This is a genomic window from Erwinia magellanica (assembly GCF_039023495.1).
Taxonomy (GTDB): domain Bacteria; phylum Pseudomonadota; class Gammaproteobacteria; order Enterobacterales; family Enterobacteriaceae; genus Erwinia.
The window spans coordinates 57,672-288,357 of record NZ_JBCHVC010000003.1; the positions used below are offsets into that span (position 1 = coordinate 57,672).

200 protein-coding genes, 4 tRNA genes, 1 riboswitch and 1 other annotated feature (2 of these 206 only partly in view) are annotated in these 230,686 nt (G+C 55.1%); of the genes, 88 read left to right on the forward strand and 116 right to left on the reverse strand.

Features of this window, described 5'->3' with window-relative positions:
* Positions 1-525, reverse strand: the start of a protein-coding gene (gene mrcB / locus AAH450_RS12000) for a bifunctional glycosyl transferase/transpeptidase (RefSeq protein WP_342910439.1). It extends 1,977 nt beyond the left edge of the window; 525 of the gene's 2,502 nt are visible here — the first part of the coding sequence; its start codon is at positions 523-525; its stop codon lies off the left edge, out of view.
* Positions 526-632: 107 nt separating this feature from the next.
* Positions 633-3,074, reverse strand: a complete 2,442-nt coding sequence (gene hrpB, locus AAH450_RS12005; protein ID WP_342910440.1) for an ATP-dependent helicase HrpB — start codon at positions 3,072-3,074, stop codon at positions 633-635.
* Between the two features lie 77 nt (positions 3,075-3,151).
* On the opposite strand from hrpB, the gene thpR reads away from it, so the two are divergent.
* The 9 genes from thpR (at position 3,152) to panD (ending at position 10,207) form a co-directional block, all read left to right on the forward strand.
* Complete coding sequence (thpR, locus tag AAH450_RS12010) at positions 3,152-3,691, forward strand: RNA 2',3'-cyclic phosphodiesterase (protein ID WP_342910441.1); 540 nt, start codon at positions 3,152-3,154, stop codon at positions 3,689-3,691.
* Positions 3,688-4,392: a DNA/RNA nuclease SfsA gene (gene sfsA / locus AAH450_RS12015; protein ID WP_342910442.1), complete on the forward strand. Its 705-nt coding sequence runs from the start codon at positions 3,688-3,690 to the stop codon at positions 4,390-4,392. Before thpR ends, sfsA begins: the two co-directional genes overlap by 4 nt.
* 181 nt (positions 4,393-4,573) lie before the next feature.
* A complete protein-coding gene (dksA, locus tag AAH450_RS12020; RefSeq protein ID WP_034897431.1) occupies positions 4,574-5,029 on the forward strand; it encodes an RNA polymerase-binding protein DksA in 456 nt (151 codons plus the stop codon).
* Between the two features lie 53 nt (positions 5,030-5,082).
* The gene (gene gluQRS, locus AAH450_RS12025) at positions 5,083-5,970 is read left to right on the forward strand and encodes a tRNA glutamyl-Q(34) synthetase GluQRS (RefSeq protein WP_342910819.1); all 888 of its coding nucleotides are present in this window, start codon (positions 5,083-5,085) and stop codon (positions 5,968-5,970) included.
* Positions 5,971-6,150: 180 nt separating this feature from the next.
* Complete coding sequence (pcnB, locus tag AAH450_RS12030) at positions 6,151-7,563, forward strand: polynucleotide adenylyltransferase PcnB (RefSeq protein WP_342910820.1); 1,413 nt, start codon at positions 6,151-6,153, stop codon at positions 7,561-7,563.
* On the forward strand, positions 7,560-8,039 hold the full coding sequence (gene folK, locus AAH450_RS12035; protein WP_342910443.1) for a 2-amino-4-hydroxy-6-hydroxymethyldihydropteridine diphosphokinase: 480 nt from the start codon (positions 7,560-7,562) through the stop codon (positions 8,037-8,039). Before pcnB ends, folK begins: the two co-directional genes overlap by 4 nt.
* A 60-nt stretch (positions 8,040-8,099) precedes the next feature.
* The gene (gene panB, locus AAH450_RS12040; RefSeq protein ID WP_342910444.1) at positions 8,100-8,894 is read left to right on the forward strand and encodes a 3-methyl-2-oxobutanoate hydroxymethyltransferase; all 795 of its coding nucleotides are present in this window, start codon (positions 8,100-8,102) and stop codon (positions 8,892-8,894) included.
* A gap of 15 nt (positions 8,895-8,909) precedes the next feature.
* Entirely contained in the window at positions 8,910-9,764 is an 855-nt protein-coding gene (gene panC / locus AAH450_RS12045; protein WP_342910445.1) for a pantoate--beta-alanine ligase, read from the forward strand.
* A 62-nt stretch (positions 9,765-9,826) separates the two neighbouring features.
* A complete protein-coding gene (gene panD, locus AAH450_RS12050) occupies positions 9,827-10,207 on the forward strand; it encodes an aspartate 1-decarboxylase (protein WP_306207873.1) in 381 nt (126 codons plus the stop codon).
* Between the two features lie 74 nt (positions 10,208-10,281).
* Here the strand turns inward: panD and AAH450_RS12055 are convergent, their stop codons facing one another.
* The 4 genes from AAH450_RS12055 to AAH450_RS12070 form a co-directional block, all read right to left on the reverse strand.
* Positions 10,282-12,078, reverse strand: coding sequence for a hypothetical protein (locus AAH450_RS12055; RefSeq protein ID WP_342910446.1), 1,797 nt, complete (start codon positions 12,076-12,078; stop codon positions 10,282-10,284).
* A gap of 246 nt (positions 12,079-12,324) precedes the next feature.
* A complete protein-coding gene (locus tag AAH450_RS12060; RefSeq protein ID WP_342910447.1) occupies positions 12,325-12,891 on the reverse strand; it encodes a hypothetical protein in 567 nt (188 codons plus the stop codon).
* Positions 12,892-13,390: 499 nt separating this feature from the next.
* Complete coding sequence (locus AAH450_RS12065) at positions 13,391-14,161, reverse strand: ABC transporter permease (RefSeq protein WP_342910448.1); 771 nt, start codon at positions 14,159-14,161, stop codon at positions 13,391-13,393.
* Positions 14,158-15,084 carry an ABC transporter ATP-binding protein gene (locus tag AAH450_RS12070; protein WP_342910449.1) on the reverse strand — a complete coding sequence of 309 codons (927 nt, stop codon included), beginning with the start codon at positions 15,082-15,084 and terminating at the stop codon, positions 14,158-14,160. The genes AAH450_RS12065 and AAH450_RS12070 overlap by 4 nt, the downstream gene beginning before the upstream one ends.
* 107 nt (positions 15,085-15,191) lie before the next feature.
* Here AAH450_RS12070 and can point away from each other — a divergent pair, with 107 nt between their 5' ends.
* Positions 15,192-15,866, forward strand: coding sequence for a carbonate dehydratase (gene can / locus AAH450_RS12075; RefSeq protein ID WP_342910450.1), 675 nt, complete (start codon positions 15,192-15,194; stop codon positions 15,864-15,866).
* A 72-nt stretch (positions 15,867-15,938) separates the two neighbouring features.
* On the opposite strand, the gene hpt is transcribed toward can, so the two are convergent.
* On the reverse strand, positions 15,939-16,475 hold the full coding sequence (gene hpt, locus AAH450_RS12080) for a hypoxanthine phosphoribosyltransferase (RefSeq protein WP_318788856.1): 537 nt from the start codon (positions 16,473-16,475) through the stop codon (positions 15,939-15,941).
* 254 nt (positions 16,476-16,729) lie between these two features.
* Between hpt and AAH450_RS12085 the strand changes: the two genes are divergently transcribed.
* Positions 16,730-18,013, forward strand: a complete 1,284-nt coding sequence (locus tag AAH450_RS12085; protein ID WP_342910451.1) for a cystathionine gamma-synthase family protein — start codon at positions 16,730-16,732, stop codon at positions 18,011-18,013.
* A gap of 41 nt (positions 18,014-18,054) precedes the next feature.
* On the opposite strand, the gene AAH450_RS12090 is transcribed toward AAH450_RS12085, so the two are convergent.
* Both AAH450_RS12090 and cueO read right to left on the reverse strand, forming a co-directional pair.
* The gene (locus tag AAH450_RS12090) at positions 18,055-19,020 is read right to left on the reverse strand and encodes a glycosyltransferase family 8 protein (protein WP_342910452.1); all 966 of its coding nucleotides are present in this window, start codon (positions 19,018-19,020) and stop codon (positions 18,055-18,057) included.
* Between the two features lie 631 nt (positions 19,021-19,651).
* Positions 19,652-21,337, reverse strand: coding sequence for a multicopper oxidase CueO (gene cueO, locus AAH450_RS12095; protein ID WP_342910821.1), 1,686 nt, complete (start codon positions 21,335-21,337; stop codon positions 19,652-19,654).
* 188 nt (positions 21,338-21,525) lie between these two features.
* On the opposite strand from cueO, the gene AAH450_RS12100 reads away from it, so the two are divergent.
* The 3 genes from AAH450_RS12100 to speD all read left to right on the forward strand — a co-directional run bounded on the left by AAH450_RS12100 (position 21,526) and on the right by speD (position 23,674).
* Positions 21,526-21,873, forward strand: coding sequence for a YacC family pilotin-like protein (locus tag AAH450_RS12100; protein ID WP_318788852.1), 348 nt, complete (start codon positions 21,526-21,528; stop codon positions 21,871-21,873).
* A 107-nt stretch (positions 21,874-21,980) separates the two neighbouring features.
* Positions 21,981-22,850, forward strand: coding sequence for a polyamine aminopropyltransferase (speE, locus tag AAH450_RS12105; RefSeq protein WP_342910453.1), 870 nt, complete (start codon positions 21,981-21,983; stop codon positions 22,848-22,850).
* A 14-nt stretch (positions 22,851-22,864) separates the two neighbouring features.
* Positions 22,865-23,674: an adenosylmethionine decarboxylase gene (speD, locus tag AAH450_RS12110; protein WP_342910454.1), complete on the forward strand. Its 810-nt coding sequence runs from the start codon at positions 22,865-22,867 to the stop codon at positions 23,672-23,674.
* A gap of 272 nt (positions 23,675-23,946) precedes the next feature.
* Here the strand turns inward: speD and yacL are convergent, their stop codons facing one another.
* The 8 genes from yacL to pdhR all read right to left on the reverse strand — a co-directional run bounded on the left by yacL (position 23,947) and on the right by pdhR (position 36,677).
* Positions 23,947-24,309, reverse strand: a complete 363-nt coding sequence (yacL, locus tag AAH450_RS12115) for a protein YacL (RefSeq protein ID WP_306207913.1) — start codon at positions 24,307-24,309, stop codon at positions 23,947-23,949.
* Positions 24,310-24,748: 439 nt separating this feature from the next.
* Positions 24,749-27,346, reverse strand: a complete 2,598-nt coding sequence (gene acnB / locus AAH450_RS12120; protein ID WP_342910455.1) for a bifunctional aconitate hydratase 2/2-methylisocitrate dehydratase — start codon at positions 27,344-27,346, stop codon at positions 24,749-24,751.
* Positions 27,347-28,039: 693 nt separating this feature from the next.
* Positions 28,040-28,393, reverse strand: coding sequence for a type II toxin-antitoxin system HicB family antitoxin (locus AAH450_RS12125; RefSeq protein ID WP_342910456.1), 354 nt, complete (start codon positions 28,391-28,393; stop codon positions 28,040-28,042).
* The gene (locus AAH450_RS12130) at positions 28,390-28,653 is read right to left on the reverse strand and encodes a type II toxin-antitoxin system HicA family toxin (RefSeq protein WP_342910457.1); all 264 of its coding nucleotides are present in this window, start codon (positions 28,651-28,653) and stop codon (positions 28,390-28,392) included. Before AAH450_RS12130 ends, AAH450_RS12125 begins: the two co-directional genes overlap by 4 nt.
* A 922-nt stretch (positions 28,654-29,575) precedes the next feature.
* Positions 29,576-31,000 carry a dihydrolipoyl dehydrogenase gene (gene lpdA, locus AAH450_RS12135; RefSeq protein ID WP_318788932.1) on the reverse strand — a complete coding sequence of 475 codons (1,425 nt, stop codon included), beginning with the start codon at positions 30,998-31,000 and terminating at the stop codon, positions 29,576-29,578.
* Between the two features lie 183 nt (positions 31,001-31,183).
* Positions 31,184-33,091 carry a pyruvate dehydrogenase complex dihydrolipoyllysine-residue acetyltransferase gene (gene aceF, locus AAH450_RS12140; protein ID WP_342910458.1) on the reverse strand — a complete coding sequence of 636 codons (1,908 nt, stop codon included), beginning with the start codon at positions 33,089-33,091 and terminating at the stop codon, positions 31,184-31,186.
* A 13-nt stretch (positions 33,092-33,104) separates the two neighbouring features.
* The gene (gene aceE, locus AAH450_RS12145) at positions 33,105-35,768 is read right to left on the reverse strand and encodes a pyruvate dehydrogenase (acetyl-transferring), homodimeric type (RefSeq protein WP_342910459.1); all 2,664 of its coding nucleotides are present in this window, start codon (positions 35,766-35,768) and stop codon (positions 33,105-33,107) included.
* A gap of 144 nt (positions 35,769-35,912) precedes the next feature.
* Positions 35,913-36,677, reverse strand: a complete 765-nt coding sequence (gene pdhR / locus AAH450_RS12150; protein ID WP_318788931.1) for a pyruvate dehydrogenase complex transcriptional repressor PdhR — start codon at positions 36,675-36,677, stop codon at positions 35,913-35,915.
* 504 nt (positions 36,678-37,181) lie between these two features.
* Between pdhR and aroP the strand changes: the two genes are divergently transcribed.
* The 3 genes from aroP to AAH450_RS12165 all read left to right on the forward strand — a co-directional run bounded on the left by aroP (position 37,182) and on the right by AAH450_RS12165 (position 41,326).
* Entirely contained in the window at positions 37,182-38,537 is a 1,356-nt protein-coding gene (gene aroP / locus AAH450_RS12155; RefSeq protein WP_342910460.1) for an aromatic amino acid transporter AroP, read from the forward strand.
* A 423-nt stretch (positions 38,538-38,960) separates the two neighbouring features.
* On the forward strand, positions 38,961-40,367 hold the full coding sequence (locus AAH450_RS12160; RefSeq protein ID WP_342910461.1) for an MFS transporter: 1,407 nt from the start codon (positions 38,961-38,963) through the stop codon (positions 40,365-40,367).
* Positions 40,367-41,326, forward strand: coding sequence for a glycoside hydrolase family 43 protein (locus AAH450_RS12165; protein WP_342910462.1), 960 nt, complete (start codon positions 40,367-40,369; stop codon positions 41,324-41,326). Before AAH450_RS12160 ends, AAH450_RS12165 begins: the two co-directional genes overlap by 1 nt.
* On the opposite strand, the gene ampE is transcribed toward AAH450_RS12165, so the two are convergent.
* Complete coding sequence (gene ampE / locus AAH450_RS12170) at positions 41,318-42,172, reverse strand: beta-lactamase regulator AmpE (RefSeq protein WP_342910463.1); 855 nt, start codon at positions 42,170-42,172, stop codon at positions 41,318-41,320. The genes AAH450_RS12165 and ampE overlap by 9 nt on opposite strands.
* Entirely contained in the window at positions 42,169-42,744 is a 576-nt protein-coding gene (gene ampD, locus AAH450_RS12175; RefSeq protein ID WP_318788815.1) for a 1,6-anhydro-N-acetylmuramyl-L-alanine amidase AmpD, read from the reverse strand. Before ampD ends, ampE begins: the two co-directional genes overlap by 4 nt.
* 378 nt (positions 42,745-43,122) lie before the next feature.
* Between ampD and nadC the strand changes: the two genes are divergently transcribed.
* The 4 genes from nadC (at position 43,123) to hofC (ending at position 47,254) form a co-directional block, all read left to right on the forward strand.
* Positions 43,123-44,013 (forward strand): carboxylating nicotinate-nucleotide diphosphorylase, encoded by an 891-nt coding sequence (nadC, locus tag AAH450_RS12180; RefSeq protein ID WP_342910464.1) that lies wholly within the window; start codon positions 43,123-43,125, stop codon positions 44,011-44,013.
* Between the two features lie 195 nt (positions 44,014-44,208).
* On the forward strand, positions 44,209-44,655 hold the full coding sequence (ppdD, locus tag AAH450_RS12185) for a prepilin peptidase-dependent pilin (RefSeq protein WP_342910465.1): 447 nt from the start codon (positions 44,209-44,211) through the stop codon (positions 44,653-44,655).
* Positions 44,655-46,049 (forward strand): type II secretion system protein GspE, encoded by a 1,395-nt coding sequence (gspE, locus tag AAH450_RS12190; protein WP_342910822.1) that lies wholly within the window; start codon positions 44,655-44,657, stop codon positions 46,047-46,049. Before ppdD ends, gspE begins: the two co-directional genes overlap by 1 nt.
* The gene (gene hofC / locus AAH450_RS12195) at positions 46,046-47,254 is read left to right on the forward strand and encodes a protein transport protein HofC (RefSeq protein WP_342910466.1); all 1,209 of its coding nucleotides are present in this window, start codon (positions 46,046-46,048) and stop codon (positions 47,252-47,254) included. Before gspE ends, hofC begins: the two co-directional genes overlap by 4 nt.
* A 230-nt stretch (positions 47,255-47,484) precedes the next feature.
* Here the strand turns inward: hofC and AAH450_RS12200 are convergent, their stop codons facing one another.
* Positions 47,485-48,525 (reverse strand): GMP reductase, encoded by a 1,041-nt coding sequence (locus AAH450_RS12200; protein WP_342910467.1) that lies wholly within the window; start codon positions 48,523-48,525, stop codon positions 47,485-47,487.
* Positions 48,526-48,755: 230 nt separating this feature from the next.
* Between AAH450_RS12200 and coaE the strand changes: the two genes are divergently transcribed.
* Genes coaE through yacG form a run of 3 tightly spaced genes read left to right on the forward strand, consistent with a single transcriptional unit; the run spans position 48,756 to position 50,333 of the window.
* Positions 48,756-49,364 (forward strand): dephospho-CoA kinase, encoded by a 609-nt coding sequence (gene coaE, locus AAH450_RS12205; RefSeq protein ID WP_342910468.1) that lies wholly within the window; start codon positions 48,756-48,758, stop codon positions 49,362-49,364.
* A gap of 4 nt (positions 49,365-49,368) precedes the next feature.
* Entirely contained in the window at positions 49,369-50,112 is a 744-nt protein-coding gene (gene zapD, locus AAH450_RS12210) for a cell division protein ZapD (protein WP_342910469.1), read from the forward strand.
* An 11-nt stretch (positions 50,113-50,123) separates the two neighbouring features.
* A complete protein-coding gene (gene yacG / locus AAH450_RS12215) occupies positions 50,124-50,333 on the forward strand; it encodes a DNA gyrase inhibitor YacG (protein ID WP_342910470.1) in 210 nt (69 codons plus the stop codon).
* A 31-nt stretch (positions 50,334-50,364) separates the two neighbouring features.
* Here the strand turns inward: yacG and mutT are convergent, their stop codons facing one another.
* The 3 genes from mutT to secM all read right to left on the reverse strand — a co-directional run bounded on the left by mutT (position 50,365) and on the right by secM (position 54,153).
* Positions 50,365-50,760, reverse strand: coding sequence for an 8-oxo-dGTP diphosphatase MutT (gene mutT / locus AAH450_RS12220; protein ID WP_342910471.1), 396 nt, complete (start codon positions 50,758-50,760; stop codon positions 50,365-50,367).
* Positions 50,761-50,870: 110 nt separating this feature from the next.
* On the reverse strand, positions 50,871-53,576 hold the full coding sequence (secA, locus tag AAH450_RS12225) for a preprotein translocase subunit SecA (RefSeq protein ID WP_342910472.1): 2,706 nt from the start codon (positions 53,574-53,576) through the stop codon (positions 50,871-50,873).
* Between the two features lie 76 nt (positions 53,577-53,652).
* Positions 53,653-54,153 carry a secA translation cis-regulator SecM gene (secM, locus tag AAH450_RS12230; protein ID WP_342910473.1) on the reverse strand — a complete coding sequence of 167 codons (501 nt, stop codon included), beginning with the start codon at positions 54,151-54,153 and terminating at the stop codon, positions 53,653-53,655.
* A 20-nt stretch (positions 54,154-54,173) separates the two neighbouring features.
* On the opposite strand from secM, the gene AAH450_RS12235 reads away from it, so the two are divergent.
* Positions 54,174-54,689, forward strand: a complete 516-nt coding sequence (locus tag AAH450_RS12235; RefSeq protein ID WP_342910474.1) for a DUF721 domain-containing protein — start codon at positions 54,174-54,176, stop codon at positions 54,687-54,689.
* A 7-nt stretch (positions 54,690-54,696) separates the two neighbouring features.
* Here the strand turns inward: AAH450_RS12235 and lpxC are convergent, their stop codons facing one another.
* From lpxC to ilvI, 19 genes are all read right to left on the reverse strand, one after another.
* A complete protein-coding gene (gene lpxC / locus AAH450_RS12240) occupies positions 54,697-55,614 on the reverse strand; it encodes a UDP-3-O-acyl-N-acetylglucosamine deacetylase (protein ID WP_306207974.1) in 918 nt (305 codons plus the stop codon).
* A 101-nt stretch (positions 55,615-55,715) separates the two neighbouring features.
* Entirely contained in the window at positions 55,716-56,873 is a 1,158-nt protein-coding gene (gene ftsZ / locus AAH450_RS12245) for a cell division protein FtsZ (RefSeq protein ID WP_342910475.1), read from the reverse strand.
* Positions 56,874-56,944: 71 nt separating this feature from the next.
* Positions 56,945-58,201 (reverse strand): cell division protein FtsA, encoded by a 1,257-nt coding sequence (gene ftsA / locus AAH450_RS12250; protein ID WP_013200760.1) that lies wholly within the window; start codon positions 58,199-58,201, stop codon positions 56,945-56,947.
* Positions 58,201-59,037, reverse strand: coding sequence for a cell division protein FtsQ (gene ftsQ / locus AAH450_RS12255; protein WP_342910476.1), 837 nt, complete (start codon positions 59,035-59,037; stop codon positions 58,201-58,203). The genes ftsA and ftsQ overlap by 1 nt, the downstream gene beginning before the upstream one ends.
* 1 nt (position 59,038) lies before the next feature.
* Positions 59,039-59,959: a D-alanine--D-alanine ligase gene (locus AAH450_RS12260; protein WP_342910477.1), complete on the reverse strand. Its 921-nt coding sequence runs from the start codon at positions 59,957-59,959 to the stop codon at positions 59,039-59,041.
* Positions 59,952-61,427, reverse strand: coding sequence for a UDP-N-acetylmuramate--L-alanine ligase (murC, locus tag AAH450_RS12265; RefSeq protein ID WP_318788795.1), 1,476 nt, complete (start codon positions 61,425-61,427; stop codon positions 59,952-59,954). The genes AAH450_RS12260 and murC overlap by 8 nt, the downstream gene beginning before the upstream one ends.
* Positions 61,428-61,496: 69 nt before the next feature.
* Positions 61,497-62,555 carry an undecaprenyldiphospho-muramoylpentapeptide beta-N-acetylglucosaminyltransferase gene (gene murG / locus AAH450_RS12270; protein ID WP_342910478.1) on the reverse strand — a complete coding sequence of 353 codons (1,059 nt, stop codon included), beginning with the start codon at positions 62,553-62,555 and terminating at the stop codon, positions 61,497-61,499.
* Positions 62,552-63,766 (reverse strand): cell division protein FtsW, encoded by a 1,215-nt coding sequence (gene ftsW / locus AAH450_RS12275; protein WP_342910479.1) that lies wholly within the window; start codon positions 63,764-63,766, stop codon positions 62,552-62,554. Before ftsW ends, murG begins: the two co-directional genes overlap by 4 nt.
* The gene (gene murD, locus AAH450_RS12280; protein ID WP_342910480.1) at positions 63,766-65,082 is read right to left on the reverse strand and encodes a UDP-N-acetylmuramoyl-L-alanine--D-glutamate ligase; all 1,317 of its coding nucleotides are present in this window, start codon (positions 65,080-65,082) and stop codon (positions 63,766-63,768) included. The genes ftsW and murD overlap by 1 nt, the downstream gene beginning before the upstream one ends.
* Before the next feature lie 2 nt (positions 65,083-65,084).
* Positions 65,085-66,167 (reverse strand): phospho-N-acetylmuramoyl-pentapeptide-transferase, encoded by a 1,083-nt coding sequence (mraY, locus tag AAH450_RS12285; protein WP_342910481.1) that lies wholly within the window; start codon positions 66,165-66,167, stop codon positions 65,085-65,087.
* Positions 66,161-67,522 (reverse strand): UDP-N-acetylmuramoyl-tripeptide--D-alanyl-D-alanine ligase, encoded by a 1,362-nt coding sequence (gene murF / locus AAH450_RS12290; protein ID WP_342910482.1) that lies wholly within the window; start codon positions 67,520-67,522, stop codon positions 66,161-66,163. The genes mraY and murF overlap by 7 nt, the downstream gene beginning before the upstream one ends.
* The gene (murE, locus tag AAH450_RS12295; RefSeq protein WP_342910483.1) at positions 67,519-69,006 is read right to left on the reverse strand and encodes a UDP-N-acetylmuramoyl-L-alanyl-D-glutamate--2,6-diaminopimelate ligase; all 1,488 of its coding nucleotides are present in this window, start codon (positions 69,004-69,006) and stop codon (positions 67,519-67,521) included. The genes murF and murE overlap by 4 nt, the downstream gene beginning before the upstream one ends.
* Positions 68,993-70,759, reverse strand: a complete 1,767-nt coding sequence (locus AAH450_RS12300; RefSeq protein WP_318788788.1) for a peptidoglycan glycosyltransferase FtsI — start codon at positions 70,757-70,759, stop codon at positions 68,993-68,995. The genes murE and AAH450_RS12300 overlap by 14 nt, the downstream gene beginning before the upstream one ends.
* Positions 70,760-70,767: 8 nt before the next feature.
* Positions 70,768-71,088: a cell division protein FtsL gene (gene ftsL, locus AAH450_RS12305; RefSeq protein WP_306208002.1), complete on the reverse strand. Its 321-nt coding sequence runs from the start codon at positions 71,086-71,088 to the stop codon at positions 70,768-70,770.
* Complete coding sequence (gene rsmH, locus AAH450_RS12310; protein WP_342910484.1) at positions 71,085-72,026, reverse strand: 16S rRNA (cytosine(1402)-N(4))-methyltransferase RsmH; 942 nt, start codon at positions 72,024-72,026, stop codon at positions 71,085-71,087. The genes ftsL and rsmH overlap by 4 nt, the downstream gene beginning before the upstream one ends.
* 2 nt (positions 72,027-72,028) lie before the next feature.
* The gene (gene mraZ, locus AAH450_RS12315) at positions 72,029-72,487 is read right to left on the reverse strand and encodes a division/cell wall cluster transcriptional repressor MraZ (RefSeq protein ID WP_306208006.1); all 459 of its coding nucleotides are present in this window, start codon (positions 72,485-72,487) and stop codon (positions 72,029-72,031) included.
* 546 nt (positions 72,488-73,033) lie between these two features.
* Positions 73,034-74,044, reverse strand: coding sequence for a catabolite repressor/activator (gene cra / locus AAH450_RS12320; protein WP_318788785.1), 1,011 nt, complete (start codon positions 74,042-74,044; stop codon positions 73,034-73,036).
* Positions 74,045-74,236: 192 nt separating this feature from the next.
* The gene (gene ilvN / locus AAH450_RS12325; protein ID WP_318788784.1) at positions 74,237-74,728 is read right to left on the reverse strand and encodes an acetolactate synthase small subunit; all 492 of its coding nucleotides are present in this window, start codon (positions 74,726-74,728) and stop codon (positions 74,237-74,239) included.
* Between the two features lie 2 nt (positions 74,729-74,730).
* A complete protein-coding gene (gene ilvI / locus AAH450_RS12330) occupies positions 74,731-76,455 on the reverse strand; it encodes an acetolactate synthase 3 large subunit (protein WP_342910485.1) in 1,725 nt (574 codons plus the stop codon).
* A 904-nt stretch (positions 76,456-77,359) separates the two neighbouring features.
* On the opposite strand from ilvI, the gene leuA reads away from it, so the two are divergent.
* Genes leuA through leuD form a run of 4 tightly spaced genes read left to right on the forward strand, consistent with a single transcriptional unit; the run spans position 77,360 to position 82,034 of the window.
* Positions 77,360-78,928, forward strand: coding sequence for a 2-isopropylmalate synthase (gene leuA / locus AAH450_RS12335; protein WP_342910486.1), 1,569 nt, complete (start codon positions 77,360-77,362; stop codon positions 78,926-78,928).
* A 2-nt stretch (positions 78,929-78,930) separates the two neighbouring features.
* On the forward strand, positions 78,931-80,019 hold the full coding sequence (gene leuB, locus AAH450_RS12340) for a 3-isopropylmalate dehydrogenase (RefSeq protein WP_342910487.1): 1,089 nt from the start codon (positions 78,931-78,933) through the stop codon (positions 80,017-80,019).
* Between the two features lie 2 nt (positions 80,020-80,021).
* Positions 80,022-81,419 (forward strand): 3-isopropylmalate dehydratase large subunit, encoded by a 1,398-nt coding sequence (gene leuC, locus AAH450_RS12345; RefSeq protein ID WP_342910488.1) that lies wholly within the window; start codon positions 80,022-80,024, stop codon positions 81,417-81,419.
* A gap of 9 nt (positions 81,420-81,428) precedes the next feature.
* Positions 81,429-82,034, forward strand: a complete 606-nt coding sequence (gene leuD / locus AAH450_RS12350) for a 3-isopropylmalate dehydratase small subunit (protein ID WP_342910489.1) — start codon at positions 81,429-81,431, stop codon at positions 82,032-82,034.
* A 44-nt stretch (positions 82,035-82,078) separates the two neighbouring features.
* Here the strand turns inward: leuD and AAH450_RS12355 are convergent, their stop codons facing one another.
* Entirely contained in the window at positions 82,079-83,257 is a 1,179-nt protein-coding gene (locus AAH450_RS12355; RefSeq protein WP_342910490.1) for an MFS transporter, read from the reverse strand.
* 252 nt (positions 83,258-83,509) lie between these two features.
* Here AAH450_RS12355 and sgrR point away from each other — a divergent pair, with 252 nt between their 5' ends.
* From sgrR to thiQ, 4 genes are all read left to right on the forward strand, one after another.
* On the forward strand, positions 83,510-85,171 hold the full coding sequence (gene sgrR, locus AAH450_RS12360) for an HTH-type transcriptional regulator SgrR (protein ID WP_342910491.1): 1,662 nt from the start codon (positions 83,510-83,512) through the stop codon (positions 85,169-85,171).
* 35 nt (positions 85,172-85,206) lie between these two features.
* Positions 85,207-85,313: riboswitch (TPP riboswitch) on the forward strand.
* 41 nt (positions 85,314-85,354) lie between these two features.
* Positions 85,355-86,338 (forward strand): thiamine ABC transporter substrate binding subunit, encoded by a 984-nt coding sequence (gene thiB / locus AAH450_RS12365; RefSeq protein WP_342910492.1) that lies wholly within the window; start codon positions 85,355-85,357, stop codon positions 86,336-86,338.
* Complete coding sequence (gene thiP, locus AAH450_RS12370; protein WP_342910493.1) at positions 86,314-87,924, forward strand: thiamine/thiamine pyrophosphate ABC transporter permease ThiP; 1,611 nt, start codon at positions 86,314-86,316, stop codon at positions 87,922-87,924. The genes thiB and thiP overlap by 25 nt, the downstream gene beginning before the upstream one ends.
* Positions 87,908-88,609: a thiamine ABC transporter ATP-binding protein ThiQ gene (gene thiQ / locus AAH450_RS12375; RefSeq protein ID WP_342910494.1), complete on the forward strand. Its 702-nt coding sequence runs from the start codon at positions 87,908-87,910 to the stop codon at positions 88,607-88,609. Before thiP ends, thiQ begins: the two co-directional genes overlap by 17 nt.
* A 111-nt stretch (positions 88,610-88,720) precedes the next feature.
* On the opposite strand, the gene AAH450_RS12380 is transcribed toward thiQ, so the two are convergent.
* The gene (locus AAH450_RS12380) at positions 88,721-89,488 is read right to left on the reverse strand and encodes a DedA family protein (protein ID WP_342910823.1); all 768 of its coding nucleotides are present in this window, start codon (positions 89,486-89,488) and stop codon (positions 88,721-88,723) included.
* A 163-nt stretch (positions 89,489-89,651) separates the two neighbouring features.
* On the opposite strand from AAH450_RS12380, the gene polB reads away from it, so the two are divergent.
* From polB to rluA, 3 genes are all read left to right on the forward strand, one after another.
* Positions 89,652-92,012, forward strand: coding sequence for a DNA polymerase II (polB, locus tag AAH450_RS12385; RefSeq protein WP_342910495.1), 2,361 nt, complete (start codon positions 89,652-89,654; stop codon positions 92,010-92,012).
* 133 nt (positions 92,013-92,145) lie between these two features.
* Positions 92,146-95,052, forward strand: a complete 2,907-nt coding sequence (rapA, locus tag AAH450_RS12390) for an RNA polymerase-associated protein RapA (protein WP_342910496.1) — start codon at positions 92,146-92,148, stop codon at positions 95,050-95,052.
* Positions 95,053-95,095: 43 nt separating this feature from the next.
* Positions 95,096-95,749, forward strand: coding sequence for a bifunctional tRNA pseudouridine(32) synthase/23S rRNA pseudouridine(746) synthase RluA (rluA, locus tag AAH450_RS12395; RefSeq protein ID WP_342910824.1), 654 nt, complete (start codon positions 95,096-95,098; stop codon positions 95,747-95,749).
* 15 nt (positions 95,750-95,764) lie between these two features.
* On the opposite strand, the gene djlA is transcribed toward rluA, so the two are convergent.
* Positions 95,765-96,589 carry a co-chaperone DjlA gene (gene djlA, locus AAH450_RS12400; RefSeq protein ID WP_342910497.1) on the reverse strand — a complete coding sequence of 275 codons (825 nt, stop codon included), beginning with the start codon at positions 96,587-96,589 and terminating at the stop codon, positions 95,765-95,767.
* A gap of 146 nt (positions 96,590-96,735) precedes the next feature.
* Here djlA and lptD point away from each other — a divergent pair, with 146 nt between their 5' ends.
* The 6 genes from lptD (at position 96,736) to apaH (ending at position 103,566) form a co-directional block, all read left to right on the forward strand.
* Positions 96,736-99,135 carry an LPS assembly protein LptD gene (gene lptD, locus AAH450_RS12405; RefSeq protein ID WP_342910498.1) on the forward strand — a complete coding sequence of 800 codons (2,400 nt, stop codon included), beginning with the start codon at positions 96,736-96,738 and terminating at the stop codon, positions 99,133-99,135.
* Between the two features lie 54 nt (positions 99,136-99,189).
* Positions 99,190-100,485, forward strand: a complete 1,296-nt coding sequence (gene surA / locus AAH450_RS12410) for a peptidylprolyl isomerase SurA (RefSeq protein WP_342910499.1) — start codon at positions 99,190-99,192, stop codon at positions 100,483-100,485.
* Positions 100,475-101,467, forward strand: a complete 993-nt coding sequence (pdxA, locus tag AAH450_RS12415; protein ID WP_342910500.1) for a 4-hydroxythreonine-4-phosphate dehydrogenase PdxA — start codon at positions 100,475-100,477, stop codon at positions 101,465-101,467. Before surA ends, pdxA begins: the two co-directional genes overlap by 11 nt.
* Positions 101,460-102,281 carry a 16S rRNA (adenine(1518)-N(6)/adenine(1519)-N(6))-dimethyltransferase RsmA gene (rsmA, locus tag AAH450_RS12420; protein WP_318788767.1) on the forward strand — a complete coding sequence of 274 codons (822 nt, stop codon included), beginning with the start codon at positions 101,460-101,462 and terminating at the stop codon, positions 102,279-102,281. The genes pdxA and rsmA overlap by 8 nt, the downstream gene beginning before the upstream one ends.
* 4 nt (positions 102,282-102,285) lie before the next feature.
* On the forward strand, positions 102,286-102,663 hold the full coding sequence (gene apaG / locus AAH450_RS12425; RefSeq protein WP_342910501.1) for a Co2+/Mg2+ efflux protein ApaG: 378 nt from the start codon (positions 102,286-102,288) through the stop codon (positions 102,661-102,663).
* A gap of 72 nt (positions 102,664-102,735) precedes the next feature.
* Positions 102,736-103,566, forward strand: coding sequence for a bis(5'-nucleosyl)-tetraphosphatase (symmetrical) ApaH (apaH, locus tag AAH450_RS12430; protein WP_342910502.1), 831 nt, complete (start codon positions 102,736-102,738; stop codon positions 103,564-103,566).
* A gap of 61 nt (positions 103,567-103,627) precedes the next feature.
* Here apaH and folA read toward each other — a convergent pair whose 3' ends face one another.
* The gene (gene folA, locus AAH450_RS12435; protein ID WP_342910503.1) at positions 103,628-104,107 is read right to left on the reverse strand and encodes a type 3 dihydrofolate reductase; all 480 of its coding nucleotides are present in this window, start codon (positions 104,105-104,107) and stop codon (positions 103,628-103,630) included.
* Positions 104,108-104,297: 190 nt separating this feature from the next.
* Here folA and AAH450_RS12440 point away from each other — a divergent pair, with 190 nt between their 5' ends.
* Complete coding sequence (locus AAH450_RS12440) at positions 104,298-104,912, forward strand: LysE family translocator (protein ID WP_342910504.1); 615 nt, start codon at positions 104,298-104,300, stop codon at positions 104,910-104,912.
* Positions 104,913-104,994: 82 nt separating this feature from the next.
* Here the strand turns inward: AAH450_RS12440 and AAH450_RS12445 are convergent, their stop codons facing one another.
* The 9 genes from AAH450_RS12445 to ribF form a co-directional block, all read right to left on the reverse strand.
* A complete protein-coding gene (locus tag AAH450_RS12445; protein WP_342910505.1) occupies positions 104,995-105,738 on the reverse strand; it encodes an acid phosphatase in 744 nt (247 codons plus the stop codon).
* 213 nt (positions 105,739-105,951) lie between these two features.
* Positions 105,952-109,176, reverse strand: coding sequence for a carbamoyl-phosphate synthase large subunit (gene carB, locus AAH450_RS12450; RefSeq protein ID WP_342910506.1), 3,225 nt, complete (start codon positions 109,174-109,176; stop codon positions 105,952-105,954).
* Between the two features lie 14 nt (positions 109,177-109,190).
* Entirely contained in the window at positions 109,191-110,336 is a 1,146-nt protein-coding gene (gene carA, locus AAH450_RS12455) for a glutamine-hydrolyzing carbamoyl-phosphate synthase small subunit (protein WP_342910507.1), read from the reverse strand.
* 467 nt (positions 110,337-110,803) lie between these two features.
* A complete protein-coding gene (gene dapB, locus AAH450_RS12460) occupies positions 110,804-111,625 on the reverse strand; it encodes a 4-hydroxy-tetrahydrodipicolinate reductase (protein WP_342910508.1) in 822 nt (273 codons plus the stop codon).
* 549 nt (positions 111,626-112,174) lie between these two features.
* Positions 112,175-113,128: a 4-hydroxy-3-methylbut-2-enyl diphosphate reductase gene (gene ispH / locus AAH450_RS12465; RefSeq protein WP_342910509.1), complete on the reverse strand. Its 954-nt coding sequence runs from the start codon at positions 113,126-113,128 to the stop codon at positions 112,175-112,177.
* Positions 113,109-113,579 (reverse strand): FKBP-type peptidyl-prolyl cis-trans isomerase, encoded by a 471-nt coding sequence (gene fkpB, locus AAH450_RS12470; protein ID WP_318788757.1) that lies wholly within the window; start codon positions 113,577-113,579, stop codon positions 113,109-113,111. Before fkpB ends, ispH begins: the two co-directional genes overlap by 20 nt.
* Positions 113,580-113,588: 9 nt before the next feature.
* On the reverse strand, positions 113,589-114,089 hold the full coding sequence (lspA, locus tag AAH450_RS12475; RefSeq protein ID WP_342910510.1) for a signal peptidase II: 501 nt from the start codon (positions 114,087-114,089) through the stop codon (positions 113,589-113,591).
* Positions 114,089-116,905: an isoleucine--tRNA ligase gene (gene ileS / locus AAH450_RS12480; protein ID WP_342910511.1), complete on the reverse strand. Its 2,817-nt coding sequence runs from the start codon at positions 116,903-116,905 to the stop codon at positions 114,089-114,091. Before ileS ends, lspA begins: the two co-directional genes overlap by 1 nt.
* Before the next feature lie 30 nt (positions 116,906-116,935).
* Complete coding sequence (gene ribF, locus AAH450_RS12485; protein ID WP_342910512.1) at positions 116,936-117,874, reverse strand: bifunctional riboflavin kinase/FAD synthetase; 939 nt, start codon at positions 117,872-117,874, stop codon at positions 116,936-116,938.
* A gap of 315 nt (positions 117,875-118,189) precedes the next feature.
* On the opposite strand from ribF, the gene rpsT reads away from it, so the two are divergent.
* On the forward strand, positions 118,190-118,453 hold the full coding sequence (rpsT, locus tag AAH450_RS12490) for a 30S ribosomal protein S20 (protein WP_025901190.1): 264 nt from the start codon (positions 118,190-118,192) through the stop codon (positions 118,451-118,453).
* 64 nt (positions 118,454-118,517) lie between these two features.
* On the opposite strand, the gene nhaR is transcribed toward rpsT, so the two are convergent.
* The 5 genes from nhaR to AAH450_RS12515 all read right to left on the reverse strand — a co-directional run bounded on the left by nhaR (position 118,518) and on the right by AAH450_RS12515 (position 124,266).
* Positions 118,518-119,405 carry a transcriptional activator NhaR gene (gene nhaR / locus AAH450_RS12495; protein WP_342910513.1) on the reverse strand — a complete coding sequence of 296 codons (888 nt, stop codon included), beginning with the start codon at positions 119,403-119,405 and terminating at the stop codon, positions 118,518-118,520.
* A 57-nt stretch (positions 119,406-119,462) separates the two neighbouring features.
* A complete protein-coding gene (gene nhaA, locus AAH450_RS12500; RefSeq protein WP_342910514.1) occupies positions 119,463-120,623 on the reverse strand; it encodes a Na+/H+ antiporter NhaA in 1,161 nt (386 codons plus the stop codon).
* 207 nt (positions 120,624-120,830) lie between these two features.
* On the reverse strand, positions 120,831-121,970 hold the full coding sequence (dnaJ, locus tag AAH450_RS12505; protein ID WP_342910515.1) for a molecular chaperone DnaJ: 1,140 nt from the start codon (positions 121,968-121,970) through the stop codon (positions 120,831-120,833).
* 108 nt (positions 121,971-122,078) lie between these two features.
* The gene (gene dnaK, locus AAH450_RS12510; protein WP_342910516.1) at positions 122,079-123,995 is read right to left on the reverse strand and encodes a molecular chaperone DnaK; all 1,917 of its coding nucleotides are present in this window, start codon (positions 123,993-123,995) and stop codon (positions 122,079-122,081) included.
* Positions 123,996-124,020: 25 nt separating this feature from the next.
* Positions 124,021-124,266 (reverse strand): hypothetical protein, encoded by a 246-nt coding sequence (locus AAH450_RS12515; RefSeq protein ID WP_342910517.1) that lies wholly within the window; start codon positions 124,264-124,266, stop codon positions 124,021-124,023.
* Between the two features lie 45 nt (positions 124,267-124,311).
* Between AAH450_RS12515 and satP the strand changes: the two genes are divergently transcribed.
* A complete protein-coding gene (gene satP / locus AAH450_RS12520; RefSeq protein ID WP_342910518.1) occupies positions 124,312-124,884 on the forward strand; it encodes an acetate uptake transporter in 573 nt (190 codons plus the stop codon).
* Positions 124,885-125,006: 122 nt separating this feature from the next.
* On the opposite strand, the gene AAH450_RS12525 is transcribed toward satP, so the two are convergent.
* From AAH450_RS12525 to tal, 3 genes are all read right to left on the reverse strand, one after another.
* A complete protein-coding gene (locus AAH450_RS12525) occupies positions 125,007-126,311 on the reverse strand; it encodes an MFS transporter (RefSeq protein WP_342910519.1) in 1,305 nt (434 codons plus the stop codon).
* 127 nt (positions 126,312-126,438) lie between these two features.
* Positions 126,439-127,026, reverse strand: coding sequence for a molybdopterin adenylyltransferase (gene mog / locus AAH450_RS12530; RefSeq protein WP_342910520.1), 588 nt, complete (start codon positions 127,024-127,026; stop codon positions 126,439-126,441).
* Between the two features lie 140 nt (positions 127,027-127,166).
* Positions 127,167-128,120 carry a transaldolase gene (gene tal / locus AAH450_RS12535; protein ID WP_342910521.1) on the reverse strand — a complete coding sequence of 318 codons (954 nt, stop codon included), beginning with the start codon at positions 128,118-128,120 and terminating at the stop codon, positions 127,167-127,169.
* 233 nt (positions 128,121-128,353) lie between these two features.
* On the opposite strand from tal, the gene yaaA reads away from it, so the two are divergent.
* From yaaA to AAH450_RS12550, 3 genes are all read left to right on the forward strand, one after another.
* The gene (gene yaaA / locus AAH450_RS12540) at positions 128,354-129,130 is read left to right on the forward strand and encodes a peroxide stress protein YaaA (RefSeq protein WP_342910522.1); all 777 of its coding nucleotides are present in this window, start codon (positions 128,354-128,356) and stop codon (positions 129,128-129,130) included.
* 155 nt (positions 129,131-129,285) lie between these two features.
* The gene (locus tag AAH450_RS12545) at positions 129,286-130,290 is read left to right on the forward strand and encodes a hypothetical protein (RefSeq protein ID WP_342910523.1); all 1,005 of its coding nucleotides are present in this window, start codon (positions 129,286-129,288) and stop codon (positions 130,288-130,290) included.
* Positions 130,291-130,306: 16 nt separating this feature from the next.
* Positions 130,307-132,052: a hypothetical protein gene (locus AAH450_RS12550; protein WP_342910524.1), complete on the forward strand. Its 1,746-nt coding sequence runs from the start codon at positions 130,307-130,309 to the stop codon at positions 132,050-132,052.
* Between the two features lie 47 nt (positions 132,053-132,099).
* Here the strand turns inward: AAH450_RS12550 and thrC are convergent, their stop codons facing one another.
* The 5 genes from thrC to AAH450_RS12570 all read right to left on the reverse strand — a co-directional run bounded on the left by thrC (position 132,100) and on the right by AAH450_RS12570 (position 137,830).
* Positions 132,100-133,386, reverse strand: coding sequence for a threonine synthase (thrC, locus tag AAH450_RS12555; RefSeq protein WP_318788742.1), 1,287 nt, complete (start codon positions 133,384-133,386; stop codon positions 132,100-132,102).
* Between the two features lie 3 nt (positions 133,387-133,389).
* A complete protein-coding gene (gene thrB, locus AAH450_RS12560; RefSeq protein WP_342910525.1) occupies positions 133,390-134,319 on the reverse strand; it encodes a homoserine kinase in 930 nt (309 codons plus the stop codon).
* A 2-nt stretch (positions 134,320-134,321) separates the two neighbouring features.
* Entirely contained in the window at positions 134,322-136,784 is a 2,463-nt protein-coding gene (gene thrA / locus AAH450_RS12565; protein WP_342910526.1) for a bifunctional aspartate kinase/homoserine dehydrogenase I, read from the reverse strand.
* 25 nt (positions 136,785-136,809) lie between these two features.
* Positions 136,810-136,931 (reverse strand) — a sequence feature (Thr leader region).
* A complete protein-coding gene (thrL, locus tag AAH450_RS21140; protein WP_412916644.1) occupies positions 136,867-136,938 on the reverse strand; it encodes a thr operon leader peptide in 72 nt (23 codons plus the stop codon). Its footprint overlaps the feature before it by 65 nt.
* Positions 136,939-137,131: 193 nt before the next feature.
* Positions 137,132-137,830 carry a tRNA/rRNA methyltransferase gene (locus tag AAH450_RS12570; RefSeq protein WP_342910527.1) on the reverse strand — a complete coding sequence of 233 codons (699 nt, stop codon included), beginning with the start codon at positions 137,828-137,830 and terminating at the stop codon, positions 137,132-137,134.
* A gap of 601 nt (positions 137,831-138,431) precedes the next feature.
* Here AAH450_RS12570 and arcA point away from each other — a divergent pair.
* Positions 138,432-139,148, forward strand: coding sequence for a two-component system response regulator ArcA (arcA, locus tag AAH450_RS12575; protein ID WP_306208106.1), 717 nt, complete (start codon positions 138,432-138,434; stop codon positions 139,146-139,148).
* A gap of 57 nt (positions 139,149-139,205) precedes the next feature.
* Here arcA and creA read toward each other — a convergent pair whose 3' ends face one another.
* Complete coding sequence (gene creA, locus AAH450_RS12580; RefSeq protein WP_342910528.1) at positions 139,206-139,676, reverse strand: protein CreA; 471 nt, start codon at positions 139,674-139,676, stop codon at positions 139,206-139,208.
* Between the two features lie 188 nt (positions 139,677-139,864).
* Between creA and robA the strand changes: the two genes are divergently transcribed.
* Complete coding sequence (robA, locus tag AAH450_RS12585) at positions 139,865-140,755, forward strand: MDR efflux pump AcrAB transcriptional activator RobA (RefSeq protein WP_342910529.1); 891 nt, start codon at positions 139,865-139,867, stop codon at positions 140,753-140,755.
* A 100-nt stretch (positions 140,756-140,855) separates the two neighbouring features.
* Here robA and gpmB read toward each other — a convergent pair whose 3' ends face one another.
* The gene (gpmB, locus tag AAH450_RS12590) at positions 140,856-141,503 is read right to left on the reverse strand and encodes a 2,3-diphosphoglycerate-dependent phosphoglycerate mutase GpmB (protein WP_342910530.1); all 648 of its coding nucleotides are present in this window, start codon (positions 141,501-141,503) and stop codon (positions 140,856-140,858) included.
* A 50-nt stretch (positions 141,504-141,553) separates the two neighbouring features.
* Between gpmB and yjjX the strand changes: the two genes are divergently transcribed.
* Positions 141,554-142,099, forward strand: coding sequence for an inosine/xanthosine triphosphatase (gene yjjX, locus AAH450_RS12595; protein WP_342910531.1), 546 nt, complete (start codon positions 141,554-141,556; stop codon positions 142,097-142,099).
* Here yjjX and trpR read toward each other — a convergent pair.
* Positions 142,085-142,414: a trp operon repressor gene (trpR, locus tag AAH450_RS12600; RefSeq protein ID WP_342910532.1), complete on the reverse strand. Its 330-nt coding sequence runs from the start codon at positions 142,412-142,414 to the stop codon at positions 142,085-142,087. The genes yjjX and trpR overlap by 15 nt on opposite strands.
* A 53-nt stretch (positions 142,415-142,467) precedes the next feature.
* Positions 142,468-144,390 (reverse strand): murein transglycosylase, encoded by a 1,923-nt coding sequence (gene sltY / locus AAH450_RS12605; protein ID WP_342910533.1) that lies wholly within the window; start codon positions 144,388-144,390, stop codon positions 142,468-142,470.
* 479 nt (positions 144,391-144,869) lie between these two features.
* Between sltY and atzF the strand changes: the two genes are divergently transcribed.
* The 8 genes from atzF (at position 144,870) to urtE (ending at position 156,566) form a co-directional block, all read left to right on the forward strand.
* Positions 144,870-146,672 carry an allophanate hydrolase gene (atzF, locus tag AAH450_RS12610; RefSeq protein ID WP_342910534.1) on the forward strand — a complete coding sequence of 601 codons (1,803 nt, stop codon included), beginning with the start codon at positions 144,870-144,872 and terminating at the stop codon, positions 146,670-146,672.
* Positions 146,665-150,282 carry an urea carboxylase gene (gene uca, locus AAH450_RS12615; protein ID WP_342910535.1) on the forward strand — a complete coding sequence of 1,206 codons (3,618 nt, stop codon included), beginning with the start codon at positions 146,665-146,667 and terminating at the stop codon, positions 150,280-150,282. Before atzF ends, uca begins: the two co-directional genes overlap by 8 nt.
* A 10-nt stretch (positions 150,283-150,292) precedes the next feature.
* On the forward strand, positions 150,293-151,003 hold the full coding sequence (locus AAH450_RS12620) for a GntR family transcriptional regulator (protein ID WP_342910536.1): 711 nt from the start codon (positions 150,293-150,295) through the stop codon (positions 151,001-151,003).
* A 25-nt stretch (positions 151,004-151,028) separates the two neighbouring features.
* Positions 151,029-152,297 (forward strand): urea ABC transporter substrate-binding protein, encoded by a 1,269-nt coding sequence (gene urtA, locus AAH450_RS12625; RefSeq protein WP_342910537.1) that lies wholly within the window; start codon positions 151,029-151,031, stop codon positions 152,295-152,297.
* Between the two features lie 134 nt (positions 152,298-152,431).
* Positions 152,432-154,006 carry an urea ABC transporter permease subunit UrtB gene (urtB, locus tag AAH450_RS12630; protein ID WP_342910538.1) on the forward strand — a complete coding sequence of 525 codons (1,575 nt, stop codon included), beginning with the start codon at positions 152,432-152,434 and terminating at the stop codon, positions 154,004-154,006.
* Positions 154,006-155,082: an urea ABC transporter permease subunit UrtC gene (gene urtC, locus AAH450_RS12635; protein WP_342910539.1), complete on the forward strand. Its 1,077-nt coding sequence runs from the start codon at positions 154,006-154,008 to the stop codon at positions 155,080-155,082. The genes urtB and urtC overlap by 1 nt, the downstream gene beginning before the upstream one ends.
* A complete protein-coding gene (gene urtD / locus AAH450_RS12640; RefSeq protein WP_342910540.1) occupies positions 155,075-155,866 on the forward strand; it encodes an urea ABC transporter ATP-binding protein UrtD in 792 nt (263 codons plus the stop codon). The genes urtC and urtD overlap by 8 nt, the downstream gene beginning before the upstream one ends.
* A gap of 1 nt (position 155,867) precedes the next feature.
* Positions 155,868-156,566 (forward strand): urea ABC transporter ATP-binding subunit UrtE, encoded by a 699-nt coding sequence (urtE, locus tag AAH450_RS12645; protein ID WP_342910541.1) that lies wholly within the window; start codon positions 155,868-155,870, stop codon positions 156,564-156,566.
* Positions 156,567-156,691: 125 nt separating this feature from the next.
* On the opposite strand, the gene AAH450_RS12650 is transcribed toward urtE, so the two are convergent.
* On the reverse strand, positions 156,692-158,641 hold the full coding sequence (locus AAH450_RS12650; protein WP_342910542.1) for a sigma-54-dependent Fis family transcriptional regulator: 1,950 nt from the start codon (positions 158,639-158,641) through the stop codon (positions 156,692-156,694).
* Between the two features lie 192 nt (positions 158,642-158,833).
* Here AAH450_RS12650 and AAH450_RS12655 point away from each other — a divergent pair, with 192 nt between their 5' ends.
* Both AAH450_RS12655 and AAH450_RS12660 read left to right on the forward strand, forming a co-directional pair.
* The gene (locus AAH450_RS12655) at positions 158,834-159,613 is read left to right on the forward strand and encodes a TIM barrel protein (protein WP_342910543.1); all 780 of its coding nucleotides are present in this window, start codon (positions 158,834-158,836) and stop codon (positions 159,611-159,613) included.
* A gap of 55 nt (positions 159,614-159,668) precedes the next feature.
* A complete protein-coding gene (locus AAH450_RS12660) occupies positions 159,669-160,592 on the forward strand; it encodes a sugar ABC transporter substrate-binding protein (RefSeq protein ID WP_342910544.1) in 924 nt (307 codons plus the stop codon).
* A 56-nt stretch (positions 160,593-160,648) separates the two neighbouring features.
* On the opposite strand, the gene AAH450_RS12665 is transcribed toward AAH450_RS12660, so the two are convergent.
* Genes AAH450_RS12665 through rbsK form a run of 3 tightly spaced genes read right to left on the reverse strand, consistent with a single transcriptional unit; the run spans position 160,649 to position 163,921 of the window.
* Positions 160,649-161,668: an aldose 1-epimerase family protein gene (locus AAH450_RS12665; RefSeq protein ID WP_342910545.1), complete on the reverse strand. Its 1,020-nt coding sequence runs from the start codon at positions 161,666-161,668 to the stop codon at positions 160,649-160,651.
* A complete protein-coding gene (gene fucP / locus AAH450_RS12670; RefSeq protein ID WP_342910546.1) occupies positions 161,665-162,993 on the reverse strand; it encodes an L-fucose:H+ symporter permease in 1,329 nt (442 codons plus the stop codon). Before fucP ends, AAH450_RS12665 begins: the two co-directional genes overlap by 4 nt.
* A gap of 13 nt (positions 162,994-163,006) precedes the next feature.
* Complete coding sequence (gene rbsK / locus AAH450_RS12675; protein WP_342910547.1) at positions 163,007-163,921, reverse strand: ribokinase; 915 nt, start codon at positions 163,919-163,921, stop codon at positions 163,007-163,009.
* Between the two features lie 189 nt (positions 163,922-164,110).
* Between rbsK and deoC (AAH450_RS12680) the strand changes: the two genes are divergently transcribed.
* A complete protein-coding gene (gene deoC, locus AAH450_RS12680; RefSeq protein ID WP_342910548.1) occupies positions 164,111-164,785 on the forward strand; it encodes a deoxyribose-phosphate aldolase in 675 nt (224 codons plus the stop codon).
* A 24-nt stretch (positions 164,786-164,809) separates the two neighbouring features.
* A complete protein-coding gene (gene deoR / locus AAH450_RS12685) occupies positions 164,810-165,580 on the forward strand; it encodes a DNA-binding transcriptional repressor DeoR (RefSeq protein ID WP_342910549.1) in 771 nt (256 codons plus the stop codon).
* Between the two features lie 196 nt (positions 165,581-165,776).
* On the opposite strand, the gene AAH450_RS12690 is transcribed toward deoR, so the two are convergent.
* Positions 165,777-166,724 (reverse strand): 2-hydroxyacid dehydrogenase, encoded by a 948-nt coding sequence (locus tag AAH450_RS12690; RefSeq protein WP_342910550.1) that lies wholly within the window; start codon positions 166,722-166,724, stop codon positions 165,777-165,779.
* A gap of 323 nt (positions 166,725-167,047) precedes the next feature.
* Here AAH450_RS12690 and ettA point away from each other — a divergent pair, with 323 nt between their 5' ends.
* A complete protein-coding gene (gene ettA / locus AAH450_RS12695) occupies positions 167,048-168,715 on the forward strand; it encodes an energy-dependent translational throttle protein EttA (RefSeq protein WP_342910551.1) in 1,668 nt (555 codons plus the stop codon).
* 37 nt (positions 168,716-168,752) lie between these two features.
* Here the strand turns inward: ettA and AAH450_RS12700 are convergent, their stop codons facing one another.
* On the reverse strand, positions 168,753-169,151 hold the full coding sequence (locus tag AAH450_RS12700; RefSeq protein ID WP_342910552.1) for a type II restriction endonuclease: 399 nt from the start codon (positions 169,149-169,151) through the stop codon (positions 168,753-168,755).
* Positions 169,152-169,390: 239 nt separating this feature from the next.
* Positions 169,391-170,287, reverse strand: coding sequence for a LysR family transcriptional regulator (locus AAH450_RS12705; protein ID WP_342910825.1), 897 nt, complete (start codon positions 170,285-170,287; stop codon positions 169,391-169,393).
* Between the two features lie 97 nt (positions 170,288-170,384).
* Here AAH450_RS12705 and AAH450_RS12710 point away from each other — a divergent pair, with 97 nt between their 5' ends.
* Positions 170,385-171,386 carry a zinc-binding alcohol dehydrogenase family protein gene (locus AAH450_RS12710; protein WP_342910553.1) on the forward strand — a complete coding sequence of 334 codons (1,002 nt, stop codon included), beginning with the start codon at positions 170,385-170,387 and terminating at the stop codon, positions 171,384-171,386.
* Between the two features lie 650 nt (positions 171,387-172,036).
* Here AAH450_RS12710 and nadR read toward each other — a convergent pair.
* The 3 genes from nadR to serB form a co-directional block, all read right to left on the reverse strand.
* Positions 172,037-173,263 carry a multifunctional transcriptional regulator/nicotinamide-nucleotide adenylyltransferase/ribosylnicotinamide kinase NadR gene (nadR, locus tag AAH450_RS12715; protein WP_342910554.1) on the reverse strand — a complete coding sequence of 409 codons (1,227 nt, stop codon included), beginning with the start codon at positions 173,261-173,263 and terminating at the stop codon, positions 172,037-172,039.
* Between the two features lie 111 nt (positions 173,264-173,374).
* The gene (radA, locus tag AAH450_RS12720) at positions 173,375-174,757 is read right to left on the reverse strand and encodes a DNA repair protein RadA (protein ID WP_342910555.1); all 1,383 of its coding nucleotides are present in this window, start codon (positions 174,755-174,757) and stop codon (positions 173,375-173,377) included.
* Positions 174,758-174,766: 9 nt separating this feature from the next.
* Positions 174,767-175,744 carry a phosphoserine phosphatase gene (serB, locus tag AAH450_RS12725; protein WP_318788710.1) on the reverse strand — a complete coding sequence of 326 codons (978 nt, stop codon included), beginning with the start codon at positions 175,742-175,744 and terminating at the stop codon, positions 174,767-174,769.
* Positions 175,745-175,854: 110 nt separating this feature from the next.
* Here serB and AAH450_RS12730 point away from each other — a divergent pair, with 110 nt between their 5' ends.
* Entirely contained in the window at positions 175,855-176,523 is a 669-nt protein-coding gene (locus AAH450_RS12730) for a YtjB family periplasmic protein (RefSeq protein ID WP_342910556.1), read from the forward strand.
* A gap of 145 nt (positions 176,524-176,668) precedes the next feature.
* Here AAH450_RS12730 and deoD read toward each other — a convergent pair whose 3' ends face one another.
* The 10 genes from deoD to AAH450_RS12780 all read right to left on the reverse strand — a co-directional run bounded on the left by deoD (position 176,669) and on the right by AAH450_RS12780 (position 186,977).
* Positions 176,669-177,388 carry a purine-nucleoside phosphorylase gene (gene deoD / locus AAH450_RS12735; protein WP_318788926.1) on the reverse strand — a complete coding sequence of 240 codons (720 nt, stop codon included), beginning with the start codon at positions 177,386-177,388 and terminating at the stop codon, positions 176,669-176,671.
* A 59-nt stretch (positions 177,389-177,447) separates the two neighbouring features.
* Positions 177,448-178,671: a phosphopentomutase gene (gene deoB, locus AAH450_RS12740; RefSeq protein ID WP_342910557.1), complete on the reverse strand. Its 1,224-nt coding sequence runs from the start codon at positions 178,669-178,671 to the stop codon at positions 177,448-177,450.
* A gap of 62 nt (positions 178,672-178,733) precedes the next feature.
* The gene (gene deoA, locus AAH450_RS12745; protein ID WP_342910558.1) at positions 178,734-180,056 is read right to left on the reverse strand and encodes a thymidine phosphorylase; all 1,323 of its coding nucleotides are present in this window, start codon (positions 180,054-180,056) and stop codon (positions 178,734-178,736) included.
* A gap of 85 nt (positions 180,057-180,141) precedes the next feature.
* Positions 180,142-180,921, reverse strand: coding sequence for a deoxyribose-phosphate aldolase (gene deoC / locus AAH450_RS12750; RefSeq protein WP_342910559.1), 780 nt, complete (start codon positions 180,919-180,921; stop codon positions 180,142-180,144).
* Between the two features lie 367 nt (positions 180,922-181,288).
* A complete protein-coding gene (locus tag AAH450_RS12755; RefSeq protein ID WP_342910560.1) occupies positions 181,289-182,065 on the reverse strand; it encodes a TatD family hydrolase in 777 nt (258 codons plus the stop codon).
* Positions 182,062-183,114 carry a patatin-like phospholipase family protein gene (locus tag AAH450_RS12760; RefSeq protein ID WP_342910561.1) on the reverse strand — a complete coding sequence of 351 codons (1,053 nt, stop codon included), beginning with the start codon at positions 183,112-183,114 and terminating at the stop codon, positions 182,062-182,064. Before AAH450_RS12760 ends, AAH450_RS12755 begins: the two co-directional genes overlap by 4 nt.
* 151 nt (positions 183,115-183,265) lie before the next feature.
* A complete protein-coding gene (locus tag AAH450_RS12765; protein ID WP_013200641.1) occupies positions 183,266-183,427 on the reverse strand; it encodes a DUF1328 domain-containing protein in 162 nt (53 codons plus the stop codon).
* Between the two features lie 132 nt (positions 183,428-183,559).
* A complete protein-coding gene (gene osmY, locus AAH450_RS12770) occupies positions 183,560-184,174 on the reverse strand; it encodes a molecular chaperone OsmY (RefSeq protein WP_342910562.1) in 615 nt (204 codons plus the stop codon).
* A gap of 304 nt (positions 184,175-184,478) precedes the next feature.
* Complete coding sequence (prfC, locus tag AAH450_RS12775; protein ID WP_342910563.1) at positions 184,479-186,068, reverse strand: peptide chain release factor 3; 1,590 nt, start codon at positions 186,066-186,068, stop codon at positions 184,479-184,481.
* Between the two features lie 261 nt (positions 186,069-186,329).
* A complete protein-coding gene (locus tag AAH450_RS12780) occupies positions 186,330-186,977 on the reverse strand; it encodes a DNA-3-methyladenine glycosylase I (RefSeq protein ID WP_342910564.1) in 648 nt (215 codons plus the stop codon).
* A gap of 201 nt (positions 186,978-187,178) precedes the next feature.
* Between AAH450_RS12780 and yghU the strand changes: the two genes are divergently transcribed.
* Entirely contained in the window at positions 187,179-188,045 is an 867-nt protein-coding gene (gene yghU / locus AAH450_RS12785) for a glutathione-dependent disulfide-bond oxidoreductase (RefSeq protein WP_342910565.1), read from the forward strand.
* Between the two features lie 90 nt (positions 188,046-188,135).
* Here the strand turns inward: yghU and yjjG are convergent, their stop codons facing one another.
* Genes yjjG through AAH450_RS12800 form a run of 3 tightly spaced genes read right to left on the reverse strand, consistent with a single transcriptional unit; the run spans position 188,136 to position 189,653 of the window.
* Positions 188,136-188,816: a pyrimidine 5'-nucleotidase gene (gene yjjG, locus AAH450_RS12790; protein WP_342910566.1), complete on the reverse strand. Its 681-nt coding sequence runs from the start codon at positions 188,814-188,816 to the stop codon at positions 188,136-188,138.
* A gap of 14 nt (positions 188,817-188,830) precedes the next feature.
* Entirely contained in the window at positions 188,831-189,271 is a 441-nt protein-coding gene (rimI, locus tag AAH450_RS12795; protein ID WP_342910567.1) for a ribosomal protein S18-alanine N-acetyltransferase, read from the reverse strand.
* Positions 189,234-189,653 carry a DNA polymerase III subunit psi gene (locus AAH450_RS12800; protein WP_342910568.1) on the reverse strand — a complete coding sequence of 140 codons (420 nt, stop codon included), beginning with the start codon at positions 189,651-189,653 and terminating at the stop codon, positions 189,234-189,236. Before AAH450_RS12800 ends, rimI begins: the two co-directional genes overlap by 38 nt.
* 180 nt (positions 189,654-189,833) lie before the next feature.
* Between AAH450_RS12800 and rsmC the strand changes: the two genes are divergently transcribed.
* The 4 genes from rsmC to AAH450_RS12820 all read left to right on the forward strand — a co-directional run bounded on the left by rsmC (position 189,834) and on the right by AAH450_RS12820 (position 191,383).
* Positions 189,834-190,868, forward strand: a complete 1,035-nt coding sequence (gene rsmC, locus AAH450_RS12805) for a 16S rRNA (guanine(1207)-N(2))-methyltransferase RsmC (protein ID WP_342910569.1) — start codon at positions 189,834-189,836, stop codon at positions 190,866-190,868.
* A 186-nt stretch (positions 190,869-191,054) separates the two neighbouring features.
* Positions 191,055-191,141, forward strand: a tRNA-Leu gene (locus AAH450_RS12810).
* A gap of 33 nt (positions 191,142-191,174) precedes the next feature.
* A tRNA-Leu gene (locus AAH450_RS12815) sits at positions 191,175-191,261 on the forward strand.
* 35 nt (positions 191,262-191,296) lie between these two features.
* A tRNA-Leu gene (locus tag AAH450_RS12820) sits at positions 191,297-191,383 on the forward strand.
* A 131-nt stretch (positions 191,384-191,514) separates the two neighbouring features.
* On the opposite strand, the gene AAH450_RS12825 is transcribed toward AAH450_RS12820, so the two are convergent.
* Positions 191,515-191,799 carry a DUF1435 domain-containing protein gene (locus tag AAH450_RS12825; protein ID WP_342910570.1) on the reverse strand — a complete coding sequence of 95 codons (285 nt, stop codon included), beginning with the start codon at positions 191,797-191,799 and terminating at the stop codon, positions 191,515-191,517.
* A 258-nt stretch (positions 191,800-192,057) separates the two neighbouring features.
* On the opposite strand from AAH450_RS12825, the gene AAH450_RS12830 reads away from it, so the two are divergent.
* The 3 genes from AAH450_RS12830 (at position 192,058) to AAH450_RS12840 (ending at position 194,935) form a co-directional block, all read left to right on the forward strand.
* Positions 192,058-193,158, forward strand: coding sequence for a GGDEF domain-containing protein (locus AAH450_RS12830; protein ID WP_342910571.1), 1,101 nt, complete (start codon positions 192,058-192,060; stop codon positions 193,156-193,158).
* A 443-nt stretch (positions 193,159-193,601) separates the two neighbouring features.
* Positions 193,602-194,396, forward strand: a complete 795-nt coding sequence (gene fhuF / locus AAH450_RS12835) for a siderophore-iron reductase FhuF (protein WP_342910572.1) — start codon at positions 193,602-193,604, stop codon at positions 194,394-194,396.
* Between the two features lie 71 nt (positions 194,397-194,467).
* Positions 194,468-194,935, forward strand: coding sequence for a YbaK/EbsC family protein (locus AAH450_RS12840; protein WP_342910573.1), 468 nt, complete (start codon positions 194,468-194,470; stop codon positions 194,933-194,935).
* Between the two features lie 57 nt (positions 194,936-194,992).
* On the opposite strand, the gene AAH450_RS12845 is transcribed toward AAH450_RS12840, so the two are convergent.
* Genes AAH450_RS12845 through AAH450_RS12860 form a run of 4 tightly spaced genes read right to left on the reverse strand, consistent with a single transcriptional unit; the run spans position 194,993 to position 197,852 of the window.
* Entirely contained in the window at positions 194,993-195,742 is a 750-nt protein-coding gene (locus tag AAH450_RS12845) for an anti-sigma factor family protein (protein ID WP_342910574.1), read from the reverse strand.
* On the reverse strand, positions 195,739-196,248 hold the full coding sequence (locus AAH450_RS12850; protein WP_342910575.1) for an RNA polymerase sigma factor: 510 nt from the start codon (positions 196,246-196,248) through the stop codon (positions 195,739-195,741). Before AAH450_RS12850 ends, AAH450_RS12845 begins: the two co-directional genes overlap by 4 nt.
* Positions 196,249-196,254: 6 nt before the next feature.
* Entirely contained in the window at positions 196,255-196,797 is a 543-nt protein-coding gene (locus AAH450_RS12855; protein ID WP_342910576.1) for a cytochrome b, read from the reverse strand.
* Positions 196,794-197,852, reverse strand: coding sequence for a catalase family peroxidase (locus AAH450_RS12860; RefSeq protein ID WP_342910577.1), 1,059 nt, complete (start codon positions 197,850-197,852; stop codon positions 196,794-196,796). Before AAH450_RS12860 ends, AAH450_RS12855 begins: the two co-directional genes overlap by 4 nt.
* A gap of 126 nt (positions 197,853-197,978) precedes the next feature.
* On the opposite strand from AAH450_RS12860, the gene AAH450_RS12865 reads away from it, so the two are divergent.
* Positions 197,979-198,527 carry a DUF2946 domain-containing protein gene (locus AAH450_RS12865; protein ID WP_342910578.1) on the forward strand — a complete coding sequence of 183 codons (549 nt, stop codon included), beginning with the start codon at positions 197,979-197,981 and terminating at the stop codon, positions 198,525-198,527.
* 81 nt (positions 198,528-198,608) lie between these two features.
* Positions 198,609-200,156: a PepSY-associated TM helix domain-containing protein gene (locus tag AAH450_RS12870; protein WP_342910579.1), complete on the forward strand. Its 1,548-nt coding sequence runs from the start codon at positions 198,609-198,611 to the stop codon at positions 200,154-200,156.
* A 189-nt stretch (positions 200,157-200,345) separates the two neighbouring features.
* Here AAH450_RS12870 and AAH450_RS12875 read toward each other — a convergent pair whose 3' ends face one another.
* The 3 genes from AAH450_RS12875 to AAH450_RS12885 are packed head-to-tail and all read right to left on the reverse strand — an operon-like array spanning position 200,346 to position 203,811.
* Positions 200,346-201,320: a nucleoside hydrolase gene (locus tag AAH450_RS12875; protein ID WP_342910580.1), complete on the reverse strand. Its 975-nt coding sequence runs from the start codon at positions 201,318-201,320 to the stop codon at positions 200,346-200,348.
* On the reverse strand, positions 201,317-202,366 hold the full coding sequence (locus tag AAH450_RS12880) for a LacI family DNA-binding transcriptional regulator (RefSeq protein ID WP_342910581.1): 1,050 nt from the start codon (positions 202,364-202,366) through the stop codon (positions 201,317-201,319). Before AAH450_RS12880 ends, AAH450_RS12875 begins: the two co-directional genes overlap by 4 nt.
* A gap of 47 nt (positions 202,367-202,413) precedes the next feature.
* Positions 202,414-203,811: an MFS transporter gene (locus AAH450_RS12885; protein ID WP_342910582.1), complete on the reverse strand. Its 1,398-nt coding sequence runs from the start codon at positions 203,809-203,811 to the stop codon at positions 202,414-202,416.
* A 582-nt stretch (positions 203,812-204,393) separates the two neighbouring features.
* Between AAH450_RS12885 and AAH450_RS12890 the strand changes: the two genes are divergently transcribed.
* The gene (locus AAH450_RS12890) at positions 204,394-204,963 is read left to right on the forward strand and encodes a histidine phosphatase family protein (protein WP_342910583.1); all 570 of its coding nucleotides are present in this window, start codon (positions 204,394-204,396) and stop codon (positions 204,961-204,963) included.
* Here AAH450_RS12890 and AAH450_RS12895 read toward each other — a convergent pair.
* Positions 204,923-205,855, reverse strand: a complete 933-nt coding sequence (locus tag AAH450_RS12895; protein WP_342910584.1) for a LysR family transcriptional regulator — start codon at positions 205,853-205,855, stop codon at positions 204,923-204,925. The genes AAH450_RS12890 and AAH450_RS12895 overlap by 41 nt on opposite strands.
* Positions 205,856-205,947: 92 nt before the next feature.
* Between AAH450_RS12895 and AAH450_RS12900 the strand changes: the two genes are divergently transcribed.
* On the forward strand, positions 205,948-206,760 hold the full coding sequence (locus tag AAH450_RS12900) for an SDR family oxidoreductase (RefSeq protein ID WP_342910585.1): 813 nt from the start codon (positions 205,948-205,950) through the stop codon (positions 206,758-206,760).
* A gap of 123 nt (positions 206,761-206,883) precedes the next feature.
* Entirely contained in the window at positions 206,884-207,639 is a 756-nt protein-coding gene (locus tag AAH450_RS12905) for an SDR family oxidoreductase (protein ID WP_342910586.1), read from the forward strand.
* A gap of 32 nt (positions 207,640-207,671) precedes the next feature.
* Here the strand turns inward: AAH450_RS12905 and AAH450_RS12910 are convergent, their stop codons facing one another.
* Positions 207,672-208,598, reverse strand: coding sequence for an AraC family transcriptional regulator (locus tag AAH450_RS12910; protein WP_342910587.1), 927 nt, complete (start codon positions 208,596-208,598; stop codon positions 207,672-207,674).
* Positions 208,599-208,745: 147 nt separating this feature from the next.
* Positions 208,746-209,345 (reverse strand): TetR/AcrR family transcriptional regulator, encoded by a 600-nt coding sequence (locus tag AAH450_RS12915; RefSeq protein ID WP_342910588.1) that lies wholly within the window; start codon positions 209,343-209,345, stop codon positions 208,746-208,748.
* 392 nt (positions 209,346-209,737) lie between these two features.
* On the opposite strand from AAH450_RS12915, the gene AAH450_RS12920 reads away from it, so the two are divergent.
* Together AAH450_RS12920 and AAH450_RS12925 are read left to right on the forward strand one after the other, a co-directional pair.
* Complete coding sequence (locus AAH450_RS12920) at positions 209,738-210,541, forward strand: SDR family NAD(P)-dependent oxidoreductase (protein WP_342910589.1); 804 nt, start codon at positions 209,738-209,740, stop codon at positions 210,539-210,541.
* A gap of 286 nt (positions 210,542-210,827) precedes the next feature.
* Positions 210,828-210,904: transfer RNA gene (locus tag AAH450_RS12925), tRNA-Ile, on the forward strand.
* 189 nt (positions 210,905-211,093) lie between these two features.
* Here AAH450_RS12925 and AAH450_RS12930 read toward each other — a convergent pair.
* Complete coding sequence (locus tag AAH450_RS12930; RefSeq protein ID WP_342910590.1) at positions 211,094-212,203, reverse strand: AI-2E family transporter; 1,110 nt, start codon at positions 212,201-212,203, stop codon at positions 211,094-211,096.
* A 266-nt stretch (positions 212,204-212,469) separates the two neighbouring features.
* Positions 212,470-212,622: a Hok/Gef family protein gene (locus AAH450_RS12935; RefSeq protein WP_342910591.1), complete on the reverse strand. Its 153-nt coding sequence runs from the start codon at positions 212,620-212,622 to the stop codon at positions 212,470-212,472.
* Between the two features lie 291 nt (positions 212,623-212,913).
* On the opposite strand from AAH450_RS12935, the gene AAH450_RS12940 reads away from it, so the two are divergent.
* Positions 212,914-213,651, forward strand: coding sequence for a metallophosphoesterase (locus tag AAH450_RS12940; protein ID WP_342910592.1), 738 nt, complete (start codon positions 212,914-212,916; stop codon positions 213,649-213,651).
* Between the two features lie 83 nt (positions 213,652-213,734).
* On the opposite strand, the gene AAH450_RS12945 is transcribed toward AAH450_RS12940, so the two are convergent.
* The 4 genes from AAH450_RS12945 to AAH450_RS12960 form a co-directional block, all read right to left on the reverse strand.
* On the reverse strand, positions 213,735-213,887 hold the full coding sequence (locus AAH450_RS12945; RefSeq protein ID WP_342910593.1) for a Hok/Gef family protein: 153 nt from the start codon (positions 213,885-213,887) through the stop codon (positions 213,735-213,737).
* Positions 213,888-214,137: 250 nt separating this feature from the next.
* A complete protein-coding gene (locus AAH450_RS12950; RefSeq protein WP_342910594.1) occupies positions 214,138-215,616 on the reverse strand; it encodes a SulP family inorganic anion transporter in 1,479 nt (492 codons plus the stop codon).
* Complete coding sequence (locus tag AAH450_RS12955) at positions 215,613-216,239, reverse strand: carbonic anhydrase (protein ID WP_342910595.1); 627 nt, start codon at positions 216,237-216,239, stop codon at positions 215,613-215,615. The genes AAH450_RS12950 and AAH450_RS12955 overlap by 4 nt, the downstream gene beginning before the upstream one ends.
* A 633-nt stretch (positions 216,240-216,872) precedes the next feature.
* Entirely contained in the window at positions 216,873-218,192 is a 1,320-nt protein-coding gene (locus AAH450_RS12960; RefSeq protein WP_342910596.1) for a gluconate:H+ symporter, read from the reverse strand.
* A 176-nt stretch (positions 218,193-218,368) separates the two neighbouring features.
* On the opposite strand from AAH450_RS12960, the gene AAH450_RS12965 reads away from it, so the two are divergent.
* Positions 218,369-220,378, forward strand: a complete 2,010-nt coding sequence (locus tag AAH450_RS12965; RefSeq protein WP_342910597.1) for an NADPH-dependent 2,4-dienoyl-CoA reductase — start codon at positions 218,369-218,371, stop codon at positions 220,376-220,378.
* 11 nt (positions 220,379-220,389) lie between these two features.
* Here the strand turns inward: AAH450_RS12965 and AAH450_RS12970 are convergent, their stop codons facing one another.
* Complete coding sequence (locus AAH450_RS12970) at positions 220,390-221,196, reverse strand: 5'-nucleotidase, lipoprotein e(P4) family (protein ID WP_318788612.1); 807 nt, start codon at positions 221,194-221,196, stop codon at positions 220,390-220,392.
* Between the two features lie 120 nt (positions 221,197-221,316).
* Between AAH450_RS12970 and AAH450_RS12975 the strand changes: the two genes are divergently transcribed.
* Positions 221,317-222,030: a purine nucleoside phosphorylase YfiH/LACC1 family protein gene (locus AAH450_RS12975; RefSeq protein ID WP_342910598.1), complete on the forward strand. Its 714-nt coding sequence runs from the start codon at positions 221,317-221,319 to the stop codon at positions 222,028-222,030.
* Between the two features lie 67 nt (positions 222,031-222,097).
* Here the strand turns inward: AAH450_RS12975 and rlmG are convergent, their stop codons facing one another.
* A complete protein-coding gene (rlmG, locus tag AAH450_RS12980; RefSeq protein ID WP_342910599.1) occupies positions 222,098-223,225 on the reverse strand; it encodes a 23S rRNA (guanine(1835)-N(2))-methyltransferase RlmG in 1,128 nt (375 codons plus the stop codon).
* 82 nt (positions 223,226-223,307) lie between these two features.
* Between rlmG and AAH450_RS12985 the strand changes: the two genes are divergently transcribed.
* A complete protein-coding gene (locus AAH450_RS12985; RefSeq protein WP_342910600.1) occupies positions 223,308-223,811 on the forward strand; it encodes a M48 metallopeptidase family protein in 504 nt (167 codons plus the stop codon).
* A 45-nt stretch (positions 223,812-223,856) separates the two neighbouring features.
* Here the strand turns inward: AAH450_RS12985 and AAH450_RS12990 are convergent, their stop codons facing one another.
* Complete coding sequence (locus AAH450_RS12990) at positions 223,857-225,548, reverse strand: chloride channel protein (RefSeq protein WP_342910601.1); 1,692 nt, start codon at positions 225,546-225,548, stop codon at positions 223,857-223,859.
* A 226-nt stretch (positions 225,549-225,774) separates the two neighbouring features.
* On the opposite strand from AAH450_RS12990, the gene AAH450_RS12995 reads away from it, so the two are divergent.
* The 3 genes from AAH450_RS12995 to sstT all read left to right on the forward strand — a co-directional run bounded on the left by AAH450_RS12995 (position 225,775) and on the right by sstT (position 229,447).
* Positions 225,775-226,764 carry a Gfo/Idh/MocA family protein gene (locus tag AAH450_RS12995; RefSeq protein ID WP_342910602.1) on the forward strand — a complete coding sequence of 330 codons (990 nt, stop codon included), beginning with the start codon at positions 225,775-225,777 and terminating at the stop codon, positions 226,762-226,764.
* A gap of 245 nt (positions 226,765-227,009) precedes the next feature.
* On the forward strand, positions 227,010-227,984 hold the full coding sequence (locus AAH450_RS13000; RefSeq protein WP_342910603.1) for a TerC family protein: 975 nt from the start codon (positions 227,010-227,012) through the stop codon (positions 227,982-227,984).
* 230 nt (positions 227,985-228,214) lie between these two features.
* A complete protein-coding gene (gene sstT, locus AAH450_RS13005) occupies positions 228,215-229,447 on the forward strand; it encodes a serine/threonine transporter SstT (protein ID WP_342910826.1) in 1,233 nt (410 codons plus the stop codon).
* Between the two features lie 157 nt (positions 229,448-229,604).
* On the opposite strand, the gene AAH450_RS13010 is transcribed toward sstT, so the two are convergent.
* Positions 229,605-230,686 carry the 3' portion of a UxaA family hydrolase gene (locus tag AAH450_RS13010; protein WP_342910604.1) on the reverse strand. Its footprint extends 409 nt past the window's final position, so only the last 1,082 of its 1,491 coding nucleotides appear in the window; the start codon falls outside the window, past its right edge; its stop codon occupies positions 229,605-229,607.

Consider the following 230,686-nt stretch of genomic DNA (forward strand, 5'->3'; position numbering starts at 1 on the left):
GCTGAGCTGCGCGCGGATCTGCCCCTCTTTACTGTCCGGGAAGTCAAACGGGCGACGGATCATCTCAATGCTGTTGGCCTGCACGGTGAATTCGCCGGGACGAGTCATCTTGGTGACCTGGCGATACTGTGTGCCTTCCAGCAGAGCAATCATCTCTTTCTTGTTGTAGGACATGCCCGGCTCAAGGTTGACCATGCGGCCATAGACCGTGGCCGGAAGCTGCCAGACTTTGCCATCAATGCGACTGCGAATTTGTGAGTCGAGGTATACCCCGTACACAGCCATCAGCACGATAAAGATCAGCAGCAGCTTAATCAGTAAGCTCAGCCAGCCTCTTTTCTTACCCGATGGACGCCCTTTTCCTTTACGTGGCACCGGTTTTACCTCCTCGTTATCGTTGTCATCATCCTGAAAATCATCAAAATCTTCGTGCTCATCGTCCCTGCGGCGACCTCGGCCCGCCACTTTGCGCGGGGGTTTGGGCTGTTTTCCTTTGCGCCCAATAGGTTCGCGATCGTCAGACATGCGTTTTTATTCTCCAGGAACTGCCGTCGGCAGGGCCGACTACTTTGTTCTTAGTCAGTTGGCTTCGGAACGGGAACCTTCCGAAACAGGGACTCCGGCGTCTTCGTTCAGGAAGGCGCAGAAAACTTTTTAGTGCGCCGCGTGGGCAGCGCGGAAGCCGGATCGTCCGGCCAGGCGTGTTTGGGGTAGCGGCCTTTCATCTCTTTCTGCACTTCACGGTATGCGCCCTGCCAGAACCCGGCTAAATCACGGGTGATCTGTAACGGTCGGTGCGCGGGTGAGAGCAGCTCAAGCACCAGCGGTACACGCCCATTGGCTACCGTGGGGGTTTGCGCTTCGCCAAACATCTCCTGTAGGCGAACGGCCAGCGCCGGAGGCTTCTCTTCGTCATAGCGAAGGGGAAGTCTGCTTCCGGTCGGCACAGTGTAATGAGTTGGCAGACGAGTATCCAGTTGCTGGCGCTGTGACCATGTGAGCAATTGTAATAAAGCGCCGTAGGCATCGATTTGTTTCAGCCCCTTTGCATCGCGCACGCCGCGCATCGCAGGCAGCAGCCACTGCTCCAGCGAGGCCAGCAGATCCGCCTCTCCCGCCGCGGGCCACTTCTCTTCCGGCAGCCACTGGTGAGCACACACCAGACGGATGCGCAGCTGTTCTGCCTGCGGACTCCAGTTGAGTACCGCAAGACCTTTGCTGCGGATCCAGCGAAGCATGGCCGGATGCAGCTCTTCCTCATCCGGTTTATTAAGCGGCTGCGATTTTATCACCAGCTCGCCAATCTGCTCGCGCCGCCAGGCACGCAGCGTGCCACGCTCTTCATCCCACTCCACTTCCGTCCGCTGTTGCAGCAGTTGAGGAGAGTGGCGGATCAGCGCATCTGGCTCTATCGGCAGGGCCTGAAGAATGCGGGCATCGGGCTGCGTGCTGCTCTGTAGCAGTTGCGGAGCTATCAGCCATTCATAGCGGGTTAAGGCTTCGTCAGTATCCAGCATCGCGCCCATGCCGTTAGCCAGCTGGTAGCGCCCTTGCGTGCCGCGCCGCCGCGCAATCCTGTCCGGAAACGCTCCCGCTAACAGAGGAACAATCAGGTCGCTGTCCGGCGTGCCGCCCTCACTTTTCAGCCGTCGTTGCAGCTGCCTGGCCCGCTGCTGCCAGTTTGGCTGGCGACGATGAAAACTGTCACGAAGATCGGCGCTGCCCCGCGCCGGCTCTTCCAGCATTGCCACTAACAGCGAGGCTGTAGCCACGCTGTCCGCCTCTTTGCCGGCATCAATCAGCAGCGCGGCAAAACGCGGTTCGCTACCCAGCGCCGCCATGCTTCGCCCTTTAGTCGTCAGCATTCCGGCTTTATCCGTGGCGCCAAGCTGGTGAAGCAGCTCTCTGGCCTGCTGAAGATTGTGCGCTGGCGGCGTATCAAGCCACTGAAGCTGGCTGACGTCACGACACCCCCACTGCAACAGGTCCAGCCAGAGCGAGGCCAAATCACTGTGCAGGATCTCAGGTTCCGCATGGGAAGCGGCACGTTCAGCCTGATCCTTCGCGGTAAGATGCAGGCAAATTCCCGGCTCCAGTCGCCCTGCTCGTCCGGCCCGCTGCGTCATAGAGGCCTGACTGATGCGCTGCGTTTGCAGCCGGGTCAATCCGGTGCGGGTATCAAACACGCCGGTTCTTTCCAGAGTACTGTCCACAACCAGACGGATGCCTTCAATTGTCAGGCTGGTTTCCGCAATATTGGTTGCCAGCACCACTTTACGCCGACCCGCCGCTGCCGGAAGAATCGCTTTGCGCTGTTCGCTGAGCGGTAACGCGCCATATAAAGGAGTGAGATCAACATCGCTGCCAATCAGCGAGGAGAGATGCGTCTGTACACGCTGGATTTCTCCAACGCCCGGCAGAAACAGCAGCAGTGAACCGCTCTCTTCCCGCAGCAGCTGGCTGACCTGGCGCGCCACGGCCTCATCGAAGCGATAATTCGCCGCCAGTGAAGCGTAACGGCGCTCAACGGGCCAGGAGCGCCCTTCGGAAGCTATCATCGGCGCATCGGGCAGCATGGCCTGCAACCGCTGATTATCCAGCGTTGCGGACATCAGCAAAATTTTCAGATCGTCACGCAGCCCCTGCTGCACATCCAACAGCAGCGCCAGCGCCAAATCCGCTTGCAGGCTGCGCTCGTGAAATTCATCCAGGATCACCAGCGACACCCCTTCCAGCATCGGATCCTGCTGCAACATGCGGGTGAGGATGCCTTCGGTGACCACTTCAAGACGCGTAGCGCTGCCTACCCGGCTCTCCGAGCGCATGCGGTATCCCACGGTTTCCCCCGGCTGCTCGCCCAGGATTTCCGCTAATCGCTGCGCAACGTTACGCGCCGCCAGACGGCGTGGCTCCAGCAGCAGGATGCGTCCCGTGAAGTCGGCCTGTTGCAGGATTTGCAGCGGCAGCCAGGTTGATTTCCCCGCACCGGTCGGGGCCGCCAGCAGCACCTGCGGGGAAGATTGCAGCGCCGCCAGCAGGTCGGGTAGCACCACGCTCACCGGTAATGAACTCACGTATTTGCTCCAGAACGTCATGGTCTAAATTTGCCGGGCATTGTAGCATTCCTGTTTCTGGAAAACCGGAGAGCACCATGAGTGAGCAAAAAAGGCTGTTTTTCGGCATCAGTTTGCCTGAAGAGAGCCGACAGAGCTTAATCAGATGGCGAGCCGAGACGTTTCCCGCCGAAGCGGGCCGCCCGGTGGCCGCCGATAACCTGCATATGACGCTGGCCTTTCTTGGCGATATCAGCGAGGAGAAGGCGCATGCGCTCAGGCAGCTGGCCGGGCGCATCCGTCAGCCCGCCTTTACGCTGACGCTGGATGATGCCGGGCACTGGGCACGTTCCGGGGTCGTCTGGCTGGGGCCGAAGCGGTCGCCCCGTGGGCTGCTGCAACTGGCAGAACTGCTGCGTTCTCAGGCTGCCCGCAGCGGCTGTTATCAGAGTCCTCTGCCCTTTCATCCTCATGTCACATTACTGCGCAACGCTACACAGTCAGTCTCGCTACCGCCGCGTAATTTTAGCTGGCGGTTTCGCGTTGAACGGTTTGCGCTGTTTCAGTCCCTGTATGCTCAGGGCAAAACGCGTTATCAGCCGCTCGCTGAGTGGGAACTTTCACAGGAAGTGCTATGATTTTTCACCCTGCGTTGCGTCCGGCTACGCTGATTAAACGTTACAAACGTTTCCTGGCCGATGTGATTACGCCAGAAGGGGAAATGTTAACCATGCATTGCGCAAATACGGGGGCGATGACCGGCTGTGCCACGCCAGGCGACACCGTGTGGTACTCCACATCGGCGAGCCTGACGAGGAAATATCCCCACAGCTGGGAGCTAACGGAAACGCAAACGGGTGACTGGATTTGTGTGAATACCTTACGCGCCAACAGCTTAGTTAAAGAGGCGCTAACGCTGGGGACAATTCCAGAATTTTCCGGTTACGGCAGCCTGCGTGCTGAAGTGAAATACGGCGCAGAAAAAAGCCGCATCGACTTTCTGTTACAGGCAAGTGACCGGGTAAACTGCTATATTGAAGTCAAATCCGTGACGCTGTTACAGCAAGGTATTGGGTATTTTCCGGATGCGGTTACCGTTCGTGGCCAAAAGCACCTTCGTGAACTGGCGAAGATTGCTGAAAATGGCGAACGTGCGGTTCTGTTTTTTGCCGTTCTGCATACGGGGATTGAGGACGTTTCCCCGGCGCGTCATATTGACGCACGCTACGCAGAACTACTGGCACAGGCTCAGCAGAGCGGGGTTGAAGTGCTTTGTTATAAAGCTCAATTATCACCAGACGGCATGACGCTGAAAAAGCCACTGGTTGTGAAGTTGTAAATTCAGGCGCATTTTGCTGTTATAAGCTTGCTCATAACGTGCGCCTGAATACGCTTTTACTCACAGGCTTGTCAAGGCATGTTCAGGAATAATTGCTAACCTTGATCGCTTCTGCTATTTATAGCGACCTGTTTTTATCCCCGATGGGGATCGATAGTGCGTGTTATCCAGGAGAAACAACATGCAAGAAGGGCAAACCCGTAAAACCTCGTCCCTGAGTATTCTCGCCATCGCTGGGGTGGAGCCATACCAAGAGAAGCCGGGCGAAGAGTACATGAATAAAGCCCAGTTGGAGCATTTCAAGAAGATCCTTGAAGCCTGGCGTAACCAGCTTCGGGATGAAGTTGATCGCACGGTGAGTCATATGCAGGATGAAGCCGCCAACTTCCCCGACCCGGTTGACCGCGCTGCACAGGAAGAGGAATTTAGCCTTGAACTGCGTAACCGCGACCGCGAGCGCAAACTGATCAAGAAGATCGAGAAGACGTTGAAGAAAGTGGAAGATGACGATTTTGGCTACTGCGATTCCTGCGGTGTTGAAATTGGTATCCGTCGCCTTGAAGCACGTCCTACCGCCGATCTTTGCATCGACTGTAAAACGCTGGCGGAAATCCGCGAAAAACAAATGGCCGGTTAATGGCTACTGGATTGTGCAGTGAAGCACCTGCTTCACTGCCGGTCTCTTCCACTATGTCTGCTTCCTGTATCGGGCGCTTTGCCCCCTCTCCTTCTGGTGAACTGCATTTCGGCTCTCTGATTGCTGCGCTTGGCAGCTACCTGGAGGCTCGTGCTCAGCAGGGGCAGTGGCGCGTACGCATTGAAGATATCGACCCGCCCCGAGAGGTAGCTGGGGCAGCCAGACGTATTCTTGCGCAGCTTGAACAGCATGGGCTGACCTGGGATGGCGAGGTTCTCTGGCAGTCGACCCGTCACGAGGCTTACCGCGAAGCATTAGCCTGGCTTTCTGAGCAACAGCGCAGCTATTACTGCACCTGTACACGCAGCCGCATCCAGCAGATTGGCGGTATTTACGATGGTCATTGTCGGAATTTACACGCCGGCCCGGAAAATGCAGCCTTAAGGTTGCGGTCAGACCATCCGGTAAGCGAATTTCAGGATAAGCTCCGGGGCACTATCAAAGTGGATGCAGCTCTTGCGCAGGAAGATTTCATTATTCATCGCCGCGATGGTCTGTTTGCCTATAACCTGGCGGTAGTCGTGGATGACCATTTTCAGGGCGTGACTGAAGTCGTCCGGGGGGCCGACTTAATCGATCCCACGGCCAGGCAAATTGCGCTCTATCAGGCGTTCGGCTGGCCGGTTCCCGATTACCTGCATTTACCGCTGGCTATGGGGGCGGATGGTCAAAAATTGTCAAAACAGAACCATGCCGCTCCCCTGCCATCGGGTGATGCCCGCCCCGCCATTGTGCAGGCACTGCATTTTTTGCGGCAGCCGGTCAGTGAAGGCTGGCAAGATTTGCCGCTGTCAGAAATCCTGCAACAGGCGATAGCCCGCTGGCAGGTGACAGCGTTACCGGCAGAGAATGCGCTGTACAGCAATGCTGAAACCCAATAGCTTTACGCTATGACTTCTGTTTGTTTGGAGCTGGTCTACAGGTGTTCAGGGCGGCGTCACTCCCTTTTCTGCCTGAAAGATGACGCGGATGAGAGATGAAGATTCTCAAATCGACTTCTCTGAGCTATGATTAGCCGCTGTTTTTTAACGCTAAGCTAAATGTCACTATCGAGGTGTCCCATTTTTACCCGAGTTGCTAATTTTTGCCGAAAAGTTCTGAGTCGTGAAGACGAAGCGCCCGCCGAGGTCGGCGAAGTGCACCAGATGACCGTTGTCCCTCGCGATCGTCATACTATCTCGCGTAAAGACATCAGTGAAAATGCCCTTAAGGTGCTCTATCGCCTGAATAAAGCCGGTTATGAAGCCTATCTGGTAGGCGGCGGCGTTCGCGACTTATTGTTGGGTAAAAAGCCGAAAGACTTCGATGTGACCACCAACGCCACGCCGGAACAGATGCGTAAACTGTTCCGCAACTGCCGCCTGGTTGGCCGCCGTTTTCGTCTGGCACACGTGATGTTTGGCCCGGAAATTATCGAGGTCGCCACCTTCCGTGGCCATCACGAAGCTGAACAAGTGGTTGAAGATCGCAACAGTTCGCAGCACGGCCAGAACGGCATGCTGCTGCGCGACAATATTTTTGGCACCATCGAAGACGATGCGCAGCGCCGCGATCTCACTATTAACAGCCTCTATTACAGCGTCTCTGATTTCTCGGTACGCGACTACGTTGGCGGCCTGAACGATCTCCAGCAGGGCATTGTGCGCCTGATTGGCGATCCGGAAACCCGCTATCGTGAAGATCCGGTGCGCATGCTGCGCGTGATCCGCTTCGCCGCCAAGCTGGATATGTCCATCGCTGCCGAAACGGCAGAGCCTGTTCCACGCCTGGCCACGCTGCTGCATGATATTCCCCCTGCGCGTCTGTTTGAAGAGACGCTGAAGCTGTTGCAGGCTGGCTACGGTTACAGCACCTATCTGCTGCTGCGTGAATATCAGCTCTTCCAGCCCCTGTTCCCGACCATTACCCGTTACTTTACGGAGAAGGGTGACAGCAACATGGAGCGGATGATTGTGCAGGTGCTGAAAAACACCGATCACCGTATTCATAACCAGATGCGCGTTAATCCCGCCTTCCTGTTCTCGGCAATGTTCTGGTATCCGCAGCTGGAAGCGGCGCAGAAAATCGCTCAGGAGAGCGGGCTTGCCTATTATGACGCCTTTGCGCTGGCGATGAACGATGTGCTGGATGAAGCCTGTCGTTCGCTGGCGATCCCCAAACGCATCACCACGCTGGTTCGTGATATCTGGCAACTACAGCTTCGCCTGTCACGTCGCCATGGTAAACGCGCCTGGAAACTTATGGAGCATCCTAAGTTCCGTGCCGCTTATGATCTGCTGGCGCTGCGTGCTGAAGTGGAAAACAACCAGGAGTTGCAGCGCCTTACCACCTGGTGGAGCGAATTCCAGGTCTCGGCCCCACCTCAGCAGAAAACGATGCTGAACACGCTGGGGGATGACCCGGTACCACGCCGTCGTACCCGCCGTCCACGTAAGCGTGTTCCCGGCCCGCGCGGCAGCAACAGCAACGTATGACCCGCGTTTATCTCGCCCTGGGCAGCAATCTTGCTGACCCGCTGCATCAGGTGCAGGCCGCACTTGATGCACTGGCTGCAATCCCTGAGACCACGCTGGTGGTCTCTTCTGCTTTTTACCGCACGCCGCCTTATGGCCCGCCCGATCAGCCCGACTACCTTAATGCTGCCGTCGCCCTTGATACCGCCTTACTGCCTGAAGAGCTGCTGGACCAGACGCAGCGTATAGAGCAGGAACAGGGACGCGTAAGAAAAGAGGAGCGCTGGGGGCCGCGCACGCTGGATCTCGATATCATGCTGTTTGGCGACCAGACGCTGGCTACCCCGCGTCTTACCGTGCCCCATTACGATATCGCTAACCGTGCTTTTATGCTGGTGCCCCTGCTGGAAATTGCGCCGGAGATTGCCTTACCTGACGGCGTAAAAGCCGCTGACCTTCTCTCAAAGCTGGACGCAGGTGCCATACAGCGCTGGTAGTGCAAACCCCTTCCCCTTCCATTAAGATACGCCCACGAAAACTCGCTTAAAGAGGTTGTCATGAAACCGACCACGGTCTCTACCCTTCGTCAGTGGAAAAAAAGTGGCCGAAAGTTTGCCTCGATCACCGCTTATGATTTCAGCTTTGCCAGATTGTTTGCCGACGAGGGCATTCAGGTAATGCTGGTGGGTGATTCGCTTGGCATGGTGGTTCAGGGGCACGACTCCACCCTTCCGGTGACCCTCGCAGACATTGTTTACCATACGCAATGCGTCAGACGCGGTGCCCCTTCGGCTCTGCTGCTTTCTGACCTGCCGTTCATGACCTATGCCACGCCGGAACAGACCTTTGACAGTGCGGCTCAGCTGATGCGTGCCGGTGCCAATATGGTCAAACTGGAGGGCGGCAAATGGCTGGCTGAGACAGTGAAGCAGTTAACTGAGCGTGCCGTCCCCGTTTGCGGCCATCTTGGCCTGACGCCGCAGTCCGTTAATATCTTCGGCGGTTACAAAATTCAGGGTCGCGAGAGCGAGGCAGCAGAGACGTTGCTGGCGGATGCTCTGGCGCTGGAGGCGGCAGGCGCACAGATGCTGGTTCTGGAGTGTGTGCCGGTGGCGCTGGCTAAACGCGTAACCGAAGCGCTCACCATTCCGGTGATCGGCATTGGCGCGGGCAACGTAACCGACGGCCAGATCCTGGTGATGCATGATGCGTTTGGCATTACCGGCGGCCATATTCCCAAATTCGCCAAAAATTTCCTCGCTGATACCGGCGATATCCGCGCTGCCGTCAGGCAGTACCTGATGGAAGTGGAAGCAGGAACCTATCCTGCCGAAGAACACAGTTTTCACTAATACAGGAGAAGGTCTGTGCTGATTATTGAAACATTGCCCATGCTGCGCCGGGAAATTCGTCGCTGGCGGCAGGATGGCAAACGCATCGCCCTGGTTCCCACTATGGGTAACCTGCATGATGGCCATATGAGGCTGGTAGATGAAGCCCGTGAGCAGGCGGATATTGTGGTGGTTTCCATCTTTGTGAACCCGATGCAATTTGAGCGCCCTGACGATCTGGCCCGCTATCCGCGCACGCTACAGGAAGATTGCGAGAAGCTGAATCGCCGCAAGGTGGATCTGGTCTTCGCGCCTGCCCCTGGCGATATCTACCCAACAGGTCTGAGCGAACAGACGTTTGTAGAAGTGCCGGGCCTCTCCACGCTGCTGGAAGGTGCCAGCCGTCCGGGTCACTTCCGCGGTGTCTCAACCATTGTCAGTAAGCTCTTTAATCTGGTCCAGCCGGACCTGGCGCTGTTTGGCGAAAAAGATTACCAGCAGCTGGCGCTGATCCGCAAAATGGTGGCGGATATGGGCTACGACATCAGTATCATTGGCGTACCGACCGTGCGGGCTAAAGATGGTCTGGCGCTCAGCTCCCGCAACGGCTATCTCACCGCTGAGGAGCGCAAGCTGGCGCCAGCGGTCAGCAAAGTGATGAACAGCATGGCGGCGCGACTGTCCAATGGTGAACGGCATATTGAAGAGATCATTGCGGAAGCGGAAACAGCTCTGGCCGTACAAGGCTTGCGGGCTGACGGACTGGCAATTTGCGATGCTGAAACGCTGCTACCGCTCAATGTCGACAGCCAGCGGGCAGTGATCCTGATGGCAGCCTGGCTGGGCAAAGCTCGCCTGATTGATAATCAGCAGGTTGATTTAACGCAGTAACAGACCTCCGGACGCGGCTATGCTGGCGTCCTTTTTTGTTCTCCGGGAAAGGTAACAAGGTTATGAACCGTACTATGTTGCAGGGCAAGCTCCATCGGGTGAAAGTGACCCAGGCGGATTTGAACTATGAAGGCTCCTGCGCCATCGATCAGGATTTTCTCGACGCTTCCGGCATTCTGCAATATGAGGCGATCGACATTTACAACGTAACCAACGGTCAGCGTTTCTCTACCTACGCCATCGCGGCTGAGCGCGGCTCGAAGATCATCTCCGTGAATGGCGCAGCTGCTCGCTGCGCCTGTGAGGGGGATATTTTGATTATCTGCTCTTACGTAACGATGCCAGATGCCGAAGCCCGCGAATGGCAGCCTAAAGTGGCCTACTTTGAAGGCGATAACGTGATGAAGCGGCTGGCAAAAGCCGTCCCGGTACAGGTTGCCTGATTTCCTGACGGGGGATTGCTCCCCCGCCATTCCCTGACAGACTCCGCTTTTCTCTTTTCCCCCAGGCTTCAGGCTTACGCCTGCTTACTTTTGCCCATTGGCTGCATCTCAATTTCCTCAGCCACAGGCTGCGAGCCGCCCGGTGCAGCTGAAGATGAGGCTGTTTGCGCCGCAGGACGAGATGTCGAAGCGGTCGGCTGCGGTGCCGTCTGTGGCGCAGGCGCTGATGTCGAAGCGGTCTGCTGCGGTGCAGGAGCTGATGTAGAAGCGGTCGGCTGCGGTGGCGCCTGAGTAGTTGGCTGCGCGGCAGGCTGACCCGGCGTGGCTGGCATTGCCTGTGCCGTTTGCGTCGGGGACGTCAACCGCTGTCTGACCTGGTCACTCGCCCACTGCTGGGCCGAAGTCATGGCACCAGAAACATTATTTTTTGCATTACTCAGCCCATTTCCTACTGCCTGGCCGGTTCTGACGGCCCCATCTGCTAAGGCGTTAGCCCCTTCTGTCACCTTAGTTTTGGTATATGACGCCGTATCCACAGTAAACTGTCCGACCTGTCTCGCCCCACTCTGCAACCCATCCACGCTTTTATCCCTGAGTTCGCCGGTTTTCTGCCCTACGATGCTGTTCACGACTTTATCCGCAAGGAAATCTACTGCCTCATCGTTACGGTTAGGCGCGGGTCCCGCTAACGCCCCGGCTATCCCCTGGAAAGCATAAGCCAGCGCAGCGCCCGCCAGGTTAATCCCCTGATCTTTAGCAATTTCTACCCGCGAGGTCAGTTCGCCTGCACCAAGACGGCCAACTGCATCTTCGATAGCGGCCGACGGAGCAGAACTCACGGCGCCGCTCACGCCAGCATTGCGGACGATGTTACGTAGCGCGTTGTTTCCGGCCAGTGACAAGGCTAATGTGCCAATTTCTGACACCATATTACCGGAGGTGATATTTAGCGCCCCTTTGGCATAATTACGCGGCGTCATTAAGCTTAACAACAGCGTTTTTAGCCTTTCCGCGCCGCCGGAGTGCATCTGCTGTCTCACACTGGTTTTGCTCAATGCCTCATATTGGGCTTTCCAGTCGCTCCGCCCCAGAAGGTATTCCGGGCCGTGAGAAGCACTGAACCTGTTGGTCAGTACGCCCCCCGCCGAGCCAGCCGCCAGACTCAGGACATTGCTGGTGTGCGAGATTGCCTGCGGGTTATTTTTTGACGCGGTTGCCACGGTACCCACAACAGCGTTTCGGCCATCAAAGCCAATGCCGCCCAGCGGGGCCAGTTTTAAGCTCTCTCCCAGGCCCTGACGCTTTTTCAGCACCCCCTGCATCTCAGGTTCCAGCTTTTCCGCATCGGCTGCCAGCCACAACGTATCTTTGACTACCGGAGCAAAGACCTTATCGCCTACCGATTTGAGCACCATTGCTATTCCCCCATCAATCGCCCCAGCCAACGCTTCTGACGACGCAGAAGAGCCAGCAATGCCGGCGCCTAATTTAACGGCGCCCGATGCATAGCCAGAGATGGCAAAGGGAAAAGCTTTCACCGCGCCGCCCACCGCCTCGCTGATATAATCCATTTTCTGCGCTTTAGCCATATTAGCCGTAATGGTGGCGGGCGTTTCATTCATGTCGTGTAGCTCTGTTGCCCGCTGCTGGATAAGCTCATCCAGGTCGTTATCACCCGGAAAATAGGTTTTCAGATGATTGGCGATAGCACCAATCGCCGCATTACGCGTGGCGTCTGTAGCGGTAACTGCGCCAGAAGAGCCTGCATGGGTCGTATGTCGAGCGCGGGCTTCATGGCTGCCTGATGCCTGTCCTGAAGTGTGGGATGTAGCATGAGTAACAGAAGTGGGTAATGTGTTGATACCGGCCATAAGCATGTTCCAGAGTTAAACAAGTGGATAACAGGCTTGCGGCCTGCCTGAGTTATCGTCTCAACACTGGCGTGCACTGATACCAGTAAAACGTGTTTGCGATAGGAGTGAGTGGCGCCAAAAGGGAAAAAGTTTGCGACGGGATAAGGTTTACTTATATTTAGTGATCAATATCAAATAATGCCGGGCAGGCTTTTCGGGGCAAACCCAGGCGTCCACTGCGGGACGCCTGTTGAAAGCGGAAGACTAATGGGCAAGCGTGGCGGTATTTTTTGGCGTTTTCTTCAGGGTGAAAAGGAAGTTAAACATGCCTTTTCGGCGAAACCAGCAAATGCTCATCGGCAGCAGCAGGGCACACAGGAAAGCGGCAACAAATTTAAGGTCATTAATCACCATTTTCTCACTGGTGAACTTCACCACTTTAGCAAACACCTGGATCGCCAGGTAATGCGAGAGGTAAAACACAATGGAGTTTACGCCGACAAAGTGAACCAGCTTCACATTGGTATGTAATGCCACAAAGATAAACAGCGGAATGGAACAGAGCGCCAGCGGCGCCAGCAGCTGCCACTCTATGCCTCTCTCTGAAATAAAATTAACGGAAGAGAGGATAATAAAGCAGAGTGCCGAGGGCAGCAGCCACGTTTTTTTGCTCACTATACCAGGAATATCCACCTGCCGGTGTACCAGTAAATCCCCAAGATAAAAGAACGGGAACAGATAAAATGAACGATTGATATGGCCGTTATCAAAACTGGAAAACAGGCTGCCAGCAGGTATTTCAGGGAGCGCATAGCTGAGGATCAGTGCCACCGGAATAACGATATAAAAAGGAATGCGGCGAGCACACTCATCCCCCGCAGGTTATCCACCCATGTCAGTCTGTTCATCTTTTTCCCCAGCCATAATTTAAAAAAAGCGAGTCTCCCTGTGGCTGAAATTATTATGGCCATAAGGTTATAAAGACTCTGATAAGCAGAAATGATTATACATATCCTGACAATCGATAAAATGATCATCGCTGACATTCGTCATAAATGAGAATAAACTTAACCAATCCATAATATTGTTTAAAATAATTACTCAGTTAATTCTCAGAATATAAGAATAAACCCGTTAAAGAATATCTTATAAATCGGGTTTCGCTTAATTTAAAGTGGCACTGCTTATTTTATTGACGAGGGTAAGGGGCTATATCGCCCGCGAAAAGAGAATGAGCAAGAGAACAGAGACAAGAAATATAGCGAGGAGGTCAAGCAAGTGATTTTGTTCACTATCCCTTCCCGTAACAGAAAGGGATAGTGGGCAACCTTTAGGTACGTAAGCCCCTGCCGCGTTGGATTAGCACCCAGACCAGAATGTAGAACACCGCAATAAAGGCCACTAATACGCCCAGCGTAAATACCAGCGGCACGTCAGAAATCCCCAGGAAACCATAACGGAAGCCGCTTATCATATATACGATAGGGTTCAGTTTTGACACCATCTGCCAGAACGGCGGCAGCAGGGTCAGAGAGTAGAAAACCCCGCCCAGATAGGTAAGCGGCGTCAGCACAAAGGTGGGGATCAGGCTGATGTCGTCAAACGTCCGGGCAAAGACTGCATTCAGCAGGCCAGCCAGTGAGAAAAGGATCGCCGTCAGCAGCAGCGTGACGGCGACCATTAACCATGAATGAACATGGAAAGGGACGAAGAAGAGTGAAATAGCCGTAACCAATATGCCCACGCAAACGCCGCGCGCCACACCGCCACCTACATAGCCTGCAATAATCACATGCGTGGGCACCGGGGCCACCAGCAGTTCTTCAATGTTGCGCTGGAATTTAGCGCTGAAGAAGGAAGAGGCAACGTTGGCATAGGCGTTGGTGATCACCGCCATCATAATCAGGCCAGGCACAATAAACTGCATGTAGCTGAAGCCGTGCATCTCACCAATACGGGAACCGATTAAGTTGCCGAAGATAATAAAGTAGAGCGTCATGGTGATCACCGGCGGCACCAGCGTCTGGATCCAGATACGGGCGAAACGGTTGATCTCTTTACCCCAGATGCTCTTCAGGGCGACCCAATAAAGATGTGTCATGCTTTCTCTCCTTTGCGACCGTTGACCAGATCGACAAACAGCTCCTCAAGGCGGTTAGCCTTGTTGCGCATACTTAATACCTGCACGCCCTGGTGGCTGAGCTGGCTGAACACGCTGTTCAGCCCCTGCTCGCGCAGCACTTCCACTTCCAGCGTGGCGGTATCCACCAGCCGGTACTGAAAACCTTGCAGCTCGGGTAACGGACATTTAGGCGCGAGATCGAGAATAAAGGTTTCGGACTTCAGCTTAGAGAGCAGCCCTTTCATCGAGGTGTTTTCCACCAGCTCGCCGCGCTGAATAATGCCAATATTGCGGCAAAGCATCTCCGCTTCTTCCAGGTAATGCGTGGTCAGAATGATGGTGGTGCCCTTGGCATTTAAATCTTGCAGGAACGTCCACATCGAGCGACGTAGCTCAATGTCCACCCCAGCCGTAGGCTCATCAAGGATCAGCAGCTTCGGCTCATGCATCAGCGCACGGGCAATCATCAGGCGTCGCTTCATCCCGCCCGAGAGCATGCGCGCGCGTTCGTTGCGCTTATCCCAGAGATCGAGCTGCTTAAGATACTTTTCTGCCCGCTTCAGCGCCTCTGGCTTTTCCACGCCATACAGACCCGCCTGGCTGACCACGATTTGCATCACCGTCTCAAACTGGTTGAAGTTGAACTCCTGCGGCACCAGCCCAAGCTGCCGTTTGGCGTTGACCACATCCTGCTGGAGGTCATAGCCAAACACCCGCACTTTACCGGCCGTTTTGTTAACCAGCGAGCTGATAATGCCAATGGTGGTGGATTTGCCTGCCCCGTTGGGGCCAAGCAGCGCATAGAAGTCACCGGCTTCTACGTTAAGATCAATTCCCTTGAGGGCCTGAACGCCGCCTGCATAGGTTTTGGTCAGTTTTTCAAGTTCCAGTGCATAAGTCATAGATGTAAGAGTGCCCTGTTTTGTGAGGTTTTATTGTTTACCGTTTTAAATCACGTCGCATTGTCCTATATTACCGCAACGCATTTCGAGTTTTGGTCGACACTAACATGAAAGATATTGATACCCTTATCAGCAACAATCGCCAATGGTCCAAGCTGCTGAAAGAAGAAGATCCAGGCTTCTTTGAGCGTCTGACACTCGCTCAGAAGCCCCGCTTTCTCTGGATTGGCTGCTCTGACAGTCGTGTTCCAGCCGAGCGCCTGACGGGGCTGGAGCCGGGCGAACTGTTCGTTCACCGCAATGTAGCCAACCTGGTCATTCACACGGACTTAAACTGTCTTTCCGTGGTGCAGTACGCCGTTGAGGTGTTAGAAGTGGAACACATCATCATCTGCGGACATTACGGTTGTGGTGGCGTGCAGGCTGCGGTGGAAAATCCGGAGCTGGGCCTGATCAACAACTGGCTGCTGCATATCCGCGATCTGTGGTACAAGCATAGTTCGTTACTGGGTGAACTGCCGCCAGAAAAACGCTTCGACAAATTGTGTGAAATCAACGTGATTGAGCAGGTTTATAACCTGGGCCATTCAACTATCATGCAGTCGGCGTGGAAACGCGGTCAGAAAGTGACGATTCATGGCTGGGTTTACGGCATTCAGGACGGCTATCTGCGTGACCTGGAAGTAGCGGCCACTAACCGTGAAATCCTTGAGCAGCGCTACCGTCACGGTATTGCTAACCTGCTCAACGATCTGGAAAGTCCTCGCGACGGCGACGCATAATATAACAGGCCGGGATCGCCGGCCTTAGTCGTTTGTGCGGTGATGCTGAGCGGAAACGTCCGCTCAGTTCAGCTATTCATCCAGCATGACGACTTTGCCCACATAGGGCAGATGACGATAGCGCTGCGCATAATCGATGCCATACCCCACCACAAACTCATCGGGAATAGTGAAGCCCACATACTCGACGGCAACCTCTACCTCGCGGCGCTCGGGCTTGTCCAGCAGCGTACAGATGGCCAGTGATTTCGGCTGGCGCAGGCGGAGAATTTCACGCACTTTGCTCAGCGTATTACCAGAATCGATAATGTCCTCAACGATCAGCACATCTTTGTCCCGAATATCTTCATCGAGATCCTTCAGGATTTTCACATCCCTTGTGGTGGACATGCCGCTGCCATAGCTGGAAGCCGTCATAAAATCGACTTCGTGCGACACCTCAATTTTACGGCAGAGATCGGCCATAAACATAAAGGAACCACGCAGCAGGCCTACCAGCACCATGTCGCTGCCGCTGTCGCGGTACTGTTCGGTAATCTGCTGGCCCAGCTCAGCAATACGCTCTGCGATCTCTGCTTCGGAGATCATCACTTCTACGGTATGTTTCATAACTTTTGTCGATTCAGATGGTTTCAGGGAAGCAGCGAAGTCTATCACATCTTGCCCCCCTGTTTCCTGCTGTTGCGCAAGTGTGGACGGCAATCTTAAAATAGACGTACAGACTTCCAAAACAGGCGTTAGCGATATTTCATCACGCAAAAGGTTTTAACCTTAGAACGATAATTTATTTATTCCCTCCCTCCCGCACAGGGTAACGTAAGCTGAACTTATCCCTCTCAGCATGCCTGTCGGCAGGAGATTGCATGGCTTCCTCTCATTCTAAAAAGACCCATATCGGCGCGCGTGAGCTGCATCCGGAAACCCAGATGCTTAACTATGGCTATGATCCCACCTTATCGGAGGGCGCCGTTAAGCCGCCGGTATTTTTAACTTCCACCTTCGTGTTCACTTCCGCCGAAGAGGGAGAAGCCTTCTTTGATTATGTCTCTGGCCGGAAAGAGCCGCCCACAGGGGAAGCAAACGGTCTGGTCTATTCCCGTTTTAATCATCCCAACAGCGAGATCGTGGAAGACCGGCTGGCTATTTATGAACGGACCGGAAGCGCAGCCCTCTTCTCCTCTGGCATGTCCGCCATCTCCACCACCCTGCTGACCTTTATCGAACCCGGTGATGCGATTTTGCATTCGCAGCCTCTGTACGGCGGAACCGAAACGCTGCTCAGTAAAACTTTCCGCAAGCTGAACGTGTCGGCGGTGGGGTTTGCTAACGGCCTGGATGAAGAGATTGTGCAGGCAGCAGCAGAGCAGGCCATGCAGCAGGGCCGTGTCTCGGTGATCCTGATTGAGTCTCCGGCCAACCCTACCAACAGCCTGGTGGATATTGCGTTAATCGCGCGGGTGGCGGATGCCATTGAGCGCAAGCAGCAGCACCGCCCGATTATTGCCTGTGATAATACGCTGCTGGGGCCAGTTTTTCAGCGCCCGATTGAACACGGCGCCGATCTGTCGCTCTATTCGCTGACCAAATATGTTGGCGGCCATTCCGATTTAATTGCCGGGGCGGTGATGGGCAGTAAAGCCCTGGTGAAACAGATCAAAGCGTTGCGCAGCGCAACAGGCACGCAGCTTGATCCGCACTCCAGCTGGATGATTGGCCGCTCGCTGGAAACGCTGGCGCTGCGAATGGAACGGGCAAACGACAATGCTGTCGCTGTGGCTGAATTCCTGCGGGGACATAAAAAAATAGCAAAGTTGCACGCCCTCTCCTTCCTGGAGCCAGGGTCACCGGCGGAACGGGTCTTCAGCAAGCAGTGCAGCGGAGCAGGTTCCACCTTCTCCTTTGATCTGGCAGGCGGTAAGCAGGCCGCTTTCAGGCTGCTGAATACCTTGCAGCTGTTCAAGCTTGCGGTTAGCCTGGGCGGCACAGAATCGCTTGCCAGCCATCCGGCCAGCACCACCCATTCCGGCGTACCTGCCGAAGTACGGGCAAGAATAGGCATCAGCGAATCCACCGTCAGGGTTTCTATTGGCATCGAGAATAAAGAAGATTTGATTGAGGATTTACGACTGGCGCTGGATCAACTCTGACCGCGCTGATTTAAAAGGGTTAAAGGCTGCGCGAGCGGCCTTTACACCGTTTTGCTACGCAGCTTTTTCGAAATAAACTGGTACGTTGAAACGGTCAGCCACCAGGAAGCCAGCACCGGTTGTTTCTTACGCAGCAATTTTTTTGCGTAGTGAAAGGACTCAAAAGCTTTTTTGGGCGGCTCCAGCGGAACATCTTTCCACGGTGACCTGCGGTACATATCGATATAATTTTTGTTATATCCCGTCTCTTCAATCGAGATACTCCAGGGTTTGGTTTGCCCGGCGTAATGAATGAAGATAGGTTTTTTCTGGGTGCTTTTGTTCTTTGGAATAAAGTTATACTGCTGTTCCAAAAAAAGAACCTCATCATCCAGGATGATGTTCAGGCAATCCTGATCCGGGAAGGTATTTTTTTTATCTTTGATTTTAATAAAAAATTGCTCCGTTACCCCACGCGCCATCCAGGCTTTGGTATTAATGATCATCACCCCGGAATTAAAATACTTTTTCTCGCGATCCAGCCCCAGAGAGGCCAGGTACTCTTTATTCATCCCCTTGTCCTGCACGGCAGCAATTGTATAGCCGCTCATATCAAGCGACAGCAGCAGCTTAATGCTGCCATTACAGACGATATCGCAGTCCAGATAGAGCAGCTGGCTGACCTCATCATGCAGGATAGTCGAGGCAACGACCCGATAATAGATCGATTTCGGGTAGAAGTCATAGACCTGAAGCCCGTTAAAAACGTCGTTATTTAACAGATAGATGACAACGCTGATATTGGGGTGCTCAGTAAAGAAAGAGGCGGGGAAAAGCTTGCTGTACTCATCAGTAAAGATATGGAAAGTCACGTTTATCTCTGGGTTCATCTGCGCTACAGAAAAAAGACAAACGCCACAATAGGTGAGATATCGCTTATCGGTGGTAAATAAAATATTTATGTCCGCAACAGAATTTTTGTTGCCGGCATAGACAATCCTTTCCTTCACCAGGCTATTTTTATTCATAAGGATGATGACTTCAGGCAGCTGAATTTGAGTTAACGTTATGGCTGGTTACCTGATGAGAAAAAGTAAAAACAAGCTTCTGACTTAATGCAAATTTTGCAAATAAGAGAAAACTCATGGAAGACCACTTTATTATGGAGTGTGCGACACCTTCAGACTCTGATTATAAATATCAGAATAAATAATAATCTAAACTTAATTAACAGGTTAAGTTTATTTATAGCGCCATTCTAATTTTTTCACTTCTGCGTTTAATCCTAACCAGTAAACAGTGGCCCTCTTTTAAAGCGGGTCATAAGCTGGGGGCATTTAGGATTTTTCATTAGGCGTTTGGCTAACAGCAGGCACGCCAATGGTGTCCCGAAGCTGGTGAGAAAGCACTGACTGATGTTTTCCGGGGGAATGATCAATCGGTGAACCGCACGATCCCACGGTGCTCTTAAAGATCTTTGATGCTTAGCTTTACTGCAAATCAGGCACAATGCAGCGCGGCAGATAAGAGGCGCCTTCACAAAATGGACGAACGGCATTTGTCTGTATGCCGTTCGGTGAATTCAGTGAATATAAGCAGCTCAGGTGGAAGTACCTGCAAGCCCAACCACGCCCCCTGATTTTATGAGGCGTGAAGTATTCAGCCAGCCCCTTCGTCACTCACGGTAAACCCGGTCATCATACCGGTATCCTCATGCTCCAGCAGATGACAATGGGCCATATAGGCGTGCTCTTTGCTGGCGGTGTGATCGAAACGAACCAGTACCTCGCTGCGCCAGCCTTCAACCCGCACGATATCCTTCCAGCCGCTGCGGTGCGGTGCCGGTGGCTTGCCGTTTTCCGAGAGAATGCGGAACTGCATGCCGTGAATATGGAACGGATGCAGCATCTCATCCCCTTCACCGGAAATGGTCCACTTCTCGACAACGCCGCGTTTTACGTCAAATGAAGGCTGCGACATAGTGAAGGCCGCCCCGTTAATCTTGTTACCGTTGTGGAAATCATAAGCAGCCGTCTGGGATTTTGCCTCTCCAGACGAATGATCCCTACCGGCCGCAGAACTTTGCTGCATCTGGCTGTGATCCATACCAGCTGAAGTACTCTGATCCGCCATCGCGCCGTGATCCATGCCAGCCATCCCGCTCTTTCCGCCAGCAGCCTCATCATCATGCGCATCGCCACTCATACCCGCCATCGCCGCATGGCCATATTTCTCCATCAGCGCCAGCATGCCGCGACGATCGAGTTCAGGATCCATCGTCAGCTGAAGCCAGCGCTCTTTAACTCCCTGAGTGGCCGGTAAGGCTGGCAGATCAACCAGCTTATCAGGCAGCGTGCCGCTGGCTAAAATTTGCAGTGGAAGGATATGCAGCACCGGCAGCGGCTGATTGAAAGGCGCCAGCGACATACCCATCTGACGCACGGGCAGCGTTTGCAGATCGAAGGCTTTGCCGTCGTGAGTATCAACAAGAATTTCAAAGCGCTCACCGGGCATCATCGCCAGCTCGCTCATCTGCACCGGCTCAGCCAGCAGTCCGCCGTCGCTGGCAATCACATACATCGGGCGACGATCGCTGGTAGTCAGATTCAGCGAGCGCGCATTGCAGCCGTTCAGCAAACGGAGGCGTAACCAGCCCCGTGGCACCGCGTGCTGAGGAAAGATCTCGCCATTGGTAAGCAGGGTATCGCCAAACCAGCCTACCGCCGCGCTCATAACGTCCAGCTCGTACTCTATTTTACTGCCGTCGTTGCTCAGCCGCTTATCCTGCAAGATGACCGGAATGTCATCCACGCCCCAGATTTTGGGCAGCAGCAGCTTTTCACCCGCGTTATCTTTAACGAGGATCAGCCCGGCCAGCCCCTGGGCGACCTGATACCCGGTTCTGCCATGCAGATGGGGATGGAACCAGCAGGTAGCCGAGGGTTGATTAGGGGTGAAAGTCACCGTACGGCTCTGGCCAGGCGCAATGACCGCCTGTGGCCCGCCGTCCACGTCCCCCGGAATAGCTAAGCCATGCCAGTGAACAGTGGTGGCTTCCGGCAGAGTATTTCGCACGTTGAGCGTTACCGGTTTACCGCTTTCCAGCACTATAGCCGGGCCGAGCAGATCACCGTTGTAGCCCCAGGTTGGAACGGTTTTGCCGCGCCACACTTTACTGCCGGTACGGGCCGTAATGTTCATTACGCCGCGTGGGTCGGGCGTTAAAAGCTGGGGAATGGGCAGTTCCGGACGGCGATCGTCAGCGAGAGCGGTGCGGCTCCATAAAGGCAGCGCGCTGGCCGCACCCATTGCGGCGGTTAGCTTAATAAAATCACGGCGTTGCATCATTCTCATCCAGACTTAGCAGGAAATTCTTAGCGGGAAGCATAAACCCTTCCCCACCGGGAAGGTCAAGCATTGCCGTTCGCCAGCAGATAAAATGACCCTATCCGGCGTTTATTGCCGCAAAATTGTCTGAACCCTGCGAATAACTGTGCTAACGTCACTCTTATTACAATCGATTGAGATCAATTATGAAGAAGAGCATCAAGGCTCTGTTGTTACTGAGTCTCTTTGGCTTCTCGTCGACAAGTTTCGCACTAAGTGAGTCAGAAGCTGAAGATTTGGCGGATTTGACGGCGGTCTTTGTCTACCTGAAAAATGACTGTGGTTATCAGGAGCTGCCGGATGGCCAGATCCGCCGCGCGCTGGTCTTTTTTGCTCAGCAGAATCGTTGGGATTTGGCGAATTACAGCAGCTTTAATATGAAGGCGCTGGGTGAAGAGAGTTATCGTGACCTCAGCGGTATTGCCGTGCCTAACGACACTAAATGTAAATCTCTGGCACGTGATTCACTCAGCCTGCTCGCCTACGTGAAGTAATCCCCCTTTTTCATCCCCAACTGTTGATAATTTGACCGTGCAACCACGGTCAGAGTTAGCTACTATATTGCGCCCATTTTTTGTGGCAGCGATAAGGAGAATTCCCCTTGGCCGATAAAGAGATGTGGTATGAAACCCTTCATACCGGATTTGGACAATATTTTTCTGTTGATAAGGTTCTGTACCGTGAGCAAACCGGCCACCAGGATCTGATTATCTTTGAAAGTGCCGCTTTAGGCCGCGTTATGGCACTGGACGGCGTGGTCCAGACCACCGAGCGCGATGAGTTTATCTATCACGAAATGATGACGCACGTGCCGCTGTTTGCGCACGGTAACGCCAGGCGTGTGCTAATTATTGGCGGCGGCGATGGCGCCATGCTGCGTGAAGTGAGCCGCCATAAGGGGATAGAGCAGATCACCATGGTGGAAATCGACGCGGGCGTGGTGACCTTCTGCCAGCAGTATCTGCCGAACCACAGTGCAGGCGCTTATGACGATCCCCGCTTCAGGCTGGTGATTGAGGATGGCGTGAACTTTGTCAGCAGTTGCCGTGAAAAGTTTGATGTGATTATCTCTGACTGTACCGACCCGATTGGTCCGGGCGAGAGCCTGTTTACCTCTGAATTTTATCAGGGCTGCCGCCGCTGCCTTAATGAAAATGGCATCTTCGTGGCGCAGAATGGCGTCAGTTTCCTGCAACAGGACGAAGCTGTTAACAGCCATCGTAAACTGAGCCACTATTTCAGCGACGTCAGCTTTTATCAGGCCGCGATCCCGACCTATTATGGTGGCATCATGACCTTCGCCTGGGCCAGCAACAACCCGGCGCTGCGCCAGCTTGATACGGCTACGCTGAAGTCGCGTTTCGACGCGGCAAACCTGACCTGCCGCTATTATAATCCGGCTATCCACACTGGCAGCTTTGCCCTGCCGCAATATTTGTTGAATGCGCTGGCTGACCAGCCGGGCGTTTAAGGGGGTGAACGAAATTGCAAAAGCTTAAACTACATGGCTTCAACAACCTGACAAAAAGCCTGAGTTTTTGTATCTACGATATCTGCTACGCCAACACAGATGCAGAGCGTGACGGATACATTGCCTATATTGATGAGCAATATAATGCTAACCGCCTGACGGAGATCCTGAGCGAGACCTGTTCGATTATCGGGGCAAACGTCCTGAATATCGCACGCCAGGATTACGAGCCGCAGGGTGCCAGCGTCACCATCCTGGTCAGCGAAGAGCCTGTTGATCCGAAAGATATCGATAACTCGGAGCATCCTGGCCCGCTGCCAAACTCGGTGGTTGCGCATCTGGATAAGAGCCATATCTGCGTACATACCTATCCGGAAAGCCATCCGGAAGGCGGACTCTGCACCTTCCGCGCCGATATTGAAGTCTCGACCTGTGGCGTTATCTCTCCCCTTAAGGCGTTGAACTATTTAATACACCAGCTTGAATCTGACATTGTTACCATCGACTATCGCGTGCGTGGTTTTACGCGCGACATTAATGGCGTGAAGCACTACATCGATCATCAGATCAATTCGATCCAGAACTTCATGTCTGAAGATATGAAAGCGATGTATGACATGCTGGACGTCAACGTCTATCAGGAAAATATGTTCCATACCAAGATGTTACTGAAAGAGTTCGATTTGAAACACTACCTGTTCAACACCCGACCAGAAGAGCTTAGCCCGCAGGAGCACAAGCGTATTACCGATTTGCTGTGGAAAGAGATGCGCGAGATTTATTACGGCCGTAACATTCCGGCTGTAGGATTAAAAACGCAGTAAGGGTGATAAGCCCGAGAAGCGGGTGGCCTGAGGCCGCCCGTTTTTTTTGCTTCAGGAGTCAGAGCTGACAAAGGCGATGTCCGTGGTGCTTGCGGCCGGGCCATGGCTGCGCTGGATCTGCATCTTTACTGCCAGCCTGACCAGCTTCCCTTCTGACGCGAGGGGGTTCTGCCCTCTGATTTTCAGCTGCAATCACCATGCAGGCAAACTGAGCAAAGGTTACGCCACGCCGGATGATACCCCCTGGTTCAAGCGGATATCTGCTCTCTGTTTTAACGCCCCTGCAAAAACGCCCGGTAAGCGGCGATCACCGCCAGGAAATCCTCCACGCCGCAAAAGCAGAGGCTCTCTTCGTCGTAGTAGTTCATTCCCTCCTCCATCTCGTCGCCTTCCACGCTGAGCAGGTTGGCACGGACGATGACCTCTTCCTCATCCAGCCACAGCGTATATTCATGGCCGATGCGCTGCCATTGCCGTTCGCTGCCTTTTACCTCTTTTACAGCGGCCTCTACCTCATCCAGCAAAGCCAGGTTGCCTTCCACTTCTTCATTAAACCAATGGCCGACGGCTTCATGTCCCATCGACATGCGCACCTTCACACCGCCGGTAAGGTCGCGTAAAAATTCATATTCCATGCTGCTGTCCTCTTGCCTGCCTGACTTTTCCTGCACTGATAGTGTGCATTTTCCGCGCATTGTGCGCTTTTAATGGGGGATGTCCCGCATTATCGCAGTCTGACCGGCGAAAAACAGCGATTTCAGGCCGTTTCTCACAGTGGCACGTTTTTCAGGCAGAGGAAGTAGAATCTGCGGATTTGCCGCATCTGGTCAGGGTAACGCTGCGGGCAGGCGTGTAGTGCACCATCAGCGGTTCAGTGCGAAAGGATCGTTGTCAGGGCCGTTTAGTGGACGGGAAAGACAGGAAAAGTTCGCCAACTGCTGTGCACAGTTATCAGCAGCGGAGGCGCATTATCAGCGTATCGGGATGCGGGAGAAGGAGTCAGATCTCGTCTTTCTACAGGAGATGTTGGTCTGACAGGCGAAAAAAAGGGAGGTCAGCGACCTCCCTTCTCTGTTACACGGCGGTCTGGAAGATCACGCCGTCAGCTTTGTCCGTATACTGCGACAGCTGATCGAAGTTCAGATAGCGATAGGTATCTACCGCCGTCTTATCAACCTGTAACATAAACTGCTGATACTCGTCCGGGGTCGGCAGCTTGCCTAACAGCGAAGAGACGGCAGCCAGCTCGGCTGAGGCCAGGTAGACGTTAGCTCCCGTACCGAGACGGTTCGGGAAGTTACGGGTTGAGGTGGAGACCACCGTCGCACCATCTGCCACGCGTGCCTGGTTACCCATACACAATGAACAGCCAGGGATCTCAATACGCGCCCCACTCTTACCGAAGACGCTGTAGTAGCCCTCTTCCGTCAGCTGCGCGGCATCCATCTTGGTTGGCGGAGCCACCCAAAGACGCGTCGGCAGCTGACCTTTATGGCTGTCCAGCAGCTTACCGGCCGCACGGAAGTGGCCGATATTGGTCATGCACGAGCCGATAAAGACTTCATCAATCTTCTCGCCCTGCACATCAGAGAGCAGACGGGCATCGTCAGGATCGTTTGGTGCGCAAAGAATTGGCTCTTTGATTTCCGCCAGATCGATCTCGATCACTGCCGCATACTCTGCATCCGCATCCCCTTCCAGCAGCGTTGGTGCAGCCAGCCATTTTTCCATGCCCTGGATACGACGCTCCAGCGTACGACGGTCGCCGTAGCCTTCGGAAATCATCCACTTCAGCAGCACGATGTTGGAGTTGAGGTACTCGATAATCGGTGCCTGACCCAGCTTGATGGTACAACCGGCAGCAGAACGCTCGGCAGAGGCATCGGAAAGCTCAAACGCCTGCTCCACTTTCAGATCCGGCAGCCCTTCAATCTCCAGAATGCGGCCAGAGAAGATGTTTTTCTTACCTTTCTTCTCAACGGTCAGCAGACCCTGTTTGATAGCGTAGAGCGGGATGGCGTGAACCAGGTCGCGCAGAGTGATCCCTGGCTCCATTTTCCCTTTGAAGCGCACCAGCACTGACTCTGGCATATCCAGCGGCATTACGCCGGTAGCAGCCGCAAAGGCCACCAGACCGGAACCTGCCGGGAAAGAGATGCCGATAGGGAAACGGGTGTGGGAATCGCCGCCGGTGCCAACGGTATCCGGCAGCAGCATACGGTTCAGCCAGCTGTGGATAATGCCATCGCCAGGACGCAGCGAAACGCCGCCACGGTTCATAATGAAGTCTGGCAGCGTGTGGTGCGTGGAAACATCCACAGGCTTAGGATAGGCCGCGGTGTGGCAGAAGGACTGCATCACCAGATCCGCAGAGAAGCCCAGACACGCCAGGTCTTTCAGTTCATCACGGGTCATTGGGCCGGTGGTGTCCTGAGAGCCAACAGAGGTCATTTTCGGCTCGCAGTAGGCACCAGGACGAACCCCTTCGGTACCGCAGGCACGGCCAACCATTTTCTGTGCCAGCGAGAAGCCACGGGTACTTGGCGCCACGTCTTTCGCTATGCGGAACACCTTGCTCTCTGGCAGTCCCAAAGCTTCACGGGCTTTGGTGGTCAGGCCACGACCGATGATCAGTGGGATACGGCCACCTGCGCGAACTTCATCCAGCAATACTTCGGTTTTCAGTGAGAACGTTGCCAGCACTTCGCCGGTTTCATGGTTCTTCACTTCACCTTTGTAGGGATAGATGTCGATGACATCGCCCATGTTCAGGTTTGCCACATCCACTTCAATCGGCAGTGCGCCTGCATCTTCCATAGTATTGAAGAAGATAGGAGCAATGTTGCTGCCCAGCACCACGCCGCCGCCTTTTTTATTCGGCACATGAGGGATGTCGTCGCCCATAAACCACAGCACCGAGTTGGTGGCAGATTTACGGGAAGAGCCTGTTCCTACCACGTCGCCCACGTAAGCCAGAGGGAAACCTTTTGTCTTCAGCGCTTCAATCTGTTTGATGGGGCCTACGTTGCCCGCCTCGTCTGGCTCAATGCCTTCACGGGCATTCTTGAGCATCGCCAGCGCGTGCAGCGGAATATCAGGACGTGACCAGGCATCCGGAGCCGGAGAGAGGTCGTCGGTGTTGGTTTCGCCAGTGACTTTAAAGACGGTAACGGTGATTTTCTCTGCCAGCTCGGGACGTGACAGATACCATTCAGCTTCAGCCCAGGATTTCAGGATTTGCTGAGCGTGCGGGTTACCGGCTTTGGCTTTTTCTTCAACATCGTAGAAGTTGTCGAACATCAGCAGCGTATGAGAAAGCGCTTTTGCCGCGATAGGGGCCAGCTTCTCATTATCAAGCGCATCGATCAGGGGATGAATGTTGTAGCCGCCCTGCATGGTGCCCAGCAGTTCTACAGCTTTTTCCGGCGTAACCAGAGGAGAGGTTGCTTCGCCTTTGGCAACAGCGGCCAGGAAACCCGCTTTAACATACGCCGCTTCATCGACGCCGGGTGGGACACGGTTGACCAAAAGATCGATCAGAAATTCTTCTTCACCCGCAGGTGGATTTTTTAGCAGTTCAACCAGCGCGGCCATTTGGGAAGCATCTAAAGGCTTAGGTACGATCCCATCGGCTGCACGCTCGGCAACGTGCTTACGGTATTCTTCTAGCACGACGTTCTCCTCGCTCTCATTATGTAGGGCTTTCCGACCACCTTGCTCACTTATGGAGAACAACCTTCCCTTTTCATGTCCAGGTTGAGGTGCCCGGTTTCGCGGAGGGCAGAATAGCAGGATTTAGGGTGTTTGTTAATCTGTTTACAAAAATACAACATTAAATGACTATCCTTTCCTGCCGGTTTATTCTCGCTGGCAGCAGGAGAGTTGAGCAGAGCGAGAGTCAGAAAATGAGGGAGGCGGGCTGGCAGACAGCGCGCTGGTTTAGCTGGCCGCAGGTCAGTTCAGGCCAGGATTTAACAGGGCTTATTTATCTGTGATGCATAACAAGCAGGAATAGATCGCTGAACAGAATGAAATTTTTTGGCGGTAAGAGAAAGGTATACGGGAGCACTTGCTGCCGCTCATGCCAGTACGGTGATAAAACGGTTTATCTCCGCATGTGCGGGGAACCCTCAGGAAAGCACGGTCGAACCAAGGTCCACGCGGTTTATTCCCGCATGTGCGGGGAACCCAGCAGAGCGGGCTTCCGATCCATGAACGCCAGCCAAACCATGAAAAAATGGTGTTGCCAGCGCCACCTCTCTTCCCTTCTCAAGGCGTCAATCTAAACAACAGTACGAAGTTAATTTAAGACAAAGTAAAAAAACCTCGCTTCCATGAGATTTGCTGCCGATAAAACAGTATACGTCAGGCATGGCCCACGCGTTCTTCAAGCGTTTCAATAATAAAGGTATTCAATGACTTATTATCTTCAGCAGCAGCCCTGGTAAGCTTCTCAGCAAGAGATTCATTATAACGCAGCGTAAGTGTTTTAATTTTTTCTTTCCGGGCATAAGGATCTATTCCTGCTTCACGGCAGTCTTCAAGATACTCATGTAACGAGAGTTCCCCTTCTTTAATTAAACCTTCAACACTATCGGCAACAAAATCACAGTAGCCGCTCAGACCTAAAAATTTCCCGCGAAACGCATTAAGCTCTGGCACAAAGCTTATCACTGCTGGCTGCCCCGCGACTTTGTATTTTGGATTGACTGTGCTCATGGCTTTATTCCTGTACTTTCTAACCATTCACGAAGGCTGATAACCGCACCCTTATCCGTATCGGGTAAAGGATGTGGTCGATGAAATTTAGCAATACTTCCGTTAAGAATGAAACGACACCGGGAGCCTTTCCCTTCACTGATTTCCCCGCCCAAAGCCCGGATCAGTGATTCGATATCCGACCATTTAATATTAGCGGGCACAGGTACATCGAAAATTTTCTCTAATGTGCTCTGATGTTTTTTCCTTAGTTGCTTCATAGTTTACAGCCTTTCCATGGCTTCATATGATGAAGCTATTATGTTATTCACGCAGGAGTGAGTCAACTCTTGAGCATAGTTAAGACGGTGTGCTTAAGAGCATAAGGGCGAGAATTTTCATCTAAACAGGCATGGAATGGCAGGCCTCTGCTCTTTTTGAAGAGCTGGTGATCTGATTTCCCCGTGCATACGGGGAACACGCGAAGAAGGACGCTGTAACCTGTGGGCTACGGTTTATCCCCGCATGCGGGGAACACTTCGCGGGGCGGTGGAAAACATTGCGGAATCGCGGTTTATCCCCGCGTATGCGGGGAACACATCACCGAGCCGACGATTCGTTCGATAAAATCCGGTTTATCCCCGCGCATGCGGGGAACACAGATGTTGCAGAAGACTGGCCTGATGCATAGGCGGTTTATCCTCGCGTATGCGGGGAACACGGTCAGTACCTCGTAGAGGGTTTTAGGTTTCCTCGGTTTATCCCCGCGCATGCGGGGAACACTCTAAATTTAACGTGTTGATTAAAATCATATTTTAAGCACCTTTAAAATCTACCACGTGAAGCCCTTAAATTAAACCCTGTCTGACCTCCCTGATTTGATGCAAAACAGGGCAGCGGTATTTCCCATAACAAAATCAAAAACAGAGAAGGTGTCGGATTCTTATTTAATCGGCAGCGTGGACTCATCTTCCTACCCTGGCGGCATCAGACGCTTATTAAACTTTGCGCTGTGGTTTTTTAGCAATGTCCAGCGCATCACTGGTTTTGTCGGCGGGAGATTTAAAACAGAGTTAAGGCAGGATTCGCGCGTTAAAAAGCAGACATAAAAAAATCCGGAAACGAGGAACGTTTCCGGATTCTGATACGGCTGCCAGGCTAACTTAACAGATTAACTATGCAGCCGTAGACTCCCCAGGCGACTTACTTCTTCTTCGCTTTCGGGTTTGGCAGGTCGGTGATGCTACCTTCGAAAATCTCGGCAGCCAGACCCACAGACTCATGCAGCGTCGGGTGAGCGTGGATGGTCAGCGCGATATCTTCAGCATCGCAACCCATCTCAATAGCCAGACCGATTTCACCCAGCAGCTCACCGCCGTTGGTGCCGACAACCGCACCACCGATAACACGGTGCGTCTCTTTGTCGAAAATCAGCTTGGTCATGCCGTCTGCACAATCGGAAGCGATAGCACGGCCTGAAGCCGCCCACGGGAAGGTCGAGGTCTCATAGCTGATCCCTTTCTCTTTCGCTTCTTTCTCGGTCAGACCGACCCAGGCAACTTCTGGCTCAGTGTAGGCAATGGATGGGATAACTTTCGGGTCGAAGTAGTGCTTCTTACCGGAAATTACTTCAGCCGCTACGTGGCCTTCATGCACGCCTTTGTGGGCCAGCATCGGCTGACCAACAATGTCACCAATCGCATAGATGTGCGGCACATTGGTACGCATCTGCTTGTCGACGCGGATAAAACCACGGTCGTCCACTTCCACGCCAGCTTTGCCCGCATCCAGACCTTTACCGTTTGGCACACGACCAATCGCTACCAGCACCGCGTCATAACGCTGCGCTTCTGCTGGTGCTTTCTTGCCTTCCATCGAAACGTAAATGCCATCGTCTTTAGCTTCAACGGCGGTAACTTTAGTTTCCAGCATCAGGTTGAACTGCTTAGCAATGCGCTTGGTGAAGACTTTCACCACGTCTTTGTCGGCAGCAGGAATAACCTGATCAAACATTTCAACCACGTCAATCTGTGAACCCAGCGCGTGATAGACGGTTGCCATTTCCAGACCGATAATGCCTCCGCCCATTACCAGCAGGCGCTCAGGCACCTCTTTCAGCTCCAGCGCGGCGGTAGAGTCCCACACGCGAGGATCTTCATGAGGAATAAACGGCAGCTGAATCGGACGGGAGCCGGCAGCAATAATGGCGTTGTCGAAGTTGATGGTGGTGGCACCATTCTCGCCTTCAACCACCAGCGTGTTAGCGCCGGTAAATTTACCCAGACCAGTGACCACTTTAACTTTGCGGCCTTTCGCCATACCAGAGAGACCGCCGGTCAGCTGGTTAATGACTTTCTCTTTCCAGGAACGAATTTTGTTGATATCGGTTTGTGGCTTACCAAACACGATACCGTGCTCTTCCAGCGCTTTGGCTTCTTCAATCACTTTCGCGACGTGCAGCAGCGCTTTGGAAGGGATACAACCCACGTTCAGACAAACCCCACCCAGGGTGCTGAAACGCTCAACAATGACGGTCTCCAGACCTAAATCGGCTGCGCGGAAGGCTGCGGAGTAGCCCGCAGGACCTGCCCCAAGTACCACGACCTGAGTTTTAATTTCTGTACTCATCATGACCTCTTAGTTAACCGCTGGGATATTCATTCATCCACCGGTACGTATTCACCGCAAGAGTTTACAGAATTGTTAATGAACTGCAAACCGCTTGATAAGAAACGTTTTCAACTACCTTGTCGACTCAACAAATCGAAAGTCGGCTATGAGAAGGCCGGCAAAAGCCGGCCTTAAGACTTCTTACATCACCAGACGGCGGATATCAGCCATGATAGTGGCGATATAGGCCGCAAAGCGAGCGCCTGCCGCGCCGTCGATCACACGGTGATCGAAGGAGAGTGACAGAGGCAACATCAGGCGAGGAACGAACTCTTTACCGTTCCAGACCGGTTCCATCGACGACTTAGAGACGCCGAGGATCGCCACTTCCGGCGCGTTGACGATTGGGGTAAACGAAGTACCACCAATGCCGCCAAGGCTGGAGATGGTGAAGCAGCCGCCCTGCATATCACTGGCGGTCAGCTTGCCGTCACGCGCTTTTTTGGAGATCACCGACAGCTCATTTGACAGCTCAACGATGCCTTTACGGTTCACATCTTTAAAGACCGGAACCACCAGGCCGTTTGGCGTATCAACCGCCACGCCGATGTTGATATATTTTTTCAGCGTCAGCTTCTGGCCATCTTCTGAGAGCGAGCTGTTGAAGCGTGGGAACTCTTCCAGCGCTTTGGCAGCCGCCTTCATGATGAACACCAGTGGGGTGATCTTCAGATCCAGCTTCTTCTTCGCAGCTTCTTCATTCTGCTGCTTACGGAAGTTTTCCACTTCGGTAATGTCAGCCTTGTCGTGCTGGGTAACGTGAGGGATCACGATCCAGTTACGGCTCAGGTTGGCACCAGAAATCTTCTGAATGCGGCCCAGTTCGACTTCTTCAATCTCACCGAACTTGCTGAAGTCGACCTTCGGCCACGGCAGCATGCCAGGTATTCCGCCACCGGCAGCAGCCGCTGGAGCAGATTCGGCACGCTTAACCGCATCCTTCACGTAAGACTGGACGTCTTCTTTCAGAATACGGCCTTTACGACCGGTGCCTTTAACCTTCGCCAGATTGACGCCGAACTCACGCGCCAGACGACGAACAACCGGCGTTGCATGCACGTAAGCGTCGTTCTCTGCGAACTCAGCTTTAGCTTCCGCTTTCGCAGGAGTTGGAGCGGCTTCGGCCTGTTTAGCCGGGGCAGCTTCTTCCTGTTTCGCGGCAGGCGCGGCGGCGGGTGCTGCACCCTCCACTTCAAAGACCATGATCAGAGAACCGGTGCTGACTTTGTCGCCGGTGCTGATTTTAATCTCTTTCACGGTTCCCGCGAACGGCGCAGGCACTTCCATTGAGGCTTTGTCACCTTCAACGGTGATCAGCGACTGTTCGGCAGCCACTTTATCGCCCACTTTGACCATCACTTCAGTGACTTCAACTTCATCGCCACCGATATCAGGCACTTCAACGTCTTTTACGCCGCTGGTCGCCGTTGGTGTCGCTGCTGCTTCTTCTTTCATCGCAGGTTTAGGCGCTTCGGCTGGCGCTGCGCCTTCCGCTTCAAAGACCATGATCATGGAACCGGTGCTGACTTTGTCGCCGGTGCTGATCTTAATCTCTTTCACAATACCCGCGAAAGGTGCAGGCACTTCCATTGAGGCCTTGTCGCCTTCAACGGTAATCAGCGACTGCTCTGCTTCTACCTTGTCGCCCACCTTGACCATGATCTCAGTGACTTCAACTTCGTCAGAACCAATATCCGGCACGTTCACATCTTTGCTTTCTGACGCGGCAGCGGATTCTGGTTTCTCTTCAGCTTTAGCCGGTGCGGCGGCTTCTTTTTTCTCTTCAGCTTTAGCCGGTGCAGCTTCGGCTGCATCCTCAGCAGCTTCGAAGATCATAATCAGTTTGCCGGTTTCAACTTTGTCACCGGTGCTGATTTTGATCTCTTTCACCACGCCAGCCTGCGGAGAAGGCACTTCCATAGAGGCTTTATCGCCCTCTACGGTGATCAGCGACTGCTCTGCTTCTACCTTGTCGCCCACCTTGACCATAATCTCGGTGACTTCAACTTCGTCTGCACCGATATCCGGTACGTTAATTTCGATAGCCATTAATCTTTACCTCTTATGCCAGACGCGGGTTGACTTTATCGGCATCGATATCGAATTTAGCGATTGCTTCCGCCACCACTTTTTTATCAATTTCACCGCGTTTAGCCAGTTCACCCAGAGCCGCTACCACCACGTAAGATGCATCCACTTCGAAGTGGTGACGCAGGTTTTCGCGGCTGTCAGAACGTCCGAAACCATCGGTGCCCAGTACGCGATAGTCGCTGGCTGGCATGAAGGTACGGATCTGCTCGGCGAACAGTTTCATATAGTCGGTTGACGCAACGGCAGGTGCATCGTTCATGATCTGAGCGACGTAAGGCACGCGCGGCTCTTCCGTTGGATGCAGCATGTTCCAGCGCTCACAATCCTGACCATCACGCGCCAGCTCAGTGAAGGAGGTCACGCTGTAGACGTCAGAACCTACACCATAATCTTTCGACAGGATCTCAGCCGCTTCACGCACGTGACGCAGAATAGAGCCGGAACCCAGCAGCTGCACTTTGCCCTTGCTGCCTTCAAGCGTATCCAGCTTGTAAATACCTTTACGGATACCCTCTTCCGCACCCTGCGGCATCGCAGGCATGTGGTAGTTTTCGTTCAGCGTGGTGATGTAGTAGTAAATATTTTCCTGCGCTTCGCCGTACATACGCACCAGGCCGTCATGCATGATGACTGCCACTTCGTAAGCATAAGCCGGATCGTAAGAGATACAGTTCGGGATAGTCAGAGACTGAATGTGGCTATGACCATCTTCGTGCTGTAACCCTTCACCGTTCAGGGTAGTACGACCGGAGGTACCGCCCACCAGGAAGCCGCGGGCCTGCTGGTCGCCGGCTGCCCAGCACAGGTCGCCGATACGCTGGAAACCAAACATTGAATAGTAGATGTAGAACGGGATCATCGGCAGGTTATTGGTGCTGTAAGACGTTGCCGCCGCCAGCCAGGATGCGCCTGCGCCCAGTTCGTTGATCCCTTCCTGTAGGATCTGCCCTTTCTCATCTTCTTTGTAGTAAGCAACCTGCTCGCGGTCCTGCGGGGTGTACTGCTGACCGTTCGGGCTGTAAATACCAATCTGACGGAACAGACCTTCCATACCAAAGGTACGCGCTTCATCGGCGATGATCGGCACCAGACGATCTTTGATCGACGGGTTTTTCAGCATCACGTTCAGGGCGCGCACAAAGGCGATAGTGGTAGAGATCTCTTTGTTCTGCTCATCCAGCAGCTGACGGAAATCTTCCAGCGCCGGCAACGAAAGCTTCTCGCTGAAGTTTGGCTGGCGAGTTGGCAGGTAGCCACCCAGCTTCTCACGCTGACCGTGCAGGTATTTGTACTCTTCAGACTCTTTGTCAAAAGTAACGTACGGCAGTGTTTCGATGCTGGCATCGTCAACCGGCACGTTGAAACGATCGCGGATATAGCGCACGCCATCCATGTTCATTTTCTTGACCTGGTGCGCGATGTTTTTGCCTTCCGCGGATTCACCCATACCATAACCTTTGATGGTGTGGGCCAGAATGACCACAGGTTTCCCTTTGGTATCCTGCGCTTTTTTCAGTGCCGCATAGACTTTCTTCGGATCGTGACCGCCACGGTTCAGTGACCAGATCTCATCGTCAGACATATCTTTGACCAGCGCTGCGGTTTCCGGGTATTTACCGAAGAAGTGCTCGCGCACGTACGCGCCATCGCGGGATTTAAAGGTCTGGTAGTCGCCGTCAACAGTTTCGTTCATCAGCTGAACCAGCTTGCCGCTGGTATCTTTGCGCAGCAGCTCATCCCAACGTCCGCCCCAGATAACTTTAATCACTTCCCAACCGGCGCCAGCAAAGATGCCGTCCAGTTCGTTGATGATTTTGCCGTTACCGGTGACAGGGCCATCCAGGCGTTGCAGGTTACAGTTGATGATGAACACCAGGTTATCCAGCTTCTCACGGGTGGCGATGGTGATCGCCCCTTTCGATTCTGGCTCATCCATTTCACCGTCGCCCAGGAAGGCGTAAACGGTCTGCTGGGAAGTATCTTTCAGGCCGCGGTGCTCAAGGTATTTCAGGAATTTCGCCTGATAGATCGCGCCGATTGGCCCCAGACCCATAGAGACGGTCGGGAACTGCCAGAAATCAGGCATCAGTTTAGGGTGCGGGTAAGACGAGAGGCCTTTACCGTGCACTTCCTGACGGAAATTGTTCATCTGCTCTTCGGTCAGACGGCCTTCAAGGAAGGCACGAGCGTAGACGCCCGGAGAGATGTGGCCCTGGAAGTAAACCAGATCGCCGCCATCTTTTTCGCTACGCGCACGGAAGAAGTGGTTAAAGCACACTTCATAGATGGTGGCAGAAGACTGGAAGGAGGACATGTGGCCACCCAGCTCCAGATCTTTCTTCGATGCACGCAGAACGGTCATGATGGCGTTCCAGCGGATAGCGGAACGGATACGACGCTCTAAAGAAGTATTGCCCGGATAGTCCGGCTCGTCTTCAACGGCAATAGAGTTGACGTAGTTGCGGGCGCTCACGCCTGCCGCCACTTTTACGCCACCTTTGCGTGCTTCATTCATGACCTGGTCGATCAGGAACTGCGCGCGCTCAACACCTTCTTCACGGATGACCGATTCGATCGCCTGTAGCCAGTCGCGAGTTTCGATCGGATCCACGTCATTGTGTAAACGTTCTGACATGGGGGTATTCCTTATCTGTGTCTAATACGTTGAATAGTCTGGAGCCTGTCTCGTTATGCTCACCCTGAAGTAAAGCACACTGAGACAGGCTCGTCGTTTATGCCTTGCCTGCGACAAGGCACAGTTCCGCGTTATGGATACGCGTTAGTCCTTACGTTGCTGTAATCGTCGTAAGGAGCGCTCTCGGCGACTCTGCTCGCGACTTCTGTCCAGCAATATTTCTTCGATAAACGCCAGGTGACGGTGTGAGGCTTCGCGGGCCTGTTCCGGCTCACGTGCCACAATCGCCTCAAAAATACTGGCGCGATGACCGCTCACTTTTGCCAGCATTTCCCGGCGCGAGTAGAGCAATTCAAAATTCTGTCGGACGTTCTGTTCCAGCATAGGCCCCATACTGCGTAGCAGATGCAGCAGTACCACATTATGCGCGGCCTCTGTGACAGCGATCTGATACTGCATTACCGCCCCCGCTTCGGCATCGAGATCGCCGCTCTCCTGCGCCGTCTGGATCTGAATATGGCAGTGGCGAATGCGTTGTAAATCTTCATCTGTCCCACGCAGCGCGGCGTAGTAGGCCGCTATCCCCTCCAGCGCATGGCGGGTTTCCAGCAGATCAAACTGCGATTCCGGGTGCCCCGCCAGCAGCTCCACCAGCGGATCGCTCAGGCTTTGCCACAGGCTGGTTTGCACAAAAGTCCCACCGCCCTGACGGCGTAACAGTAAACCTTTGGCTTCCAGACGCTGGATAGCTTCACGCAGAGAAGGACGGGAGACATCGAACTGTTTAGCCAGCTCGCGTTCTGGGAGCAGCTTTTCACCCGGACGCAGGGTCCCTTCCATAATCAGGGACTCGAGCTGCTGCTCGATAGCATCGGATAGCTTTGGTTGGCGGATTTTGCTGTAGGCCATCATCCCTTCTTCTGCCAGTTGCATGAGTAAATTGGTAATACCAATTGCAAAAAGGTGCCCGTAAAGTAACAAAGTATTCACCTCATGTCCATATGGCAAGCTGGTGAAACAGGAGACTGGTCTCGTTTTGCTATAAAGGTTTACCCCGCCTCAAATGCCGAAAAAACCGCCCTGCTTAAATGTTAAATTTTTTAACTTTTCTTAAATCCCGCAGACGCTTAGTGCCCAATAAAACGGCTTACCATAAGAGAAAACTATGCCCTGGTTGATGCCTGGGTAACAAAACAGCTCATCTCACTGAGCGCCTTTTTTTTAAGCACTCTCCCGCACAAAAAGAGAAAGCGAGTGCATTAGAGGGCGCTTATCACTATTCTTGTCGCGAAGGTAGCCTGAACCTCTTTTTCGTGCCTCTGGCACTGTAAATTTTTCAATACGTTACCTGGAAGAACTGACTTACGAAGGCGCGCTTTCGTTGAGAATAATAACGACATCATGAGGTTTACTATGGAACAACTTCAGGGCGAGACGCTGAAACGGGGGCTAAAAAACCGCCATATTCAGCTTATCGCGTTGGGCGGTGCCGTGGGCACCGGCCTGTTTCTGGGCATTGCCGATACTATTCGTATGGCCGGCCCGTCGGTGCTGCTGGGCTACGCCATCGGCGGCTTCATTGCCTTTCTGATTATGCGTCAGCTCGGCGAGATGGTGGTGGAAGAGCCGGTAGCGGGATCGTTCAGCCACTTTGCCTATAAATACTGGGGCAATTTTGCTGGTTTTGCCTCCGGCTGGAACTACTGGATCCTCTATGTGCTGGTAGCGATGGCTGAACTCACCGCCGTGGGCAAATATATTCAGTACTGGTATCCCGAGATCCCCACCTGGGTTTCCGCAGCGGTATTCTTTGTGCTGATTAACGCCATCAACCTGACTAACGTGAAAGTCTACGGTGAGATGGAGTTCTGGTTCTCGATCATTAAAGTGGCTGCCGTAGTGGGCATGATCCTGTTCGGCTGCTGGCTGCTGTTTGGTGGCCATGCAGGCCCGGATGCGAAAGTCTCTAACCTCTGGGACCGGGGCGGCTTCTTCCCTAACGGCATTTCCGGGCTGGTGATGGCGATGGCGGTCATTATGTTCTCCTTTGGCGGTCTGGAGCTGGTGGGAATTACCGCAGCAGAAGCAGATAACCCGGAAAAGAGCATTCCCAAAGCGACAAACCAGGTGCTGTACCGCATCCTGATTTTCTATATCGGCTCACTGACCGTGCTGCTTTCGCTCTATCCGTGGACCAAAGTGATTGGTGGCGCCAGCCCGTTCGTGATGATTTTCCACGATCTCGGCGACAGCCTGGTCGCGAATGCGCTGAACGTGGTGATCCTGACGGCGGCACTCTCGGTTTATAACAGCTGCGTTTACTGCAACAGCCGTATGCTGTTTGGCCTGGCGCAACAGGGCAATGGCCCGAAAGCCTTGTTGAAAGTCGATGCGCGCGGCGTGCCGGTGACGGCCATTGCCGTTTCTGCTACCGCTACCGCGCTCTGCGTATTAATCAACTACCTGATGCCGGGCGAAGCCTTTGGCCTGCTGATGGCGCTGGTGGTCTCTGCACTGGTGATCAACTGGGCTATGATCAGCCTGGCGCACCTGAAATTCCGCCGTAAGAAAGATCAGCAGGGCGTGGAAACGCGCTTTAAAGCGCTGCTCTATCCGCTGGGTAACTGGATCTGCCTGCTGTTCCTGGCGGGTATTCTGGTGATTATGGCAATGACGCCGGGCATGGCGATTTCCGTCTGGTTAATTCCGGTCTGGATAGCCATTCTGGGCGTGGGCTATATGATTAAGTCCCGCACGCAAAAAGCATAATGCTCAGAGGGCACTCCGGTGCCCTCTTGCTGATTTGCTCGCCCCACTCCTACTCCCGCACCTTCACCCTCGCCTGGCTTTCCGCTGCCGCTTCACCTTTTACCTTTTACCTTTTACCTTTCACCTTTTACCTTTTACCTTTTACCTTTCACCTTCCACCTTCCACCTTCCACCTTTCACCTTTCACCTTTCACGCTCCTTGCTTCCTCCTCTTGATCCCTGCTTATTACTTTATTACCTGCCTTATTCTCCAGCCGCCCTTACTAATGCCTTTACCTGAGTGAGCGGAAAGACTTAAGTGTTATCCTACTCACACTTTTCAACCCACAGGCGATTTGTCCATCTCTGCGACGCTTTCTGCCAGCGCAAAGCGGGCCTAAGCCATTAATAATGCACTTCATGATTCCAGTGAGAGAAAAATCCATGAAGAGCGCGGCGCTGACAGTAAGAGAAAAGATTGGGTACGGCATGGGCGATGCAGGCTGCAACATGATTGGCGGGGCGATCATGCTGTTCCTTAATTATTTCTACACAGATGTCTTTGGCCTGGCGCCTGCGCTGGTTGGCGTGCTGCTGCTTTCGGTGCGGGTACTGGATGCGGTTACCGACCCCATTATGGGTGCGATTGCCGACCGGACGCAGAGCCGGTGGGGACGTTTTCGTCCATGGCTGTTGTGGATCTCCCTGCCTTATGTGGTATTCAGCGTACTGATGTTTACCACGCCCGACTGGACTTATAACAGCAAAGTTATCTATGCCTTTGTGACTTATTTTCTGATGTCGCTGACCTATACCGCCATCAATATCCCTTACTGCTCGCTGGGCGGCGTGATCACTAACGATCCTGGTGAGCGCGTCTCCTGTCAGTCCTATCGCTTTGTTATGGTCGGCATTGCCACGTTAATTCTCTCCCTTTCGCTGCTGCCGCTGGCAGAGTGGTTCGGCGGCGAGAACAAAGCGCGCGGTTATCAGATGGCGATGAGCGTACTGGCTCTTATTGGCCTCTGTATGTTCCTGTTCTGCTTTGCGACAGTGCGTGAACGTATCCGGCCCGCCGTGCCAAGCAACGATGACATGAAGGCGGATTTACGCGACGTGTGGAAAAACGATCAGTGGGTACGTATCCTGCTGCTGACCTTTTGCAATGTTTGTCCGGGCTTTATCCGCATGGCGGCGACCATGTATTACGTTACCTGGGTGATGGGCCAGTCTACCCACTTTGCGACCCTGTTTATCAGCCTTGGCGTGATTGGCATGATGATAGGCAGCACGCTGGCCAAAGTGCTTACCGACCGCTGGTGCAAACTCAAAGTCTTTTTCTGGACCAATATTGCACTGGCGATCTTCTCCGGCGGATTTTACTTCCTTGACCCGCAGGCTACCGTGCTGGTAGTGGTGATGTACTTCTTCCTTAATATCCTGCACCAAATCCCTTCGCCGCTGCACTGGTCATTGATGGCCGATGTGGATGACTATGGCGAATGGAAAACCGGCAAGCGCATCACCGGCATCAGTTTCTCCGGTAACCTGTTTTTCCTGAAGGTAGGCCTGGCGGTAGCGGGTGCTATGGTTGGCTTCCTGCTCTCCTGGTATGGTTACGATGCAGGTGCAAAAACCCAGGCACCGAGCGCCATCAACGGCATCGTGCTGCTGTTTACGGTGATCCCTGCTGTGGGATATCTGATTACCGCTGGCGTTGTCCGCCTGCTGAAGGTTGACCGCGCGATGATGAGGCAAATCCAGCAGGATCTGGAAAAACGCCGTACCAGCTTCCAGGAGCTTAATGACTATCATGACAGCAAAGCCGCTGTTAAACCGGTGAATACATAATGACGACTTCTCTGTGGCAAAACCCGTTTATTGAGCAACGCGCCGATCCCTTCATCCTGCGTGAAAACGGCCAATATTACTTTATCGCTTCCGTCCCGGAGTACGATCGGCTGGAGATCCGCAGTGCGGATACCCTTAATGGCCTGGCTTCCGCCCAACCGGTTGTGGTCTGGCGCAAGCCCGAACAGGGGCCGATGAGCGAGCTTATCTGGGCGCCAGAGCTGCACAAAATTGGCGGAACCTGGGTGATTTACTTTGCCGCTGCGCCCACCAGGGCGATTAAAGATGGGCTGTTTCAGCACCGGATGTTCGCGCTGGCCTGCACGGATAGCGACCCGATGAGGGGGGAGTGGCGCGAATGCGGGCAAATTGTCACGCCGATCGACAGCTTTGCCCTGGATGCCACCCATTTTGTGCATCAGGGTAAGAACTGGTATCTGTGGGCGCAAAAAGATCCGCACATTGCCGGCAACTCCAATCTTTATCTGGCCGAACTGGCGTCACCCTGGGCGATAAAAGGCCAGCCGGTGATGCTCAGCAAGCCAGAATATGAGTGGGAATGCAGAGGGTTCAGCGTCAATGAGGGGCCTGCGGTGATTCGACACGGAGAGCGGCTGTTCGTCAGCTATTCTGCCAGCGCAACCGATGAAAACTACTGCATGGGCTTATTGTGGATTGCGGCAGAGGCCGATCCGCTGAATAACGCCAACTGGCAAAAATCCCCGCATCCCCTTTTCACCACCAGCTATGAAAATCGGCAGTTTGGCCCCGGACATAACAGCTTTACGGTAACGGAGCAGGGAGAAGATGTGCTGGCCTATCATGCCCGTAATTACACGGAGATTGAGGGCGATCCGCTGTACGACCCTAACCGTCATACGCGCCTCAAAACCTTTAGCTGGAACGCGGAAGGCATGCCGGAATTTGGCACGCCTCCTGCCGATACGGTGTCAGACTAATGTGCCGTAGATCGTCAACAGCGCGACCACAACGACCATAACCAGCGAAACCTTCTTCGCCAGCGCCACGGCCACGCGAGGGGTTTCAACTTTGTCGGTATGCGGGTCGCGGGCCAGAGAGAACTGGGCAAGGCGTGTCAGCACCTGGTACTGCGGAGTGTGACGATCGGTGAGTGAGGCAAACCAGGCTGGAAGCGCCCGCTCACCATGCCCTAACAGCGCATAGGCCACACCAACCAGCCGCACCGGCAGCCAGTCAACCACATGCAGCACGGCATCCACGCCGGACTGCGAGCGCTCCAGTGGCGAGTGGTGGCGCGCCAGCCAGGATTGCCAGGCGCGCAGAAAAGCGTAGCCCACCAGCAGCACCGGCCCCCAGGGGCCGCCGACCACAAACCAGAACAGCGGGGCCAGATAGTAGCGGAAGTTAATCCACAACAGCGCATTTTGCAGCGCGCAAAGATACTCTCGCTCATCACATTCAACAGGCAGCCCGTGGATCAGCGACAGCTCTTCCGCCATCGCCTGATGGGTATCCTGGTCGTTGCGGCTCGCTGCTTTAAGATAAGCATGATAGTGCAGACGAACAGAACCGGCGCCGATACAGAGCAGACCTACCGCAATCCAGAACAACAGTTGCAGCACGCCAAAAAATAGCCCTTTTAACGCCAGCAGGCACGCCAGCACCACAGCCATTGCTGCCAGCGTCATCATCAAGGTGCGAACCAGGCTGTATTTATGTCGACGGCGAAATATCCCGGCAAGGTGATGATCAAACTGCCAGTGCTCACCCATCTTGAAAAGACGTTCCCAACCCAGAACTAATAACAAACTAAAAAGCGTCATGCCTGTGGCTCCTGTACTGACGCATCCGGCGTTAAGCCTGACGCCCCCCGAAATCGGTTCCAGTCAAAAGCCGGACCGGGGTCGGTTTTTCTGACCGGGGCAATATCACTGTGTCCGGTAATATGCTCAGCCATTTGTGGATAGTGTGATATCAGCAGCTGGGTAACGGCCTGCAAAGCCTGATATTGCTCGTCGGTATAAGGCAACGTATCTGTGCCTTCCAACTCAATGCCTATCGAAAAATCGTTGCAGGCTTCACGGCCCTGATAAGTGGAAACGCCGGCATGCCAGGCGCGAAGATGGAAAGGGACATACTGAATAATTTCGCCATCACGGCGGATAAGGCAGTGCGCAGAAACCCGGAGATGCGCGATTTCGGCAAAAAAGGGATGAGCCTGTGGATCAAGATTTCCGGTAAACAGCGCATCGATCCACGGACCGCCAAATTCGCCCGGCGGTAAACTGATGTTGTGAATAACCAGCAACGATGGCGTTTCATTGTCCGGACGCTCATTGAAATGCGGCGAGGGAACCCGCTTCACTCCTGCAATCCAGCCCGCTTGCAGCTGCATGCCCTGCTCTCCTTTTATAACGTAATCATCAGAGTAGCATGAATCATTTTCAGAAAACCAAACTTCTGGTGCGCCTGAAAACGGCGCTGAAACAGAGAAACTTTTTTGCAGCCGGTTCGCACTCCGCCGTAAATCGTTTTGTCAGGCAACCCGCCTTGTTACCGGCTGTTGCCGTGCTGAACCGCAACGCCAGCCAGCAAGGCTTTTGGGTGGCTGTCCCTGACCGCGGCCAAAGGCGGCTCGCCTTTTGGTGAAGTCATATTCAGCGGAAAGTCGCACAGCGCTAATTTGTCGCCCCACGGCCCACGCTGGCTGGCAAGCCGACGTTAAAAAGGCTAGCATGAGCGGACTCTCTTCCCGACTTTTCGGAGTTCGATCATGACGACCCGCCGCTACGATCCGGACAGCCGCCGCACGGCGTTGCTGGAACGTATTGAGGATGATATTCCACCAAGCGTTGCTCAGGCCCTGCGTGAAGACCTGGGCGGCGAAGTGGACCCCTGTAAAGATATCACCGCCAGCCTGCTGCCAGCAGAGGCTACCTCTCATGCCAGCGTAATTACGCGTGAAGCGGGCATTTTTTGCGGTAAGCGCTGGGTAGAAGAAGTGTTTATTCAGTTGGGCAATAAAACCGAGATTACCTGGCATGTTGCTGACGGCGATAAGATCATCGCCGATCAGATCCTCTTCGAAATTACCGGCCCCTCGGCTTTGATCCTCACGGCTGAACGCACCGCGCTGAACTTTGTCCAGACGCTTTCCGGCGTGGCGACCGAAGTGAGTCGTTACGTATCAATTCTGGAAGGCACCCGCACGCAGCTGCTGGATACCCGAAAAACCTTGCCTGGCCTGAGAACCGCCCTGAAATATGCGGTGCTCTGCGGCGGTGGCGCAAACCATCGCCTCGGGCTTTCCGATGCTTTCCTGATCAAAGAAAATCACATTATCGCCACCGGCTCAATTCGGGACGCCATAGAAAAAGCGTTCTGGCTGCATCCGGATGTGCCGGTTGAAGTGGAGGTGGAATCGCTGGAGGAGCTGAATCAGGCGCTGGATGCAGGCGCAGATATCGTAATGCTCGACAACTTTACCGTTGACCAGATGCGTGAAGCGGTAAAACTAACCAATGGGCGTGCGCAGCTGGAAGTCTCCGGCAATGTTACGGATGAGACGCTTCGCACCTTCGCAGAGACCGGCGTGGACTATATCTCCGTTGGCGCACTGACCAAGCACGTTCGTGCTCTGGATCTGTCGATGCGTTTCAAATAGGTCTCCCCTCACGCCATCCTCTTGTGATGGCGTGAAGCTTTAGCGCGTTCTGCGCATTCGCTTCCAAAATATCTGCCACCAGCTGCAATAACCGCTGATTCTTTTCGGCACACCACGGCGTTGCCTGCTTTGCCGATGGTTCTGCTTTCCTGCTGACGCTATCTTGCCAACCTCTTAACTACACGGAGGTTTAGCATGAAGCAGCAAGGGTTTACCCTGATTGAACTGATGATTGTGATTGCCATCATCGCCATCCTGAGCGCCATTGGCCTGCCCGCCTACCAGAGCTATCTGCAAAAAGCCGCCCTCACCGATATGTTGCAAACCGCCATTCCCTATAAAACGGCAGTAGACCTCTGCATCATTGAGCAGGGAGGAAGCGGCAGCTGTAGCGAAGGCAGCAACGGTATCCCTGCGGGCAAAGGGTCACGCTATGTCAGCGCCATTAGCGTCTCCGCAGGTGTGATTACCCTTACCGGCCAGGAGAGCCTGAACGGGCTAAGCGTAGCGATGAACCCAACCTGGGATGCTGCGCAGGGGCAAATCAGCTGGCAGCGAAGCTGCACCAGCAAGCAGGCCAGCCTGAAAGAAGCCTGCCAGAGTGTCTTTCGCTTTGAGGATGAAACGGAGGTGGCCGAGTGATCCCGCCATCCACTCAGCGGGCGGTGGAGGCCCTCTGTTTACGTCATCAGGCGGTGATCCTGGCGTTTACGCCTGAAAAGCTCCACCTTGCAATGGCAGAGACGCCGGACGATGCGCTGATTGAAGCGCTACGCTTTGCCACGCAGAGCACGCTGGAGGTTGAATGTTGGCCGCAGGCGCAGCTGGAACAGTTTCGCCAGGTTAAGGAGCCTGCTGATAAATGCACGCCGGAATATGAAGCGGGGGAAACCGCACCGGAGAAGATCCAGACTCTGCTGCAACTTGCCATCCAGCGGCGCGCTTCCGATATCCATATTGAACCACAGCGGGATGCGCTGCGCGTACGGTTTCGTATTGATGGCGTACTGCAAAGCGTTGCCGGTAGTGAACATCATAATGCTGCGGCACTGCTCGCCCGCCTGAAAATTCTGGCCAACCTGGATATTACCGAGCGCCGCTTACCGCAGGACGGACAATTTACCACTGAGATTGAGGGTAAATCCGCCTCTTTCCGCCTCTCCACCCTGCCGACACAGTACGGCGAGAAAGCGGTAATACGCCTGCTGCAAAGCGAGCCTCATGCCGTTGCGCTGGAAAAGCTGGGCATGCCCCCTGCCGCGCTGAAGCTCTATCGTCAGGCGCTGGCCCGTCCCCAGGGTTTGATCCTGGTAACCGGCCCAACGGGCAGTGGCAAAACGTTTACGCTCTACAGCGGATTAAGCTCGCTGAACTCCCCGGCGCGCAATCTGTGCAGCGTTGAAGATCCCATAGAAATTCCGCTGGCGGGGATCAATCAAACCCAGATCCATGCCAAAGCTGGCCTGGATTTCAACCGGGTTCTGCGCGCCCTGCTTCGTCAGGATCCGGATGTCATTATGCTGGGCGAAATCCGCGACAGGGAAACGGCAGAAACGGCCATCAAAGCTGCGCAGACCGGGCATCTGGTCTTATCGACGCTGCATACCAACTCCACGACGGAAACGCTGACGCGTATGGGGCAGATCGGCATTCCGGGCTATTTACTGGCTTCCGCGCTGATATTGATTATCGCTCAGCGGCTGGTCAGGCGACTTTGCCCCCATTGTCGTAAGCCGGGTGAGGCGGTTGCCCATTTTCCATCAGCCATCTGGCCCGGCACGGTGCAGAACTGGCAGGCGGTGGGCTGTGAACGCTGCTATTCAGGCTTTTATGGCAGGCTGGCGTTGTTTGAAATGCTGCCAGTCACTGCCCGTCTGCAAAACGCCATCGCTGCTGAGAGCAGTGCTGAACATCTGACTGATATCGCCCGTCAGCAGGGACGCAACTCACTTTTTGTAGAAGGTCTTCACTCTGTAAACCGGGGCGAAACCACGCTGGAAGAGCTTAACCGCGTTGTGGGAGGAGATAATGCATGATTTCAGAAAGCGAGCGCTTTTTGTTTCGCTGGCAGGCGTTGACCAGCAAGGGAGAGCTGCATCGGGGCGCCTGTTTTTGTCAGGATCAACAGGAGGTGATGGACAAATTGCTGGCCAGGGCGCTGACACCGCTGATGCTTTCTTCCGGCAGGCGGGTACGGGCCAGTGAGTGGCAACTGCGGCATAAAATTACGCTGTTTCGCCAGTTAGCGACGTTGCTTAAAGCCGGAATGACACTCTCTGCCAGCCTGAGTCTGATTGCAGAGGATCATGCGATTGTATGCTGGCAGGCCTTACTGGGTCAGCTTAAAAGCGATGTTGCTGAAGGCGTCCCGTTTTCAGAAGCGCTGGCCCGCTGGCCCGCTGTATTTCCTCCGCTCTATCCCGCTCTGATGTCTGTAGGGGAGATGACCGGACGCATTGATGAGTGCTGCCTTCAGCTGGCGGGTCAGCAGGAGCGTCAACATCTGTTGCAGAAAAAGGTCACTAAGGCGCTGCGTTATCCGCTGTTTATTCTGGCCTTAGCACTGGTAGTCAGTACCGGCATGCTGATCTTTGTCCTGCCTGAGTTTATGGCGGTCTATAGCGCTTTTGACGCGCCGCTTCCGGCTTTTACCGCTGCCGTTGTTACCCTCTCGCTCCTGCTGCAACGATACGGGCTGGTGTTACTGACGGTGATTGCAGCATCCGGAATAGTATTACGATGGCAAACCAGACGGTCGCCGCACTGGCAGAAACGCCTGCAACGCTGGCTGTTAGCGCTGCCTTTGATCGGCAGATTGTATCAGGGTGGGATGCTCAGCCAGATCTTTATGACCCTGGCGTTAACGCAGCATGCCGGGCTGACGCTGTTGCAAAGCCTGCAAGCTGTTGAGAGAACGCTGGCAGATCTGCTGTGGCGGGAAGCCATCCAGCAGCTTCAGCATCATATTGCTGGCGGCCATCCTCTGCACCAGGCACTGAAACGGCACACCCTTTTTACGGCTCTGTGCTATCAGTTGCTGAAAGTGGGGGAAGAGTCTGGTTCGCTGGACAGCATGTTAACCCGGCTGGGAAACCTGCATGAGGAGACGACACAGGAGCTGGCGGATAACCTGGCAGCCGCGCTGGAACCACTAATGATGGTGGTTACCGGCTTGCTGGTGGGGGCGCTGGTGATCGCCATGTATCTGCCAATTTTCAATCTGGGTGATACGCTGGGATGATGTTTAATCCGGATGATACGTCGGGATGATGTTTATTGCGGGTGATACGCTGGGATGATGCTTAATCCGGGTGATGGGCCGGGGTTTTCCAGGCGGATAATGGAGCGATGAATTTTAATGCGGGTGATGCCGAAAGATGATTTTTAATGGCTCTGAGGCATGGGTGATAATATTACTGCCTACATGCCCGGCCAATCTTTGGTTATCGATCTGCCAGGCATGTAAGGGGATTAGCGGTTAAATACGCGGTTTTCCTGCTCCGCCACACGGATAAACGTGGTGCGCTTGGTCAGCTCTTTCAAGCGCTCGGCACCTACGTAGGTGCAGGCCGAGCGTAAGCCACCCAGAATATCTTTTGCGGTGAACTCCACCGGCCCCCGAACAGGAAGCTTAACCGTCTTACCCTCAGCGGCCCGGTAATCCGCCACGCCGCCAACGTGCCGCTTCATCGCAGACTCTGAACTCATGCCGTAGAACAGCATAAACTGTTCACCCTGCTCCTCTACCACGGTGCCTTCACACTCATCGTGTGCAGCCAGCATGCCGCCCAGCATCACAAAGTCCGCTCCGCCGCCAAACGCCTTAGCCACATCGCCAGGGACAGAACAGCCGCCGTCGCTGACAATCTGTCCGCCTAAACCGTGAGCCGCATCTGCGCACTCAATCACCGCAGAAAGCTGAGGATACCCTACGCCCGTTTTTACGCGCGTGGTGCAGACCGAACCTGGTCCGATCCCGACCTTAACGATGTCCGCGCCGGAGAGAATAAGCTCCTCGACCATTTCGCCAGTAACCACATTCCCGGCACAGATGGTTTTGCCCGGACAGGCTTCACGCGCACGCTTGAGAAACTCAACAAAATGCTCGGAGTAGCCGTTCGCCACATCGATACAGATAAAGTTCAGCGCAGGCGAGAGCGCCAGAATTTGCTTCATTTTGACGAAGTCGGCCTCTGAGGTGCCGGTGGAGACCATGACATGTTGCAGCACATTTTCCGGCACGCGGGAGACAAACTGCTGCCATTGCTCAACGCTGTAATGTTTGTGCACGGCGGTGAGCACGTCAAATGATGCCAGCGCCTCTGCCATGGTGAAGGTGCCCACGGTATCCATATTGGCGGCAATGATCGGCACGCCGGACCAGGCAACACCAGAGTGTTTAAAGGTGAAATGGCGGGTGAGTTCAACCTGAGAACGGCTTTTCAGCGTGGAACGCTTTGGCCGAATGAGGACGTCTTTAAAGCCTAACTTAATATCTTCTTCAATACGCATGATAGATTTCCTGGTTGATGGCGCAATAGTCAGCAGTAGCCAGCTCCAGTGACGCTATCATACGCACTAAATTCGCGCCGACAAGGGTGCGAATTCAGGTTTTTTTACGCTACACTCTGCTGACTGTATCTGCTATTCGCTCTTGTGAACTGTGCCTCATTTTTACACACGTTGCTGCTAATCGTTTGCTACCAACCGCACTGACATCAGAGCCACGAGAAAAGAGGCTTATGCGCTATACTGTTGCGCTGACCGGTGGCATCGGCAGCGGAAAAACCACCATCGCCAACGCTTTTGCTGACCGGGGCATAGACCTGGTCGATGCTGACGTAATAGCCCGCCAGGTCGTTGCGCCAGGCCAGCCTGCATTAGCGGCTATTGAATCCAGGTTTGGCCAGGAAGTCATCGTAGATGGCAGCCTCGATCGTAAAGCGCTGCGTCAGCGTATTTTTACCTCGGCGGAAGACAAAGCCTGGCTCAATGCGCTTCTGCATCCGCTTATTCAGGCAGAAACACGCCGCCAGCTTGCACAAACCCACTCCGTCTGGTGCTTATGGGTAGTGCCGCTGTTGGTGGAAAATAATCTTCAGCATCTGGCTAACCGGGTGCTGGTCGTCGATGTGGATCGCGAGACCCAGCTAAGACGCACCGCTGCCAGGGATGGTATCAGCCGCGAACAGGCAGAACATATTCTGGCCGCTCAGGCAACGCGCGAGCAGCGCCTTGCCGTGGCGGACGACATTATTGATAACGGCGGGTCACCCGATTCGGTGGCCGCGCGCGTTGCCCAACTTGACCAGTATTACCGCCAGCTGGCAGGGGCAACTCACCAGGATTAAAAGTATGAGCACAACCGTATTATTTGAATATCCGCTGAATGAAAAGATGCGGACATGGCTACGAATTGAATTTTTAACCAATCAGTTAGAGAGCAGCAAAACGATTACCGACCATCTTGGTGCGTTAACGTTCTTCCGCAACGCAGCGGAACTGCTGGATGTCTTTGAACGCGGTGAGTTGCGCACTGAAATTGTAAAAGAGCTGGAAAAACAGCAGCAGAAACTTCGCGCCTGGGCGGAAATCCCTGGAGTAGATATGGAGTTGATCGCTGCGTTGCGTGACAAACTCAAAGCCTGCTCCACCAACCTGATGGCTGCGCCAAGAATGGGCCAGCTGATGCGTGAAGAGCGTCTGATCGGGCTGGTGCGTCAGCGCCTGAGCATTCCCGGCGGCTGTTGCAGCTTCGACCTGCCTACGCTGCATATCTGGCTGCATATTGAGCAATCACTGCGTGATGCGCAGGTCGCCGTCTGGATGGATTCGCTAACGCCGATCAAAGAAGCGCTTACCCTGCTGCTGGATTTGATCCGTCAGTCCGGGGAGTTCCGTATGCAAACCAGCCTGAACGGTTTCTTCCAGGATAACGCTGAAGGCGCTGAACTGCTGCGTCTTCAACTGTCGCTGGAGGACTCGCTCTATCCACAGGTTTCCGGTCACAAGAGCCGCTATGCGATTCGCTTTCTGCCGTTAGACAGCGAACGCGGCGAAGTACCGGCACGCCTGGATTTTGAACTTGCCTGCTGTTAAGGGTCTGCTTTATGAATAAAGATGATGTGATGGTTGTTAACTGCCCCACCTGCTCGAAAGAGGTGATTTGGGATGAACTCAGCCCGTGGCGCCCGTTTTGCAGTAAGCGCTGCCAGCTGATTGATTTAGGTGAATGGGCGGCGGAAGAGAAACGTATCGCCAGCAGCGGCGATCTTTCAGAGAGCGATGAGTGGAGCGAGCAGGATCCGCACCGCGATTAAAGCGTTCCCGCCCGGCCGGGCGGGAGAAGTGTTACTGTACTTCTGCTAACAGTTTCAGAACGATGCTGGCGTTGGCAGGAGGAAATTCCTCCGCCACCAGTTCCCGCTGCGCCACCCAGCGCTGGGGCTGTCCTTCACGGCCCCAGGGTTCACCCTGCCAGCGATCGACAATAAAGAAGTGCAGCGTAACGCGAAAGTTGCTGTCTGCATGCTCCCCCTGGCCATAAGCCGTGGCATGCTCAACCTCAATACCGGTTTCTTCCTGTAATTCGCGTTTCAACGCCTCTTCCGGCGTTTCACCCGGCTCTATTTTGCCGCCAGGGAACTCCCACATATTCGCCATATGCGAACTGGCCGAACGCCGTGCGAGAAAAATATTGTGTTGCCGATCGCGGATAATGCCGACCGCCACTTGCAGATGCTTCATTGCCTTTCACTCTGAGAAACTTAACACCCCGCCACTATTCCAGCGTTATACCGGAATGGCAATAAAAAAGGGCTGGAGAGAAGCTCCAGCCCTTGTTGACTCACCTGCCGTTAAGCGAGGCGGCCATGGCACTGCTTGAATTTCTTACCTGATCCACAAGGGCAGGGATCGTTACGGCCCACTTTACGTTCACCCGTGGCTTCGGCGAGATCTATTGCCGCTTCAGTGTCCGTATCCACATGGCTCAGCTGCTGCTGCTGCGCAAGGCGCTCTGCCTCTTCACGGCGCTGCTCTTCCATCGCTTCCACTTCTTCCGGCATACGTACCTGCACTTTGCACAGGGTGCTGATCACTTCGTACTTCAGGGATTCCAGCATGGCAGCAAACATGGCGAAGGATTCACGCTTGTATTCCTGTTTAGGATCTTTCTGCGCATAACCACGCAGATGAATACCCTGACGCAGGTAATCCATCGCAGCCAGATGCTCTTTCCACAGCGAGTCCAGCGTTTGCAGCATTACCCCTTTTTCGAAGTTGCGCATCATCTCAACGCCGACCACTTCCTCTTTGCGATGATACTGCTCTTTCGCCTGCTCCATAATGCGTTCACGCAGCGTCTCTTCATGCAGCTCTGGCTCTTTGTCCAGCCACTCTTTCACCGGCATATCGAGATCGAAATCGTTTTTCAGGCGCTCTTCCAGACCAGCCACATCCCACATCTCTTCCAGTGACTGCGGTGGAATATAGGTATCGATAGTGGTTTTGAAGACATCGTCACGGATGCTGTTGATAGTTTCAGACACGTCAGAAACATCCAGCAGTTCGTTACGCTGGCTGTAGATAGCACGGCGCTGGTCGTTAGCAACGTCATCGTACTCCAGCAGCTGCTTACGAATATCGAAGTTACGGCTCTCTACTTTACGCTGTGCGTTAGCAATCGCTTTGGTCACCCACGGGTGTTCAATCGCTTCGCCAGGCTTCATGCCCAGTTTACGCATCATGTTAGAGACGCGATCCGAGGCAAAGATACGCATCAGCGCATCTTCCATCGACAGATAGAAGCGGGAAGAACCGTTATCGCCCTGACGACCTGAACGGCCACGCAACTGGTTATCGATACGGCGCGATTCATGGCGCTCAGTACCGATAATGTGCAGGCCACCGGATGCCAGCACGGCATCGTGACGGATTTTCCAGGCGCTTTTGATCTCTTCAATCTGTTCAGGGGTTGGCGCTTCCAGCGCGGCAATTTCTGCCTGCCAGCTGCCGCCCAGCACGATATCCGTACCACGACCCGCCATGTTGGTGGCGATGGTGACTGCACCTGGCTGCCCCGCCTGCGCAACAATGTCTGCCTCGCGGGCGTGGAACTTGGCGTTCAGCACTTCATGCTTGATACCTGCACGCGTCAGCTCCGCGGAAACCACTTCTGATTTCTCAATGGAGATAGTCCCCACCAGCACCGGCTGCCCGTTGGCGGTACGCTCACGGATATCTTCGATGATCGCGTCGATCTTCTCTTTTTCGGTCATGTAAACCAGATCCGCCAGATCTTTACGCACCATCGGACGGTTGGTAGGCACCACAATGGTTTCCAGCTTGTAGATAGAGCTGAATTCAAAGGCTTCGGTATCTGCCGTACCGGTCATCCCGGCCAGTTTGTCGTAGAGACGGAAGTAGTTCTGGAAGGTAATGGACGCCAGCGTCTGGTTCTCATTCTGGATTTCCACGCCCTCTTTGGCTTCAATAGCCTGGTGCAGGCCATCGGACCAGCGACGGCCCGACATGGTACGCCCGGTGTGTTCATCCACGATAATCACTTCACCATCTTTCACGATGTAGTCCACGTCGCGGGTAAACAGGACGTGAGCACGCAGCGCGGCGGTGACGTGGTGCATCATCATGATGTTACCCGGCGAGTAGAGAGACTCGCCCTCTTCCATGATTCCTTCGCTAACCATCAGCTCTTCAATGGCAACCAGACCACGCTCGGTCAGGTGAACCTGGCGCGCTTTCTCATCCACGGAGAAGTGACCTTCGCCCTGGAAGGAATCTGAATCTTCTTTTTCCTGACGGATCAGGTTTGGAATGATTTTATTCACGCGAATATAGAGTTCAGAGCTGTCTTCCGCCGGACCGGAAATAATCAGCGGCGTACGGGCCTCATCGATCAGGATGGAGTCAACCTCATCCACCAGCGCATAGTTCAGCTTACGCTGTACGCGGTCTTCCGGGCTGAACGCCATGTTGTCGCGCAGATAGTCAAAACCATATTCGTTGTTGGTACCGTAGGTGATATCAGCAGCATAGGCTTCGCGCTTGGCGGGAGCCGGCATACCTGGCAGGTTGATACCGATGCTCAGGCCGAGGAATTCGAATAACGCACGGTTGTTTTCAGCATCACGCTGTGCCAGATAGTCATTCACCGTGACCACGTGAACACCTTTGCCGCTCAGCGCATTCAGGTAGGCTGGCAGCGTTGCCGTCAGGGTTTTACCCTCACCGGTACGCATCTCTGCGATACAGCGGTTATTCAGCACCATACCGCCCAGCAGCTGCACATCAAAGTGACGCATACCAAACACGCGCTTACTGGCTTCACGCACGGTCGCAAACGCTTCCGGGATCAGGTTTTCCAGCTCTTCGCCCTTTTCCAGACGTGCACGGAACTCACCCGTTTTCGCTTTCAGCTCATCATCAGAAAGCTTCTCGAAATCGGGTTCCATCTTGTTGATCTGATCCACAGTTTTGCGCATACGGCGCAGGGTACGGTCGTTACTGCTACCAAAAACTTTGGTTAATAATTTGATTAACATAGTAAATAAATTCTCTCGGCCACCACCTGATGGGGTGAAGCACTCTGTTTTTCGAAGGGGTTAACTGAACGTAACGTTATGCGAGAGCGCCCGGCCCGGCACGAATGCCCTGAACCTGAGCCAGCCAGAGGCCTGTCTGATACTGCGTTTTTGCTGCAACCTGGCGCCCGGCGGTCTGACGAATGATCGTCGGTGGCCTGGCTTCATGGGTCAACAGCGCGTTCAGCGTGTCCAGCAGCGCCAGCTTTTGCACTTCAAGCGGGATAACCCGTTCGGCGGTGGGCTGTCTTGCTGGTGTCAGCGTGAAGGAGAGATGGCGAATAACGGTGCGGATGGCGTGCTGATGCCAGTAATCCACGTTGAAATTAGGGCGACGGACGCTTTCATGCAGCAGCGCCAGGCTGTCGAAGCGCGCCACGCTGCTGATATTCAGACTTCTGGAGGCGGTTTCTGGTAAAGTTGTTCTCTCGCTGGCAGCGTGAGGCAGGCCAAGCCCGGCCGCGACCATCCCCAACAGGAGATGCGGCCAGAAATAACGTCTGCCAAATTGTCGCCAACGATTTAAAATACCGATCACTGTTTCCGCCGGAGCCTGCTATGCGTGATAGTCGCCCGCAATCAATTGAAAATTTATTCGAAACCACCGAAGGCCAGGGCGTGCTGCAAACTATTCAGCAGCGCGCAATTGCGCTTAATAAGCTTAACCGCGCCGTGCAGGGCATACTTCCTGCTCAGATGCATCCCTGGTGCCGTGTGGCGAATTTCCGCCAGGGCATTCTGGTGCTCGAAACCGCTAATGCCAGTTGGATGATGCGCTTACGCTACGAACAATCCAGCCTGCTGTCAGCTTTACGAGCGCAAATATTACCATCATTGACGGCGATCGACATCACCATAAATCCTTCACTGGCTGCAAAAGCGCAGGAAAGCGTGCAAAAAAGCGGCAGTCAGTCGGCAGCGGAAGAAAATGTGCCAGGGCGTCAGTTGAGCGAACAGAGTGCGGAAATATTGCGAAGTGTGGCGAGCCGAAGCCCTGAAAAACTGAAGAGGATAATAGAACAACTGGCCTCACTGGCCGGAGAGAGTACCAGCTCAACCAGTCGTAATAAGTAGTTCTGACTTATGCCAGAACCAGATTAGGCGCCCTGAAGGTCACCGGCAGCTCGGCTTCGTCTTCAAACGTTGCCCATTCCCAGGCTTCCTGCTTAGCCAACACCGCTTGCAGCAGCTTGTTGTTTAACGCATGGCCAGACTTGAATGCAGTAAATGCACCAATGATGTTATGGCCACACATAAACAGATCGCCAATTGCGTCCAGCATTTTGTGACGCACGAATTCGTCTTCAAAACGCAAGCCATCTTCGTTAAGAACGCGGTAATCATCTACCACGATGGCACAATCAAAGCTGCCGCCCAGGCAGAGGCCACGGGACTGCAATGCTTCGATATCACGCATAAAGCCGAAAGTACGGGCGCGGCTGATCTGACGGGCGAAAGCTTCAGCAGAGAAATCCATGCTGTAGCGCTGTGAGCTGGCGTCGATTGCAGGATGGTTAAAGTCGATGGTGAAATCTAACGTAAAACCATTATGCGGACGGAATTCTGCCCATTTGTCGCCATCTTCAACCCGGACTGGCTGTTTGATGCGGACAAACTTTTTCGCCGAATTCAGTTCTTCGATACCCGCGTCCATCAGCAGATAGACAAAGGGGGCAGCGCTGCCATCCATAATAGGAATTTCAGGCGCGTTCACTTCCACCACAATGTTATCAATGCCCAGACCCGCTAAAGCGGCGTTCAGGTGTTCGACTGTCGAAATACGCACGTCATGCTCATTAACCAGGCAAGTACAGAGCATGGTATCACGCACGGATTTGGCATCAGCCGGGAAATCAACCGGTGGATTCAAGTCAGTGCGACGATAGATGACCCCGGTATTAGCCGCAGCAGGGCGTAACGTAAGCGTGACTTTTTTGCCGGTATGCAAACCGACACCAGTCGCCTGAACAATACGTTTTAATGTCCGTTGTTTGATCATCGTATTATCTCGCAAAATTACTCATCCGACCGCCAGTATAACTTACTGACGGGCGAAGACTTTAGCACAAAGAGCGGAGAATCCCAATTCTCAGGATATTCTTAATCCGCCTGCTTACGCAGGAAGGCCGGAATATCCAGATAATCAGGCTCTTTGTTGGTTGGCGCGCTCGGATCGTTGACCACTTTTGCCGCAGGTTTCTGTTCCTGTGGCAGCGGCGCCATACCGTGCTGCTGATAACGATGATCCATCACTGGCTGAGTCTGCTGCTGCTTGTTGGTCACCAGCGTAATCTCTGGACGTTTGTCCATGCCAATACCGGTAGCAACCACGGTCACACGCAGTTCGTCATTCATTTCTGGATCCAGCGAGGTACCGATAACCACGGTAGCATTGTCAGAAGCGAAGGCACGGATGGTGTTACCAACCGTTTCGAACTCATCCAGACGCAGGTCGAAACCAGCGGTGATGTTAACCAGCACACCACGCGCGCCAGAAAGATCGATATCTTCCAGCAGCGGGCTGGAGATAGCCATTTCAGCCGCTTCTTCTGCACGGTCTTCACCGCAAGCCACGCCTGAACCCATCATCGCGTAGCCCATTTCGGACATCACGGTGCGCACGTCAGCAAAGTCGACGTTCATCAGGCCAGGACGGGTAATCAGCTCGGCAATACCCTGCACCGCGCCTTTCAGCACGTCGTTAGCCGCGCCAAATGCGTCCAACAGAGAGATGCCACGGCCGAGCACTTTCAGCAGCTTGTCGTTGGGAATAGTAATCAGAGAATCGACATGCTTGGAAAGCTCAGCAATACCCTGCTCGGCAAACGCCATGCGCTTTTTGCCTTCAAAATTGAAAGGCTTGGTCACCACGGCAACCGTCAGGATACCCAATTCTTTGGCCACTTCAGCTACCACTGGCGCAGCACCGGTTCCGGTACCACCGCCCATACCGGCAGCGATAAACACCATGTCTGCACCTTCCAGTGCCTGACGCAGTGCTTCACGATCTTCTTCAGCAGAGTTACGGCCCACTTCCGGGTTTGCACCCGCACCCAGACCTTTGGTGATACCGTTACCGATCTGGATAGTCTGACCCACGGCCGTTTTACGCAACGCCTGAGCGTCAGTATTTACCGCGAAAAACTCTACGCCTTCGATGCGTTCGCGCACCATATGCTCTACGGCGTTACCGCCGCCGCCGCCGACGCCGATGACTTTAATCACCGCGTCATTGGTTAATTCCATTGGTTCAAACATAATTTCTCTCCGTTATGTGCCTGTCGCCTGGAGATCATAAATAACTCTAGCATGATCCCCTTTTCTCTAAATTAAAACTCTTTTCTCAGCCAGCTGTTGATTCGTTTGAACCAGTTGCCCACTGAGGCTCTTTTTTCTACATCCGCCTCACCGTTAAGATGAGACTCTTTTCCGTAGTGCAGCAAGCCTACCGCCGTTGAGTAGTAAGGCTCCTGCGCGTAATCCGTTAGTCCTGTGATGTTCAGCGGCTGTCCAATACGCACCTGGGTATGGAACACGCGCTGGGCGCAAGCCGCTAAACCTTCAATCTGTGCCGCACCGCCGGTCAGTACAATGCCTGCCGCAAGATGGTGCTTAACGCCCTGCTGGCGAAGCTGCTCCTGCAACTGTAGGATCTCGTCGTTGACCAGATTCAACAGCTCGGTGTAACGAGGCTCAATCACCTCTGCCAGGGTCTGCCGTTGCAGACTGCGCGGTGGACGCCCACCCACGCTTGGCACTTCCACGTTTTCGTCTTTGCCCACGATAGAACCCAACGCGCAGCCGTGACGGACTTTAATCGCTTCAGCATCGGTCGGCGGCGTACCAAATGCGTACGCAATATCGCTGGTGACCACGTTCCCTGCATAGGGGATCACTTTGGTGTGACGCAGCGCGCCACCGGTATAGACCGCGATATCCATCGTGCCGCCGCCCACATCCACCACGCAGACGCCCAGCTCACGTTCATCTTCGGTCAGCACCGCAAAACTGGAAGCCAGACCGGCGAAAATCAGTTGGTCAACTTTCAGGCCACATCGTTCAACAGCTTTTACGATGTTTTTCGCCATATCATTGTGACAGGTGATCAAATGCACTTTTGCCTGCATCCGCACGCCGGACAAGCCGACCGGGTTTTTGATCCCTTCCTGATAGTCGATCGCATATTCTTGCGGGATAACGTGGAGGATCCGGTGCTCATCACGAACACGGACGGATTTGGCGGTATGAACCACATTCTCCACATCTTCCTGCGTCACTTCCTCTTCGGAAATAGGAACCATCCCTATTTCGTTCTGGCAGCTGATGTGTTTGCCCGATAATGCAAGGTAAACCGAGGAAATCTGGCAGTCAGCCATCAGCTCTGCCTGGTCGATGGCGCGCTGAACGCACTTCACCACCGACTCCAGATCGTTCACGCCGCCTTTATCCATTCCACGGGACGGACAGCTGCCTACACCAATGATATTGACCATGCCATCGGGCAGAATTTCACCTACCAATGCGGCGACCTTTGCGGTGCCAATCTCGAGTCCAACTACCAGTTTTCTGTCCGTCGACTTGATCATTATTGTTTAACCTGTGCCTGATTCTGTTGCTGATTACTGTCGGGGGTCTTGATTTCTGCCGGTGCCCATCCTACTGCCGCGCCAGAGTCATAGCGCAGATCCACGTAACTGATACGCTTGTTTTCTGCCTGTGCCTGTTGCTGTAGCGTAGGATAGAGCTGAATGAAACGTTTTAGCCGTTTCATATCTTCGTTGCGTCCCAGCTCCAGCCGGACATCATCGCTCAACACCAGTTGCCACGACCGCCGTGCGGTCATCGACGCCACCTTCAATTTAAATTTACTCGCCGCCAGCAGATCCCTCATCTGGTGATAACCGGTCAGCACTTCTGTCTCGCTGCCCTCAGGCCCATAGAGCATCGGCATCTCTTCCTTGCCGATGTGGCTGGCTGGCACCGTGAACGACTTACCGTCGGCATCAACCATATGCAGGTCATTCCAGCGCGCCACGGGCACATACTCAACCAGATGGATCTTTAACTCGTCTGGCCACTGTTTACGGACGCTTACCTGCTGGATCCACGGCAGACGTTCAATCTGCTGTTGTATAATGTCCACATCCTGCGACATAAAGGTACCCGGCGCGCCGAGCGATAAAATTGCCTGACGAATATCATCGTTAGTGGTGTAGTGCGTCTGCCCGGTCACCACCAGTCGTGAGAGCGGCTGACGGGAAGCATCATCCATCCACTTCACCACCACAAAGCCACCGGCTATCATGACGCCCAGTACCATCGACAAAAAGAGGATACCCGCCAGCCGTGTACCATTACTGCGCCCGGATCGCGCTTTTTCCTGCGCTTCACGGTTTCGGACATTCAGAGCGGCCTGGGACATATCAGTCGGCCAGCTCCAGAATGCGCGCCACCAGCTGAGAGAAGCTCATGCCAGCTTGCTTTCCAGCCATCGGAACCAGACTGTGGCCGGTCATTCCTGGCGAGGTGTTCACCTCCAGCAGATAAAACTGGCCATCTCCGCCCATCATGACGTCTACACGCCCCCAGCCGCTGCAACCTAAGGCGCGCCAGGCTTTAATGACGATTCTGCTGAGTTCTGCTTCCTGTTCAGCAGATAATCCGCTTGGACAGAAGTACTCAGTATCGTCAGAAAAATATTTTGCTTCATAGTCATAGAACTCAGAAACCGTATTTATTCGTATTGAAGGCAATATTTCGTCGCCAACCACCGCTACGGTATATTCAGGCCCGCTTAAAAAGGCCTCCACCAGCACTTCATCGTCATGGCGGAAAGCTTCGGTCAGCGCGGCCTGAAGCGAGTCAGCCTGGTTAACCCGACTGATCCCTACGCTGGAACCTTCGCTGCTCGGTTTAACAAAGAGCGGTAATCCAAGCGCAGCGATTTTCGCTTCGGTTTCCGCACTGAGTCCGGCATCCATCTCCTGACGGCCAATAGCCACATAAGGGGCGATGGGCAGCCCACACCCCTGCCAGAGCAGTTTGGTGCGCAGTTTGTCCATAGTGATGGCGGAGGCCATAACGCCACTGCCGGTGTAAGGGATATTCAGGAACTCTAAGACGCCCTGTAGCGTACCGTCTTCGCCGCCACGGCCATGCAGCGCGATAAAGGCCTTTTCAAAGCCCTCTTCTTTCAGGCGCATGACCGGGAAATCACGGATATCAACAGCATGTGCATCAATACCGGCTTCAATCAGCCCAGCCAGCACCGCTTTTCCCGACATCAGCGACACTTCGCGCTCCGCAGAGGTGCCACCCAGCAATACCGCTACTTTCTCAGCCATGATGTTCCCCTTCTTTCGTCTGCGGTTGTAACTTAAGTTCTGACAGCGTACGGGCAATGCGTCCGACGTTGCCGGCCCCCTGGACCAGGATTAAATCGTTGCCGGAGAGCTTAGGTGCCAGCATATCCAGCACGGTCTCGTGGTCGGAAACCAGAATAGGATCTACCTTGCCACGTCCCCGAATGGTGCGGCAAAGCGAGCGGCTGTCCGCGCCCGGAATCGGCGTCTCTCCGGCGGAATAGACATCCAGCATCAGCAGGACATCTACCTGAGACAGCACATTGGCAAAATCGTCATATAAATCACGGGTACGGGTATAGCGATGCGGCTGGAAAATCATCACCAGCTGCTTGTCCGGCCAGCCCGCTCGTGCAGCCTGGATAGTCACATCAACCTCTGTAGGATGGTGACCGTAATCATCCACCAGCATTGCGGTGCCTGGCTTACCGTTCACATCCTGAATCGGGTATTCGCCGAGGAAATCAAAGCGACGGCCCGTTCCCTGGAAGCTTTCCAGCGCGCTGAGGATCTCTTCATCCTCAATGCCTTCTTCAGTGGCCACCGCCACCGCAGCCGCCGCGTTCAGCGCGTTATGACGGCCTGGCGCATTCAGGGTAACGCGCATCAGCGGCTTGTCATGGCGGGCCAGGGTGAAATGCCCCTGAGCGCCATACTGCTCATAGCTTGCAATGCGCACGTCCGCGTCTTCACTGAAGCCATAGGTGGTTATCTGCCGACCCACGCGCGGGATCAAATCCCGGATAACCGCATCATCAACGCAGAGCACCGCACGGCCATAAAACGGCAGGTTATGCAGGAAGTTGATGAACGTCTGCTTCAGGTTCTCAAAGTCGCCCTGATAGGTGTCCATGTGGTCAGCTTCAATATTGGTGACAATCGCCACCATCGGCTGAAGGTGCAGGAAGGAGGCATCGCTCTCATCTGCTTCAGCGATCAGATAGCGGCTGCTGCCCAGGCGCGCGTGCGTGCCCGCTGCCTTGACCAGTCCACCGTTCACAAAAGTCGGATCCAGTCCGCCTTCAGCATAAATACTGGAGACCATCGCCGTGGTAGTTGTTTTGCCGTGCGTACCAGCAACGGCGATGCCGTGGCGGAAACGCATCAGCTCGGCCAGCATCTCTGCACGGCGAATAACCGGAATGCGTGCTTCACGCGCGGCAATAATCTCCGGGTTATCCTGAGAAACAGCGGTAGAAACCACCACCACGCTGGCATTGCTGACGTTTTCAGCGCGATGATTAAAATAGATGGTTGCGCCAAGCTTGCTCAGATGCTGGGTCACTGCGTTAGGGGCCAGATCTGAACCGCTGATTTCATACCCTTCGTTAGCCAACACTTCGGCAATACCGCCCATGCCGGCACCACCGATGCCAACAAAGTGAATGTGCCGGACGCGACGCATCTCGGGCACGATAGAACGCAGTTTTGCCAGTTGTTGTGTATTCATCTCTTCTGCCTGTCAGCACCTGTGGGTGCCGGGTTGCGGGCCGAACTTTGTCGTCCCGTAAATTCTCAGTTAAAGCGCAGCCTTGCTGACTTCCAGTGCGACCCTTTCGGTCGCGTCAGGGATCGCTACGGCACGGGCTTTGGCTGCCATTTGCAGCAAAGTCGGACGATCCCAGTGAGCCAGCGTCTCTGCCACTACCTCCGCAGTAAACTGCGGCTGTTCATAAATTTTGGCGGCGCCCGCCTGCTCCAGCGGCAACGCATTCCAGTACTGCTGACGATCTTTATGCTGGAACGGCACAAAGATTGCCGGAAGGCCTGCGGCGGCCACTTCGCTCACGGTCAGCGCGCCGGATCGGCACACCACCACGTCAGCCCAGGCATAAGCCGCAGCCATGTCATCGATAAATTCGGTGACCTTATGCTGCGTCTGGTTAACCTGCTGATACGCCTGATTGACCTCAGCCAGTGCGCCCTTCCCTACCTGATGCCAGAGGGAGACCGCATTACCCAATTTTGCTGCGACCTGCGGCATCGTCTGATTAAGCACGCGCGCGCCCTGGCTGCCGCCAATAATCAGCACGCGAACCGGGCCGCTACGGTCAGCCAGGCGCGCTTCAGGAAGCGGCAGCGCCAGCACATCAGTGCGAACCGGGTTCCCCACTACTTCTGCATCAGGGAAAGCACCCGGAAACGCCTGCATCACTTTTTTAGCAATTTTTGCCAGCCACTTATTGGTTAAACCAGCAATGCCATTCTGTTCATGCAGCACCACCGGGATGCCGCAGCTCCAGGCTGCCAACCCGCCGGGGCCGGAAACGTAGCCGCCCATACCTAATACCACATCCGGCTTATACGCTTTCATAATCGCTCTGGCCTGGCGCACCGCATTAAAAATGCGCAGCGGCGCGCTAAGCTGGGCTTTCAGCCCTTTGCCGCGCAGGCCGCTGATACGAATGAAATCGATTTCAATGCCATGCTTCGGCACCAGGTCAGCTTCCATCCGGTCTGCGGTACCGAGCCAGCGAACCTGCCAGCCCTGCGCCATCAGATGGTGCGCAACCGCCAGTCCGGGGAAAACGTGTCCACCGGTTCCGCCAGCCATCACCATCAGTCGCTTCCCTGTCATCGACTACCTCGCGTAAAGGCCTGTGCTTTCGCCAGGCGCGTTTCATAATCAATTCGTAACAAAAACACGATAGCTGTCGACATAATAATCAGGCTGGAGCCGCCGTAACTAATCAGCGGCAGCGTCAGCCCTTTGGTGGGCAGCATACCCGCAGCCGCGCCGACGTTTACCAGCGCCTGGAAGCTGAACCAGACGCCGATAGAGCAACCCAGAAAGCCGGCAAAACGCTGGTCAAGCTCAAGCGCACGACGGCCAATGGACATCGCGCGAAAAGCGACGAAGAATACCATTAACAGGGCTAAAACCACACCGATATAACCCAGTTCTTCCCCGATAATCGAGAAGATAAAGTCGGTGTGCGCTTCCGGTAAATACTCCAGTTTCTGCACGGAATTGCCGAGGCCCTGGCCCCAGAATTCGCCTCGTCCAAAGGCCATCAGCGACTGGGTCAGCTGATAACCGCTGCCGAAGGGATCTTCCCACGGATTCCAGAACGACGTTACGCGGCGCATACGATAGGGTTCAGCCACAATCAGCAGGCAGACGGCAAAGATCCCGGAGCCGATAATGGCCAGGAACTGCCAGAGCTTGGCACCCGCCAGGAACAGCATCGCCAGCGTGGTGACAAACAGCACTACCACGGTGCCGAGATCCGGCTGAGCCAGCAGCAGTACGGCCAGCACTACCATCACGCCCATTGGCTTACAGAAGCCCCAGAAGTTGTTACGCACCTCTTCTACCTTGCGCACCAGATAGCTGGCGAGGTAGCAGAACAGCGACAGCTTTGACAGTTCTGCCGGCTGAATACGCAAAGGCCCTAAAGCAATCCAGCGCGAAGCACCGTTTACCGAACTGCCCACCACCAGCACCACCAGCAGCATCAGTATCGTCACCATCAGCATGATATTGCTGTAGCGCTGCCAGAACGCCATCGGGATCCGCAGAGTGACCAGCGCCATACCCAGCGCCAGCACAATATAGAAGGCGTCACGCTTGGCGAAATAGAAGGGATCGTCCGACAGTCGCTGCCCTACCGGCATTGAGGCGGAGGTCACCATAACAAATCCCAGCACCGCCAGACCAATGGTCAGCCAAAGCAGCGTGCGATCATAAAGAACCGTGGAGCTGGCGTCGCTCTCTCGTGGGCCCATGACCCACTCTTTCAGAAGATTCGTGATGCCGCCGGCCAGGCTTAAACCAGGAACACGCATTAGCCAAGCTCCTTTGCCAGTTGAGTAAACGCGTCGCCGCGCTGCTCGAAGTTTTTAAATTGATCCAGGCTGGCGCAGGCTGGCGACAGAAGCACCATATCGCCCGGCTTCACCTGGCGGGCGATCTGCGTCATCGCCTCAGCCAGCGTTGCGGTCTGAACAGCAACCTCAGGACGGAGCGCAGCTAAGGCTTCCGCATCGCGTCCAAAGCAGTAAGTGCGTACGTTGTCGCCTTGCAGGTAACGGGCCAGCGGGCTGAAATCAGCAGACTTGCCGTCGCCCCCCAGCAGCAGCCATAAGGTGCCCTGCACCTGTAATCCATTCAGGGCGGCTTCAGTACTGCCCACGTTGGTGGCTTTGGAGTCGTTGATCCAACGCACGCCGTTACGATCCAGCGCGATCTGGAAGCGGTGAGCCAGGCCGTTGAATGAAGTTAAAGCTTGCAGGCAGGATGCGCGCGGCAGGCCAACGGCCTCAGCCAGTGCCAGCGCCGCCAGGGCGTTGGTATGGTTATGCTGACCGACCAGCGTCATTTCGCGGGTGTTCAGCAGGGGTTCACCTTTAAACGCCAGCCAGCTCTCATCAGAGCGCATGCTGAGATGGTAATCCCCCTCTTGCACACCAAAGCTGACGCAACGGCTATCCTGGCCCCGCACCGGCAGGGTCAGTGCATCATCAGCATTCACCACGCAAACCGCGGCCTGCTCATATACACGCAGCTTGGCGGCGCGATACTGCTGCATGCCCAGGGGATAGCGATCCATATGATCTTCGGTAACGTTAAGCACCGTGGCAGCTGCCGCTTTCAGGCTGTGCGTGGTTTCCAGCTGGAAGCTGGAGAGTTCAAGCACATAGAGTTGTGCAGGCTGTTCGAGCAGTTGCAGTGCAGGTAGCCCGATATTGCCTCCGACACCAACCTGCCATCCCGCCGCTTTCGCCATTTCACCTACCAGAGTAGTCACGGTGCTCTTGCCGTTTGAACCGGTGATGGCCACAACGGGTGCCTGCGCTTCCCGACAGAAGAGTTCAATATCGCCAACGATTTCCACGCCAGCCGCGGCAGCATCCATAAGCGAGGGGTGCGCCAGCGCCATACCCGGACTGGCAACAATCAGATCGGCAGCCAGCAGCCAGGCATCATTAAGGGAACCGGTCCAGCGCTCTACGTTCTCTGGCAGCTTCTCCAGGCCTGGCGGAGAGACACGGGTATCCATCACGCGAGGCGTCACGCCGCGCGCTAAAAAGAACTCAACACAGGAGAGACCGGTCAGGCCCAACCCGATGATGACCACTTTTTTACCCTGATAGTCAGCCATTCTTACCGCACCTTCAGCGTTGCCAGGCCAATCAGCACCAGCATCAGAGAAATAATCCAGAAGCGCACGATAACGCGCGGTTCCGGCCAGCCTTTCAGTTCGTAATGGTGATGGATTGGCGCCATGCGGAAAATACGCTGGCCGCGTAATTTAAACGAGCCAACCTGCAAAATCACCGACAGCGTTTCCACCACAAATACGCCGCCCATGATCACCAGCAGGAACTCCTGACGAAGCAGAACCGCGATGGTACCCAGCGCGCCGCCCAGAGCCAGAGAACCGACGTCGCCCATAAAGACCTGGGCCGGATAGGTGTTGAACCACAGGAAGCCGAGGCCGGCCCCCACAATGGCGGTACAGACAATCACCAGCTCGCCCGCATGGCGTAAATAAGGAATGTGCAGATATTCAGCAAACTTGACGTTACCTGTTGCCCAGGCCACCAGAGCGAAACCAGCCGCGACAAATACGGTAGGCATAATTGCCAGACCATCCAGGCCATCCGTCAGGTTAACGGCGTTGCCCGTGCCCACAATCACGAAATAAGCCAGCACCACATAGAACAGGCCCAGCTGCGGCATCACGTCTTTGAAGAAGGGAACCACCAGCTGCGTGGCCGGTGTCCCTTTACCGGCAGCGTATAACGCAAAGGCAACCCCCAGCGAGATCACCGACATCCAGAAATATTTCCAGCGGGCGATCAGCCCTTTGGTATCTTTGCGCACTACTTTGCGGTAATCATCCACAAAGCCAATGATGCCAAACCCTACCAGCACCACCAGCACGCACCAGACATAGGGGTTAGAGGGATAAGCCCACATCAGCACGGAAACGGTGATGGAGAACAGGATCATAATCCCGCCCATGGTTGGCGTGCCGCGTTTACTGAAATGCGATTCCGGGCCATCGTTACGCACTACCTGGCCAAAGGACATCTCCTGTAGGCGGACAATCATCCGCGGCCCCATCCACAAGGAGATAAACAGAGCGGTCAGCAGGCTGACAATGGCGCGAAACGTCAGATAGGAAAAGACGTTAAAGCCAGAATAAAAAGTGACCAGATGCTCGGCCAGCCAGACTAACATGTTCCATTCTCCTGTAAGCTCTGTACTACCTGCTCCATGGCGGCACTACGTGAACCTTTAACTAAAATAGTGATAACGGGATGCTCAGCGAGCAGCGTCTGAAGGCGCGCCGTGATGGCCGCTTTATCCTGAAGATGTTCGCCTTTTCCGCTGGCCTCGCTGATGATATGACTCAACTTTCCGGTGCTTAACACTTTATCGATGCCAGCCAGGCGAGCCGCTTCGCCCACCTCACGGTGACACTCTTCAGCTTCATCACCCAGTTCCGCCATATCGCCTACCACCATCACCCGGTAGCCAGGCATATCGGCAAGCACCTGAGCTGCCGCAGTCATCGACCCGACGTTGGCGTTATAGCTGTCATCCAGCAGCAGCTTATTCTCCGCTAACAGCACCGGGAACAGACGGCCGGGTACCGCTTTGAGATGGGTCAACCCTTTCTGGATGGCGCTTAACGGCGCATCGACAGAGAGCGCCAGCGCCGCTGCCGCCAGTGCATTGGCGATGTTATGGCGGCCCGGCAGCGGCAGCTGGATGGCAACGCTGCCCGCTGGGGTAATCATCATAAAGTGCGTGCCGGTGCTGGTGATCTGTACATCCGTCGCGGTGAAATCGCTTTCGGCCTGCGGTTCGGATGAGAAACGCCACACGGTTTTACTGTGCAGGGTTTGCTGCCAGTGCGGCCAGTCGTTACTGTCCGCATTTAAAATAGCCGTGCCGTTAACCGGCAAGCCCTGGAAAATCTCCCCTTTGGCTTTTGCCACGCCCGCCAGCGAACCAAATCCCTCCAGATGCGCCGCCGCCAGGTTATTCACCAGCGCGGACTCTGGCCGGGTAATATTGGTGGTGTAGGCGATCTCGCCCTGATGGTTGGCCCCTAACTCAATCACCGCATAGCGGTGCTGTGGGTTAAGGCGCAGCAGGGTAAGCGGAACGCCGAGATCGTTATTAAGATTTCCAGCGGTATAGAGGGTTTCACCACATTCCCGCAGAATAGCGGCAGTCATCTCTTTGACGGAGGTTTTTCCGGAAGAGCCGGTCAGCGCCACAATACGTGCCTGGGATTGCTGGCGAACCCAGCCAGCCAGCTGGCCGAGCGCGAGACGCGTGTCCGCCACAACTACCTGCGGCACAGCAACGGGTAAGTGCTTACTAACCAACAGAGCTGCCGAACCGGCGGCCATGGCATCACCTGCGAAGTCGTGCGCATCAAAACGCTCCCCCTTCAGGGCGACAAACAGGCAACCAGCGGTAACTTTGCGCGTATCGGTAGTGACTTCAGCAATAGAAAGATCGCTGCCGTACAACGTCCCTCCCGTCAGCTCTGCCAGCTTTTGCAAAGTGAGTGCGATCATGCCATCACCCCCAGTAAACGGGCGACCGTGCTGCGGTCTGAGTAATCCAGCCGACGCGTGCCGACAATCTGGTAATCTTCATGGCCTTTTCCGGCGACCAGAACAATGTCCCCTTCCTGCGCCTGCATAACCGTGTTAGTGACAGCTTCTGCACGACCGGCCACCACGCGGGCACGGCCTGCATCAAGCAGCCCGGAGAGAATATCGGCCACGATAGCGGCAGGATCTTCGCTGCGTGGGTTGTCGTCGGTAATGACCACCACATCAGAAAATTGCTCGGCAATGGCACCCATTAACGGGCGCTTGCCTTTGTCACGATCGCCGCCGCAGCCAAAGACGCACCACAATTTACCGGTGCAGTGCAGACGGGCAGCTTCCAGCGCTTTTTCTAACGCATCAGGCGTATGTGCGTAATCGACTACTACGGTTGGCTTACCTGGCGCACTGAACACCTCCATACGTCCGGTCACCGGCTGAAGATGGCTCCCCGTGGCGACTAACGACGCCAGCGGATAGCCCAGCGCCAGCAACGTGCCCAGCGCGACCAGCAGGTTGCTGACGTTGAATGCGCCCATCAGGCGGCTCTCAATTTCCCCCTCGCCCCAGCTGGAGTCGAAGCGGAGGGTGGCGCCGTTGTCGTGATATTTTACGTTAGTGGCTTTCAGCCAGCGTCCATGACAGCCCGGTTGCAGATTATCTTCCAGGGTTACGGCAACGGCGTCCGGCAGCAGCTGCAACCAGCGGCGGCCCACTTCGTCATCGGCGTTGATAATCGCCTGGCCTACCTGATGCTCGGAGAACAACAGCCACTTCGCGGCTTCGTAGCGCGTCATGTCACCGTGATAATCGAGATGGTCGCGGCTCAGGTTGGTAAAGGCAGCCGCAGCAAAAGGCAGCGCCGCCACCCGGTGCTGAACCAGGCCATGTGAGGATATTTCCATTGCGGCCAGCGTCGCACCCTGCTCAACCAGTGAATGCAGCGTATGCTGGATATCCACTGCCGACCCGGTGGTATTTTCCGCTGGCACAAGGTGACCATAGAGTCCGTTGCCAACGGTTCCCATTACCGCACCCGTTTCTCCCAGAAGCTGGCCCCACTGCGCCAGCAGCTGAGTAGTGGTGGTTTTGCCGTTGGTGCCGGTCACGCCAATCAGGCGAAGCTTTTCGCCAGGCTGCTGATAGAAGCGGCCTGCCAGCGCAGAAAGACGCTGTGAAAGTTGTGAGAGGTAAATAACCGGAACGCCATGTTTTTCAGTGACATGACCATCTTCGGCCTCACCTTCCGCTTCGGCAATGACGGCAGCTACGCCCTGAGCGATAGCCTGTGAAATAAAGCGGCGCCCGTCTGCCGCATGGCCTTTAATAGCGACAAACAGATCGCCGGACGCCGCCAGACGGCTGTCCAGGATCATTTCATGCAGCGCCCGCTCAGGGGCCGCTGGCACCCACGGGGCAAGTAGGTCGCGCAGGCTACGATCGGTCACTGGATCCCTCTCTTCTGTTCTCTGCCATCTCGTTTTTATCCGTTGGGGCTGGCGGCAGCGCATCAGGTTCGATGTTCATGGTGCGCAACACGCCGCCCATGATGGCGCCAAACACCGGTGCAGAAACTGCACCACCGTAATATTTGCCAGCCTGGGGATCGTTGATCACCACCACCAGCGCAAAACGAGGACGGCTTGCAGGCGCAACGCCTGCGGTATAAGCGATATATTTATTGACGTAACGCCCATCCGGCCCGACTTTCTTCGCCGTACCGGTCTTGATGGCGATGCGATAACCTTTGATAGCCGCCTTCACACCACCGCCACCAGGGAGCGCTACGCTCTCCATCATGTGCATTACGGTGCGAACCAGCTCTTCAGGAAACACGCGCTGCCCCGAAACAGGCGGGTCAACTTTGGTAATCGACAGTGGACGAAAAACGCCATAGCTGCCGATCGTGGCGTAGACTCGCGCTAACTGTAACGGCGTTACCATTAGCCCATAGCCGAAAGAGAAGGTGGCCCTCTCTATGTCAGACCACCGTTGTTTTTGAGGATATAAGCCACTGCTTTCTCCGACCAACCCCAAATTGGTCGCCTTTCCCAATCCAAAGCGCGCGTAAGTATCTACTAACGCTGAGGATGGCATCGCTAACGCCAGCTTTGACACACCGACGTTACTCGATTTCTGTAGAACCCCGGTCAGGGTCAGTTCGTTATAGCGCGCCACGTCTTTGATTTCATGACCATTAACGCGATATGGCACGGTATTCAGTACGCTATTTTCTTTTACCACACCGTGTTGCAGGGCGGTCATTACCACCATCGGCTTGACGGTTGAACCCGGCTCGAAGATGTCGGTGATGGCGCGGTTACGCATCACGTCTTTGGTCGTACCGGTGAGGTTGTTCGGGTTATAGGCCGGGCTGTTAGCCATCGCCAGTACTTCGCCGGTATTAACATCCACCAGGACCGCCGTACCCGATTCCGCTTTGTTAAAAGCCACGGCATTGTTCAGTTCGCGGTAGACCAGCGCCTGCAAGCGCTCATCAATGCTCAGAGCGAGGTTGTGTGCAGCCCGGCTATCCACGGAGGAGATATCTTCAATAACGCGTCCAAACCGGTCTTTACGCACCGTGCGCTCGCCCGGCTGGCCGGTCAGCCACTTATCAAAGCTTTTTTCAACGCCTTCAATGCCCTGACCATCAATATTGGTAAAGCCGATCAAGTGCGAAGTTACCTGCCCTGCCGGATAGTAGCGGCGGGACTCTTCACGCAGGAAGATGCCGGGCAGCTTGAGCTTTTTGATGTAATCGCCAATCGCCGGGTTCACCTGGCGGGCCAGATAGACAAACCGACCTTTAGGATTGGCGTTAACGCGGGCGGCGAGTTGGTCGAGCGGGATAGAGAGCGCGTCTGACAGAGCTTTCCAGCGGCTGTCGAGCGTAATACCGCCCTTATCGTGAAGTTCTTTCGGGTCAGCCCAGATAGCATTAACCGGGACGCTAACCGCAAGGGGGCGGCCCGCGCGGTCGGTAATCATGCCGCGGGCAGTGGGAACGGCCTGCACGCGCAGCGAACGCATGTCACCTTCCCGCACCAGCTTATCGGGATTAATAACCTGTAGATAAGCAACGCGGGAAAGCAGCCCGCCCAGAGCCAGTAAAATGCAGCCGCACAGCAACGCAAAACGCCAGCTGACAAAGCTGGCCTGATCTTCATTGCGCTTTAACTTCTTAGCTGCGGATTTCATTCCATCCCTTATGGTTGTACCACGATGTTTTCCTGCGAGGGATCGACGTGCTGCATTTGCAGTTTTTCCGTTGCCGTCCTCTCCACACGGCTGTGATCGCCGAGGGCATTCTCTTCCAGAATCAGGTTGCGCCACTCAATATCGAGCGCATCCCGTTCCAGCACTAACTGTTCACGCTGAGCAGTCAGCAGGCGCGTTTTATGCGCCGTGGTAACTACCAGAACCGCAGACACCAGCACGGCAACGGCCAGGATAAGTGGGATTTTACCGTGACGAAGAATGTCGCCGCCGATAACGCCCGGCAGGCTGTGCCGCTCGTTGCCAATCATGACGCCGTCCGTTCAGCAATACGCAGAACCGAGCTGCGGGCTCTCGGGTTTTCCGCCACTTCTCTTTCATCAGGCATCATTTTGCCCAGCGCCTTGAGATGGCGGCCGCCCAGCTTGCTCAGCTGCGCTTCTGTCATCGGGATCCCGGCGGGGATCTGCGGACCGCGGCTCTGCTCACGCATAAAGCGCTTAACAATTCGATCTTCCAGTGAGTGGAAGCTGATCACTGACAGGCGCCCCTCGGGCGCCAGCGCGGCCAGCGATCCTTTCAGCGCTTTTTCAATCTCTTCCAGCTCGCTGTTTACCCAGATACGGATCGCCTGAAAACTGCGCGTGGCTGGATGCTTGAACTTGTCTTTCACCGGTGTTGCGACGTAAATCACATCAGCAAGCTCTTTTGTCCGGGTCATTGGCTGTTCGCGATTGCGCTCAACGATGGCGCGGGCGATACGTTTGGCAAAGCGTTCTTCACCGAACGTCTTCAATACAAAGGCAATATCGCTCTCTTCCGCCTGAAGAAGCCACTGTGCGGCCGAGAGGCCTCTGGTCGGGTCCATGCGCATATCCAGCGGGCCGTCGCGCATAAAGGAAAAGCCACGCTCGGCATCGTCAAGCTGTGGCGAAGAGACGCCCAGATCCAGCAAAATACCGTCGATTTTCCCGGTCAGTCCCCGCTCCTCAGCATACTCTGCCAGCGCCGAAAACGGACCATGAATAATAGTAAAGCGTGGATCTGAAATCTCTGCGGCGGCGGCAATCGCCTGTGGGTCACGGTCAATCGCATAGAGACGGCCCTGCTCTCCCAGTTGTGAGAGGATCAGGCGCGAATGTCCACCCCGGCCAAAGGTGCCATCAAGATAGATGCCGTCAGACTTGATGTTGAGGCCGTTGACCGCCTCATCTAACAGCACCGTGGTATGTTTGAAATTTTCCTGCATAGCTATAATGACAAATCCTGCAAGCGCTCAGAAAGCGGGTCCTGAGTCGACTGCTCTGCGTCAATATCCTCCCTGACTTGTTGATACCAGGTCTGTTCATCCCACAGCTCAAATTTATTGAACTGCCCAACCAGCATCACTTCTTTGGTCAGGTTCGCATGCTGGCGTAGCGTGGTGGCTACCAGCAGGCGCCCTGCATTATCCATCTGACACTCGCTGGCATGTCCCAGTAACAGGCGCTGAACACGGCGCTCTGCGGGATTCATGCTCGATAAGCGAGCCAGTTTACGTTCAATAATTTCCCATTCGGGCAGGGTATAAAGCAGCAGGCATGGCTGGTGAAGGTCAATGGTACAGACCATTTGACCCTGTGATTCCCCGATCAGCGTTTCGCGATAACGCGTTGGAACGGCGAGCCGCCCCTTACTGTCGAGATTGACTAACGTTGCCCCACGGAACATGCCAGTCTCACCCTCCGATTTCCCCTGTTCACCACTTTACACCACAAATTCCCACCGAGGGAGTTTACGGAGCGGAGGAAATCATTGTCAAGCCGCCAGATACCGCAAAGAGAATTATTTCTTTAGCCGTTAAAATGAGGAAGGAGTTAAAAAGAATGCGATTTTGTAAAGAATTCAAAAATAAACTTATGAATAGTGGCAGGAATTTTTGCGCAAAAATGAGTTTGTTCAAAAATATGCCACCGCTGCAATTTTAAGCCTGGGCCTGTAATGCTGCGACGTGGCGGGCATTTTAGGGTATTTCCTAAGGTAATCCTACCCTCTTCACGCCGCGCCTGTGCTTAAGCCGCGCGCATTGTCCTGAATTTTTAATAATTGAACAAATTTAGATAAAGACATTCCCGCAGGCTTGTTGCCTTTACTTTTATTTACCCGGAAAAGTGAGAATGAAAAGTACAAAAACTTTTAAAGGAGAAATTTCATCACTGGCAGGAAGTTAATTGAAAATGATAAAAAGGCAGCGAGCTGCCTTTTTATGTCTAAATGTTAACTAACCTTACGGCTTAACCGTCCACGACGATAAAGATTACGGCGAATTCGCGTTAATCCGGGCTTGGGTTTGCGCGGTTCATCCAGGCTTGCCAGCACCAACTCCAGTACCCGCTCAGCTACGTCCCGGTGACGCTGGCCGACCGCAAGCACAGGGCAGTCGAGGAAATCCAGCAGCTCATGATCGCCAAAGGTGGCAATGGCTAAATCGCTGGGCAGACGTCCTTCACGCTTAAGCGTAACGTCCATTACGCCCTGTAACAGACCAAAAGAGGTGGTAAACAGCGCATCGGGCATCTCATGGGTTTCCAGCCATTTTTCAAACAGCGCAGCGGCAGCTGTCCGTTCAAAGCTGTTGGCATAGATGTAGTCGATAGTTCGCTCATCCCCTTTCCACGCATCCCTGAAGCCCATCTCGCGCAGAAAACTCACAGAAAGCTCCGGTAATGCGCCCATAAAGAGAACGGAGTTCACCGGCTGCTTACGCAATTCAGCGGCCAGCATCTCGGCATCATCCTGATCGGCGCCAACCACACTGGTGAAGTGTTCACGATCCAGCGCACGGTCCAGCGCGACAATCGGTAAGGGATCGTTAACCCAGCGCTGATAGAAGGGGTGTTCAGGCGGTAAAGAGGTCGAGACAATAATGGCATCCACCTGCCGCTGAAGCAGATGCTCTACGCAGCGCATTTCGTTGTCAGGCTGATCTTCAGAGCAGGCAATCAGCAGCTGATAACCCCGCTGGCGAGCCTGTCGTTCCAGATAGTTAGCGATACGCGTATAGCTGGTATTCTCCAAATCGGGAATAACCAGCCCTATTGAACGGGTCCGTCCTGCACGAAGGCCTGCCGCCACCGCATTGGGATGGTAATTATGCTCGCGCACCACTGCCATGACTTTCTCGACAGTTTTGTCGCTGACACGATACTGCTTGGCTTTGCCATTGATAACATAGCTGGCCGTCGTGCGCGACACACCGGCCAGGCGCGCAATTTCATCCAGTTTCACAATATCCCCACGCTTACGCCAGAATGGCGCAGAAAATAGCCGCGTCGCGGCTATGGATAAGACATTTGTTACATCTAACAGCAGAATAGTTTAGTGAGCAACCGCTTTTACTTCTGCGACAGCTTTCAGACAAAAATAAAAAACCCAGCATTACGCTGGGTTAGCAGAAAAAAAGCGTGGCCGTGGCCGCTTTTACCGCATGATACGGTCGCCGCGGGAAACGCCAACGATGCCGGAACGGGCAACTTCGACAATTTCCGCCACCTCGCGGACGGTGTTAAGAAACGCATCCAGCTTGTCGCTGGTACCGGCAAGCTGAACCGTATAAAGCGAAGGAGTGACATCAACGATTTGCCCGCGGAAGATTTCGGCGCTGCGTTTCACCTCTTCACGGCCATAGCCCGTTGCCTGGATCTTCACCAGCATGACTTCGCGCTCTACAAAAGCGCCCTGGCCAAGTTCGGTAACGCGCAGCACGTCCACCAGCTTGTGCAGCTGCTTTTCGATCTGCTCCAGCACTTTCGCATCGCCCACAGTCTGGATAGTCATGCGCGAGAGCGTGGGATCGTCAGTGGGGGCCACGGTCAGGCTCTCAATGTTGTAGCCACGCTGAGAGAAAAGCCCCACAACACGGGACAATGCGCCGGATTCGTTTTCCAGCAGTACTGATAAAACACGACGCATAATTAAGTCCTCTCCGTTTTGCTAAGCCACATTTCGTCCATTCCGCCACCGCGGATCTGCATCGGGTAAACGTGTTCAGTTCCGTCGACGTTGACGTCCACAAAGACCAGTCGCCCTTTGCCCAACTCTTCCAGCGCCTGCGTCAGTTTCGCCTCCAGCTCTTCGGGATGAGAGATGCCAATCCCAACATGCCCGTAGGCTTCCGCCAGCTTCACAAAATCGGGCAGCGACTCCATATAAGACTGAGAGTGACGGCCTGAGTAGATCATATCCTGCCACTGTTTCACCATGCCCAGGAAGCGGTTGTTAAGGCTCAGCACCAGAACCGGCAGGCCGTACTGCAACGCCGTAGACAGCTCCTGAATGTTCATCTGGATACTGCCATCACCGGTCACACAGACCACGGTCTCTTCAGGCAGCGCCAGCTTCACGCCCAGCGCAGCAGGCAGGCCAAAGCCCATCGTGCCCAGGCCGCCCGAGTTGATCCAGCGACGTGGCTTATCAAACGGATAATAGAGCGCGGCGAACATCTGATGCTGGCCCACGTCCGAGGTCACATACGCCTCGCCTTTGGTCAGCCGCCAGATAGTTTCAATGACTGCCTGAGGTTTGATTTTCCCGCTCTCGCGATCGAACTCCAGGCAGTGACGCGCACGCCACTGGTCGATGCTCTGCCACCAGTCACGCAGGCTGTCGAAATCCTGCTCTTTATCGCTCTGCCCTAACAGCTCAATCATCTGCGTCAGAACCTGTTTCGCATCCCCGACGATTGGCACATCTGCCGCCACCGTTTTAGAGATAGAAGTAGGATCGATATCAATATGCAGCACGGTAGCGTTGGGGCAATATTTGGCTAAATTATTGGTGGTACGATCGTCAAAACGCACGCCCACGGCAAAAATCACGTCGGCGTTATGCATGGTCATGTTGGCTTCATAGGTTCCGTGCATGCCCAGCATGCCCACGCACTGGCGATGCGTACCAGGGAAAGCGCCAAGCCCCATCAGTGAACAGGCCACAGGCAGATTCAATGTTTCCGCTATCTGACGCAGTTCGCCGTGACACTCCGCATTCACCACGCCGCCGCCAGCGTAGATAACCGGTTTCTTTGCAGCCAGAAGCGTTTGTAAAGCGCGCTTGATCTGGCCTTTATGCCCCTGAGTCGTAGGGTTATAGGAGCGCATGCTCACTTCATCTGGCCAGACGTAAGGCAGTTTATTCGCCGGACTCATCATATCTTTCGGCAGATCGATAACCACCGGCCCCGGCCGTCCGCTGGCGGCCAGCCAGAACGCTTTCTTTATAATGGTTGGGATCTCTTCCACCTGCTTCACCATAAAGCTGTGCTTCACCACAGGACGGGAGATGCCGACCATGTCGCACTCCTGGAAGGCGTCATAACCAATCAATGAAGAGGGAACCTGCCCGGAGAGCACCACCAGCGGGATAGAGTCCATGTAAGCGGTAGCGATACCGGTAATGGCGTTAGTCGCACCCGGACCGGAGGTGACCAGCACCACCCCAACGTCGCCGGTAGAACGGGCATAGCCGTCCGCCATGTGCACTGCGCCCTGCTCGTGACGGACCAGCACATGATCAATTCCGCCGACGGTTTGCAGCGCATCATAGATATCAAGTACTGCCCCGCCGGGGTAGCCGAATACATGCTTAACGCCCTGATCGATTAACGATCGAACGACCATCTCGGCTCCTGACAACATCTCCATTTTTGCCTCCAGGCTTTAAGGTGGTGATTTATCCGCTCAGCCCCGGAAAAGTGAGAATGAGAGCGAATAAGGTCAAAACCTGTGTTTATGCAAAGACGCTGGAAATCATTTCCAGCGCCCAGGTACAGGGTGAATCCCTGGCTATTTTTATGCGTTGATGAAATACCATAACCGTAGAAAAGTTAGCAGGCAAACGCCTGGCCTCCGCTTTTACTGAATATCTTCATCGCAAGGCACTACTGCTTAGCGGGAGTTGTCGACAATTACACTGAACAATGGGCGAAAGAAAAGGGGTTTCTTCTGGTAACGAATTCTTTTGCAGTGCGATCGTTTTGTTATTGCAGCGGCCAGCGCGCTAATTCAAGTTTACCTGTTCAAACATCGCCGCTTATTTAGTTTTATCTGCTGGTATGAATAAATTTTAAAAAACAATTATCTGAACGCCCGGTGACTATCCCCAGGGTTTAACTCTACGCTTTTCCTGTGCAACCCATTGATTAAAAAGTTTTTATTATGGACAGACTTTCCTCCCCGGCCTCTTTAAAGCGCTGCCAATAAAAGCTCTGCTAATCTCTCTTCCTTTTTGTTCTGCCTTTAGCGGCAGCGCCAGAATAATTTTCCCGCCCCCTTACAAGCTGAACGATTTTAACCTTACTGCTCAGGTTGACATCGCCCCTGCAAATCAAGTATCAATAAGGGAACAGCAAATTAATGAGGTCTGATTCAATGATTCGTACCGTTCGCCTACTCGGTCTACTACTAAACGCATCTCCATTGCGCGGTAGACTTGTGGGCGAAGAAATGAATCACTGATTCAGGCTTGCAAAACTAAAGAACCCGCGCCAATGCGCGGGTTTTTTTATGCTCGTTTTACGGCGAGGCAAACACGACAAGGAATATGCATATGAGCCAACAAGTTATTATTTTCGATACCACGCTGCGTGATGGCGAACAGGCCTTACAGGCCAGCCTGAGTGTGAAAGAGAAATTGCAAATAGCACTGGCGCTGGAACGTATGGGCGTTGACGTGATGGAAGTGGGCTTCCCGATCTCTTCGCCTGGCGATTTTGAATCGGTGCAGACCATTGCCCGTCAGGTAAAAAACAGTCGTGTTTGTGCCCTGGCCCGCTGTGTAGAGAAAGACATTGATGCGGCCTATGAAGCCCTGCGCGTTGCTGAGGCTTACCGCATCCACACTTTCCTGGCGACCTCGCCGATGCACATCGCAACCAAGCTGCGCAGCACACTGCCGGAAGTGATTGAGCGCGCCGTGACCATGGTGAAACGCGCCCGCAACTATACCAACGACGTAGAGTTCTCCTGTGAAGATGGCGGTCGTACGCCGATTGATGACCTGTGCCGCGTAGTGGAAGCCGCTATTAATGCCGGCGCTACCACCATCAATATCCCTGATACCGTGGGTTACACCCTGCCGGAAGAGTACAGCAACATCTTTACCCAGCTGCGCAACCGCGTACCTAACATCGATAAAGCTATTCTGTCCGTGCACACCCATGACGATTTAGGCATGGCAACCGGCAACGCCGTGGCAGCCATTCAGGCTGGCGCGCGCCAGGTGGAAGGCACCATCAACGGACTGGGCGAGCGGGCCGGTAACTGTGCGCTGGAAGAGGTGATCATGGCGATTAAAACCCGCAGCCAGTTGATGAACCTGCAAACCCGTATCAACCACCATGAGATCTATCGCACCAGCCAGCTGGTTAGCCAGATTTGTAATATGCCTGTTCCGGCCAACAAAGCTGTAGTCGGCACCGGCGCTTTCGCCCACTCATCTGGTATTCACCAGGATGGTGTACTGAAAAACCGCGAAAACTACGAAATCATGACGCCGGAATCGATCGGCCTGAACAAAATCCAGCTGAATCTGACTTCACGCTCTGGACGCGCCGCAGTGAAACACCGCATGGATGAGATGGGTTACCAGGAGAATGATTACAACCTGGATAACCTGTATGACGCGTTCCTGAAGCTGGCTGACAAAAAAGGTCAGGTCTTTGACTACGACCTGGAAGCGCTGGCGTTTATCAACAAGCAGAACGAAGAGCCGGAATATTTCCGCCTGGATTACTTCAGCGTGCAGTCTGGCTCAAGCGTTATGGCTACGGCCTCGGTAAAACTGGCCTGCGGTGATGAGGTGAAGTCGGAAGCGGCTACCGGGAACGGCCCGGTCGATGCGGTTTACCAGGCGGTGAATCGTATTACGGAATTTGATGCGGAACTGGTTTCCTACCAGCTCACAGCTAAAGGCCATGGCAAAGATGCGCTGGGTCAGGTTGATATTGTAGTGAAATACAACGGCCGCAAATTCCACGGTGTTGGTTTAGCTACGGATATCGTGGAATCCTCCGCTAAAGCGATGATTAACGCCCTGAATAACATCTGGCGTGCTCGCCAGGTCGAGCAGGAGCTGCAACGCAAAGCACAAACCAACGATCAAAAGGAAGCGGTGTAATCATGTCAGGGACTTACCATATTGCAGTGCTGCCGGGTGACGGTATCGGCCCGGAAGTGATGGCTCAGGCCAGCAAAGTGCTGGATGCGGTACGTGAGCGCTTCAACATGCGCATCACCACCAGCGAATATGATGTGGGCGGTATCGCGATTGACCGCCACGGCGAGCCGCTGCCGCCCGCAACGGTGGCTGGCTGTGAACAGGCGGATGCGATCCTGTTTGGCTCTGTAGGCGGCCCGAAGTGGGAACACCTGCCGCCTGCTGAGCAGCCTGAACGAGGCGCCCTGCTGCCGCTGCGTAAGCATTTCAAGCTGTTCAGCAATCTGCGTCCGGCCAGCCTGCATCAGGGTCTGGAAGCTTACTGCCCGCTGCGTGCGGATATCGCGGCTAAAGGGTTTGATATCCTGGTGGTGCGTGAACTTACCGGCGGTATCTATTTCGGCCAGCCAAAAGGCCGTGAAGGCAGCGGTCCGCACGAACGCGCCTTTGATACCGAGGTCTATCACCGTTTTGAGATTGAGCGCATTGCCCGTATCGCTTTTGAATCCGCGCGTAAACGCCGCAACAAAGTGACCTCAATCGACAAAGCTAACGTGCTGCAATCTTCCATTCTGTGGCGTCAGATTGTTAATGAAGTGGCGAAGGATTATCCGGACGTTGAGCTGAGCCACATGTACATTGATAACGCCACCATGCAGCTGATTAAAGAGCCTTCACAGTTTGATGTGATGCTCTGTTCGAACCTGTTTGGCGACATCCTTTCCGATGAGTGTGCGATGATCACCGGTTCAATGGGTATGCTGCCTTCTGCCAGTCTGAACGAGCAGGGCTTTGGTCTGTTTGAGCCTGCTGGCGGTTCAGCCCCGGACATCGCCGGGAAAGATATCGCCAACCCGATTGCCCAGATCCTGTCGCTGGCGCTGCTGCTGCGCTTCAGCCTGAATGCCGCTGAGGCCGCCGATGCCGTTGAACACGCCATCAGTCGTGCGCTGGCGGAAGGCCACCGCACCGGAGATTTAGCGGGTGGCGGCGCCTCGGTCAGCACCGGGGAAATGGGTTCGATTATCGCCCGATTTATTCGCGAAGCCTGACTATGAAAACATTATACGAGAAACTGTTTGATGCCCATGCGGTGACAGAGGCGCCCGGTGAGACGCCGCTGCTCTATATCGACAGGCACCTGGTGCATGAAGTGACTTCGGCGCAGGCTTTTGACGGCCTGCGTGCGCATAATCGCCCGGTGCGTCAGCCCGCCAAAACTTTTGCGACAATGGATCATAACGTCTCCACGCAGACGCGGGATATCAATGCCAGCGGCGAGATGGCGCGCATTCAGATGTCGATGCTGATCAAAAACTGTGAAGAGTTTGGCGTGCGGCTCTATGACCTCAAGCACCCTTTCCAGGGCATTGTGCACGTCATTGGCCCGGAACAGGGCTTGTCACTGCCAGGTATGACCATCGTTTGTGGCGATTCCCATACTTCCACGCACGGTGCTTTCGGTGCGCTGGCTTTTGGGATAGGCACTTCTGAAGTCGAGCATGTGCTGGCGACGCAGACGCTGAAGCAGTCCCGCGCGAAGACCATGAAAATAGAAGTGGTTGGGCAAACGGCGCCGGGCATCACGGCCAAGGATATTGCGCTGGCCATTATCGGCAAAACCGGCAGCGGCGGCGGCAACGGGCATGTAGTGGAGTTCTGCGGCCCGGCGGTGGAAGCGCTTAGCATGGAAGGCCGCATGACGTTGTGCAACATGGCGATTGAGCTGGGTGCAAAAGCGGGTCTGGTTGCGCCCGATGAGACCACTTTCAACTATGTGAAAGGTCGCCAGTTTGCGCCAACAGGCGCAGAGTGGGATGAAGCCGTAGCCTACTGGCGCACGCTGAAAACCGACAGCGACGCGCGCTTTGATAAAGTGGTGACGCTGGATGCCGCCGATATCGCCCCGCAGGTGACCTGGGGAACCAATCCGGGTCAGGTTATCGCAGTCGATGAGCTTATCCCCGACCCCGCTTCTTTCCAGGATCCGGTTGAGCGTGCTTCTGCGGAAAAAGCGCTGGCCTATATGGATCTCAAGCCGGGCATCAAAATGACCGACGTCAGGATCGATAAAGTCTTTATAGGATCCTGTACCAATTCACGCATTGAGGATCTGCGCGCTGCCGCGCTGGTAGTGAAAGGCCACAAGATTGCGGCAGGCGTTCAGGCTTATGTTGTGCCCGGCTCAGGGCCGGTGAAAGCGCAGGCGGAAGCTGAAGGTCTGGATAAAATCTTCCTCGACGCGGGATTTGAATGGCGCCTGCCCGGCTGCTCAATGTGTCTGGCGATGAATAACGACCGGCTGAATCCGGGAGAGCGCTGCGCCTCTACCAGCAACCGCAACTTCGAAGGTCGCCAGGGCCGTGGTGGACGGACGCATTTACTAAGCCCGGCAATGGCTGCTGCCGCCGCGGTCGCCGGCCACTTCGCTGATATTCGCGAGTTACGCTAAGGAAGCCCTATGGCAAAGAAATTTACCCGGCATACCGGCATTGCGGTGCCGTTGGATGCGGCGAACGTCGATACCGATGCGATTATCCCCAAGCAATTTTTGCAGATGGTGACGCGTACCGGTTTTGGCCGCAATCTGTTTTACGACTGGCGCTACAGCGATGCCGAAGGCCAGATCCCCAATCCCGATTTCGTCCTGAACAAACCAGCCTTTCAGGGCGCCAGCATCATGCTGACCCGTGAAAACTTCGGCTGCGGCTCCTCCCGTGAGCATGCGCCCTGGGCGCTGACGGATTATGGTATTCAGGCGATTATCGGCAGCGATTTTGCGGATATCTTCGCCAATAATTCGTTTAACAATCAGCTGTTGCTGGTGACATTAAGCGAAGAGGAGGTTGAAGAGCTGTTTCAGCTGGTCGCCCGTCAGCCCGGCGTAAGGATAACCGTTGATCTTGAGCAGCAGGAGGTGATTGCAGGTGAAAAGCATTACCCCTTCACCACAGATCCCTTCCGCCGCCACTGCCTGATCAACGGGCTGGATAACATCGGCCTGACGCTACAGCACGATGCTGATATTACGGCGTACGAGCAGACACAACCCGCGTTTTTACGTTAAATCGGGGCACGAATGAGGGGTGACTGAGAAGGATCAGCCACTCCTTAAACATCCTTCACCTTTGCCGACATCGCCAGCGCCCCCAGTGCAAGCAGCAGCGCTGCCCAGTAGACCGAATAGTGCCCAAACGCCTCCGCCAGCGCGCCCTGCAACAGACCGGCGAGGATCACGCCAGTTGAAATGCTGTTGGTAAACAGCGTGGTTGCTGCGCCTGGCCTGCCCGGCATCAAATCCTGAAAATAGAGCATACCGATCCCGGCCACAATGCCAATAAAGATTGCGTTGAAAATCTGCAAAGCCATCAGCGCAGCACGCGACTGGAACAGCACAAGGCCCAGATAGAATAGCGCGCCAGCCGCCACGGCAAACAGCATCATATTTCGTTTGCCAAAGCGTTTTACATAGTGACCAGCCAGCAGCATGGCGGGAATTTCCAGCCCCGCCGCTACGCCCATCAGCAATCCCGCCAGCCGGTCAGGCATGCCCAGCACGCTGCTGATATAGAGAGGCATATCAATGATATACATGGTGTTGCAAGTCCACATCAACAGCGAGGCCAGAAACAACAGCCGCACATCTCTGTTCTTCCACGCGCTGATTTGCGTTATCACCACTTCCGGCGGCTGTTCCACGCGAGGCACCGAAGGCAGCGCAAACCAGATCAGCGCGATACAGACCACAAACAGGCCTGCGGCGATCACAAACATGGTGGTAAAGCCGTAATTGAGCGCCAGCGCAAAGGAGAGCGGCGGGCCAATAACCCAGGCCAGCGACAGCTGCGCACGCATCACCGAGCTGAACATCACCACTTCCCTTGCTGAGCTGTCGGCATACTCACGCGCCAGCGCAAAAATTTGTGGCATCGACACGCTGGCCAGCGCAGAGAGCAGCACGCCGAAAGTGATCAGCGTCAGATAATCCCGGCTGAAGGCAAACAGCAGCGCATTGCCTATCGCCATCACGCAGCAAAACAGGATCAGCATACGGCGATCGCCACGGTTGTCTGACCGCTTCGCCAGCAGAATGCTCACCGCAATGCCCGCTATCGCATTCACGGTGTAGAACAGGCCAACCCAGAACGGCCGCACCGCAACTTCACGGGTAAGGAACAGGCTCAGCGTGGGTGCCTGCAACGCACCCGCCACCCCGACCATAAACGAGACGGCCATAAAAGCCAGATACACAGGATTAATACGACGGCGACGCGTAAGCAGCAATTTCATGCCTGGTCCTTCAAGAAGATTAAGCCGCCCCAGCTGAGCGACAAACAGCAAGCATAGAAGAAAACATGAACCCATGAAAAAAGCCAGCCGGGGTAACCACGGCTGGCAGGTGAAACTGCACCTTACTCAGAATAATAAGCAAATGTCAGAGCGCCATTCCGGGAAATGCCTCCCGCTCTTTCATCTTTGGCCAGTATGATCTTAATATAGGGCAAGAAAAACAGACTGAATTTTGCCAAAGGTTCCCCTTTTATGTCTTCTGCCCGTCTGCAACAACAGTTTATCCGGCTCTGGCAATGCTGCGAAGGGGAGTCTCAGGCGACAACGCTCAACGATCTCGCTCTCCGGTTGAGCTGTTCGCGGCGGCATATGCGTAACCTTCTCAACGCCATGCAGGCGGAAGGCTGGCTGACGTGGCACGCCGTAGCGGGCCGTGGCAAGCGTTCAACGCTCCGCTTTCTCTGTACCGGCCTGGCCCTACAGCAGCAGCGGGCTGAAGTGCTGCTGGAAAACGATCTTATCGACCAGCTGGTACCGCTGGTTGGCGATAAAAAAGCGGTCAGAAGCATGCTGCTCTCTCATCTTGGCCGCAGTTTTCGCCAGGGAAAGCATATCCTCCGCGTGCTCTATTATCGGTCGCTGCTTAATCTGGCACCCGGCACGCCGTTACGGCGCTCGGAAACGCACCTGGCCCGGCAGATTTTCAGCAGCCTGACGCGAATAAACGAGGAAAATGGGGAAATCGAACCCGATATCGCCCACCACTGGCAGCCGATCACACCGCTGCACTGGCGCTTCTACCTGCGCCCCGCTATCCATTTTCATCATGGCCGTGAACTGGAAACGGACGATATCATCGCCACGCTTGAGCGTTTAAAACCCCAGCCGCTGTTTTCTCATTTCGATAAGATCACCTCTTCAGCGCCCTGGACGCTGGATATTACCCTGCATCAGCCCGATAACTGGCTGCCCTGGCTGTTGGGTAGCGTCAGCGCCATGATCCTGCCGCGAGAGTGGCAATCCCTGCCAGATTTCGCCCGACAGCCAGTAGGAACCGGCCCCTATGCCGTGGTACGCAATCAGCCTTCCCAGCTCAGGATCCAGGCTTTTGATGACTATTTCGGCTTCCGCGCGCTGATCGATGAGGTCAATATCTGGGTCTTACCGGAAATCAGTGAAGAGCTGGTCTATTCCGGCGTGAAGCTGGAGGGCAGCAGCCTGGAGGAGAAATCAGAAGAGAGCCGCCTGGAGGAAGGGTGCTATTTTTTACTGTTTGACCAGCGCTCTTCCCTGGGGCGGAATGAAGAGGTGCGACGCTGGGTCAGCATGCTTTTCAACCCTATCGCCCTGCTGAACCAGGCGGGTCCCGGCTACCAGCGCTACTGGTTTCCTGCCTGGGGACTCCTGCCGCGCTGGCATCATCGTCGGGAGGTAAATACGCCAGCTAAACCCGCCGGACTGACCACGCTGACCCTGACCTGGTATAACGACCACGTTGAGCATCAGGGCATTGCCAATGCGCTGCGTCCTCTGCTGGCGGAACAGGGCGTGGAGCTGATAACCCGGCAGGTAGATTATGATATCTGGCACCGTGGCGAAGCGGAAAGCGATATCTGGCTTGGCAGCGCCAACTTCACGCTGCCGCTGGAGTTTTCCCTGTTTGCGCTGCTGTATGAAATTCCGCTGATTCATCACTGCGTAACGCTGGACTGGCAGCAGGATGCCAGGCGCTGGCGTGAGCAGAAACTGCCGCTGGCAGAGTGGAGTCAGCAGCTTATCAACACCTGGACCCTGCATCCGCTGTTCCACCACTGGCTGCTGCTGGAAGGCCAGCGCAGCATGCGCGGCGTCAGGATGAATACCCTCGGCTGGTTTGACTTTAAATCTGCCTGGTTTGCGCCGCCGGAATCATGAGGCTTTCGCTAAAGCCGGGAAATCACTAGAATGAACCGTTCTCAACGGGGTGCGTTAGCGGTGTTTCATCGCTAATGCTGAGACAGACCCGTCGAACCTGATCCGGATAATGCCGGCGTAGGGATTTGAGAGTGTGTTGCCCACTCAGATCCTTTGCGACCTCTCACCTTTAAGGAACGCAAAGTGTTAAAAAAAGTACTGCCTCTGCTGCTGCTCAGCGCGCCCGTTTTCGCGGCGAAACCCGTTTTAACCGTTTATACCTACGACTCCTTTTCTGCCGACTGGGGTCCTGGCCCCGCCATTAAAAAAGCCTTTGAAGCCAACTGCGGCTGCGAACTGAAATATGTTGCGCTGGAAGATGGCGTTTCGCTGCTGAACCGTCTGCGGATGGAAGGAAAGAAGAGTAAAGCGGATGTGGTGCTGGGTCTGGATAATAATCTGCTGGATGCCGCAGAGAAAACCGGCCTGTTTACGCAAAGCCAGGTGGATACCAGCCAGACAACCCTGCCGGGCGGCTGGCATGATAAAACCTTCGTGCCTTACGACTATGGCTGGTTCGCCTTCATCTATGACAAAACTAAACTGCAAAACCCGCCCAAAAGCCTGAAGGAGCTGATCGAAACCGATCGCCCAATCAAGGTGATTTATGAAGATCCCCGCACCAGTACCCCAGGCCTGGGGCTGCTGCTGTGGATGCAGAAAGTATTTGGCGACCAGACGCCGGAAGCCTGGCAGAAGCTGGCGAAGAAAACGGTCACCGTGACCAAAGGATGGAGCGAGGCTTACGGCCTGTTCCTCAAAGGGGAAGGTGATATGGTGCTGAGCTACACCACTTCTCCGGCTTATCATCTGATTGAAGAGAAAAAAGCGCAGTATGCGGCCGCTGACTTCAGTGAAGGTCACTACTTGCAGGTAGAGGTAGCCGGGCAGCTCAAGGCCAGCAGGCAGCCTGAACTGGCGCAGAAGTTTATGAAATTTATGCTGGAAAAGCCGTTCCAGCAGAGCATTCCAACCGGTAACTGGATGTATCCTGTGGTCAAAAGTACGCTGCCTGCCGGGTTTGATACGTTAACTGTGCCCGCCCTCTCGCTACAGTACACGCCGCAAGAAGTCGCCAGCCAGCGCAGCCAATGGATTAATGCATGGCAACGCGCCGTCAGCCGCTGATTGCCGGCTGGCTGGTGCCCGGCACGCTGGCAGCCTCGCTGCTGGTGGCTGTGGCCCTGCTGGCCTTTGCTGCGCTCTGGGGCAGCGCACCGGAGATCGATCCGGGTGCCCTCTGGCAGGATGACTATCTCTGGCACGTGCTGCGTTTCTCTTTCTGGCAGGCGTTGCTTTCCGCCATGCTGGCGGTGGGGCCTGCCATCCCCCTTGCCCGCGCGCTTTATCGTCGACGCTTTCCCGGCAGAGAGACGCTGCTGCGGCTTTGCGCAATGACGCTGGTGCTGCCAGTGCTGGTGGCGGTCTTTGGTCTTCTCAGCGTCTACGGGCGTACTGGCTGGCTGGCGGATCTCTGCGCATTACTGGGCATTCCGTACACTTTTACCCCTTACGGCCTGCAAGGCATTCTGCTGGCGCATATCTTCTTTAATCTGCCTCTGGCTACCCGTCTGCTTTTGCAGGCGCTGGAGCAGATCCCTGTCGGGCAGCGTCAGCTGGCTGCGCAGCTGGGCATGCGGGGCTGGAACCATTTCAGCGTGGTGGAGTGGCCCTGGCTGCGGCGGCAGATCCTGCCTGCGAGCGCGCTGGTCTTTATGCTTTGCTTTGCCAGTTTTGCTACCGTGCTGTCGCTGGGCGGCGGCCCCCAGGCCACCACCATTGAACTGGCTATTTTCCAGGCGCTGAATTTTGATTACGACCCTGGTCGGGCCGCGCTGCTGGCGCTGATCCAGATGATTTGCTGTCTGGGTCTGGTGATGCTGAGCCAGTGGCTGAGTAAAGCGCTGCCTTCGGGCGCCGCCACCCTTAGCGGCTGGCGAAATCCTGAAGACAGCCTGCCTGCAAAAATCTGGGATGCTCTGATCATTGCCTGTGCGCTGCTTTTAATGCTTCCTCCCCTGCTCGCGGTGATTGCTGACGGCGTGAATCAGGGAGTGGCCACGGTGTTAACGCAGCCCGCGCTCTGGCAGGCGACTTTTACCTCTTTACGTATTGCGCTGGGGGCTGGTCTGCTCTGCGTGATCCTCACGATGATGCTGCTGTGGAGCAGCCGCGAGCTAAGGCTACGCCAGCGCCTCGTGCCTGCCCACGCCCTTGAGCTTAGCGGTATGCTGATCCTGGCGATGCCGGGTATTGTGCTGGCTACCGGCTTCTTTCTGCTGCTCAATAGCACTGTGGGTCTGCCGGACTCTGCTGACAGCATCGTGATCTTTACCAATGCGCTGATGGCCATTCCCTACGCCATGAAGGTACTGGATAATCCGCTGCGCGATCTTGCCGAACGCTACAACCGCCTCTGCCTTTCGCTGGATATTCGCGGCTGGAACCGCCTCAGGCTGATTGAAGCCAGAGCGCTGAAGCGCCCGCTCGCTCAGGCGCTGGCGTTTGCCTGCGTGCTGTCGATTGGGGATTTTGGCGTGGTTGCGCTGTTCGGCAATGAAGGGTTCCGTACGCTGCCGTTTTACCTTTATCAGCAGATGGGTTCCTATCGCACCCAGGATGGCGCAGTCACCGCACTGCTTTTGCTGCTGCTCTGCTTCCTTCTCTTTACCCTGATTGAAAAACTGCCGGGACGCCATGCTGACGCTGACTAATCTCACTTATCTCTACAATCATCTGCCGATGCGTTTTTCCCTGAAGATGCAGGCTGGAGAAAGGCTGGCGATCCTGGGGCCGAGCGGTGCCGGAAAAAGTACGCTGCTCAGCCTGATAGCGGGTTTTCTGCCGATCAACAGCGGCGAACTGCGGTTGCATGGCGAGGATCACAGCCGTACGCCGCCCGCCCGTCGTCCGGTCTCTATGCTGTTCCAGGAGAACAACCTGTTTCCCCATCTGACGGTGGCGCAGAATATTGGCCTGGGCTTACACCCCGGCCTGAAGCTGAGTCAGGCTCATAAGCAAACTTTGCAGGATATTGCTCAGCGCGTTGGGCTGGAAACTTGTTTGCAGCGCCTGCCGGATCAGCTTTCTGGCGGTCAGCGGCAGCGCGCTGCGTTGGCCCGCTGCCTGGTGCGTCAGCAGCCGATACTGCTGCTGGACGAGCCTTTTTCCGCCCTGGACCCTGCCCTGCGCAAAGAGATGCTGCATCTGGTTGATGAAGTGTGCCGGGAGCGGCAAATCACACTGTTGATGGTATCGCACAGTATTGAAGATGCTGCGCGCATTGCGCCACGCAGCGTGCTGATTGTTGACGGACGGGTTTACTGGGACGGCAGCACCGAAGCGTTGCAGAAAGGCGAAGTTGCCGAGGCGGAAGTGTTGGGCATCAGCCTGCGCTGAAAGGGCGCCCCGGCAGCACAGAGCACCACAGGGCTGAACCGTTTCATACCTCGCGAAAGATGAAGCTGAACCAGCTTATACCTGACGAAAACAGCAGGCCCGCAGCCGCCGTTAATGCCCGATAAATACCTGCCATAACAGCTGACGGAAAACCGGCATCATCGGATGAAATTGCAGGGCGACCAGGCTGGCAAGGGCTATCACTATCATCACCGGAGCCAGCCAGCGCAGACGGCTTGCCGGCAGATAGTTTGTCGCCCAGTCACGCTGTTTTTTGGCCCGCAGCCAGCGCCAGCCAAGCCAGCCGCCCAGCCACACCAGCAGCGCTACCGCCAGCAGCATCCATTTAAACAGGCTGCTGCTGGCCCCTTTCGGCACATCAATCGCCACGCCCGCGAGAATGCCCGGCAACAGATAGAGCGGCGGCCACAGGATGCAGCCAATAATATTTGGCGGAATAAACTTCTTCACCGGCAGCTCCAGCATGCCCGCTACCAGCGGGATCAGCGGGCGCGTTGGCCCCACAAAGCGACCGACAATAATGGTGAACATGCTGTGCTGATGCAGCGCGTGTTCAGTTTTATCCATCAGCCCCTGGTGCTTTTTAATAAAAGACCAGCGGTGCAGCGGCCCCTTGAACTGCCAGCCAATCAGGTAGGAGATCCAGTCCCCCACCAGACAGCCGACCGTACCTGCCAGCCAGGCGGGATAAAGGCCAATCTGCCCGCTGCCGATCAGGGCGCCGAAAGAGGCCATCAGTACGGTGCCGGGCAGCAGCAGGCCCACCAGCGCCAGCGATTCAAAAAAGGTGATCAGCCCAACGGCCAGCAGCGACCAGGCCAGCGATTGCGTGATTAAGTGTTCCAGCCAGGCTTCCATACTTTCCATATTCTCTTTTTGTTTGAGGTCGGATTGTCCTGAGCCACCCCCGATCCGTCAAGGTCTGAATTGTATGGAAGACTGACAGAGCCGCGACCCTACATGAGCACTGTATAAATAAACATGCTATTATTGCTTATTGATTCAGCAAACGGGCATTCAGGTGAACGACGCACGCGCAGGCTTTCTGCTTACCCGCCACTGGCGGGATACGCCTTCCGGTACTGAGGTAGTGCTGTGGCTGGCAACGGACCAGGGGCCGCAGAGAGTGGTGCTGCCGCCGCAGGAATCCGTGGCGTTTATTCCACAAATCTATCAGCAACAGGCCCAGGCCCTGCTGCAACAGGAGCGCCAGATTCGTTTTGCGCCGCTGAACCTGAAAGACTTCCGTCAGCGTCCCGTCGTGGGGCTGTACTGCCGTCAGTACCGGCAGCTGCTTAAGCTGGAAAAGGTGCTGCGCGAAAACGGCATCATGGTCTACGAAGCTGACATCCGCCCGCCGGATCGTTTTTTAATGGAGCGGTTTATCACCGCGCCTGTCTGGTTCAGCGGCCAGACGGCGGGTAACAGTCTGATTAATACCCGCCTCAAGCCTAATCCTGACTATCGCCCGCCGCTGAAGTGGGTTTCGCTGGATATTGAAACTACCCGCCACGGCGAGCTTTACTGTATCGGGCTTGAGGGCTGCGGCCAGCGGGTCGTCTATATGCTGGGGCCTGAAAACGGCGATGCCAGCAGCCTGGACTTTACGCTGGAATATGTTTCCAGCCGCCCGCAACTGCTGGAAAAACTCAACGCCTGGTTTGCCCGGCACGATCCCGATGTGCTGATTGGCTGGAACGTGGTGCAGTTTGACCTGCGCGTGCTGCAAAAGCACGCCGACCGTTACAATGTTCCCTTAAAATTAGGCCGTAATAATGAAGCGCTGGAGTGGCGGGAGCACGGTTTTAAGCCCGGCGTATTCTTTGCTCAGGCTACCGGCAGGCTGATCGTTGACGGCATTGAGGCGCTAAAATCTGCGTTCTGGAACTTTGACTCTTTCAGCCTGGAGGCCGTCTCGCGTGAGCTGCTGGGCGAAGGCAAAGCGATCAATAATCCCTGGGACAGAATGCAGGAGATCGATCAGCGCTTCGCCGAAGACAAACCTGCGCTGGCCCATTATAACCTGAAAGATTGTGAGCTTGTCACCCGCATCTTTGAGAAAACGCAGATCATGCCTTTCCTGCTGGAGCGCGCCACGGTGAACGGGCTGGCGGTAGATCGTCACGGCGGCTCGGTTGCGGCCTTCAGCCATCTCTATCTTCCCCGAATGCACCGCGCGGGCTTTGTGGCGCCGGGCATGGGAGAAGTTGCGCCGGAGGCCAGCCCCGGCGGCTACGTGATGGATTCACGGCCTGGCCTGTATGATTCGGTGCTGGTGCTGGATTATAAAAGCCTTTATCCCGCCATTATTCGCACCTTTCTGATCGATCCCGTAGGCCTGGTGGAAGGCGTGGCGCATCCCGATGAGAAAGACTCCGTTGCCGGCTTCCGTGAAGCGCGCTTTTCCCGCACCACTCACTGCCTGCCGGAGATAGTCAACCAGATCTGGCAAGGGCGTGAAGCGGCTAAAAAACAGGGTAACCAGCCTCTTTCACAGGCGCTGAAAATCATTATGAATGCGTTTTACGGCGTGCTGGGCACCAGCGCCTGCCGCTTTTTCGATCCCCGCCTGGCTTCTTCCATTACTCTTCGCGGGCATGAAATCATGCGGCAAACAAAAGAGCTGGTAGAAGCGGAAGGCTTTGATGTGATTTATGGCGATACGGACTCCACCTTCGTCTGGCTGAAAACCCCACACGACCAGCAGGCGGCAGCGGCAATTGGTCAGCGGTTAGTGACTAAGGTCAATGCCTGGTGGCGCGACCATTTGCGGCAGACGCTTGGGCTGGAAAGCGCTCTGGAGCTGGAGTATGAAACCCATTTCAGCCGCTTCCTGATGCCTACCATTCGCGGGGCAGAACAGGGCAGCAAAAAGCGCTACGCCGGAATGATCCGGGAAGGCGAAACCGAGCGAATGGTGTTTAAGGGGCTGGAAACGGTGCGCACGGACTGGACGCCGCTGGCCCAACATTTTCAGCAGGAGCTTTACCGCCGCATTTTTAAGAAACTGCCCTATCAGGATTACATTCGGGAAACCGTGCGGCAGCTGCTGGACGGCGAGCTGGATGACCAGCTGATCTACCGTAAGAGGCTTCGTCGCCCGCTGGATGACTACCAGCGCAACGTGCCGCCCCACGTGCGGGCGGCCAGAATCGCCGATGAGCAAAATCAGAAACTGGGGCGCCCTTTGCAGTATCAAAAAGGGGGAAAAATTCGCTACGTGATGGCGACCTCTGGCCCGGAGCCGCTGGAGGCAAGGATCACCCCGCCAGACTATGATCACTACCTCACAAAGCAGCTTCAGCCGGTGGCCGAGGGGATACTTCCTTTCCTTGAAGATGACTTTGCTACACTGGTAACAGGTCAGTTGGGGCTTTTTTGACAGGTGACGAACGCGCCACCTTCCAGTACCATAGCGTCCTTCCTGACCCTCTGAATATTTCTGCCGGGCACTGAATGCCGGGCGGTCGTGCTATTGCCTGCAATAACCTCTAATAGAATCGAGCCGAATATCTATGCCTTTTACACTTGGTCAACGCTGGATCAGCGATACGGAAAGCGAATTGGGATTGGGCACTATCGTCGCGGTTGATACGCGTATGGTGACCATACTGTTTCCTGCCACCGGCGAAAACCGTCTTTATGCCAGAAATGATTCTCCTGTCACCCGCGTGATGTTTAATCCGGGCGATACCATCACCAGCTATGAAGGCTGGCAGCTTGAAGTTGAAGAAGTCACCACGGAAAATGGCCTGATGACCTACATCGGCACGCGTCTGGATACCCAGGAAACCGGCGTGGTGATGCGTGAAGTGATGCTCGACAGCAAGCTGGTGTTCAGCAAACCCCAGGATCGCCTGTTCGCCGGTCAGCTCGACCGTATGGATCGCTTTGCCCTGCGCTACCGTGCGCGCAAATATCAGAGCGAGCAATATCGCCTGGCGGTCAGCGGCCTGCGCGGCATGCGTACCAGCCTGATCCCGCACCAGCTGCATATCGCCCATGACGTGGGCCGTCGCCACGCGCCACGCGTTTTGCTGGCGGACGAGGTAGGTCTGGGGAAAACCATTGAAGCCGGGATGATCATCCACCAGCAGCTGCTGGCGGGCCGGGCCGATCGCGTGCTGATAGTGGTGCCGGAAACGTTGCAGCATCAGTGGTTGGTCGAGATGTTGCGCCGCTTTAACCTGCGCTTTGCGCTGTTTGACGACGAACGTTATGCCCAGGCGCAGCTCGACAGCGACAACGCGTTTGAAACCGAACAGCTGGTTATCTGCTCCCTCGACTTCGTGCGCCGCAACAAGCAGCGGCTGGAGATGCTGGCCGATGCCTCCTGGGATCTGCTGATCGTCGACGAAGCGCACCACCTGGCGTGGGAAGAGGGCAAGCCGAGCCGTGAATATCAGGTCATCGAACAGCTGGCTGAGCAGATCCCTGGCGTGCTGCTGCTGACCGCAACGCCCGAGCAGCTGGGAATGGAAAGCCATTTTGCCCGTCTGCGCCTGCTGGACCCCAATCGTTTCCACGATTTCGCTGCCTTTGTGGAAGAGCAGCAGCACTTCCGCCCTATCGCCGATGCGGTAACCGGCCTGCTGGCGGATAAAGCGCTGACACAGGATGAGCTGAATATGCTCAACGACCTGGTGGGCGAACAGGATATCGAACCGCTGCTGCAAACGGCTAACAGCGACCGCGAAGGGAAACTGGAGGCCCGTCAGGAGCTGATCAGCATGCTGATGGATCGTCACGGTACCAGCCGCGTGCTGTTCCGTAACACCCGTAACGGCGTGAAAGGCTTCCCGAAACGCGAACTGCACCAGATCCGCCTGCCGCTGCCTTCGCAATATCAGACCGCGATCAAAGTCTCTGGCATTATGAGCGCGCGGAAAACCGTCGACGAGCGCGCCCGCGACATGCTCTATCCGGAGCAGATTTATCAGGAATTTGAAGGCGACAGCGGCACCTGGTGGAACTTCGATCCCCGCGTCGAGTGGCTGATGGGCTTCCTGACCAGCCACCGCGAGCACAAGGTGCTGGTGATCTGCGCCAAAGCCGCCACCGCCTTGCAGTTAGAGCAGGTCCTGCGTGAGCGCGAAGGTATCCGTGCCGCCGTGTTCCACGAAGGTCTCTCTATCATTGAACGCGACCGCGCGGCAGCCTGGTTTGCTTCTGAAGAAGAAGGGGCACAGGTTCTTCTCTGTTCGGAAATCGGTTCTGAAGGCCGTAACTTCCAGTTCGCTAACCAGATGGTGATGTTCGATCTGCCGTTTAACCCCGATCTGCTGGAGCAGCGTATCGGCCGTCTGGACCGTATCGGCCAGGCGCATGATATTCAGATCCACGTGCCCTATCTGGAAAAAACCGCGCAGTCGGTGCTGGTGCAGTGGTACCACGAAGGGCTGGACGCGTTTGAGCACACCTGTCCTACGGGCCGGGCCATCTACGATAACGTCTACGCGAAGCTGGTGGACTATCTGGCCTCGCCGGAAAACACCGAAGGCCTGGATGAGTTTATTGCCGACTGCCGTAAGCAGCATAACGTGCTGAAAAGCCAGCTTGAGCAGGGACGCGATCGTCTGCTGGAGCTGAACTCTAACGGCGGCGAGAAAGCCCAGGCGCTGGCTGAAAAAATCGGCGAGCAGGATAATGACAGCGAGCTGGTCAACTTTGCGCTTAACCTCTTCGACATCGTGGGGATCAATCAGGAAGATCGCAGCGATAACATGATTGTGCTGACACCTGGCGATCATATGCTGGTGCCAGACTTCCCTGGTTTGCCGGAAGATGGCTGTACCATCACCTTTGACCGTAATCAGGCGTTGTCACGGGAAGATGCGCAGTACGTCACCTGGGAACACCCTATCGTGCGTAACGGTCTGGATCTGATCCTCTCTGGCGACACCGGCAGCTGCGCCCTCTCCCTGTTAAAGAACAAGGCACTGCCGGTCGGCACGCTGCTGGTAGAGCTGATTTATGTGGTTGAGGCGCAGGCGCCGAAACATCTGCAACTCACCCGCTTCCTGCCGCCTACGCCAGTCAGAATGCTGGTAGACCGTAAAGGCACCAACCTGGCCGGCAAGGTGGAGTTTGAAAGCTTCAACCGCCAGCTTAATGCGGTAAACCGCCACACCGGCAGCAAGCTGGTCAACGCTGTGCAGCAGGATGTTCATGAAATCCTGCAACTGGCTGAAGAAGAGGCCGCAACCCTGGCGCGTCAGCTGATTGACGTGGCCCGTCAGGAAGCGGACGAAAAGCTGAGCGCGGAGCTCTCTCGTCTGGATGCCCTTAGCGCCGTCAACCCGAACATCCGTCAGGATGAAATCGAAGCGCTGGAGAGTAACCGCGAGCAGGTGCTGTCGGCGCTGAACGAAGCGGGCTGGCGTCTTGACGCGCTGCGCCTGATTGTCGTGACGCATCAGTAACCCACAAGGGGGCGGCTCAGGCCGCCCCGGATAAATCAAGATGATGGAACCCTACAACCCTCCGCAGGAACCCTGGCTGCATATCCTCTATCAGGATCAGCACATTATGGTGGTGAACAAGCCCAGCGGCCTGCTCTCCGTGCCAGGCCGTCTTGCCGAGTATAAAGACAGTGTCATGACGCGAATTCAGCGCGATTTTCCCGATGCAGAGTGCGTGCATCGTCTGGATATGGCCACCAGCGGCGTAATGGTGGTGGCGATGACTAAAGCGGCGGAGCGTGAACTCAAGCGCCAGTTCCGTGAGCGTGAACCGCAGAAAACCTATGTCGCAAGAGTATTCGGACATCCCGAACAGGAAAAGGGGCTGGTCGATCTGCCGCTGATTTGTGACTGGCCGAACAGGCCTAAACAGAAAGTCTGCTTTGAAACGGGGAAAGCGGCGCAAACGGAGTATGAGGTGCTGGAGTATGCGGCAGATAACAGCGCTCGCGTACGGTTAAAACCGATTACCGGGCGCTCTCATCAGTTGCGGGTACATATGCTGGCGCTGGGGCATCCTATCCTGGGAGATAACTTTTATGCTCATGATGAAGCCAGAGCGATGGCGCCTCGTCTGCAACTGCATGCGGAAAGGTTATCCCTCACCCACCCGCAGTACAAGACGCCCATTACCTTTCATCAGCCAGCCGATTTTTGATCTCATCGTGCGGGATTATTTGAACCCTTTCTCGCGCTTGATCAAATCATAAGCGGCCTGGATCTCCTGCGCTTTCTGCTTCGCCATCTCCATCATTTGCGGCGGCAAGCCCTTTGCCACCAGCTTATCCGGATGATGTTCGCTCATCAGCTTGCGGTAGGCGCGCTTGATGGTGGTGCCATCATCGCTGCTTTTCACCCCCAGCACGCTACAGGCATCTTCCAGCGTCGGCCCACGCCGCGCCTGGCCAAAACCGCCCTGCGAGCCTGCTCCGCCCTGATAGTGACCGCCGCCAAACTGCTGGCCGCCTTCCATCATGCGCAGGAACTGATCGAACTGCGTCTGCGAAATGCCCAACTCTTCAGCAATCACAAACAGCACTTTTCTCTCATTGGGATGCAGTGAGCCATCCGCGAACGCCGCCTGGATCTGGATCTCCAGAAACATCCTGATCAGATCAAAACGTCCAAAGCAGGCGCTGCGCAGCTCTCGCAGTTTGCTGCGAAGGGGGTAGTCACCCTCTTTGCCTTCACGAAATGCGCGCTGTGCCGAATTCCTGGCCTCGCCGTGCAGCTGCATACGATCCATTAACAGGGACGCCATCTGAATATCCGCATCGGTCACGCGCCCTTTTGACTTGGTCAAATGGCCCATTACCTGAAACGTGGTGCGGAAAAACAGCGTCTGTCGGGTTTGCTGATTTGCAAAATAGCCCTGTCCCTGAACCGCTCGCGCTTTATCAATCAGGTGGCCAATCAACAGGCCAAACGCCAACCCCCAAAACCCGGTGCCGCTCAATAATCCAAGCACAAGGCCAATTACTTTACCCCAATAGCGCATATACTCCTCAATTCGCCATGCTGAAGGCCAGAAATTGCATTATCATACCTGTCATTCATCCCAGAGCCTAACGCCCAGCTACCAAACACAGGGATTAACACTAGCGCAACGCAGTTGAGTACGTTAGTCTCTGACCGTTTGTCGGCATGATGCCAGTTATCACGGAATTTTCGATACCGCGTATGAAAAAACGACTACCTACTTTGCTGGCCACGCTTATCGGTTCAGCGCTTTACAGCCAGCAAGGTCTGGCCGACGACCTCGCATCGCAATGTATGCTGGGTGTGCCAAGCTATACACGTCCTCTGGTTCAGGGAAAAAATACCAATGACCTGCCGGTAACGATTAATGCCGATAAAGCCAAAGGTAACTACCCGGATAACGCCGTTTTTTCAGGCAATGTCGATATCCAGCAGGGTAACAGCCGCATGCTCGCTGACGAGGTACAGCTGCATCAGAAACAGCAGCCCGGTCAGCCGACGCCGGTGCGCACCGTTGATGCCCTGGGTAATGTGCACTATGACGACAATCAGGTCATCCTGAAAGGTCCGAAAGCCTGGTCAAACCTGAATACCAAAGATACCAACGTCTGGAACGGCGAGTATCAGATGGTTGGCCGTCAGGGCCGGGGCAGCGGCGATCAGATGAAGCTGCGCGGTCAGAACCGCTATACCATTCTTGAAAACGGTACCTTTACTTCGTGTCTGCCGGGCAACAACAGCTGGAGCGTGGCGGGAACAGAAGTGATCGAAGACCGCGAGGAGCAGGTGGCGGAAATCTGGAATGCCCGCTTTAAGATTGGCTCCGTTCCGGTGCTCTACAGCCCCTATCTTCAGCTGCCTATTGGTGACCGCCGACGCTCAGGCTTCCTGATCCCGAACGCCAAATATGGCAGTTCCAACGGCTTTGAATTCATTCTGCCCTATTACTGGAACATTGCGCCGCAGGCTGATGCCACCATCACGCCGCACTATATGAGCAAGCGCGGCATGCAGTTGCAGAATGAGTTCCGTTACCTGACCCAGGCGGGCGCGGGCCTGATGGAGCTGGATTATCTGCCGAGTGACGATCAGTATGAGAAAGATGCCACTTCGCGCAATATCAAAGATGGTGATGACTCCAAGCGCTGGCTGTTCTACTGGAAACACGCCGGTGTCTACGACCAAAACTGGCGCTTCAACGTCGACTATACCAAAGTCAGCGATCCCTACTACTTCACGGATCTCGACTCCACCTACGGTAACTCGACTGACGGCTACGTGACGCAAAAATTCAGCGTCGGCTACGCCGAGAAAAACTGGGACGCCACGCTCTCCACCAAACAGTTCCAGATCTTCTCTACCAACGCCAGCCGCGATGTTTACCGTGCTGAGCCGCAGTTTGACTTTAACTATTACCAGAATGACGTTGGCCCGTTTGATACGCACCTCTATGCGCAGGCGGTGAAGTTCACTAACGTTAACGAAGAGCTGCCGGATGCAACCCGTTTGCACCTGGAGCCTACCATCAACCTGCCAATGTCCAACGGCTGGGGAAGCCTTAATACCGAAGCTAAACTGCTGGCTACGCACTATCAGCAGGATGATATCGAGTATTACAACAGCCTCAGTGCCAATCAGGACAACCAGTTAAAAAGCAGCGTGAACCGCGTTATGCCGCAGTTCAAGGTTGATGGCAAGATGGTCTTTGACCGCGACATGGACTGGTCCGAAGGCTACACGCAGACGCTGGAACCGCGTATGCAGTACCTTTACCTCCCTTACCGGGACCAGAGCGATATCCGCGCCTACGACTCCACGCTGCTGCAAAGTGACTATACCGGCCTGTTCCGCGACCGCACCTACAGTGGCCTGGATCGCATCGCTTCCGCTAACCAGCTGACCAGCGGCGTAACCACACGAATTTTTGATAACACTCTGGTTGAACGTTTTAACGCTTCTGTAGGTCAAATCTACTCGTTTACTCCTTCCCGTACTGGTCTGGATAGTGCAGACAGTGACGATCGGGGTAGCCTGGTGTGGGCCGGTGATACCTATTACCGTATCAGCGACCGTTGGAGCACCCGTGGTGGCATTCAGTATGACACCCGCCTTGATAATATTTCGCAAGGCAATGCCGTACTGGAATATCGCCGTGATGCCGACCGTATGGTGCAGTTGAACTACCGCTACACCAGCCCGGAATATATTGAGCAGACGTTGACCCGTATCAGAAACCCGGGTTATCAGGATGGTATTTCTCAGGTGGGCGCAACGGCAAGCTGGCCGATTGCTGATGCCTGGTCAGTGGTGGGCGCCTGGTATTACGATACCAAAGCAAAACAGGCTGCCGATCAGCTGCTTGGCGTGCAGTACAGTTCCTGCTGCTATGCAATCCGGTTGGGGTACGAGCGTAAAATTACCAGTTGGGATACCGACAATCTTAACAGTAAGTATGACAACAAAATCTCATTCAACATTGAGCTACGTGGCCTGAGTCCGTCTTACAGCCTCGGCACCGGTCAAATGCTGCGTCAGGGCATACTGCCTTATCAGCGCTCTTTCTGATGTTGTGATTATTAGTATGCAAACCCGCAGTGCGGATAGAAGAATGGAAAAAGTATGAAGAACTGGAGAATGCTGATCCTCGGTGCAGCGCTGACAGCCAGCACCGCGTTTGCAGCACCGCAAGTTGTTGATAAAGTTGCCGCTGTAGTCAATAACGGCGTGGTTTTAGAGAGTGATGTAGACAGTATGATGCGCTCGGTGAAAAGCCAGGCCCAGCAGGCTGGTCAACAGCTCCCCGATGACAAAACGCTGCGCCATCAGATTGTTGAACGTCTGGTTATGGATAACATTCTGTTGCAGATGGGGAAACAGGCCGGGATCCAGATTTCGGATGCGCAGGTCGATCAGGCGATTCAGAACATCGCTGCGCAAAACAAGATGTCCACGGATCAGCTGCGTAGCCGCCTGGCTTACGATGGCATGAATTACAGCGCCTATCGTGAGCAGATCCGCAAAGAGATGACGCTGTCAGAAGTGCGTAACAATGAAGTGCGTCGTCGCGTGACTATCCTGCCTCAGGAAGTGGACTCTCTCTCCAAACAGGTTGCTTCACAGAACAACGCCAGCACCGAGTTAAACCTCAGCCACATTCTTCTGCCGCTGCCGGAAAACCCGACGCAGCAGCAGGTTGATGACCAGGAAACGCTGGCGAAGCAGTTAGTCAGCGAAAGCAAAAACGGCGCGGACTTTGGTAAACTGGCGATCACTTACTCTGCCGATCCTCAGGCGCTGAAAGGCGGCAACATGGGCTGGGGCCGTATTCAGGAGCTGCCATCTCTGTTTGCTCAGGCGCTGGTCACCGCGAAAAAAGGCGATATCATCGGCCCGATCCGTTCCGGCGTTGGCTTCCACATCCTGAAGGTGAACGATGTCCGTGGCGACAGCCAGAACATCTCCGTTACCGAGGTACATGCCCGTCATATTCTGCTGAAGCCTTCTCCGGTGATGACTGACGAGCAGGCTCGTCAGAAGCTGGAGCAGGTATCCGCAGAGATCAACAGTGGCAAAACCACCTTTGCCGAAGCGGCTAAACAGCTCTCGCAGGACCCTGGCTCTGCCAATCAGGGCGGCGACTTAGGCTGGAGCTCACCTGAAATGTACGACCCGGCATTCCGCGATGCGCTGATGAAGCTGAAAAAAGGCCAGATGAGCACGCCAGTGCACTCTTCCTTTGGCTGGCATCTGATTCAGCTGCTGGATACCCGTCAGGTGGATAAAACCGATGCGGCCCAGAAAGAGCGCGCTTACCGCCTGCTGTTCAACCGTAAGTTTGCTGAAGAAGCTCAGACCTGGATGCAGGAGCAGCGTGCGGCTGCCTATGTGAAGATCCTGGATGCCAATGCTCAGTAACGTACGCGTTGCGATCACTCCCGGCGAACCTGCCGGGATTGGTCCTGATGTCACTCTTCAACTGGCCCAGCGCGACTGGCCAGTTGAACTGGTCGTGTGTGCCGATCCAGCTTTGCTGCGCGAGCGTGCAGCAAAGCTGGGTTTACCCCTGACGTTAAAAGAGTACCAGCCCGGTATTGCTGCCCAGCCGCAAAAAGCGGGAACGCTGACCGTGCTTCCTCTCTCCACGCCTCAACCGGTAAAAGCGGGTGAGCTATGCGTTGCCAACAGCCACTATGTTCTGGAAACCTTGACCCGAGCCTGCGATGGCTGCCTGAACGGCGAATTCGCCGCGTTGATCACCGGCCCGGTGCACAAAGGCGTGATTAACGATGCAGGCATCCCTTTCAGTGGCCACACAGAATTCTTTGCCGATCGTTCGCAGTGCGAACGCGTGGTGATGATGCTGGCAACGGAAGAGCTGCGCGTTGCGCTGGCAACCACGCATTTACCGCTGAAAGCCGTTTCAGACGCCATTACCCGTGAAAGCCTGCATGAAGTTATCGCTATCCTGCACGCCGATTTGCAAAGCAAGTTCGGCCTGGCTTCCCCGCATATTTTTGTCTGCGGCCTGAACCCCCATGCGGGCGAAGGCGGCCATATGGGGCGGGAAGAGATCGATGTGATTATCCCCGCACTGAACGAGCTGCGGCAGCAGGGTATGCAGCTGACCGGCCCGCTGCCGGCAGATACGCTGTTCCAGCCAAAATATTTGCAGCATGCCGATGCCGTCCTGGCGATGTATCATGACCAGGGGCTTCCGGTGCTAAAATACCAGGGATTCGGGCGCGCGGTGAATATCACCCTCGGCCTGCCCTTTATCCGCACGTCCGTTGACCACGGCACCGCTCTCGAGCTGGCAGGCCTGGGCAACGCCGATGCGGGCAGCTTTATTACGGCGCTTAACCTCGCCATCACCATGATCAAGAGCAGTAATGAATAATCGCGTCCATCAGGGCCATTTCGCCCGCAAACGTTTCGGCCAGAACTTCCTTAACGACCAGTACATTATCGACAGCATCGTCTCCGCTATTCATCCACAAAAAGGCGAGGCGATTGTTGAAATCGGTCCCGGTCTGGGCGCGTTAACCGAACCGGTTGGCGAGCGTCTGGATGCCATGACGGTAATCGAACTTGACCGTGACTTAGCGGCACGCCTGCAAACGCATCCGTTTTTAGGTCCCAAGCTGACGATTTTTCAGCAGGATGCCATGGCCTTTGACTTCGCAGAGTATGCTCGCGAAAAAGGCCAGTCATTGCGCGTGTTTGGCAACCTGCCTTACAACATCTCCACGCCCTTGATGTTCCACCTTTTCAGCTATACTAATGCGATCAAAGATATGCATTTTATGCTGCAAAAAGAGGTGGTAAACCGGCTGGTAGCAGGTCCGGGCAGCAAAGCCTATGGCCGCCTGACGGTGATGGCGCAGTACTACTGCCAGGTTATTCCGGTTCTTGAAGTGCCGCCAGAATCCTTTACGCCAGCGCCTAAAGTCGAGTCAGCCGTGGTGCGCTTAATGCCCCATACGAAGATTGCTAATCCGGTGCAGGATATGCGCTTGCTGAGCAGGATTACCACCGAGGCCTTTGGCAAACGGCGTAAAACGCTGCGTAACAGCCTGGGCCATCTCTTCTCTGCCGAAGCGCTGGCGGAGATGAATATCGACGCTACGCTGCGTGCGGAAAATATCTCTGTGGCGCAATATTGTCAGCTCGCTAACTGGTTGTCTGCGCATCCTCAGCCGCAGGAGAATTAAAACAATGAACGATACGCCCCGAGTCTGTGTGCACGTACAGAGTGCTTATATTGCCTCGCAATCTGTACCTGATGAAGAACGTTATGTGTTTGCTTATACCGTTACCATACGCAATCTGGGGCGTACCGCTGTGCAGCTGCTGGGCCGTTACTGGCTGATTACAAACGGTAACGGGCGCGAGACAGAGGTGCAGGGTGAAGGTGTCATCGGCGAGCAGCCCCACATCGAACCCGGCAGCGAGTTTCAGTACACCAGCGGTGCCGTTCTCGAAACGCCTATGGGCACCATGCAGGGACACTATGAGATGACTGACAGTGAAGGGGAAACTTTTCAGGTCGACATCCCGGTGTTCCGGCTGGCCATTCCCAGCCATATTCATTAATTCATTTGATTGCACTGACGCGCCCCGGCTTTACGGCCCCGGCGCGTCCGCCGCCATTTCCGGAAAGGTTTAATGAGCACATATCTTATCGGCGACGTTCACGGTTGCTATGATGAACTTCACTCTCTGCTGGAGCAGGTCGCGTTTGATCCGCAGCAGGATACGCTGTGGCTGACCGGCGATCTGGTTGCCCGCGGCCCTGGTTCGCTGGATGTCCTTCGCTATGTTCGCTCGCTGGGCGACTGCGTCCGGTTAGTGCTTGGCAACCACGATCTGCATCTTCTGGCAGTTTTTGCCGGTATCAGCCGCAATAAACCGAAAGATCGTCTTAATCCCTTGCTGGAAGCGGAAGATGCTGATGAGCTGATTAACTGGCTTCGCCGTCAGCCGCTGTTGCAGGTGGATGAAGAGAAAAAGCTGGTGATGGCGCACGCCGGGATCACGCCGCAGTGGGATATCGAAACAGCCCAGATGTGTGCCCGCGAAGTGGAAGCCGTGCTTTCCAGCGATACCTATCCGCTGTTTCTGGATGCCATGTACGGTGACATGCCGAACAACTGGACGCCGGAACTGACCGGTCTTGCCCGTCTGCGCTTCAGCACCAATGCGCTGACAAGAATGCGCTACTGCTTCCCTAACGGTCAGTTAGATATGATCTGTAAAGAGGCGCCGGGATCGGCCCCTCCCCCGCTAAAGCCGTGGTTTAACATTCCGGGGCCGGTCGTCCGTGATTACACCATTGTGTTTGGACACTGGGCTTCACTGGAAGGCAAAGGGACGCCGGAAGGCATTATCGGGCTGGATACTGGCTGCTGCTGGGGTGGGCCGCTGACGATGCTGCGCTGGGAAGATAAAACCTGGTTCGCTCAGCCTTCCAACCGCGAACGGGCCGTGGAAGAGTAGTGGCAGGCTGAATAAAGCCCCCCTGCCAGGAAAACCGCTGGCAGGGGGCGCTACGATAAAACTAGCGGCGCTCCAGAATTTCGAAACAGTAGCTGTGACTGTTCTTTTCATCCGCATCGTGGAATTCGCTGAACGTTGACTGCCACTCTTCCGGCTCAAAGTCCGGGAAGGTGGTGTCGCCCACCACTTCAGCATCAATATGCGTCAGATAAAGCTTGTCGGCCTGCGCCAGAAACTGTTCATAGATACGCCCACCGCCAATCACCATCACCTCTTCAGCCTCACCGGCTGCCTGCAAAGCTTCTTCAACAGAAGCGACCCAGGTTACGCCCTCCGCTGACGATGGCTGGCTGCTGATGACAATGTTCAGACGATCCGGCAGCGGACGTCCGATGGACTCCCAGGTACGTCGCCCCATGATCACAGGTTTATTCAGGGTGTGGCGTTTGAACCAGGCTAAATCCGCTGGCAGATGCCACGGCATGGCGTTGTCCATCCCTATCACACGGTCGGCCGCCATAGCGGCAATCAGGCTTATCATCTTGGAAACTCGGTAAGGTGTAAAATTGGCGCCATCATACGGAAAGGCGAAACTTTCGTCGATACCTCAGCAGCGGGATTTGCGTAAAGCTTCTGTAGGGTAACGTTTGCGTGGTATTTGCGCTGGCCGATAGCTGAAAAATGCCGCGAACGTGCTAGAATCCGCCCCTTAATTGCTACAGGATGCCACCATGTTAGAGACCAGCTTGATTATCGCCACAATTGCGGCCCTGGGCATGCTTTCTCCCGGCCCCGATTTCTTTCTGATTATCAAGAATGCCGCCCGCTATCCGCGCACTGCCGCTATGTTTACCGCGCTGGGAGTAACCTGCGCCGTGGCAACGCATATGGCTTATTGTGTGGCCGGTCTTGCCGTGGTGATCACCACCACGCCGTGGCTGTTTATGCTGCTGAAATATGTCGGCGCGGCTTATCTGATCTTTATAGGTATTCAGGCGTTGCTCTCACGCGGCAACAGCAAAATGGATCTCAGCAACGTAGCGCCGGAAACCACCTCGCTGAAGAAGGCGTTTATGCAGGGCTACCTCTGTAATCTGCTGAACCCTAAAGCCACGCTGTTTTTCCTGTCGATGTTTACTCAGGTGCTGAATGTGCATACCGGGCTGGGTGAGAAGATCTGGTACGCGGGGATCATTATTGCTCTTTGTGCTCTCTGGTGGCCTCTGCTGATTGTAATTATTCAGAGCGCACCGGTGCGTCGTGGTCTGGCGAAGGCGCAGAAGCTGATCGATAAGCTGCTGGGCGGCGTGCTGATAGCGCTGGGCATCAAGGTCGCACTTTCCTGATTTTCCGCCTGCGCTGAGCGCGTTCTTATAGTGAGAGAAAGCACCTCAGCCCGCTGATGCTGGCTGAGGTGAGGAGACCAAATCAGGCTCCTGATTTAGTCAGGTCGGCAAACTCTGCTTTCGCTTTCTGTAACTGCTCTGTAAACGCCGGCTCAGCATGCAGCCTTGCAACCACAGCAGAGGCGACAAGGCGGGCGGCAGTGACGTCACTCTGCCAGTGGTAGCCGCAAATGACCCGGCTTTGCCCCATTTCATACCCTCGCTTGAGGATCTCCCCTTGCCTGCCGATGTTCACTTCCGCCAGCACCAGCGCCGTTGCCCAGCCAATGGTGGTATGTCCTGAAGGATAAGAGCCATTTTTTGAGAGGGTGCTCTCTTCATCCGAGCGGCAGGTCGGTTCGTTATAAAAAGCAAAAGGCCGGATGCGCATATAGTGATCCTTGGCGGAACGGGTAGCCAGATCGCCAGCATCTTCGCGCATTTTCATCACCAGCCGGTAAATTTCCGGCGTTTTCTGTTTGTCGATCGTCATACCAAAGGCTTCTGATAACGCTTCCGCTACGCCGTCACCCGCCACATGGGCATCTTTCCAGGCCTGCTTACCTCTTGGCGTATTCCTCAACATTTTGCCCACGTCATATTGGGCTTTGTCATTGAGAAAATCCAGGCTGTCCATCGCGGGCGGCGGTGGCAGCAGCGCCAGGCTGTCTGGCGCCTGCCCCTCTTGCAGATAAAATCTGTCCGGCTGAGTGGTGACATCTTTAGCGGCCAGAGCCGACTGCCCAGCGGCCAGGCAGACCATTACCGTTAACAGTAATTTCTTCATTTTTTATTCTTCCAGAGTAATGTTATGCCGCTTCAGTGCGGAATTATGTAAGCCATTGAAAATATTATATCTGGACCATAATAGCGGAGGCAGGGCGTGGAAAACCGTAGCGGGATCACAGGCAAAAAAAATCCCTGCCTGAGCAGGGATTTATTCTGAGAGCTGGCTGGCTGAGGCATTTTGCTCCCGGCAGAAGCAGGAGCCTGCGCTTACTCAGCCTTTGATCTGTGCATGCATTTCCTGCACGGAGATAACCTGCTCCGTTGGATCTGCACTCAGCGAGTTCGCCGTGGCGAAACCGCCGTTCAGCGTGGTGTCATAGTGCACTTTGTATTGCAGAGCGCTGCGGCGAATAAGTTTGGAATCCGCAATCGCCTGGCGTCCTGCCGTGGTGTTCACAATATAAGCGTACTCGCCATTCTTCAGGCGATCCTGAATATGTGGACGCCCTTCATGCACCTTGTTTACCAGGCGTGGATTGATCCCCGCTTCACCCAGTACCACGGCGGTGCCGTGGGTGGCATCCAGTTCAAAGCCCAGCTTTTGCAGTCTGGCGGCCAGGTCAACGATGCGCTTTTTGTCGCCATCACGTACAGAGAGCAGCGCACGACCCGACTTCTTCATGTTGCTTTGCGCGCCGAGCATCGCTTTAGAGAACGCTTCCGCAAAGGTGCGGCCAACGCCCATCACTTCACCGGTTGAGCGCATTTCCGGGCCAAGGATAGGGTCAACGCCCTGGAACTTGTTGAACGGCAGCACCACTTCTTTTACAGAGTAGTAAGGAGGGATGATCTCCTCCGTCACGCCCTGCTCCGCCAGCGTCTTACCAGCCATAACGCGCGCGGCCACTTTCGCCAGCGGCATACCGGTTGCTTTGGAGACAAACGGCACGGTACGTGCAGCACGTGGGTTCACCTCAATCAGGTAAACTTCGTTATCTTTCACCGCGAACTGGACATTCATCAGACCGCGCACGCAAAGCTCGAAGGCCAGTTTCTCAACCTGCTGACGCATCACATCCTGGATCTCTTTGCTCAGCGTGTAGGCTGGCAATGAACAGGCGGAGTCACCGGAGTGCACGCCAGCCTGCTCGATATGTTCCATGATGCCGCCAATCAGCACGCGTTCGCCGTCGCAGATGGCATCCACATCCACTTCTACCGCGTCGTCCAGGAAGCGATCCAGCAGCACCGGAGCATCGTTAGAGACAGAGACAGCGGTGTGGAAGTAACGCTTCAGGTCGATTTCGTCATAGACGATTTCCATCGCACGCCCGCCCAGAACATAGGAAGGACGTACAACCAGCGGGTAACCAATGTCTGCCGCTTTCTCCACGGCCATTTCAATGGCTGTCACGGTGGCGTTGGCGGGCTGTTTCAGGCCCAGACGTTCAACGGCCTGCTGGAAGCGCTCACGGTCTTCTGCACGGTCAATGGCATCCGGGCTGGTGCCGATAATCGGTACGCCAGCGGCTTCCAGTTCACGGGCCAGCTTCAGTGGCGTCTGTCCGCCATACTGCACGATAACCCCTTTAGGCTTCTCTATGCGCACAATTTCCAGCACATCTTCCAGCGTCACCGGCTCGAAGTAGAGGCGGTCTGAAGTGTCGTAATCTGTTGAAACGGTTTCCGGGTTACAGTTGACCATGATGGTCTCGTAGCCATCTTCGCGCAGTGCCAGGGAGGCATGCACGCAGCAGTAGTCAAACTCAATGCCCTGCCCGATACGGTTTGGTCCGCCGCCCAGCACCATGATTTTTTCACGGTCGCTGTTAGGGTTGGATTCACACTCTTCCTCGTACGTTGAGTACATATAGGCAGTGTCTGTGGAGAATTCTGCCGCACAGGTATCGACGCGCTTGTAAACCGGATGCAGGTTGTACTGCTCGCGCAGCTTACGCACTTCTGATTCAGAGACGCCAGCCAGCGCCGAGAGACGCGCATCCGCAAAGCCTTTACGCTTCAGCGTGCGCAGGAAGTCAGCGGTCAGGCCATTAACGCCTTCATGAGCAACCTGCTCCTCCAGCTGCACCAGCTCCTCAATCTGTACCAGGAACCAGCGGTCGATGTTGGTCAGGCTGAATACTTCTTCCACGTTCATACCGGCGCGGAAGGCGTCGGCAATGTACCAGATACGATCGGAACCGGCGTCTTTCAGCTCACGGCGGATAAGCGTCATCGCTTCCGGATCGTTGCGGTCCACTTTCGGGTCGAAGCCGTGAGCGCCCACTTCCAGACCGCGCAGCGCTTTCTGCATCGATTCCTGCAAGGTGCGGCCAATCGCCATCACTTCGCCTACCGATTTCATCTGTGTGGTCAGTCGGTCGTTAGCGCCCGCAAACTTCTCGAAGTTAAAGCGAGGGATTTTGGTAACAACGTAGTCGATAGAGGGTTCGAACGAGGCTGGCGTACGGCCGCCAGTAATATCGTTCATCAGCTCATCAAGCGTATAGCCTACGGCCAGCTTGGCGGCGATTTTCGCAATCGGGAAGCCAGTGGCTTTGGAAGCCAGCGCCGAAGAACGGGAAACACGCGGGTTCATTTCAATGATGATCAGACGGCCATTTTCCGGGTTTACCGAGAACTGTACGTTAGAGCCGCCGGTTTCCACACCGATTTCACGCAGTACCGCCATCGAGGCGTTACGCATGATCTGATACTCTTTGTCAGTCAGCGTCTGAGCAGGCGCCACGGTGATGGAGTCACCGGTGTGAATGCCCATCGCATCGAAGTTTTCGATTGAGCAGACGATGATGCAGTTATCGTTTTTATCGCGCACGACCTCCATCTCGTACTCTTTCCAGCCAATCAGCGACTCATCAATCAGCAGCTCATTGGTTGGCGACAGGTCGAGACCGCGCTCGCAAATCTCTTCAAACTCTTCACGGTTGTAGGCGATCCCGCCGCCCGATCCGCCCATGGTAAAGGAGGGACGAATGATGCAGGGGAAACCTACATCAGCGGCCACCGCCAGCGCTTCTTCCATGGTATGCGCGATACCGGAACGCGCGGTCTCCAGACCGATTTTTTTCATCGCCACATCAAAACGGCGACGATCTTCCGCTTTATCAATCGCATCGGCGGTGGCACCAATCATGGTCACGCCAAATTCTTCCAGCACGCCCTGGCGCTCCAGCTCCAGCGCACAGTTCAGCGCCGTCTGGCCGCCCATGGTTGGCAGCACGGCATCAGGACGCTCTTTTTCGATAATTTTGCGCACGACTTCCCAGTGGATAGGCTCGATATAGGTTGCATCAGCCATGTCCGGATCGGTCATGATGGTCGCCGGGTTAGAGTTCACCAGCACCACGCGGTAGCCTTCTTCACGCAGGGCTTTACAGGCCTGTGCGCCAGAGTAGTCAAATTCGCAAGCCTGGCCGATAACGATCGGGCCAGCGCCGAGGATCAGGATACTTTTTATGTCGGTACGTTTTGGCATGTTGTCGCTCCTGATTATTTAGCGGTAGAACGGTAAGCTTCGATCAGTTCGATAAAGTGATCGAACAATGGCGCGGCATCGGCCGGCCCCGGACTGGCTTCAGGGTGGCCCTGGAAGCTGAATGCCGGCTTATCGGTGCGGTGGATACCCTGTACCGTATTGTCAAACAGCGAGGTGTGTGTCACGCGCAGATTGGCTGGCAGGTTGCTGTCATCTACCGCAAAACCGTGGTTCTGTGCGGTGATCATAACGGTATCTCTCTCCAGGTCTTTTACCGGGTGGTTGCCGCCGTGGTGGCCCAGCTTCATCTTCACGGTTTTCGCCCCGCTGGCCAGCGCCAGCAGCTGGTGGCCCAGACAGATACCGAATACCGGTACATCAGTTTCCAGGAACGCCTTAATCGCCTCGATAGCGTAATCGCAGGGTTCCGGATCCCCCGGACCATTCGAGAGGAAAATACCGTCCGGGTTCATCTTCAGCACCTCTTCCGCTGGAGTCTGTGCCGGAACCACCGTCAGGCGGCAGCCGCGATCCACCAGCATCCGCAGGATATTGCGCTTTACGCCATAGTCGTAAGCAACAACGTGGAAAGGCAGTTCCGCTTCCTGTTTCGCTTCCGGCAACCCCTCCAGCGTCCAGCTGCCCTGCATCCAGCGGTAGCTTTCACCGATAGTGACTTCTTTCGCCAGGTCCATTCCCTTCAGGCCGGGAAACGCCTTAGCCTGCTGCAAGGCAAATTCCGCATCTGGCGCATCGCCGGCAATGATACAGCCGTTCTGCGCCCCTTTTTCGCGCAGCAAGCGGGTCAGCTTACGCGTATCGATATCGGCAATCCCCACAATGTTCAGGCGCTTCAGGTAGTCTGACAGCCCCTCTTCATTACGGAAGTTGCTGGCAATCAGCGGCAGGTCGCGGATCACCAGACCCTGAGCATGTACCTGAGAAGATTCTTCGTCAGCGGAGTTGGTGCCGACATTGCCGATATGAGGATAAGTAAGAGTAACGATCTGGCGGGAATAGGAAGGATCAGTGAGGATTTCTTGATAACCGGTCATTGAAGTGTTGAAAACAACTTCTCCCACTGCCGAACCTGTTGCCCCGATGGCCCGACCGTGAAATTGGGTTCCGTCTTCCAGAACCAATAGCGCTGACTTAATCAAAACATCCTCCTGAGAATAAACAGTCACATTATTTGCATATTAATTCATGACGAACCCATAAATCAATGCAAAAACCGCCTGAGTTCTCGATTTTTGGCAAATTGCGCGCATTCTAATGATCGCCCACCCCATTGTCTACCCTGCTGGCGAGTTTTTCATAGGTTTTTACTCAACTGGTGAGTAAATCGGAAGATTTACTGCAAAAGGAGCACTCATTGCGCTCATAAAACCGGTTGCGTTAACAAATGCACATAAGAAAGAGAACGAGAGGAGGAAAAAGTGGACCAAATGGTCAAAATTAACCTCAGAGCGAGGTAAAAAGAGGAGATAACTTACTTTAATGACAACCAGACCATCAGATAAAAGCCAAATGCATATTATTAAAAAATAAAAAGGGCAATAAAATTATTGCCCATCCAATCAGAAAGTTATGATTGAAATAACCACATCACGATGGTGCACAACACTTATAAATCATCAAGATTAAGCACATTTCTCATATCATAAAGACCAGCATTCTTACCTTTTAACCATTCAGCGGCCCGAACAGCCCCTTTTGCAAATGTCATCCGGCTTGAAGCCTTATGGGTTATCTCTACACGCTCGCCAATATCAGCAAAGATAGCGGTATGCTCGCCGACAATGTCACCAGCACGAACGGTCGCAAAACCGATGGTCTGCGCTTTACGCTCACCGGTATGCCCTTCACGGGCATAGACGGCATGGTCATTAAGATCCCACTCCATGGCATCCGCAATCGCTTCGCCCATGGCCAGCGCGGTGCCCGAAGGGGCATCGACTTTATGGCGATGGTGCGCTTCCACAATTTCGATATCAGCGTAATCACCCATCACTTTGGCGGCTTTCTCCAGCAGTTTAAGCACCAGGTTAACGCCCACGCTGAAGTTAGCAGCAAATACCACAGCAATATGCTGCGATGCTTCTTTGATAGCAGCTTTACCTGCCTCATCAAAACCGGTGGTGCCGATCACCATCGCTTTCTGGTGCTGGCGGCAGAACGCCAGGTAAGCCAGCGTGCCTTCAGGACGGGTGAAGTCGATCAGCACGTCAAAATCTTTTACTACAGCTTCCAGGCTGTCGCTGATTTTCACGTTCAGCGCCCCTGTTCCGGCCAGCTCACCGGCATCAACGCCCACCAGCGAAGAGCCTTCACGCACCAGCGCTGCACCTAAGCACACCCCTTCCGCCTCCTGTGCTGCCTGAATTAACTGACGTCCCATGCGTCCTGAGGCGCCCACTATAGCGAGGCGGATTTGTGCATTGTTCATTTTGAATCCCTGTATAAAGTCTGTGCATGCAAAGCGAAGACAGGTTAACCATGCGCTAACCGGCGCGCCACCATAAAAACAGCATAATAAGAATTTTATGCCAGCCGCGATGCATTATCAGTAAAACAAATTTTAGAGGGGTTTGATCGGAGGGAGTGAGGGTAAGGTTAAAGACAGCTGCGGTGGCACGGCGTCGGCACAGAGCGCGTTATCCGAGACGCCGTGAATCTTTCCATGGAAGCTTGGATGCCGCATCCCTGCGGCATACACTCGGCTAACGCGCTCTGTGCCGCCACCCAATGATTTCAGTGCAATTGGTAAGCCGGATGAACACACAGGTCAGAGTCGGGCTTTGAAACAGGCCACAGTGAAGATTGTGGCAAGGAAGAGCGGGCAGATAAGCAGAGGCTAAGCGGCATGGAGGCTGCCGGGCAGCGTCAGGTAAGGAGGCATGGCATTTTTGTGTTCAGCCCGATCTTCCTGACCAGGCCACCCTCAACACAGACAACATGCCTTTATTCAAAGGTAATACTCAAGAGCTGCCGGCTGTTACTCGACCTGACGCACTTCCACACGCAGCTCTTTGGGCACTTCAAAGACGATATTCTCTTCGCGGCCAATCAGCTCGATGGCTGCTTCACCTCCCAGCTCACGCAGGCGCTGGATCACTTCCTGTACCAGAATATCTGGCGCAGAAGCCCCCGCCGTTACCCCCACACAGCTTACACCCTTGACCCACTCTTCCTGAATGTCTTCAGCAGAGTCGATCAGCCGCGCCAGCTTACCGGCACGCTGGGCCAGTTCTGCCAGACGGTTAGAGTTTGACGAATTCCGCGACCCCACAACCAGCACCACATCGGCATCTTTTGCCAGTGTGCGAACCGCTTCCTGCCGGTTGGTGGTGGCGTAGCAGATATCATCTTTACGTGGACCGATGATTTTCGGGAAACGGGCACGCAGCGCATCGATAACCTCGTAGGTATCATCGACGGAAAGCGTGGTCTGCGTCATAAAGCTCAGGTTGTTCTCATCCTTCACCTGCAACTTGTAAACGTCTTCCGGCGCTTCAACAAGGTACATGCCCCCTTTCGGGTTGCTGTACTGCCCCATGGTGCCTTCCACTTCCGGGTGCCCTGCGTGACCAATCAGGATCGCTTCCGTACCCTTACGGCTGGCGCGCGCCACTTCCATATGCACTTTGGTCACCAGCGGACAGGTCGCATCGAACAGCATTGTCAGATCGCGCGCTTTAGCTTCTGCCCGCACCGCCTGAGATACGCCGTGCGCAGAGAAAATCAGGATCGCGCCATCCGGCACTTCCCCGATATCCTCGATAAAGATTGCGCCACGCTCGCGCAGACTGTTTACCACATAGCGATTATGCACCACTTCATGCCGCACGTAGATCGGTGCGCCGTACATCTCCAGCGCACGCTCCACAATGCTGATGGCGCGGTCAACACCGGCACAAAAACCGCGAGGGTTAGCCAGCAGGATTTGCATTTTTCGCCTCCAGTACCGGATCGATTTCCAGTACTTCAACTTCGAAGTGAATAGTCTGCCCGGCCAGCGGATGGTTGAAATCCACGGTGATCGAATCACCGGAAATTTCGCGGATCACGCCCGGCATTTCGTTACCATCCATGCCGCTGAACAGCATAATGGCACCGATTTCAGGCTCGCCCGCCTGGGTAAAATCGCGGCGGGAGAAGTATTGGATCAGGTCCGGGCTGCTCTGACCGAAGGCATCATCTGCGTCCAGCGAGAAGGCTGTTTTCTCACCAACTTTCAGCCCCAGCAGGTGCGACTCCAGCCCTTCAGAGAGGCTACCGTCTCCCAGACTGAACAGGGCTGGCTTGCCATTGTTACGGGTGGATTCCGCCGTAGAGCCATCTTCCAGCTTTAAGGTGAAATGCACCAGCACCGCGCTTTCGCGCTGCACAGAATCAGTCATACCCTGCCCTTAAGTTTTAGCCTGTTTGCCGGACGTGCTGAAAAAACCTTCCAGCACGATCAGTGCGGCACCAATACAGATGCCGCAGTCAGCGATATTAAAAGTGGCGAAATGCCAGTCGCCCACATAGAAGTCGATAAAATCGACCACAAAGCCATGATACGCCCGGTCAAACAGGTTGCCCAACGCGCCGCCAGCGATCAGCGCGTAAGCAATATTGTTTAACTTATTGCTGGCTGCGGTGCGGTACATCATCACCAGCAGCGCCACGACTATCGCGACGGCAATGCCGGCAAAGAACCAGCGCTGCCAGCCGCCTTTATCTGCCAGGAAGCTGAAAGCCGCCCCGTAGTTATGCGCATAGAAGAAGTTGAAAAATGGCATCACTGACATCGACTCATGCAGCATCAGCGTGTTCATAATCCACTGCTTGCTGGCGAAGTCGATGGCAATGACCACCACTATCAACCAGACCCAGCGTAAACCGGTCGAGAAAATAGGTTTACTCATCAGGCAAACTTACGCTGTTCGCCAGCGCCAGCAATGTTGGTGGCACAACGGGCGCACACATCCGGATGCTCAGCATTCTGACCAATGTCCGTAGTGTAATGCCAGCAGCGTGGGCATTTCTCGCCTTCCGCTTTGTGCAGCGCGATTTTCAGACCTTTCACCAGCTCGCTCTGCTGCGCTTCTTCGGTAGCCAGCGCATAGTCAGCGACCTGTGCACCTGAAGTCAGCAGCACGAAACGCAGCTCATCACCCAGGCTGGTCAGCTTCTGCGCCAGATCGGCATCGGCATAGAGCGTCACGCCAGCTTCCAGCGAGCCGCCCAGGCGCTTGTCAGCACGCGCCTGCTCAATCACCTTGTTGACTTCACCGCGCACTTTCAGCAGCTCAGCCCAGTAACTGTCGTTCATCGGCTCGTTATCCGCCAGGCCAAACAGCCCGTCGAACCACTCTTCGGTGAAGACATACTTCGCGCGCTTGCCTGGCAGCTCACCCCAGATCTCATCGGCGGTAAACGACATGATCGGCGCCATCCAGCGCACCAGCGCCTCGGCAATGTAGTAGAGCGCGGTCTGGCAGCTACGGCGCGCCAGGCCATCCGCTTTCGCGGTGTACTGACGGTCTTTAATGATATCAAGATAGAACGAGCCCATCTCAATAGAGCAGAACTGCATCAGACGCTGTACCACTTCATGGAAGTCGTAGCTCTCGTAAGAGGCGAGGATCTCTTCCTGCGCCGCTTTCGCCCGTCCTACAGCCCAGCGGTCCAGCACCACCATCTCTTCTGGCTTCACCAGGTCGGTTTCAGGATTGAAGCCGTTCAGGTTCGCCAGCAAGAAGCGCGCGGTATTACGAATACGGCGATAGGAGTCGGCAGAACGCTTAAGGATCTCGTCAGAAACGGCCATCTCGCCCGAATAGTCGGTAGAGGCGACCCACAGACGCAGGATGTCGCCACCCAGCTTGTTCATCACATCCTGCGGAGAAACGGTGTTACCGATCGATTTCGACATCTTGCGGCCCTGACCATCAACGGTGAAGCCGTGGGTCAGTACCTGACGATAAGGCGCCTTGCCTTTCATCGCCGTGGAAATCATCAGAGAAGACATAAACCAGCCGCGATGCTGATCTGAACCTTCCAGATACATATCCGGAGTATGGCCGCCGAATTCCGGACGGGCATCCACCACCGAGTAGCTGGTTGATCCTGAGTCAAACCACACGTCCAGGGTATCCGGGACTTTAACGTAGTTTTCTGCCTCTTCGCCCATCAGCTCTTTGCTATCCAGATCCCACCAGGCCTGTATGCCATCCTGCTCAACACGCTGAGCCACTTTTTCCATCAGCTCCAGCGTATCGGGGTGCAGCTGCTCACTCTCTTTATGAACGAACAGCGCCATCGGCACGCCCCAGGTACGCTGGCGTGAGATGCACCAGTCCGGACGGTTAGCCACCATCGACTCAATACGCGCCTGGCCCCAGTCCGGGATCCACTGCACGCCTTTGATCTCTTTCAACGACTGCGCCCGCAGCCCTTTCTGATCCATGCTGATAAACCACTGTGGGGTAGCACGGAAGATGATTGGCGTTTTGTGGCGCCAGCAGTGCGGGTAGCTGTGCAGCAGCTTCTCAACGTGCAGCAGCGCGCCCTTTTCACGCAGCAGCTCAACGATCATATCATTGGCTTTAAAGACGTTTACGCCGTCCAGCGTCGGATAAGTACCCGGCAGGAATCTGCCGTCCGGCCCTACCGGATTAGCGGTTTCGATACCATATTTCTGGCCAATAACGTAGTCATCAGGACCGTGGCCGGGTGCTGTATGCACCGCACCAGTACCCGCTTCCAGCGTAACATGTTCGCCCAGTACAACAGGTGAGATGTGATCCAGGAAAGGATGCTGGAAGGGTTGCAGCTCAAGCTCTGCGCCTCGTGTTTCGCCAAGAACCTGCCATTGCGCAATACCGGCACGCTTCATCACGCTTTCAACCAGATCTTTCGCCAGGATCAGCGCGCGGCCTTCAATCTGCACCAGCTGGTAGTCGAACTCCGGATGCAGCGAGATAGCGCGGTTAGCGGGCATGGTCCACGGCGTGGTGGTCCAGATAACCAGTGAAACCGGCCCTTCAGCCTGGGTCACGCCAAATTTGGCCTGTACCACATCTTTATCGACCGCATTGAACATCACATCGATAGAGGGAGAAGTTTTGTCGTAGTACTCAACCTCGGCCTCAGCCAGCGCAGAACGACAGTCCATGCACCAGTGCACCGGCTTGGCGCCTTTATGCAGATGGCCGTTACCGATGATCTTACTCAGCGCACGAATGATATTGGCTTCGGTTTTGAAGTTCATCGTCAGGTAAGGACGATCCCAGTCGCCCAGTACGCCCAGACGGATAAAATCTTTTTTCTGGCCTTCAACCTGTTCAGCGGCGTATTCACGGCAGGCAGCACGGAACTCAGCCGCGGTGACTTTCTCACCCGGCTTGCCAATCATCTGCTCAACTTTGTGTTCAATAGGCAGACCGTGGCAGTCCCAACCCGGCACGTAAGGCGAGTCAAAGCCCGCCAGCCCTTTGGACTTGACGATAATGTCTTTCAGAATCTTGTTAACTGAGTGACCAATATGAATGCTGCCGTTCGCATAGGGAGGGCCATCATGCAGGATAAAGGTTTTTTTCCCTTTCTTGGCTTCGCGGATGATGCCGTAAAGATTGTCATCATACCAACGTTGCAGCATTCCCGGTTCGCGTTTGGCCAGATCGCCACGCATCGGGAACCCCGTTTCCGGCAAATTCAGGGTAGATTTATAGTCACTCATCAGATTCTCGATTCCGTATTTCGGTTCGGTTTAAACCGGTGTTTTCAGCCCAAAAAACGTTCGGGCGCTCACCACATCTTTAGCAATTTGCTCTTTAAGCGCGTCCAGCGAGGCAAAACGCTGCTCATTACGAATTTTTTTAGCGATCGCCACCTCTATATGGCGACCGTACAGATCCATTGCAACGTCCAGCAGGTGAACTTCCAGCTGCTGACGCAGGCCGGCGACCGTGGGACGCGTACCAATATTGGCAACGCCTGGCAGCGGCTTATCGCCCAGGCCATACACTTCAACGGCATAGACCCCTCTTACCGGCGAGAGATAGCGTCTTAGCGGCAGGTTGGCGGTAGGAAAGCCTATCGTGCGGCCCAGCGCATCGCCATGAACTACCCGACCAGAAATCGTGTAGGGATGGCCAAGAAGCGAGGCCGCCAGCGGCAGATCGTCTTCCGCCAGCGCCTGACGCACGGCCGTACTGCTGATGCGTATGCCGCCGTCACAAAAGGTCTGGGTACTGATGACATCAAAGCCATAGTTTACGCCAGCCGTCTGTAATAGCAGGAAATCCCCCTGACGACCAGCACCAAAACGGAAGTCATCACCCACGGCGAGAAACTTCACGTCAAGCTTCTCCACCAGCAAATCGGCGACAAAACTCTCCGCTGTCTGCGCGGCGAAATGGCGATCGAAACGCACGCAGAGCACCGCATCCACGCCCGCTTCGCTCAGGTAACGGACTTTGTCCCGCAGGCGTGTCAGCCTGACGGGCGCTTTGTCGGCCGCAAACAGCTCAAGCGGCTGCGGCTCAAAGATCATTACCACCACCGGCAAATTGCGCTGGCGGCCTTCTTCACACAGTCGGGAAAGCAGTGCCTGATGGCCACGGTGGACGCCATCGAAATTACCGATGGTCAGTACGCAGCCGCGATGCTGCTCCCTAAGGTTATGTATGCCGCGGATAAACTTCATGGCTGGCTCAAATTTGTGGAAATCGGCGGATTATACCAATTACAGCCCGGAAGGTTAACCCGCGAATGCGGCTTTAGCCCGTTTATCCCGCCATTTTCTCCGGCAAACCCTGCCCGCGTGAGCCATTCACATTTATCTTGTGAATAAGCTGTATTCATTGGCATGAAGCTGATAGAATCTTGCGCCATCGAAACGTAACCAAGTGTCGTTTTTTTAGCGACGCTTATTTGCACAAATCCATTGACAACCATGGGCGAAAGAGGCATATTCCTCGGCCTTTGAATTGTCCTCATAGAACTATTTGGGAGTTGGACCTTGGCTAATATCAAATCAGCTAAGAAACGCGCAGTAACGTCTGAGAAGCGTCGTAAGCACAACGCTAGCCGTCGTTCAATGTTGCGTACTTTTATCAAGAAAGTCTACGCGGCTATCGCTACTGGCGATAAAGCGGCTGCGCAGAATGCATTTAATGAAATGCAACCAATCGTGGACCGTCAGGCAGCTAAAGGCCTGATCCACAAAAACAAAGCTGCACGTCATAAAGCAAACCTGACTGCACAGATCAACAAACTGGCTTAATCGCCACGCTGTTAATCGGCTTTGATAAAGAAACCGGCGCTGCCGGTTTTTTTATGTCCGCTTTTTATGAAAACAGCGCAGTGAAATCCTTGTTACAAATACGCTGCACGGCGGGATGTTGGATCATTCGCTCGGCAAAAATCACGTGATACTCCTCCACCAGGCTCTCAATCCTGCCCAGTTCAACAATTTCTTTTTCAGCATAAATGTCATCACCGTAACGGGATGGCGCAACAAAAATCGCATTATGGCTCGCACCAAAGGCTGTCATCAGCGCGGCATCATCAAACTCGCCCAGAATATCCACCTCCAGCCCCTGCGTCTGAAACCAGTTCAGTAGCTGGCGTCCCAGCATGTAACGCCGTCCGGGGATCAGCAATTTACGCTGCTCAAGGCAGGCAGGGAAAGGCAGATCGGGAACCGGTGCCTGACACCAGAAGCTGACACTGCACTCGCCCAGCTTGACGGAAAACAACCCGGCCTGCTGCGTGGAGTCTATCGGGCAGTCGGAGAGGATCATATCCAGCTTGTGCTGGCTGAGCTGCTCCAGCAGCATCTCATGGGTGGACTCAAAACAGCGAAGGTGGATGTTTTCATCCTCCACTACCGCCGTTTTCAGTACCTGGCTCACCAGCCGCTTGGAGAGAACATCCGCTACGCCAACATCAAACAGCAGGCTCGCCTCTTTACGGTAGTTAACGATATCCAGCATCTCCTGGCTGAGCTGGAACATCCGGTCCGCATAGCGAAAAACTAACTGCCCCAGCTCAGAGGGCACCAGCCCCCTTCCCTGCCGTTTAAACAGTTTGCCCTGTAGCCGCTCTTCCAGCGCCTTGATCTGGCCGGTAATGGTCTGAGGCGTCAGATTCAGGGCATCTGCCGCCCCTACCACCGACCCGGCTTTACAAACCTGCCAGAAATAGTAGAGATGGTTGAAATTGATGTGTGACATACGCGCCTCCCTGATGGCGATATCAAGCGCGGCCAGCAGAAGCTGGCCGCTATCTCATTACCTGAGTTTGACTCGCAACAGCGAATAGCCCACAACTGCTGACACAATCGAACCGGTAAGGATACCCAGCTTGGCCAGCGTCACCATCTCTTCATGTGCGGCATCAAAGGCCAGCGAAGCGATAAAGATCGACATGGTGAAACCAATCCCGCACAGCAGGCCAACAGCAGCGATATCCTGCATTCGGGTTCCTTCCGGCAGCGCGGCAACCCGCATTTTGATCGCCAGCCAGCAGATCAGGGTGATCCCCAACGGCTTGCCGATAAACAGCCCAAGAATGATCCCCAGCGGAACATCAGAGAGCAGCCCGTTGAGAGAGACGCCAGCCAGCGAAACGCCCGCATTGGCGAAAGCAAACAGCGGTAAAATCAGCCAGCTCACCCAGGGAGCCAGACCATGCGCCAGATGCATGGCCGGTGAATGGCCATTCTCTTTTTTCAACGGTACGCAGAAGCCAATGATAACGCCTGCAACCGTGGCATGAATGCCCGATTTCAGCACTGCCACCCACAGCACCACCCCTACCAGCATGTAGAGCGAAATGCTGCGTACGCCCAGCTTATTCAACAGGATCAGCACTGCCGTTGCGGCACCGGCCACGGCCAGCGAGGTCAGAGAGAGATCCTGGGTGTAGAAGAAAGCGATGATCAGAATAGCGCCGAGATCGTCAATGACCGCCAGCGCCATCAGGAACATTTTCAGGGCGGGCGGCACGCGGCTGCCTAACAGAGCAAGGATACCCAGTGCAAAGGCAATATCGGTTGCGGTAGGGATTGCCCAGCCGTTGCTGGCAAGCGGATCGCTATGATTGAGCGCCGCGAAGATCAATCCTGGTGCCAGCATACCGCCTAAGGCAGCAATCAGGGGAAACATCGCCCGTTCGCGCGTGGCGAGCGATCCTGAAACCAGCTCATGTTTTACCTCGAGGCCAATCATCAGGAAAAAGATCGCCATCAGCGCATCGTTGATCCATAACAGCAGGTTTTTACTGATATCCAGGCTGCCGAAGCGGAACTCAACCGGCACGTTCAGTATTGACTGGTAAATCTGCTGCGTCCCGGCATTATTCGCCAGGAACATCGCAATTGCCGCAGCGATGATCAGAACCACCCCGCCGGTGGCTTCATTTTTCAGTAATCTTTTTAAAGCTGAATTCATCAGAGCATTCCGTTAACAAAGTGATGAAAGAAAGTAGCGCCAGCATACTCGTTTTAACCGATCGTAAAAAACAGTTTATACCCGCTTAACACTTCACTATTTCCGAAGTATAGCGGCAAACTGAGCCGCAGGCGGCTCTTCAGCAGAAGCAAAACATAAAAAAAAACGGACAGCCTGAGCTGTCCGTTTTTTCTGCCTGACCTGAAGTTATCGGGTCAAATCGTCGAAGAATTTCTTCACGCCGTCAAAGAAGCTTTTCGAACGAGGGCTGTTCTTCTCGCCACTTGGGCCGCCGAAGCTCTCTTCCAGCTCGCGCAGCAGCGCTTTCTGCTTGTCGCTAAGGCTGACCGGCGTTTCTACCACTACGCGGCAAAGCAGGTCGCCCTGCGCACCGCCGCGGACAGACTTGACGCCTTTCCCGCGCATGCGGAATAGCTTACCGGTCTGCGTTTCTGCCGGCACTTTCAGCTTCACACGGCCATCCAGAGTCGGCACTTCAATTTCACCGCCCAGCGCTGCCATTGCAAAGTTGATCGGCACTTCGCAGTAGAGGTTATTCTCTTCACGCTCGAAGATTGGGTGCTTGCGCACCTGTACCTGAACGTAGAGATCGCCTGCTGGTGCACCGTGCTCTCCCGCTTCACCTTCACCGGTGAGACGAATACGATCGCCGGTATCCACGCCTGCCGGAATTTTCACCGACAGTGTTTTAGACTTCTCAACGCGGCCATGACCGTGGCAGGCGTTACAAGGATCTTTGATAACCGCTCCACGACCGTGACAGGTCGGACACGCCTGCTGTACGGTAAAGAAGCCCTGACGCATCTGCACCTGGCCCTGACCGTGACAGGTTGAACAGGTCTGCGGCTTAGTGCCTGGTTTTGCGCCGCTGCCGTCGCAAACCTCACACTCTTCCAGCGTAGGAATGCGGATCTCTTTGGACACGCCGCGGACAGCTTCTTCAAGCGTCAGCTCCATGTTATAGCGTAAATCGGCACCGCGCGCAGCACGCTGCTGACGGCGTCCTCCGCCAAAGATATCGCCGAACACGTCGCCAAAGATATCGCTGAAATCTGCTCCGCCGCCGCCGCCAAAGCCGCCGCCGCCACCCATACCGCCCTGTTCAAAGGCTGCATGACCGTACTGATCGTAGGCCGCACGTTTCTGGCTGTCGGTCAGGATCTCGTAAGCTTCCTTCACTTCCTTGAATTTGGCTTCCGATTCTTTGTCGCCTGGATTGCGGTCAGGGTGGAATTTCATCGCCAGGCGTTTATAGGCCTTTTTGATTTCACGCTCATCCGCTGAATTGGAAACGCCTAAAATCTCGTAATAGTCTCTCTTCGCCATTCTGGTGGTCCTGCCCTTAATATGCATGAACGGGCGTGGAGAAAACTCCTACGCCCGTCAGGTTTCATCAGTGGCCTTTTTCAGGCCACCGTGCCCGCTCAAGGGCGATTATTTTTTGTTGTCTTTCACTTCTTCGAATTCGGCGTCAACAACGTCGTCATCTTTCTTAGCGGAAGCATCACCGGCATCGGCTGCGCCGCCTGCGGCCTGCTGCTGCTGAGCGAACTCCATCAGTTTGCTGGAGACTTCCATCAGCGCCTGCATTTTCGCTTCGATTTCAGCTTTGTCTTCGCCTTTCAACGCCGTGTTCAGCTCGGCCAGAGCCGCTTCGATCGGTGCTTTGTCGTCTGCTGGCAGTTGATCGCCTGCTTCGTCCAGCTGCTTACGGGTGCTGTGCGACAGATGATCGGCCTGGTTACGGGTCTGCACCAGCTCTTCAAATTTGCGGTCCGACTCAGCGTTAGCTTCGGCGTCACGCACCATTTTTTCGATCTCTTCGTCGTTCAGACCAGAAGAAGCTTTGATGGTGATCTTCTGCTCTTTTCCGCTGTTTTTATCTTTCGCGGAAACGTGCAGGATACCATCGGCATCGATATCGAAGGTGACTTCGATCTGCGGCATGCCGCGCGGCGCTGCGTTAATGCCGTCCAGGTTGAACTGGCCCAGCGATTTGTTATCAGCAGCACGTTTACGCTCACCCTGCACCACGTGAATAGTCACGGCAGACTGGTTGTCTTCAGCTGTAGAGAACACCTGGCTGTGCTTGGTCGGGATAGTGGTGTTCTTGTTGATCAGCGCAGTCATCACGCCACCCATGGTTTCGATACCCAGGGAGAGAGGCGTAACGTCCAGCAGCAGCACGTCTTTCACGTCGCCCGCCAGAACACCACCCTGAACCGCAGCACCCACTGCTACTGCTTCATCCGGGTTCACGTCTTTACGTGGCTCTTTACCGAAGAACTCAGCCACTTTCGCCTGCACCATTGGCATACGAGTCTGACCACCGACCAGGATAACGTCGTTGATATCAGAGACAGAAAGACCCGCATCCTGCAACGCAACTTTCAGAGGCGCAATAGAGCGGCTGACCAGATCTTCTACCAGTGATTCCAGCTTCGCACGAGTCACTTTGATGTTCAGGTGCTTAGGACCAGTAGCATCAGCAGTGATGTACGGCAGGTTCACGTCGGTCTGCTGAGCGGAAGAAAGCTCAATTTTGGCTTTTTCTGCCGCTTCTTTCAGACGCTGCATCGCCAGCGGATCGTTGTGCAGATCGATGCCTGAATCTTTCTTAAATTCAGCGACCAGGTAGTTGATCATACGGCTGTCGAAGTCTTCACCACCCAGGTGGGTATCACCGTTGGTAGCCAGTACTTCGAAGGTTTTTTCGCCATCTACTTCATCGATTTCGATGATAGAGATATCGAAGGTACCCCCACCCAGGTCATAAACCGCGATAGTGCGGTTGCCCTGACCTTTGTCCATACCGTAAGCCAGCGCGGCTGCGGTTGGTTCGTTGATGATACGCTTCACGTCCAGACCTGCGATACGGCCGGCATCTTTCGTTGCCTGACGCTGCGCATCGTTGAAGTAGGCTGGTACGGTAATAACCGCTTCAGTTACTGGCTCACCCAGATAATCTTCCGCCGTTTTCTTCATTTTCTTCAGCACTTCCGCAGAAATCTGCGGCGGCGCCATTTTCTGGCCCTTCACATCGATCCAGGCATCACCGTTGTCGGAACCGGCAATTTTGTAAGGCATGATTTTGATATCACGCTGCACTTCTTCGTCCTGGAAGCGACGGCCAATCAGGCGCTTAATCGCAAACAGGGTATTCTGTGGGTTGGTCACAGCCTGACGCTTAGCCGGTGAACCGACCAGAATCTCGCCGTCCTGGGTGTAAGCAATAATAGAAGGGGTGGTGCGATCGCCTTCTGCATTCTCCAGCACGCGCGCTTTACCGCCATCCATAATAGCGACACAAGAGTTAGTCGTACCCAGGTCAATACCAATAATTTTACCCATTACACTTCTCCCACTTAAATTCATGTCAAATCAGTTTATGAACACTTAATGCGGGCTTTTTTTGCCGTTTCAACTGCTGGCGCCACGCTTTTTTTCCAGGTCCATACCCTTGGATGCCAACTAAGATGGGGCCATCCACCACGGCATCAAGGGGCAGCAGAAAAAAAAAGTCTTTTTTATCGCTCTTCAGATCAATGTTTCCCCTTCGCCGGATCTTTATGATGCCGCGCGGCCTGAGAACGCCGGAAAAAATCTTTTGATAAATCAGCAAGATTTGCCCCAAAAATTCACTTTTTATCTTTATTACGGGAAACATATGCATAACAACAGGCTGGCCAATCCAGGACCACTGGGATTAATGGGATTCGGGTTGTCCACGGTTTTACTCAATCTTCATAACGCGGGCTTTATTCCGCTGACTTCCGCCATCATCAGCACGGGCATTTTTTTCGGCGGGCTGGCGCAAATTGTTGCGGGCCTGCTTGAGTACAAAAAGGGTAATACTTTTGGCCTCACCGCTTTCACCTCCTATGGTTGCTTCTGGCTGAGTCTGACAGGCATTTTGCTGCTGCCTGAGATGGGGCTGGCGCAACCCACTGATGCCAACGTGCTCGGTATCTGGCTGGCGTTATGGGGCGTGTTTACGCTGTTTATGTTCTTTGGCACGCTCTCTGCCAGCCGCGCGTTACAGAGCGTTTTTGCCAGCCTGACGCTGCTGTTCGCGCTACTTGCCTGGGGAAATATCGCCGGGAATAAAACGGTGCTGATGCTGGCGGGATATGAAGGCCTGCTCTGCGGCGCCAGCGCAATCTATCTGGCGATGGCTGAAGTGATCAACGAACAATTGGGCCGAACCGTACTGCCGCTGGGTAGCGCTAAGCAGGTTTAACATTAAGCTGGAAGTAAAAAAGGCCCCCAGGGGCCTTTTTTAACGGACAATTATCTACTGAGCGTTGCGCTTAATCTTTTATTCCCTGGGCGGTAACCGCCTGTGGTTAACGCTACTTTTTATCAACCTCTGCTCTGGTTAACGACAAGAGGATGACGGGCAAAGCTGCGCTTAAGGCAGAGGCCAACCAGTAAGCCAATGGCGGAGAGTGCCAGCACGTAATAAGCGGGAGCCAGCGGCGTCACCTTCATAATCAGCGTGACGAATATCGGCGTCAGCCCACCAAAAATGGCATAAGCCACGTTATAGGAGAAGGCGATGCCGGTAAAACGCACCTCGGCGGGAAATGCCCGAACCATCACGTAAGGTACGGCACCCACCACCCCAACGCTGAAGCCCACCAGCGCATAGCAGGGGAAAAGCATCTCGGGGTGCCCGCCAACGGTGCGGTAAAACAGCCAGCTGCAACCGGCCAGAAGCAGGCTGCCAACGATCAGCGTTTTGCTGGCACCAAATCTGTCGGCAGCCAGCCCGGAGCAGATACAACCAACCAGTAACATCACCGTTGCGAGGCTGTTAGCCTGAAGCGCCGACGCTGCCGCAATGCCAAACTGTTTTTGTAACAGGGTGGGCGTCATCAGGATCACCACCACAATTCCTGCTGACAGCAGCCAGGTCAGCAGCATGCTTATCGCGATCTCTTTTTTGCAGTTCAGAATGACCGTTTTGAGGGGAAGCTCAGCAGCCAGCGCTTTACGTGACTGCATTTCGACAAAGATTGGCGTTTCATGCAGCCAGCGGCGCAAATAGAGAGCGATAAAACCAAATACGCCGCCCAGCAGGAACGGGATGCGCCAGCCGCCTTCAGCAATCCCCTCAGCCCCCAGAGTGGTGTTAACAAGGGTCGCCACAACTGAGCCAAGCAGGATGCCCGCGGTGAGTCCCGCAGTCAGCGTACCGCAGGCGAAGCCGATGCGTTTTTCCGGAACATGTTCAGCCACAAATACCCAGGCGCCCGGCACTTCTCCGCCAATCGCCGCCCCCTGCAAAACGCGCAGCAGCAACAGCAGGATCGGCGCGGCAATGCCAAGCGTGGCATAGGTTGGCAGCAGCCCCATCGCCAGCGTAGGCAGAGCCATCAGCAGAATGCTGAGACTGAACATTTTCTTACGGCCCTGGCTGTCACCAAAATGGGCCATGATCAGGCCGCCTAACGGGCGCGCCAGATAGCCTGCGGCGAAAATGGCAAACGTCTGGAGCTGGCGCAGCCAGTCAGGGATATCGGCAGGGAAAAAGAGGTCGCCAATTACGGCGGCAAAAAAGACAAAAATAATGAAGTCGTAGAACTCCAGCGCGCCGCCCAGCGCCGCCAGAGAGAGGGTTTTATAATCCTGTCGGTTTAACCGACGCGCGTTATCGGGAGGCATAATTATTCAGGCATATCCAGAAGTAGAAGAAAAAAGTATAGTCCGCCAATGTAAAGCTATGCGTACTATACCGTTCATTCTCTGCCACACCAGCGCCGCTGGATCTTATGCCTGAATTACGCCATTTTTAGCCGTTTGTTTCGCGCCTGGCACTTTTGGGACGAAAAGCTGCTACTACCGCCTCATGTGTTTCCACATAAGGGCCTTCCAGCAGCTGAATACAGTAAGGCACGCTGGCAAAAATGCCGTGAACTTTGGTTTTACCCTCCGCATCCTTAAGCCCTTCCAGCGTCTCCTGAATCGATTTTGGCTGGCCCGGAAGGTTAATGATCAGTGACTGTTTGCGGATCACCCCTACCTGACGGGAGAGGATTGCTGTAGGCACAAAGTTAAGGCTAATCTGGCGCATCTGTTCGCCAAAACCCGGCATCTCGCGGTCAGCAATGGCCAGCGTCGCATCGGGCGTCACATCACGACGAGCCGGGCCGGTTCCGCCCGTCGTCAGCACCAGAGAGCAGAATAATTCATCTACCAGTTCACAGATGGCCTGCTCAATCATCGGCTGTTCATCCGGCACCAGTCGCTTTTCAATGGTGAACGGCGTAGCCAGCGCCTGCGAAAGCCAGGCCTCAAGCGCAGGCAAGCCCTGATCCTGATAGATGCCGTTGGCGGCGCGATCGGAAACCGAAATCAATCCTATACGTAGTGTATTCATCGTGTCGTCACTGTAGTTACGGCCACGCTTTAAGGGCGGACGCGGGTATCGGGGGAGATAAGAGGGAAGGATAAACTATTGCAAAGCGGGATGTACAGCGAGTGAAAAGAGTGGCTGGTGTGCCAGCCACTCTCAGAGGGTTACAGCAGCTCGGCAATCATCTTGTCGAGTTTGGCCTGGTCGAGCGCAAAGTTACGAATGCCCTGAGCCAGTTTATCCACTGCCATCGGATCCTGGTTGTGCTGCCACAGGAACTCAGATTCAGTCATCTTCGCCGGACGCGCTTTCACTTCGCCAGCCCAGGAGAGTTTAGGCTCCAGCGTACCTTCAGTTTCCGCCAGCTCTTTCAGCAGGGCCGGGGAGATGGTCAGACGGTCGCAACCAGCCAGCTCAATGATTTCGCCTACGTTACGGAAGCTGGCACCCATCACCACCGTTTCATAGCCGTGCTGCTTGTAGTATTCATAGATTTCAGACACGGAAACCACGCCCGGATCTTCATGCGGCGCGTACTCTTTCTTGTCGGTATTCGCTTTGTACCAGTCCAGAATACGACCAACGAAAGGTGAAATCAGGTAGACGCCAGCTTCCGCACAGGCACGAGCCTGAGCGAAGGAGAACAGCAGCGTCAGGTTACAGTTGATCCCTTCTTTCTCCAGCTGCTCAGCGGCACGGATGCCCTGCCAGGTGGATGCCAGTTTGATCAGGATACGGTCGTTGCTGATGCCCGCGTCGTTATAGAGCTTGATCAGGGAGCGGGCTTTTTCAATGCTGCCTTCAGTATCGTAAGAGAGGCGCGCATCAACTTCAGTGGAAATGCGGCCCGGCACCAGCTTCAGGATTTCCAGACCGATATTGACGGCCAGCTTATCCGCGGCAAAGTTGATCTGCTCTTCTTTTTTACTGCTCTGATCGCGCGCCCAGCTCACCGCATCATCAATCAGCTTGCGGTATTCAGGGATCTGCGCGGCGCTCAGGATCAGGGAAGGGTTAGTGGTCGCATCTTGCGGCTTATAGAGCTTCATCGCTGCAATGTCACCGGTGTCGGCAACAACGGTAGTGAGTTGACGCAGGGAAGTCAGTTTGTCCGTCATGGTTGTCATTCTCATCAGAGTGTAGAGTATCGGGTTCTTGAAATTCTCTGCCACGGATAATATCACGCGAAACCCGCCATGCAAGGTAAGGTTTCCCGCAGGCCCCGCAGTGCTAAATTGTGGATAAATGCGCAGAGAAATCAGCTGGAGCGATGACAGCGATTACTGCTTTCATCGCCCGTTTTTTGCTAAAGTAGCGCGCTACTTCAGCTTATTTATACAAGGACTCAGGCATGTTGATGGTTATCTCCCCAGCCAAAACGCTGGATTTTGACAGCCCGCTGGCGACCAGACGCTTTACCCAACCGGCGCTGCTGGATGATTCCCAGAAACTGATTGAGATTGCGCGGCAGCTCACGCCGGCCCAAATCGGCTCGTTGATGAGCATCAGCGATAAGCTGGCGGAACTGAATGCCAACCGCTTCAACGACTGGCATCCCCCTTTTACGCCAGAAAATGCTCGCCAGGCCATTCTGGCGTTCAAAGGTGATGTCTATACCGGCCTACAGGCGGAAACCTTTAGTGAGAAAGAGTTCGATTTTGCCCAGCAGCATCTGCGTATGCTTTCCGGCCTTTATGGCCTGCTGCGGCCGCTGGATTTAATGCAGCCTTACCGGCTGGAAATGGGCATCAGGCTGGAAAACCCAGCCGGGAAAGATCTCTACGCTTTTTGGGGCGACAGGCTGACTGAAGCGCTGAACGCTGCGCTGGCCGAACAGGGTGATGATGTGCTGATCAACCTGGCTTCCGACGAATATTTCAGAGCGCTGAAGCCGAAACAGCTCAATGGCCGCATTATCAAACCGGTATTCCTTGATGAGAAGAATGGCAAATTCAAAGTTATCAGCTTCTACGCCAAAAAAGCGCGTGGCCTGATGAGTCGCTATGTCATCCAGCAGGGTCTGACGAAACCCGCCCAGCTGAAAAACTTTGCTGTTGCTGGCTACGCCTATTCGGCTGAAGAGAGTAATGAAACCGATCTGGTCTTTAAACGCCGCGAACAGCCATAACTTCTGCCAATAGATCGAGCGGCGCAGCGCCCTTTTGCGCCGCAAATCACCCCCTTTTTTCCTCCAGCCATAGCCTTTTTTTATAAGCCCTTTTGTGACAGAACCATTACAACCTGCGGGTCACTCAAGGCGTAATCAGCTATGGGGGGAAGAGTATGGATCAGCAGGGGTTAGAGAGAACCATTCGCGATCGGATGTGGCAGGCCAGCCATCAGCAGGATAAGAGCGTCCGGACAGACGGCTGGCAAAATCCTCTGCCAGATTCAGCCAAAGCGTGGCTGATGGCCGCAGCGGCGCAGTTTGGTGTGGATGAGGCGCAGCAGCAGCAGTTTGCCTCCACCGGTTTGATCCGGCTGGATGCGCTGCACTTGATCCTGATTTGTCAGAGCGAGAAGCCGGTGCCGATGTGGCTGGCGGTTGGCATTCTTCCTGAGCCAGAGGCGCTTCATCCTGAGGTCTGGCAGGAAGCGCTACTCAGAACCAACGATGTGGCGATGGCGATGAACGGTATCAGCCTTTCTCTCGATCCGCAGGGTTCAGCCCTGCTGACCAGGCCGCTGGCGTTTGATCTGCCCGGCCAGCCGGATGCGCTGGCGGGCGTGATGAATGATTTCAATTCACTCGCTTCAAGTCTTATTGACCTGCTGCTTTCGCTGGGACAGCCAGAGACGACAGGTGCGCCAGAAGAAGCGCCCCCGCTTCCCGGCTGGATTGCTGGCTGGCAGCAGCAGTTAGCGGAGCGCATGGATGCGCTGTCCAGGGAGGCACTCACCACTGACTGGCACTATCCCCTTCTGCAACAAACTTTCACCCTGTTGGGCCTGGCGCGGGAAAGCTATCTGCTGGAGGGCTGCTTCTGCAAATTATCCTTCCCGGAACGGCCACTCTCTGTGCTTGCCGACGGCGATCGCCGCCACCTGTTGATCTCTGCGCCGCTGGATCTGGAGATATCTCCAGGCGATGAGCAACGACACTATCTGGTTGCCAACCAGGAGCTTCGGCTGTTCACGCACTGCTCGCTGACCTTATGCGGCGAGAGGATCTGCCTGGTCAGCCGCTGGGATTCGCTGGGGCTGGAGGCAGCCGATCTCGCCGGCTGGCTGGCCGACTTTATGACGCTTACCGTGGCGTTTGATCGCCGTCACCAGAGTGCTGCCTGAACTGAGGAGAGACGCCATGAGTCATTCAATTCAACAGGTTCCCGGTCAGTTTCAGATGACCAGGCCCGGTTCACGCGGCGATGAGGAGAGCGGCCCCCGGCCCGACCACAGCTCCGGGCGCGCCGCCAGGGCCGCCGCCAGCGCAGGGAAGTTTTTCTCCGGCCTGGCGGAAGGAAGCAGCGCGCTTGTGGGCCAGGGATCCACTGCTGCCTGGAACGGCATAAAATATGGAGGAAATGCTGCATGGGGCAGCACGAAAACGGTGGGAAGTGCCACCTGGAGTGGCGTCAAAACTGGCGGCAACCTGGCTTTAACCGGTGCCAGGATAGCGGGTAACGCCGGGCTGAAAGGGGCGAAATCAGCCGGAACAACAGGCTGGAACGACACCAAATCATCGGCTGTTGCCCTGGGTAAATTCACCCTGGCTCCGCTGCAAAATAAGGCCTGGGGCGCGCTGGGCGGTCATGCTTTGCAGCAGATGATTACCTGCGGATTGCCCACCATGATGCGCGAAGAGGCTTTTATCGAAGCCTACAATATGCTGTTGCCCCATCTGGCAGAAAAACATCCTGCGGCTGCCGTCGGCCTACAGGCTGCCGTCTCGCTTGCCAATATTGCGGCTCAAATCCATATCCGTGAACCCCGTCTGGCAAGGGATCCGCAGCACAATCAGGTAGCGGTGCGCGGGCAGTTTGGCCTCAGCCCCGAGGGGGCAGAGGTGATGCGCCGCGATAAGCCTGCGGAATGGAATCGGCTCAGCGCACAAACGCAAACCGACTCAAAACGCGTGACCGGGCAGCAGATTGCCGCTGAACTGATGAATGTAGGCATGTCGCTGGCGGGTGCGCTGACCGGTAATCCCGGCCTGACGGCGCGGGTGCTCAGTACACAGTTGCGTAATGTTATCTACGCCGGTACGCGGGAATCTTTGCAGGCCACCGGCAGCATGGTCGCTTCCCGTGACGGCAAAGCCAGCTACGGCGTCAGCGATGACAATATGAGCACCAATGGCGCCTGGTACACGCTGAATACTCTGGCGATGGGCATGCTACAGGATGGACTGATACAGAAGGCGCTGCCGAAAGGTTATACCGTCTCCGGCCCGGAGATCCGCGATGCGGCAGGCAAGCCGTTAAGCGGTAAAGCGCTGCATGAGATGGGGGCTATCGTCTCCGCGCTTCGCGCCGCCTGTAATACGGTGATTGAAACCGGCGACGCTTTTTTAGGTAAGCATTACGATGCTAAGCAGGTTGGCGATGGGCAAAAGCTCTCCCCTTCCCTGCCGATGAAAGATTATGGTCGCCTGCTGGACCACTCCATTGCCCGTCTTAGCTGGAATAATTTTGCCAACGGCAGCACGCTGGCTTCCCAGCAGATTATGGCTGCCCTGACCAAAGGGAAGGTGTCGCCGCTGCTTTCCAGCCTGTTCAACAATGCCGGAACCGCCGCCGCGTTTGGGCTGACCTATAAGGTGGTAAACCAGATTTATCAGGCACACAGCAAGGTTCGTGGTGCCGTTGCCGCAGAGAGTCAGGCCAGCGCCACGACCAGCAGCCAGGCTCCGCTCACTGCCTCCGCTGGTGCAACCAACACGGGCAATCAGAATGCGGCTACGCTTACCGCCGCACCAGGAGACCAGCCCACGGGCGCGCTGGCCTCATCGGGGCAAAATCCCACAGGTAATTCATCAGCCGTGGCAACAGGCGGTGGCAGCTCATCAGCTACAGCACAGCAGAGGATGACTGGGGGATCGGACAGCTGAAAAAACGGCCCATGCAGGGCCGTTGGAGATCGTTGAAGCTGTATGGGTTACTTATGCAGCAGGAAATCACGCAGCGCGGCAAAATCCGCTGCCATCTTGTGCGACAGCAGCGGCAGGTTAGCGCGGTCCGCCAGCTCCTGAGGAACAGGCAGCTTGCGGTCGAGGATCTCTTCCACGCTTTCGATAAACTTAGCCGGATGCGCGGTGCCCAGAAACAGGCCAAACTCCCCTTCCTGCAACTGATCGCGCAGCATACGGTAAGCGATGGCCGCGTGAGGTTCAGAGATATACCCCAGGTCGGCCAGCTCGCGCATGGTCGCTTTGGTGGTTTCATCATCCACCGCGCCATAGCCCAGCTCCGTGAGTTTCCACGCCTTACGGCGGAAAATCTCTTCCACACGCGGCCAGTTGTTTGGCTGGCTGACGTCCATGGCGTTTGACAGAGTGGAGACGGTGGCGTTAGGCAGCCATTCGCTGTTCACCAGAAAACGCGGCACGGTGTCGTTGGCGTTGGTTGCTGCGATAAAGCGCTTCACCGGCAGGCCAAGAGACTTCGCCAGCAGGCCCGCCGTCAGGTCGCCAAAGTTACCGCTTGGAACAGAGATCACCAGCTGATTGCGCTTCTCCTGCGGCAGTTGAGCAACCGCTTCAAAGTAGTAGCAAATCTGCGCCAGCAGGCGGCTGATGTTGATGGAGTTAGCGGAGTTCAGGCCAATGGTTTTTTTCAGCGGCTCATCATCAAACGCCTGCTTCACCAGGGACTGACAGGCGTCAAAGTCCCCCTCAATGGCGATAGTCTGGATGTTGCCACCCAGGGTACAGAACAGTTTTTCCTGCAACGGGCTGATTTTGCCCTGAGGATAGAGGATCACTACCCGTACGTTATCCATACCGTAGAAAGCATGGGCAACCGCTGCGCCGGTATCTCCGGAGGTGGCGGTAAGAATAGTAATTTTCTCATCGGCTCCGCTGACATAGGAGAGCATCTGCGCCATAAAGCGGCCACCGAAGTCCTTAAAGGCCAGCGTTGGCCCATGGAACAGCTCCAGTGCAGAGATATCATCAGTGACTTTTTCCACCGGTGCCGGGAAGCTGAAGGCCGTTTTCAGGCGATCGTGCAGCTGATGCGGCGCAATTTCATCACCAATATAAGCAGAGAGAATTTTGCTGCTGCGGGTAACGAAATCCATTTCCAGCATCTCATCGATGTCGGTGAGTTCAAACTCCGGCAGCTCCAGCGGAAAGAACAGCCCCTGCTGGCTACCCAGACCCTGTTTAACGGCCTGCGAGAAGCTGACCTGCTCGTTGTGATCCTTCAGATTATACAGTTTCATGCGTTATCCCAGTTTACGTGCGCCTGCCGTATCGATACGACAGATGTGAACGAAGCCTTCATCATTTTGCAGATAGTGCTGGCTGAGCCAGTCAGCCATGCGCTGTGCGGTGTCCGGTTGGTCACAAACCGCGAACAGCGTAGGGCCGGAACCCGATATGCCACAGGCCAGTGCGCCAATATCCTGCGCAGCCTGGCGAGCCTCGGCAAACCCCGGTAAGAGTTTGGTGCGGTAAGGCTCGGCGATCACATCGCGCATCAGCTTTGCCGCCAGCGCCGGCTGCTGCGTGTGGCAGGCATGAATAAACCCACCCAGGTAGCGACCATGCTTGATAATCTCTTCTTTACGGTACTGCGCGGGCAGAATAGCGCGCGCTTCCGCCGTAGAAACCTTGATGCCGGGGTAAGCCATCACCCACAGCCACTGATCAAAGCCTGGCACCTGCTGACTGATAATCCCATTTTCCTCCAGCATCAGCTGAATGCCGCCGAGGAAGCACGGGGCGACATTATCATAATGCACGCTGCCGGAAATTCGCCCTTCCAGCTCGCCCATCAGCGCCAGCAGTTCTGTGTCGCTCAGCGGCTTGCCGCAGTGTTCGTTCATCGCCATCAAACCCGCCACTACGGAGCAGGCGCTGGAGCCGAGGCCCGATCCGATCGGCATATTTTTTTCCAGCGTCATCGCCACCGGCACGCGCTTGCCAATCGCTTCACAGAAGCGATCCCAGCATTGCCAGACGATGTTCTCTTCTGCTTTATCAGGCAGCTTGCTGACAAAGCGCCCCTCGTTGCGCAGGCTGAATTCGCTGGCTGCCTCCACCGTGACGCAATCCCCTAACAGGGAGCCGTCCACCGGTGATACTGCCGCACCCAGTACATCAAAGCCCACGCTGACGTTGCCAATTGAGGCAGGGGCATAAATCTTGACCATTCTTAAACTCCCAACTTCCATGACAAGGTGCGTAACAGGTCGGCAAATACGCCTGCTGCGGTCACATCGTTACCCGCGCCATAGCCCCTGAGTACCAGCGGGATTGGCTGATAGTAGCGGCTGTAGAACGCCAGGGCGTTCTCGCCATTTTTCACTTTATACAGCGGATCGTTGCCGTCCACGGCATCAATTTTCACCCGGCAGCGCCCGCCTTCTTCAATGGCGCCGACAAAGCGCAGCACTTTGCCCTCTTCACGAGCTTGTGACACGCGGGAAGCAAACGCCTCATCCAGCTCCGGCAGGCGCGCCATAAAGGCTTCCACATCCGTTATCGCGGTGAGTTCTTCCGGCAGCACGGCCTCAATCTCGATGTCGCTCAGCTCCAGTTGATAACCTGCTTCGCGGGCTAAAATCAGCAGCTTACGCGCCACATCCATACCGGAGAGGTCGTCACGCGGATCCGGCTCCGTAAAGCTGAGTTCCCGCGCCGTTTTGGTGGCTTCAGAAAGCGATACGCCCTCATCCAGCTTGCCAAAAATATAGGAGAGCGAACCGGACAAAATACCGGAGAAGCGCAGCAGTTCGTCACCCGCATTCAGCAGATTTTGCAGGTTTTCGATAACCGGCAATCCCGCACCTACGTTGGTGTCGTAAAGGAACTTACGGCGCGACTTCGCGGCGGCGGAACGCATCTGCTGATAGTAATTGTATGAAGAGGTATTGGCCTTTTTATTCGGCGTGACCACATGGAAGCCTTCAGCGAGGAAATCAGCATACTGATCGGCCACTGCCTGGCTGGAGGTACAATCCACAATCACCGGATTAAGCAAATGGTACTCTTTCACCAGCCGGATCAGTCGCCCCAGATTGAAGGGTTCACTGGCTTGTGCCAGCGACGCCTTCCAGTTCTCCAGCGGAATACCGTGCACGTTGGTCAGCAGCGCTTTTGAATTAGCAATGCCACAGACGCGGAGATCGATATGCTTATTCTTCAGCCAGGTCTGCTGACGGTGAAGCTGGTCGATCAACGCTGCACCCACGCCGCCGACGCCAATGACGAAGACTTCGATAACCTGATCGGTAGCGAACAGCATCTGGTGCACCACGCGTACGCCGGTAGTGGCCTGGTCATTATCGACCACCACAGAGATAGAGCGTTCGGAAGATCCCTGAGCGATAGCAACGATATTGATATTGGCTCTCGCCAGCGCTGAGAAGAATTTGGCAGAGATGCCGCGCAGGGTACGCATACCGTCACCCACCACGGAGATCACCGCCAGGTGCTCCATCACGTCCAGCGGCTCAAGCAGGCCATCCTTCAGCTCCAGGTAGAACTCCTCTTCCAGCACCCGACGGGCGCGGGCCTGATCGCTTTGCGGCACGCAGAAGCTGATGCTGTATTCGGAAGAGGATTGGGTAATCAACACCACAGAGATGCCGCTGCGTGACATTGCGGCAAAGACTCTGGCAGCCATACCCACCATCCCTTTCATCCCAGGGCCGGAGACGTTAAACATCGCCATGTTATTCAGGTTGGTGATGCCTTTAACCGGGTTATCTTCATCTGAGCTGTCGCCACCGATAAGGGTGCCGGGCGCCTGCGGATTGGCGGTGTTTTTGATCAGGCAAGGGATCTGGAACTGGGCAATAGGGGCAATGGTACGCGGATGCAGAACCTTAGCGCCAAAATAGGAAAGCTCCATCGCTTCCTGATAGGACATCGACTTCAGCAGCCGGGCGTCGGGCACCTGACGGGGATCGCAGGTATAGACGCCATCGACGTCAGTCCAGATTTCACAGCAGTCTGCCCGCAGGCAGGCGGCCAGTACGGCGGCGGAGTAGTCTGAACCATTGCGTCCCAGCACCACCAGCTCACCCTTATCATTACCGGCGGTAAATCCGGCCATCAGGATCATATTCTCAGCAGGGATCTGGCTGGCGACGATGCGGCGAGTGGATTCAGGAATATCCACGGTGGATTCGAGATAGTGGCCCACAGCCAGCAATTTTTCTACCGGATCGATAACGGTGACGCCATGTCCACGGGCCAGCAGCAGCGCTTCCATTATCGCAATTGAGAGCTTTTCGCCGCGACAGATGATCGCCGCATTGACGCTGTCCGGGCACTGCCCCAGCAGGCCGATACCGTGCAGGATCTGCTTAAGCTGTGCGAATTCCTGATCGACAACCGCTTTCAGGCTGTCGTAGTGAAAACCAGGCTGCGCTTCTGCCAGACCTTTCAGCAGTGAGGAGAAAATGTTTTCCGCGTCGCTGATATTGGGTAAGGCATCCTGACCGCTGATGGTTTTTTCAATCATCGCCACCAGATGGTTAGTGATTTTCGCTGGCGCGGACAATACGGTAGCAACCTGTCCCTGCTTAGCATTACTTTCCAGAATGTCAGCCACGCGCAAGAATCGTTCCGCATTGGCTACTGAGGTTCCACCGAATTTCAGCACTCGCATTATCAACATCTCCTGAATTTTTGCCGAAAAAAAAGCCCGCACTGTTCAGGTGCGGGCTTTTTTTTGATTTTTCCTTTATGCGTCAGCCCGCACCGTTACCTGGGGTAATGGTGGTGGTAATAATGATTGTTGTCATCAGGCTTTGTTTGCGCATTTTAGATTTATCGTCTGTCTGTCTTTGAATTCTGTCGGCTTTCAGAAGTAAAGCAAACCGCCAGCCAAGTCAATTTTTTTATCTTCTGGCGGCGGCCGCTATTCCCATCAACCCGCGGGGGATTTAAAGCAAAAACAGGTCCATTCTGTTAGTGGCCGAAATAAACCCAGTAAGTCTCACTACTGTGGCGCTATTATTCAGCTTTTTTATCTATAAGTTTTTTTTCTACATCGTGCAGCAGGCGGTGCAGCATCGCGCTGTCGCGCTGTTCCAGCAGGCCCAGACGCTGAGAGAGCCACTCTGCCAGCTTGCGGTCATTACTGACTTCAAGCCGTGTAAGCAGCCGATCGAGCCTCTGGCGCAAGGCCGTTAATTGCAGGGCGTCAGCCGGGGCCTCTTTAGAGGCGCTTACCTGCCGGAGAGCCGAAAGTTGATAACAGTAGACCATCACCGCCTGCCCCAGATTCAGCGAGGGATAGTCTGCCGCCATCGGGATACCGGTTAACAGATCCACCAGCTCAAGCTCTTCATTGGTCAGGCCGGTATCTTCGCGGCCAAACACCAGCGCCACGCTACTGACCCACTGCTGCTTCTCTTCTATTATCGTTTCTACCTGTTGAGGCGTGGCGTAATAGCGGAACTTTGCCCGGCTGCGGGCGGTGGTGGCGATGCTGAAATCGATATCTGCGAGCGCATCGGCCAGCGTCTCCCAGTGGGTAATACCGTCCAGAATCTCCCCTGCGCCATGCGCTACCCAGCGTGCCGCAGGTTCAAGATAAGCCTGGCTGTTGACGATCCGCAATTCATCAAACCCCATGGTTTTCATGGCCCGGGCGGCCGCGCCAATATTTTCTGGTCGGTGCGGAGAAACAAGAATCAAAGGAAAGCGCATAACGTCCTTAATCAGATAGCCTGGAACGTGGCTTCACGCCGCAGGATGTAAAAATAAGCCGGTTGATAGCAACAAATACATAACATTTCAGGTGCATAGTGTAACTGGTCATAATCAAATTATATGATGGCTTTGCACTGAATACCTTAATAAAAACAATTATCAAGGTATAAAGCCATATGCTTCAAGGCATTATCAAATGTTAAATTTGCTGCCGGTATCTTTTTGGGCGTCAGCTTTGTTACGGCTAAAAAGAGCATATTTGTGAGCTAAGCTGGCATTCTGGTAAGAGTTTTTCACAAAACGGTTAACGTGCTACAATTGGTTTGATATAAGTCAAGTTAGCGTCGTTTATTACATTTTGGCCAGGTCTTGTACTGTTATATTGCTGTTAATGCGGTTAAGATATACCCCCATTTTTAAGCGTGCCGGGACAGGGTGCAACCACGATTTACAGGATGCGCAGCCTGGTCTTTAATGACTCAAGAACATATTCTGTACAGCTGTTGTTTCTCTACCCGATAACAACCCTGCTTTATCTGGTTTCTTTACAGCTGTATGCCCTGTTTCGATTTTGTTGGCAATTTTAGGTAGCGAACACATGCAGACCCCGCACATACTTATCGTTGAAGATGAATTAGTGACTCGCAATACTCTCAAAAGTATTTTTGAGGCCGAAGGCTACATGGTTCATGAGGCTACGGACGGTGCTGAGATGCACCATATATTGACCGAGAATGACATCAACCTGGTGATTATGGATATCAACCTGCCTGGGAAAAACGGTCTGCTGCTGGCTCGTGAACTTCGCGAACAGGCGAACGTTGCCCTGATGTTCCTGACGGGTCGTGATAACGAAGTAGATAAAATCCTGGGCCTGGAAATCGGCGCTGATGACTACATCACCAAGCCGTTTAACCCGCGTGAGCTGACAATCCGCGCGCGCAACCTGCTTTCGCGGACCATGAATCTGGCGCCGCACAGCGAAGAGCGCAAGCTGGTTGAGAGCTATCGCTTTAATGGCTGGGAGCTGGACATCAACAGTCGCTCGCTGGTCAGCCCACAGGGAGAGCAGTATAAACTGCCGCGCAGCGAGTTCCGCGCGATGCTGCACTTCTGTGAGAACCCTGGCAAAATCCAGACCCGTGCTGATTTACTGAAAAAAATGACTGGCCGTGAGTTAAAGCCGCATGACCGTACGGTTGATGTAACCATTCGTCGCATCCGTAAGCATTTTGAATCCACGCCGGATACGCCAGAGATCATCGCCACCATTCATGGCGAAGGCTACCGCTTCTGTGGCGATTTGCAGGATTAAACCCACTCAGCCTGTGCTATAAAGGGCCGGAATTCCGGCCCTTTTCTTTGCAGCACGTTATTTCCACGGCATAATAGGGACTGCGCTCAGGGCGTTCTTAGGCGAACCATCCACCACTTTATCGGAATAGCTCAGATAGATCAGTGCATTACGTTTTTGATCGTAAAACCGCACCACCTGTAGCTTTTTAAAGACCAGTGAAGTCCGCTTACGGAAGACCACCTCGCCTTCAGCTTTGCCTTTGGCAATTTTATCGCTCAGTTCAACCGGCCCTATCTGCTGACAGGAAATGGCTGCGTCAGAAGTGTCTTCAGCTAAACCGAGACCTCCTTTAATGCCGCCGGTTTTGGCCCGACTGATATAGCAGGTGACATTTTTTACCTCTGGATCATCAAAGGCTTCCACCACAATCTTATGATCGGGGCCGAAGACTTTGAAGACAGTATCCACGGAACCAACCTGCTCAGCGCGTGCTGCCATTGACGTTAAAATTACCGACGTGACTATTAACAATTTTTTCATTGTCATAACGTTACCATTGCTTAGAAAATAGATGACATTGTAAGGTAACCTCTTCAGGTACTCGCCGCATGGTAACACCTCCCCGCGGTTTGATGTGTATGGCAGAGGCTATTTATCAGTTCTACAGGCAGTACGTTATATGAGTCAGTAGTGGAATTTTTCCCTGCACCACTTTTATCAGGTAAGGATGATTTATGGATCAAGCCGGTATCATTCGCGATTTGCTTGTCTGGCTTGAAAGCCACCTCGATCAGCCGTTGTCTCTCGACAACGTGGCGACCAAGGCTGGTTATTCAAAATGGCATTTGCAAAGAATGTTTAAGGAAGTCACCGGTCATGCGATTGGCGCCTATATTCGTGCACGGCGCCTCTCTAAGGCTGCGGTGGCGCTTCGCCTGACCAGCCGTCCGATTCTGGACATTGCCCTACAGTATCGTTTCGATTCTCAGCAGACGTTTACCAGGGCATTCAAAAAACAGTTTAACCAGACGCCCGCCTGGTATCGCCGCTCTTCTGACTGGAACTCCTTCGGCCTGCGTCCCCCGATCCGTCTGGATGATTATCGCCTCCCGGAAGCGGCCTATATTACGCTGCCAGAAACTGTGCTGGTTGGTCAGACGCAGAGCTATACCTGCACGCTGGAGCAGATCTCCAGCGCCCGCGACGAAATGCGGTTGCACTTCTGGCGGCAGTTCCTGACGGAAACCGATATGATCCCGCCCGTGCTCTATGGCCTGCACCAGTCTCGCCCCAGCATGGAGAAGGATGATGAGCAGGAAATTCTCTACACCACGGCGGTGCCAATGGACCAGCTTTCACAAGCGATGCAGTCCACGCAAACGGTGCTGCTGGAGGGAGGAGAATATGTGCAGTTTTTCTACGAAGGGCCTCGCGCCAGTTTGCAGGAGTTCATTCTGCTGATCTACGGCACCTGTATGCCAATGCTACAGCTGACCCGACGTCATGGGCAGGATATTGAACGCTTCCTGACGGATGGCGGCAAGAAACGCGCGGAGCCGCCAGTGGATATCCGTTGCGAATACCTGATCCCCATTCGCAGCACTACGGAAACGGTCACGGCATAATATAACGGGCAGAACTTCTTTCTGCCCGCTGCCACAATCGTAAGCGTGTATAGCTGCTGTCAGAGGCGGCCTCGCTCGCTCCGCCCTCTTTACAGCACTCTTAACGCTGTAGTTCGTCCAGCGCAGGCTGGTCGAGATGCGAAATGTCTCCCGCCGTCTCCACTACCCAGCCTTCCGCCAGCCAGGCGCTTTGCTGGTGATCCACACGGGAGATGGAGCAGTTCCGCAGACGCAGACGGCGTTCCGCATGGGCCGGCAGGCCCAACAGCGTACTTACCAGTACGCCCAGCGCCATGCCGTGACTGACAATCAGCGGGCGGCTGCCCTCAGGCAGTTCCAGACAGGCATTCAGCGCCTGCTGCATGCGCTCTGCTAACTCGGTCATCGACTCGCCCTGAGGAATACGACCGTTTTCGGTCCCGTCGACCAGCGTTTTGCGCCAGCTCTCCTCCTCCTCACTCAGCTCGTCCAGCGGACGCTGCTCCAGCACCCCCATATTCAGCTCACGCAGCCGTGGGTCGAGCTTTACGCCGCAACCACAGGCATCTGCAATAATTTCCGCCGTGTGTCTGGTTCGCCCCAAATCACTGGAAATAACGTGGGTGATGCCGAGGTGTTTCATCCGCTCCCCCACCTGATGTGCCTGCTGCACTCCTTTCTCTGTCAGCGCGCTGTCCGACTGTCCCTGAATGCGTCGCGCTGCATTCCAAAGCGTTTCTCCGTGGCGAACAAGGTAGACCTGTAACATGCGATTTTCCGTTATACTGCGACAAATTTGCCTGAAGGGTTCAAACAATTATGTACCATGTTGTCGCTGCCACCATCAATCCAGCCAAAATTAAGGCAATTTCTCAAGCATTCAGCGATGTATTCGGTGAGGGATCCTGCCATATAGAGGGTGTCGAGGTCGACAGCGGCGTGGCCGCGCAGCCGGTTACAAACGTTGAAACGAGAACTGGCGCACGTCACCGCGTGATGAATGCCCGTCAGGTTCGGCCTGAGGCGGACTTTTGGGTCGCCATTGAAGCGGGGATTGAAGAGGATAGCGCCTTTGCCTGGATGGTGATTGAAAACCACAAGCTGCGCGGTGAGTCGCGTTCTGCCAGCTTCACCCTGCCCGCTATTGTGATGAAAGGTATTCATGAAGGCCGTGAACTGGGTGAAGAGATGGCCAGACTCACTGGCATTGAGAATATCAAGCACAAAGGCGGCGCTATCGGCGCTTTTACGGCAGGGCTGCTGACGCGCACCAGCGTCTATCATCAGGCGCTGATCCTGGCGCTCTGCCCGTTTCATAATGATATCTACCAGATGAAGCCTGGGGCAGAGTCAGACTTTATCTGACCCTGTCAGCAGCTGCGCCTCCAGCCACGCCTTCAACGCTGGCGGCGCGCTTTTCAGGCTGTTAGAGCCGCGCGTGATGGTAGCGATGCCCACGCCGAGATCGTTTTTCAGCTCGCGCTGGCTCAGCTCACCCCGCATCAGCTCTTCAATGATCCGCAGCCGGGTGCCCAGCGCCTCGCGTTCGTCTGGCGTCATCATCAATTGCAACAGCGGCAGATGTAATCCATTGCCAAAGGCACGTTGCAGCAGCGTCACAAAACGCTGCCACTCTTCATTGTGCGGTTCCATGGTGACAGGAATGGAAGATTCGCTCATAGGTAGCCCATACTATTTAACTAGTACAGTAGCATAGCATAGCCCTGAGGGGATCAGTAGCGCCGTTCCCATTCGCCATCTGCCAGAATCTTATCCGACTTGCCCATGAAATGACGGTAATAAGCGTCGTAAGCCAGCACATTTTTCACGTAGCCGCGCGTCTCAGAGAAGGGAATGGTTTCGATAAAGGCTACGGAATCGATCCGACCTGCACTGTTACCCAGCCAGGTTTTCACCCTTGAAGGCCCTGCGTTATAGGCGGCAGACGAGAAAATACGGTTCTGACCAAACTGCTGATAGACCGACTCCAGATACTGCGTACCAATCTGAATATTGGTTTCCGGGTCCAGCAGCTGGCTGCTGTTACTGTAGCCCGGCAGGCTGTAAACCTTCACCGTGTGCTGTGCGGTAGCAGGCATCACCTGCATCAGGCCCGAAGCGCCCACCGGCGAACGCGCTTTAGGATTCCAGGCGCTCTCCTGACGGGCTATCGCCATCGCATAGCTCACAGGAATCGCCTTACCGTCAGTATAACGCTCAAACTGTTCCTGATAGGCCAGCGGGAAACGCTCTTTAAGGTTATCCCACAATTTGCCGGTAATGGTGGCCTGCACGCTCAGTACCCACCAGTTTTGTTCCCAGGCGAAACGGGCAAGCTGCTGCTGCTGAAGGCTGGGTTTGCTGGCTGTCAGATAACTCCACTCGGTACGAGCCAGGTTATCCATCCCCCAGTACATCAGCTCCCGCACGCGGGCGATTTCTGCACCCTGCGTCAGGCTGCTCTCTGGTTCAGGCGCTTTGTTTATCTGCATCTGGTAATCCTCACCCAGACGCTGCGCGGCTACCATGGGGTAGAATCCGCGCTCCTGCATCAGCGTATGAAGGATTTTCTGCGCTTCCTCTTTACGTCCCTGCTCCATCAACAGGTCAGCCTGCCAGTATTGCCACTCATCCTTTTGTTTCGCTTCAACCGGCAGGCGGGCAATCCAGGTATTAAGTCCCCGACGATCGTTGATCCCCAGCGACATTCTTACCCGCCGTTCAATCAGAGAAGTAGAGCCGCTGCGCATCACCACATTGTCACGCCAGCGCGCCTGTTCCGGGGTCACATCATTTCCCATCAGACGCCAGGCTACGGCTTCATTAAGATCCTGCTCCTCCTGCTCACTCATCTTTTGCGCACTGACCAGAGAGGGGATCATCGCCCGCGCATTTTCTGCATCCTCACGCGCGACTTTGGCGAAGGCGAGAGAGGTAGCCTGACGGGTAAAATTGGTTGGCCCCACGGCGCGGGCAAACGTCACCACGTTCTGCGGATTGTTTTGCAAATCCATCACCGCGTTCGCCATCGTCTGGTAATCTTCCGGCAGCTGTTTAGCAAGGAAATTCACCAGGCTGGTATTCCCCTCTTTCATCGCCAGGCGGATGCGCTCCAGCGTGGTAATAGGGGTTTGCTGACCGGCAGCCTGCCAGACGTTGAACAACTTGTCGCAGGTGGCGGGCAGCGAGGTTCCGCGCAGCCAGATGCTTTTCGCCCCTTCCCAGGCAACCTGCTGTTGGCCGGTGGCCCATTTAGCGTAATACCAGTTGCAGCGCGCCGAAACGGGCTTAGGCTCCTCCGGGCTGAAGACCAGCAAGCCCCGCCAGTCTTCACGGCGAGCCAGTTCATTAACGAAGCGGGTTGAAAGAGAGCGAACCGGCGGCAGCGTAGGATAACGTTTGATAAAGGCATTTACCGCCAGACCAGTTTCCTGATCGAGATGCTGCGCAAACTCGCGGTATTCAAGATAGGGGTAGAGAGGATAGTCACGCAGCGTGGGCATCAGCTGCGCCACGGTATCCATTTGATTACTGTCCCAGGCCTGTTTGATTTCAAGATAACGACTGCGCTGGGCCTCCAGAGAATCCGCCTGTGCCATACCTGTTACGGCCGTTAAACAGGCCCCTGCTATCCACAACTGCCACTTGTCCGCCATGACTTTCCCCACGTTACCGCCTCTCTTTATCCTGAACTTACCGAAAAACCTCCTTCATGCTAACCAGGCTTACGCACTCCTGCACGGTTCTGCACAAAAATTTACTTAACTCCGGCCCTGTAACTGATAAAAAGAGAGGGATAAAGCGTTTACGCTCATCATTCCGTTAAATTCAGTCCTCCAGAGAGAACCTCTCCACACGTTTGAACTCACCTCTGTTATTGGTCACCCGCACGATATTGGCAGCAATAGCCATAACATTGGTGCGGAGAGGGTTCCGTCAGCAGCTTTTCCTGGCCAGACTGTGTAAGGTTTACCGTTGCTCAGTTGTTCGCCCCTTTTTTGTTCATTCGTTGCCCGCTGAACGTGCATCCTTACCGCACTGATAATAATAAATCTTTTTAATACAGCATATTATAATGCTGGCACAGCTTTTGCTGTAGTGAATTCAATCTTGTATACCAGATGGAATTCAACTTATGGCCCTGACCACCGGATTCACCCTTAGCGACTGGCAGCAGCATTACCGGCAACAGCCGGAAGCCGTTCTCACCACGCTGGAAAGCGTGCTGGATGCTCTCTCTACGGAGGATAACGCCTGGATCTACCTCGCCACACCGGCGCAGATCCGCGCCCAGGTGGAACCGTTGCTGGCCGCCTGGCATCAGGACCCGTCGTCGCTGCCGCTGTTTGGCGTGCCGTTTGCCGTTAAAGACAATATCGATGTTGCGGGCTGGCCCACTACCGCCGCCTGTCCTGCCTTCTCTTATCAGGCTGCTGCTGACGCCACCGCCGTTGCCAACCTCAAGGCCGCCGGTGCCGTGGTAATAGGTAAAACTAACCTCGACCAGTACGCCACCGGGCTGGTCGGCACGCGATCTCCTTTTGGCGCAGTGAAAAACACCTTTAATTCTGACTATGTCAGCGGTGGCTCCAGTTCCGGTTCCGCCTCTGTGACCGCGCGCGGGTTAGTCTGCTTTGCGCTGGGAACGGATACCGCCGGATCGGGGCGCGTTCCCGCTGGTTTTAACAACATTGTTGGCCTGAAGCCGACCAAAGGGTGGTTATCCGCCACGGGCGTGGTGCCCGCCTGCCGTCTTAACGATACGATCTCTCTGTTTGCCCTGACCGTTGAAGATGCATTTCTCGCCGCAAGCTGCGCGGGGGGCTACGACGCCAGCGATGCTTACTCACGCCGTAATCCGGGCCTGGCCCCTGCGGCTTTACCCGCCGCCCCTCGTCTGGCCGTACCCGCCACGCTGGAATTCTATGGCGATGTCCAGGCTCAGGCAGCCTGGGAAAAAGCTGCCGCCGCGCTACAGGCTGCTGGCGCCACGCTCCATCCCATCGACTTTTCTGCCTTCCATCAGCTGGCCGAACAGCTCTATTACGGCCCCTGGGTGGCCGAGCGCACCGTTGCGGTGGGCACTATGCTGGATCGTCCCGAAGAGATGGACCCGGTGGTATACGGCATTGTCGCCAGCGGCCATAACTACAGTGCGGTTGATGCTTACAAAGCGGAATACCTGCGTGCGGAACTGAGCCGCCAGATCCAACAGACGCTCAGTCAGTTTGATGCGCTGGTGGTGCCCACCTCACCCACTATTCATACGCTGGAAGAGATGAAGCTGGAGCCGGTGCGCTTTAACTCCCAGTTTGGCACTTATACCAATTTCACCAACCTGGCGGATTTGTCCGCGCTGGCACTGCCTGGCCCGTTCCGTGAAGATGGCTTACCGGCGGGGATCACCCTGATTGCGCCCGCCTGGCATGACCGCGCGCTGGTCACTTTCGGTCAACGCTGGCAGGCCAGCCAGGCGCTCCCCCTGGGCGCAACGGGCAGGCCGACACCCACGGCTCACATAGCCCTGCCCTCCTCTTCCCTGCACGTGCGCGTGGCGGTAGTGGGCGCTCATCTCACCGGCATGCCGCTGAACCACCAGCTCACCAGCCGTGATGCGGTGCTGGTTGAAGAGACAACCACCGCAGCCTGCTACCGCCTCTATGCCCTGGCCGGCACCACACCACCGAAGCCTGGTCTGGCGAAAGACCGCGACGGCGCGGCAATCACCGTTGAGCTGTGGGATATCCCGCTGGCGCGCTTTGGCGAATTTGTTGCGGAGATCCCGGCACCGCTGGGTATCGGCACTCTGGCGCTGGCCGATGGTCGTCAGGTGAAAGGCTTTATCTGTGAACCCGCCGTGCTGGCTGAGGCGACTGACATCACTGAATCTGGCGGCTGGCGTAACTGGCTGGCGCGCAAGGAGACCCCGAATGTTTAATACCGTTCTGATCGCCAACCGTGGCGAAATTGCCTGCCGGGCCATTCGTACTCTGAAACGCCTGGGTATTACCAGCGTGGCGGTCTACTCCGCAGCCGACAAAAATGCGCAGCATGTGAAAGATGCCGACATTGCCATCGCACTGGGTGGCGAAAAAGCCAGCGACAGCTATCTTCGCATCGATAAAATTCTGGCTGCGGCCAGCGAGACAGGCGCACAGGCGATCTGGCCCGGTTATGGCTTCCTGTCAGAAAGCCTGCCGTTTGCCGCCGCCTGTGAAGAAGCGGGCATCGCTTTCGTGGGGCCAACAGCCCGGCAGATTGGTGAGTTTGGCCTTAAGCACCGCGCCCGTGAACTGGCCGCGGTGGCAGGCGTACCGATGACGCCAGGCACGCCACTGCTGGCTTCTCTTGAAGAGGCGCTTAGCGCGGCCGACACCATTGGCTATCCGGTGATGCTGAAAAGTACCGCGGGCGGCGGCGGCATTGGCCTGACACGCTGCGCGGATGCGCAAGCGCTGAGCAACGCATGGGAAAGCGTGCGCCGCCTTGGCGAACAGTTCTTCAGCGATGCTGGCGTGTTCCTGGAGCGCTGTATCGATCGCGCCCGCCACGTGGAAGTGCAGATTTTCGGCGATGGCAAAGGCAAGGTCGTGGCCCTGGGCGAGCGCGACTGCTCGCTGCAACGTCGTAACCAGAAAGTGGTGGAGGAGACTCCAGCGCCACAGCTGCCGGAGGCGACCCGCGCGGCGCTGCTGGCGTCTGCCGTAAAGCTGGGCGAGCTGGTAAGCTACCGCAGCGCGGGCACCGTAGAATATATCTATGATGCTGAACGTAATGAATTCTACTTCCTGGAAGTAAACACCCGACTCCAGGTTGAACACCCGGTAACGGAGTGCGTAACCGGGCTGGATCTGGTGGAGTGCATGCTGCGGGTTGCCGCAGATGAAGAGACAGACTGGGCGCGGCTGACGCAGCCCCCTCAGGGTGCCTCAATTGAAGTACGTATCTATGCGGAAGATCCGCTGAAGAACTTCCAGCCAAGTCCGGGCGTGCTGACAGAAGTCTGCTTCCCTGACAATGTGCGCGTCGATGGCTGGATCGATACCGGTACAGAAGTCTCTGCTTTCTACGACCCGATGATCGCCAAGCTGATCGTACACGCGGAAAATCGCGAGGCTGCGCTGAGCAAAATGCAGCAGGCGCTGAGCGAAACGCGCCTGCACGGTATCGCCACCAACCTGGATTATCTGCGGCAGATTGTGGCGACCGAAGCCTTCCGCACGGGTCAGGTCTGGACGCGCATGCTGGACAGCTTTACGCCGCTGTCGCCAGTAGTTGAAGTCGTACAGCCTGGCACCTGGAGCAGCATTCAGGATTACCCCGGCCGCCTGGGCTACTGGGATATTGGCGTGCCTCCTTCCGGCCCGATGGATGATTTTGCTTTCCGTCTGGCAAACCGCATTGTGGGCAACGCCGAAGAGGCCGCCGGGCTGGAATTTACGCTACAGGGGCCAACGCTGCGTTTTCACAGCGACACGCTGATAGCTCTGACCGGGGCGGAATGCCCTGCCACGCTGGATGGCGAGAGCGTGGCTTACTGGCAGCCGGTTGCCGTACAGGCGGGTCAGACTCTGACGCTGGGGCGTGCCCGGATGGGCTGCCGCACCTACCTGGCGGTGCGTAACGGATTTGACGTGCCGGAATATCTGGGCAGCCGTTCGACCTTTGCGCTGGGTCAGTTTGGCGGCCACGCCGGACGCACCCTGCGCGTTGCTGACATGCTGGCCATCTCTCAGCCAGCGCTGCCGGCCTGCACCACGCCCGCGCCGGCCAGTGAACCGCAGGCCGTTGATGCTTCCCTGGTGCCACGCTATGGCGACGAGTGGAAAATCGGCGTGCTGTACGGGCCACACGGCGCGCCGGACTTCTTTACCCAGCAATCTGTCGACGAATTCTTTGCTGCTGAATGGCAGGTCCACTACAACTCCAACCGTTTGGGCGTTCGGCTTGTCGGGCCGAAGCCGGGCTGGGCGCGCGCCAACGGCGGCGAAGCCGGTCTGCACCCTTCTAACGTCCATGACTGTGAATATGCCATCGGCGCGGTGAATTTTACCGGCGATTTCCCGGTGATCCTGACCCGCGACGGGCCAAGCCTGGGCGGCTTTGTCTGCCCGGTGACCATCGCCAAAGCGGAATTGTGGAAAGTCGGCCAGGTTAAACCTGGTGACCGCATTCGTTTCCACCCGATCAGTTTTGAACAGGCACAGGCTCTGGAACGGGCGCAGGCGAAAAGCGTGGAGACGCTGCATGCCACTACGCTGCCCGCTTACGAGGTGCCATCGCTGGCGGAAACCGAACTGGGTTCCGCTACCGTGCTGGCGGCCATTAAAGCCACTGCTCTCACCCCCACCGCCGTATACCGCCAGGCGGGCGATAACTACATCCTGATGGAATATGGCGACAACGTGCTGGATCTGGCCCTGCGCCTGCGCGTTCACCTGCTGATGACGGCGCTGCGCGAAACCGGCCAGCCGGGGATAGAGGAGCTGTCGCCGGGCGTGCGTTCGCTGCAAATTCGCTACGACAGCCGCATTCTCAGCCAGAAACAGCTGCTGACCCTGCTGCTCACCCTGGAGAAAGGGCTGGGTGACGTCAGCCAGATGAAAGTGCCTTCGCGCATTGTGCATATGCCGATGGCGTTTGAAGACAGCGCCACATTGGGTGCGGTAGAGCGTTACCAGCAAACGGTGCGGGCAAACGCGCCGTGGCTGCCGAATAACGTTGATTTTATTCAACGAATCAACGGGCTGAGCAGCCGTGAAGCGGTTCGCCAGACAATTTTTGACGCCAGCTATCTGATCCTGGGCCTGGGGGACGTCTATCTCGGCGCGCCGTGCGCGGTGCCTGTGGATCCCCGCCACCGCCTGCTGAGTTCGAAGTACAACCCGGCACGAACCTTTACCGCAGAGGGGACGGTTGGCATTGGCGGCATGTATATGTGCATCTATGGCATGGACTCCCCTGGCGGCTATCAGCTGGTTGGGCGCACGCTGCCAATCTGGAACAAATTCCTGAAAAATGAGCAATTTGCCGCCAGCGAACCCTGGCTGCTGCACTTCTTCGACCAGGTACGCTTCTACCCGGTCAGCGAAGCGGAGCTGGATGTGCTGCGCGAAGATTTCCGCGAAGGCCGCGCCACTCTCACTATCGAAGAGACGGTGTTCGATTTCGCCGAACATACGCGCTTCCTTAGCGAAAATGCCGGGTCTGTTGCTGAATTCCGCGCCAGCCAGGCCAAAGCCTTCGAGACTGAAGTGGCGCTGTGGGCGCAGGAAGAGGAAGGCACACCGCTGACCAGCGAAGAAACATCAGAGCCGGAAGCGGCAGAAGATGACGCGCTACAGGTCAGTGCAGACCTGAATGGCAACATCTGGAAAGTGCTGGTGAAACCGGGCGATGTGGTGGCTGCCGGCGAGCCGCTGATTATCGTGGAGGCGATGAAAATGGAGCTGGTTGTCCACGCCCCTCAGGCCGGACGGGTGAAGCGTATCGCCTGCCAGCCTGGCCGCGCCGTCAGTCCGGGTGATGCCCTGCTGTGGCTGGAATAAAGGAGGCAGTATGCAGGAACGCCACTCCAGACGCGGCCAGGCCAGACCGGAAGCGCTGGCCGGAAAGGTCTACCAGACAATCAAGAACGACATTTTCGATTTTCGCCTGATGCCGGGCGACCGCTTCAGCGAAAGCGAAATGGCCACACGCATGGATGTCAGCCGCACGCCGGTGCGGCAGGCCCTGTTCTGGCTGGAGCGGGAGGGCTATGTCGAGGTCTGTTTTCGCAGCGGCTGGCAGGTTCGCCAGTTCGACTTCGAATACTTTGAAGAGCTTTACGATTTAAGGATTGTGCTGGAGTGCGAAGCGGTACGCCGCCTCTGTAGCATGCCGCCGGGGCGCGCCAGCGAATTACTGAATGACCTACAGCTTTTCTGGATAGCGTCGCCGCGCCTGGAGCAGGGCAAGGCCGTTTCACTTCAGGACGAAGCTTTCCATATAGCGCTGGTTGCCGCCGCAGGCAACAGCGAAATGGCGCGCATTCACGCCGATCTGACGGAAAAAATTCGCATTATCCGCCGCCTCGACTTCACCCGCGAGGAGAGGATTGACGCGACCTATAGCGAGCACGCCCGGATTTTGCTGGCGGTTTTGCATCAACAAACTGAGGAGGCCCAGCGCATTCTGACCGACCACATCTCTGTGAGTAAAGCCGAGGTCAGAAAGATCACATTACACATGCTACAGCAGGCAAGACTTCAACCGGATTCACCAACATAAACAATAAAACTCAGGGGTTCGCCAGATGAAAAGACGTTCATTGCTCAAGGTGTTTGCACTCTCCGCCACGGTTGTCAGCATGGGTTTAGCCTGGGGTGCGCAGGCAGCGGAGACCATTAAAGTCGGGATCCTCTCCTCGCTCTCCGGCACGATGGCAATTTCTGAAACGCCGCTGAAAGATGTGGCGTTGATGACCATTGATGAAATCAATGCCAAAGGGGGCGTGCTGGGCAGAAAACTGGAGCCGGTAGTGGTTGATCCCGCCTCCAACTGGCCGCTGTTTGCGGAAAAAGCCCGCCAGCTGCTGACGCAGGATAAAGCCGCCGTGGTGTTTGGCTGCTGGACCTCAGTTTCCCGTAAATCGGTACTGCCGGTGTTTGAAGAGCTGAACGGCCTGCTGTTCTATCCGGTGCAGTATGAAGGGGAGGAGATGTCGCCAAACGTGTTTTACACCGGCGCGGCACCCAACCAGCAGGCTATTCCGGCGGTGGAATACCTGATGAGCGAAGATGGCGGCAGCGCCAGACGCTTCTTCCTGCTGGGCACCGACTACGTCTATCCGCGTACCACCAACAAAATCCTGCGTGCTTTCCTGCACTCAAAAGGCGTGAAGGAGAGCGATATCGAAGAGGTGTACACGCCGTTTGGTTACAGCGATTACCAGACTATCGTATCGAACATCAAGAAATTCTCGGCGGGCGGCAAAACGGCGGTGATCTCCACTATCAACGGCGACTCCAACGTTCCCTTCTACAAAGAGCTGGCGAACCAGGGCATCAAAGCCACGGACGTGCCGGTGGTGGCCTTCTCCGTGGGTGAAGAGGAGCTGCGCGGCATTGATACCAAACCCCTGGTAGGTAACCTGGCGGCGTGGAACTACTTCCAGTCGGTTGAGAATCCGGTGAACAAGCAGTTCGTTGCTGACTACCGCGCTTACGCTAAGTCGCACAACCTGCCCAACGCCGCCACTGCTGTGACCAACGACCCGATGGAAGCGACCTACGTCGGCATCCATATGTGGGCGCAGGCGGTAGAGAAAGCGGGCACCACCGACGTGGATAAAGTGCGTGCGGCAATGGCGGGACAAACCTTCAAAGCGCCGGATGGCTTCACCCTGACTATGGATAACACCAACCACCACCTGCATAAGCCAGTAATGATTGGTGAAATCGAAGACAACGGTCAGTTCAACGTGGTCTGGCAGACCGACAAACCGGTTCGCGCTCAGCCGTGGAGCCCGTACATTGCCGGTAATGACAAAAAGCCCGATCACCCGGTGAAAGCCACGCAGTAATTCCGGCAACGGGCGGCGTCTTTACCGCCCGTTCAGATACGCGCCGGGCGAAAGTATCCGCCCGTGTGGGTTAACTCTGTAGGGGCCGGTGTGCCGGCCCGTTTTCTGCACCCCTGACATGGAGGGGCATTGCGATGACGATTCGCCCTTTTCTTACCCTGCTGTTTGCGCTGTGCCTGCTGGTACCGCTGGCAGCATCTGCCGGCCCGGCAGCGGATTTCGCAGCGGCCAGCCGGCCAGGCCAGATTAAATTACTACAGGCCTGGGCGGCGGCACCGGATCCCGCTCGCCTGCCCTTTCTTCAGGCGCTGCGTAAAGAGAATGTGGTGTTGGATGAGAACAAACAGCCTTTCAGGGAGACCGCAGGCAAGCTCACGCCGCTGGATAGCGCGGCACAGCCTGCTGGTGGCACCAAAAAGCTGTTTATGAATAACCGCCTGCGGGTAATGGTTGCCACCACCCTGGCAGCCCATCAGCTGGTGAGCGACGACGTGGCAACCCGTCTGAGCGCGGCACGCGCTTTGCAAAACGACGCGCAGGCCGATCAGCTGCCGCTGCTGACCCAGCGTCTGGCGGCAGAGAAGGATGCCGACGTGCACAGCGTGCTAGCGCAGGCTGTTGCGGGGCTGCAAATTGCCGACGCCAACCCTCAAATCCGCCTGCTGGCGGTGAAGCTGCTGGGTGAAACCAGCGATCCGCAAACTCAGGCAGCGCTAGAACGCTTAACGCAGCCGCAGAACGAGCCGGATGCTGACGTTCGCGCCACCGCCGCCGGAAGCCTGAAGCAGATCAAACAGCGCCTGATACTGGGCGACCTGCTCGGCCAGGCCTTTACCGGCCTGTCGCTTGGTTCGGTGCTGCTGTTGGCGGCACTGGGTCTGGCCATTACCTACGGCCTGCTGGGCGTCATCAATATGGCCCATGGCGAAATGCTGATGCTGGGTGCCTATGCCACCTGGATGGTACAGACGCTGTTCCAGCGGTTTGCTCCTGACTGGCTGGCTTTCTACCCACTGCTCGCGCTGCCGGTAGCCTTTTTCGTTACCGCAGCCACAGGGATGGCGCTGGAGCGCACCATTATTCGCCATCTGTATGGTCGCCCGCTGGAAACCCTTCTTGCTACCTGGGGCATCAGTCTGATGCTGATCCAACTGGTGCGTGTGCTGTTCGGGGCGCAGAACCTGGAAGTGGCCAACCCGCCCTGGCTCTCTGGTGGCGTACAGGTGCTGCCAAACCTGGTGCTGCCTTATAACCGCCTTGCGGTGATCCTGTTTGTCTTTGGCGTGCTGTTTCTGACCTGGCTGCTGCTGAATAAAACCCGGCTGGGCATGAACGTGCGTGCCGTGACGCAGAACCGCGCCATGGCTGCCTGCTGCGGCGTGCCGACGGGCCGGGTGGATATGCTGGCGTTTGGGCTGGGTTCCGGCATTGCCGGTCTGGGCGGCGTTGCGCTGTCGCAATTGGGCAACGTCGGGCCAGAGCTGGGCCAGGGTTACATCATCGACTCCTTCCTGGTGGTGGTTACTGGCGGCGTGGGTCAGCTGGCCGGTACCGTGGTCGCCGCCTTTGGGCTGGGGATCCTTAACAAAGTGCTGGAGCCGCAAATTGGCGCGGTGCTCGGCAAAATCCTGATTCTGGTGCTGATCGTGCTGTTTATCCAGAAACGACCGCAGGGGCTGTTCGCCTTTAAAGGAAGGGTGACCGACTGATGACGCAACCCATAACGCTTACCCTGGTGCAGAAAGCGCCACGCCTCAGCCTGATCGTTGGCCTGCTGGCGCTGGCAGCGCTGCTGGTGCTGCCTTTCCTGGCGCTGCTGCCGGTAGAGAATCCACTGGCGCTCTCCACCTATACGCTGACGCTGATCGGCAAGATCCTCTGCTACGCCGTCGTGGCCGTCGCGCTGGATCTGGTCTGGGGCTATGCCGGTCTGCTCTCCCTCGGCCATGGCCTGTTCTTTGCGCTGGGCGGCTATGCGATGGGCATGTACCTGATGCGGCAGGCTTCCGGCGACGGGCTGCCGGCCTTTATGTCCTTTCTCTCCTGGAACGAGCTGCCGTGGTTCTGGGTCGGCACCCAGCACTTTGCCTGGGCGCTCTGCCTGATCGTGCTGGTACCGGGCGTGCTGGCGCTGATCTTTGGCTGGTTCGCCTTTCGCTCAAAGATCAAAGGCGTTTACTTCTCGATCATGACCCAGGCGCTGACTTACGCCGGTATGCTGCTGTTCTTCCGCAATGAAACCGGCTTTGGCGGTAACAACGGTTTTACCGGCTTTACCACGCTGCTGGGCTTTCAGGTCACCGCCACCAGCACGCGGATCGGCCTGTTTGTCGCTACCGTGCTGCTGCTGATTGCCAGTTTGGTGACTGGCTTTGCGCTTGCCCGCAGCAAATTTGGTCGCGTGCTGACGGCAGTGCGCGATGCGGAAAACCGCCTGATGTTTTGCGGTTACGATCCCAAAGGCTTCAAGCTGTTTGTCTGGACGCTTTCCGCCGTGCTGTGTGGCCTGGCGGGCGCGCTCTATGTGCCGCAGGTGGGCATTATTAACCCCAGCGAGATGTCGCCGACCAACTCCATCGAAGCCGCTATCTGGGTTGCGCTGGGCGGAAGAGGCACGTTAATTGGCCCGCTGCTGGGGGCCGGGATCGTGAACGGGGCCAAAAGCTGGTTTACCGTCGCCTTCCCCGAATACTGGCTGTTCTTCCTTGGGCTGATGTTTATTCTTGTGACCCTGTTCCTGCCTCGTGGCGTTATTGGGTTACTGCGCAGGAGGCGTCATGACTGATCAACTTTTCACCCAGCCGCACCCCGCAGACCGCCACCGGGCGCAAACCGATCCGGTACTGTTGCTGGAGAATATCAACGTCTCCTTCGACGGTTTCAGGGCGCTGACCAATCTGTCGCTGGAAATTGGCGTCGGGGAGTTACGCTGCGTTATCGGCCCCAACGGCGCAGGAAAAACGACCCTGATGGATGTGATCACCGGCAAAACGCGGCCCGATAATGGGCGGGTGCTGTACGACCAGGACACCGACCTCACTACCCTCTCTCCGCCAGAGATTGCCCGCATCGGTATTGGCCGTAAATTTCAGAAGCCGACGGTTTTTGAAGCGCTGACGGTGTTTGAGAACCTGGAGATCGCGCTGAAAACCAACAAGTCCGTCTGGGCATGCCTGCGCAGCCGCCTCAACAGCGAACAGCAGGATCGCATTGACGAGGTGCTGAAGCTGCTGCGGCTTGGTGCGGAGCGTTATCGTCCGGCTGGTTTGCTCTCTCACGGACAGAAGCAGTTTCTGGAGATCGGCATGCTGCTGGTGCAGGACCCGCATCTGCTGCTGCTGGATGAGCCGGCGGCAGGCATGACCGATGCTGAAACGGCGTACACGGCAGAGCTGTTTCGCAGCCTGGCCGGACAGCATTCGCTGATGGTGGTGGAGCACGATATGGGCTTTGTGGAAACCATTGCCGACCATGTGACCGTGCTGCATCAGGGGCAGGTTCTTGCCGAAGGCTCGCTGCGCGACGTACAGGCGAACGAGCAGGTTATCGAAGTTTATCTGGGGCGCTGAGATGTTACAGGTATCGCAACTCAATCAATATTATGGCGGCAGCCATATCCTGCGCGGCCTCTCTTTCGAGGCCAAACCGGGCGAAGTCACCTGCCTGCTGGGACGAAACGGCGTTGGCAAAACCACGCTGCTGAAATGTCTGATGGGGCTGATCCCGGCAAAGTCCGGCACCATCAGCTGGCAGGATAAACCAATCAACAACCGCAAACCGCACCAGCGCGTGCAGGCGGGGATCGCCTATGTGCCGCAAGGGCGCGAAATATTTCCCCGGCTGACTGTGGAAGAGAATCTGCTGATGGGGCTGGCGCGCTTTTCCGGTGCCGACGCCAAACAGGTACCGGCAGAGATCTATCAGCTCTTTCCGGTGCTGAAAGAGATGAAGCAGCGTCGTGGCGGCGATCTCTCCGGCGGCCAGCAGCAGCAGCTGGCGATTGGCCGCGCCTTAGCCTGTAAGCCCCAACTGCTGATTCTGGATGAACCGACCGAAGGCATTCAGCCTTCGGTGATCAAAGAGATCGGTGCCGTGATCCGTCAGCTCGCCCAGCGGGGTGATATGGCGATTCTGCTGGTTGAACAGTTCTACGACTTTGCGGCCGAGCTGGCCGACAGCTATCTGGTGATGTCGCGAGGCGAGATCGTCCAGCGTGGCCTGGGCAAGAACATGGAAGCAGAGGGCGTCCGGGGTTTAGTGGCTATCTGACGGGTTGCGCAGCCCGGCCTGAGTAACAAAACGGGAGCCGCTGTTTGAGCGCTGCCGTTTAGCTCACTCTTAATCCACCATAATCAGGCGCTTCTCTGACGCCATCAAACAGCGGGCTGCGACTTTCATCCCCGGAATTCATCCACGCTGATACCATGCTTTTTGAGCTTGTTGTAAAGCCCGGCGCGGGAAACGCCGATAGTCTGGGCCGTACGGCGCAGGTTGCCTTTTAACGATGAGAGAACAGTGATGATATGCGCACGTTCGCTGCTCTCCAGCCGCTGCGGATCGCACTGCTCCGGACTGCTGCCGATCTCCTCCGGCAAATCTTCGGCCTGGATCAGCTGTTTATCGCTGAGGTTGATCGCCCGTTCGACAATATTCTCCAGCTCCCGCACATTGCCAGGCCAGGGATAACGGCTTAATGCGGTCATCGCCCCGGAGGTAAACTGCACGCTGGCTTTCTTCAGCCGGGTGCACATCTTTTCGCTGAACCACTCCACCAGCTGAGGCACATCCCCCGCACGTTCACGCAGTGCGGGGATGCGCAGAGAGAGGACGTTCAGGCGGTAGAAGAGATCGCGCCGAAACGCCCCTGTCTCCATCGCCCGCAGCAGATCGCAGTTAGTGGCTGCAATGATCCTGACGTCGACTTTTACCGGACGCTGCGCGCCAATACGCATCACTTCCGCTTCCTGCAACACCCGCAGCAGGCTGGTCTGCGCCTCCAGCGGCATATCGCCGATCTCATCCAGGAACAGCGTGCCGCCCTCAGCCAGCTCGAACTTTCCTGCCGCACCGCCGCGCCGGGAGCCGGTAAAGGCACCGTCCACATAGCCAAACAGCTCGCTCTGCACTAAATCTCGCGGCAGCGCAGCACAGTTCACCGCGATAAATGGCCCGCCCTGACGATCGCTGCCGTTATGGATCGCCTGCGCAAACAGCTCTTTTCCGGTACCGCTTTCACCGGTCAGCAGCACGGTGCTGTCGCTTCTGCTGCTGGTTTTCGCCTTCTCCAGCGCTTCGGTTAGCGCCGGTGAACGGCCACAAATCATCTCAAAGGTATAGCTGGCACCGATGCCCATCACCTGGCGGGTAATGGCACGAATGCGCTGATTATCGCGCAGTGAAACGATGCGTCCGCCATCCGGAGCAGGCATCACCGAGACCAGACAGGCCACTCGAGGCCGGTCCGGCGGCTGAAATATCACCTCTCTGTCGTTACAGAACGTAATATCGGTCAGCTTCAGCCCCTCCGGGAGCAGTGCTTTATCCAGATCCCTGCCGGTCAGTTGCAGGCCGCGAAAAATCTGCCGGGCATAGCGGTTGATGGTTTTGATAGTGCCGCTGGCATCAGTCACGATCACCCCTTCATTCAGGGTTTCCAGAATGGAGCGCTGTTCGGCCAGCAGACTGCGCAGCACCAGCTGGCGACCAATGGCTTCCGCCGCCGCCTGTACCGTGCCCAGCGTGTGATAGTGGAAATTGTCCTGGCTGGCGGTCAGCGTCAGTACGCCGATCATTCTGCCTTCGGCATTACGCACCGGCGCGGCGGCACACTGCCGGTGCCGCTGGCGCAGCTCCTGTTTCCAGTTTTCGCCGCTCAGCAAATAGACCAGCCGCTGTTCATTCAGGCAGCGCCCGGTGCAGTTGGTCCCCATGACTGACTCGCGCAGAATACTGCCTACGGGCGTGATATCCAGCCCGCAGTAGCAAAGGGTTACGCCATCGGCATCGGTCAGGTTGATGTGCCCGTCCGGATTGTAAGCCAGCAGGCTCTGCATAATGCTTCCTGCCACCTCAATCAGCTCAGCCTGCTTTTGCAGGATCGCCTTCAGCTCTGCTTCAGCAGGGAAAACATAATTGATTGCGCCAGGATCGATCGCCGCCTCACGACTCGCCTGCCATGAGCGCCGGATCGCCGGACGGACAGAGTCAGGTTCCAGTCCGGCATTGAAATCCTGCCAGCCCTGCTCCAGCTGCGCGTCTCGAAGGCTCGCCTCTGCCCCTTCCGGCAGGCTCAACAGACCTTCGCACTCTTCGCCCATCGCACTGAGCAAATCAGGTTTATGCATTTTATTCCCCCCCTTTCTGGAATGTCCATTTTATCTGCATGTTGAGTTTACATGTCTATTTTGTGTGCACTTTGTGATCAAAAGCTTGCGGACAAGCCGCTGAGCATGGGCTTTTGTGGCTGGCATAACATTTGCTTCTCTCCCTGTGGCCGCGTGGCCTTGTGATTTTGCTGTTAACTGCGGAGGCAGAAGATGACCCTTTTTACTCTTTCCGTGTGCGCTGAAATGGTTTTTCTGGAATTGCCGTTTATAGAACGGGTGAAGCGCATCCACCAGCTCGGTTTTGGCGTGGAGATCTGGAACTGGCAGAACAAAGACATTCCGGCGTTAAAAGCCACGGGGGCAAAATTTACCTCGATGACGGGGTATCTTTCCGGCAACTTAACCGATGAAGAGGAGATAGCAGCGCTGCTGGCGAGCGCCGAAGTGTCGCTACAGGTGGCAGAACAGCTGGGCTGCCCTTCCCTTAATCTGCACGGCACCGGGCTGAATGAGCGCGGCCTGCCGGTAAAACCGGTGGAGCAAGTGAGCGGCGCAATGTGGCTGAAAGCGGCAGAAACGCTGGGCAAGCTGGCGGTCCTGGCGGAACGTGCCGGGAAAGTCTTTACCCTGGAGAACCTGAATACCGCCGTTGACCATCCCGGCACGCCGTTTGCCAAAGCCAGCGAGGTGCTGGCGTTGGTTGAAGCGGTCAACAGCCCGCATCTGCGTATCAATCTGGACCTCTATCATGCCCAAATCGGGGAGGGAAATTTAATCGAACTGGTGAGGCGTGCCGGCAGCGCGATTGGTGAAATCCAGGTAGCGGACGTGCCAGGCCGCCAGGAACCCGGCACCGGAGAGATCAACTACCGGGCCATCGCCAGTGCGCTGAGAGCAATGAACTATCGCGGCGTGGTGGCGATGGAAGGCTGGGCCTCTGGTGACAGCGAGAGCGCCCTGATGCGTTTTAAAGAGCAGTTTTTATCCTGACCTCATAAATAAAATTTCCCTCAATGAAGGGATGTACCCTACAGGAAATAACACCATGAAAATGACCAAACCTTTACTGCTGATCTGCACCATGCTGCTGACGCCTCTCAGCCAGGCCAAAGAGCAGACCGTTGGCGTGGCGCTGGCGAACTTTGACCTTAATTTTGTCTCTATCCTGCGCACGCAGATGATGAAAGAGCTGGCCAGCGAGAAGATGGCCGGTCAGTTTGAAGATGCCAAAGGGGATGTGGCGATCCAGGTGCAGCAGGTGGAGAACTTTATCAATCAGGGGGTGGATGCCATCATCCTGAATCCGGTAGATACCCAGGCGGTGAAGCCGATGATGGAAGCCGCCAGACGGGCAAAAATCCCGCTGATTTTCGTTAACCGCAAGCCAGAAGTCCCGCTGGGTGAGAATATGGCCTACGTCGGCTCAGACTCGGCACTGGGTGGCAAAATGGAGATGGAAGCGCTGGCAAAAAAAATGAATTACAAAGGCAACGTCGCCATTCTGATGGGAGCGCTCTCTGCTGAGGAAGCCCGCCAGCGTACCAAAGCCACCGAAGAGGTGATTGCCAAATATAAAGATATGAAGGTTGTTGAGAAGCAGTCTGCAAAATGGATGCGCAACGAAGCGGTGGATGTTACCTCCGGCTGGCTGCTCAACGGTGACAAAATTGATGCTATCGCCGCCAACAACGACGAGATGGCGATCGGCGCTATCATGGCGCTACAGCAGGTGGGCAATAAAGATGTGCTGGTGGCGGGCATTGATGGTACGCCCGATGCGTTACAGTTCGTGAAATCTGGCAAACTTGCGCTGACCATTTTCCAGGACGCGGCAGGCCAGGGCATTGGAGCGGTACAGACGGCGAAGAAGATGCTGGCTGGCGAGAAAGTCGAAGGGACGATCTGGATCCCTTACCAGACCGTCACGCCGGAAAATTACACCAGCTTTATGACGAAAAACGTGAAGTAGGCTGTCGCGCTGTGAAGTTCTGAAAAAGGCTGCCGGTTTCCCTCACCGGCGGCCTTTTACGCTTCAGACAGCCCGGTTTCTACCCTGAAGCTCCGCTGTTCGCCTGGCTCTAAGGTAATCAGGGTGCCCGCCTTTTTCGCTGCACTGGCGCCTTCCGGGCGGCAGGTTGCCGGTAACACAAAGGCTGCCACCTGCTGGTCGCTATTATGCAGGATCCAGCGGGTGGCAAAATTGAACTGTGCCGTATCAAAGCTGGTGCTGAAGCCGTAGCCGTCAGGAGAATGCAGCGAAAAGGTGGCCTGCCTGCCGTACTGCGCCAGATTATCCGCAAAGAAGACGATCTCCGGATCGTACATTTCCGGACGCGTCAGGCCACCGAATGCCTGCGGGTCTTCCTGGAGTTGACGGGTATATTCCAGCCAACCCGGCGTGGGGTGGACGTGACCCGGAATGGATCTGCGCAGCTGGAACGCACTCTCCGGAATAGTCTGGCTGAAGGTGCCATTTTCTACATACGCATAATTCATATGGCACATGTACTGCAACGGCATGGCAGCACCAGAAAGATTGGTCACCGCCATGTCAATGATGACTCTTGGTCTTTCCGCCAGCAGCGTCACGCCCGGCAAAGCGCGATAATGGTGGCCAAAACCTTTGATATATTCCGCTTCTCCCCGCAGTGCAACACTCTCTTCCTCCAGCACCAGCCAGGCGCTGTCCATGCGCGCGCAGGCCATTTCACCGTGTAGCGGATGCTCGTCCTCTGCGCCAGGGCAGCCGTTAGCCAGCAGGCCGGAGTGAAATGCAAAGCAGCCATAGGTATCGATAATATCCTTACCGGGCAACGGCTGTTTAAAACCGCTGCCCATGGTCAGCCTGTGGCCGTCAAACACCGCGTCCCAGACCATCTGGCCGTAAAAAGGCAGCACTATAATAAAGCCCCGACTGTTTACCATCCGCACCGCTTCAATCCCTGAAGGATAACGGAACAGCTCAACCTTAAAATGGGCGTTATCCAGCAGCGTGCGCGGCGTGTCGCCAAACAGCGCCGGGCTTAGTGGCAGCGTAGTTTTCATCGTGCCTCCTCAGCCAGGCGACCAGGGGTGGCAACCGGCTGTTTTTTGTGGCGCAGTTCGCCCCAGAAATAGAAACCTACCCAGGCAAAACAGAGTAACGAGACGCCAAACGCCATCTGCATTGAACCCAGACGGTCAGAGACCAGCCCCTGTAGCGCCGGAACGAAGGCGGCCCCCACAATCGCCATCACAATAAAGGCACCCGCGACCTCAGTATATTTGTTGTCCACGGTGGAAAGCGTTCCCGCGTAGATGGTTGCCCAGCAAGGCCCGAACAGTACGCTGACGAAAACGGCGGCATACACAGCGGTGAAGTTTGGTACCAGCATCACATAGGCCAGCGTGATCACCCCAACTACCGAATAGGCAATCAGCACCTTTTCAGCGCGGAAACGGGTCATCAGGAAGTTGGCGACAAATTTACCGATAAAGAAACAGATAAAGCTGTAAATCATAAAGTTAGAAGCGTGGCGCTCGTTGGCCGCCCCCAGGTTCAGCGCCAGACGGATGGTGAAAGACCAGACGGCAACCTGCATCCCCACATAGAGGAACTGAGCAATAATCCCACGCCTGAAGTGGCGATTCTTAGCCAGGTAGCTAAAGGTTTCTCCCAGGCTCGGCAACTTTTTGCCGGCGCTCTGCGGCTTGCAGTGTGGGTAACGCGTCAGCAGGAACAACACCATCACCACCACTAAAACCATCACCAGATATTTATAAGGCTCCAGCGTGTGCTCCAGCATGCTCAGCCGGAACTGGTGCAGCTGCTCCGGGTTCATGCCCGCCATCTGGCTGTGCAGGCTGTCGCCATCCTGAAACACCAGATATTTGCCCAGCACAATGCCCATCAGCGCCCCTACAGGATAGAAGGTCTGACTGACGTTAAGGCGCAGCGTGGCGTGATCCCGATGCCCAATCATTGAGCTGTAGGTATTTGCTGCCGTTTCAAGGAAGCTCAGGCCAATGGCGATGGCGAAGATGGCCGCCAGAAACATGGTGTAAGTTGCCATGTGAGAAGCGGGATAGAAAAGCACGCACCCGACAATATAGAGCGCCAGGCCCAGCAGAATAGCGACCTTATAGCTGCTGCTGCGGATCACCAGCGAGGCCGGGATCGCAATCAGGAAATAGCCACCGTAGAAGGCGCTCTGCACCAGCGCGCTGGCAAAATCGCTGAGGGCAAACACGCTTTTGAACTGGGTGATCAAAATGTCATTCAGGCTGGCTGCGCATCCCCACAAAGGGAAGAGGCAGGAGAGCAGAATAAACTGCAACAGCGGGGTCTTATTTAAATAGCCATCAGGCTGCTGAACGATGTTCGGGTGCATAGCGGATCCTCAGTTAACGGGTGAGAAAACGGTGAAAGGTATCGGCATCGGGATAGGAAAGCTGGGTTCCCCGTCCGGTGACGCTGCAAGCGGCATAGGCGGAGGCAGACGCCATCGCCTTAGCCACATCGCCATGCTGGATCAGGAAGTGGGCAAAGCAGCCGATAAAGGCATCTCCCGCTCCGCTGGTATCCACAGCCCTGACCGGCGTTGGTTCAACGCGGTGGACTTCATCGCCATGCATCCAGACCGATCCCCGGCTTCCCAGGGTAATGATCAGGTTTTTCAGGCCGCGTCCCAGCAACATTTGCCCTGCCCTGATCACCTCCTCATCCGTACTGACAGGCAGGCCGGTGAGGATCTCCAGTTCGGTTTCGTTGGGCATGAAATAGTCGCACTGGCAGGCATACTGAATATCGAGATCCGCTACTGCCGGAGCAGGATTAAGGATCACCTGAATACCGTGCTGACGCGCAAAGTCGATGGCGTAATAGACCGTGGGCAGCGGAATTTCCAGCTGCAACACTATCAGCCGACAACGCTTCAGCGCTTCAGAGGCGGCATCGATATCCGCTGGCGCAAGATGAGCATTCGCCCCTTTGATAATCAGGATGCGGTTCTGCGACCGATCGTCAACAAAGATAGGCGCCACCCCGCTTGAAGTGCCTGCGGCAACGGTTACGTTGTCAGCGTTCACGCCAAACTGCCGTAAGTTTTTAACCGTGTTCTCCGCGAAAAGATCTTCGCCAACCTTGCTGACCATCATCACCGCCGCGCCAAGCTTCGCTGCCGCAACGGCCTGATTTGCCCCTTTGCCACCGCAGCCCAAAGCAAAATCGGGCGCTTCTAAGGTCTCACCGGCTTTTGGCATCGTGTTGGTATAGGTGATCAGGTCGACCATATTTGAGCCAATGACGGCAATATCCATGACATTTTCCCCGTGTAAATTTTCTTCATTAAATGTTGTAGAAATAACAATAACAATCATCTTGTGTTATTTTTGTGACACCCGTCTCAGCCTGAAAATCGCGTCATCAGAGTCATGATTGGAGATTGACGGCCAGCGTGAAATGTTATTATTTTAACAAAACACCCCATCTGCTGAGGAACTCCCCCCGTGCAAAACCTTGACTATGCCCGCTACATTGACCACACGCTGCTGGCGGCAAATGCCACCGTGCAGCAAATTACCGCCCTGTGCGAAGAGGCGATGGCCCATCGCTTTTACGCCGTTTGCGTCAATTCGGGTTATGTTCCGCTGGTGGCAAAAACGCTGGAAAACAGCGGCGTGAAAGTCTGTTCGGTAATCGGTTTTCCGCTGGGCGCGGGACTGACCAGCGCTAAAGCGTTCGAAGCTAAAGCGGCTATTGAGGCGGGAGCGGAAGAGATCGATATGGTGATTAACGTCGGCTGGTTACAGAGTGGCGAGATTGCCGCTGTGCAGGCCGATATCCAGGCGGTGCGCGAGGTTTGCGGCCCGATCCCATTGAAGGTAATATTAGAGACCTGCCTGCTCAGCGATGCACAAATCGTTCAAATCTGTGAAATTTGTCGCGCACTTAGCGTAGCCTTCGTGAAAACCTCCACCGGTTTCAGCACCGGCGGCGCACGCGAAGAACATGTTCGTCTGATGCAGCAAACAGCTGGTCCGGACGTGGCGGTGAAAGCGTCAGGCGCGGTTCGCGATCGTCAGACAGCCGATATCATGATCAACGCGGGCGCCACCCGCATCGGCACCAGTTCTGGCGTCGCTATCGTCAACGGCAGTCATCCCGCCGGCGAGGGATATTAACCGTTCTTTAAGGAGTGACTGACCATGGAAACCCGGCGCGATGAGCGCGTAAACAAGCTGTCGTCTGCGCTGAAGCGAACCGACAAAATCCACCTGCGGGAAGCCGCGCGCCTGCTGGGCGTCTCTGAAATGACCATCCGGCGGGATCTCAACGAACAGCCTTCGGCGGTGGTGTTACTCGGTGGCTACATTGTCAGTGACCCTAAAAACAGTCAGGGGCACTATTTTGTCACTGACCAGCAGGCGCACAACGTCGAGAAGAAGCGGCGGCTGGGGCAGCTGGCGGCTTCGCTGATAGAACCTGGCGACACGGTATTTTTCGACTGCGGCACCACCATGCCGTGGATTGTCGATGCCATTGATAACGAGTTAGCGTTTACCGCTATCTGTTGTGCCATGAATACCTTTCTGGCGCTGAAAGAGAAGCCAGCCTGTCAGGTTATCCTTAACGGCGGCGAGTTCCATGCCGACAACGCCATCTTTACCCCGCTGGGGCACGGCTCGGTAATGGACAGCCTCTGCCCCGGCAAGGCGTTTATCTCTGCCGCAGGGATTGATGCCGTTCAGGGGGCAACCTGCTACAACCTCAACGAGCTGCCGATGAAGCATCAGGCGATGCAGCGCGCCCACCACAAAATTCTGGTGGCAGACAGTAGCAAGTTTGGCAAAGTGCTGCCCGCCCGTATTGACGAGCTGAGCGCCTTCGGCACGCTGGTCAGTGATGAGGCGCCGCCAAAGGAGCTGACCAACAGGCTGAAAAATCTGGGGATTGAGCTGATTACGGCGCAGAAGTGAAGGCTTCAGGCTGGATCAAAGCTGCATCCAGCCGCGCTGCAAGGTGAGTGAAAATAGAGGTAACCAGCCGCGCAGCCTGCTGAACGGAACAGGTATCTGCGCAGCAACTGAATAAAATTTATATAAAATCCGAAGCGCAGCATGCGCAATGCCATGTTGTGCCTGCAAAAAATTATGCAGATTGCACCAACCCGCTTCAGACCCAACGGTTGAGGATCTCCTCCCCATCACGCAGGCGGCGAAGATTCTCACAGACGCCCGCTACGTTGCCATTCAGTGAGTTATCCGTAACGCCGCCAATATGTGGCGTGGCGATCACGTTGTAGTGAAACAGCGAATCCTGCGGGTCTGGCGGCTCCTGCCAGAACACATCCAGCCCCGCTCCCGCCAGGTGCCCCACCTCCAGCGCAGCCAGCAGCGCCTGTTTTTCAATCAGGCCGCCGCGTCCCAGGTTAATCAGGAAACTGCCCTGCTTCATCTGGGCCAGCGCCGTTTCATCAATGATATTCCGCGTCGCATCGTTATCCGGCAGGCTGAGGATCACAAAATCCGCCTCGCTCAGCAGCGCAGGCAGATGCATCATGTTGCCCAGCCAGTCCAGCTGATGCGCTTTGGCAAAACTCTGGTCGGCGGTTCTTTTCACGCCAATCAGGCGAACGCCAAAAGGTATCAGCCGCTTTGCCAGCGCCTTACCGATGCCGCCAAGCCCAACCAGCCCTACCGTTTTTCCCGTCAGCCCCATGCCAACCGGCAGGCCGAGCTGACGGGTAGCGATCATCTCCGGCAGTTCGCTGGCCTTGCGCGCCAGCCCAATCATCATCCAGATCCCCAGCTCGGCAACGGAGTCGGCATTGCCGGAGCTGTCTGAGGGCACATTCGCTACCTGTACGCCCTGAGCCTTTGCGCTGGCCAGATCCACCCCCTCCAGCCCGGCACCAGCCTGCTGGATAAGCCTGAGCCTGTCGGCGGTTTTCAGCAGTTCCGGCGTCACCTTCGCCATCCCTGGGATCAGCACATCATAGCCTGCCAGGCTCTCTGCGGCGTGGCCTACAGAAGCAGTAAACTCGACGTCAGGCAGCATCTGACGACACTGCTGAATCATCCCGCCCCAGGCACTCTCTTCGGCCGCTATCAGAACTTTCATCGGTATGCTCCTGCTTTATAAGGCAAAAAATTAGCATAATCTGCCCAGCTCAAAATTCAAACAGTTATCTGATAAATCCCTTTTTAACCCAAACGATGCGCATTGCAGAAAGAGAGCCTGCGGGCAGCTCACCGAAATTTGCCTTAAAGAAGGGATAAAATGACGCTCCTTAAGCCAGCCTGTTTGCAGCCTGAGATATGTCGGATATCGGGATAATCCGCAGGAGACGTCTGTGATTACCTGCCGAAACCAGCTAAACTTCGCTATCTGAGAGGGCACCCGCTGCCCCAATTAACACACAGACACCAAGAGGCTCATCCTACGTGGCTCAATTCGTCTATAGCATGCATCGCGTCGGCAAAGTCGTCCCGCCGAAGCGTCATATCCTGAAAAACATCTCCCTGAGCTTTTTCCCGGGTGCCAAAATCGGCGTACTGGGTCTGAATGGCGCAGGTAAATCCACCCTGCTGCGCATCATGGCGGGCATCGATAAAGATATCGAAGGGGAAGCGCGTCCACAGCCTGGCCTGAAAATCGGTTATCTGCCGCAGGAGCCACAGCTGAACCTGGAGCACACCGTTCGTGAATCCGTTGAGGAAGCGCTGGCGGAAGTGGTCGGCGCGCTGAAGCGTCTGGATGAAGTGTACGCACTGTACGCTGAAGAGGATGCGGACTTCGACAAGCTGGCCGCAGAACAGGGGCGGCTGGAAGAGATTATCCAGGCCCATGATGGCCACAATCTCAATACCCAACTGGAACGCGCAGCCGATGCGCTGCGTCTGCCAGACTGGGATGCAAAAGTGGCTAACCTTTCCGGTGGTGAACGCCGTCGCGTTGCGCTCTGCCGCCTGCTGCTGGAAAAACCAGACATGCTGCTGCTGGACGAACCGACCAACCACCTGGATGCAGAATCCGTGGCCTGGCTGGAGCGCTTCCTGCACGACTTTGAAGGCACCGTGGTGGCGATTACCCACGACCGTTACTTCCTTGATAATGTAGCGGGCTGGATCCTGGAGCTGGACCGGGGCGAGGGCATTCCGTGGGAAGGCAACTACTCTTCCTGGCTGGAGCAGAAGGATGCTCGTCTGGCGCAGGAAGCGTCAAGCGAAGCCGCCCGCCGCAAATCCATTGAGAAAGAGCTGGAGTGGGTGCGGGCCGGCACCAAAGGGCGTCAGTCCAAGGGCAAAGCCCGTCTGGCACGCTTTGAAGAGCTGAACAACACCGACTACCAGAAGCGTAACGAAACCAACGAACTGTTTATTCCACCAGGCGCACGTCTGGGCGATAAAGTGGTGGAAGTCAGCAATCTGCGTAAGTCTTATGGCGACCGCTTACTGATTGACGATCTGACCTTCTCGGTGCCGAAAGGGGCGATAGTCGGGATTATCGGTCCGAACGGCGCAGGTAAATCCACGCTGTTCCGTATGATGTCTGGTCAGGAAGATCCCGATTCTGGCAGCATCGTGCTGGGCGATACCGTTAAGCTGGCCTCTGTCGATCAGTTCCGCGACAGCATGGATAACAGCAAAACCGTATGGGAAGAGGTTTCTGGCGGCCAGGATATTATGCGTATCGGCAACACCGAGATGCCAAGCCGCGCCTACGTGGGCCGCTTCAACTTTAAAGGCGTGGATCAGGGCAAGCGCGTTGGCGAGCTTTCTGGTGGTGAGCGTGGTCGTCTGCATCTGGCTAAGCTGCTACAGGTTGGCGGTAACGTGCTGCTGCTGGATGAACCGACCAACGACCTGGATATCGAAACCCTGCGAGCGCTGGAAAACGCCCTGCTGGAGTTCCCCGGCTGCGCGATGGTTATCTCGCATGACCGTTGGTTCCTTGACCGTATCGCTACCCATATCCTCGACTATCAGGATGAAGGCAAGATCGAGTTCTTCGAGGGTAACTTTACCGAATATGAAGAGTACAAGAAGCGTACGCTGGGCGCCGAAGCGCTGGAGCCAAAACGCATCAAGTACAAACGTATGACCAAGTAATTTTTAAACGGCGGTGGAAACCGCCGTTTCTAATCATCTATATACGGGTCCAGTCAGGCACATTTCCTTCATGGCCCTCACCATTTCTTTTAATGAGAATGAAATGTAGATGCGCATTATTATCAAAACCAATTATAATATTATCTCCAACATGTGCCTTATTCATTATTTCGTTTGGCTTAAAATACAAACGATATTCCGATCTGGTAGGATGATTTTCTCTTGCCTCATACCAAGTCACCTCTGATTTTTGAGAAACATCCTCCCCACGTATTGAAAAATTTGCTTCAAACTCCTTTCTCTTATCTCCAAACATTTGTTTTAACTCAAAAACCCCATTAAATTCACGCTGATGCGACGAAGTTGGGTCTACCTCAACTTTAGTAAGAGTTTTGATACATGCTGGCGACAACCTTAATGCTTTGTGATTTGACATAAAAATTCCTTTTAGATCGACGGATGTCTTCTTAAGCCTAGAAGATTAAATTGAGAAAATTACATAATCAATTGAACACTTATCAACCACAGCATTAAAGTAAAAAAAACCAAAAATTTACATAAAAATAATTTTCGTTGCTATTAAAAAGTAAATATTCAATATAAAAATCGCACTCAATTAAAATGACACAATATCCTCTCTATAAATCAATAAAGTTGATTAATGAAAACCAACATTTATTGATAAAACTCCCGGAAAATGGGTGACTGCAAGGCGAAATCGATAAAGCGTGCCAGCGCGGGCGAGTTCAGCTTGCGGCTTGGGTAGACCAGCCACAGCTCGTTGCCTTCTACCTGCCATTCCGGCAATACCTGCATCAATCTCCCTTCCGCTACGATATCGTCGGTAAGAAATCTCGGCAGCAGGGTGATACCTGCATCGCCCAACGCGCACTCGCGTGCATAGACCAGGTTATCGGTCATATGGATGGGCGGCAGCAGCCAGCGGTAATACTCCTCTTCCCGCTTCAGTAACCACTCGCTCCATGCCCGATGGGCAATGCAACGATGCGTTGAAAGCTGCTGCGGATGAGTTAACGCTTCATGTTTGTCCAGATAACCTTTTGAGGCCACCAGCAGCCTCTCGCAGTAGCCGATGCGCCGTCCAATCAGCGAAGAGTCCTGCGGCTGACCGGTGCGCAGCGCCACATCGTAGCCCTCCTGCACCAGATCCCGTACCTGATCAGAGACGGAAACTTCAAGCGTGACGTCCGGATATTCCTGCTGAAAAGCCGCATTGAAGCGCGCCAGCAGCGTGGCACCAATCCCCGCCGGAGAAGTAATGCGCAGACGCCCGCTGGGATTATCCCGCAGACGTTGTATTGCCATGTTGGCGCGCTCGCTGGCCTGCATCATCTCCTGACAGTGCACCAGGTAGCGTTCGCCAGCAAAGGTCAGATTAAGCTGCCGTGTCGTCCGGTTGATCAGGCGAATGCCGAGAGCCTGCTCAAGCTGACTGATGCGCTGGCTGACACTGGACTTGGGTAATCCGGCGCGCTTTGCTGCCCCGGTGAAACTGCCACATTCGGCCACCAACGCAAACAGGGCCATATCCTGTAGCTGTTTAAACATGATTGTTCACCTGAAACGAACACTTCGTTAGTTATTGTACGGCTTATCATTAGTCCGCTTAGCTTCTACACTGAATATCACACCTTAAAGGAGAAGCGCCATGAGTATTAAAGCGATTGCTATCAATCCAGAAAAACCGCAGCAATTTATTGAAATTCAGCCGGAAAAACCGACGCCGGGGGAATACGATCTGCTGGTCGAAGTCAAGGCCGCTTCGGTCAATCCAGTTGATACCAAAGTCCATAAAGGCGCGCAAAAGAGTGGTCTGCAACAGCCCCGTATCCTCGGCTGGGATGCCAGCGGCGTAGTGCTGGAAGTGGGCAGCAAAGTCAGCGGCTTTAAGGCTGGGGACGAAGTCTATTACGCGGGAGATATTACCCGTCCGGGCAGCAATACCACGCATCAGCTGATCGATGCCCGCATTACCGGCCACAAACCTGCATCGCTGAACTGGGCGGAAGCGGCGGCAATCCCGCTGACGGCTCTGACCGCCTGGGAAGGCCTGTTTGACCGCCTGCAACTTGATAAGGTGGAAGAAGGAAAAACCTTACTGATTATTGGCGGCGCAGGCGGCGTAGGCTCGCTGGCTATTCCGTTTGCCAAACTGCACAGCAAAGTAAAGGTCATTGCCACCGCTTCCCGTCCGGACTCCGTACAGTGGTGTAAGGATCGCGGCGCGGATCTGGTGATCGATTACAAAGATATGGCTGGGGAGCTGGAGAAGCACGGCCTGAAACAGGTCGATTACATTTTCTGTCTGAATGACACCGATGGTCACTGGGAAACGATGGCGAAACTGATTGCGCCCCAGGGGCATATCTGCACCATCGTAGAGAATGAAAAACCACTGGAAATGAATGAGCTGAAGCTGAAAAGCGCCGCGCTGCATTTCGAGTTTATGTATACCCGCAGCATGTATAACACGCCGGATATCGCCCGTCAGGGAGAAATTCTGGAAGCCACCGCGAAGCTGCTGGATGCAGGGAAAATCACTACCACGCTGAACAAAACGCTACAGGGGCTGAGCGTGGAAACCCTGACTGAAGCCCATCAGCTGGTGCTGGAAGGCCATATGCGTGGGAAAGTGGTGATGGTTTATTAAAACACCAGGTAACGAGATGCCGCTCTGCGTTTGTTATCAAGGATAAAAACCAGGCCGGGAGGAAGGAAGAGTGGGCTATAACCAAAGGCTAAGCGGCATGGACGCCGCTTCGCAGCCCGCCGAGAAGGGTTTGAATTTGGTTTGAGTATCCCCATTTGAACAGTCATCACCCAAGCCTGAAGGAAGGAACAGTGGGCTGATAAGCAAAGGCTAAGCGGCATGGACGCCGCTTCGCAGCCCGCAGAGAAGGGTTTTGAATTTGGTTTGAGTATCCCCATTTGAACAGTCATCACCCAAGCCTGAAGGAAGGAAGAGTGGGCTGATAAGCAAAGGCTAAGCGGCATGGACGCCGCTTCGCAGCCCGCCGAGAAGGGTTTTGAATTTGGTTTGAGTATCCCCATCTGAACAGCCATCACCGAAGCCTGAAGGAAGGAAGAGTGGGCTGATAAGCAAAGGCTAAGCGGCATGGACGCCGCTTCGCAGCCACCAGGGAAGGGTTCACGGCGTCTTTGTGTTCAGCCCACTCTTCCTGACCCTGCCACCGGAACAGACAGACAACTTACTCTGTTACGGACGTCCTCTCACCCTGACCAAATCACCGGAACACAAAATAACGCACCCTGCCGGCAGCTTTACCGACAATAACACTGTTACGCGCCCAGCATCTCCTTCACCAGCTCGACACAGCGCAGGAAACGTTCATCGTAGCTATCCTGCTCAACGTGCACATAGCTGATGTTGTTCTCTTCCAGCATCGACACCAGCAGCGTCTGAAACTCTTTACGGTCCACCGAGCTGCCCAGGCTGCGCAGGCCATCCGCTACCCACGGCACGTTGTTCTCCACCAAAATCACCAGATCAAAGCGATACTCATCAATCAATGCCTGCACAAACGGGTGCTCACGCCCCTCATATTTCTTGCAGAACGCCTGGGTAGTGACGAAATCGGTATCGATAAAGGCAACTTTGTTGGCGTACTTCACTGCAAAATCGATGTACTGCGCCTGGCCCAGCGCGATCTTATCGTAGTCAGAATATTGCAGTGCCATCTCATCGCCGCCAAGATGCGAGAAGACATAATCGCGGCCAAATTCCCATGCGCTGGTTGTATTGAAGATATTCGCTAACTTATTGACCAGCGTTGATTTTCCGCTCGACTCGCCGCCCAGAATTGCCACGGTACGCACAAAGAACGGCTTGACCTCGGTGGGAATATATTCCCAGTAACGGAACGGATCCTGACGAATTTGCGCGCCGCTGATACTCATAAAAGATCGCTTGGGATCGATAACCACCGCCTCGATCCCCAGATGCTGCTGATACTGCGGCGCATCAAGCTCTTCGCTGGTATAAACCCGGTTCGGCACGATGCCGTGATTTTCCATAAAATCGTTGATGCCGCGGCTCCAGACATCCCAGCCATGCGGATAAGGCTCCATGCCCTCTTCGTTAAACGAATGGATACGGATGTTCTTCTGATATTTGAACGTCTGTAGCAGCCAGCGCAAGCGGTCGCTGATGGTGGGCTGTTGCGACATGGCGCTGGCTTCAAACAGCTGGCGGTCACGCCCCTCATCATAGCCCATGATGATATGCAGCTCGTCAACCTGGCTACAGGCGCGCTGGATCAGATAGATATGGCCGGTATGCAGCGGATAGAATTTGCCGAACACCACACCGATGGTTTTTTCGCGGCGGGGAAACTCCAGCCCCAGAAAACGGTGCAGGGCTTCCAGCTTCTGTGCGCTGGGACTTTTGATTTTGGCGTTAAGGAGCTGGCTGAGATAGCCTTTGGTCATGCCGCTGGCATCCGCAACCTGCTGCAACGTACACCCCTGCTGGCGGATAGCGGTCTTCAGATAATCGAACGTCGACATCAAATGCCTCCTGCATAACGGGCGGAACCGCGTCCGCCACTATGATGAAAATGCGCTTCAATAAGGCAGTGTTAAACCGGGCCAGGCTCCGGTCAAAACAGGCCGCAACCCTTAAAGATCTTCCAGGATTGCCAGCGCATCGGCCAGTTTTTTCACGCCATAGACCTTCATGTTTTCCGGCGGTTTTTTCGGCACGTTAGCAGCCGGTACGATGGCACGACGGAAGCCGTGCTTCGCCGCTTCAGAGATTCGCTCCTGCCCGCTCGGCACCGGGCGGATCTCGCCTGCCAGTCCCACTTCGCCAAATACCACCAGATCATGAGGTAAAGGGCGATCGCGCAGGCTGGAAACCATCGACAGCATCAGCGCCAGATCAGCACTGGTCTCCGTGACCTTGACGCCGCCGACCACATTCACAAACACATCCTGATCGGCCATTTGCAGGCCGCCGTGACGGTGCAGCACCGCCAGCAGGATCGCCAGGCGGTTCTGCTCAAGCCCCACCGCTACGCGTCGGGGATTGCCCATCATAGAATGATCTACCAGCGCCTGAATCTCTACCAGCAGCGGGCGCGTTCCCTCCCACAGCACCATCACCGAGCTGCCGGAAGTGACCTCCTCGCCGCGGCTGAGGAAGATAGCAGAGGGGTTGCTGACTTCCCGCAGCCCCTGCTCCGTCATGGCGAAGACACCCAGCTCATTCACCGCACCAAAGCGGTTTTTATGGCTGCGCAGCGTACGGAAGCGGGAATCCGCATCGCCATCCAGCAGCACGGAGCAGTCGATGCAGTGCTCAAGCACCTTCGGCCCGGCCAGCGAGCCATCTTTCGTGACGTGACCCACCATCACTATCGCCACGCCCCGGGTTTTTGCAAAGCGGGTCAGATATGCAGCCGTTTCGCGCACCTGCGCCACGCTGCCTGGCGACGACTGGATATCGGCCATATGCATCACCTGAATGGAGTCGATCACCATCAGTTTCGGCTCTTCCTGCTCGGCGATCTGACAGATCTGCTCGATGCTGGTTTCCGAAAGCATATTAAGGTTTGCCGTCGGCAGACCCAGACGGTGCGCACGCATCGCCACCTGCTGAAGCGACTCTTCGCCGGTGACGTAGAGCGTTTTCATGCCCTCGGCGAGTTTGCACAGGGTTTGCAACAGCAGGGTACTTTTACCGGCACCGGGACTTCCCCCGATCAGAATGGCACTGCCCGGCACGACGCCGCCGCCCAACACGCGGTCAAATTCTTTAAAGCCGGTAGAAAAGCGCGGAAGTGCTTCAAGGCTGATTTCAGAAAGCTTCTGCACGCGGCTGGGGCCTGCGCTGCCCGCATAGCCGGAGAGGCGCTCGTTACGCGCCACAACAGGAGAAGCCGCTAAACGCACTTCCGTAATGGTGTTCCAGGCGTGACAGGCGCTGCATTGCCCCTGCCAGCGTGGATAATCGGCGCCGCATTCGTTACAAACAAAGGCGCGTTTTACCGCTTTGGCCAAATTGGTTCCTTAACGTTCTTCGTGGATCAGGCTGCCGCTGAGAATGCAGAACACGCCCATTAAATCCGCATGGCGGATGATCACTTCGGTTTGTTCATTAACTTTCGGCTTGGCGTGATAGGCAATGCCAAGACTGGAAGCCTTAATCATCAGTAAATCGTTGGCGCCATCACCAATGGCGACGGTTTGATCGGCTGCAATTTCAAAGCGTTTTGCCAGTTTATGCAGCGTATCCGCTTTATATTTTGCATCAACGATGTCGCCCAGCACTTCGCCGGTCAGCTTACCGTCGCGAATTTCCAGCACGTTGGCGGCAATCGCAGAGAGGTGCAGCTTATCCCGCAGGTACTCGGCAAAGAAAGTAAAGCCACCGGAAGCAATCGCCACGTGCCAGCCCAGCGCCTGCAACTTGTGCACCAGTTCGGTCAGGCCAGGCATCAGCGGCAGCGCATCACGCACTGTACTAAGGATAGTGGCATCCGCATCTTTCAGCGTGGCGACCCGCTGACGCAGGCTGGCGGCGAAATCCAGCTCTCCGCGCATTGCCCGCTCCGTCACCTCTGCCACCTGCTCACCGCAGCCAGCGAGTTTGGCTATTTCATCAATGCATTCCACTTCAATTGCCGTGGAATCCATATCCATCACCAGCAGGCCCGGCGTTTTCAGATGCGGGATTTTGCCCAGCGGCGCCACATCTAACCCGGCCTCGTGTGCCAGTTGCATAGCCCGTGGCGTGAGTGAACCGGCCAGGCGTACCACGTGATACTCTTCAACGCGCCAGGCGCTGACAATCACCATCGCCGCACCTAACTGATGCTGAAGCTTTGTCAGGCTCTCTTTTGTCAGTTCGCGCCCGTACAGAAGCCAGCCGGTGCGGCCAGCGCGGTAGTCCAGCGGCATCACTTCATCGCCACTGAGAGAGAGAGGTAAACCCGGCCAGAGAGAGATATCGGAGGGCAGATCGCACCAGGTCAGACTATTTGGCATTACAGCTCCTGTAGGGACATATTAACCACGCAAGAGGCTACCTTGTCAGCCCCGCTTCTGGCAACATAAAGCTAAGAGCCAGGGGAGTTAGTTAAGCGTGAAGGGTAAAGATGGCAAAGGCCAAACTTAAATTTCGTCTGCATCGTACGGCAATCGTGCTGATCTGCCTCACCTTACTGGTGATGTTGATGCAGGGTGCCTCGTGGTTCAGCCTCAGCCATCAGATGGCACGATCTGAGCAGGTGGATGAGCTGGCCCGCACCCTTACACGGCAGGTGGCCTTCAGCCTGACGCCGCTGATGGAAAACAGCGACGACAATCATCAGAAGATCAGCGATATCATCACTCAGCTGACCCAAGACAGCCGTATTCTGGATGCCTCGGTTTATGACGATGACGGCACGCTTTTAGCGCACAGTGGCGAAACCATTAACGTGCGCGACCGGCTGGCGCTGGATGGACAGCGTGCAGGCAGCTACTTCAACCATCAGCTGGTGCAGTCGCTGGACAGCGCAGAAGGCCCGCGCGGTTTCCTGCGTGTGACGCTGGATACGCATGTGCTGGTAACGGAGTCCAAGCAGGTAGATAACACCACCAACATCCTGCGGCTGATGATGCTGCTGGCGTTGGCTATCGGTATTATTCTGAGCCGAACCCTGCTGCGCGACCGCCGTACCCGCTGGCAGCAGTCACCCTTCCTGCTGACGGCCAATAATCCGGTAAAAGAAGATGATGATGAAACAGCCGAAGAGGCGGCTCCGCCAGCTGATAAGCCCTGAGTCAGCGCGCTGAACAGATCCTTATAACTTAATCCGTTGAAAATAAATTAAAGATAAGTGGCGACGCGCAGAGATATCAACAGATAAGCGGGCAGGCCTGAGAGGCCAATTCTGGCCGGATTGCCCGGCCAGTTTTACAGCTTAATCAGGCTTTGTCGCCCAGCAGCACGGACTCCAGCGCAATCTCAATCATCTCGCTGAAGGTGGTCTGCCGTTCAGCGGCAGTAGTCTGCTCACCGCTGCGGATATGGTCAGAAACGGTACAGATAGCCAGCGCTTTCGCACCAAACTCTGCGGCCACGCCGTAGATGCCAGCCGCTTCCATTTCCACACCCAGAATGCCGTACTTCTCCATAACATCAAACATCTGCGGATCTGGCGTGTAGAACAGATCGGCAGAAAAGATGTTACCCACACGGGCGCTCACGCCCAGCGCTTTGGCTGCATCCACCGCGTTACGCACCATCTCAAAATCAGCAATGGCGGCAAAGTCATGATCCTTGAAGCGCATGCGGTTTACTTTGGAGTCGGTCGATGCGCCCATGCCAATCACCACATCACGCAGTTTGACATCAGCACGTACCGCGCCACAGGAGCCTACGCGAATGATTTTCTTCACGCCAAAATCGGTGATCAGCTCTTTCGCATAGATGGAGCAGGATGGGATACCCATGCCGTGGCCCATTACGGAGATTTTGCGGCCTTTATAGGTGCCGGTGTAGCCAAGCATGCCACGCACGTTGTTTACTTCTACCGCGTCCTGCAGGAAGGTTTCTGCAATGTGTTTAGCACGCAGCGGATCGCCCGGCATCAGAACCACGTCAGCGAAGTCACCCATTTCTGCATTAATATGAGGCGTAGCCATCATTCATCCTTTTTAAGTCTTGCCAGCGTCGGTGCGCTGGCCGGTTACGTTTTCGCTGATTACAGCATGCTTTTGCCATATTCCATATCGGAAAGGCCAAAATAGTGGGCAATGGTTTGGCCAATATCGGCGAAGGTCTCGCGGTAGCCCAGCGAGCCTGGTTTCACGCCTGGTCCGTAGAGCAGCACCGGAATGTGCTCGCGTGTATGTTCGGTCCCTTCCCATGTTGGGTCACAGCCGTGGTCAGCGGTGAGGATCAGAAGATCGCCCTCTTTCACCAAAGCCATCAGCTCCGGCAAACGACGGTCGAACAGCTCCAGCCCGCCTGCGTAACCCGGTACGTCGCGGCGGTGGCCCCAGGTAGAGTCGAAATCCACAAAGTTAGTGAAAACTATGCTGTTGTCCGGTGCGATTTTCATCTCTTCAATCGTGGCGTCAAACAGCGCATCCAGCCCGGTCGCCTTCACTTTTTTGGTGATGCCGACGTGTGCATAAATATCCGCAATTTTCCCCACCGAAATGACCTGGCCGTTCTGCTCGTCTACCAGCTTTTTCAGAATGGTCGGCGAAGGCGGCTCAACGGCGAGATCGTGACGATTCCCGGTACGTTCGAAGTTTCCAGCTTTATCACCCACAAACGGACGGGCAATCACGCGGCCAATGTTATAGCCACCTTCGGTCAGGGCCTCACGGGCGATTTCACACAACTTATAGAGGCGTTCCAGTCCAAAAGTCTCTTCGTGGCAGGCAATCTGGAACACTGAGTCGGCAGAGGTATAGAAAATCGGCTTGCCGGTTTTCATATGCTCTTCACCCAGTTGGTCCAGGATCACCGTGCCGGAGGAGTGGCAATTTCCCAGATAGCCTGGCAAATCTGCTTTCTCTACCAGCAGATCTAACAGCTCCTGCGGGAAGCTGTTCTCTTTGTCACTGAAGTATCCCCAGTCAAACAGCACAGGAACACCGGCAATTTCCCAGTGGCCCGACGGTGTGTCTTTGCCGGAAGAGAGTTCGCTGGCGTAGGCGTAAGCCCCGATAATCTCGGCGTTCTTATCCAGGCCGGCGGGGAATTTACCCGTAGACTCTTCTGCGGCTTTGCCTAAGCCTAATGCGGTGAGATTCGGCACATGCAGCGGCCCTTTACGGCCTTTGTCAGCTTCACCCTTGAAGCACGCCTCGGCAATGTGTCCGAGAGTATCCGAACCATGATCACCAAATTTGTCGGCGTCTTTGCTGGAGCCGATCCCGAAGGAATCAAGCACCATAATAAATGCACGTTTCATTCTGATCTCCTGCGTCTGTTACGCGATGAGCTTAAATTTTATCGATCTGAACAGTATGACGCTTATCCGGTAATTCTGCGATAGATAACGGGCGTCTCTTGCGGTGCCGTTTCACTAAGTGTGATGGCGCGCGTGACGGCCAGCGCCGCTTCCTGCCAGTCTGCTTCTGTTGCAGCATGGATCATGGCCAGCGGACGCTGGCTGTCGGCCACGTCGCCCAGCTGCGCCATCTCGCTTAAGCCAACGCTGTAGTCGATCTGGTCACTGGCCTGACGGCGACCGCCGCCCATCGACACCACTGCCATTCCTAATGCCCGCGTATCCATGGCGCTGATAATGCCTGGTTTTTCGGCATAGAGCGCTTTGCTGAGCATCGGCGCAGGCAGGTAGCGATCCATGTTTTCAATAAAATCAGCCGGGCCTTTCTGCGCAGCCACCATCTTCGCGAAACATTCTGCGGCTTTGCCGTTGTCCAGCACTGCCTGAAGTTTGCGGGTGGCTTCCGCCGTGTCGGTTGCCAGCCCGCCGGAAACCAGCATCTCTGCACTCAGAGCCAGCGTGACCTCCAGCAGACGTGGGTTGCGGTATTTCCCGGTCAGGAAGTTAACCGCTTCACGCACTTCCAGCGCGTTACCGGCCGTGGAGGCGAGCACCTGGTTCATATCGGTCAGCAGGGCAGTCGTTTTGCAGCCCGCGCCGTTTGCCACGCCAACAATGGATTGAGCCAGCAGCTCAGACTGCTCAAAGGTCGGCATAAAGGCGCCCGAGCCAACTTTGACATCCATCACCAGCGCATCCAGCCCTTCCGCCAGCTTTTTCGCCAGAATAGAAGCGGTAATAAGCGGGATGGAGTCCACCGTTGCGGTGATATCACGGGTAGCGTAAAAACGCTTATCGGCAGGGGCCAGCGAGTTAGTCTGACCAATAATCGCTACGCCCACCTCTTTGATGATCCGTCGGAAGGTTGCATCATCAGGGAAAATATCAAATCCGGGGATCGCTTCCAGCTTATCCAGCGTGCCGCCGGTATGGCCCAGCCCGCGGCCTGAAATCATCGGCACGTAGCCGCCACAGGCAGCCACCATCGGCCCCAGCATCAGCGAAGTCACATCGCCCACGCCACCGGTGGAGTGTTTGTCCACCACCGGACCATTCAGGTTAAGCGCCTGCCAGTTGAGTACCGAGCCGGAATCACGCATGGCCATGGTCAGCGCCACCCGCTCCTGCAATGACATATCGTGGAAATAGATGGTCATCGCCAGCGCAGCGATTTGCCCTTCGGAAACGGTATTATCACGTACGCCGTTGATGAAGAAACGGATCTCTTCTTCACTCAGCGCCTGGCCGTCTCTTTTTTTACGAATGATTTCTTGTGGCAGGAACACGTTGCCCCCTGGGGTTTATCTTTGATGAGGACGGCAGATCTGCCGCCCCGATGCCAGTTACAAGGGCGAAAAGCTCGCCCTGCACTCAGTAAGCTGAATCACTTTTTGCGCCGCTATGGCCGGCGGCTGTCAGCAGGCTGGCTAACAGGCTGGAAGCACCAAAGCGGAAATGACGCGCATCAGCCCAGTCGCTACCCAGAATGTCATCGGCCAGCTTCAGGTAAATAGCCGCATCTTCGGCCGTGCGAACGCCACCGGCAGGTTTAAAGCCAACCTGATGCTTGACGCCCATTTCAGCAATGACGTTCAGCATGATCTCAGCGACTTCTGGTGTGGCGTTAACCGGCACTTTCCCCGTTGAGGTCTTGATAAAATCGGCACCCGCTTTGATGGCAATTTCGGACGCTTTGCGGATCAGTTCAGGATCTTTTAACTCGCCGGTTTCAATAATCACTTTCAGCAGAACGTCTGAATCTTCGCAGGCCTCTTTGCAGGCGCTGACGATGTCATAACCAATATCTTCATTGCCGGCCATTAAGGCACGATAAGGGAACACCACATCCACCTCATCAGCGCCATAAGCGATGGCGGCATGGGTTTCTGCCAGCGCAATGACTTTATCGTCGTTACCGTGCGGGAAGTTAGTCACGGTGGCGATGCGGATATCTGGCGTGCCCTGCTCACGCAGCGTTTTGCGCGCAATCGGGATAAAGCGTGGATAGATGCAGATTGCCGCGGTATTACCCGCCGGGGATTTAGCCTGATGGCACAGAGCGATCACTTTCTCATCGGTGTCATCGTCATTCAGGGTGGTTAAATCCATGAGTTTAAGCGCGCGTACGGCTGCTGCGGTGACGTCGGTCATAGTCTTCTCCAGGCATTGTTCAGGCGGCTTGCCCGTTTCGCGCAAGCGAAAGCCGGGGTCCTTGCCGCCAGCGCCCGTTTACCGGGCTGGAATGTTAAAATAGTAACGGAAAAGGCACTCCCCTTCCGTGATGAAATTCACGATCTAAGGAAATAACACTGCAAGAACAACCCTTTTAATGTGATTTATATCACACAAAATTCGCCATCTTTGCCCCTCCGGCCCCCTGATCCGTCTGAAAAACAGGCTGAATCGTGGTTTTATCGGGGAATGTTATAATAATAACATTTTTAGCGCAGAGTGGCAGAGGCAAATGTTACCTCGCAGAGCCGGCCTGTCAGCCAGTCTGAATAAAGAGTTTAGCTATTCAGAGATTAAAAAGGGTGCGGGTGTTCTCACGGAGGGTTTCAGCAATCTCCTGCGGAGACTCTTCCCGCAGTTCACAGAGGCTTTGCCAGACGTTTTTTACGCGCTCGGGGCGGTTCGCTTCCCCCTGAAAGCCCTGTAGCGGCATATCGGGCGAATCCGTTTCCAGCAGTAAGGAAGAGAGAGGAAGTCGGGCAATGGTATTGCGGGTTTTACTGGCGCGTTGGTAGGTAATAGTGCCGCCCACACCGATGGCGTATCCCGCACGGATAAACGCCAGCGCCTGCTGTTCGCTGCCCGCAAAACCATGTACCACGCCGCGACGCGGCAGCGCCAGGCGCTTGAGATGCTGCGCTAATTTGTCATGCGTCCGGCGGGAATGGAGGATCACCGGCAGGTCATAGCGTTTTGCCAGCCGTAGCTGGGCATCCAGCAGCTGCTCCTGCCTGTCGAACTGAGGATCTTCAATAAAGAGATCCAGGCCAATTTCGCCGATCGCCACCAGCTTTTCCGGCTTCTGCTTTAGCCAACTTTCAAGCTGCTCAAGGTGCGACTCATGATGTTGGGCAATCGCCATGGGATGCGTGCCCAGCGCGGCGTAGAGGGGCTGCCAGCGTTCCGCCAGCGCCATCACGCCGGCAAACCGGTCTGCTGAGACGCCAACCACAATGATTTTCTCCACGCCCGCGGCGGAAGCGAGCTTCAGGCTCTCCTCTTCACGCCCGCAAAATGGGTCGAAATCAAAATGACAGTGCGTATCCACAAATCCTGGAGTCATGCCAGCGAACCCTCATCATAATCAGCATCGTTTCCCGCCAGCGGATCCAGAATCACGCCATCACGCACCGGCTCATTCGCCACCGGTGCCGGGGGGATCACCGGCTGCTGGCTGGTCAGCGTAGTGTTCTCATTCAGCCATTGACCCAGTGTAGCCAGGAAATAACGCCCGCAGCGGCGACCCAGATGATAATCCTGGTTCAGCGACGCCACGCGGCTGCCCAGCGCCATGCTGGCGAGCGCATGCGGCGGGAAGATCTCAATGATATTCAGCTTACCCGGAGGATTATCAATAAACTCCTGCGTGGCCCGATAGCTCTCTTCATGCAGATGCATGATATTCACCAGCGGCTGTAGCGCGCTATCGGTAAGCCAGCGTTCAATACGCTTCAGCCACTGCGGCGTGTAGGTCATCTGTGACGGCACGGTACGAATAACCACGATGGTTTCGGCCCCCCGGCGTGCCGCTTCCCGTACCGGAATGGCGTCGCTGATACCGCCATCCAGGTAGCTGATCCCTTCCAGGTCCACGCCAGGACGGTAAAGCCCAGGGATAGCGCTGGAAGCCTTGATGATATTCAGCCAGTTCGCCGCTGTCGGGGCAAAATAGCCTGGCGAATAGTCATCGCTGCGGCAGGCGCACATATAAAATTCCCGGCCGGAAGAGAACATCTTCTCCGCTGCCTCCATCGCCAGCGGAAACTCCTGCGCGGTGACATCCACCAGCCAGTCAAGATCGATCAAGTGGCCGCCCCGCACAAAACGCAGCGGATCAAAAAAGAGTTTACTGGTGGTATAGCGCGTAATGACCCGGCGGGCGTAACCCGGCTGACCGCAGACATAGGCTGATAAGTTTTGTGCACCCGCAGAGGTGCCCAGCATCAGGTCGAAGGGGTTGAAGTTAGCCCGCTGAAACTCGTCCAGCACGCCAGCGGTGAAAATACCGCGCTGCCCACCGCCTTCGCACACCAGGGCGAGTTTACCCGGACGAAAAGGCGTTAACGCCAGCGGCTCGATGTTGCCGAGGGTAACAGGGATGCGTCTGCCCAAAGTCGGTATCCTGATGAAGGGGGAATAAGGTGAGGATACAGGGGAAAGAGAGGAAGCGTTTGCCGTAATTTGCGGTTAAACCCTTTTTGCCTTAAAACGCCAGAGGCCAGTCAGTGACTGGCCTCTGTTGTTGCTGCTTTTATTCTCGGGTCTATAACTTCTTGCGGCCGGTGAACAGGCTGATCAGGAAGATAATGATACCGACAACAAAGACGATTTTAGCTGCCCATGCGGCTGTACCAGCAAGACCACCAAAACCTAACGCTGCTGCAATGAGCGCGATAATCAGAAAAATAATGCCCCAACGAAACATAAGCTTCTCCTTACCCTATTGTAGAAATCTTGCTGTCTGATTTATTAAATCCGCCTTGTCCGGCGTGACTCGATTATTGTCTTCAACACTATCGATATCGACACAGGCCGCCCGGGGCGGCCCGTCTCAATTTTATGACTTCACAGTCAGATCGTTTTTAACGCTTTTCACGCCATCAATGGCTTTGGCAATCCCTTCGGCACGTTCAGACTGTGCCTGACTTTTCACCGTTCCGGAGAGCTGAACCACACCATTGGTGGTTTCCACTTTCACATTACGTGACGGAACGATGTCGTCTGCTAATAGTTTAGCTTTAATTTCGCTGGTCGTTGCTGCATCTCCAGCATAACCGCTTACGCTTGATTTTGTGCTGTCTTTAGCGTGCAGTTTATCGCTTACAGACTTAACGCCTTCAACTTTTTGCGCCACCGCTACAGCCTTTTCGGCCTGATCCTGCGACGGAACAAAACCACTCAGCGTCACCACGCCAGAATGGGTCTCTACGGAAATATCTGTGCTTTTGATTGCGTCGTCATCTACCAGAGCGGCTTTCACTTTGGCCGTCACGCCGCTGTCATCCATGAACCCACCGACTTTTTTCATAGAGCTATCGATTTTTGAACCCGCGCTGTCGGTAGTGGACTGCACTTTAGGAGTCGTGGTGTCTTCTGCCATTGCAGCACCGCTTACCAGGGCAGAACCAACCAGTACAGCCATCAGAGTTTTAGTCATCTTAGTCGTATTCATCGATCATTCCTTCTTCATGTAATTGCACTCACAATTGTGAGCTTTCAGCCACAAACGGCGTGACTGTAGTAGGTAAGACGTTGCAGCAACCGCGCCGCATATTTTGCGTCCGTTAGAAATGAATATAGACGCTAATCAGGATTTCACCGCTGCTTGTGGTTGATATGATGGATAAATGCGCAATAAGAAGGTTTTTTAAGAGCAGTCTGTATAATCAGGGCCAACCAGAGCCAGACATATCGGGCGAAAAAAAAGCGATGCGCAGGGCACCGCTTTCTCAGTACAGACGAGGAACTACCTGCTGTTAGTGCTCGCGCGTTTTGCGGAACACCACTTCAGGATAACGCTCCTGGGTGATATTAAGGTTAACCATGGTCGGTGCTATGTAAGTGAGATTATCCCCGCCATCCAGCGCCAGGTTCACTTCATTTTTACGCTGGAACTCATCAAACTTCTTCACGTCACTGCACTCCACCCAGCGCGCGGTAGAGACGTTGACGGACTCGTAGATAGCTTCCACGTTGTATTCACTCTTCAGGCGCGCCACAACCACATCAAACTGCAACACGCCCACGGCGCCTACAATCAGGTCATTGTTATGCACCGGACGGAATACCTGCACCGCGCCCTCTTCCGACAGCTGAACCAGCCCTTTCAGCAGTTGCTTCTGCTTGAGCGGATCGCGCAGGCGGATACGACGGAACAGCTCTGGCGCGAAGTTCGGAATACCGGTGAACTTCATGTTTTCGCCCTGGGTAAAGGTATCGCCGATCTGGATGGTGCCGTGGTTATGCAGGCCGATGATATCGCCAGGATAGGCTTCTTCAACGTGCGAACGGTCGCCCGCCATAAAGGTGAGCGCATCGGCAATCACCACATCTTTGCCCAGACGAACCTGACGCAGCTTCATGCCTTTTTCATATTTACCGGAAACCACGCGCATAAAGGCCACGCGGTCGCGGTGTTTCGGATCCATATTTGCCTGAATCTTAAACACGAAGCCGGTGAACTTTTCATCCGCAGCGGTAACGGTACGCAGATCGGTCTGGCGCGGCATGGGTGGCGGTGCCCAGTCAACCAGGCCATCGAGCATATGGTCCACGCCAAAGTTACCCAGCGCGGTGCCGAAGAACACTGGCGTCAGCTTGCCCGCCAGGAAGGCTTCTTTATCGAACTCATGGGACGCGCCCTGCACCAGCTCCAGCTCTTCACGCAGCTGGCTGGCAAGCTCTTCACCGATAGCTTTATCAAGATCCGGGTTATCCAGACCTTTTACAATGCGCACTTCCTGAATGGTGTGCCCTTTACCGGTCTGGTAAAGGTAGGTTTCGTTTTTGTAGAGATGATAGACGCCCTTAAAGAGCTTGCCGCAGCCAACAGGCCAGGTAATGGGCGCGCAGGCAATTTTCAGCTCGCTCTCTACTTCATCCATCACTTCCATCGGGTCACGAATATCGCGGTCCAGCTTGTTCATAAAGGTCAGGATTGGCGTATCGCGCAGACGGGTCACTTCCATCAGTTTGCGGGTACGATCTTCCACCCCTTTCGCGGCATCAATCACCATCAGGCAGCAGTCCACCGCCGTCAGGGTACGATAGGTATCTTCAGAGAAGTCTTCGTGCCCCGGCGTATCCAGCAGGTTTACCAGACATTCGCGGTAGGGGAACTGCATCACCGAGGTGGTGATCGAGATCCCGCGCTGCTTTTCCATTTCCATCCAGTCCGATTTGGCGTGCTGGTTAGAGCCACGCCCTTTTACCGTACCGGCAGTCTGAATAGCCTGTCCGAACAGCAGCACTTTTTCCGTGATGGTGGTTTTACCGGCATCCGGGTGAGAAATAATGGCAAAAGTGCGGCGACGGGCCACCTCTTGCATAAAGGGTGCATTTGACATGAAGAAACTCAGTTAGGTGCTGTGCCGCCGCTGCGCAGACGGCGCGGGGCGTATCACAGACGATTAATCATTAATGGCCGGCATTTTCGCCGATCCGGCGGTTATAAACAATGCAGAACGCCGCGTTATCCCCATAAATGCGCGCTGTGCTGAAAGCACGGGGCCTTAGCTGCGGTTTTTTCACCCATTTTGCGGCGGGGATTCGGGATCTACACTGGCGCGGCCTCTTAATGACTGGACGGGGACGTTAGCATAAGGGATTCAGCCGGGACGGTTAAGCGTTTCCCTGGCCTGCTCAAACTTTTCCCGACACTGGCAGCCTGCAATATGGTCGTTGATCAAGCCTGTCGCCTGCATCAGGGAATAGGTGGTGACCGGCCCAACCCACGTCCAGCCTCGTTTTTTCAACGCTTTCGACATGCGGATTGATTCGGGCGAGGTTTTCGCGCTCTGCCACCAGGCCAGATCCACGACCGGCGGACGATCTTTTGCTTCCGGCTCAAACTGCCAGAACCAGGCTGCCAGCGAACCCGCTTCCTTGATCAGCTCCTGAGCGCGCCGCGCATTATTGATGGCGGAGAGAATTTTTGCGCGATTGCGCACAATGCTTTTATCTTCCATCAGCCTGGCTACATCTTCATCGGTAAACTGCGCCACCGCGTGGAAATCAAAATCCTTAAAAGCGCGGCGGAAGTTCTCCCGTTTGTTATAGATCAACTGCCACGACATGCCGGAGTGAAAACCTTCCAGGCAGACCTTTTCAAACAGGCGGCGGTCATCCACCACCGGCTTGCCCCATTCATTATCGTGATAATCGGGCATCGAGGGCTGCCAGTAACAGCAGACGCGGCCATCTTCGGTCAGGGTCAGACCCGCTTCTTTCAGGTCTGCCAGATAGTGTTCATCCATTCTGTGTTCCTGTTAAGGCTGCTAAGAGTGCTCTGGAAAGATAAACGGCGGTCACAGCCCGATGCTATACCTGACATCCGGTGTAACAACCGCGTTTGGTTTTTTGCTGAGACAGCAGCTATTTTTAGACCATCAACGGCGAGACGTCTGTGGACTTTGCTCCAGGATGCGCCATTTTTATCAGAAAGAGGACTTTCGGTTATGAGCAACACCGATTATCAGCCAGCAAAAGTGTGGTCAGAAAATAAAGAAGCGGGCGGAACCTGGGGAAGTATCAACCGCCCCACCGCCGGTGCGCGTCATGAAGCAACCCTGCCTGTAGGTAAACACCCGCTACAGCTCTATTCTATGGGAACGCCAAATGGCCAGAAGGTAACCATCCTGCTGGAAGAGCTGCTGGCGCTGAACGTGAATGATGCTGAGTATGACGCGCATCTGATCCGCATTGGCGAGGGCGATCAGTTCTCTTCTGGCTTTGTGGAAGTGAACCCTAACTCCAAAATTCCTGCGCTGCTGGATCACTCAACCACGCCACCAACCCGCGTGTTTGAGTCCGGCGCTATCCTGCTTTACCTGGCAGAAAAATATGGCCATTTCCTGCCGAAAGATCCGGCAGGCCGCACGGAAACGCTGAACTGGCTGTTCTGGCTACAGGGTTCTGCCCCTTACCTTGGCGGCGGCTTCGGTCACTTCTATAACTATGCGCCAGTAAAAATCGAGTATGCGATTGACCGCTTCACCATGGAGGCCAAACGTCAGCTCGACGTGCTGGACCGTCAGCTGGCGGAGCATCGTTATATCGCCGGGGAAGATTACACTATTGCCGATATCGCTATCTGGCCGTGGTACGGCGCGCTGGTGAAGGGAATGGTGTATAACGCCGCAGAATTCCTGGATGCAGGTTCCTATAAAAATCTGGTGCGTTGGGCCGATGAAGTAGCACAGCGCCCTGCCGTTCAGCGTGGCCGCATCGTTAACCGCACCTTTGGCGAACCTTCCGAACAGCTGCACGAGCGCCACGATGCGTCAGACTTTGATCTGCGCACGGAGGATAAGCTGGCTAAATAGCGACAAGCTGGCGGCAAAAGCTGCTGTTATCCCGCAAAGGTTACAGCAGCTTTGTTATCAGCCAGACTCGGCTCTGGCTGCCAGCCCGAATCAGGCTTTAAGGATCGCTTCCAGCTCCTGAAGCGTTTTGACCTGCCAGGTTGGCTCAAGACCCTCTGGTCGCGGGCGGTTATCCGCATTCAGCCAGCAGGTTGCCAGACCGGCGTTAATACCGCCAAGAATATCTGAGTCCGGATTATCCCCTACCATCATCACGCGGTTGCGCGGCGGGTTACCCATCTGATTGAGTGCGTAGTCGAAGATAGCGGGATGCGGCTTGGCATGCCCGACCTGTTCAGAGATCACCAGCAGATCGAAATAGTCCAGAAAACCTGTACGCTTTAGTCTTGCCTGCTGAAGGGCGGTGAAGCCATTGGTGATAATGCCCATTTTCACCTTGCCTTTCAGGGTATTAAGCAGATTTACCGCACCGGCAAGCGGAACGCACAGCTCAGCCATAGCGGCAAGAAAGCCGTCGTTAAGATGCAGCGGCGTGACCTTCAGCTTATCTGCCCAGCTCTGAAAGCGCTGATGTTGCAGCTGTAGCGCGCTGATGGCGCCATTCTGATAATCCACCCATAACGGTTTATTGATCGCCTGATAATCGTCGTAATCGTCAGGACTGAAGACCACGTCATACTGCTGAAACAGACGCTGCAAACCAGCAAAGGCGTCAAAATGAAACAGCGTATCGTCAGCGTCAAACAGGATCCAATCCCACTCTTTAAGCATCTCTTACTCAATCCTTATAGGGTCAGTGCCATGATAATGGCATCTTCTTTGCCGTCTGCCGTCGGGTAGTAATTACGGCGTACCGACACTTCGTTGAAATCCAGCTGTTCATAGAGCGCAATAGCGGGACGATTTGACGCTCTGACTTCCAGCCACAGGGTCTGGATGCCACGACTTTCCAGTTCCGCAATCACATATTCGAGGAGTTCACGCCCGATGCCACGACGCTGAAAGGCGGGATCCACAGCCAGATTAAACAGCGTGGCCTCGTCCAGCACCACCTGGGTGATGGCAAAACCAGCCATCTGTGCGTCTACCCGAATCTGATAGTTCAGATAACGTTCACCCTGATTGCTGGTAAAGGTTTTTTCACTCCAGGGAAAAGCGTGGCTGCGCTGCTCAATGGCAAACGCTGGCTCAAGATCTTGCGGGGTCAGTAAAGAAATCTGATTCATGTTGGGAAATCTGCTGCCACAGGGCGCGTTTGGCACCGGCATTATGATAAAGCTCCGCAAGAACAGGCGAAGCGATCTGCGATCCGTTCAGTGCAGCCGGGGGCGCAATGCCCAAATACCAGCTTGCACAACGGGTCTCTGGCAACATCGCCAGTTGGTCAGGGGTCAGAACGGCGACCTCATCTTCGCGCATTAGCATGGCCTGTAGCACATCGCGAATCAAAGGATCGGTCAACAGCGGCGGGACTTCCGCCACAATCAGCAGGCGCGTCTGCTCGGGCAAAGAAACCGCAACTTCCCCCTGCAAGGCGCGCGGACGCCGCAGCGTATACTGCGTGATGCCCATTTGCTCTAATAACCAGTCACGTCTGGAAGACATCATTATTCCTGTCTGGTCGCCCGATTGCGACGCTATGCTAGCAAACCCATCGCCTCTGCGCCAACGTTGCCATGCCCTCCGGGAGCAACTCTGAATAAAAAGGAATGCAGGTTCTCCGCAGGCTTTGCTGCAACTCCGGCTAATTTGGGTATAATCGCCGCTCTGATTCGTAAGGAGCCACCGATGTCTGCATTTAGCCCGGCCAGTGAAGTGATACTGCGCCACAGTGATGAATTTACTCAACGCCGCGTACTGTTTGCTGGCGATCTGCAGGATGACCTGCCCGCCCAACTGGACACCGCACTGAGTCGGGTACATACCCAGCAATATCATCACTGGCAGATCCTGAGCCGCACGATGAATGAGCACGCCCAGTATGGGCTGGTGGCGACAGCGGAAACCGTGGCCGGGTGCGACACCCTGGTCTACTTCTGGCCGAAGAACAAACCCGAGGCGCTTTTTCAGCTGGAAAACCTGCTTTCCCTGCTGCCGGTAGGGAGTGACATCTTTGTGGTGGGTGAAAACCGCAGCGGCGTGCGCAGCGCAGAACAGATGCTGGAATCCTGGGCAACCCTGAACAAAATTGACAGCGCCCGCCGTTGTGGTCTCTATCACGGTAGTCTCGACAAACAGCCAAAGTTTGATGCTGAAGCCTACTGGGATGAGTATCCGCTTGCGCATCTGACCATTAAAACGTTGCCGGGCGTATTCAGCCGTGACGGTCTTGACGCTGGCAGCAACCTGCTGCTTTCCACGCTGCGCCCGCATATGAAAGGCAAAGTGCTGGATATCGGCTGTGGCGCTGGCGTGCTCTCTGCCATGCTGGCCAGCTTCTCACCCAAGGTCCGTCTCTTTATGACCGACGTTAATGCCGCCGCTGTGGAGGCGAGTAAAGCTACGCTGGCGGCTAATGGCCTGGAAGGCGAAGTGTTTGCCAGTGACGTCTACTCAGAGGTGAATGGCCGTTTCGATATGATTATCTCTAACCCGCCGTTCCACGATGGAATGCAGACCAGCCTGGACGCAGCACAGACGTTGATCCGCGGCGCGGCGAAGCACCTGAACATGGGCGGCGAATTGCGCATCGTAGCCAACGCCTTCCTGCCCTATCCGCAGGTGCTGGATGAAACTTTTGGCAGCCATGAAGTGCTGGTGCAGAACGGCCGCTTTAAAGTGTATCGTGCTGTCCTGCAACGCGCAGCCAAAGCGAAGCGCTAAAGAGAGAGCGGCGAAAAAAATCGCCGCTGTTTTACGCAGCAAGTTCCTGATTCCCCACCTCAAGCCGCAGAATGTGACTTTTTACAACGATTCTGGCAACAGCGCTAAATAACTGTTGACGTCCCCCGGAAAATCTCTAGAATGCGCCTCCGTGGTTGCAATACAGTTTATCTGTATTGAAGGTATGCGAAGGTGGCGGAATTGGTAGACGCGCTAGCTTCAGGTGTTAGTGTCCTAACGGACGTGAGGGTTCAAGTCCCTCTCTTCGCACCAACAATCACGTTGTTCATATTACGCAGCATTAGAGCGATGGTGGCGGAATTGGTAGACGCGCTAGCTTCAGGTGTTAGTGTTCTTACGGACGTGAGGGTTCAAGTCCCTCCCTTCGCACCAATGCGGTGATATGAATAAAGAAAGTTCAACAGGATGCGAAGGTGGCGGAATTGGTAGACGCGCTAGCTTCAGGTGTTAGTGTCTTAACGGACGTGAGGGTTCAAGTCCCTCTCTTCGCACCAGGTTGACTCTCCTTGTTTTGCCCTCCTTACTGTCTCTTTGACCTTCCGTAACAGCTCCTGTTTTCTTAATCTTGCGACTCCCTTTATCTCTTATCTCTGCGCATGCTGGTATGACAGTGTTCTTGCCCTGTTTATAGCGATCCAAAGTTCAGGGTAATGGCTGCCACGCCTCCGGCCAGCGCCAGACAGGAAGGCAGCAGCAGATAGTGACGCAGACGTTGGTGAAAAAGCATCACTAACGTGGCCAAAAGAGCAACCACCATCACCACTCTCCAGCCGGAGAACGAAAGATTCATCAGAGCGATAAGGGGCATCACTGCACAAGGCAGCAACACTCCCCAGCCGCTATCAAGCCGTTTACCTGACATCCAGCTTATTCCCCAAAGTCCGCATGCGGTGATCATTGCTATCAACATCGCCGTACCCACACCCTTTCAAATGATAATGATTCCCAATAGCATATAAGAATATTTATCAGTATGCAGCACTTTTGTTGTCACGCTGCTGAAACTTTGCACTCACAGATGACACTCCTGATGTTAAGTGATAGATTGAAACTGATTACTATTAAGAAAATCCAAATAATAACAGACAGAAACTATTCCAGGCACGAAATAGTCCACCCCTGGGGTTAGGGGTGCGGCTTGTTTCAATGCAGTCACGAGTAGAAAATAATGAAATTACAAAGTTATGATGAATTGCTTAACAGCAAGCATCGGCTGTCGCTGATGCTCTTTCTTTTTTTAAACTCAGCAACGTCCTTATTTAGTTTATGCGGCATTAATGGAAAAATGGCTACTTTCCAGTATTCACCGCCCACAATAATTATTGCGCTATTCAGCGCTTTAATTGTGGCCTGGATGCTTTTAAAGCCTTCAGGCAAATTTCCGATATTAAATATCGTGGCGCTCATTACCGGTTTACTCTGGACATGGCAAATATACCTTAAGTATAAATCGGTATTTTATTTCGACAGCAGCTTTCTGGTGATCAGCCTGATCAGCGTCTTTTTTATCAGCGCGATTGCGTTAGGCGATCACCTGCTTGCTTTCTGTCTGCATACGGCACCACCCTCGGTGGCGGTACTGCTGCTGGATCATGGCCAAAACACGGTACTTATTCTCTTCACTATCGCCTTGCCGCTGATAGGCTTTACGCTGCACCATCTGATGCAGCGTCGCCGCGACAGGTTTACCCGCCGTCTGATGCGCCAGCTCTATGAAGAGAAAGAGACCTACAGCGATCTCAGTATGCTGGACCCGCTGACCGGTCTCTATAACCGCCGGGGTTTAAAAAACCGGCTGGAGAATATCCTTGAAAATCATGCAGGAAGCCACTTTGTCCTGCTGCTGGATATCGACCATTTTAAAGCCTATAACGACAACTATGGCCATGCGATGGGCGATCAGGCGCTGGCTCGCGTCTCTGTCGCCATTCGCGATGCCGTGCGGTCCAGGGACATTGTGGCGCGCTATGGCGGAGAAGAATTTCTGGTGCTGCTAACTAACGTCAATGAGTCGATTGCCCGCAGGCTTTCAGAGCGTATCCGGCAGTATGTCCTTAACCTTGAAATCCCTCACCGCTTCAACGATCGGGTAGCGACTCATGTCACGGTCAGCGCCGGATTTGCCCCCCTGTATGAAGAGGATTTTGACAGTGCGCTGGCTAATGCCGATCGCGCGTTATATCTGGCTAAGAATCGTGGGCGTAATACTATTCTTTCCTATGAAGATATTGCCAAAGGCAGCCTGGCCCAGCCAGCGGATGCCATGTAGTTTCTTGTTATGGCCCAGGGACGGGGCCAATACTTTTATTAATCTGATCATTAATTTTAATGCAAATGCCATAGAGAACGGCGCAGTTTGGGTTAATGGAGCCTGGGCGCAGGAAAATACATTATTAACCTGAATCTAAAATAACGCTCTGTTGGATCATTTTTATTGAAAATGCATCCTATTAAGGATGCCTGAAAAAAATATTACTCCTGATTATTCCTTAAACCTGGAATTAATGCCGGGTACCTTTTATTTCCTCCCTGCTCATTGCTGCCAGCAGGGTTACAGAAGAAATAAAAATAATCTGTCCTCTGTGCTTTGCCTGCCGCTTAACCGCCCTGGCCCGATCGCCCCTGACACAAAATGAGGCTTGTTTGTGCAATTTTCCTCAGATAGAATCAAGAACGATTATCGTTTGCACTTCGATTCACTCTGGAAACCTCATGGCTACTCTCATCCGTCAGGCAGTTGAGTATGGTTCACATCCGCTGATCTTTTTGCAGAGCAGCCGTCCGCTGGCGCATTCCCTGCGGGCACTGTTCAGTGAAAACCGTGCATGGTTCCTGGAAAACGTGAAGCTGGGAGAGGAAGCGCCCGCCAGCACGATGACGCTGGATCGCTGGTCTGCTCCTGAGAATTTTGCCCGGCTGAATGCAGAGTACGGTGATTTTATCTATCGCGAACAGAACGATCTGCCGCGCGAGCATAAGCCGTTACAGTCACTCTGGGCGCAGTGGTACTTCGGCCTGGTACTGCCGCCGATGATGATGGCGCTGCTGCTTGAAGCGCGCGCGCTGGATTGCTCTCCTGAGCACTGTCACGTTGAATTTCATGAGACCGGCAGACCGGCGACCTTCTGGTTTGACGTCCGCGAAGATGAAGAGGCGCGTTATCTCTCTCCTCGCCGCCGGATGGATCGCCTGATCCAGCAGCATCTGATCCCGGTAGTACGCGGCATTGAGCAACATGGCGAGATCAACGGCAAACTCATCTGGAGTAACACCGGCTTCTCTGTCTGGTGGTTCCTTGGCGAGATAGCTCCCCTGCTGGGTGAGCCGCTGCGGGTCGAACTGGAACACGCCTTCTTCTTCTCTAAGACCCTGCTCGACGGGTCAGAAAATCCCTTCTACCGCACTATGCTGCCGCGTGAGGGTGAAATGCAGCGGCGTACCTGCTGCCAGCGCTATCGCCTGCCTGATGTCCAGCGCTGCGGTAACTGCACGCTAAAACCCGTCTGATTTCACCCTTCCCGTTTACAGTTAGTCTGCTCTGTGGCAACTTTATGCGCTTCGTTATGTGGGAGAAAAGCATGAGCCTGGAGTCTGTACGGCAGTTCTTTGCCGAGCGCGCCCCTGAAATTGGCATTATTGAACTGAGCGAGAGCACCGCTACGGTTGCGCTGGCAGCCCGCGCCCACCATGTGGAAGCTGGCCAGATTGCCAAAACGCTGTCGTTAAAGGTGAAAGACAGGGTGATTTTGATTGTGACTCGCGGCGATGCCCGACTGGATAATCGCAAGCTGAAGGCGACTCTGGGTGCCAAAGCACGCATGTTAAGCACCGATGAAGTGGTGAACTGGACAGGCCATCCGGTGGGTGGAGTCTGTCCCTTCGGTCTGGAAACGCCGTTGCAGGTGTTTTGCGATGTGTCGTTAAGGCATTATCAAGAAGTGCTGCCTGCCGCAGGATCCATTAACAGCGCGGTACGCATCGATCCGGAAACGCTGGCTAAGCTGACCGACGCCACCTGGGTTGACGTCTGCGAGATCCCTGCCTGACTGGCCGCGCAGGCTTCAGGATGTAAACAGCCTTACCCTCATCTGTCAGATGCATTATCAGCTGGTTGACTGCCGGATAGCTTCCCGCATGTCATCAAGCTGCGTGCCCTCCGAGGGTGTAACCAGCGCATAGTTGTAGTGGTTATCGCTCCAGTATTGCGCCATCAGGTCGCTGCCCCGGCGTTCGCCCTGCGGCAGCTTAACGGGTTCGATCGGGCGGATATACCAGGCGACACGGGTACCTTCCGGGCTTTGATACATCACCAGCGCCGCCGGACCGTTATCGGTTGTCAGCAGTCTTGCCCCCAGCAACCGGTAGCCAAACTGTTCAAGATTGGGCGGCAGCGTGCCGTTGATAAAATAGCGCTGCACCCAGGAGGCCAGTTCACCCTCCCCTGCCGGGACCACATCCAGATTAGCCGCCGTTGCGCTGCCAAAAAGCTTGTAGGCCTGCATCGCATCCTCCATCGGTAAATGGGTTTGCGCCATCTGCACATTCTTCAGCTGCCAGCCAGACCAGCCGCCCACGCCAAGCGTCATGACCAACGCAAAGGCCGCGGCAGCTTTCCACTGCCGCTGCTGACGAACCCGCTGACGAAGCTGCGAAGGCTGCGGCGTTTCCATAGGGAGTGGCTGCTGATGAAGTGCAAGGCGCAGCTGTCTGGCATCCTGCCGCCAGCCTTCCACCTTCGCGGCCTCAGCAGGATGCTCCGCCAGCCAGCGTTCCACATGCCCTGCGGTTTCTGCATCAAGCTGGCCATCCAGCCAGGCGTGCAGTTGCTCTTCATCAGGTTGCTGGCCCCTCATTTTATCCTCCTGAATGCGACGGCAGCCGTTTGCCCGTCAAGATGTTGATGCAGTTGTTTACGCGCCCGTGACAGGCGTGACATCACCGTTCCCACCGGAATAGCCAGGGCGGTTGCCGCTTCCTGATAACTCATCCCCTCTACGCTTATCAACAGCAGCAGCGCCCTGGCATCCGCAGAAAGCCGTGCAAACTGCTGTAGAGTCTCATCGGCTATCGCCAGCGTTTCCGCAGAGTCACCGGAGTCTTCCTCACCCGTGAAAAAGCCCAGCAGCCGCTGATAACGTTTGCGCCGCCGCTCACCGTCAATAAACTGCCGGTAAAGAATGGCGAACAGCCAGGCCCGCAGGCTCTCCTCTCCCCGGTAGCCTGACCAGCGGCTGAGCGCTCTGGTCAGGCAGCCCTGAACCAGATCTTCGGCGCTGTGAGGATTGCGGGTCAGCCACAGCGCAAAGCGTTGCAGATGGGGCAGAACATCCCGGATCTGTTGATCTGTAAGCGGCGGCATAGCGACTTATCCCCGGCGTTTCGAACCCGTCATACTGCTGAACACGCCATCCCGCAGGATCAGCCCATGGAGCAGCGCAGCGGCCAGATGCATCATCACCGTGATAAACAGGATCAATGCAACCCAGGTGTGTAGCGGACGCAGCAGTGCGTAAAGATCGTTACTGATCGGTACGATCGGCGGCAGTACAACCCCACTCCCCAGAGTAACAGGATATCCTGCTGCCGACAGCATTGCCCAGCCAATCAGCGGTTGCGCCAGGATCAGCGCATACAGTACCCAGTGAGAGAGATGCGCCACAGCTTTTTGCAGGCCGGGGATACTGTCAGGTAAAGGCGGTTTCGCCGTGGTGAAGCGTATCACCAGCCGCACCACCACCAACAGCAGGATCGCCACACCCAGAGGCTTATGGATAGCCACCAGCAGGCCATGCAGCGAGGAGACGGTAGAGACCATCCCCACGCCAATAAACAGCATTGCCAGAATAGCCAGCGCCATCAGCCAGTGCAGCATGCGGAGTGCGGGATGAAAATAGGTGACCTGTTTCATAAGTTTGCTCCCGATGTGCCGTGGGCTTCTTCCTGCGTGCGGCGATTGTATGATTTGGCATAAGCGGCAGAACGTGCGTTCAGCAATGGATCGTCAGAGGCTGCAATACCATCCGGCAGGATCAGCGGATCGTAATTAATGTTATTGCAGGGACCGCCCTCCTGCGGCACGGTGCGGTTCAAAACCAGAGTACCGGCCGTAAGCGTCTGGCGGTCTGCTGGCCAGACTTTACTGGCATCGTTGCTGATATCACCCTGAGCGGCCACCGTGAACACCAGATCCCACTTCAGTGGCCCCTGCGCCAGGCGTTTTTCGAGATCCTGCTGAAGGAAATCTTTGTTCTGTTTGTCCTGAGGGGAGATCGCTTGCCAGGCCTGCTGCGGCACCATGCTCCAGCGCACCAGGTGACTTTGACCGCTTTTGTCGATCAGACGGAAGGCGTTGAGGCTGTTGTAACGATCCACCGCCCAGCTTGCGGAAGGGACATACTGTTTCACCCAGGCGCCAAAGGCTTTCGCTTCCGGATGCGCGGCGGCAAATGCCTGCATCTTTTGCGGGTCGGGCTTGCCCGTTGCAGGGTCCGGCTTTGAGGCAACAAGCTGATCGTAAAAACCCTGCGGCGTGGCAACCGGGAAAAAGGGCATCGCATTCATTCCGGTGCGCCACTGCTGGCCGGAGGCAGTAGTGAAAGCCAGCGCCATACTGCGAATGGGCACAGCGTAATCTGGCGCGCCGGCATTACCGCCAGCAATGGCAAAGCGCCCGGTCACCGGCGTAGTGGTAGCGGCTGCGAACAGAGCGGCACGGGAAAGCGAGCTGACGTTGCCGTTAGCCTCAAACTCTCCAGTCACGCAGAGACCTTTAGCATGATTGCGCCTGAAACCCGGTTTTTCTCCCGGCCCGTGTTGCAGCGTGTTGACCAGTTTATCGGCAGAGAGACGCTGGGGCGCAAGCCAACCGCCCGCCCATAAAAACAGCAGCGCCAGCAAAAGAGGGATCCCTCCTACCAGCGCCAGACGCAGGATACGCGGAAGGATTGTCGTGGATTGGGTCATATTGAGTGCTCACAAGTTTAGCCAATGAGCAGATAAAACGAACCAGCAGCGGCTTTATTCCCTCGGGGAAAAAATATTTTTTTGCTACACTCCACGGCGTTGAGAGCTAATCAGGATGTTCATGGTTTGTCGCTGATTCAGATGCACCGCTCACCCAACCGCTTCGCGGCCTGGCTGGCGGTGTGCGCCATTTTGCTGTTATTTATTGCCCCGGTGATTTCCAAATCCCTGGTCAATGAGGCTGGACGTCATTCCATGATGATGCCGGGCATGGTGATGGCCGACGACGATGAAATGAGCATGACAGCTCCTCCAGCCATGACTCACCATCATGAGATAAACCTGTCTGCTGAAGGAGACATGGCTGCCAGCGGGGAGACAGGCACATCATCAGATAATGCCCTCTCCCATCAGGAGATGAGTCCGGGCGCTATGGCAGCAATGTCGCCGCTTGAGCATGCGCGAATAATGCAGCATCACCCCATGTCGATGATGGATGACAGCGCCTGTGGCTACTGCGTTCTGCTGGCGCATTTACCGCTCGACCTGACCAACTTACCGGCTCTCTGGTCGGCCCTTCAGGCCGCCAAACAGCCCGACCTGCCGCTGTTCCGCCCCGTGGTGGCGCGGTTTATACCCCGTTTTTTCCATCCCCGCGCCCCGCCCGTTTACTGAGCCAGTGTCGCTTTAACCACACTGCTGCCGTCATTACGGCAGACACCTGCTCATGCCTGATCACAGGCGGATGGAATAATTATGTCAGATAAAATCCTGGCGCACTCTGCACGCGCCGAACAATCCCGGAGCGCACTTCTGCCGTTGCTGCGCCGCCTGCACTTTTATATTGGCCTGTTTATCGGCCCGTTCATATTTGTCGCTGCGCTGACTGGCGCCCTGTACGTTATGACGCCGCAGCTTGAAGCGGCGTTGTATTCCCATCAGCTCTATACCAGCAGTCAGGGTCCGGAAAAAACGCTGGCGGAACAGGTTCGCGTGGCGGAGGACTATATTGGCCCGGACGCGACCATCACCGCCCTTCGCCCTGCCCCCACAGCGGGTGAAACGACTCGCGTCATGTTTACTGTGCCGACAAAAGGCTCTGCGACCACGGCGGTATTTGTCGATCCGCACACGCTGGAAATCCGCGGGATGCTCAATGTCTATGGCACCAGTGGCGTGCTGCCGTTACGTACCACGCTGGATTATCTGCACCAGAGTCTGTTGCTGGGCGAGGCTGGCAGAAACTACAGTGAACTGGCTGCCAGCTGGTTATGGGTAGCTGCACTGGGAGGCTTGCTGTTATGGGCCACCAGTCGGGCGCCGGGGAAGATCAAAAAGGGCCACCGCTCACGCGGCCAGAGCCTGCTGCGGCACCGTTACTGGCACAGCACCCTGGGCGTCGCTCTGCTCCTGGGATTACTGTTTTTCTCGGCAACCGGCCTGACCTGGTCACGCTGGGCTGGCGAGAATATCTCCTCAATGCGCAGCCATTTTGGCTGGCTGACCCCTTCAGTTAACACCCAGTTGAGTCCCTCTGCTGAAGAACACCATATGGCATCGGCTTTATCAGCTCATAATGAGACCGGAGAGCACTCGGGTCATTCTGTGCCGGTGAGCGGGGATGAATCAGGAGAACATGCGGGCCACTCTGTGCCTGCGAGCCGCAATATTCCGCACCAGCCAGCGGATGAGCATGCGGAACACAAGATGCAGGCCATGACCATGGCTGAAGAGTCCGTCGCCAAAGTCGCTATTTTGCCTGAGCAGTTTGATGCGGTGGTAAAAACGGCGCGTGATGCCGGGATTTCGGCAGGAAAAATTGAAGTGCGCCCCTCAACTCGCGCCGATAAGGCCTGGACCGTCAGTGAAATCGATCGTCGCTGGCCTACGCAGGTCGACAGCGTGGCGGTCGATCCGCGCAATTATGCCTTGCTTGATAAAGTGGAGTTCGCGCAGTTTGGCCTGCTGGCTAAGCTTACGCGCTGGGGAGTGGATGCCCATATGGGCGTACTGTTTGGCCTGCCGAACCAGCTGATTCTGGCGGTATTTGCGCTGGGGCTTTGTGTGATGATCGTAATGGGGTACCGCCTCTGGTGGCTGCGCCGACCGGCCGCAGGCCAGGGACCGCACCCGGCAGAAACGCTGCTGTATCACTGGCGAAGGCTTTCACTCAGCGCCCGGTTTATCCTGCTGGTGGGAGGAGTGGCACTGGCTCTGAGCCTGCCCTTAATGGGGATCACTCTGCTGATAATGCTGGTGATTGATCTGCTCCGCTGGCAGCGGGCAAACAGGATAGCGGCTTAGCGAAATGCCACACGGCCTTTGTCGGGGCCGCAGCCTTTGCCCCGACAGAAATGCCGGTACGAAGAGAGAAGCCTGACTCACAGCAGCTGACCCTGTAAGAGCAGCTGTCTGATTGACAGTGTCAGCCTGATTAACAGAAGTCACTCTGTCTCAGCATCAACTCCTGAACCGGAATTGATGCTGAGATCTTCACGTCAGCGCTTTCTCAAGCATGGCGATCAGCAGCCGGTTATCCACCGTTTGCAGCACGTGGATCAGTCCGCCGTTCGGCGCGCCAATCCCAACGTCTACCCACAGCGGTTGACGATAACGCCATGACTTGCCGCGCGTCTGACCGGGACGCAGTTCAATCTCTACATAGTAATCTGCTGCCGTGGCAACCTGCTGATTTAACAGCCAGGCGATAACCAGCGCATCATGGATCCTACAGCCGGGAAGTTTGCGCGTCTGGATGGAGTAATCTATCCAGGGCCGCACCGTTTCGGTGACAAAGTTCGAAAGCGCAGTGTTCAGCCTGGCAATCCGGTTGAGGTCATTATGGGTCATCAGCGTCTGGCTGGTGACATCCATCGGCACCAGCGTAATGCTGGCCCCGCTGGTTAATACCTTCTGCGCCGCCTCCGGATCCAGGCCAAAGTTGGTGTCTTTGATATAGTCATCCAGGGCAAAAACCCCGCCCATGATGGCTATCTCCTGCACGGCATCAATCATCTCGGGATAGCGCTCCATCGCCAGCGCCACGTTGGTTAGCGGGCCAATCGCTACCAGCGTTATCTGCCCCGGATTGGCGCAAATCAACTTTGCGATAGCCTCTGCCGCTTCCTCTTCCGGGGGCGAAAACAGCCGTGGCTGGCGGACTCCTTGCCAGAGATGCGCAAGGTTGCTGTTGTGAACACGGTTATCCAGCGCTTCCCGCCACGGCTCTGACGGCTCCATAAGGGCGCGGTCGGCTCCTTTTACCACAGGCACGGCGAGGCCTAATCGCTCCACCAAATCCTTTGCCACATTGAAACCCTGTTCGCAGGGGGTATTGCCTGCCACAGTGGTGATCAACTCAAGTGAAACATTGGCCGACCCAAGCGCGAGCGCAAGAGCCAGGCCGTCATCTACATTGGCACCGATAATGCCGTTTCCTGGGTCACAATCAATAATCAGTCGTTTCATTTTATTATCATATTTTTACGGCGTTGCTCGCTATCGCTAAAGACGCAGCCGCAGGATTCACCAATTTCCAGCTGATGAGCAAACTCACTCAGCTGTGCCTCGCCTTCCTGGGCGGACAACATTGCAATGGCCCTTTTTGCCATTTCCTCAACCGGCTGACGCACGGTGGTCAATGAAGGGACATGAAATGCTGACTGTTCCGTTCCATTAAAACAGACCAGAGCAACCTGCTCTGGTACTGAGATGTTGTGCTCTGCCAGCACGCGAATGCAGCCGATCGCCTGCGTTTCGTTAGTGGCAAACAGGGCGCGAGGCAGAGCGCCATTTTTCAGCATTCTTTTTCCTGCCTCATAGCCGCCCTCACGCGAATAGCTGGTGGGGAAAATCCATTCCGGGCGTTCGGTGACGCCAAAATCTGCCAGCGCCTCTCGCCATCCGGCCAGGCGATCCTGAGTGTTGAGCCGCTCAAGCGGGCCGCAAATAACCCCCACCTCCTTGTAGCCATGACTCAGCAGATGCGAGGTGACCTGATACGCCGCTGCACGCTCATCCACGCGCAAAATATTCACCTTCAGCGCCGGATCGACGCGGTCCAGCATCACCAGCGGCGTGCCGGTGGCCCGAATAATATCGATATAGGGATGACGGTCGACGCTGTTATAAAACAGTCCGTCAACCTGCTGGCTCAGGAGCGTATTAATCAGCTCCAGCTCGCGCTTGCGGCAGTCACCTGCATCGCCCAGCAGCATAACCATGCCGTTGCTCAACGCCTCCTGCTGCAAGGCATGGGCAAAAGAGGCGATAAAGGTATTGGAAATATTGGGTACGACCAGACCGTAGGTTTTACTGGTTCCGGAAGCCAGCGCTCTGGCAACGCTGTTGGGGCGATACCCTGTTTTTTTGATCGCCTCGAGGATGCGAAGCCGCGTTGCTTCTGCAACCGGCCTCGGACCATTATTGATAACGTAACTCACCACCGCTACGGAGGTGCCGGCCTCCCTGGCCACATCTTTACGGGTCGCACGGTTGAGCGGGTTTTTTGCCAATGTTTCGCCTTATGGAGTGGCGAGCCGCACGGCCCGCCCTGGGGCCTTCAGATTGCATCTTCAGGGGCATTAAGATCGCGCCCACGGGTTTCCGGGGCTATAAAAGTGGTCAGGAAACCGATACCGGCCATCGCTGCAAAATAGGTGGCAATCGGCCACCAGTGACCGGTCCAGGACAACAGCGCAGCGGCAACCAGCGGCGCCGTCCCGCCAGAGAGAATAGAACCAAGCTCTTTCGCCGTCGCCATTTTAGTATAGCGATGATTCACGCCAAATAACTCCACGCCCCAGGCCGCCTGTACGCCGAAAATACCGAGCGAGGCCAGTCCCATACCGGTAACAATAGTGGCAATCACAATCACAGGCTCGCGGGAGTCGAGCAGCATAAAGGCAGGGAAAGCGTAGAGGATCAGCAGCAGGCAGAAGCAGCGGTAGGTAACGCGGCGGCCAAACCTGTCGGAAAGCCAGCCGGCAAACGGGATGATCAGGAAGCCGAGCAGCGAGGCAAGAAATACTGCCGTGGTGGCGACGGACTTATCTACCGCCAGAACCTTTACCACGTAACCAATAATAAATCCCTGCGCCAGATAAGAGGGGCCATTTTCACCAATACGCAGGCCAACCATGACCAGGAACGAACGGCTGCGCTGCCAGAAGCTGCGGTTATCCGCAGGCAGTAGGGGAAGCATACTTTCGCGCCGGGCCACTATTTCCGCCTGTTTCCGTTCGAAGACAGGCGTTTCTTTCAGATGACGGCGGATCCAGAGCGCCACCAGCGCAATCAGGGAACTGCAAAGAAACGGAATACGCCAGCCCCACTCCTGCAACTGCTGCTGATCCATCTGTACCACCGCCAGCCAGACCAGCGATGCCACCAACGTGCCGCTGTTTGATCCCAAAGCGATAATGGAAGATACCAGACCACGTTTTTCTGCCGGAGCATATTCACCCAGCATCACCGTGCCCCCGGACAACTCCGCCCCTGCGCCAAAGCCCTGGCTGAAACGCAGCACGACCAGGCAGGCCGGAGCCCACAAGCCGATAGAGGCATAGCCGGGAATAACACCGATTAATGTGGTGGAGGCCCCCATCAGGATAATGGTGGAAACCATCACCACTTTGCGGCCTTTACGATCGCCCAGCCAGCCAAAGAAGAGTGCGCCAATGGGCCGGGCGATAAAGCCCACAGACCAGGTAGCAAAGCTGGAGAGAAGCGCCATCGCGGGGGTGGCTTCAGGAAAGAAAACGTCGCCGAAAATGATGCCAGCGGCCAGGCCATAGAGTGCGAAATCCGCATACTCCATCGCTGTGCCAAGCCAGCATGAGAGGGTTGCGCGCCAGAAATCCTTGCGCCCTTCGGGTGTTGTCAGACTCTCATCTGCCGCAGAAGAGGCAGAAGAGGCGGAAAGCGAAGCTGTTGGGGTTATTCCTTGAGGAGTAGACATAAAAATTCCCTGATGTGCTGCTGTCTGAATTGCCCTCCCTGGCTTGCCCGAAAACGGATAATCCGCCAGTGAGAGCGCTCTTTTTCTGAGCCGAAGGTCAGTAACAGGTACCCTGGTGTTGGGATATATTATTCGCTTCCCGTCTGTTGGTTTTCGTAACCAATCACATAAGTAACGTGAAGCAAAGTGACCTTCACTTAGCCGTTGAGCAACATACACCGTGAATTTTTACTCGGGATTTATTGTATCTACGCGCGTAGATAAAGCAATAAATTTCCGCAAATAAATTAGCAAGCCTTCACATTGATGCTCACGGGTTATATTACAAAACCATGTAACTCAGCAGGTTAACATTCTAAAAAATGCCACTGCTTAAACATCCGACGATGATACAACGAATAAACTTCACTAACGAGCAAAAAACACACTACTTTAACTTACCCACCGCGGGCCAGTGTAAACAGCATTATGTTTCAACAGCATGACGCAAAAGGAATGGAGGACATTCTTAAAAAAGGGGAGGTGATTTGTCTTAGTGAACGAGGCGGCATATTCTGGATAAAAGTTAGCGGAGGGAAAGGCATGAGCATAATTCTGATGCGTCACGGGAAACCTGACCACCGGGTCGGCGGGCGCCTGCCGGCACTGGCCATGGCGCAATGGTGCGAAGCCTATGACCTTTCTGACGTCCAGGATTTTCCGCCCGAAAAGAGTCAGTGGGTTGCGGCTATGGCAGATTATGTTGTTACCAGCCCGCTGCCCCGCGCCCGTTCGTCGCTTAAAAAGCTGGGGCTTGAACCCGCCTGTGTTGATGGCGTCTTCAGCGAAGTCTCTCTTCCGACCATATCGCTGACCTACCCTCACCTGCCCCCCTCGCTCTGGCTTTCTCTTCTTCGTCTGATGTGGTTTTGCGGGTATGCCGGGTCGGTTGAGTCCTTCCAGCAGGCTGAACAGCGGGCCAGCCAGGCCGCAGAGCGGCTGATTACCTTTTCCAGCCATGGCAACGTTCTGCTGCTGGGGCATGGCATTATGAATAAAATGATTGCCCGTCACCTGCGTAAAGCGGGCTGGCTGGCCGAGAAACATGCCAGCAGCCGTCACTGGAGTACGGCTATTTACCACCCGCCGGTGATCCCGCCTGGTCAGCATTAACGGCAAAGGACTTCACCACATCAATAAAAGCCCGCAAGGCTGCCGGAACATGCCGGTGGCCAGGATAATAAAGGGCAAGTCCGGGTGAAGGCGGGCTCCACTCCTCAAGCAGCATCAACAGGCTGCCATTTTCCAGCCAGGGTCTTGCCACGCTATCGGGTAACCAGGCAATCGCCTGACCAGCCGCCGCCGTTTCCGCCATCAGTTCGAGATGATCCAGCATCAGCATGCCCTGAACGTCGATATGGCGCTCAATGCCGTGACGGGAGAACTCCCAGCGATACCGTTTACCGCTGGGCAGACGAAAACGGATACACTGATGGCGCAGCAGATCGTCTGGCGTGGTGGGTGTACCGCAGCGCTGAAGATAGTCTGGCGACGCTACGGCGATAAACCGCAACTCCCCGCCAAACGGCACGGCCACCATATCCTGCGGCACATCGTCCAGCAGACGTACGCCGGCATCAAACTTTTCGCTGACGATATCAATCAACCTGCCTTCCGTAACCAGATCAAGCGAGATAGCCGGATAGCGGCGCAAAAACTCAGGCACCACCCGCTGCAACAGCTGGCGTACGGCGCTCTCACTGGCATTAATGCGCAGAGTGCCGGCAGGCTGCTGACGGTACTGCTCGACGGAACTCAGTGCATCTTCCAGCCCCTGCAACACTGGCCTTAGCTGGCCTAAAAGCTGTGCGCCCGCTTCGGTAGGGGATACGCTGCGGGTAGTGCGATGCAAAAGCCTTACGGCCATTTTTTCCTCCAGCGCACGCAGCATATGACTGAGGGTTGAAGGTGACACGCCCAGTTCATCGGCAGCCTGCCGGAAACTGCCCCTTGTCGCTACCAGCACAAAAGCGTTCAGCGCAGCCAGATCGGGTTTCTGATTCATGGGTAATTTTCACCAACGCATGCAGGATTAGACGGATAGTAGCACTAATCCTGACGGCGTAAGGTTAACGCTTACCCAAGAGGAGAAGCTCGATGTCTAAAACATGGTTTATTACCGGCACTTCATCTGGCTTCGGCCTGGAGCTGACCGAACGTCTGCTGGCGCGCGGCGACCGCGTTGCCGCCACGCTGCGCAACCCCGCTCAGCTGAGCTTACTGAAAGAACGCTATCCTTCCCGGCTCTGGCTGGCGCAACTGGATGTCACCCGTACGGATAATGTGCGAAAGGTAGTGGATGATGCATTTGCCGAACTGGGGCAGATTGATGTGGTGGTCAGCAATGCCGGATATGGCCTTGCGGGGGCCGCTGAAGAGCTTACCGACGCGCAGATTTCCCGCCTGTTAAACACCAATGTTCTGGGTTCCATTCAGGTTATTCGTGCTGCGCTGCCGCATCTTCGCCAACAGGGCGGCGGACGTATATTGCAGCTTTCTTCCATGGGCGGCCAGGTGACTTTTCCGGGGTTAAGCCTCTACCACACCAGCAAATTCGCTATGGAAGGTTTTGTGGAGGCGGTGGCACAGGAAGTGGCTGAATTTAATATTGAATTTACGCTGGTTGAGCCAGGCACCGCGCAAACTTCATTTACCAGGGGCATGGAGATGGCCGAACCGCTGGCGGCCTATGATCACACCGGCATCCGTCAGCTGCTGGCAAACTGGCCGAGCGTGGGCGATGCGAAAAAAATGGTGCGTGAAATGATTGCCTCAACCGGGCGCTCCCCTGCTCCACGCCGGCTTACGCTCGGCAGCGATGCCTGGACGCTGGTTCATGCTGCCCTGACGTCGCGCCTGGCAGAACTTGAGGCACAGCGGGAAATAGCCTTCTCTACAGACAGTGATTAACTCACTTTAGCTTTCTGGCTGACTCATTTTCAGAGGAACAGGCAAGCATCGCAGAGTCCCGGATATTCGCAAGCAGACGGGAACATTTTAAGCTTGTTTCAGCTGCCGGAGAGGCCGTCAGCGATGCCTCTGAAGGAGAGTACTGTGTCTGAACTGAATAAAAAAGTTGTGGCGATTACCGGGGCCAGCAGCGGCATTGGAGAAGCCACCGCCCGCCTGCTGGCCGCCAGAGGCGCCCGCGTTCTGCTGGGCGCTCGCCGTACTGAGCGGCTGGCGAAAGTAGTTGAAGAGATCCGTGCCGCGGGAGGAGATGCCCACTTCATGTCGCTGGACGTCACCAGCCTGACGGAGATGGAATCCTTTGTTGAAAAAGCAAAAAGCCATTTTGGTGGGCTGGACGTCTTTATCAATAATGCCGGGATAATGCCGCTTTCCCCGCTCTCTTCCCGCAAGGTTGAGGAGTGGGACCGTATGATTGATGTCAACATCCGTGGCGTGCTGTACGGTATTGCTGCTGCACAGCCACTGATGGAGCAACAGCAGCATGGTCATATCATCAATATCTCTTCCATTGGAGGGCTGGCAGTTTCGCCTACCGCCGCGGTCTATTGCGCCACCAAATTTGCCGTGCGGGCGCTCTCTGATGGTCTTCGCCAGGAAAGTGACATCCTCCGCGTAACGGTAATCTCGCCGGGTGTGGTGACATCTGAGCTGGCCGACACCATCACTGATGATTCCGCACGTGAGGCGATGAAAGCGTTTCGCCGCGTTGCGCTTGAGCCGGAAGCTATCGCCCGCGCCGTTGCTTACGCCATTGAACAGCCGGCGGATGTGGATGTCAGTGAAATCGTTGTCCGTCCAACGGCCAGCCCCTGGTAACCCAGCCCTGCCCGCCACTGCGCGGGCTTTTTTTATCCTGCCGCGCTGACAGCCGGTTCAAGCCGCAAAATATTCTGCATATACATCGCCTCCTGCACCGGGCTGCGGCCAAAAAAGCGTTTAAATTCCCGGCTGAACTGTGAAGGGCTTTCGTAACCTACTTCAGCTGAAACCGTCGCGGCGGAGATGCCGCCGCGCACCATTAATAATCTGGCATGATGCAGGCGGGTCGATTTTAAATACTGGATAGGCGAACTTTGCGTCACCTTTTTAAAATGCGCATGGAAAGTGGCGACGCTCATTCCTACTTCGCTGGCCAAATCGGCCACCTCAAAATGCTCCTGAAAGCGGTTTTGCAGGATATTCAGCGCACGGGCGATCTGCGCAAAAGAGCCTTTCTGCGCCAGCGCAGCACGCAGCGTTGCGCCCTGCTCACCGACCAGCACCCGATAGTAGATTTCCCGCAGCAGCCCGGCGCTGAGCACCTGCGTCTCCTGCCGTGACTGCAACGCCTGCAACAGGCGTACCACGCTTTCCCCCAGCCCGGCATCAAGCGGCGAAGAGAGCATGCTGACCGGTTCGCTGCTGCGCGGTACAGGGAGCGTTAAAGTGAGCATCAGTTCAGCCAGTAGCTGAAAATTGAGCCGGAAAGCGACCGCCAGCATCGGTTCTTCCCTGCTGGCTTCGGTCTGGCTGATAAACGGCAGCGGCACGGCAACGACCAGACAGTGCTGAGCATCATAAACGTAAGCCTCATCCCCCAGAAAGCCGCGTTTGCGCCCCTGGCAGACAATGACGATAGAGGGTTCATACAAAACCGGCGTGCGGTCGAGCGCAATGTCCGAACGCAGAAAACGCACATCCTCCAGCGCCGATTGGGTATAACCGTTGGTTGGTGCCAGCGCTGTTATCAGCTCAGCCATCTTTATCCGGCGCTTTTCATTCTGATCTGTCGTCATGTTGAGCTTCCATTGCAGAGTCAATGTGATTATCAGCGCTGTTAGTTTTCCTGAGCCGCGCCGCTTGCAACAAGGATGGCCATTCGGGCTGGGATCAGCACAGTTAAGCGTGTCGGCTTATCAGGTCAACGCGGCTTATTGTGATCTTCAGCCGCGCCGATCCTCTTCAATGCCCAGCCGCCGTTTTAGCTGACTCCGTGAGGCTGCCAGCTTCTTTTCAGCAAGCTCATCATCCTGAATTGCCCGAGCCAGCGCCATTGCGCCAATAAGTTCAGCCTGCACGGAGGAAGCCAGCGCATCTGGCTCTGCGTGGCCCATCGCCTTTAATGAACGGGCAACCAGCCCATGCATCTCCTCTATTCCCAGAGTAAAGCGATCCCGTGCTTCCTGCGGCAAACGGCTGGCTTCACCCGCCAGCGACGGCATGGGACAGTTCTGCTCCGGGATTTTTCGGGCTTCTGCTGAAAGATAACTGTCTATCAGACAGGAGAGCCGCTCTGCACCTTCCGGTAAAGTGGATAATCCCTTAAGCTTCTGCTTTGTCTCGATAAACATCCGATCGACAACATTTGCGACCAGATCGTCACGGGAAGTAAAGTGAGCATAAAAACCCCCGTGGGTCAGCCCTGCCCGCTTCATCAGTGCCGCCACGCCAATACCTTCTGTGCCTACCACCCGCATAATCGCGGCGGCTTCGTCCAGAATACGCTGACGGGTACGTTCTTTGTGAGTGATAACTTCGGACACGGCTCCTCCTTCAGAAACGTTTTAATCATTAACAGGCTGAAAAATAAGTATGTGGTTTCGGGGCATTGGAGAAAAGCGCACAGCCATTTATTTGCGAAGCGGATTCCGCTAAAACTCACAGCCTTACCAGCCTCACCAGCCTTACCAGCCTTACCAGCCTGAGTATACTCATCAGATCGATAGAATATGACAATCATAATAATTATGATTGTCATCATATTCAATACCCCTGTCTTTTCCCAGCTTAACCCATTGAAAGAAAGAATCTTTTCAGGTTAACCCTTGCTTCAATTTTGCCTTTTGTAAGGTAACAGGCCGCTTGACAGAAAATATTATGATCATCATATTAAGCCTCACCACCACATGATGACCATCATATTCAGGAGTAGAACATGTCCATTTCATCAGGCAAGAAAGGCACGGCAATGGTTACTGGCGCATCCGCAGGGATTGGCGCGGTTTACGCTCAGCGACTGGCAGAGCGCGGTTATGATCTGCTGCTGGTAGCGAGGGATAAAACCAAACTGGAAGCTCTGGCGGCACGGCTTTCTTCAGAGTACGGCGTACACAGCGAAGTGCTCGCGGCTGACCTGATTAATCAGCAGGATCTGGTTCAGGTTGAGCAGCGCCTTGCCAGTGATAATGCCATCACCCTGTTAGTGAATAATGCGGGGATGAGCGTAGCGGGCGACTTTCTGGATAATGACATCGGGAGCGTGCAAAAGATGATTATGCTGAACGTGCTGGCACCTACCCGCCTTGCACACGCGGCCGCTAACGCTTTCAAAATCCGCAAGCAGGGAACCCTGATCAATGTCGCCTCTGTGCTTTCACTGGTGCATGAGATGGCTAACGGCGCTTACAACGGTACTAAATCTTTTGTCCTGACCCTCACTCGTTCGCTGGAGGCCTCGCTGCAACCGCATGGTGTCCGCGTACAGGCCGTATTGCCAGGACTGACCCGCACTGAAATCTTTGAACGTTCTGGCAGCTCGGTTGATGAACTGCCGCCACATATGGTGATGGAGGTCGATACCATGGTGGACGCCGCGCTAGCCGGGCTGGATTTGGGAGAAAGCGTCACCATTCCTTCGCTGGAAAAAATTGAGAACTGGCAAACTTATGACGCAGCACGCGCCGCACTGCTCCCGGACCTGTCGTTAAGCCAGTCTGCTTCACGCTATCGTCAGGGTTGAGGCCGTACAAGAAAAGAGGGGAATATTGCCATCCCCTCACCTCTTCAGGGGAAGAAGTCAGAGAGTTCATGGCCTTTTGCTCAGGGTAACGACGTTCTGTTCCTGGAATATTACCCATGAGGGTAAGCATGCTACTTACTGAAGTGAAGCCGATGCCTGAATGAGATTTTGCGGAAGAGTAAGTTAATCAAACAGTTCGGCTGAGAGCCTGAGTGCCTGGAAAACAGCCAACCGGATGATAACTGCTGGATTGCGTCCCCAAGTTACATTATAATCCTGCGCCGCAGGCCCCTTAGCTCAGTTGGTTAGAGCACGCGACTCATAATCGCTTGGTCACTGGTTCAAGTCCAGTAGGGGCCACCAAATTTTAGCTTTAGATTCATCCATTTAGGCCACTTCTTATGAAGTGGCTTTTTTGTTGGCCTTTTGCAGTGGCGATAAAATGGCAGCTCAAAATTGAAGCCCCTACACTTCAACGCCCCCAGGATCATAAATATAAAAAAAGCAGCTCCTAAGAGCTGCCTTGTCTGACGCCAGTTAAACCCACCTTAATCAATCCTCAGGTGGTGTCTTCCCCTCTTCGATAAACTCTTCATCAATCTCATCGCTGTTATTACGATTATCCCGGCCGGAAAGCAGGTTCCAGCAGGCGATAAACATAGCGGCAATCAGCGGGCCAATAACGAAGCCGTTAATCCCATAAATCTCCATTCCGCCAAGCGTAGTGATAAGGATAAGGTAGTCCGGCATTTTGGTGTCTTTACCCACCAGCAGCGGACGAAGAATGTTATCCACCAGGCCGATAACGACCACAAAGAAGCCGACGATAAACAGCCCTTTCCACAGCACGCCAGAAGCAAAAAAGAAGATGGCGGCCGGTACCCATATAATGGCGGAGCCAACGGCTGGGATCAGGGAGAGGAAGGCAATTAACGCTCCCCACAGCAAGATACCTTCAATATCGGTAATCCAGAAGGCCAGCGCCCCTAACGCACCCTGCACAACAGCGACAACGACAGTTCCTTTCACCGTGGCGCGAGAAACTGCAGCAAACTTCATGAAGAGATGATGCTTCACATATTTTGACAGCGGCAGCGCCGCGAGGATGACGTTCACAAGGTAAGCACCGTCTTTCAACAAGAAAAACAGCAGGTAAAGCATGATGCCGAAGCCTATGGTAAAGCTGAACGTACTTTTACCAATCAGGAAAGCACTGCCGGCAAGATACTGGCTTCCTTGCAGAGCGAACTGCGACAGCTTTTGTTGAATGTTCGTTGCTGTATCAAGTTGATGTTCAGAAAGGAAATGACGCGCCCAGTCAGGTAAATGCTGCATCACCTCTGCAAAGATCATCGGAAGCTGCGTATTGTTATTTTGCAGCTTGGTATAAACAACGTTGAACTCAATCGCCATTGATGACGCAATCACCACCAACGGGGTGAAGACGATTACACAAATCACCAGTAGCGTTAAAAACGAGGCCAGCCCGTTTCGCTCACCAATAAGCTGTCTGATTTTGGTTTTCATCGGATGGAAGATCACTGCCAGGATGGCAGCCCATAATACCGAAGAGTAATACGGCCCCAGTACATCAAGAAAAGCCACTGTCACAATAAACAGGATCAGAATAAAAAATCCCTTTGTCAGGCCGTTAAATCTCATTTTAGTCCCTCTACACTGCAATTTTGCTCACGAAGCATAGAACGCATTATACCTTTTACAATGAAAGAGTTCAGGGATGGTTTTTAACAACCTTGTTGAAGCCAGAAACGGGCAGAATGAAGTGGACTGAAAGATGATTTAAAACGGAACAAACAGAGCCGCATTATGCAATGCCAGAGAAAAGCTAAACCGCGAATGAGGAAAGGTGCCGCTGGATCATGCCGCAACATCCAACGGGCGGGAACGAGTCCCGCCGTTGGGTTGCCTTACCTTACGGCTTCGTAAGCCAGGCTGGCGACAACCTCCGTTCCTCCCTGTTTGATGTGCAGTTCGCACAACGAGCCACGGGTCAGCCAGGTGAAGAGTAATATCGTCACGCAGACCACCAGCAGGCTCAGAAAGAGCAGTTTATGTGCCATCGTTGGCTTCCTTCTTCCGTTGCTTTTCAGCAGGTAAAAGGCTACCTTTATGTTGTTGGGCATAAGGGTTGGCCTCACTCAGATTAACATCGTGTGGGGCCTTTCTCTTTCTGTCCCTTACGCATGCTCAGGACCAAAAGATCCAGAGCACCCGCCGCGTAGTTTACCCAATCCCCCTCTCCTTTTAATGAGCAGTTCATGAAAACCCGAGGCGGATCCGCTATTGATGCAAAACACATGAAAGTTTGAAAAATGAAATAGTGGCTTTACCTTCTGTTCCGGCGAGGAAAAATGCTGATAGCACAAGTCTCTGATATTCATGCTTCCCTCGATAACGACAATTTGAGTCGGTTTGACAGAGCGCTTGAATGGCTGGAGCATCAAAGTCTGGATGTTCTTGTTCTGACAGGCGATCTTATTGACGATGGGTGGGGTGAAGGTTATCACCTGATTTCTGAGCGACTGGGGCGGAGAAAATGGACCTCCCTGATTCTGCCGGGAAATTCTGACGATCGCCACCTGATGCGTTCAGTATGGGGAGCGAACCGATGGGTGAGTGATGCCCCAGCAGGTTCCCTGCATTTTGTCCATGAAACCGATCGGCTGCGCCTGTTAGGCCTGGATACAACCGTTGAAAATAAAACCTCTGGCAATGTAATCAATCATCTTGGATGGCTGAAAAAACAGCTGCAAAGTGAAAATACACTGCCATCGCTTCTCTTCCTGCATCATCATATTTTTGAATCTGGCATACCTACTCTGGATAGCACTATGTGTGACGGCTCCAGCCAGCTTGCCGAGCTGCTCACACATATACCTGATAAGCCGCTAGCTATCGCCTCCGGGCACGTCCACAGGCCGGTTGCGGGAATTTTTGCCGGTATACCCGCTTTTATCTGCGGCTCAGTTTGCCCGGCTAATCCTCTCTGGTTTGGTTCAGAGAATGTCCCGCCGGTAAACGATCCGCCTTCGCTGATGATCCACAGATACGTGGGAAACGTTCTTACCAGTCATCATGTTTCACTTTAGTGCTGAAGCAACATTAAGAAGGGTGCCGCTGGATCATGCCGCAACATCCAACGGGCGGGAACGAGTCCCGCCGTTGGGTTGCCTTACCTCACGGCTTCGTAAGCCAGGCTGGCGATAACCTCCGTTCCTCCCTGTTTGATGTGCAGTTCGCACAACAAGCCACGGGTCAGCCAGGTGAAGAGTAAAACCGTCACGCAGACCACCAGCAGGCTCAGAAAGAGCAGTTTATGTGCCATCGTTGGCTTCCTTCTTCCGTTGCTTTTCAGCAGGTAAAAGGCTACCTTTATGTTGCTAGGCATAAGGGTTGGCCTCACTCAGATTAACATCGTGTGGGGCCTTTCTCTTTCTGTCCCTTACGCATGCTCAGGACAAAAAGATCCAGAGCACCCGCCGCGTAGTTTACCCAATCCCCCTCTCCTTTTAATGGGCAGTTCGTGAAAACCCGAGGCGGATCCCTGTTTATATAAGAACGATGAAACCTCTTATTCAGGCAAGCTGGACTGGCCACTGATTCAGGACAATCCCCCGTTTGCGTGCGCCTTCACCAAAGTCTTTCAGCACCGCTTTCACATCGGGATCGATATATTCCGCATTGTCATGATCGACGATCACCACGCTGTTTTCCGGGATCTCTGCCAGCAGACCTTGCAGACGCGGGTTATGCATAAAGGTCAGGTTTTGCTGGAAGCGCAGAACGAAATGGTCGTCATAGCGCGTTAACTGCATCGCGTTGCGGTGACTTTTGTAGATGCTGAACAAAATCTGGGTCGCCAGACCAATACCGATCCCGGCCAGCATCCCGAAGACCAGAATGCCGCCAATAGTGGCCAGGAAAGGAACAGACTGCTGCGCACCCTGCCGGAAATGTTCCACAAACAGGCGGGGCGTTGCCAGTTTATAGCCGGTATAGAGCAGCACCGCGGCCAGGCTCGCCAGAGGTATCGCATTCAGCAGATCGCTGAAGAGCAGTCCACAAACCAACAGCAGTACACCGTGCAGCAGAATAGAAATTTTACTCTGCGCGCCCGCACTGACGTTAACCGAACTGCGGACAATAACCGCCGTAACAGGCAGACCACCTAAAAAGCCGCTGATCAGGTTACCAATGCCCTGCGCGCGCAACTCTTTGTCTGGTGAGGGTGGCGGGTTCTGCGGACGCAGTTTTTTCAGCGCTTCCTGACTGAGCAGCGTTTCAAGGCTGGCGACAATCGCAAGCGTTACCGCCACTATATAGACCGCCGGATTTTGCCAGACTTGCCAGTCGGGACGAACTAACTCGCCAGTAAGCGCCGAAACAGAGTCGAAAGAAGGCAGAGAGATACGTGGCAGCGTGCTGACAATATCCGGGAACATTCTGCCTCCAACCACCGTCACCAGGCAGCCAAAGAGTACGGCAACCAGTGGGCCGGGCATCCAGCTTAACGCCTTGATCTTTTTTAGCGTCGGCGTCGACCAGAACCAGAGGATAAACAGGCCAATCCCCGCAACAACAATGGCAGGGATCGAGACGCTGAACGCACCGCCGGTGATCAGCGAGCTGAGTTCGCTCTCTTCAGAAGCCCCTAAAGCCACAGGAATTTGCTGGATTATCAGCAAAATACCGATGGCGGCCAGCATGCCCTTAATCACCGTTCCCGGCACAAGCGTAATAAAACGACCTGCCCGTATTACACCCAGCAAAAATTGCAGCACGCCAGCCACGATCAGCGCAAACAGCAACGCAGAGAAAGAACCCAGTGTTTCAATAGCGCCGGTAACGATAGTGACCAGGCCTGCCGCCGGGCCGCTGACGGCAAATTTTGACGGACTGAATGTGGTGACCACCAGCCCGCCGATCACACCCGTCAGCAAGCCCACAAACGGCGGCAGTCCGCTGGCCTGTGCAATGCCAAGGCAGAGTGGTAAAGCCACCAGAAACACCACCAGACCAGCCGGGATATCCCGGCGAAGCGTATTCAGATTCATGGGGAAGGTTCCTCTGCACTGTGTTGAATTAACTCTTTCAAATGCCCGGACTGTAAATCGTACACGCAGCCAAACACATCCAGTTGCACACCGCTACGCCACGCGTTGAGAACGGGTTCTGCGGCGATAAGGTGGCTGAACTGTGCAAGGACATTAGCCTCGACCAGCTGATTAAGTTTTTCAGTTTCATCCTCAATGCCTTCAGTCTGAGCCAGCCCAGCAGTGAGCGCTTCACGCAGTTGTGTTATGCGCCGCGCCAGCGGGGAGTTTTCATCGGATAAGGGAATACCGGGCAGAGCCAGCGCCGCCTGTACGCCGCCACAGCCATAATGGCCGCACAGCACAATGCGTGAAACGTTGAGATACTCCAGCGCATATTGCAGCACGCTCATAAAGTTATCGTCGCCCTTCACCACCATATTGGCGATGTTACGGTGAACGAACAGTTCTCCCGGATGGGCGCCGGTCAGCACTTCTGCCGGTACGCGGCTGTCAGAGCAACCTATCCAGAGCGAATGGGGCTTCTGCGAATGCACATTCTGATGAAAGTACTGTGGATTGCGTTGGCGGCGCTGTAAGGCCCAACTGCGGTTTTTCGCTAACAGGGGTTTAAGTGTCGTCAAAATACAGTCTCTCTTTGCTGGAATCAGGGATCGGATCGGGTGCTTAATAATTTGAAATATGTGTTAACAGGGAAATAACCTCTGTCTCAGTATGTACACATCTCATCTGATAAGTTCTGATATTTTAGAATGCGCTTAAATTATTAGGATTTATCCTGGGCATTTAAAATAAAGGGAAATGTAATCTTTTTTAAATTAATTAATAAAAGATTGATTTTTTAACTTCAGGAGAAAGGTTCATTAAAACCCAAGAAGAAATAAGTATTATATTTTATATTTCAACTACTTATAATCACCTTTTATTTTGTACTGTTATTCACATATAAGTAAAAGTTATTCCTGAAAAGAAAATGGTCGGGACAGTAGTCTCATTTTAATATTGTCGTATTAAATGATCCCTTCCAGCTGGAAGTGAATTTAAACGAGAGGGAATAAGGCTTTTCTTTTGTTTCTCTTTGGACAGATAAGTCAGATAGTAATAACGCTATTTATCAAGTATCGTCAGACACAGGCTGAAATCCTTTAACTTCTTTACACAGAATAAGCCCCGCAGAGCACGGAGCTTTATAAGTGCAGAGGGGCTGTCCAAACTTTTACTGGCCCTGTTTTTGCCTTAACCAGGGCCAGAAAATGTTAGTGGATGACAGCATTCAGGATCAGCACGCCCGCCAGTCCCAGGAATGAGATTAACGTTTCCATCACCGTCCAGGTTTTCAACGTCTCTACCACCGTCAGGTTGAAGTACCCTTTAAACAGCCAGAAGCCCGGATCGTTCACGTGGGAGGCGATGACGCTGCCCGACCCCACAGCCAGCACCATCAGCGCCGGATCGGTATGGGTGATGGCGATGATGGGGGTAACAATCCCGGCGGTAGTAATAGCCGCGACGGTGGCCGAGCCAAGCGCTACTCGCAGCATCGCCGCAACGGTCCAGCACATCAGCAGCGGTGACAACGACGAGCCTTTCATCAAATCGGCAATGTAGTTACCTACGCCACTGTCCACCAGTACCTGCTTGAAGGCACCACCGCCCGCAATAATAAAGAGAATCATCGCGATAGCGGCAATGGAGCTGCCGCACATCTCCATCACCTCTTCCATCTTACGGCCATTACGCAGTCCCAGCGTCAGCACGGCGACCACCACGGAGATAAACAGCGCAACGGCCGGGTTGCCGATAAATTCAAAGAACTGCCTGACACCGTTTTCCTTCGGCATGGTCAGCTCGCAGACGGCGGCCATCGCCATCAGGATCACCGGGATCACCGCCGCGAAGATGCTGATCCAGAAGCCGGGCATCTCGTGCTCTTCAAAGATTTTCGGATTAAACAAACCTTCCGGCGGTTCACGCTCGAAACTCTTCAGGAAGCGGGAGAAAATCGGCCCGGCGACAATCACTGTTGGGATAGTGATAATCAGCCCGTAGAGCAGCGTGGTGCCGATATTTGCCCCAAAGATGGTGGCAATGGCCGTTGGGCCGGGATGGGGCGGCAGGAAGCAGTGCGTTACCGAAAGCGCTGCCACCATTGGTACGCCTACGTACAGCAACGGCATCTGCGCAGCGGCCACAATAGTAAACACCAGCGGCAGCAGCAGCACAAAGCCCACTTCGTAAAACATCGCCAGCCCGACAATCAGCCCGGTGATCACCAGCGCCCATTGCAGATGTTTTTTGCCGAAGGCGGCGATCAGTGTGGTCGCCACCCGCTGCGCTGCGCCCGTGTCCGACACCAGCCTGCCCAGCATGGCGCCGAACCCCAGGATCATCGCCAGGCTTCCCAGGGTGCCGCCAATCCCTTTTTGAATGGAGGCCACTACCGCCAGCGGCGTCATCCCTTCCGCCACGCCCACCACGGCAGAGACAAACACCAGGGCAATAAAGCCGTTCACTTTAAAGACGATCATCAGCACTAAAAGCAGGATCACACCAACCGCTATAATGGTTACAGGCATTGTATTTCCTTGAAGAAAGTCGCCAGAAGATGAATCAGGTGTAGCTGCTTTTCTCTGGCCGTGCCGCCTGGCAGGCTAAATAGTTGGCGGCGCATCACACTCCGGTTAACAACACTTTCCGAACGGGCTTTTCGCCGCTACAGTACAACTCATCCGACCACTCACCTCAGGCTCCTATGAACACTTCTCTGTTCTCGCCGCTGGATCTGGGTTTTACCCAACTGAAAAATCGTCTGCTGATGGGCTCGATGCATACCGGGCTGGAAGAGCATCCTGACGGGCCGCGCCGTCTGGCCGCTTTTTATGCCGAGCGCGCAGCCGCTGGCGTGGCGCTGATTGTAACGGGCGGCATTGCGCCTTCCCCCGAGGGCGTAGTTATGGCGGGTGCAAGCGTTCTGAATCACCGGGAGCAGCTTTCACACCATCGCCAGGTCACTCAGGCCGTACACCAGGCTGGTGGCAAAATTGCGCTGCAAATCCTGCACGCTGGCCGCTACAGCTATCAACCCTCTTTAGTGGCGCCCTCCCCGCTTCAGGCACCGATTAACCCTTTTAAGCCGCTTGAGCTGAAGGCTGACGCGATTGTGGCGCTGATTGAGGATTTCGCCCGCTGCGCCGCGCTGGCAAAAGAGGCGGGTTATGATGGTGTGGAAATAATGGGCTCGGAAGGCTATCTGATTAATCAGTTCCTTGCTGAGAGAACCAACCATCGCGATGATGAGTGGGGTGGCGATGAAACCCGCCGCATGCGTTTTGCGGTAGAAATTGTCAGGGCCATACGGCAAGCGGTCGGACGCGAATTTATTATTATCTTCCGGCTCTCCATGCTGGATTTAGTGGAACAGGGCAATACGCTGCCGCAAACGGTGCGGCTGGCAAAGGCTATTGAGTCGGCAGGCGCAACGCTTATCAACACCGGCATTGGCTGGCATGAGGCGCGGATCCCGACTATTGCCACCTCGGTGCCTCGCGCAGCTTTTGGCTGGGTGACGAAACAGCTTCGGCAGCACCTGCATATCCCGCTGATCGCCACTAACCGCATCAACCATCCCGATGTGGCCCAGGCTCTACTGGATGAGGGCTGTGCCGATATGATCTCGATGGCGCGCCCTTTTCTTGCCGATGCGCAATGGGTGGAAAAAGCGCAATCGGGCCGCAGCAATGAGATCAACACCTGTATCGGCTGCAATCAGGCCTGCCTGGATCAAATTTTTGCCGGGAAGATAACCTCGTGCCTGGTCAACCCCCGCGCCTGCCATGAAACGGAGATGCCCGTTCGGCCAGCGGAGATCACAAAACGTCTGGCAGTTGTTGGCGCTGGCCCCGCCGGGCTGGCTTTTGCCGTCAATGCCGCCTCACGCGGGCATCAGGTCACGTTGTTTGATCGCGCGGCAGAAGTCGGCGGCCAGTTCAATATTGCCCGACAGATACCCGGCAAAGAGGAGTTCAGCGAAACGCTGCGCTACTACCGCACTCAGCTGGCGCTGACGGGAGTCAGGCTCCGGCTGAACGAAACGGCTTCGGCCAGCCTGCTGGCAGATTTTGACGAAGTGGTGCTGGCAACCGGCGTGACGCCGCGCTGGCCAGCCATTCCAGGCATCGACCACCCCTGCGTGTTGAGCTATCTGGATGTGCTGCGGGATAAAAAACCGGTAGGGAAACGCGTGGCATTAATTGGGGCAGGCGGCATTGGCTTTGATACGGCGGAGTATCTCAGCCAGCATGGCGCTTCCACCAGTCTGGACGTGGCTGCGTTTTGTCGGGAGTGGGGAATTGACCAGACATTGCAGCAACAGGGTGGACTGGTGCCGCCTGTGCTGCCCGAACCAGCGCGCGCCATCTGGCTGTTGCAGCGCAAACCTGGCAAGCCAGGCGCCGGGCTGGGTAAAACCACCGGCTGGATCCACCGTGCCAGCCTGCAAATGCGTGCGGTGAAGATGTGGGGCGGCGTGCAGTATCTGCAAATTGACGATCGTGGGTTACAGATCCTGCGCGACGGCGAACCGGTATTACTTGAGGTCGATAACGTGGTGATTTGCGCCGGACAGGAGCCTGACCGGTCGCTGGAAGAGGCTTTACGGGCAGCCGGCAAGCCGGTGCATATTATCGGTGGGGCTGACGTGGCGCTGGAGCTGGATGCGCGGCGGGCGATCGCTCAGGGCACAAAGCTGGCCCTGGCGATCTGAAGTGCTGCTATTTACTTCCCGCTCCACGCCTTCAGACTGGCATCACGGGTTTGCAACTTCTGTTCGGGGGTGAGCTTGTTATAGCCTTCGCCTAATCCGCTCTCCCAGTCTCCATAGAGCGGATTAGGAAGAATGATAAATTGCGTACCAAACAGGCGATTGTTCTGGTTCACAAATGCCCGGCGCTGGGCGTTGCCCTGATGATAAGTCGCTGCACCGTAATCGTTGAGATTATCGCCCACGTACAGCACAACGTTGTATCCTTCTGCCTTGATGGCATCAAAACGCGCCTGCTTGTTGGAACTGTCGGTTTTCAGGCGCAGCGTTTGGTCATTTACGCCGGTAAAGCCCAGTTGCCTGAGATTTTCTGCCGTGGCGGCAGCATCCTGCTTATCACGATTAGAGACATAGAACATCGTGCCGCCGTGGCTGTTAACGTAGTTGGCGAAATTGACCGCGCCCGGTATGGCGAGGGCTTGTTTTGCCTGCGTCCAGCCTGACCAGGTTTTGTCGGAGAAGGGCTGGTTCGCTTTGACCTGCCATGCACTGTAGGCACTGTTATCGATCATTGTTTCATCCAGATCGACAATTACCGCTTTAGGCTTACCGGTCAGCGACGGGGCTTTATCAAAAGCCAGCGTGGCGAAGTTAAACGCCTGATACGCCAGCGCCTGATATTCACCCGACTGCTGGAACCAGTTGAGCGCCATAACCGACTGTTGATTGAGCTGATTAGCGGCATCCGTTTTCTGCTGCGCGCAGCCGGAGAGGGCCAGCGCCATCAGGGTGGCCACGCTTAACGACGTTTTTATTTTCAAAGTGCTCTGTCTCCTGTCAGTGTGGCGGAAAAGCTTTCGAATTAATGCCTTAAAACTGTAGCATCTCCCCCGTACTGTGAAGAAAATGTTAATCCGCCAACTGCTGAAAAGGACCGGATCATGCCGCAACCCTACCATTCGCCCCTGTTATCCAGGCTGACGTGGCTCGATCACGCCTTCCAGCCAGCCGGCGAACCCCCACCGGAAGAGAGTATTTATAATCAGCAGCGCCACAGCGCCACGGTAGTGCTGGATACGGAAGCGCTGCCGGTCAAAAGCCGTGAGGCGGACGGGCTGATTGGCACAGGCACGCGCCCGGTGACAATCTATACCGCCGACTGCCTGCCGATTCTGATTGCGGATACACGCCACAAACAGGTCGCAGCGGTACATGCCGGCCTTAACGGCGCATTGTCTGGCGTGTTGGTTAACACGCTTCGCCTGTTGACTGAACGGGGCGCCACGCCAGAAAGCCTGATCGTTGCGGTAGGCCCCGCTATTGGCCCCTGCTGCTATGAGCTGGGCGAAGAGCGCCTTGCCCGCATCCGGCAGGAGACACCAGAGATCGCCGCCCTTCTCGCCGTCACCTCCTCTCAGCCCACAAATGCAAAAGCCCTGCGGCCACAGGCTGTAGGGACAACACAGGGAGAGTGGTTTGATTTGCCGCTGCTGGCTAAAAGGCTGGCGATGCGTGAGGGAGTGCCAGAGGCGCAGATTGAGCTGAGCCAGATTTGTACCTATTGCATGGCAGAGGAGAAGGCCAGCTATCGCCGTAATACCCATTTTGATCACGGCTATCAGCAGCGCTTCTCCTGGATCCGTAAGCGCAGCTAAATTCAGCGCAGTAAAAAGGCGGACTGTTTACACGGCCCGCCTTTTTTTTACTCTGAACAGCGGGGAACTAGCGCATCTTCACTGAACGCAGAATAACGAATTTCTGGTTAGAAGCGACGGTGGTGCAGTTGCCAAACAGCTTCTTCATTTTGCGGTAGTAATCGAGATGACGATTCCCGACAACACGCAGTTCCCCGCCCTGTTGCAGGCAGCGATAAGAGTCGCGCATCATCTGCCAGGCAATATAGTCAGTCAGCGTATTTTGCTGATGGAACGGCGGGTTGCATAACACCGCGTGGAAGGTGTTGGACGGGAAACCAGCCAGCGAGTTGTTGACCGAGAAGTGGCAGCGGTCCCTGTCGTCCGGACGGTTCACTTCCACATTCATCTCGCTGGAGGCGACAGCCATCCAGGACTCATCAATAAAGTGCACTTCTGCCGCCGGGTTCTGATCCAGCGCCGTCAGGCCAATCACGCCGTTACCGCAGCCCAGGTCCGCGATTTCGCCCTCAATATTCTCCGGCAGGTTAGCCATAAAGAAGCGCGCGCCCACGTCCAGGCCGCTGCGCGAGAAGACGTTAGCATGGTTATGGATCTCGTAGAGCGTATCATCCAGCGGCCAGATAGAGGTCATGGGGGCCTCTTCCAGCGCAGGCAAGGTTGGCTGGCAGAAGATCAGCCTGGCCTTTTTCACCGCCAGCGAGGTGGTGGTCACGCCCAGCACACGTTCAAACAGGTTGAGTGTGGAAGTGTGAATATCTTTGGCTTTGCCTGCGGCGATGATCTGCGTCTCTGGCGTCACAACGCTACGCAGGGAGCGGAGCTGGTGCTCCAGCAAGGCCAGCGTTTTAGGGATCTTCATCAGCACGCGCGCTGGCGCAACCGGCAGCGGAGCAAGGCTGTTGATAAACTTCACGTCGCCTTCATCCATCGCATTCAGATTCAGGTTCTGCCGCGTAGCCAGCTCGCCCATCAGGGAGTCGCTGATGCTGTACAGCTCTTCACCGTAAAGGCCACAAGCCAGCGCACCAAAGGTGTCGTTAAACAGGAATGTTGGTCCGGTAGTCTGGTCTTCTGCCACGTGTTGCAGCAGATATTCATCAGCGGCATCCCACGCCTGTAGCGGGCTTTCTTCGCGCGTTTGAGGGAAACGGTGCAGCGTCAGCGTGCGGTGGCTCAGTTCGAGTTGGCTCATGGGATGACCTTAATGGTAAAATTCCCGCGTTTTATCCCCTAAAACGGGCTAACAGTAAACTTTTTTCTTTCCTGGAGTCTGCATGTCGTCGCTTATTTACCTGCAAGGTTACCCTGAGTCGCTGTTGTCACAGGTGCAAACGCTGATCGATCAGCAGCGTCTGGGAGCTGTCCTGCAAAAGCGCTATCCGGCCAGCCACACCATTACCAGCGATAAAGCGCTCTACGACTATGCCCTGGCGTTGAAGAACCAGAGCCTGCGCAATGCCCCGCCGCTGAATAAAGTGATTTATGACAGTAAAATCAAGGTAATGAAGCATGCGCTGGGCCTGCATACGGCCATCTCTCGCGTGCAGGGCGGCAAACTCAAAGCCAAGGCGGAGATCCGCGTGGCGACCATTTTCAAACAGGCACCGGAAGCGTTTCTGCGCATGATCGTGGTGCATGAGCTGGCGCACATCAAAGAGAAAGATCACAACAAGGCGTTTTACCAGCTCTGTTGCCATATGGAGCCTGACTATCATCAGCTCGAATTCGATACCCGTCTCTGGCTGACCGAACAGGCTCTGCGGGGGCAAGAGGGCTGATCGCCCTGCGCCAGCCACGGAACCTGGCGTTGCATGACGTTCAGGCTACAGAAATTCCTTCGCCTTCTGGATCAGGCTGGTTTTGGTCAAGGCCCCCAGATATCGCTTCTCCTGCGGATTATTCAGCACCGGTAAGCGCTCCAGCGTCACTCTGGCAAACGCTTCCCAGCTCTCGGTAATGGTTTGATTTTCAAAAATATAGGGGAAGGATTCATCCATCACGCAGCTCACCGGCGAATCCAGGGTGATCTCTTTATCCAGCACCTTTCTGGCGATATCGTGAATTGAGACCGCCCCCATAAACTGGCCGGTATCGCTGATAACGTAGACGAAGCGTTCACGCTTCAGTGAACTGACCGCCAGCGCCTTCCCGACGGTATCGCCGGGCTTTAACGCCGCGCCCGACACAATAAGCTGCGAGACAATCCCGTTATCGAAATCGAATTTGGCGTCGGAGCGGCTGAAGTGATTGCCAATCACCGGGTAAGTACTGCTGGACTGCAACCGGTAGACGGTCATTGAGGCCAGCACGCAGGCGATCATGGTGGGAAACAGCAGGCTGCTGTTGAGCGTCATCTCCAGCACCATCAGCATCGCCATCAGCGGGGCCTGACTTACCGAAGCGAGTACTGCCCCCATTCCCACCGCGGCAAAAATCACCGTGTTGCTGACCGGCCATCCTGCCAGGCTGGCCAGCGTTGCCACTATCACGCCGAGTACCGCCCCTATCAGTAACGAGGGGGTGAAGAGGCCCCCAACGGCGTTAGACCCCACGGAAACCGCCGTGGCGATCATCTTCAGCGCCAGCAACACAATCAGCCCTTTCAGCACAAAACTTCCGGCCATGATCTCAACAATCACTTCATAACCGTTTCCCAGAATATTGCTGCTGCCCACCGCCATCGCGCCGACGATAACGCCCCCTAATCCCAGACGGAACGGCAGGCTTTTGATGCGGCCAAAACGCCGTTTGCTCTGGCCGATCAGCCAAATCATCGCCCAGCCCGCCAGACCCGCCAGCAAACCCACTATCACCGTCAGCAGAATATTGCCGGGCGTCAGGTCAAACTGAGCGTGAGAAAAAGGATAGATGGCGGAACGGTAACCCAGCGTCCACATGGTCAGCACCGCCACGCCGGAAGAGATAATCAGCGGGATCAGTCGCTGTAGGGCGGAGATGCCAAACGCAATCTCCGCCACAAAAATCGCTGAAGCCAGCGGCGCATGATACACAGAGGAAAGCCCGGCGGCGGCGGCCATTGCCACAATATCGCTGTTTTTCAACGCCAGATGACGAAAGCAGAGCCGCCCCATCAGGCTGCCACTGAGTGCAGAAAGCTGCACCATCGGCCCCTCTTTACCTATAGAAGCGCCGCTGCTGATGCTGGCAACAGAAGAGAGTGCGCGGAACAGGGAGGTTTTAGTGGGAACAGCGTCGAGCCTGGCGTTGATCACTTCCAGGTAGTCGGTACGCACCGTCTCTTTCTGTTCAATAGCGGTGGCATAACGCAGGAAAAAACCGGCAATCACGCCGCCCAGCCCCACCACCACCGGCCAGAGATACCACGGGTAGACGCCAATCGCCTGGGTCACATCCTGCTGCGTCCCAAAGAGCACGGAGTTGATCATCTCAATCAACTGGCGGAACCCCAGCGTCACCAGCGTGGCCACCAGACCTACCGGGATAGCAACCAGAATGCTGGTCCAGTTCAGTGCGTGTTTACTGCCCGTCGTCATTGTTTATGCTCACCCTGGATGCGCGTATTTTCTCTTATCGTGAAAGAGGATACGGTAAAAATCAAACTGCCTGAGACAGGATAACAGAGTGCCACACTGAGAGGCGCGCTTCGCTTTTTTTAGCCATTGCCCACGGCAACTCACGTGCTACTCTGACAGATAACGCTCTGGGCAGGCCTCTCTCCTGCTCCAACCTCATCCAAAACGTGTGGAGACTGAAACACGCATGATACGCTTCGCTGTTGTAGGGACGAACTGGATAACCCGTCAGTTTGTCGATGCCGCCCATGAAACCGGCAAAATGAAGCTGACCGCCGTCTACTCCCGCTCGCTTGAACAGGCTCAGGCCTTCAGCAAAGATTATCCCGTTGAACATCTTTTTACTTCGCTGGAGCAGATGGCGCAGTCAGAGGCGACAGATGCGGTCTACATCGCCAGCCCTAATGCTCTGCACTGCCAGCAGGCGCTGCTGTTTTTGCAGCATAAAAAACATGTGATCTGTGAAAAACCGCTGGCCTCTAACCTGCGGGAAGTGGAGGCGATGATTGCCTGTGCCCGTGACAATCAGGTAGTGCTGTTTGAAGCCTTTAAAACCGCCAGCCTGCCTAATTTCCTTATTTTACAGCAGGCCCTGCCTAAAGTGGGCAAGCTGCGTAAGGCGCTGTTGAACTATTGCCAGTACTCTTCGCGCTATCAGCGTTATCTGGATGGCGAGAATCCCAACACCTTTAATCCTGCCTGGTCAAACGGCTCCATTATGGATATCGGTTATTACTGCCTGGCTACTGCTGTCAGCCTGTGGGGCGAGCCTGATCGCGTTACCGCTACCGCCTCTCTGCTGGAAAGCGGCGTGGATGCCCACGGGACAGTGCTGATGGAGTACGGCGACTTCGACGTCACACTCCTCCATTCCAAAGTCAGCCAGTCTGTGGTGCCGAGCGAGATCCAGGGTGAACAGGGATCGCTGGTCATTGAGCAGGTCTCGGAATGCCAGCGCGTCAGCTTTATGCCACGCGGTGCAAAAAGCCAGGACCTCAGTTATCCGCAGCATATCAATACCATGCTGTATGAAGCCGAGACCTTCGCCCGTCTGGTGGAGACAAATGAGATCGACCATGCGGGTCTTGCCACTTCCCGGACCACGGCAAAGCTGCTGACCGAAATTCGTCGTCAGACTGGCGTCGTCTTCCCGGCTGACGGTCCAGCCTCTGTGTAAACATTTCTAAATATGTCCAGTTGTGATTGACCTGTGCTGCGCCAGCCATTATCTTCTGGCGCAGCATAGGGGAGTAACTTCAACGCCGAACGATCGTCAGCACGGTATCCACAGATACCCGGTCGTCGGGCAACAGGACAATGTGCCTGCTGTGAGTGAGACCTGGCCTTAACCGGAACCTGTTTACCTTCTTGAAGGAGGCAGCCTTCTACTGAAAGCCAATGTTCATTTAACAGGATATCGCTATGCAATCTGTTGGCACGCCTCTGCTGTGGGGCAGCTTTACCGTCATCGTCATCATCATGCTCGCTATCGACCTCTTCTTACAGGGGAGACGCGGCGCACAAACCATGTCAATGAAGCAGGCAGCGCTCTGGTCGCTCTTGTGGATCACCCTTTCTCTGCTTTTCGCCGCCGGTTTCTGGTGGTATCTCGACGGCAACATTGGCCGTGAAGTCGCTAATACACAAACTCTGGCGTTCCTGACGGGTTACGTGCTGGAAAAAGCGCTGGCTGTGGATAACGTTTTTGTCTGGCTGATGCTGTTCAGCTACTTTGCGGTTCCTGCTGCAATCCAGCGCCGCGTACTGATCTACGGCATTCTTGGCGCTATCGTCCTGCGTACCATCATGATCTTCGCAGGAAGCTGGCTGGTCTCCGAGTTCAGCTGGATCCTTTACGTTTTCGGTGCGTTCCTGATTTTCACCGGGATTAAGATGGGCATGGAAGGCGGCAGCGATGAGGAGAACAACGTTGGCGACAGGCCGGTTGTGCGCTGGCTGCGGGGCCATCTGCGAATGACGGAAAATATGGAAGGCGAGAAGTTCTTTGTGCGCCGTAACGGCGTGCTGTTCGCCACGCCGCTGCTGCTGGTGCTGATTATGGTGGAGCTGAGTGACGTCATTTTTGCCGTTGACAGTATCCCTGCCATCTTCGCCGTCACTACCGATCCCTTTATCGTGCTGACCTCTAACCTGTTCGCTATTCTGGGCCTCCGTGCGATGTACTTCCTGCTGGCTAACGTCGCAGAGCGCTTCCACATGCTGAAGTATGGTCTGGCTGTGGTGCTGGTCTTTATCGGCGTGAAAATGCTGATTGTCGATTTTTATCACATTCCGGTGTCGATCTCGCTGGCAACCGTAGGCGGTATCCTTGCGGTTACGCTGCTGGTTAATGCCTGGGTGAATCATCGCAACGACCAGAAGCAGTTAAGCAAATAATCGTGCCGCTGGCGGGGGCTGGTTCAGGCCAGCCCTCCCTGTCGCTTACCGGCGAATCTTTCTTATTGCCGGCCAATTCTTACCGACGTCAATTTTTCGAGACTTTTCCCTTCCCCTGACATCACATTTCCTTATACTCATCCGCGCAAACACACCGATGCCGCTCTGATCAGCGCATACGACGCTGGTGCGCATTGTTATTAATAACAAAATGGTTTTTTAATATGAGTATGGAAAAACGTCGTCCCGGGCTGGTACAACGCCTGATGCAGGGAAGCCTGGTTACCCAAATTATGATCGGCCTGGTCGCCGGTATTGCGCTGGCGTGGTTCTCCAAAGAGGGGGCGCTCTCCGTTGCCCTGCTGGGCACGCTGTTTGTCAGCGCCCTGAAAGCGGTTGCTCCGCTGCTGGTGATGGTGCTGGTAATAGCCTCTATTGCTAACCATCAGCACGGCAGCAAAACCAGCATCCGTCCCATCATCATCCTCTATCTGCTGAGCACCTTCTGCGCCGCCGTGGTCGCCGTGATATTCAGTCATCTGCTGCCGCAAACCCTGACGCTGACCGATGCCACCCAGCAAATCACGCCACCTTCCGGGATTCTGGAAGTGCTGAACGGCTTGCTGATGAGCATGGTCTCAAACCCTGTTGATGCGCTGATCCATGCTAATTATATCGGGATTCTGGTATGGGCAATTGGCCTGGGCTTCGCGTTCCGCCACAGCAGTGACACTACCCGCGCTTTCCTGAATGATGCCTCCAACGCCGTGACTTATCTGGTGCGCATTGTGATCCGCTTCGCTCCAGTCGGTATCTTTGGCCTGGTAGCCTCGATTCTGGCCTCGACCGGTTTCTCTGCATTGTGGGATTACGCACAGCTGCTGGGCTTGCTGATTGGCTGTATGCTGCTGATGGCGCTGGTGTTTAACCCGATTCTGGTTTACTGGAAAATTCGCCGCAATCCCTATCCGCTGGTCTTCACCTGCCTGCGCGAAAGCGGCGTTACCGCCTTTTTTACCCGCAGCTCTGCGGCAAATATTCCGGTGAATATGGCGCTGGCGAAAAAGCTCAATCTGGATGAGGATACCTATTCGGTTTCGATTCCTGTTGGCGCGAATATCAGTATGGCGGGTGCCTCCATTACCATTACCGTGCTGACGCTGGCAGCGGTCAATACGCTGGGCATTCAGGTGGATACCAGTACCGCCATCCTGCTGAGCCTGGTGGCTTCCATCTGTGCCTGCGGTGCCTCTGGCGTGGCGGGTGGCTCGCTGCTGCTGATCCCGGTAGCCTGTAATATGTTTGGTATTCCCAACGAGGTTGCCATGCAGGTGGTAGCGGTGGGCTTTATTATCGGTGTTCTCCAGGATTCAGCCGAGACCGCACTGAACTCCTCAGCGGATATTCTCTTTACGGCGGCGGCCTGTATGGCTGAAGATCGTCACCAGGCGCGTCGCGCCTGAAAACGGCAAAAGGAATGAGATATAAAGCTGGCTTCTGCTAAGAGGTTATCACCCTGAGTGAGCTTTTACAGAAGAGTCAGCCCACAGATCTTGCAGCAGGCTCGCCACCCTGGGTGACGAGCCTGCTCTGTTTTCCTGCTGTTACCTCAGGCCATTTTCAGAGCGTGACGCCACTTTTAAAAATTGCCAGTTCCCTGAAATCGTTTTCTTCATTACGGGTCTGGCGACCGTTGGCAATCTCCACCAGCGTATCGACAAACTTCTCCAGCAGCACCGACATCTCCGTTCCTTTAATCAGGACACCGGCATCGAAATCGATCCAGTGCGGCTTTTTCGCGGCCAGCTCGCTGTTAGTAGAAAGTTTAACCGTGGGCACGAATCCGCCGTAAGGCGTCCCGCGCCCGGTACTGAACAGCACCATATGGCAGCCGGCACCGGCCAGCGCGCTGGTTGCGACCGCATCATTACCCGGTGCGCTGAGCAGGTTCAGACCCGGCTGATGCAGGCGTTCACCATATTTCAGCACATCAACCACCTGACTTTCTCCCGCCTTTTGCGTACAGCCAAGAGACTTTTCTTCCAGCGTGGTGATGCCGCCCGCTTTGTTGCCTGGCGACGGGTTTTCGTAGATCGGCTGATCGTGGTCGATGAAGTAACGCTTAAAGTCATTAATCATACTTACCGTCTTCGCAAACGTCGCTTCGTCGCGGCAGCGGCTCATCAGGATCCGCTCGGCACCAAACATCTCCGGCACCTCGGTCAGCACCGTAGTCCCGCCGTTGGCAATCATCTGGTCGGAAAAACGCCCCAGCAACGGGTTCGCAGTGATGCCGGACAAGCCGTCAGAGCCGCCGCACTCCAGGCCAAATTTCAGTTCGCTTAAGCGGCCTGGCTGGCGCCTGTCGTGACGCATCACCTCAAACAGCTGGCGAAGATGCTCCAGCCCGGCCCCGACCTCATCATCATGCTGTTGCAGCGCCATAAAATGCACGCGCTCAGCATCATAATCGCCCAGCGTTTCACGGAAGACATCCACCTGATTGTTTTCGCAGCCCAGCCCAATCACCAGTACCGCGCCCGCGTTGGGATGACGCACCATATTTTGCAGCATGGTACGGGTGTTTTCATGATCCTGCCCGAGCTGCGAGCAGCCAAAAGGATGAGTGAAGAGATGAACACCATCAATGCCCGCCGCGTCATTACTCTCCTTCAGGAAACGGGTAACCATCTGTTTTGCAA

Bases quoted from the DNA above. Each gene is read 5' to 3' on its own strand.
- AAH450_RS12900 (WP_342910585.1), top strand. From the start codon at position 205,948: ATGTCTAAAACATGGTTTATTACCGGCACTTCATCTGGCTTCGGCCTG.
- folA (WP_342910503.1), bottom strand. From the start codon at position 104,107: ATGATAAGCCTGATTGCCGCTATGGCGGCCGACCGTGTGATAGGGATG.
- ilvN (WP_318788784.1), bottom strand. From the start codon at position 74,728: ATGCGTCGTGTTTTATCAGTACTGCTGGAAAACGAATCCGGCGCATTG.
- rbsK (WP_342910547.1), bottom strand. From the start codon at position 163,921: ATGGATATTGCCGTCATTGGCTCAAATATGGTCGACCTGATCACCTAT.
- dnaK (WP_342910516.1), bottom strand. From the start codon at position 123,995: ATGGGTAAAATTATTGGTATTGACCTGGGTACGACTAACTCTTGTGTC.
- zapD (WP_342910469.1), top strand. From the start codon at position 49,369: ATGAGCACAACCGTATTATTTGAATATCCGCTGAATGAAAAGATGCGG.
- AAH450_RS12940 (WP_342910592.1), top strand. From the start codon at position 212,914: ATGCTGATAGCACAAGTCTCTGATATTCATGCTTCCCTCGATAACGAC.
- AAH450_RS12620 (WP_342910536.1), top strand. From the start codon at position 150,293: ATGCAGGAACGCCACTCCAGACGCGGCCAGGCCAGACCGGAAGCGCTG.
- AAH450_RS12300 (WP_318788788.1), bottom strand. From the start codon at position 70,759: ATGAAATCCGCAGCTAAGAAGTTAAAGCGCAATGAAGATCAGGCCAGC.
- AAH450_RS12765 (WP_013200641.1), bottom strand. From the start codon at position 183,427: ATGTTTCGTTGGGGCATTATTTTTCTGATTATCGCGCTCATTGCAGCA.
- ribF (WP_342910512.1), bottom strand. From the start codon at position 117,874: ATGAAGTTTATCCGCGGCATACATAACCTTAGGGAGCAGCATCGCGGC.
- yghU (WP_342910565.1), top strand. From the start codon at position 187,179: ATGAGCAACACCGATTATCAGCCAGCAAAAGTGTGGTCAGAAAATAAA.
- murG (WP_342910478.1), bottom strand. From the start codon at position 62,555: ATGACAGGGAAGCGACTGATGGTGATGGCTGGCGGAACCGGTGGACAC.
- ftsZ (WP_342910475.1), bottom strand. From the start codon at position 56,873: ATGTTTGAACCAATGGAATTAACCAATGACGCGGTGATTAAAGTCATC.
- ilvI (WP_342910485.1), bottom strand. From the start codon at position 76,455: ATGGAGATGTTGTCAGGAGCCGAGATGGTCGTTCGATCGTTAATCGAT.
- aroP (WP_342910460.1), top strand. From the start codon at position 37,182: ATGGAACAACTTCAGGGCGAGACGCTGAAACGGGGGCTAAAAAACCGC.
- mutT (WP_342910471.1), bottom strand. From the start codon at position 50,760: ATGAAGCATCTGCAAGTGGCGGTCGGCATTATCCGCGATCGGCAACAC.
- ftsQ (WP_342910476.1), bottom strand. From the start codon at position 59,037: ATGTCCCAGGCCGCTCTGAATGTCCGAAACCGTGAAGCGCAGGAAAAA.
- urtB (WP_342910538.1), top strand. From the start codon at position 152,432: ATGACGATTCGCCCTTTTCTTACCCTGCTGTTTGCGCTGTGCCTGCTG.
- urtA (WP_342910537.1), top strand. From the start codon at position 151,029: ATGAAAAGACGTTCATTGCTCAAGGTGTTTGCACTCTCCGCCACGGTT.
- AAH450_RS12525 (WP_342910519.1), bottom strand. From the start codon at position 126,311: ATGCCTCCCGATAACGCGCGTCGGTTAAACCGACAGGATTATAAAACC.
- AAH450_RS12065 (WP_342910448.1), bottom strand. From the start codon at position 14,161: ATGACACATCTTTATTGGGTCGCCCTGAAGAGCATCTGGGGTAAAGAG.
- thrA (WP_342910526.1), bottom strand. From the start codon at position 136,784: ATGCGAGTGCTGAAATTCGGTGGAACCTCAGTAGCCAATGCGGAACGA.
- urtD (WP_342910540.1), top strand. From the start codon at position 155,075: ATGACTGATCAACTTTTCACCCAGCCGCACCCCGCAGACCGCCACCGG.
- arcA (WP_306208106.1), top strand. From the start codon at position 138,432: ATGCAGACCCCGCACATACTTATCGTTGAAGATGAATTAGTGACTCGC.
- lptD (WP_342910498.1), top strand. From the start codon at position 96,736: ATGATGCCAGTTATCACGGAATTTTCGATACCGCGTATGAAAAAACGA.
- AAH450_RS12160 (WP_342910461.1), top strand. From the start codon at position 38,961: ATGAAGAGCGCGGCGCTGACAGTAAGAGAAAAGATTGGGTACGGCATG.
- murD (WP_342910480.1), bottom strand. From the start codon at position 65,082: ATGGCTGACTATCAGGGTAAAAAAGTGGTCATCATCGGGTTGGGCCTG.
- robA (WP_342910529.1), top strand. From the start codon at position 139,865: ATGGATCAAGCCGGTATCATTCGCGATTTGCTTGTCTGGCTTGAAAGC.
- fkpB (WP_318788757.1), bottom strand. From the start codon at position 113,579: ATGACTGATTCTGTGCAGCGCGAAAGCGCGGTGCTGGTGCATTTCACC.
- AAH450_RS12665 (WP_342910545.1), bottom strand. From the start codon at position 161,668: ATGAAAACTACGCTGCCACTAAGCCCGGCGCTGTTTGGCGACACGCCG.
- nhaR (WP_342910513.1), bottom strand. From the start codon at position 119,405: ATGTCACACATCAATTTCAACCATCTCTACTATTTCTGGCAGGTTTGT.
- ileS (WP_342910511.1), bottom strand. From the start codon at position 116,905: ATGAGTGACTATAAATCTACCCTGAATTTGCCGGAAACGGGGTTCCCG.
- ftsL (WP_306208002.1), bottom strand. From the start codon at position 71,088: ATGATTGGCAACGAGCGGCACAGCCTGCCGGGCGTTATCGGCGGCGAC.
- leuB (WP_342910487.1), top strand. From the start codon at position 78,931: ATGTCAGGGACTTACCATATTGCAGTGCTGCCGGGTGACGGTATCGGC.
- AAH450_RS12085 (WP_342910451.1), top strand. From the start codon at position 16,730: ATGGCTTCCTCTCATTCTAAAAAGACCCATATCGGCGCGCGTGAGCTG.
- AAH450_RS12965 (WP_342910597.1), top strand. From the start codon at position 218,369: ATGAACACTTCTCTGTTCTCGCCGCTGGATCTGGGTTTTACCCAACTG.
- AAH450_RS12850 (WP_342910575.1), bottom strand. From the start codon at position 196,248: ATGCCGCCGCTTACAGATCAACAGATCCGGGATGTTCTGCCCCATCTG.
- serB (WP_318788710.1), bottom strand. From the start codon at position 175,744: ATGCCAAATAGTCTGACCTGGTGCGATCTGCCCTCCGATATCTCTCTC.
- pdxA (WP_342910500.1), top strand. From the start codon at position 100,475: ATGCTCAGTAACGTACGCGTTGCGATCACTCCCGGCGAACCTGCCGGG.
- osmY (WP_342910562.1), bottom strand. From the start codon at position 184,174: ATGAATACGACTAAGATGACTAAAACTCTGATGGCTGTACTGGTTGGT.
- aceE (WP_342910459.1), bottom strand. From the start codon at position 35,768: ATGTCAGAACGTTTACACAATGACGTGGATCCGATCGAAACTCGCGAC.
- AAH450_RS12090 (WP_342910452.1), bottom strand. From the start codon at position 19,020: ATGAATAAAAATAGCCTGGTGAAGGAAAGGATTGTCTATGCCGGCAAC.
- panB (WP_342910444.1), top strand. From the start codon at position 8,100: ATGAAACCGACCACGGTCTCTACCCTTCGTCAGTGGAAAAAAAGTGGC.
- ampE (WP_342910463.1), bottom strand. From the start codon at position 42,172: ATGACGCTTTTTAGTTTGTTATTAGTTCTGGGTTGGGAACGTCTTTTC.
- satP (WP_342910518.1), top strand. From the start codon at position 124,312: ATGCATAACAACAGGCTGGCCAATCCAGGACCACTGGGATTAATGGGA.
- AAH450_RS12995 (WP_342910602.1), top strand. From the start codon at position 225,775: ATGATACGCTTCGCTGTTGTAGGGACGAACTGGATAACCCGTCAGTTT.
- yacG (WP_342910470.1), top strand. From the start codon at position 50,124: ATGAATAAAGATGATGTGATGGTTGTTAACTGCCCCACCTGCTCGAAA.
- atzF (WP_342910534.1), top strand. From the start codon at position 144,870: ATGGCCCTGACCACCGGATTCACCCTTAGCGACTGGCAGCAGCATTAC.
- AAH450_RS12870 (WP_342910579.1), top strand. From the start codon at position 198,609: ATGTCAGATAAAATCCTGGCGCACTCTGCACGCGCCGAACAATCCCGG.
- urtC (WP_342910539.1), top strand. From the start codon at position 154,006: ATGACGCAACCCATAACGCTTACCCTGGTGCAGAAAGCGCCACGCCTC.
- gluQRS (WP_342910819.1), top strand. From the start codon at position 5,083: ATGTCTGCTTCCTGTATCGGGCGCTTTGCCCCCTCTCCTTCTGGTGAA.
- AAH450_RS12905 (WP_342910586.1), top strand. From the start codon at position 206,884: ATGCCTCTGAAGGAGAGTACTGTGTCTGAACTGAATAAAAAAGTTGTG.
- AAH450_RS12780 (WP_342910564.1), bottom strand. From the start codon at position 186,977: ATGGATGAACACTATCTGGCAGACCTGAAAGAAGCGGGTCTGACCCTG.
- sfsA (WP_342910442.1), top strand. From the start codon at position 3,688: ATGATTTTTCACCCTGCGTTGCGTCCGGCTACGCTGATTAAACGTTAC.
- murC (WP_318788795.1), bottom strand. From the start codon at position 61,427: ATGAATACACAACAACTGGCAAAACTGCGTTCTATCGTGCCCGAGATG.
- AAH450_RS12840 (WP_342910573.1), top strand. From the start codon at position 194,468: ATGAGCCTGGAGTCTGTACGGCAGTTCTTTGCCGAGCGCGCCCCTGAA.
- AAH450_RS12200 (WP_342910467.1), bottom strand. From the start codon at position 48,525: ATGCGTATTGAAGAAGATATTAAGTTAGGCTTTAAAGACGTCCTCATT.
- djlA (WP_342910497.1), bottom strand. From the start codon at position 96,589: ATGCGCTATTGGGGTAAAGTAATTGGCCTTGTGCTTGGATTATTGAGC.
- rapA (WP_342910496.1), top strand. From the start codon at position 92,146: ATGCCTTTTACACTTGGTCAACGCTGGATCAGCGATACGGAAAGCGAA.
- yjjX (WP_342910531.1), top strand. From the start codon at position 141,554: ATGTACCATGTTGTCGCTGCCACCATCAATCCAGCCAAAATTAAGGCA.
- sltY (WP_342910533.1), bottom strand. From the start codon at position 144,390: ATGGCGGACAAGTGGCAGTTGTGGATAGCAGGGGCCTGTTTAACGGCC.
- surA (WP_342910499.1), top strand. From the start codon at position 99,190: ATGAAGAACTGGAGAATGCTGATCCTCGGTGCAGCGCTGACAGCCAGC.
- AAH450_RS12950 (WP_342910594.1), bottom strand. From the start codon at position 215,616: ATGAATCTGAATACGCTTCGCCGGGATATCCCGGCTGGTCTGGTGGTG.
- AAH450_RS12930 (WP_342910590.1), bottom strand. From the start codon at position 212,203: ATGAGATTTAACGGCCTGACAAAGGGATTTTTTATTCTGATCCTGTTT.
- prfC (WP_342910563.1), bottom strand. From the start codon at position 186,068: ATGTCAAATGCACCCTTTATGCAAGAGGTGGCCCGTCGCCGCACTTTT.
- pdhR (WP_318788931.1), bottom strand. From the start codon at position 36,677: ATGGCCTACAGCAAAATCCGCCAACCAAAGCTATCCGATGCTATCGAG.
- nadR (WP_342910554.1), bottom strand. From the start codon at position 173,263: ATGTCGACGTTCGATTATCTGAAGACCGCTATCCGCCAGCAGGGGTGT.
- mog (WP_342910520.1), bottom strand. From the start codon at position 127,026: ATGAATACACTACGTATAGGATTGATTTCGGTTTCCGATCGCGCCGCC.
- yaaA (WP_342910522.1), top strand. From the start codon at position 128,354: ATGTTGATGGTTATCTCCCCAGCCAAAACGCTGGATTTTGACAGCCCG.
- yacL (WP_306207913.1), bottom strand. From the start codon at position 24,309: ATGGAATATGAATTTTTACGCGACCTTACCGGCGGTGTGAAGGTGCGC.
- dapB (WP_342910508.1), bottom strand. From the start codon at position 111,625: ATGAACAATGCACAAATCCGCCTCGCTATAGTGGGCGCCTCAGGACGC.
- sstT (WP_342910826.1), top strand. From the start codon at position 228,215: ATGGAAAAACGTCGTCCCGGGCTGGTACAACGCCTGATGCAGGGAAGC.
- AAH450_RS12855 (WP_342910576.1), bottom strand. From the start codon at position 196,797: ATGAAACAGGTCACCTATTTTCATCCCGCACTCCGCATGCTGCACTGG.
- nadC (WP_342910464.1), top strand. From the start codon at position 43,123: ATGACGACCCGCCGCTACGATCCGGACAGCCGCCGCACGGCGTTGCTG.
- AAH450_RS12985 (WP_342910600.1), top strand. From the start codon at position 223,308: ATGTCGTCGCTTATTTACCTGCAAGGTTACCCTGAGTCGCTGTTGTCA.
- nhaA (WP_342910514.1), bottom strand. From the start codon at position 120,623: ATGAATTCAGCTTTAAAAAGATTACTGAAAAATGAAGCCACCGGCGGG.
- apaG (WP_342910501.1), top strand. From the start codon at position 102,286: ATGAACGATACGCCCCGAGTCTGTGTGCACGTACAGAGTGCTTATATT.
- thiQ (WP_342910494.1), top strand. From the start codon at position 87,908: ATGCTGACGCTGACTAATCTCACTTATCTCTACAATCATCTGCCGATG.
- AAH450_RS12710 (WP_342910553.1), top strand. From the start codon at position 170,385: ATGAGTATTAAAGCGATTGCTATCAATCCAGAAAAACCGCAGCAATTT.
- urtE (WP_342910541.1), top strand. From the start codon at position 155,868: ATGTTACAGGTATCGCAACTCAATCAATATTATGGCGGCAGCCATATC.
- ftsW (WP_342910479.1), bottom strand. From the start codon at position 63,766: ATGCGTGTTCCTGGTTTAAGCCTGGCCGGCGGCATCACGAATCTTCTG.
- AAH450_RS12130 (WP_342910457.1), bottom strand. From the start codon at position 28,653: ATGAAGCAACTAAGGAAAAAACATCAGAGCACATTAGAGAAAATTTTC.
- fucP (WP_342910546.1), bottom strand. From the start codon at position 162,993: ATGCACCCGAACATCGTTCAGCAGCCTGATGGCTATTTAAATAAGACC.
- AAH450_RS12975 (WP_342910598.1), top strand. From the start codon at position 221,317: ATGCCGCAACCCTACCATTCGCCCCTGTTATCCAGGCTGACGTGGCTC.
- AAH450_RS12380 (WP_342910823.1), bottom strand. From the start codon at position 89,488: ATGGAAGCCTGGCTGGAACACTTAATCACGCAATCGCTGGCCTGGTCG.
- AAH450_RS12570 (WP_342910527.1), bottom strand. From the start codon at position 137,830: ATGCGCTTTCCTTTGATTCTTGTTTCTCCGCACCGACCAGAAAATATT.
- mraY (WP_342910481.1), bottom strand. From the start codon at position 66,167: ATGTTAGTCTGGCTGGCCGAGCATCTGGTCACTTTTTATTCTGGCTTT.
- leuA (WP_342910486.1), top strand. From the start codon at position 77,360: ATGAGCCAACAAGTTATTATTTTCGATACCACGCTGCGTGATGGCGAA.
- AAH450_RS12165 (WP_342910462.1), top strand. From the start codon at position 40,367: ATGACGACTTCTCTGTGGCAAAACCCGTTTATTGAGCAACGCGCCGAT.
- lpdA (WP_318788932.1), bottom strand. From the start codon at position 31,000: ATGAGTACAGAAATTAAAACTCAGGTCGTGGTACTTGGGGCAGGTCCT.
- deoB (WP_342910557.1), bottom strand. From the start codon at position 178,671: ATGAAACGTGCATTTATTATGGTGCTTGATTCCTTCGGGATCGGCTCC.
- ftsA (WP_013200760.1), bottom strand. From the start codon at position 58,201: ATGATCAAGTCGACGGACAGAAAACTGGTAGTTGGACTCGAGATTGGC.
- AAH450_RS12830 (WP_342910571.1), top strand. From the start codon at position 192,058: ATGAAATTACAAAGTTATGATGAATTGCTTAACAGCAAGCATCGGCTG.
- AAH450_RS12960 (WP_342910596.1), bottom strand. From the start codon at position 218,192: ATGCCTGTAACCATTATAGCGGTTGGTGTGATCCTGCTTTTAGTGCTG.
- AAH450_RS12055 (WP_342910446.1), bottom strand. From the start codon at position 12,078: ATGGCCGGTATCAACACATTACCCACTTCTGTTACTCATGCTACATCC.
- rluA (WP_342910824.1), top strand. From the start codon at position 95,096: ATGGAACCCTACAACCCTCCGCAGGAACCCTGGCTGCATATCCTCTAT.
- AAH450_RS12885 (WP_342910582.1), bottom strand. From the start codon at position 203,811: ATGTCTACTCCTCAAGGAATAACCCCAACAGCTTCGCTTTCCGCCTCT.
- AAH450_RS12875 (WP_342910580.1), bottom strand. From the start codon at position 201,320: ATGAAACGACTGATTATTGATTGTGACCCAGGAAACGGCATTATCGGT.
- thrB (WP_342910525.1), bottom strand. From the start codon at position 134,319: ATGGTCAAGATTTATGCCCCTGCCTCAATTGGCAACGTCAGCGTGGGC.
- thpR (WP_342910441.1), top strand. From the start codon at position 3,152: ATGAGTGAGCAAAAAAGGCTGTTTTTCGGCATCAGTTTGCCTGAAGAG.
- ppdD (WP_342910465.1), top strand. From the start codon at position 44,209: ATGAAGCAGCAAGGGTTTACCCTGATTGAACTGATGATTGTGATTGCC.
- AAH450_RS12260 (WP_342910477.1), bottom strand. From the start codon at position 59,959: ATGGCTGAGAAAGTAGCGGTATTGCTGGGTGGCACCTCTGCGGAGCGC.
- folK (WP_342910443.1), top strand. From the start codon at position 7,560: ATGACCCGCGTTTATCTCGCCCTGGGCAGCAATCTTGCTGACCCGCTG.
- rsmH (WP_342910484.1), bottom strand. From the start codon at position 72,026: ATGCAGGAAAATTTCAAACATACCACGGTGCTGTTAGATGAGGCGGTC.
- AAH450_RS12125 (WP_342910456.1), bottom strand. From the start codon at position 28,393: ATGAGCACAGTCAATCCAAAATACAAAGTCGCGGGGCAGCCAGCAGTG.
- lpxC (WP_306207974.1), bottom strand. From the start codon at position 55,614: ATGATCAAACAACGGACATTAAAACGTATTGTTCAGGCGACTGGTGTC.
- thiP (WP_342910493.1), top strand. From the start codon at position 86,314: ATGGCAACGCGCCGTCAGCCGCTGATTGCCGGCTGGCTGGTGCCCGGC.
- panD (WP_306207873.1), top strand. From the start codon at position 9,827: ATGAACCGTACTATGTTGCAGGGCAAGCTCCATCGGGTGAAAGTGACC.
- fhuF (WP_342910572.1), top strand. From the start codon at position 193,602: ATGGCTACTCTCATCCGTCAGGCAGTTGAGTATGGTTCACATCCGCTG.
- AAH450_RS13000 (WP_342910603.1), top strand. From the start codon at position 227,010: ATGCAATCTGTTGGCACGCCTCTGCTGTGGGGCAGCTTTACCGTCATC.
- AAH450_RS12890 (WP_342910583.1), top strand. From the start codon at position 204,394: ATGAGCATAATTCTGATGCGTCACGGGAAACCTGACCACCGGGTCGGC.
- gpmB (WP_342910530.1), bottom strand. From the start codon at position 141,503: ATGTTACAGGTCTACCTTGTTCGCCACGGAGAAACGCTTTGGAATGCA.
- AAH450_RS12895 (WP_342910584.1), bottom strand. From the start codon at position 205,855: ATGAATCAGAAACCCGATCTGGCTGCGCTGAACGCTTTTGTGCTGGTA.
- AAH450_RS12700 (WP_342910552.1), bottom strand. From the start codon at position 169,151: ATGTCAAATCACAAAGCATTAAGGTTGTCGCCAGCATGTATCAAAACT.
- lspA (WP_342910510.1), bottom strand. From the start codon at position 114,089: ATGAGTAAACCTATTTTCTCGACCGGTTTACGCTGGGTCTGGTTGATA.
- AAH450_RS12655 (WP_342910543.1), top strand. From the start codon at position 158,834: ATGACCCTTTTTACTCTTTCCGTGTGCGCTGAAATGGTTTTTCTGGAA.
- uca (WP_342910535.1), top strand. From the start codon at position 146,665: ATGTTTAATACCGTTCTGATCGCCAACCGTGGCGAAATTGCCTGCCGG.
- tal (WP_342910521.1), bottom strand. From the start codon at position 128,120: ATGACGGACAAACTGACTTCCCTGCGTCAACTCACTACCGTTGTTGCC.
- yjjG (WP_342910566.1), bottom strand. From the start codon at position 188,816: ATGCTTAAAGAGTGGGATTGGATCCTGTTTGACGCTGACGATACGCTG.
- apaH (WP_342910502.1), top strand. From the start codon at position 102,736: ATGAGCACATATCTTATCGGCGACGTTCACGGTTGCTATGATGAACTT.
- cueO (WP_342910821.1), bottom strand. From the start codon at position 21,337: ATGCAACGCCGTGATTTTATTAAGCTAACCGCCGCAATGGGTGCGGCC.
- deoC (WP_342910559.1), bottom strand. From the start codon at position 180,921: ATGACCGACGTCACCGCAGCAGCCGTACGCGCGCTTAAACTCATGGAT.
- hpt (WP_318788856.1), bottom strand. From the start codon at position 16,475: ATGAAACATACCGTAGAAGTGATGATCTCCGAAGCAGAGATCGCAGAG.
- leuD (WP_342910489.1), top strand. From the start codon at position 81,429: ATGGCAAAGAAATTTACCCGGCATACCGGCATTGCGGTGCCGTTGGAT.
- AAH450_RS12730 (WP_342910556.1), top strand. From the start codon at position 175,855: ATGGCAAAGGCCAAACTTAAATTTCGTCTGCATCGTACGGCAATCGTG.
- rimI (WP_342910567.1), bottom strand. From the start codon at position 189,271: ATGAATCAGATTTCTTTACTGACCCCGCAAGATCTTGAGCCAGCGTTT.
- aceF (WP_342910458.1), bottom strand. From the start codon at position 33,091: ATGGCTATCGAAATTAACGTACCGGATATCGGTGCAGACGAAGTTGAA.
- AAH450_RS12445 (WP_342910505.1), bottom strand. From the start codon at position 105,738: ATGAAGAAATTACTGTTAACGGTAATGGTCTGCCTGGCCGCTGGGCAG.
- AAH450_RS12100 (WP_318788852.1), top strand. From the start codon at position 21,526: ATGAAGAAGAGCATCAAGGCTCTGTTGTTACTGAGTCTCTTTGGCTTC.
- dksA (WP_034897431.1), top strand. From the start codon at position 4,574: ATGCAAGAAGGGCAAACCCGTAAAACCTCGTCCCTGAGTATTCTCGCC.
- AAH450_RS12990 (WP_342910601.1), bottom strand. From the start codon at position 225,548: ATGACGACGGGCAGTAAACACGCACTGAACTGGACCAGCATTCTGGTT.
- AAH450_RS12860 (WP_342910577.1), bottom strand. From the start codon at position 197,852: ATGACCCAATCCACGACAATCCTTCCGCGTATCCTGCGTCTGGCGCTG.
- dnaJ (WP_342910515.1), bottom strand. From the start codon at position 121,970: ATGGCGAAGAGAGACTATTACGAGATTTTAGGCGTTTCCAATTCAGCG.
- ispH (WP_342910509.1), bottom strand. From the start codon at position 113,128: ATGCAAATCCTGCTGGCTAACCCTCGCGGTTTTTGTGCCGGTGTTGAC.
- AAH450_RS12545 (WP_342910523.1), top strand. From the start codon at position 129,286: ATGGATCAGCAGGGGTTAGAGAGAACCATTCGCGATCGGATGTGGCAG.
- AAH450_RS12755 (WP_342910560.1), bottom strand. From the start codon at position 182,065: ATGACTCCAGGATTTGTGGATACGCACTGTCATTTTGATTTCGACCCA.
- AAH450_RS12550 (WP_342910524.1), top strand. From the start codon at position 130,307: ATGAGTCATTCAATTCAACAGGTTCCCGGTCAGTTTCAGATGACCAGG.
- AAH450_RS12945 (WP_342910593.1), bottom strand. From the start codon at position 213,887: ATGGCACATAAACTGCTCTTTCTGAGCCTGCTGGTGGTCTGCGTGACG.
- creA (WP_342910528.1), bottom strand. From the start codon at position 139,676: ATGACAATGAAAAAATTGTTAATAGTCACGTCGGTAATTTTAACGTCA.
- AAH450_RS12440 (WP_342910504.1), top strand. From the start codon at position 104,298: ATGTTAGAGACCAGCTTGATTATCGCCACAATTGCGGCCCTGGGCATG.
- AAH450_RS12845 (WP_342910574.1), bottom strand. From the start codon at position 195,742: ATGAGGGGCCAGCAACCTGATGAAGAGCAACTGCACGCCTGGCTGGAT.
- ampD (WP_318788815.1), bottom strand. From the start codon at position 42,744: ATGCAGCTGCAAGCGGGCTGGATTGCAGGAGTGAAGCGGGTTCCCTCG.
- secA (WP_342910472.1), bottom strand. From the start codon at position 53,576: ATGTTAATCAAATTATTAACCAAAGTTTTTGGTAGCAGTAACGACCGT.
- deoR (WP_342910549.1), top strand. From the start codon at position 164,810: ATGGAAACCCGGCGCGATGAGCGCGTAAACAAGCTGTCGTCTGCGCTG.
- trpR (WP_342910532.1), bottom strand. From the start codon at position 142,414: ATGAGCGAATCTTCCATTCCTGTCACCATGGAACCGCACAATGAAGAG.
- rsmC (WP_342910569.1), top strand. From the start codon at position 189,834: ATGTCTGCATTTAGCCCGGCCAGTGAAGTGATACTGCGCCACAGTGAT.
- rlmG (WP_342910599.1), bottom strand. From the start codon at position 223,225: ATGAGCCAACTCGAACTGAGCCACCGCACGCTGACGCTGCACCGTTTC.
- thrC (WP_318788742.1), bottom strand. From the start codon at position 133,386: ATGAAACTGTATAATCTGAAGGATCACAACGAGCAGGTCAGCTTCTCG.
- AAH450_RS12660 (WP_342910544.1), top strand. From the start codon at position 159,669: ATGAAAATGACCAAACCTTTACTGCTGATCTGCACCATGCTGCTGACG.
- AAH450_RS12235 (WP_342910474.1), top strand. From the start codon at position 54,174: ATGCGTGATAGTCGCCCGCAATCAATTGAAAATTTATTCGAAACCACC.
- AAH450_RS12070 (WP_342910449.1), bottom strand. From the start codon at position 15,084: ATGACTTATGCACTGGAACTTGAAAAACTGACCAAAACCTATGCAGGC.
- leuC (WP_342910488.1), top strand. From the start codon at position 80,022: ATGAAAACATTATACGAGAAACTGTTTGATGCCCATGCGGTGACAGAG.
- AAH450_RS12935 (WP_342910591.1), bottom strand. From the start codon at position 212,622: ATGGCACATAAACTGCTCTTTCTGAGCCTGCTGGTGGTCTGCGTGACG.
- AAH450_RS12355 (WP_342910490.1), bottom strand. From the start codon at position 83,257: ATGAAATTGCTGCTTACGCGTCGCCGTCGTATTAATCCTGTGTATCTG.
- AAH450_RS12800 (WP_342910568.1), bottom strand. From the start codon at position 189,653: ATGATGTCTTCCAGACGTGACTGGTTATTAGAGCAAATGGGCATCACG.
- AAH450_RS12650 (WP_342910542.1), bottom strand. From the start codon at position 158,641: ATGCATAAACCTGATTTGCTCAGTGCGATGGGCGAAGAGTGCGAAGGT.
- rsmA (WP_318788767.1), top strand. From the start codon at position 101,460: ATGAATAATCGCGTCCATCAGGGCCATTTCGCCCGCAAACGTTTCGGC.
- deoD (WP_318788926.1), bottom strand. From the start codon at position 177,388: ATGGCTACGCCTCATATTAATGCAGAAATGGGTGACTTCGCTGACGTG.
- AAH450_RS12825 (WP_342910570.1), bottom strand. From the start codon at position 191,799: ATGTTGATAGCAATGATCACCGCATGCGGACTTTGGGGAATAAGCTGG.
- coaE (WP_342910468.1), top strand. From the start codon at position 48,756: ATGCGCTATACTGTTGCGCTGACCGGTGGCATCGGCAGCGGAAAAACC.
- mraZ (WP_306208006.1), bottom strand. From the start codon at position 72,487: ATGTTCCGTGGGGCAACGTTAGTCAATCTCGACAGTAAGGGGCGGCTC.
- murF (WP_342910482.1), bottom strand. From the start codon at position 67,522: ATGATCGCACTCACTTTGCAAAAGCTGGCAGAGCTGACGGGAGGGACG.
- AAH450_RS12910 (WP_342910587.1), bottom strand. From the start codon at position 208,598: ATGACGACAGATCAGAATGAAAAGCGCCGGATAAAGATGGCTGAGCTG.
- AAH450_RS12690 (WP_342910550.1), bottom strand. From the start codon at position 166,724: ATGAAAGTTCTGATAGCGGCCGAAGAGAGTGCCTGGGGCGGGATGATT.
- AAH450_RS12920 (WP_342910589.1), top strand. From the start codon at position 209,738: ATGTCCATTTCATCAGGCAAGAAAGGCACGGCAATGGTTACTGGCGCA.
- sgrR (WP_342910491.1), top strand. From the start codon at position 83,510: ATGTCTTCTGCCCGTCTGCAACAACAGTTTATCCGGCTCTGGCAATGC.
- carB (WP_342910506.1), bottom strand. From the start codon at position 109,176: ATGCCAAAACGTACCGACATAAAAAGTATCCTGATCCTCGGCGCTGGC.
- can (WP_342910450.1), top strand. From the start codon at position 15,192: ATGAAAGATATTGATACCCTTATCAGCAACAATCGCCAATGGTCCAAG.
- hofC (WP_342910466.1), top strand. From the start codon at position 46,046: ATGATTTCAGAAAGCGAGCGCTTTTTGTTTCGCTGGCAGGCGTTGACC.